The sequence below is a fragment of the Larkinella rosea genome (assembly GCF_003858635.1).
Taxonomy (GTDB): domain Bacteria; phylum Bacteroidota; class Bacteroidia; order Cytophagales; family Spirosomataceae; genus Larkinella; species Larkinella rosea.
On record NZ_RQJO01000009.1, the window covers coordinates 1 to 230,686 of the forward strand.

At 49.9% G+C, this 230,686-nt stretch carries 185 protein-coding genes, 1 tRNA gene, 1 pseudogene and 1 riboswitch (1 of these 188 cut by a window edge); of the genes and pseudogenes, 97 read left to right on the top strand and 90 right to left on the bottom strand.

Translation table 11 applies throughout. The features are described from left to right. Positions 1-642: 642 nt before the first annotated feature. Positions 643-3,975: a class I SAM-dependent DNA methyltransferase gene (locus tag EHT25_RS15970; RefSeq protein WP_124876154.1), complete on the top strand. Its 3,333-nt coding sequence runs from the start codon at positions 643-645 to the stop codon at positions 3,973-3,975. Here the strand turns inward: EHT25_RS15970 and EHT25_RS15975 are convergent. Then, on the bottom strand, positions 3,968-4,267 hold the full coding sequence (locus tag EHT25_RS15975; RefSeq protein ID WP_124876155.1) for a hypothetical protein: 300 nt from the start codon (positions 4,265-4,267) through the stop codon (positions 3,968-3,970). The two genes, EHT25_RS15970 and EHT25_RS15975, sit on opposite strands and share 8 nt — an antisense overlap. Positions 4,268-4,676: 409 nt before the next feature. Next, positions 4,677-4,749 (bottom strand) — tRNA-Thr (locus EHT25_RS15980). A 95-nt stretch (positions 4,750-4,844) separates the two neighbouring features. On the opposite strand from EHT25_RS15980, the gene abc-f reads away from it, so the two are divergent. Further along, positions 4,845-6,845, top strand: a complete 2,001-nt coding sequence (abc-f, locus tag EHT25_RS15985) for a ribosomal protection-like ABC-F family protein (protein WP_185731388.1) — start codon at positions 4,845-4,847, stop codon at positions 6,843-6,845. 10 nt (positions 6,846-6,855) lie between these two features. Here the strand turns inward: abc-f and EHT25_RS15990 are convergent, their stop codons facing one another. From EHT25_RS15990 to EHT25_RS16000, 3 genes are all read right to left on the bottom strand, one after another. Then, complete coding sequence (locus tag EHT25_RS15990) at positions 6,856-7,068, bottom strand: hypothetical protein (protein ID WP_124876157.1); 213 nt, start codon at positions 7,066-7,068, stop codon at positions 6,856-6,858. Between the two features lie 159 nt (positions 7,069-7,227). Next, positions 7,228-7,422, bottom strand: a complete 195-nt coding sequence (locus tag EHT25_RS15995) for a hypothetical protein (RefSeq protein ID WP_124876158.1) — start codon at positions 7,420-7,422, stop codon at positions 7,228-7,230. 57 nt (positions 7,423-7,479) lie between these two features. Continuing rightward, positions 7,480-8,403 (bottom strand): bestrophin family protein, encoded by a 924-nt coding sequence (locus EHT25_RS16000; RefSeq protein ID WP_124876159.1) that lies wholly within the window; start codon positions 8,401-8,403, stop codon positions 7,480-7,482. 110 nt (positions 8,404-8,513) lie between these two features. On the opposite strand from EHT25_RS16000, the gene EHT25_RS16005 reads away from it, so the two are divergent. After that, on the top strand, positions 8,514-9,830 hold the full coding sequence (locus EHT25_RS16005; protein ID WP_124876160.1) for a type IX secretion system plug protein: 1,317 nt from the start codon (positions 8,514-8,516) through the stop codon (positions 9,828-9,830). A gap of 1 nt (position 9,831) precedes the next feature. Here EHT25_RS16005 and EHT25_RS16010 read toward each other — a convergent pair whose 3' ends face one another. The 5 genes from EHT25_RS16010 to EHT25_RS16030 form a co-directional block, all read right to left on the bottom strand. After that, positions 9,832-10,992, bottom strand: coding sequence for a serine hydrolase domain-containing protein (locus tag EHT25_RS16010; RefSeq protein ID WP_124876161.1), 1,161 nt, complete (start codon positions 10,990-10,992; stop codon positions 9,832-9,834). An 18-nt stretch (positions 10,993-11,010) separates the two neighbouring features. Beyond that, complete coding sequence (locus tag EHT25_RS16015; protein WP_124876162.1) at positions 11,011-11,619, bottom strand: hypothetical protein; 609 nt, start codon at positions 11,617-11,619, stop codon at positions 11,011-11,013. 113 nt (positions 11,620-11,732) lie between these two features. After that, positions 11,733-12,557, bottom strand: a complete 825-nt coding sequence (locus EHT25_RS16020; RefSeq protein ID WP_124876163.1) for a LytR/AlgR family response regulator transcription factor — start codon at positions 12,555-12,557, stop codon at positions 11,733-11,735. Positions 12,558-12,695: 138 nt separating this feature from the next. Then, complete coding sequence (ychF, locus tag EHT25_RS16025) at positions 12,696-13,799, bottom strand: redox-regulated ATPase YchF (RefSeq protein ID WP_124876164.1); 1,104 nt, start codon at positions 13,797-13,799, stop codon at positions 12,696-12,698. A gap of 187 nt (positions 13,800-13,986) precedes the next feature. Further along, positions 13,987-14,310: a DUF3276 family protein gene (locus EHT25_RS16030; RefSeq protein WP_124877064.1), complete on the bottom strand. Its 324-nt coding sequence runs from the start codon at positions 14,308-14,310 to the stop codon at positions 13,987-13,989. A gap of 265 nt (positions 14,311-14,575) precedes the next feature. Here EHT25_RS16030 and EHT25_RS16035 point away from each other — a divergent pair, with 265 nt between their 5' ends. Both EHT25_RS16035 and EHT25_RS16040 read left to right on the top strand, forming a co-directional pair. Then, on the top strand, positions 14,576-15,022 hold the full coding sequence (locus tag EHT25_RS16035) for a septal ring lytic transglycosylase RlpA family protein (RefSeq protein WP_124876165.1): 447 nt from the start codon (positions 14,576-14,578) through the stop codon (positions 15,020-15,022). Positions 15,023-15,179: 157 nt separating this feature from the next. After that, positions 15,180-16,091, top strand: a complete 912-nt coding sequence (locus EHT25_RS16040) for a DUF58 domain-containing protein (protein ID WP_124876166.1) — start codon at positions 15,180-15,182, stop codon at positions 16,089-16,091. A 76-nt stretch (positions 16,092-16,167) separates the two neighbouring features. Here the strand turns inward: EHT25_RS16040 and EHT25_RS16045 are convergent, their stop codons facing one another. Beyond that, a complete protein-coding gene (locus tag EHT25_RS16045) occupies positions 16,168-17,604 on the bottom strand; it encodes a TlpA family protein disulfide reductase (protein WP_124876167.1) in 1,437 nt (478 codons plus the stop codon). Between the two features lie 81 nt (positions 17,605-17,685). Here EHT25_RS16045 and EHT25_RS16050 point away from each other — a divergent pair, with 81 nt between their 5' ends. Next, complete coding sequence (locus EHT25_RS16050) at positions 17,686-18,456, top strand: YdcF family protein (RefSeq protein WP_124876168.1); 771 nt, start codon at positions 17,686-17,688, stop codon at positions 18,454-18,456. A gap of 2 nt (positions 18,457-18,458) precedes the next feature. On the opposite strand, the gene pfkA is transcribed toward EHT25_RS16050, so the two are convergent. The 3 genes from pfkA to EHT25_RS16065 form a co-directional block, all read right to left on the bottom strand. After that, a complete protein-coding gene (gene pfkA, locus EHT25_RS16055) occupies positions 18,459-19,433 on the bottom strand; it encodes a 6-phosphofructokinase (RefSeq protein WP_124876169.1) in 975 nt (324 codons plus the stop codon). 207 nt (positions 19,434-19,640) lie between these two features. Next, positions 19,641-20,306, bottom strand: coding sequence for a phosphatase PAP2 family protein (locus tag EHT25_RS16060; protein ID WP_124876170.1), 666 nt, complete (start codon positions 20,304-20,306; stop codon positions 19,641-19,643). Positions 20,307-20,436: 130 nt separating this feature from the next. Then, entirely contained in the window at positions 20,437-21,186 is a 750-nt protein-coding gene (locus EHT25_RS16065) for a glycosyltransferase family 2 protein (protein WP_124876171.1), read from the bottom strand. Between the two features lie 59 nt (positions 21,187-21,245). Between EHT25_RS16065 and EHT25_RS16070 the strand changes: the two genes are divergently transcribed. Further along, entirely contained in the window at positions 21,246-21,983 is a 738-nt protein-coding gene (locus EHT25_RS16070) for a class I SAM-dependent methyltransferase (protein WP_124876172.1), read from the top strand. A gap of 78 nt (positions 21,984-22,061) precedes the next feature. Here the strand turns inward: EHT25_RS16070 and EHT25_RS16075 are convergent, their stop codons facing one another. Together EHT25_RS16075 and EHT25_RS16080 are read right to left on the bottom strand one after the other, a co-directional pair. After that, a complete protein-coding gene (locus tag EHT25_RS16075; RefSeq protein WP_124876173.1) occupies positions 22,062-23,330 on the bottom strand; it encodes a glycosyltransferase family 4 protein in 1,269 nt (422 codons plus the stop codon). Continuing rightward, on the bottom strand, positions 23,327-24,124 hold the full coding sequence (locus EHT25_RS16080; RefSeq protein ID WP_221622290.1) for a class I SAM-dependent methyltransferase: 798 nt from the start codon (positions 24,122-24,124) through the stop codon (positions 23,327-23,329). Before EHT25_RS16080 ends, EHT25_RS16075 begins: the two co-directional genes overlap by 4 nt. A 137-nt stretch (positions 24,125-24,261) precedes the next feature. Here EHT25_RS16080 and EHT25_RS16085 point away from each other — a divergent pair, with 137 nt between their 5' ends. The 6 genes from EHT25_RS16085 to EHT25_RS16110 all read left to right on the top strand — a co-directional run bounded on the left by EHT25_RS16085 (position 24,262) and on the right by EHT25_RS16110 (position 30,953). Then, the gene (locus EHT25_RS16085; protein WP_124876174.1) at positions 24,262-25,503 is read left to right on the top strand and encodes a glycosyltransferase family 4 protein; all 1,242 of its coding nucleotides are present in this window, start codon (positions 24,262-24,264) and stop codon (positions 25,501-25,503) included. Positions 25,504-25,511: 8 nt separating this feature from the next. Further along, positions 25,512-26,612 (top strand): non-hydrolyzing UDP-N-acetylglucosamine 2-epimerase, encoded by a 1,101-nt coding sequence (wecB, locus tag EHT25_RS16090; protein WP_124876175.1) that lies wholly within the window; start codon positions 25,512-25,514, stop codon positions 26,610-26,612. Positions 26,613-26,676: 64 nt separating this feature from the next. Further along, the gene (locus tag EHT25_RS16095) at positions 26,677-27,408 is read left to right on the top strand and encodes a class I SAM-dependent methyltransferase (protein ID WP_124876176.1); all 732 of its coding nucleotides are present in this window, start codon (positions 26,677-26,679) and stop codon (positions 27,406-27,408) included. Next, entirely contained in the window at positions 27,405-28,505 is a 1,101-nt protein-coding gene (locus EHT25_RS16100; RefSeq protein ID WP_124876177.1) for a glycosyltransferase, read from the top strand. The genes EHT25_RS16095 and EHT25_RS16100 overlap by 4 nt, the downstream gene beginning before the upstream one ends. A 44-nt stretch (positions 28,506-28,549) precedes the next feature. Beyond that, positions 28,550-29,443 carry a class I SAM-dependent methyltransferase gene (locus EHT25_RS16105; protein WP_124876178.1) on the top strand — a complete coding sequence of 298 codons (894 nt, stop codon included), beginning with the start codon at positions 28,550-28,552 and terminating at the stop codon, positions 29,441-29,443. A gap of 1 nt (position 29,444) precedes the next feature. Next, positions 29,445-30,953: a lipopolysaccharide biosynthesis protein gene (locus EHT25_RS16110; RefSeq protein WP_229311565.1), complete on the top strand. Its 1,509-nt coding sequence runs from the start codon at positions 29,445-29,447 to the stop codon at positions 30,951-30,953. Positions 30,954-30,998: 45 nt separating this feature from the next. On the opposite strand, the gene EHT25_RS16115 is transcribed toward EHT25_RS16110, so the two are convergent. Together EHT25_RS16115 and EHT25_RS16120 are read right to left on the bottom strand one after the other, a co-directional pair. After that, the gene (locus EHT25_RS16115; protein ID WP_185731390.1) at positions 30,999-31,940 is read right to left on the bottom strand and encodes a GNAT family N-acetyltransferase; all 942 of its coding nucleotides are present in this window, start codon (positions 31,938-31,940) and stop codon (positions 30,999-31,001) included. A 36-nt stretch (positions 31,941-31,976) separates the two neighbouring features. Further along, positions 31,977-32,867: a Ppx/GppA phosphatase family protein gene (locus EHT25_RS16120; protein ID WP_124876180.1), complete on the bottom strand. Its 891-nt coding sequence runs from the start codon at positions 32,865-32,867 to the stop codon at positions 31,977-31,979. A 246-nt stretch (positions 32,868-33,113) separates the two neighbouring features. Between EHT25_RS16120 and EHT25_RS16125 the strand changes: the two genes are divergently transcribed. The 5 genes from EHT25_RS16125 to EHT25_RS16145 all read left to right on the top strand — a co-directional run bounded on the left by EHT25_RS16125 (position 33,114) and on the right by EHT25_RS16145 (position 40,540). Then, complete coding sequence (locus tag EHT25_RS16125; RefSeq protein WP_124876181.1) at positions 33,114-34,976, top strand: carbamoyltransferase family protein; 1,863 nt, start codon at positions 33,114-33,116, stop codon at positions 34,974-34,976. Between the two features lie 41 nt (positions 34,977-35,017). Next, the gene (locus EHT25_RS16130) at positions 35,018-35,380 is read left to right on the top strand and encodes an SxtJ family membrane protein (protein ID WP_124876182.1); all 363 of its coding nucleotides are present in this window, start codon (positions 35,018-35,020) and stop codon (positions 35,378-35,380) included. A gap of 83 nt (positions 35,381-35,463) precedes the next feature. Continuing rightward, positions 35,464-35,570, top strand: a riboswitch (SAM riboswitch). Between the two features lie 111 nt (positions 35,571-35,681). Further along, positions 35,682-39,464 carry a methionine synthase gene (gene metH, locus EHT25_RS16135; RefSeq protein ID WP_124876183.1) on the top strand — a complete coding sequence of 1,261 codons (3,783 nt, stop codon included), beginning with the start codon at positions 35,682-35,684 and terminating at the stop codon, positions 39,462-39,464. Between the two features lie 161 nt (positions 39,465-39,625). Further along, a complete protein-coding gene (locus EHT25_RS16140; RefSeq protein WP_124876184.1) occupies positions 39,626-39,979 on the top strand; it encodes a PadR family transcriptional regulator in 354 nt (117 codons plus the stop codon). Positions 39,980-40,015: 36 nt separating this feature from the next. After that, positions 40,016-40,540 (top strand): hypothetical protein, encoded by a 525-nt coding sequence (locus EHT25_RS16145; RefSeq protein ID WP_124876185.1) that lies wholly within the window; start codon positions 40,016-40,018, stop codon positions 40,538-40,540. Positions 40,541-40,608: 68 nt separating this feature from the next. On the opposite strand, the gene EHT25_RS16150 is transcribed toward EHT25_RS16145, so the two are convergent. From EHT25_RS16150 to EHT25_RS16170, 5 genes are all read right to left on the bottom strand, one after another. Next, positions 40,609-41,745, bottom strand: coding sequence for an endo-1,4-beta-xylanase (locus EHT25_RS16150; RefSeq protein WP_124876186.1), 1,137 nt, complete (start codon positions 41,743-41,745; stop codon positions 40,609-40,611). Positions 41,746-42,650: 905 nt separating this feature from the next. Then, positions 42,651-43,280, bottom strand: coding sequence for a response regulator (locus EHT25_RS16155; RefSeq protein ID WP_124876187.1), 630 nt, complete (start codon positions 43,278-43,280; stop codon positions 42,651-42,653). Positions 43,281-43,337: 57 nt separating this feature from the next. Beyond that, entirely contained in the window at positions 43,338-45,260 is a 1,923-nt protein-coding gene (locus EHT25_RS16160; protein WP_124876188.1) for a polysaccharide biosynthesis protein, read from the bottom strand. Positions 45,261-45,387: 127 nt separating this feature from the next. Then, complete coding sequence (locus tag EHT25_RS16165; protein ID WP_124876189.1) at positions 45,388-46,461, bottom strand: hypothetical protein; 1,074 nt, start codon at positions 46,459-46,461, stop codon at positions 45,388-45,390. Positions 46,462-46,527: 66 nt separating this feature from the next. Continuing rightward, positions 46,528-50,409: a beta strand repeat-containing protein gene (locus EHT25_RS16170; protein ID WP_124876190.1), complete on the bottom strand. Its 3,882-nt coding sequence runs from the start codon at positions 50,407-50,409 to the stop codon at positions 46,528-46,530. Positions 50,410-52,271: 1,862 nt separating this feature from the next. Here EHT25_RS16170 and EHT25_RS16175 point away from each other — a divergent pair. Continuing rightward, positions 52,272-55,040, top strand: a complete 2,769-nt coding sequence (locus EHT25_RS16175) for a putative Ig domain-containing protein (RefSeq protein WP_124876191.1) — start codon at positions 52,272-52,274, stop codon at positions 55,038-55,040. A 110-nt stretch (positions 55,041-55,150) separates the two neighbouring features. Here EHT25_RS16175 and EHT25_RS16180 read toward each other — a convergent pair whose 3' ends face one another. Beyond that, positions 55,151-55,996 carry a prohibitin family protein gene (locus EHT25_RS16180; protein WP_124876192.1) on the bottom strand — a complete coding sequence of 282 codons (846 nt, stop codon included), beginning with the start codon at positions 55,994-55,996 and terminating at the stop codon, positions 55,151-55,153. Next, a complete protein-coding gene (locus tag EHT25_RS16185) occupies positions 55,977-56,195 on the bottom strand; it encodes a hypothetical protein (RefSeq protein WP_124876193.1) in 219 nt (72 codons plus the stop codon). Before EHT25_RS16185 ends, EHT25_RS16180 begins: the two co-directional genes overlap by 20 nt. Positions 56,196-56,527: 332 nt before the next feature. Here EHT25_RS16185 and EHT25_RS16190 point away from each other — a divergent pair, with 332 nt between their 5' ends. The 5 genes from EHT25_RS16190 to EHT25_RS16210 all read left to right on the top strand — a co-directional run bounded on the left by EHT25_RS16190 (position 56,528) and on the right by EHT25_RS16210 (position 64,368). Continuing rightward, positions 56,528-56,947 carry a hypothetical protein gene (locus tag EHT25_RS16190; protein ID WP_124876194.1) on the top strand — a complete coding sequence of 140 codons (420 nt, stop codon included), beginning with the start codon at positions 56,528-56,530 and terminating at the stop codon, positions 56,945-56,947. A gap of 516 nt (positions 56,948-57,463) precedes the next feature. Further along, the gene (locus EHT25_RS16195) at positions 57,464-58,147 is read left to right on the top strand and encodes an HAD-IA family hydrolase (protein WP_229311566.1); all 684 of its coding nucleotides are present in this window, start codon (positions 57,464-57,466) and stop codon (positions 58,145-58,147) included. A gap of 288 nt (positions 58,148-58,435) precedes the next feature. Beyond that, entirely contained in the window at positions 58,436-62,428 is a 3,993-nt protein-coding gene (locus EHT25_RS16200; RefSeq protein ID WP_124876195.1) for an ATP-binding protein, read from the top strand. Positions 62,429-63,266: 838 nt separating this feature from the next. Beyond that, positions 63,267-63,518 carry a hypothetical protein gene (locus EHT25_RS16205; protein WP_124876196.1) on the top strand — a complete coding sequence of 84 codons (252 nt, stop codon included), beginning with the start codon at positions 63,267-63,269 and terminating at the stop codon, positions 63,516-63,518. Between the two features lie 472 nt (positions 63,519-63,990). Continuing rightward, positions 63,991-64,368, top strand: a complete 378-nt coding sequence (locus EHT25_RS16210) for a VOC family protein (protein ID WP_124876197.1) — start codon at positions 63,991-63,993, stop codon at positions 64,366-64,368. Positions 64,369-64,455: 87 nt separating this feature from the next. On the opposite strand, the gene EHT25_RS16215 is transcribed toward EHT25_RS16210, so the two are convergent. Further along, positions 64,456-65,406: an NmrA/HSCARG family protein gene (locus EHT25_RS16215; protein WP_124876198.1), complete on the bottom strand. Its 951-nt coding sequence runs from the start codon at positions 65,404-65,406 to the stop codon at positions 64,456-64,458. Between the two features lie 387 nt (positions 65,407-65,793). Between EHT25_RS16215 and EHT25_RS16220 the strand changes: the two genes are divergently transcribed. After that, positions 65,794-68,298, top strand: a complete 2,505-nt coding sequence (locus EHT25_RS16220) for a bifunctional YncE family protein/alkaline phosphatase family protein (protein ID WP_124876199.1) — start codon at positions 65,794-65,796, stop codon at positions 68,296-68,298. A gap of 668 nt (positions 68,299-68,966) precedes the next feature. Here EHT25_RS16220 and EHT25_RS16230 read toward each other — a convergent pair. After that, entirely contained in the window at positions 68,967-69,398 is a 432-nt protein-coding gene (locus tag EHT25_RS16230; protein WP_229311567.1) for a hypothetical protein, read from the bottom strand. A gap of 1,369 nt (positions 69,399-70,767) precedes the next feature. On the opposite strand from EHT25_RS16230, the gene EHT25_RS16235 reads away from it, so the two are divergent. The 4 genes from EHT25_RS16235 to EHT25_RS16250 all read left to right on the top strand — a co-directional run bounded on the left by EHT25_RS16235 (position 70,768) and on the right by EHT25_RS16250 (position 73,027). Further along, positions 70,768-71,220, top strand: a complete 453-nt coding sequence (locus EHT25_RS16235; protein ID WP_124876201.1) for a DUF5990 family protein — start codon at positions 70,768-70,770, stop codon at positions 71,218-71,220. A 235-nt stretch (positions 71,221-71,455) separates the two neighbouring features. Then, complete coding sequence (locus EHT25_RS16240; RefSeq protein ID WP_124876202.1) at positions 71,456-71,686, top strand: YcgL domain-containing protein; 231 nt, start codon at positions 71,456-71,458, stop codon at positions 71,684-71,686. A gap of 40 nt (positions 71,687-71,726) precedes the next feature. Further along, on the top strand, positions 71,727-71,987 hold the full coding sequence (locus EHT25_RS16245) for a hypothetical protein (RefSeq protein WP_124876203.1): 261 nt from the start codon (positions 71,727-71,729) through the stop codon (positions 71,985-71,987). A gap of 377 nt (positions 71,988-72,364) precedes the next feature. Continuing rightward, positions 72,365-73,027 carry a hypothetical protein gene (locus tag EHT25_RS16250; RefSeq protein ID WP_148095890.1) on the top strand — a complete coding sequence of 221 codons (663 nt, stop codon included), beginning with the start codon at positions 72,365-72,367 and terminating at the stop codon, positions 73,025-73,027. A 176-nt stretch (positions 73,028-73,203) separates the two neighbouring features. Here EHT25_RS16250 and EHT25_RS16255 read toward each other — a convergent pair whose 3' ends face one another. Then, positions 73,204-73,821, bottom strand: a complete 618-nt coding sequence (locus EHT25_RS16255) for a hypothetical protein (protein ID WP_229311568.1) — start codon at positions 73,819-73,821, stop codon at positions 73,204-73,206. A 36-nt stretch (positions 73,822-73,857) separates the two neighbouring features. Then, a pseudogene (locus EHT25_RS33365) lies at positions 73,858-73,929 on the bottom strand (hypothetical protein); the annotation flags it as partial. Between the two features lie 448 nt (positions 73,930-74,377). Here EHT25_RS33365 and EHT25_RS16260 point away from each other — a divergent pair. Continuing rightward, positions 74,378-76,051, top strand: a complete 1,674-nt coding sequence (locus EHT25_RS16260) for a serine hydrolase (RefSeq protein ID WP_124876205.1) — start codon at positions 74,378-74,380, stop codon at positions 76,049-76,051. Positions 76,052-76,226: 175 nt separating this feature from the next. Here the strand turns inward: EHT25_RS16260 and EHT25_RS16265 are convergent, their stop codons facing one another. The 3 genes from EHT25_RS16265 to EHT25_RS16275 all read right to left on the bottom strand — a co-directional run bounded on the left by EHT25_RS16265 (position 76,227) and on the right by EHT25_RS16275 (position 78,932). Next, positions 76,227-77,033 carry a helix-turn-helix domain-containing protein gene (locus EHT25_RS16265; protein WP_124876206.1) on the bottom strand — a complete coding sequence of 269 codons (807 nt, stop codon included), beginning with the start codon at positions 77,031-77,033 and terminating at the stop codon, positions 76,227-76,229. 158 nt (positions 77,034-77,191) lie between these two features. After that, positions 77,192-77,920 carry an SDR family NAD(P)-dependent oxidoreductase gene (locus tag EHT25_RS16270; protein ID WP_124876207.1) on the bottom strand — a complete coding sequence of 243 codons (729 nt, stop codon included), beginning with the start codon at positions 77,918-77,920 and terminating at the stop codon, positions 77,192-77,194. Positions 77,921-77,936: 16 nt separating this feature from the next. Beyond that, complete coding sequence (locus EHT25_RS16275; protein WP_124876208.1) at positions 77,937-78,932, bottom strand: SDR family NAD(P)-dependent oxidoreductase; 996 nt, start codon at positions 78,930-78,932, stop codon at positions 77,937-77,939. A 466-nt stretch (positions 78,933-79,398) separates the two neighbouring features. Between EHT25_RS16275 and EHT25_RS16280 the strand changes: the two genes are divergently transcribed. Then, positions 79,399-80,556, top strand: a complete 1,158-nt coding sequence (locus EHT25_RS16280) for an adenylate/guanylate cyclase domain-containing protein (protein WP_221622291.1) — start codon at positions 79,399-79,401, stop codon at positions 80,554-80,556. Positions 80,557-81,583: 1,027 nt separating this feature from the next. Here the strand turns inward: EHT25_RS16280 and EHT25_RS16290 are convergent. Continuing rightward, the gene (locus EHT25_RS16290; protein ID WP_124876210.1) at positions 81,584-83,098 is read right to left on the bottom strand and encodes a glycosyltransferase family protein; all 1,515 of its coding nucleotides are present in this window, start codon (positions 83,096-83,098) and stop codon (positions 81,584-81,586) included. A 126-nt stretch (positions 83,099-83,224) separates the two neighbouring features. On the opposite strand from EHT25_RS16290, the gene EHT25_RS16295 reads away from it, so the two are divergent. After that, positions 83,225-83,911 (top strand): class I SAM-dependent methyltransferase, encoded by a 687-nt coding sequence (locus EHT25_RS16295; RefSeq protein ID WP_124876211.1) that lies wholly within the window; start codon positions 83,225-83,227, stop codon positions 83,909-83,911. Positions 83,912-83,916: 5 nt separating this feature from the next. Here EHT25_RS16295 and EHT25_RS16300 read toward each other — a convergent pair whose 3' ends face one another. The 4 genes from EHT25_RS16300 to EHT25_RS16320 all read right to left on the bottom strand — a co-directional run bounded on the left by EHT25_RS16300 (position 83,917) and on the right by EHT25_RS16320 (position 89,132). After that, positions 83,917-84,264: a hypothetical protein gene (locus EHT25_RS16300; RefSeq protein WP_221622292.1), complete on the bottom strand. Its 348-nt coding sequence runs from the start codon at positions 84,262-84,264 to the stop codon at positions 83,917-83,919. An 869-nt stretch (positions 84,265-85,133) separates the two neighbouring features. Beyond that, positions 85,134-87,605: a hypothetical protein gene (locus tag EHT25_RS16310; protein WP_124876213.1), complete on the bottom strand. Its 2,472-nt coding sequence runs from the start codon at positions 87,603-87,605 to the stop codon at positions 85,134-85,136. A gap of 17 nt (positions 87,606-87,622) precedes the next feature. After that, positions 87,623-88,468, bottom strand: coding sequence for a PP2C family serine/threonine-protein phosphatase (locus EHT25_RS16315; protein ID WP_124876214.1), 846 nt, complete (start codon positions 88,466-88,468; stop codon positions 87,623-87,625). A 1-nt stretch (position 88,469) separates the two neighbouring features. Further along, positions 88,470-89,132 (bottom strand): vWA domain-containing protein, encoded by a 663-nt coding sequence (locus tag EHT25_RS16320; protein ID WP_124876215.1) that lies wholly within the window; start codon positions 89,130-89,132, stop codon positions 88,470-88,472. A 944-nt stretch (positions 89,133-90,076) separates the two neighbouring features. Between EHT25_RS16320 and EHT25_RS16325 the strand changes: the two genes are divergently transcribed. Then, positions 90,077-90,550: a DUF6932 family protein gene (locus EHT25_RS16325; RefSeq protein WP_124876216.1), complete on the top strand. Its 474-nt coding sequence runs from the start codon at positions 90,077-90,079 to the stop codon at positions 90,548-90,550. Next, complete coding sequence (locus EHT25_RS16330; protein ID WP_124876217.1) at positions 90,543-91,526, top strand: hypothetical protein; 984 nt, start codon at positions 90,543-90,545, stop codon at positions 91,524-91,526. The genes EHT25_RS16325 and EHT25_RS16330 overlap by 8 nt, the downstream gene beginning before the upstream one ends. A 250-nt stretch (positions 91,527-91,776) precedes the next feature. On the opposite strand, the gene EHT25_RS16335 is transcribed toward EHT25_RS16330, so the two are convergent. Then, entirely contained in the window at positions 91,777-92,013 is a 237-nt protein-coding gene (locus tag EHT25_RS16335) for a hypothetical protein (protein ID WP_124876218.1), read from the bottom strand. 187 nt (positions 92,014-92,200) lie between these two features. Here EHT25_RS16335 and EHT25_RS16340 point away from each other — a divergent pair, with 187 nt between their 5' ends. Together EHT25_RS16340 and EHT25_RS16345 are read left to right on the top strand one after the other, a co-directional pair. Continuing rightward, the gene (locus EHT25_RS16340) at positions 92,201-93,805 is read left to right on the top strand and encodes a hypothetical protein (protein ID WP_124876219.1); all 1,605 of its coding nucleotides are present in this window, start codon (positions 92,201-92,203) and stop codon (positions 93,803-93,805) included. A 949-nt stretch (positions 93,806-94,754) separates the two neighbouring features. Further along, positions 94,755-95,162 (top strand): hypothetical protein, encoded by a 408-nt coding sequence (locus EHT25_RS16345; protein WP_124876220.1) that lies wholly within the window; start codon positions 94,755-94,757, stop codon positions 95,160-95,162. Between the two features lie 374 nt (positions 95,163-95,536). Here EHT25_RS16345 and EHT25_RS16350 read toward each other — a convergent pair whose 3' ends face one another. The 11 genes from EHT25_RS16350 to EHT25_RS16400 all read right to left on the bottom strand — a co-directional run bounded on the left by EHT25_RS16350 (position 95,537) and on the right by EHT25_RS16400 (position 106,286). Then, positions 95,537-96,232 carry a hypothetical protein gene (locus EHT25_RS16350; RefSeq protein WP_124876221.1) on the bottom strand — a complete coding sequence of 232 codons (696 nt, stop codon included), beginning with the start codon at positions 96,230-96,232 and terminating at the stop codon, positions 95,537-95,539. A gap of 124 nt (positions 96,233-96,356) precedes the next feature. After that, positions 96,357-97,586, bottom strand: coding sequence for a DUF6371 domain-containing protein (locus EHT25_RS32985; RefSeq protein ID WP_310588754.1), 1,230 nt, complete (start codon positions 97,584-97,586; stop codon positions 96,357-96,359). 48 nt (positions 97,587-97,634) lie between these two features. After that, the gene (locus EHT25_RS16360) at positions 97,635-98,885 is read right to left on the bottom strand and encodes a hypothetical protein (protein ID WP_124876223.1); all 1,251 of its coding nucleotides are present in this window, start codon (positions 98,883-98,885) and stop codon (positions 97,635-97,637) included. Positions 98,886-98,888: 3 nt separating this feature from the next. After that, entirely contained in the window at positions 98,889-99,266 is a 378-nt protein-coding gene (locus EHT25_RS33475) for a helix-turn-helix domain-containing protein (protein WP_374756164.1), read from the bottom strand. 63 nt (positions 99,267-99,329) lie between these two features. Next, on the bottom strand, positions 99,330-100,019 hold the full coding sequence (locus EHT25_RS16370; protein WP_124876225.1) for a hypothetical protein: 690 nt from the start codon (positions 100,017-100,019) through the stop codon (positions 99,330-99,332). Between the two features lie 13 nt (positions 100,020-100,032). Next, complete coding sequence (locus EHT25_RS16375; RefSeq protein WP_124876226.1) at positions 100,033-101,148, bottom strand: site-specific integrase; 1,116 nt, start codon at positions 101,146-101,148, stop codon at positions 100,033-100,035. Beyond that, entirely contained in the window at positions 101,145-101,708 is a 564-nt protein-coding gene (locus tag EHT25_RS16380) for a helix-turn-helix domain-containing protein (RefSeq protein ID WP_124876227.1), read from the bottom strand. Before EHT25_RS16380 ends, EHT25_RS16375 begins: the two co-directional genes overlap by 4 nt. A gap of 240 nt (positions 101,709-101,948) precedes the next feature. Then, positions 101,949-103,325 (bottom strand): tRNA uridine-5-carboxymethylaminomethyl(34) synthesis GTPase MnmE, encoded by a 1,377-nt coding sequence (gene mnmE / locus EHT25_RS16385; RefSeq protein ID WP_124876228.1) that lies wholly within the window; start codon positions 103,323-103,325, stop codon positions 101,949-101,951. A gap of 90 nt (positions 103,326-103,415) precedes the next feature. Beyond that, positions 103,416-104,417, bottom strand: coding sequence for an oxygenase MpaB family protein (locus EHT25_RS16390; RefSeq protein ID WP_124876229.1), 1,002 nt, complete (start codon positions 104,415-104,417; stop codon positions 103,416-103,418). Positions 104,418-104,492: 75 nt separating this feature from the next. Then, entirely contained in the window at positions 104,493-104,975 is a 483-nt protein-coding gene (locus EHT25_RS16395) for a DUF8785 domain-containing protein (protein ID WP_124876230.1), read from the bottom strand. A gap of 69 nt (positions 104,976-105,044) precedes the next feature. Then, complete coding sequence (locus EHT25_RS16400; protein WP_124876231.1) at positions 105,045-106,286, bottom strand: ABC transporter permease; 1,242 nt, start codon at positions 106,284-106,286, stop codon at positions 105,045-105,047. A gap of 140 nt (positions 106,287-106,426) precedes the next feature. Between EHT25_RS16400 and ggt the strand changes: the two genes are divergently transcribed. The 4 genes from ggt (at position 106,427) to EHT25_RS16420 (ending at position 110,604) form a co-directional block, all read left to right on the top strand. Continuing rightward, a complete protein-coding gene (gene ggt / locus EHT25_RS16405) occupies positions 106,427-108,226 on the top strand; it encodes a gamma-glutamyltransferase (protein WP_124876232.1) in 1,800 nt (599 codons plus the stop codon). Positions 108,227-108,294: 68 nt separating this feature from the next. Further along, positions 108,295-108,906 carry a DUF6624 domain-containing protein gene (locus EHT25_RS16410; RefSeq protein WP_124876233.1) on the top strand — a complete coding sequence of 204 codons (612 nt, stop codon included), beginning with the start codon at positions 108,295-108,297 and terminating at the stop codon, positions 108,904-108,906. 188 nt (positions 108,907-109,094) lie between these two features. Further along, complete coding sequence (locus EHT25_RS16415; RefSeq protein ID WP_124876234.1) at positions 109,095-109,808, top strand: ferritin-like domain-containing protein; 714 nt, start codon at positions 109,095-109,097, stop codon at positions 109,806-109,808. Between the two features lie 13 nt (positions 109,809-109,821). Then, positions 109,822-110,604 carry a ferritin-like domain-containing protein gene (locus EHT25_RS16420; protein ID WP_124876235.1) on the top strand — a complete coding sequence of 261 codons (783 nt, stop codon included), beginning with the start codon at positions 109,822-109,824 and terminating at the stop codon, positions 110,602-110,604. Between the two features lie 71 nt (positions 110,605-110,675). Here EHT25_RS16420 and EHT25_RS16425 read toward each other — a convergent pair whose 3' ends face one another. From EHT25_RS16425 to EHT25_RS16450, 6 genes are all read right to left on the bottom strand, one after another. Further along, positions 110,676-111,038: a DUF1801 domain-containing protein gene (locus EHT25_RS16425; RefSeq protein WP_124876236.1), complete on the bottom strand. Its 363-nt coding sequence runs from the start codon at positions 111,036-111,038 to the stop codon at positions 110,676-110,678. Positions 111,039-111,252: 214 nt separating this feature from the next. Continuing rightward, on the bottom strand, positions 111,253-112,434 hold the full coding sequence (fahA, locus tag EHT25_RS16430; RefSeq protein WP_124876237.1) for a fumarylacetoacetase: 1,182 nt from the start codon (positions 112,432-112,434) through the stop codon (positions 111,253-111,255). Next, on the bottom strand, positions 112,431-112,868 hold the full coding sequence (locus EHT25_RS16435) for a MarR family winged helix-turn-helix transcriptional regulator (protein WP_124876238.1): 438 nt from the start codon (positions 112,866-112,868) through the stop codon (positions 112,431-112,433). Before EHT25_RS16435 ends, fahA begins: the two co-directional genes overlap by 4 nt. A 78-nt stretch (positions 112,869-112,946) precedes the next feature. Beyond that, on the bottom strand, positions 112,947-113,777 hold the full coding sequence (gene phhA / locus EHT25_RS16440) for a phenylalanine 4-monooxygenase (protein ID WP_124876239.1): 831 nt from the start codon (positions 113,775-113,777) through the stop codon (positions 112,947-112,949). Then, complete coding sequence (hppD, locus tag EHT25_RS16445; protein ID WP_124876240.1) at positions 113,774-114,910, bottom strand: 4-hydroxyphenylpyruvate dioxygenase; 1,137 nt, start codon at positions 114,908-114,910, stop codon at positions 113,774-113,776. The genes phhA and hppD overlap by 4 nt, the downstream gene beginning before the upstream one ends. A 13-nt stretch (positions 114,911-114,923) precedes the next feature. Continuing rightward, complete coding sequence (locus tag EHT25_RS16450; protein ID WP_124876241.1) at positions 114,924-116,102, bottom strand: homogentisate 1,2-dioxygenase; 1,179 nt, start codon at positions 116,100-116,102, stop codon at positions 114,924-114,926. Positions 116,103-116,344: 242 nt separating this feature from the next. Here EHT25_RS16450 and EHT25_RS16455 point away from each other — a divergent pair, with 242 nt between their 5' ends. Together EHT25_RS16455 and EHT25_RS16460 are read left to right on the top strand one after the other, a co-directional pair. Further along, positions 116,345-117,256, top strand: coding sequence for a nucleotidyltransferase family protein (locus EHT25_RS16455; protein ID WP_124876242.1), 912 nt, complete (start codon positions 116,345-116,347; stop codon positions 117,254-117,256). Positions 117,257-117,697: 441 nt separating this feature from the next. Continuing rightward, complete coding sequence (locus EHT25_RS16460; protein ID WP_124876243.1) at positions 117,698-118,105, top strand: T9SS type A sorting domain-containing protein; 408 nt, start codon at positions 117,698-117,700, stop codon at positions 118,103-118,105. Between the two features lie 159 nt (positions 118,106-118,264). Here EHT25_RS16460 and EHT25_RS16465 read toward each other — a convergent pair whose 3' ends face one another. After that, the gene (locus EHT25_RS16465; RefSeq protein WP_124876244.1) at positions 118,265-119,956 is read right to left on the bottom strand and encodes an AMP-binding protein; all 1,692 of its coding nucleotides are present in this window, start codon (positions 119,954-119,956) and stop codon (positions 118,265-118,267) included. Between the two features lie 232 nt (positions 119,957-120,188). Here EHT25_RS16465 and EHT25_RS16470 point away from each other — a divergent pair, with 232 nt between their 5' ends. The 10 genes from EHT25_RS16470 to EHT25_RS16515 all read left to right on the top strand — a co-directional run bounded on the left by EHT25_RS16470 (position 120,189) and on the right by EHT25_RS16515 (position 133,950). Then, the gene (locus tag EHT25_RS16470) at positions 120,189-121,625 is read left to right on the top strand and encodes a T9SS type A sorting domain-containing protein (RefSeq protein ID WP_124876245.1); all 1,437 of its coding nucleotides are present in this window, start codon (positions 120,189-120,191) and stop codon (positions 121,623-121,625) included. A gap of 125 nt (positions 121,626-121,750) precedes the next feature. After that, the gene (locus tag EHT25_RS16475) at positions 121,751-122,608 is read left to right on the top strand and encodes a CAP domain-containing protein (protein WP_124876246.1); all 858 of its coding nucleotides are present in this window, start codon (positions 121,751-121,753) and stop codon (positions 122,606-122,608) included. 236 nt (positions 122,609-122,844) lie between these two features. Beyond that, entirely contained in the window at positions 122,845-123,681 is an 837-nt protein-coding gene (locus EHT25_RS16480; protein ID WP_124876247.1) for a FecR family protein, read from the top strand. A 66-nt stretch (positions 123,682-123,747) separates the two neighbouring features. After that, positions 123,748-126,933 (top strand): SusC/RagA family TonB-linked outer membrane protein, encoded by a 3,186-nt coding sequence (locus EHT25_RS16485; RefSeq protein ID WP_229311569.1) that lies wholly within the window; start codon positions 123,748-123,750, stop codon positions 126,931-126,933. Positions 126,934-126,977: 44 nt separating this feature from the next. Continuing rightward, positions 126,978-128,681 carry a RagB/SusD family nutrient uptake outer membrane protein gene (locus EHT25_RS16490; RefSeq protein WP_185731391.1) on the top strand — a complete coding sequence of 568 codons (1,704 nt, stop codon included), beginning with the start codon at positions 126,978-126,980 and terminating at the stop codon, positions 128,679-128,681. A gap of 152 nt (positions 128,682-128,833) precedes the next feature. Next, positions 128,834-129,757: a sugar phosphate isomerase/epimerase family protein gene (locus EHT25_RS16495; protein WP_124877071.1), complete on the top strand. Its 924-nt coding sequence runs from the start codon at positions 128,834-128,836 to the stop codon at positions 129,755-129,757. A gap of 100 nt (positions 129,758-129,857) precedes the next feature. Next, on the top strand, positions 129,858-130,601 hold the full coding sequence (locus EHT25_RS16500) for a 3-keto-disaccharide hydrolase (protein WP_124876248.1): 744 nt from the start codon (positions 129,858-129,860) through the stop codon (positions 130,599-130,601). A 187-nt stretch (positions 130,602-130,788) separates the two neighbouring features. Continuing rightward, the gene (locus EHT25_RS16505; protein ID WP_124876249.1) at positions 130,789-132,138 is read left to right on the top strand and encodes a Gfo/Idh/MocA family protein; all 1,350 of its coding nucleotides are present in this window, start codon (positions 130,789-130,791) and stop codon (positions 132,136-132,138) included. Between the two features lie 118 nt (positions 132,139-132,256). Then, entirely contained in the window at positions 132,257-133,285 is a 1,029-nt protein-coding gene (locus EHT25_RS16510; RefSeq protein ID WP_124876250.1) for a DUF6807 domain-containing protein, read from the top strand. Between the two features lie 233 nt (positions 133,286-133,518). Next, a complete protein-coding gene (locus tag EHT25_RS16515; RefSeq protein WP_124876251.1) occupies positions 133,519-133,950 on the top strand; it encodes a hypothetical protein in 432 nt (143 codons plus the stop codon). A gap of 12 nt (positions 133,951-133,962) precedes the next feature. On the opposite strand, the gene EHT25_RS16520 is transcribed toward EHT25_RS16515, so the two are convergent. Continuing rightward, positions 133,963-134,364, bottom strand: a complete 402-nt coding sequence (locus tag EHT25_RS16520) for a hypothetical protein (protein WP_124876252.1) — start codon at positions 134,362-134,364, stop codon at positions 133,963-133,965. A 186-nt stretch (positions 134,365-134,550) separates the two neighbouring features. On the opposite strand from EHT25_RS16520, the gene EHT25_RS16525 reads away from it, so the two are divergent. Then, positions 134,551-135,243, top strand: a complete 693-nt coding sequence (locus EHT25_RS16525; RefSeq protein ID WP_185731392.1) for a type 1 glutamine amidotransferase domain-containing protein — start codon at positions 134,551-134,553, stop codon at positions 135,241-135,243. A 1-nt stretch (position 135,244) separates the two neighbouring features. On the opposite strand, the gene EHT25_RS16530 is transcribed toward EHT25_RS16525, so the two are convergent. Together EHT25_RS16530 and rfbC are read right to left on the bottom strand one after the other, a co-directional pair. Then, positions 135,245-136,015, bottom strand: a complete 771-nt coding sequence (locus EHT25_RS16530; RefSeq protein WP_124876253.1) for a tyrosine-protein phosphatase — start codon at positions 136,013-136,015, stop codon at positions 135,245-135,247. 198 nt (positions 136,016-136,213) lie between these two features. Next, positions 136,214-136,750 carry a dTDP-4-dehydrorhamnose 3,5-epimerase gene (rfbC, locus tag EHT25_RS16535; protein ID WP_124877073.1) on the bottom strand — a complete coding sequence of 179 codons (537 nt, stop codon included), beginning with the start codon at positions 136,748-136,750 and terminating at the stop codon, positions 136,214-136,216. 138 nt (positions 136,751-136,888) lie between these two features. On the opposite strand from rfbC, the gene pyrF reads away from it, so the two are divergent. Beyond that, complete coding sequence (gene pyrF / locus EHT25_RS16540) at positions 136,889-137,701, top strand: orotidine-5'-phosphate decarboxylase (RefSeq protein ID WP_124876254.1); 813 nt, start codon at positions 136,889-136,891, stop codon at positions 137,699-137,701. A 107-nt stretch (positions 137,702-137,808) separates the two neighbouring features. Next, positions 137,809-139,086 carry a DUF2851 family protein gene (locus tag EHT25_RS16545; RefSeq protein WP_124876255.1) on the top strand — a complete coding sequence of 426 codons (1,278 nt, stop codon included), beginning with the start codon at positions 137,809-137,811 and terminating at the stop codon, positions 139,084-139,086. 56 nt (positions 139,087-139,142) lie between these two features. Here the strand turns inward: EHT25_RS16545 and EHT25_RS16550 are convergent, their stop codons facing one another. From EHT25_RS16550 to EHT25_RS16565, 4 genes are all read right to left on the bottom strand, one after another. Further along, entirely contained in the window at positions 139,143-139,748 is a 606-nt protein-coding gene (locus EHT25_RS16550) for a YciE/YciF ferroxidase family protein (protein ID WP_124876256.1), read from the bottom strand. 169 nt (positions 139,749-139,917) lie between these two features. After that, complete coding sequence (locus EHT25_RS16555) at positions 139,918-140,121, bottom strand: hypothetical protein (RefSeq protein WP_124876257.1); 204 nt, start codon at positions 140,119-140,121, stop codon at positions 139,918-139,920. 36 nt (positions 140,122-140,157) lie between these two features. Beyond that, on the bottom strand, positions 140,158-141,669 hold the full coding sequence (locus EHT25_RS16560) for a CCA tRNA nucleotidyltransferase (protein ID WP_124876258.1): 1,512 nt from the start codon (positions 141,667-141,669) through the stop codon (positions 140,158-140,160). A 56-nt stretch (positions 141,670-141,725) separates the two neighbouring features. Continuing rightward, positions 141,726-142,244 (bottom strand): L-threonylcarbamoyladenylate synthase, encoded by a 519-nt coding sequence (locus EHT25_RS16565; RefSeq protein ID WP_185731393.1) that lies wholly within the window; start codon positions 142,242-142,244, stop codon positions 141,726-141,728. Positions 142,245-142,354: 110 nt separating this feature from the next. Between EHT25_RS16565 and EHT25_RS16570 the strand changes: the two genes are divergently transcribed. The 3 genes from EHT25_RS16570 to EHT25_RS16580 are packed head-to-tail and all read left to right on the top strand — an operon-like array spanning position 142,355 to position 144,357. Then, the gene (locus EHT25_RS16570; protein ID WP_124876259.1) at positions 142,355-142,591 is read left to right on the top strand and encodes a DUF433 domain-containing protein; all 237 of its coding nucleotides are present in this window, start codon (positions 142,355-142,357) and stop codon (positions 142,589-142,591) included. After that, positions 142,591-142,938 carry a DUF5615 family PIN-like protein gene (locus EHT25_RS16575; protein ID WP_124876260.1) on the top strand — a complete coding sequence of 116 codons (348 nt, stop codon included), beginning with the start codon at positions 142,591-142,593 and terminating at the stop codon, positions 142,936-142,938. Before EHT25_RS16570 ends, EHT25_RS16575 begins: the two co-directional genes overlap by 1 nt. Before the next feature lie 6 nt (positions 142,939-142,944). Further along, entirely contained in the window at positions 142,945-144,357 is a 1,413-nt protein-coding gene (locus tag EHT25_RS16580) for a glycoside hydrolase family 140 protein (RefSeq protein WP_221622295.1), read from the top strand. A gap of 68 nt (positions 144,358-144,425) precedes the next feature. Here the strand turns inward: EHT25_RS16580 and EHT25_RS16585 are convergent, their stop codons facing one another. Both EHT25_RS16585 and EHT25_RS32700 read right to left on the bottom strand, forming a co-directional pair. After that, entirely contained in the window at positions 144,426-145,172 is a 747-nt protein-coding gene (locus EHT25_RS16585; RefSeq protein WP_124876261.1) for a TolB family protein, read from the bottom strand. A gap of 45 nt (positions 145,173-145,217) precedes the next feature. Beyond that, entirely contained in the window at positions 145,218-145,391 is a 174-nt protein-coding gene (locus tag EHT25_RS32700; RefSeq protein WP_185731394.1) for a hypothetical protein, read from the bottom strand. A 126-nt stretch (positions 145,392-145,517) separates the two neighbouring features. Here EHT25_RS32700 and EHT25_RS16590 point away from each other — a divergent pair, with 126 nt between their 5' ends. Further along, positions 145,518-145,745 carry a DUF2905 domain-containing protein gene (locus EHT25_RS16590; RefSeq protein ID WP_124876262.1) on the top strand — a complete coding sequence of 76 codons (228 nt, stop codon included), beginning with the start codon at positions 145,518-145,520 and terminating at the stop codon, positions 145,743-145,745. On the opposite strand, the gene EHT25_RS16595 is transcribed toward EHT25_RS16590, so the two are convergent. Beyond that, a complete protein-coding gene (locus EHT25_RS16595; protein ID WP_124876263.1) occupies positions 145,714-147,333 on the bottom strand; it encodes a hypothetical protein in 1,620 nt (539 codons plus the stop codon). The two genes, EHT25_RS16590 and EHT25_RS16595, sit on opposite strands and share 32 nt — an antisense overlap. 311 nt (positions 147,334-147,644) lie before the next feature. On the opposite strand from EHT25_RS16595, the gene argS reads away from it, so the two are divergent. From argS to EHT25_RS16620, 5 genes are all read left to right on the top strand, one after another. After that, entirely contained in the window at positions 147,645-149,423 is a 1,779-nt protein-coding gene (gene argS, locus EHT25_RS16600) for an arginine--tRNA ligase (protein ID WP_124876264.1), read from the top strand. Between the two features lie 19 nt (positions 149,424-149,442). Continuing rightward, positions 149,443-150,045 (top strand): thioredoxin domain-containing protein, encoded by a 603-nt coding sequence (locus EHT25_RS16605; RefSeq protein WP_124876265.1) that lies wholly within the window; start codon positions 149,443-149,445, stop codon positions 150,043-150,045. A gap of 89 nt (positions 150,046-150,134) precedes the next feature. Then, positions 150,135-151,028: a 1,4-dihydroxy-2-naphthoate polyprenyltransferase gene (locus EHT25_RS16610; protein WP_124876266.1), complete on the top strand. Its 894-nt coding sequence runs from the start codon at positions 150,135-150,137 to the stop codon at positions 151,026-151,028. Positions 151,029-151,060: 32 nt separating this feature from the next. After that, on the top strand, positions 151,061-151,771 hold the full coding sequence (locus tag EHT25_RS16615) for an aspartate/glutamate racemase family protein (protein WP_124876267.1): 711 nt from the start codon (positions 151,061-151,063) through the stop codon (positions 151,769-151,771). A 228-nt stretch (positions 151,772-151,999) separates the two neighbouring features. Continuing rightward, the gene (locus EHT25_RS16620) at positions 152,000-155,128 is read left to right on the top strand and encodes a glycoside hydrolase family 9 protein (RefSeq protein ID WP_124876268.1); all 3,129 of its coding nucleotides are present in this window, start codon (positions 152,000-152,002) and stop codon (positions 155,126-155,128) included. A gap of 90 nt (positions 155,129-155,218) precedes the next feature. On the opposite strand, the gene ileS is transcribed toward EHT25_RS16620, so the two are convergent. Further along, a complete protein-coding gene (gene ileS / locus EHT25_RS16625) occupies positions 155,219-158,686 on the bottom strand; it encodes an isoleucine--tRNA ligase (protein ID WP_124876269.1) in 3,468 nt (1,155 codons plus the stop codon). A 445-nt stretch (positions 158,687-159,131) separates the two neighbouring features. On the opposite strand from ileS, the gene EHT25_RS16630 reads away from it, so the two are divergent. Next, complete coding sequence (locus EHT25_RS16630) at positions 159,132-159,584, top strand: hypothetical protein (protein ID WP_124876270.1); 453 nt, start codon at positions 159,132-159,134, stop codon at positions 159,582-159,584. Between the two features lie 12 nt (positions 159,585-159,596). Next, positions 159,597-160,079, top strand: a complete 483-nt coding sequence (locus EHT25_RS16635) for a hypothetical protein (RefSeq protein WP_124876271.1) — start codon at positions 159,597-159,599, stop codon at positions 160,077-160,079. 31 nt (positions 160,080-160,110) lie between these two features. Here the strand turns inward: EHT25_RS16635 and EHT25_RS16640 are convergent, their stop codons facing one another. The 7 genes from EHT25_RS16640 to EHT25_RS16670 all read right to left on the bottom strand — a co-directional run bounded on the left by EHT25_RS16640 (position 160,111) and on the right by EHT25_RS16670 (position 171,643). Further along, positions 160,111-161,112 carry a sialidase family protein gene (locus EHT25_RS16640; RefSeq protein ID WP_445482310.1) on the bottom strand — a complete coding sequence of 334 codons (1,002 nt, stop codon included), beginning with the start codon at positions 161,110-161,112 and terminating at the stop codon, positions 160,111-160,113. 131 nt (positions 161,113-161,243) lie between these two features. After that, positions 161,244-162,329, bottom strand: coding sequence for a lipase family protein (locus EHT25_RS16645; protein WP_124876273.1), 1,086 nt, complete (start codon positions 162,327-162,329; stop codon positions 161,244-161,246). 312 nt (positions 162,330-162,641) lie between these two features. Next, positions 162,642-164,546: a CocE/NonD family hydrolase gene (locus tag EHT25_RS16650; protein ID WP_124876274.1), complete on the bottom strand. Its 1,905-nt coding sequence runs from the start codon at positions 164,544-164,546 to the stop codon at positions 162,642-162,644. Positions 164,547-164,558: 12 nt separating this feature from the next. Beyond that, a complete protein-coding gene (locus EHT25_RS16655; RefSeq protein ID WP_185731395.1) occupies positions 164,559-166,190 on the bottom strand; it encodes an alpha/beta hydrolase-fold protein in 1,632 nt (543 codons plus the stop codon). A gap of 31 nt (positions 166,191-166,221) precedes the next feature. Beyond that, positions 166,222-167,601, bottom strand: a complete 1,380-nt coding sequence (locus EHT25_RS16660; RefSeq protein WP_124876276.1) for a RagB/SusD family nutrient uptake outer membrane protein — start codon at positions 167,599-167,601, stop codon at positions 166,222-166,224. A gap of 27 nt (positions 167,602-167,628) precedes the next feature. Continuing rightward, the gene (locus EHT25_RS16665) at positions 167,629-170,661 is read right to left on the bottom strand and encodes a SusC/RagA family TonB-linked outer membrane protein (RefSeq protein ID WP_124876277.1); all 3,033 of its coding nucleotides are present in this window, start codon (positions 170,659-170,661) and stop codon (positions 167,629-167,631) included. Positions 170,662-171,040: 379 nt separating this feature from the next. Continuing rightward, a complete protein-coding gene (locus EHT25_RS16670) occupies positions 171,041-171,643 on the bottom strand; it encodes a DUF6134 family protein (RefSeq protein WP_229311570.1) in 603 nt (200 codons plus the stop codon). A gap of 54 nt (positions 171,644-171,697) precedes the next feature. On the opposite strand from EHT25_RS16670, the gene EHT25_RS16675 reads away from it, so the two are divergent. Next, positions 171,698-174,052: a beta-N-acetylhexosaminidase gene (locus EHT25_RS16675; RefSeq protein WP_124876278.1), complete on the top strand. Its 2,355-nt coding sequence runs from the start codon at positions 171,698-171,700 to the stop codon at positions 174,050-174,052. A gap of 8 nt (positions 174,053-174,060) precedes the next feature. Here the strand turns inward: EHT25_RS16675 and EHT25_RS16680 are convergent, their stop codons facing one another. After that, on the bottom strand, positions 174,061-175,035 hold the full coding sequence (locus tag EHT25_RS16680) for a c-type cytochrome (RefSeq protein WP_124876279.1): 975 nt from the start codon (positions 175,033-175,035) through the stop codon (positions 174,061-174,063). Positions 175,036-175,301: 266 nt separating this feature from the next. Between EHT25_RS16680 and EHT25_RS16685 the strand changes: the two genes are divergently transcribed. From EHT25_RS16685 to EHT25_RS16695, 3 genes are all read left to right on the top strand, one after another. Next, positions 175,302-176,765, top strand: coding sequence for an APC family permease (locus tag EHT25_RS16685; RefSeq protein WP_124876280.1), 1,464 nt, complete (start codon positions 175,302-175,304; stop codon positions 176,763-176,765). 138 nt (positions 176,766-176,903) lie between these two features. Then, a complete protein-coding gene (locus EHT25_RS16690; protein ID WP_124876281.1) occupies positions 176,904-177,686 on the top strand; it encodes a LytR/AlgR family response regulator transcription factor in 783 nt (260 codons plus the stop codon). Positions 177,687-177,757: 71 nt separating this feature from the next. Then, entirely contained in the window at positions 177,758-179,095 is a 1,338-nt protein-coding gene (locus EHT25_RS16695; protein ID WP_124876282.1) for a M23 family metallopeptidase, read from the top strand. 64 nt (positions 179,096-179,159) lie between these two features. On the opposite strand, the gene EHT25_RS16700 is transcribed toward EHT25_RS16695, so the two are convergent. From EHT25_RS16700 to atpA, 5 genes are all read right to left on the bottom strand, one after another. Then, positions 179,160-179,738 (bottom strand): DUF4136 domain-containing protein, encoded by a 579-nt coding sequence (locus EHT25_RS16700; RefSeq protein ID WP_124876283.1) that lies wholly within the window; start codon positions 179,736-179,738, stop codon positions 179,160-179,162. Between the two features lie 284 nt (positions 179,739-180,022). Then, the gene (locus EHT25_RS16705; RefSeq protein ID WP_124876284.1) at positions 180,023-180,571 is read right to left on the bottom strand and encodes a YceI family protein; all 549 of its coding nucleotides are present in this window, start codon (positions 180,569-180,571) and stop codon (positions 180,023-180,025) included. A 162-nt stretch (positions 180,572-180,733) separates the two neighbouring features. After that, on the bottom strand, positions 180,734-180,970 hold the full coding sequence (locus EHT25_RS16710; protein WP_124876285.1) for a zinc ribbon domain-containing protein: 237 nt from the start codon (positions 180,968-180,970) through the stop codon (positions 180,734-180,736). A gap of 178 nt (positions 180,971-181,148) precedes the next feature. Then, positions 181,149-182,036 carry an ATP synthase F1 subunit gamma gene (atpG, locus tag EHT25_RS16715; protein WP_124876286.1) on the bottom strand — a complete coding sequence of 296 codons (888 nt, stop codon included), beginning with the start codon at positions 182,034-182,036 and terminating at the stop codon, positions 181,149-181,151. 77 nt (positions 182,037-182,113) lie between these two features. Continuing rightward, positions 182,114-183,691: a F0F1 ATP synthase subunit alpha gene (gene atpA, locus EHT25_RS16720; protein ID WP_124876287.1), complete on the bottom strand. Its 1,578-nt coding sequence runs from the start codon at positions 183,689-183,691 to the stop codon at positions 182,114-182,116. Between the two features lie 454 nt (positions 183,692-184,145). Between atpA and bamJ the strand changes: the two genes are divergently transcribed. From bamJ to EHT25_RS16740, 4 genes are all read left to right on the top strand, one after another. Next, entirely contained in the window at positions 184,146-184,898 is a 753-nt protein-coding gene (bamJ, locus tag EHT25_RS16725; protein WP_124876288.1) for a BamJ family beta-barrel-assembly machinery protein, read from the top strand. Positions 184,899-185,079: 181 nt separating this feature from the next. Further along, positions 185,080-187,158, top strand: a complete 2,079-nt coding sequence (locus EHT25_RS16730) for a carboxy terminal-processing peptidase (RefSeq protein WP_124876289.1) — start codon at positions 185,080-185,082, stop codon at positions 187,156-187,158. 200 nt (positions 187,159-187,358) lie between these two features. Continuing rightward, a complete protein-coding gene (locus tag EHT25_RS16735) occupies positions 187,359-187,826 on the top strand; it encodes a (2Fe-2S)-binding protein (protein WP_124876290.1) in 468 nt (155 codons plus the stop codon). 5 nt (positions 187,827-187,831) lie between these two features. After that, entirely contained in the window at positions 187,832-190,003 is a 2,172-nt protein-coding gene (locus tag EHT25_RS16740; RefSeq protein ID WP_124876291.1) for a xanthine dehydrogenase family protein molybdopterin-binding subunit, read from the top strand. A 16-nt stretch (positions 190,004-190,019) separates the two neighbouring features. Here EHT25_RS16740 and EHT25_RS16745 read toward each other — a convergent pair whose 3' ends face one another. Beyond that, positions 190,020-190,385, bottom strand: a complete 366-nt coding sequence (locus EHT25_RS16745) for a winged helix-turn-helix transcriptional regulator (protein WP_124876292.1) — start codon at positions 190,383-190,385, stop codon at positions 190,020-190,022. Between the two features lie 147 nt (positions 190,386-190,532). Here EHT25_RS16745 and EHT25_RS16750 point away from each other — a divergent pair, with 147 nt between their 5' ends. Further along, complete coding sequence (locus EHT25_RS16750; RefSeq protein ID WP_124876293.1) at positions 190,533-191,435, top strand: pirin family protein; 903 nt, start codon at positions 190,533-190,535, stop codon at positions 191,433-191,435. 121 nt (positions 191,436-191,556) lie between these two features. Here the strand turns inward: EHT25_RS16750 and EHT25_RS16755 are convergent, their stop codons facing one another. Next, positions 191,557-191,904: a hypothetical protein gene (locus tag EHT25_RS16755; protein ID WP_124876294.1), complete on the bottom strand. Its 348-nt coding sequence runs from the start codon at positions 191,902-191,904 to the stop codon at positions 191,557-191,559. A gap of 305 nt (positions 191,905-192,209) precedes the next feature. Between EHT25_RS16755 and EHT25_RS16760 the strand changes: the two genes are divergently transcribed. From EHT25_RS16760 to EHT25_RS16825, 14 genes are all read left to right on the top strand, one after another. Further along, positions 192,210-193,523: an aminotransferase class V-fold PLP-dependent enzyme gene (locus EHT25_RS16760; protein ID WP_124876295.1), complete on the top strand. Its 1,314-nt coding sequence runs from the start codon at positions 192,210-192,212 to the stop codon at positions 193,521-193,523. A 54-nt stretch (positions 193,524-193,577) separates the two neighbouring features. Next, on the top strand, positions 193,578-193,949 hold the full coding sequence (locus EHT25_RS16765; RefSeq protein WP_124876296.1) for an ETC complex I subunit: 372 nt from the start codon (positions 193,578-193,580) through the stop codon (positions 193,947-193,949). A 109-nt stretch (positions 193,950-194,058) separates the two neighbouring features. Next, positions 194,059-195,591 (top strand): sensor histidine kinase, encoded by a 1,533-nt coding sequence (locus EHT25_RS16770; RefSeq protein ID WP_124876297.1) that lies wholly within the window; start codon positions 194,059-194,061, stop codon positions 195,589-195,591. A gap of 12 nt (positions 195,592-195,603) precedes the next feature. Next, positions 195,604-196,296, top strand: coding sequence for a LytR/AlgR family response regulator transcription factor (locus tag EHT25_RS16775; RefSeq protein WP_124876298.1), 693 nt, complete (start codon positions 195,604-195,606; stop codon positions 196,294-196,296). A 245-nt stretch (positions 196,297-196,541) separates the two neighbouring features. Next, complete coding sequence (locus tag EHT25_RS16780) at positions 196,542-197,285, top strand: hypothetical protein (protein ID WP_229311578.1); 744 nt, start codon at positions 196,542-196,544, stop codon at positions 197,283-197,285. 161 nt (positions 197,286-197,446) lie between these two features. Continuing rightward, positions 197,447-198,325 (top strand): lipoyl synthase, encoded by an 879-nt coding sequence (gene lipA / locus EHT25_RS16785; RefSeq protein ID WP_124876300.1) that lies wholly within the window; start codon positions 197,447-197,449, stop codon positions 198,323-198,325. Between the two features lie 112 nt (positions 198,326-198,437). Then, the gene (locus EHT25_RS16790) at positions 198,438-199,622 is read left to right on the top strand and encodes a lycopene cyclase family protein (RefSeq protein ID WP_124876301.1); all 1,185 of its coding nucleotides are present in this window, start codon (positions 198,438-198,440) and stop codon (positions 199,620-199,622) included. Between the two features lie 125 nt (positions 199,623-199,747). Continuing rightward, positions 199,748-202,297 carry a DUF7133 domain-containing protein gene (locus EHT25_RS16795; protein WP_124876302.1) on the top strand — a complete coding sequence of 850 codons (2,550 nt, stop codon included), beginning with the start codon at positions 199,748-199,750 and terminating at the stop codon, positions 202,295-202,297. 45 nt (positions 202,298-202,342) lie between these two features. Beyond that, complete coding sequence (locus EHT25_RS16800; RefSeq protein WP_124876303.1) at positions 202,343-203,401, top strand: sugar phosphate isomerase/epimerase family protein; 1,059 nt, start codon at positions 202,343-202,345, stop codon at positions 203,399-203,401. Positions 203,402-203,516: 115 nt separating this feature from the next. Beyond that, positions 203,517-204,302 (top strand): SDR family NAD(P)-dependent oxidoreductase, encoded by a 786-nt coding sequence (locus tag EHT25_RS16805; RefSeq protein WP_124876304.1) that lies wholly within the window; start codon positions 203,517-203,519, stop codon positions 204,300-204,302. Between the two features lie 147 nt (positions 204,303-204,449). Further along, positions 204,450-205,757 (top strand): MFS transporter, encoded by a 1,308-nt coding sequence (locus EHT25_RS16810; RefSeq protein ID WP_229311580.1) that lies wholly within the window; start codon positions 204,450-204,452, stop codon positions 205,755-205,757. A 132-nt stretch (positions 205,758-205,889) separates the two neighbouring features. Then, a complete protein-coding gene (locus EHT25_RS16815) occupies positions 205,890-206,663 on the top strand; it encodes an SDR family NAD(P)-dependent oxidoreductase (RefSeq protein WP_124876305.1) in 774 nt (257 codons plus the stop codon). A 278-nt stretch (positions 206,664-206,941) separates the two neighbouring features. Beyond that, the gene (locus EHT25_RS16820) at positions 206,942-207,226 is read left to right on the top strand and encodes a hypothetical protein (protein WP_124876306.1); all 285 of its coding nucleotides are present in this window, start codon (positions 206,942-206,944) and stop codon (positions 207,224-207,226) included. Then, the gene (locus tag EHT25_RS16825) at positions 207,226-207,642 is read left to right on the top strand and encodes a hypothetical protein (RefSeq protein WP_124876307.1); all 417 of its coding nucleotides are present in this window, start codon (positions 207,226-207,228) and stop codon (positions 207,640-207,642) included. The genes EHT25_RS16820 and EHT25_RS16825 overlap by 1 nt, the downstream gene beginning before the upstream one ends. 74 nt (positions 207,643-207,716) lie before the next feature. Here the strand turns inward: EHT25_RS16825 and EHT25_RS16830 are convergent, their stop codons facing one another. Beyond that, a complete protein-coding gene (locus EHT25_RS16830; RefSeq protein WP_124876308.1) occupies positions 207,717-208,706 on the bottom strand; it encodes a patatin-like phospholipase family protein in 990 nt (329 codons plus the stop codon). A gap of 210 nt (positions 208,707-208,916) precedes the next feature. Between EHT25_RS16830 and EHT25_RS16835 the strand changes: the two genes are divergently transcribed. Together EHT25_RS16835 and EHT25_RS16840 are read left to right on the top strand one after the other, a co-directional pair. Next, positions 208,917-209,666: a hypothetical protein gene (locus tag EHT25_RS16835; RefSeq protein WP_124876309.1), complete on the top strand. Its 750-nt coding sequence runs from the start codon at positions 208,917-208,919 to the stop codon at positions 209,664-209,666. Positions 209,667-209,672: 6 nt separating this feature from the next. Continuing rightward, positions 209,673-210,176, top strand: a complete 504-nt coding sequence (locus tag EHT25_RS16840; protein WP_124876310.1) for a hypothetical protein — start codon at positions 209,673-209,675, stop codon at positions 210,174-210,176. A gap of 29 nt (positions 210,177-210,205) precedes the next feature. On the opposite strand, the gene EHT25_RS16845 is transcribed toward EHT25_RS16840, so the two are convergent. The 6 genes from EHT25_RS16845 to EHT25_RS16870 form a co-directional block, all read right to left on the bottom strand. After that, positions 210,206-210,640 carry an energy transducer TonB gene (locus tag EHT25_RS16845; RefSeq protein WP_124876311.1) on the bottom strand — a complete coding sequence of 145 codons (435 nt, stop codon included), beginning with the start codon at positions 210,638-210,640 and terminating at the stop codon, positions 210,206-210,208. 164 nt (positions 210,641-210,804) lie between these two features. Further along, a complete protein-coding gene (locus EHT25_RS16850) occupies positions 210,805-213,771 on the bottom strand; it encodes a PVC-type heme-binding CxxCH protein (RefSeq protein ID WP_185731397.1) in 2,967 nt (988 codons plus the stop codon). 64 nt (positions 213,772-213,835) lie between these two features. Further along, positions 213,836-215,326 carry a 3-keto-alpha-glucoside-1,2-lyase-like domain-containing protein gene (locus tag EHT25_RS16855; RefSeq protein WP_221622296.1) on the bottom strand — a complete coding sequence of 497 codons (1,491 nt, stop codon included), beginning with the start codon at positions 215,324-215,326 and terminating at the stop codon, positions 213,836-213,838. Positions 215,327-215,607: 281 nt separating this feature from the next. Continuing rightward, a complete protein-coding gene (locus tag EHT25_RS16860) occupies positions 215,608-217,116 on the bottom strand; it encodes a RagB/SusD family nutrient uptake outer membrane protein (protein WP_124876314.1) in 1,509 nt (502 codons plus the stop codon). 21 nt (positions 217,117-217,137) lie between these two features. Then, complete coding sequence (locus tag EHT25_RS16865; RefSeq protein ID WP_185731398.1) at positions 217,138-220,548, bottom strand: TonB-dependent receptor; 3,411 nt, start codon at positions 220,546-220,548, stop codon at positions 217,138-217,140. 196 nt (positions 220,549-220,744) lie between these two features. Next, positions 220,745-221,761, bottom strand: coding sequence for a FecR family protein (locus tag EHT25_RS16870; RefSeq protein ID WP_185731399.1), 1,017 nt, complete (start codon positions 221,759-221,761; stop codon positions 220,745-220,747). Between the two features lie 148 nt (positions 221,762-221,909). Between EHT25_RS16870 and EHT25_RS16875 the strand changes: the two genes are divergently transcribed. Then, a complete protein-coding gene (locus EHT25_RS16875) occupies positions 221,910-222,506 on the top strand; it encodes a sigma-70 family RNA polymerase sigma factor (protein WP_124876316.1) in 597 nt (198 codons plus the stop codon). A gap of 85 nt (positions 222,507-222,591) precedes the next feature. Here the strand turns inward: EHT25_RS16875 and EHT25_RS16880 are convergent, their stop codons facing one another. Continuing rightward, entirely contained in the window at positions 222,592-224,478 is a 1,887-nt protein-coding gene (locus tag EHT25_RS16880) for a sialidase family protein (RefSeq protein WP_124876317.1), read from the bottom strand. A gap of 309 nt (positions 224,479-224,787) precedes the next feature. Here EHT25_RS16880 and EHT25_RS16885 point away from each other — a divergent pair, with 309 nt between their 5' ends. The 5 genes from EHT25_RS16885 to EHT25_RS16905 all read left to right on the top strand — a co-directional run. Beyond that, a complete protein-coding gene (locus EHT25_RS16885; RefSeq protein WP_229311582.1) occupies positions 224,788-225,945 on the top strand; it encodes an alpha/beta hydrolase family protein in 1,158 nt (385 codons plus the stop codon). A gap of 75 nt (positions 225,946-226,020) precedes the next feature. After that, on the top strand, positions 226,021-228,129 hold the full coding sequence (locus tag EHT25_RS16890) for a right-handed parallel beta-helix repeat-containing protein (RefSeq protein ID WP_124876319.1): 2,109 nt from the start codon (positions 226,021-226,023) through the stop codon (positions 228,127-228,129). A 64-nt stretch (positions 228,130-228,193) separates the two neighbouring features. Next, positions 228,194-228,625, top strand: coding sequence for a DUF1801 domain-containing protein (locus tag EHT25_RS16895; RefSeq protein WP_124876320.1), 432 nt, complete (start codon positions 228,194-228,196; stop codon positions 228,623-228,625). Between the two features lie 26 nt (positions 228,626-228,651). Continuing rightward, positions 228,652-229,914: an SGNH/GDSL hydrolase family protein gene (locus EHT25_RS16900; RefSeq protein ID WP_124876321.1), complete on the top strand. Its 1,263-nt coding sequence runs from the start codon at positions 228,652-228,654 to the stop codon at positions 229,912-229,914. Between the two features lie 256 nt (positions 229,915-230,170). Further along, positions 230,171-230,686, top strand: partial view of a TldD/PmbA family protein gene (locus EHT25_RS16905; RefSeq protein WP_124876322.1) — the beginning only. Its footprint extends 1,128 nt past the window's final position; the window shows 516 of its 1,644 coding nt (coding positions 1-516); its start codon is at positions 230,171-230,173; its stop codon lies beyond the right edge, outside the window.

A 230,686-nucleotide genomic window follows, 5' to 3' on the forward strand; every position in this document is an offset into this window, starting at 1 on the left:
GATATCTAGCTGCCCTGATATGATTGCCCCATGTCTGTTTGAACACCATTTCCAAAGTGTTATATAAGTGTGAATTATGTTGCTCAATTTACCTAAATACCAACTGTAAGCAAGTCCATTAAACGAGGGGAAAATATCTGTGGTAGAATGTGACTTTTCCCAACTTCCTGTATCTCAATACAAGTCATCAACCCGGTCAAGAAATTAACGTCAAGAAAACGTAGGTTAATTGACCGGGATTTATTGACTACTCCATTAGTAACCTATTTCATTGGATTGACAGTTGGATATACCTACAAGGGCCAAATGAATTTTGTCGGTTTTTTCAGTTTGCCGCTCTAGAAATTCTTATTTCCCTCAATAGGAGCTCGTTTATGAATCCGTTGAGCCTGAAAAATTATGTTGTTGTCTACATATGAAAAACAGGCTTATCCCCCTCTGAATTTTGCACACGCATACGAAAGACTAGGCTAGCGGTCGCAGTTCACGGTTTAGCTAGAGAATTGCTGTACCCCTCCCTGAATACCTACCAATGAGCCATCAATTGATTTTACGAATTATGGGTAAAGGCGTTAGAACTGTTCCATTTTTTGAGTAAATAGCCCATCACATTTTTAAGTACTCATATCGTCGTATTCACCTGTGACCTATACTGAATTTGAAGCTCGTTGGAAACCGGCGGGCGGTGCGGAACGTGCCAACTACGGTTTGTTCCTGCAAGACCTGTGCGATTTAATCGGCGTTACCCGGCCTGACCCTACGACCGATAACCCCGCCCAGGATGCCTACGTACTCGAACGGGCGGTTGAGTTTAATGACCATGGTAAACGCAGCATTGGCCGTGTTGACCTCTACAAACGCAGCTGTTTCGTGCTGGAAACCAAACAGGGTACCCAAACGCCGGACCAGCAAAAGGCCGCTGAACGCGCTGAATTGGGGCTATCTCCCGAAAAACGCCGGAAAGGGCACGCCGTCCGGGGAACAACCAAATGGGGGCAAATGATGCAGACCGCCCGCCAACAGGCGTTAGGCTACGTGCGGGCCTTACCGGCCGACGAACCCCGGCCCCTGTTTGTGCTGGTGGCCGATGTAGGTTACTGCATTGACGTATACAGCAACTTTGCGGGCGTTGGCGATCAGTTTGTGCCCTTTCCCGATCAGACCCGCTACCGGCTCCCCTTGTCGAAACTGGCCGATGAGGAAACGCGGGACATGCTGCGGCTCATCTGGACTGACCCGCGCGAACTGGACCCTGGCCGCCGGTCGGCCCGCGTGACGCGCGAACTGGCCGAATACCTTGCCAAACTTTCAACGCAATTAGAAAGAGCCGGACAGTCTCCGGATTTGGTCGCTCAGTTCCTGATGCGGTGTCTGTTTACGATGTTTTCGGAGGACGTGGGCCTGATTCCCAAAGACTCCTTTACGGGGATGCTGCGCCAATACGCCCAGCCGGACCTACGGGAATTTTTACCGGATGCCTTACAGGCCCTTTGGCGAACGATGGACACGGGCGGTTTTTCGCCCGACCTGAAGGCCAGGGTACGCAAATTCAATGGTAAACTGTTTCACGATGCCCGAGCGTTACCGCTAACCGCCGATCAAATGACTTTGCTCCTAAAGGCGGCTGAAGCCGACTGGACCGCCGTCGAACCGGCCATTTTTGGCACGTTGCTGGAACGGGCCTTAGACCCGCGCGAACGGCACAGTTTGGGGGCACACTACACCCCGCGCCGGTACGTCGAGCGGTTGGTTCTTCCTACGGTGCTGGAACCCCTGCGCCGGGAATGGGCGGCTGCTCAGGCTGCGGCTGCGCGGCTGTTGGAAGAAGGCAAAGACAAAGCCGCCCGCGCCGAACTGGAACGGTTTTTACGGCGGCTGACGAGCATCAAAATTCTGGACCCAGCCTGTGGTTCGGGCAATTTCCTGTATGTGACGCTCGAACACCTGAAACGATTGGAAGGGGAGGTATTGGCGGCTATCAACTCCTACGGCCAAACCGCCCTGCTCAACCTCAGCGGGGGGACGACCATTTCACCCCGGCAACTGTTGGGCCTTGAACTGAACCCCCGCGCGGCTACGATTGCCGACGTGGTGTTAAAGATCGGTTACCTGCAATGGCACCTACGGACCCACGGCATGAGTGAACTACCCGAACCGCTGTTAGATGAATATGAGAATATCCAGCAACAGGACGCCGTGCTAACGTACGAAAACGGCCTGTCTAACGCCCGGCCTACACAGTGGCCGGAGGCAAATTTCATTGTGGGGAATCCTCCCTTCGTTGGTGATAAAGCGATGCGGGGAGCGCTGGGAGACGCATATGTTGATGCACTGCGTAAAACCTATAAAGGTGTCGTACCGGAATCAGCCGATTTGGTCATGTACTGGTGGGAGAAGGCTGCTGAAACTGTACTTCAAAACCGAACAGAAGCCTTTGGATTCATTACGACCAATTCAATAACGCAGACGTTTAACCGGCGGGTAATACAGAAGTATCTTGATGCCGAAACACCAGTTTCTTTGACGTTTGCTATTTCGGATCATCCGTGGGTCGATAGCGCACAGGGAGCCGCTGTTCGGATTGCTATGAGCGTAGTACGGGCGGGTTCGCAGCCAGGTAAGTTGCTAATCCTAACCAGAGAAACCGCAACTGACACTGACGACGCACACGAAGTAGAACTTACGGAAACTGTTGGGTTCATTAACGCAGATTTTACAATAGGAGCTGATTTAGACAGTGCGGCTACACTAAAGGCCAATAAGGATTTAGCGAACGTAGGAATGGGACTTTACGGGGCGGGTTTTTTGGTAACGCCCGATGAAGCTCAGCAACTAGGTTTAGGTATAAGACCCGGTTTAGAAAAACATATTAAACCTTACGTCAACGGGCGTGACCTGTCGCAAAAGTCGCGCGGTTTTATGGTGATTGACCTATTCGGGTTGCAGCCTATGGAAATTATTGAACACTACCCTGAAGTTTATCAGCGAATTTTTAACTTAGTAAAGCCTGAGCGAGACAAGAATAATAGAGAGTCATATCGTAATAGGTGGTGGGTTTTTGGAGAGCCACGAGCAAATTTCAGACCCGCTCTTAAGGGCTTAAAACAATTTATTGTCACTACATATACGTCCAAGCATCGTATTTTCTCAATCATAGATGGGAGTATAGTTCCAGATAATACTATCGTCGTATTTGCTTTAGATGACTTATATTATCTTGGAGTAATGTCAAGCAAAATTCATCAAGTATGGGCCTTTGCGTCAGGAGGTTGGCTAGGTGTGGGTAATGATTCACGTTACAGTAGTTCTCGAAGTTTTGGGCCATTCCCTTTTCCCGATACCACACCCCAACAAAAAAACCGTATTCGTGAACTGGCAGAGCAGTTAGACGCACACCGCAAACGCCAACAGGCCGCACACCCGACCCTAACGCTAACCGACCTCTACAACGTAGTTGAAAAGTTAAGGGCGGGCGAATCATTGAACGCGAAAGAGCAAACGATCAATCAGCAGGGTTTGGCGTCGGTGGTCCTCAGTTTGCACCAACAGATCGACGCGGCCGTGGCCGATGCCTATGGCTGGCCGCCCGACCTGCCAGAAAGTGAAATCCTAACCCGACTTGTAAGGTTGAATCACGAACGAGCCGCTGAGGAAGCCGCCGGGCATATTCGTTATTTGCGTCCATCGTATCAGGCTCCCGGGCAACAGCAATTAGGTATGGACCTGCAAACTACGGCAACCGCAACAACAAACGCCCCCGTTGCCGATGTTATTAAACAGGAATGGCCGAAAGAGTTGGCCCAACAAATGCAGGCCGTTCGGGATGCCGTTCAACAGGCGGGCGTTCCACTTAGTACCCAACAGGTAGCCGCCTTGTTCCAGCGAACCAACGCCGGGAAAGTGCAACCGTTGTTAGATACACTGGCTGCACTGGCCTTGTTACGGCAAACGCCTGAAGGAGCCTATGCTATGTAAACTGCACTTCGTAGCGCGTCCCTTTCCGGTAGTCAATTCCTGCCTGTATTCGCTCGGTAAGTTGCGAGGTACTAACCGGGAATGGTAGTTGCATTTGACCCACTTTGCCACGTTGATATTTTTTAATGCGACGTAATGGATTGTTGAATTGATTGGTATAGGCATTTCGGATATTATGCGCCATATAGTAGCATTGCTGGTCAAGGTTTGCTCCGGCCTGTTTCGCGGTCAGAAATTGCGCGGCTACTTTGTCGAATGTTCGTCGGTCGGCATGATATAAAGTTTGCAACATCGACGCCGATGCGAAACGTTGACGCGGGCGCGGACATTCAATCTTAATCCCTGTAACCGGACAGATAACCGCACCCGGTTCGGGATCATTGGTTACTAGTATAGCGTCGGGTTGTAACGCTGAATCGCGTATACTGATAACGAAAAACGAGGTAGATTAAAGTGGGGGTAGTGGAGCGCGGGTCTTTTAACAGGCACTTTGCAGCCTGATCGGTAATGGTTCGCATGTGTACTGACTGGTTTGGTCAATGGTAAGATATCAAACAATATCAATACAGGGGACGAATTAGGGGACGAATAAACCTTATAAAACCGTATTGCGATTAATAAAGCTATATAAAGCAAAAAGGCTAATTCGTTGATTTAGAGTACTTACACTCTGAAACGAATTAGCCTTTATACGAACTGTGAGCCTCCTACGGGACTCGAACCTGCGACCTACGCATTACGAATGCGTCGCTCTACCAACTGAGCTAAGGAGGCAAAATGAAGCAAATCTTCAAATTGTGGGTGCAAATATAACGGGTTCTTTGCAAACCATGCAAGCAAACGCGCCAAAATTGCGTAAATTTGCGGCCATGATTTCTCTTACAAACCTGTCTTATTACCTCGGTAGCCGGGCGCTCTACGAAAATGCGTCGATGCACATCAAGCCCGGTCAGAAAATTGGTCTCATTGGCCTCAACGGAACCGGAAAATCGACCCTGCTGCGGTTGATCATGGGCGAATACCAACTCGATGGCGGAACCATCTCCAAAGCGGGCGACGTTACCATCGGTTTTTTGAACCAGGATTTGCTTTCGTACCAGACCGACGACTCCATTCTGTCGGTGGCCATGCAGGCTTTTGAACGTCAGAACCACCTGCAAAAACGCATCGACGGCCTTTTGCACGAAATGGAAGTCAACTACCGCGACGAGCTGGTCGACAAGCTGGCGCGGGCGCAGGACGAATTTGCGGCTTTGGACGGGTACACGATTCAGTCAAAGGCGGAGGAAATTCTGGAAGGTCTGGGCTTTTCGACCGACGACCTGCACCGACCACTCCGGCTCTTTTCCGGGGGCTGGCGGATGCGGGTGATGCTGGCAAAACTGCTGCTGCAAAAACCGTCGTTGCTCATGCTCGATGAGCCGACCAACCACCTGGACTTACCCTCCATTGTGTGGGTTGAAAAATACATTCTGAACTACGAAGGAGCGGTGATTGTGGTGTCTCACGACCGCGAATTTCTTGATAATGTGGTCGATAGCATTGTGGAGGTGTCGGGTGCCAAGTTGAATTATTACGCGGGCAATTATTCTTTCTACCTCGAAGAGAAGGCGTTGCGGAACGAAATTCAGCAGGGTGCTTACGAAAACCAGCAGGCTAAAATCCGGCAGACCGAGCGGTTTATCGAACGGTTTAAAGCCAAGGCGACCAAAGCCAAGCAGGCTCAAAGCCGGGTGAAAATGCTCGAAAAAATGGATCGGGTCGATGCGGTTATTGACGAAAATGCCCGCGTTAACTTCCGTTTTAACTTCTCGACGCAACCCGGTCGGCATATTCTCCATCTCGATGAGGTAACGAAAAATTACGGTGAGAAAAAGATTCTGACACATACCACCGCCCGACTCGAACGGGGCGATCACGTGGCGCTGATCGGGGCCAATGGTCGCGGGAAATCAACGCTGCTGCGGATTATTGCCGGAACCGAACCGACCACCAAAGGCGAACGGCGGCTGGGGCATAACGTCTCGTTCAGCTTCTACGCCCAGCACCAGCTGGAGTCGCTGAACGTGGAGGATAACATGCTGGAAGAGCTGAAATCGGCGAATCCGACCAAATCAGAGTCGGAATTGCGGACGGTTTTGGGCTGTTTCCTATTTTCGGGCGACGATGTATTCAAGAAAATCAAAGTGCTTTCCGGGGGCGAAAAATCGCGGGTGGCACTGGCCAAGGTGCTGCTTTCACAGGCCAACTTTCTGCTGTTGGATGAACCGACCAACCACCTGGACATGCAATCGGTCAACATCCTGATTCAGGCGCTGGATCAATACGAAGGCACGTTTGTGGTGGTTTCCCACGACCGGTATTTCGTGTCGCAGATTGCCAACAAAATCTGGTATATTGAAGACGAGCAGATCAAGGAATACCCCGGTACGTACGACGAATACGAATGGTGGCTGGAAGAGCGCAAGTCGAATCCGGTAGATACGAAACCCGCTACGCCCCAGCCTTCGAACGGGAAATTGGCGGAAAATGGAAAACCGGCGGATAAAACCGGGCAGAACACTTCCAATGGCTCGTTGAACGGCAAAAAACCGGTTACGGCCAATGACGAAGAGCGGAAAGAATGGCAGCGGGCGTTGAAAAAAGCAACGCAGCAATCCGAGGAATTTGAGCAGAAAATTGCAGGTTTGGAAAAACAGATCAAGCAGTTGGAATCCGAAATGGCCAGTCCCATAGTTGTCGCTGACGGCAAGAAACTGCAGGCCAAAACCGCCGATTATCAGCGATTGAAAACCCAGCTTGACTCGGTTCAGGAGCAGTGGGAAGATGCCATGCTGGAAGCCGAGGAGTTGGAGAAGAAACTGGGGTAAAACCTCCCTTTTAGTCGCCATATCGGATATATAGAAAGCCAATTCCAAACGAAAATACCCACCAGGCCGTCAGAGACAGCAGGGAAGACAGGGCGGTTTTCAGCAATCCGAAGGAACGGTGTCCGGGTAAAAACCGGTAGTAGGCAATGGTCAGGCGGATCACATGCTGCAATTGGATCATCCAAAAACCGGAAATTAGTTTCAGCAGTGGGGTGAGCAGCACAAAACAACCAATGCATAAAAACCGGTAAAGAATACATGTGCTACCAGGTGTTCGGCATAGTGAACGCCCGAACGCAGAAAAAAAAGCCAGAAAACGAAGGCCATCAACGGAAGGAGAGGAAGATAATGAGATTCTTCTTCTTCTCAACAAACGACTGCATTATCTGCCGCCGTTCCACATAACCGATCGTTCCTTGCCGCTTTTCCTCGCTGCGGTATTGGTTGACTTCGGCCCGTGTAACCAGATTTTGCGTTTTCCGTACGGATGAAACACCGAGTTGGCGAATAACGTCAGGCCCACCTTGATGGCCAGAAACGTAAACGGAGTAACATTCTGGGCGGTAGTCATACTCATGGAGTTAGGATGAGATGAAGCTACCTGCAAAATAGTGGTTTCTGGCGGAACAACAACTCAGGAACGATCCGAAGTCGCGCTTGCATTGAACGATTCGGAAACCGGCAGGAGTTGCCCCGTCGAATTACGGATATTTTTGCAAATGGTTTCGGCGGGCAAATCATTGGCGTCGGTACCGAACGGGTCTTCGATTTCTTCGGCAATCACTTCCAGACTGGCCAATACGTAGAAAATAAAGACGACAAACGGAACCACAAAGTAGTGCAGGCTGAAAACGTAACCGACCGGGAGCGTCAGGCAATAGATGAATATGAATTTTTTCATGAACGAACTGTACGAGAAGGGAATGGGCGTTTTGTTGATCCGTTCGCAGGAACCGCAAATATCCATGAAGCTCAGGAGTTCGTTGTTCAGAAAAAGCAGGTGTTCGGGAATCAGGACGCCCCGGCGATGCAATTCGTACACTTTGCGGGTAAGGGCGGCCGAAATCTGCGCCGGAACGTGTTCGTGCCGCTTCAAGTCAGTAAGTCGAAACGACGCACATTCCGTAAACTCCTTCTCGTTGAAATGGGCCCGAAGGTGGTTTTTCATCGCATAAGCAAAATTGGGAATCATCACCCGAAAGAATTCCCGATCTTCGGCAGAGGCTTCGTCCAGCAGCGGTTCCAGTTTCAGAGCCAGATTTCGGCTATTGTTCGTGAGCGATCCCCACATCCGGCGGCCTTCCCACCAGCGATCATACGCCGTATTGGTTCGAAACACCAGCAACAACGAAATGACAAAACCGAGCAGGGAATGCATCACGGAAATGTGTCGCAAATCCGAGTTGTCGGTCAAATGAAAAATAGACAGGGTGATAAAGGCCACCAAAAACGAGTAAATGGCCATTAGGCCCAAAAACGGCAACAGCTTGCGAACGGTATCCGCTTTGGGGAAATTGACTAAAAACTGGAGCCACGCTTTTGTGTTGTAATTGACCATAATAGGTTGTTTTTCATGATGCAGAGTCCAAAAATACACACTGAAATGTTTTTTATACCGCCATTTCCTAAAATTTCGTTCCTATAAATACCAAATGTAACGAATCATAAATGATGCCGTCTCGTCGACTTTTTCTGCTGTTTCCAATTTTCGTATTCTTCCGGGGCTCGGCCCAAAACCTGCCGACGGAAGACCGGATCTTTGAACAGGCCATTAAAACCGTGCTGTTGTATCCGGTGTTGGGCAACGACCCGACCAATCCGGCGCAGACGCTCAATCCGCCGGTGGTCGATCAGGCGGCCGAGACGCAGCTCATGCTCGAATTCGACGATCTGACGGCCAATTTCCGCCCCTTTCGGGCCAAATTCGTGCATTGCAATGCCAACTGGCAACAGTCCATTCTGAACGACATCGAGTTTACGTACGAGTACAACGACTATCCGATTCAGGATTACCAGATTTCGCAGAACACCAAAATTCCGTATTATCATTACCGGTTTCCGGTTCCGAAGGTAAAATTGCCGGGCAATTATGTGCTGGTGGTTTATAACGAGCGGAATCCGCGTCAGATTTATTTCAGTCGGCGGTTTTGTGCCTACCTCAATCGCGTGGGCGTTTCGGCTGCCGTGGAGTTTGCCAATGACCCGCAATTGCGGTTTACCGACCAGCAGATTAACTTCGAAATCAGCTACCGGGGCTATCCGCTGATCTCTCCGCAGGACGACCTGAAAATTGTGGTCCGGCAGGATTACCGCGACGACCGCGTCGTTACGGGGCTGCGGCCGACCAACGTCCGGGCGTTTGATAACCTGCTGGAATACCGCCTTTTCGATTTGAAAAACACCTTTCCCGGCGGCAACGAATACCGGTATTTTGACACCCGAACGGTTTTATCGCGCGGCAATTACATCGACCGGATCGACCGGAAGGAGGACCGCAACACGGCTTTTGTGAACACCGACGGTCCGCGGAGTGTGGGCGTTTATGTGCAAACCGATGATTTTAACGGGCAATACGTCATCGATCACCTGGAAACGCACCTCGGTGCCACGCAGTCGGATTACATCAATACGGTTTTTACGCTGCGCATGGATGAGATCGCCAATGCCGAGATTTTCGTGAACAGCGCATTCAATTTCTGGCAGTTAAATGATTTGAACCGGATGAGCTATGTGCCGGAGTTGCGGGCGTATCGGGCGGAAATTCAACTGAAGCAGGGCGTTTATAACTATAATTATTCCGTAAAAGGAATTCCCCCGCCCGTGACGCGCTCCGGAATGAACCTTTCCGGAAACGAAATCCTGATCGAGGGAAATTACTCGGCGACGGAGAACGACTACGAAATTTTGGTGTACCACCGCCCCCCGGCCTCGCGGGCCGATCAGCTGGTCGGTTACCGGCGGATGGGTTACAACAAGCGGAAATGAGTTAGTTCAGCAGTAAATCCAGCAACTGATCTTTCATTTCGCCCGCTTTTCGGACATACGGGCCATCGGTCAGCGTACCCATGTTCGTGCCGACAAAGACATACAATTGTTTTTCGGGGAAATAATACAATCCGCAGCCCGCGCCCAAACCGGCTCCGCCATGACCGTATGCGAGCTGGCCCGAAAAATAGGAATGGTACAACCCCATGCCGTAACTCGGTTCTCCTTTTTTGTCGTTTACCCAGGTGGTCATCATTTTCATGCTTTTGTCGGACAACAACTTTCCCGCAAACAATCCTTGCAGAAACTTGACGTAGTCGAATGGAGATGCCACCAGCCCGTCGTCGCCGGTCAGTGAATTGACGTTCACCTGCTGCATTTGCGAGACGTTTTCCAGCTTCCCGTCGCCAAAGCGGTCGAAATAACTGTTGACCAGATTCGGTTGATTCTGAAAGTTGTGATAAAAAGTTTGTTGCAGGTTCAGCGGAGCAATGACGCTTTCCTGAATCAATTTAGCATGATCGCCGTGAACCTGGTTGGCGATGAGAGCCAGCAGCAGGTAATTGGTATCGGAGTAATCGAAATAACTGCCCGGTTTGAAGAGCAAAGAAGCCTTCCGAATGAACGACAGATACTCCTTGCCGGTGTATGACCGCAGCGGATTTTGCAGGAAAACCGTAATGTAATCGGTATCAAGCGAATAGCTGGGAATACCAGACGTATGGTTGAGCAGATTCCGAACCGTAATCGTTTCGGCATCGGAAATGTTGTCGCTGAGAGTAGCGGGCAAATAGGCGGTAATTGGTTTGTCAAGCTCAATTTTTCCGGCTTCCACCAGCTTTAAAATGCCGACGGCCATGTAGGTTTTGGCAACGCTCTGGCTGTATTGCAGGTGGCAGATTTGCATCGCGGTTTTGTCTTCCAGCCGCGCAAAACCGGATGCTCCGGCCCAATAACCTTCTTTAGGTGTATATACCGCCACGGCAACGCCGGGTAGTCCTTCGGCCGTAAAACCGTCCAGCAGTTTCTGGACTTGTTGGGCTTTGGAGTACTTGGCGTTCAGCGGAGTCGTTTCGGTGCAGGAAACCGTGGGCGTCGCGAAATCATTGGGCTCGCAGGCCAGCAAACCCGCCAACAGCGCTCCAATAATAAGGTATTTCATGATGGAATGGTGTGTGAATTAATGAAGAAGATGAATTCGGGAGCCAACCTGAATCAACTGGTTTGGCAAAATGGGCACATCGGGATTGTAACCTTGCAACACAAAAAACTGGTAACTGACGAAGGGCTCAAAAACCGGTCTAGTTTTCTTGGACTGATAGCAAATGGAAACACCGACCGGTACCATCAGCAGCCCTTTCCCTTTCTGACTAGCCGACTGCCATTCGCCGTTTGTAAACACACGTGTGGTGTTCGGGTGAAAAGCAAAATTGTAACCCAAACCTGCTTTGACCTCGGCATAAACCGGCCCGACGTGCGGACGATAGGCGGTTTGGGTGAAAACCGATAAACCGTTACCAGCGTATTTATTCCGGTAAACACCGACCTGAATCTGCTGGAGAAAGTTGCTCCGGCGGTTGTAGGCCAGCTCCGTGCCGAGGCTGATGCCGACGTTCGAGAAGGTGCTTTTCAGGTCCTTAAACGGCATCGAAATCGAATGGAATTGCAGACATACGATGAGCGGCCAGTCGCGGTTGGGCCGTTCAGGCGACGGAATTTGTTGTGCGAAAACCGGCACTAAGCCCGGCAGGATGAGCAAAAGAAGATGGAGTAAAATTGATTTTGCCATGGCGTGGTCATTTTTGCTGCTGCAAATTACCGCCAGGAAAATGGGCTAATTCTTGTTTTTAGGACTGTTTTTCGGTGAAGTGTAGTGAAAATCGTCGTGAAGTGTAGTAGGATTTAATCAATAACAAACCATTTTTTGAAAACCGGTGCCTTGATGCGACTCATCGGAATGCTTTCCGGAAAACCGGGTGTGGGTTTGAGCCGAATGTTGAGCTTGCCGTTTTCCAGCCGGTCGAAAGCGGCCAGCGTCTGGCGGTGCAGAATGTACTGGCGGTTGAGCCGGAAAAACCACTCGGCGGGGAGTTCCTGTTCCAGTTTGTCCAGCGACTGATCGATCACGTACCGCTTTTGCTGATCGGTCAACACCATCGTGTATTCGCCGTCCACGTAAAAACCGCTAATCTCGTGGAACGGAATCGCAATGTTCTGTTTGCCGGACCGAACCACAAAACCGTCCTGTCGGATGCGCAGCGCTTCGTTCTTTGTCAGATCGGCCTGCTGAAACTGAGCGTGGAAATGGGCGCCGATGTAGATCCCGTTGATAGCCAGAATCCAGATGAAGAAAATAAAAATGTCGTGGGTGTAAAACCGGCGCGGAACCGGCTGATCGCTGGCCAGAAAATTGACGAATTCCGTCGTTAACGCAATGACTAAAATACCCGCAACGGATGTCGCAATACACTGAACGATAATGCGTTGGATGATACTTCTCTCGTATGGAAAACGCTGATCCAGTTGCTGAATCAGAAACCGGATTAACCACCAGGCGGCATAACCTTCCAGAGTATCGATCAGAAAAGTCGCAATCAGCCGCCAGCCCGACGGTATGTGTGTATACGTCAGGTAATAATTGAGGGCGTTGATAAACGGAATCAGAAACAGAAACAGCCGGACGTCGCGGAACGGATGCAACTCGACCGGTTTGGTGGATGACTCCATCGTTTTCCCGTTGTATGGTAGACCGTCAGACAAGAGAGAAAAGAAGTGAGATGAACTTAAAAACGATTAGTCGTTTATCTTTCCTCTCTTTTCTTTTGTCTCACTAAATAAAAAAAGCGGGTGGTTAGCCCGCTGTCGTTATGCGCTGTGCAGAAACTCCATGACATCGCCGTCGGCCACGACGTATTCCTTGCCTTCGACGGAGAGCTTTCCGGCTTCCCGAACGGCAGCCTGTGATTTATACTGGACGAAATCGGGTATCTTGATAACCTGCGCCCGAATGAAGTGCTTTTCGAAGTCGGAGTGAATCACGCCCGCAGCCTGTGGCGCTTTCCAGCCGCGCTGGATCGTCCAGGCGCGAACCTCCTTAACACCCGCCGTAAAATAAGTAATCAGATTGAGTAACCGGTATGATGCTTTGATGAGCAGATCCAGACCGGATTCCTGCAAACCGTATTCTTCCAGAAAGAGCTGGCGTTCGTCCGGATCTTCCATTTCGGCAATCTGGGCTTCGATGGCGGCACACACGATCACGACTTCCGCGCCTTCCTTTTTCGCCATTTCTTTCAACTCCTCGGAATATTTATTACCGCCGGGCAGCGATTTTTCGTCGACGTTGGCCACGTAGATGACCGGTTTGACGGTCAGCAACTGAAGTTCGCCCACAGCCGCAAAGCGTTCTTCGGGTGTCACGTCCACTGCTCGGGCGTTCAAGCCGGATTCCAGCGCTTTTTTGTAGCGGATCAACACTTCCAGTTCGGCTTTTGCTTTGGCATCGCTACCGGCGCGAACGGCCTTTTCGGTCCGCTGGAGTTTGCGATCCACCGACTCCAGATCTTTCAGTTGTAGCTCAATATCAATGATTTCCTTGTCGAAAATCGGACTCACGCGCCCTTCGACGTGCACGATGTTGTCGTCTTCAAAACACCGGATGACGTGGACAATGGCGTCGACTTCCCGGATATTTGCCAGAAACTTGTTGCCCAGCCCCTGGCCCTGACTGGCACCTTTGACCAAACCGGCGATGTCGACAAACTCAATAATCGTGGGCACCACTTTCTGGGGTTTGACCAGACTTTCGAGGGTATCCAGCCGCTCATCCGGAACCGTTACGACGCCGACGTTGGGATCTATGGTACAGAACGGATAATTGGCCGCTTCGGCTTTCCCGCTCGAAATCGCATTAAACAACGTGGACTTCCCCACATTGGGCAGCCCGACAATACCGCATTGAAGACTCATGAATTTTTAATGTTGAATGAGCGAATGATAGGATGAGTGAATAAATCCATGAGCTTGCCTTGCCCATTCTATTATTCACTCATTCTATCATTCAAAATTATTTTGTAAAGTTCGGACATTCGGGGGCGAAAAACAAAAAAGCCTCCGGTGGATCAGAGGCTAAGTTGTGGAAGAAGGGTAGAGTTGGTTATTCCCACTTTAATTCGGTGCCGCCAACATCTTCGAGTTCGTCTTTGACTGCGTACTGCGAAAAGTCGAATTCCGGCATCAAATCCGATTTAATGTATTGAATGGTGTCATGTAAAGCCTCCGAGAATTTGTCAAAATCTTCTTTATACAGAAACATCTTGTGTTTCTCATAGATAAAACCGTCGCCCTGCGGATGCCGGCGACTTTCAGTAATGGTCAGATAGTAATCGTTGGCGCGGGTGGATTTAACGTCAAAGAAGTAGGTACGTTTTCCAGCCCTGACGCGCTTGGAAAAGATTTTTTCTTTCTCTTTTTCTTCCACAATCTCTGGTGGTTTGGGGTGATTCAAACGCTAAAATAAGCGGATTAGTATAACTAGCAAAAATATTGCCTTAAATTAATTTTTATAGCGTACGGTCCAAACTGGACAGTTTTAAGAGAACACTAGAATAAATTAAGAAAACAGTTTGCTCCTTAAGCAGTTGCTGTTATCTTTGTAAGGAGGGAATTGTTAAATTTCTGCTAAAGGTGGGGCATAAGTGTCTGATGCTCAACCTTTTTTTGTTTTCCACCAAACCTCAAACTGTATGAGTATAATCGTCACGATCATGCTGCTTTTCGGCGGTATGAAATCAACGGAGGCCTATTCAGGTCTCATACAGAAAGGAAAGGCTTCTTTCTATTCAAAACGCTTTCATGGGAAAAAAACCAGTAGCGGAGAACGCTATCAGAATGAAAAACTGACGGCAGCACACATTTCTCTACCCATGAATACCCTGGTCGAAGTGACCAATTTATCCAACAACCAATCCGTCGTCGTACGGATCAATGACCGGGGGCCGCACGGCAAAGGCCGCATCATCGATCTGGCGTATTCAGCCGCCAAAGCCCTCGGAATCGTCAAAACGGGCATCGCCAACGTGGCGATCCGGGTTGTTGGGAACAACCGGAAAATAATGGATCCGGCCACCGCCGACTTGTTTCCTCTTAATCCCGGTTTGGAACCGCTGTTGGCACCTGTCGACAACATTTAAGCGCGCCCAACGTTTTCGTATCGCGGTTAGATCACCGAAACAGAAAGTAGCTGGCACCGGGTGCATTTCAGACACGGAATGTAATTAAGGCTTCCGGAGCGCGAACTACCTTTTGATTCCCTTGGATGATCTGGCCGCGATATGTATTTTTACGACTATGGCATCGCAAGTAGATTTACTCAAAGTCCGGGAATACGGCAATGTGGAGTTCCTCGCCCGTCAGATGGTGGAGGGATTTATCACCGGTTTACACAAGTCGCCCTTCCACGGTTTTTCGGTGGAATTTGCCGAACATCGGCTCTACAACACCGGCGAAAGTACCCGCTACATCGACTGGAAAGTGTTTGCCAAAAGCGAACGGCTGTTTGTCAAGCGGTTTGAAGAAGAAACCAACCTGCGCTGCCACCTGCTGCTCGATACGTCGTCGACGATGTATTATCCCGAACCGGGTTACGGCAAAATCACATTCAGCATTCTGGCGTCGGCCTGCATTGCCTACCTGCTGCAACGCCAGAAAGATGCCGTCAGCCTGACCACGTTTGCCGAAGGAATCGATATTCAAACGCAGACGAAATCGACGCCCTCGCACGTTCACAAGATCTTCCAGCAACTCAATACGTTGCTGCAACAACCTCCACCGCTGCGAAAAACGTCGGCGGCCGAGGTGATTCACCAACTGGCCGAAAAGATCAATAAACGCTCGCTGGTGGTGATTTTTAGTGATATGTTCGAAAACGTGTCGGATGTTGATCACCTGTTTTCGGCCCTGCAACACCTGCGGCATAACCTCCACGAAGTGCTGATCTTTCACGTGACCGACAAAAAAACCGAGGAGGATTTCGCCTTCGACGAGCGTCCGTACGAATTCATCGATCTGGAAACCGGTGATAAAGTGAAGGTACAGCCGAATCAGGTGCGAGACAGTTACCAGACCGCCATCAAAAATTTTTACCACGAACTCAAACTCCGCTGCGGCCAGTACCGGATCGACTTCATCGAAGCCGACATTGCCAAAGGCTTCGATCAGATTCTAACCAGTTACCTGGTGAAGCGGACGAAGATGAAGTAAAAAGGAGGAGGGAGGAAAGGAAAAGGGAAGTAAACCCTCATACTTTCATCCTCTCCTCCCTTCATCCTTTTCTTCTTTACTTCCCCTTCACACTTGCTTTCGCGTCCTTCATCGGGGCCGGTTTTCTGGTTGCTTTCTGCTGCTGTAGAAAATTGAAATACCCTTCCAGATCTTCGACCGGTAATCGGCGGGCCAGGATCTTCTTGTCTTTGTCGAGCACGTAAACCGTCGGCGTCGAATAAACATCGTACTTATTTTTGTAATCGACCGGCGCACTGGGGCCGTAGACGTTGATCAGGCTTTGAAGTTTGAATTCCCGGATAAATTTTTTCCAGAGGGCCTCGGATTTGCTAATCGCTACAGCGTACACCTGGACGCCTTTCGCTTTATTTTTATCGTAAAACTTTTTCAGCGCCGGAGCCGACTCGCGGCAGTGCCCGCATTCCGGATCGTAAAAGAAGGTAATCGTGTATTCAGCCTTTACGTTGTGTAGGGCCTGAAGATGTCCCAGGGTGTCTTTCAGCGTGACGTTCGGGAGGGTTTTTCCGGCCAGCAGCGGTTTTAGAATCTTCACCCGGTCGCGCATGCTGGTGAGCGTCGAGGTGTCACTCACAGGCATAATACCGCTCAGCCAGTATTTTTCGGCCATGTGAATGAACAAACCGTCGGTGTTCAACACCTTTTTCTGCTCTTCGTATTGGTTGGTAATGTACCAGATGGTGTACCGAAGAATATCCTTGTTGGCTTTCGCTTTATTGACAACGTAATCAGCCGCCGGAATGAGCGAATCAACCGTCTGAACGGTCAGTTCTTTCATGTAGCGGTCAATTTTACTTTGCAGAAACGGGGTGTATTCCAGTCGTCCGTCCGAAAAATCAAAGCCGTCGAAGAAGTGGTTTCGGTAATAATTAAAAACAAAATTGGAATCCGGGCGTCCATTGGCCAGCTTCGGCGCTTCCGGAATTTCGGGTTCCTCGGCGGCCCTGAACAGCTTCACCGTTAAGGTGTTGGCATTTTTGGCAATAAAGTCTTTGCGATACTCCTCCACTTCCTTTTGTCCGGCGGCTATCTGGGCGGCTGTAGCTCCCTTTTTTTGCAAAGCACCGATTTCTGCGTACTTTTTGCTCAGGAATTTCTGGTAGCCATAAAAAAGCTCATTTTCATTTGAACCGGTAATTTTCATGGATTCGATGACATTTACCGTATCAGCTTCAATCGAAAACCGCTGTTCGCCAATGACCAGTTGCAAGACCGGCTTGGAATCCACCACGATCATATACAGACCACCGGGCAGTTCCTTGGCACCGTCGAACACCAGCTTTCCCTCCGCATCGGCGGTGGCGGTGTCGCGGGGGGTGAAGGAGGTTTGCCCGTAGAAACTGGCGAGGTAAGCGGTTTTACCCGCCAGACCTTTGATGCGGGCCGTAACGAGGTGACCACCGGGCGATTGCGCGAGCAGGATGGAGGCAGAAAGAAACAGCAGTAAAGCCGTAAAACCGGATCGGCGATTCATGGATAGAGCGGTTGATTGACCAGAGTCTGGTACACAAAGATACTAGTTATAACGATTGGGGCATTGGCCTTCGCATACACGATGTTCTACTTTCTTTCCAAAGTGCTTTCCTTTCTGATAATGCCGCTGGGGCTGCTCACCATCGCGCTATTAGTTGCATTACTAACCAAAAATCATGCCCGTCGACGTCAGGCGCTGCTTTCCGCCGTCGTTCTGCTGTTGATTTCGGGTAATGGGTTTATTACAAACGAGTTAGCATTGTTCTGGGAAGTTTCACCAGCCCGTCTTACTGCCCGTAAAAATCCGCGCATCGGGGTGGTTCTGACGGGAGGAATGATGCAGGTCGACGGCGAGCCGCGCAATCACCTCTATCTGGGCGATCAGGCGGATCGGATGGGGCAGGCCCTGCTGCTGTACAAATCCGGGCAGATTCAGAAAATATTGATCAGCGGGGGGACCGGCGGAATCATCCAACGCGACGTGGCCGAAGAAGGGCGATTGACGCGGCAATTTTTGCTCATCGCCGGGGTTCCGGCGCAGGATGTTTTACTGGAAAACCGGTCGCGCAACACGCACGAGAATGCGCTGTTTTCGGCACCGATCCTTCAAAAACAATTTAAAGGATACGAATACGTGCTGATTACCTCCGCCTGGCACATGCGCCGGGCCGTCGGGTGTTTTCGGAAGCAGAACATTTCTGTCACTCCATACCCGGCGGCTTTTGTCGGAGGGCCACGCGAGTTTGCTCCCACTCATCTTTTACTTCCCTCAGAAAAAGCCCTGTTTGACTTCTACTGGCTTCTTCACGAGTTTGTGGGCTACTCGGCTTACTGGGCCGTGGGCTACCTGTAGAGCTATACGCTGAGAATCCGCACCATCCGCAGCAAATCCTCATTGATCGGTTTGGGCAGTTTGATGGTGTCGATAAACGGCGTGTACAGCAGCTCGTTGTTGACAACGCCCGCCATCACGTTTTTCTCCCCGTTCAATAAGCCTTCCAGCGCGCCCAAACCCAGGCGGCTGGCCAGAATCCGGTCGTAGGCGGTTGGAATTCCTCCGCGCTGAATGTGCCCCAGCGTGGTTACGCGCATGTCGACATCAACGCCCACCTGCGTGCGGATTTTCTCGGCAACTTCGGCGGCATTGCCTTCTTCGTCACCTTCCGCAACGACGATAATCGACGACGATTTAGAACGGCTCCAGCCTTGTTTCAGGGTCTCGACGACTTCCGAAATCGGCGTCAGCACTTCCGGAACCATCACCATTTCGGCCCCGCCCGCAATCCCCGACTGAATGGCGATATACCCGGAGTCACGGCCCATTACTTCAATAAAAAAAATACGGTCGTGCGAATCCGCCGTATCGCGGATTTTATCGATGGCTTCGAGAGCCGTATTCACAGCCGTGTCAAAACCGATGGTGTAATCCGTGCCGTAAAGGTCGTTGTCGATCGTGCCCGGTGCGCCAACGGTAGGAATCTGGTATTCTTCAAAAAATTTCAGTGCGCCCGTAAAAGTCCCGTTTCCACCAATGGCAACCAGGCCTTCAATGCCGTGTTTGAGCAGTTGATCGTGCGCTTTCTTCCGTCCTTCGGGGGTCATGAATTCTTTGCTGCGAGCCGATTTCAGGATAGTTCCCCCCCGTTGAACAATATTACTGACCGAATGGGACGTCATTGGAAAAATATCGCCGTTAATCATTCCGTTGTACCCCCGACGGATGCCGAAAACTTCGACGCCGTGGTAAACAGCCCCTCTGACAACCGCCCGAATACAGGCATTCATGCCAGGTGCATCACCGCCGGAAGTAAAAACAGCTAAGCGCTTCATATAAAAAGTCTATTTTAAATTCCTTGTGTGCAAAAAAATATTCGTCTGCCTTTCGCTCGCGAACCGCAAATTTATTTTCATTTTTGGACAAACCGACAAATGTGTTCAATGAAAAACGAATTTAATACAGGCGTAAAGCAGAAAACCGCCGGTTAATCAATCGTTAATCATTATTTAGTTTATCATAAATAATTGACCATTAAATAATTAAGTGTTATTTAATGGTTGTCTATGACGGCATTGCAACTTACGTTTAATAACCGGGTAAACCGCATACGTTATCTTTACCGAAGCGATTCCGATACCCGCTCCGGCCAAAACATCGGCCCAATGGTGCTGATTGTTGGCTACTCGCAACACCGCCGTCGCAGTGGCCATCGCATAACCGGCAACGCTGATCCAGGGACTTTTATGCTTATACGCCTGATGCAGTAATTCGGCACCCGTAAAAGCCACCGCTGCATGGCCGGACGGAAACGACCGGCGATCGGAACCATCGGGGCGCGTCGAGTGAATGGTGCGTTTGAGACTTTCCGTTGCTCCGGCCATCACGACGTTCGACAAAACCGTCACGGCAATTTCGTCGCCGAGTCGAATCGCCGGTTTGATGCCCGCAATTTGCAAGGCCACCCGAAGTCCGTAGGGGCCGAACCGCAAGTACTCATCCGCCGAACTGATGGGACCGGTTTGGTCGAAAGGCGCACGGGTGGGATGCCCGAGCAGGGCCGCACCTCCGCCGATGAACGTGGCCGGAACGATGAACGATTTGAGCGGAAACCGGCGCGCCGTCGGAATGGAGTCACCGGCGGTTTGCGCAAAAAGCGGAAAGGAGGTGAGCCAGAGTAAAAGAATGATCCGTATGTGGTGTGCCATAATTTAAAAATAAAACGGTTAAAACCGTTGGAATCAGGCGGTTTTGAAACCCTGTACCCAGGGCTTTAGCCGTGGGTTAAAATCGAAATCCCACTTCCCTCGAGTCGTTTTAACGACTTTAACTCATTCATCAACCGAAAAACCGAAACCGCACCGCGCGCGCGACAATTTTTACATGATTCCAAACCGCCGTCGCTGTTCCGAAATGATCGGCCAGCACTTTGAATCGGTCCGTGAGCGATTTCCGGTGTTGCTGAACCGATAACCCGCCAACCAGGTACTTGCACAGCACAAAATCGAGCCAGACGATCTTGCTGGCGGTTTTCAGACACCGGATTTCCCAGTCTACATCTGCGCTGAGGTTATCGACAAGAAAGGGCGGAGATAACGTCCGACGGGCAATAAAAGCCTGGTGGCAAACCTTCATGCCCATTGCCATATCGCGCCAGTTCAGGTTGTGCGGTAAGGTATGCGGGGTAATTTTGCTGCGTAACCCCAACGGTTTTCCGGTATCGTCGACAAACAGGGCGTCACTATAATAGACGTCGGCGGGGTTGTTTCGTAACTGATTGAGCAAATTAAATAAAGTCGAAGCGTCGTGCATTTCGTCCCCGGCGTTCAGAAACCAGACAAAATCGCCGGTAGCCAGCTGCTGGCCTTTGTTCATGGCGTCGTACAGCCCGCGATCCGGTTCGGAAATCCAGTGGCTGACGTGCGTTTCATAGTTCCGCACAATGTCGAGCGTCCGGTCTTTGGAATTGCCGTCAATGATCAGGTACTCCACCTCGTCGCCCGGCTGGTTGGCCAGCAGGCTTTGGATGGTGCGCTCCAGAAAGCGTTCGGCGTTGTAGGTGACGGTGATAATTGACAGTAATGGCATAGTGAGGAAACGGGCAATTCGCAAAAAAACGGTATTTTTACGTGCTAACCAACGGCTGAATGGAAACGAATTCAACAACCTCATCGGCACTTCAGGATGCTTACCGCTCGCAATACGCTGATGCTGACCGGAGTTGGCGGGATATGGGCGCCCGGATGAAGGCCGAAACCATTCACCGCCTGTGTCACTCGTATCGGTTTCCGAAGATGCTGGATGTGGGTTCCGGCGACGGAGCGGTTTTGCAGCAACTCGACCAGTTGCGGTTTTCCCCGGCGATGTATTCCCTCGAAATATCGGAAAGCGGTGCCAGCCGAATCCGGGAGCGGAAGTTGGCTTCGTTGCAAAACGTGCAGTTGTTCGATGGGTATAAAATACCGTACGGCGCGAAGGAATTTCCGCTGGCGACCTGCTCGCACGTGATCGAACACGTGGAACATCCCCGGCTGTTGCTGCGCGAAATTGCCCGGGTTTCGGAGTATCAGTTTTTCGAAATTCCCATCGACTTCAGCTTTTTCGTCGACAAAAAAGTCGATCATTTTCTGGCCTACGGACACATCAATATCTTTACGCCCTCGCTGTTCAAGTTCCTGCTCAAATCCGAAGGCTTCGAAATCCTGGCCGAACACAGCGTTTTTTACGACACGGCTGCTATTCGGCGATCGGCGCCAGGCACGCTGGCATTCTGGGCGATCTGGCTCAAAACGCAGATTCTGAAAGCAGTTCCGGCCTTGCGGAAAATCAAACCGAGCGCCTACGCGGTGTTGTGCCGGAAAAAAAGCGACATCACTATTTTTTAGTGGTGCTGTTACACAGGGTTAATCAGGGAACATCAGAGGTGATCAGAGTTTTCCCTGATTAACCCTGATGTTCCCTGATTAACCCTGTGTAATAACACCGTACAAATCGATGTAACGCCGGGCAATCACGATTTCGTCGTAATTTGCCACGACATAATTGCGGGCGTTAGCGGCCAGTTGACTGAAAACCGCTTCCGGTTGTTCCAGAACCCACTGCATCCCGCGGGCCAGATCATCCACCGAGCGGTATTGAACCAGGTAGCCATTCTGCTGATGCTGAATCATTTCCGGAATACCGCCCACCTCAAAACCAACCACCGGCGTTCCGCAGGCCATCGACTCCATGATCGTATTCGGCAGGTTTTCTTCCAGCGACGGAATGACGAACAGATCGGCGGCACTGTAAGCGGCCATGATCTGCCGGGGATTTTTCAGCGATCCTAAGAAGTGATACGTGAACGGCAATTCCTGCAACAAGCTTTCATCACCACCGCCAAAAATCAGCAATTCCACTGCTTCGGGTTGCGCCAGCTGTTGCCGTAATTGGTGTAATGCTTTCTGAAAATACGAGAACCCTTTGCCCAGTGCCGAAACTTTGGCAGCCGCAAAAAGAATAAACCGCTTGCGGTCGGGTAGTTTCAATTCCCAGCGGGCAACGGCTTTAGGCAACGGAATAAACTGCTTTGTATCCAGCGGATTCGGAATCGATTGGACGGATAAACCGCCAAATAAACTGCTTTGCCGTGCCCGCTTGGCCAACCATTGACTACAGCCCACCGGCGTCAGGCGCGCATTTTGATACGCGGTTTGCTTCCGAAGCCAACCGCTGTTTGATAAATCGTCGGGGGCCGGTAAGCGCAGGAACGGGCAGTTGCCGCACTGGTGTTGATAACCTTCGCACGATCCGCTGTGGTGACAGCCGCCGGTGAACGACCACATGTCGTGCATCGTCCAGACAACCGGTTTTTGCAGCGCAAATAGGGTACTTAATGAACGGGTCGATAAAAAACCGAAGGTTGTCCAGTGAAGGTGCAGAATGTCAGCCTGTTGAACGAGCAGGTGCTGGCTGATGTCCGTGCCGATCAAGGCGGGTGAAAACGCAAACCGGACGTCGCGGCTGCGTTCGAAGGGCAGAAATGTCAGGCGGTCGAGCGCAAACCGGGCGGTGGCCCAGCGTTTCTGCCAGGTAGTTTGGGCGAGGGAAGTGACGGTTGGTTCGTCCATACGGGTTTCAGAAACCAGCATTTCCGACGACAACCCCGCCCGGTTCAGTGCCTGATTGAGCCGACTGGCCGCGATGGCTGCCCCGCCGGATTGATGATACGTGCTCAGGTGGAGAACCTTCATTTGGTGGCCGTCAGAACGATGTAGGGCGAAAATGCTTTGGTTTCCAGCGGAACCAGTTTGAAAAACACTTTGATCGGGAGCCAGAGGATTTTTTTGAGCAGTCGCCCCAGCAGCGGTTTTTCGGATTCGCGTTCGAACCAGAGCATAAACCGCCCGTCGTAATATGTCTGAATGTTCTGTAAACCAAGTTGTCCGGCGGTTTTTCGGAGCAACTCCAGGTCCATCGAACGAATGTTGTGTTTGGCGTAATTCTCCGGGTCGAAGGTTTTCTGAAACCAGCCGTTCAGTCCCCGGAAATTGGGCAGGGTAACCAGCAGCAAACCGCCGGGATTCAGCGATTCGACGTGTTTCTCGAGAATAGCCTTCGTGTCGTCGAAGTGTTCGATCAATCCGTTCGACATCACCAGATCAAAACCGCGTTGGGGTGTATACTGAAACAGATCCGTTTCGATGACCCCAACCGAACCTTCGGGCAAGTCGTTCGCTTTTTCCAGCTCGTGCAGAATCTTAGGGTGAACGACGTAGTCGAGCAAGGTGGCAGTGATGTTCAGCCGTTTTTTCATCCAGACCGAATAATGGCCCGGAAAACCGCCCAGTTCCAGCGAGGTTTGAACGGGATGAGCCGCCACCAGCTGCCGGATCAGGGGTAAAAACGGATATTTGTCCGGTACCTGAAAAATGAGTCCTTCTTTCGATTCCCAGTAATTGAGCCAGAATTGGCGGTCGGTCAGCGTCAAGTTGGTAGGGGCTAATTTAAAAAAGCGGCCGGTTTTTCCGTTGGCAAAAATAGCCACTTGTGAAGCAGATTCACAAGGGAGGCAAACGGGAATTCGGGAGTCGGCGGGATGGCATGCAATAATTTGGCCGCAAAGTTGTACTTTTGCCACCTGAATAGCCTGATTCGTCGTTTCCTCTTTATACCGATTTTCGGATGCACGTTTGCTTCATGATGGCGGGTTTGCCGCATTATTTTACCTTGGTTTTGAACAAGTTAGCAACCGATTATTCGATTGAAGTCAGTATCATCAAACCGAATAAACGCAGCAAAAGCATCGGGTCGGGCGTGCACGAGGAAACGGGAAATAACCGCTTTCAGATTCTCGATCTGGAAGAATACACGACCTGGTACGGAAAACCCTTTTTTAGGGACATCAAAGCGGTTTTGCTGGAAAAAAAGCCCGACCTGCTGGTCGTCAGCTGGCCGTATATTCTGCATTTTGCGATGAGCCGCTCATTCTGGCAATGGACCCGGCGGCAGGGAATCCGGCTCATCTACCGCGATATTCCGTTCAATGTGCCCGAATGGGGCAAGATCCGGGAGTTCTATTACGGCGTAGGCAACCAGAACGAAGATTTCAGCCTGACGCAGAAAAAGACCCTGAGCGGTTATTTGAACACGCTGGCACTGACGCTGATGCGCCGGATTTACATGCACCGGGCCGACGCGCACGTTTACTACGTGGACGATGCGTACCGAATTGCGGGCAGTTACGGCATTCCGCGCGAAAAAATATTCATCACGGCCAATTCGCCCGATACCGACGAACTGCTGGCGGCTTTTGAGCAGGTGCGGCACGAAGAACCGGTTTTGCCGCCGAATCCGTACCGGCTGATTCACGTTGGGCGGCTGGTGAAGTGGAAGCGCGTCGATCTGATTATCGAAGCCATCAAGCGACTGCAAAACCGGTATCCGTCGATTGAACTGGTGGTGGTGGGCTACGGACCGGAGGAGGAAAACTGGAAAAAACGGGCGGTTGACGAGGGCGTGGAAAACCGGGTGATGTTTGTCGGGGGCGTTTACGACTCGGTTTCGCTGGGGCGGTTTTTGCACGCGTCGGCGATTTACGTGCTGGGCGGTATGGGCGGTTTGTCGATCAACGACGCCATGTGCTTTGCCAAACCGGTGATTTGCTCCGTGGCCGACGGAACCGAAAAACGGCTGGTGCGGGAAGGCTACAACGGCGGTTATTTTGAAAATGGCAACGCCAACAGCCTGACCGAAAAGATTGACTTCCTGCTGGCCGATCCGGAGCGTGTGAAAACCTTTGGCGACCATTCCCTGCAAATTATTCGTGACGAAGTGAACATTCACACCGTCTTAAAAGAATATGTTCGGGCGTTCGAGTATGTCGTCGGAACAAAAAAAGATTCAGTTGAAAAACCTGCTGTTTAAGACAACCAATGACAAAAATCCTGAATATCGTTGGTGCCCGGCCTAATTTCATGAAAGTGGCTCCGCTGCACCGTGCTTTCCGGCAGTATCCTTCGTTTCAGTCGAAAATCGTTCATACCGGGCAGCATTACGACGCCAAAATGAGCGATGTGTTTTTTAACCAGCTTGAATTGCCCAACCCGGATTATTTTCTGGGCATCGGTGGTGGCTCGCACGCCCAGCAAACCGCCCGCATCATGCTGGAATTCGAGAAAGTGATGGAAGCTGAAAAACCGGATGTAGTGCTGGTGGTGGGGGATGTAACCTCGACCATTGCCTGCGCGCTGGTGGCGGTTAAAATGCACATTCCGGTCGTGCACGTCGAAGCCGGTTTGCGGAGCGGAGACCGCCGGATGCCCGAAGAAATCAACCGGATTCTGACCGATAGCATTTCCGACCAACTGTTTATTACCGAACAGGCCGGAATCGATAACCTGAAACGCGAGGGTGTAGCCGACGAAAAAGTCCATTTTGTGGGCAACGTCATGATCGATTCGCTGGTGCATTACCGCCGGAAAGCGGCCGAAACCCAAACCGTTGATAAACTGGGTCTTGAATCGGGCAGCTACGTGCTGATGACGATGCACCGCCCGGCCAATGTGGATGCCGAAACCGGTTTGCGCAGTATTTTGCAGGTCGTGGAAGACACCGCCCGCTACAAAAAAGTGTTGTTCCCGATTCACCCGCGAACGCTGCATAACCTCAGCAATTTCGGCCTGACCGAGCGACTGAACGCCATTCCCAACCTCCAGTTGATGGAACCGCAGGGCTACCTGGAGTTCCTGAATCTGATGGAACATGCGGCCATTATCGTTACCGATTCGGGCGGCATTCAGGAAGAAACGACGTACCTTCAGGTGCCGTGCCTCACCTTCCGCGACAGCACTGAGCGGCCCGTTACCGTCGAACTGGGAACGAACCAGTTGCTGGCCGATCTGGATCCCGAAACCGTGCATCAGAAAGTCGTTGAAATTTTGGACGGAAAAGTGAAAAAAGGCGTGATTCCGCCCCTGTGGGATGGGCAGGCCGCCGGGCGAATTGCCGAAATTATTCATACGATTTATGGATGAAAAAGGGACGCACCGTGCTGATGATTTTTCAGAAACGCTGTGTAAACCAATTCATTGACCAAAAATGACCGATTCAAACGTACGTGCCGAAGCGATGCCCGACAATCCGTCGGAACATTACCGGCTAAAACCGCCCCTGACCAATCCCCGCCGGTATTACCTGATCAAACTGCGGGAACTGGTGCAGTATGCCAAAACCACGTTTATCGACCCGCTGACGAAAAGCGCCCCGATCAAACTGGCCGATTATGGCTGTGGCACCAAACCGTACGTATCGCTTTTCCCGGCCAATCAGGTGCAGTACATCGGCATCGACCTCGACTGGAATCCGCATGCCGACGTTTATATTGGCTCCGACAGCCGCATCGATATGCCTGATGATCAGGTGGATGTGGTATTGTCGACGCAGGTGCTGGAACACGTCGAAGATCCGGAAGGCTATCTAAAAGAAGCGTGCCGCATTTTGAAACCGGGCGGTTTGCTACTGCTGACCACCCACGGCTACTGGATGTACCACCCGGACCCGACCGATTACTGGCGCTGGACATCGGCCGGCTTGCAGAAAATTGTAGCCCGCAACGGCTTCGAAATTGTCTCGTTTCGCGGGATTATTGGACGGTCAGCGATGGGGTTGCAACTATTTCAGGACGGTTTTCTGTTCAAAATTCCGCGGTGGTTGTGGCCGCCATTTGCGCTCGTGATGCAGGCAGCGATCAGCCTTTTTGACAAAACAACTTCCCAGCAAACGAAGGATAAAGACGCCTGTACGTTTTTGGTGGTCGGGCGAAAACTATGAAACTCTGCATTGCCTATCCGAACAAAAACCGGTATTCGGAAACGTTTATTCACAACCACCTTACCTACCTGAAGCCCGCGTTAGCGCTCTCGGGCGGCTGGCGACCGTACCGCACGGAAGACGGCCATTCGATCATTCGAATGCCGCTGGCCGAGCCGATTCGGGTGGGAATAAAGCGGGGTTTGCCGAGTCTGTATCCGGCGTTTTACACCCATTTCCTGACCCGGTTTTTGCAGGAAAACCGCCCGGATGTGCTGCTGGCGGAATATGGCCCGACGGGCTGCGCCGTGATGGCGGCCTGCCGGAAAGCCAATGTGCCGCTGGTGGTTCATTTTCACGGGTTTGATGCGGTCGAGAAAGCGACGATTCAGCAATATGGCGCGCAATACCGGCAGCTTTTTGCCCAGGCCAAAGCGATTGTGGCGGTTTCCAATGATATGGCCGAACAACTCGTCCGGCTGGGTGCCGATCCGGCGAAAGTACACCGGAATCCGTACGGCGTCGAAACCGGTCTGTTTTCCGGGGCTGAGCCCGAAAAAGCGGAAAAAGTCATCGTGGCGGTTGGTCGGTTTACGGCAAAAAAAGCGCCCCAGCTCACTATCCGGGCGTTTGATAAAGTGCTGGATCGTCATCCCGATGCGCGGCTGGTGATGATTGGCAACGGCGAACTGTTTGAGACCTGCAAAGCGTTGGTGAATGAGTTGCAACTGAAATACGCCGTTCAGTTACTGGGCGTAAAACCGGCCGTCGAAATTGCCGAATGGCACCGGAAAGCCCGGCTTTTTGCGCAGCATTCGATGGTCAATCCGACGAATGGCGATTCGGAAGGAACGCCCAATACCGTACTGGAAGCGTCGGCGGCCGGTTTGCCAATTGTCAGTACGCGCCACGCCGGGATCAAAGAAGCCGTCGATCACGGAAAAACCGGTTTTCTGGTCGAGGAAGGCGATGTTCAGGGTATGGCCGCGTACATGGTACAATTGCTGGATGAGCCGGAACGGGCCGGTGAAATGGGCCGGAATGCCCGCCAGAAAATGATCGATGAATACGAAATGAGTGCCCGTATTCAGGCGTTAAACCGCATTTTAGAAACGTAGCAACGGACTTTAGTCCGTTAGTTGGCTAAACTTACTTATAAATTATGGCCGTATTATCACCCCTGACCAATTCGCCGGATGTATCGCCCGTTCGGAGCCTGAACGCCCGCACAATCGAACAACGGTATCGAGATCAGTTTGGGATGGACGTCAGCCGGTATTTTGCCGGTCTGGACGAGGTGATGATTTACCGCTGCAACCAGTCGAAACTGAAATTCTATTACCCGTTTTCGCTGGCGGGCGATGCCGATTTTTACGCCGATTTGGCCAAACACTACACCGGTTATTACAGTCCCTGGAAGTGGGAGCACGAGCAGGTGTTTCAACGCATCAAACCGGGGGATCGGGTGCTCGAAATTGGCAGCGGTAATGGTTATTTCCTGAAAAAACTCCCCGAAAAAGGAGCTACCGGCCTGGGCCTCGAACTGAACGACGATGCCATTGCATTCGGCAAAAAGATGGGCGTTGAGATTATCAATCAGGATTTGAAGATTCACGCGGAGCAGCACGCCGGTCAGTACGATGTCGTCTGTGCGTTTCAGGTGTTTGAGCACGTCAATCAGGTGGGTGATTTCTTCCGGCAGGCGGCTCAGTGCGTCAAACCGGGCGGTTTGCTGGCGGTTGGCGTTCCCAACAATGCGTCGTATTATTTTCGCGAAGATCCGTATCACACCTTAAATTTGCCCCCGCATCACACGCTGCTCTGGGAGCCGGTTTCGCTGCAATACGCCGGGTCGTTCGTGGGTTTGCAAAAGCCCGACATTCGGGTGGAAACCGCTTCGGTGTTGCACCGCAGCGCGGCTTACCGGTTGTGGCTGGAACAAAAACTGGGTCAAAATTCGGTCACATCACTTTTATACAAAACCACCCGGTTTATTGCCAAGCGTCTGCCGCTACCCATCGACGGGGCCACGGTTGTCGCCATTTACCGGAAATAACATGGGAATTGTCATTCGCCAAAGCCTGAAAGCCAGCGTCGGTTCCTACATCGGGGTCGGCATCGGGATTATCAACCAGTTGTACGTTTCGCTGAAATTTCTGTCGACCGATCAATTGGCGATTTCGCGTCTTTTGCTGGAGAACAGCCTGCTTTTTGCGGCTTTTGCCCACCTCGGTGCACCGTTTATCACCGACCGGTTTTTTGGCTATTTCCGGGATGATAAAACGAAGAATAGCGGTTTTCTGGGATTTCTGCTGGCGTTTCCGCTGATCGGGATCAGCCTTTTTTCAGCCGCTTATTTTATTTTCGAGCAACCCATTCAGGATTATTTTGCCGAAAAATCCGCCGGTCTGATTCCCTACCACGTGCTGGTGGTGCCGCTGACGATTTTCTGGATTTACATTTCCGTGCTCGAATCCTATTGCCGCAACAACGCCCGCATTGCCATTCCGACGTTTATTCGCGAAGTCTACCTGAAACTGGCGAATGTGCTGGTCATCCTGTTGTTCGGACTGGGCTGGTACAATTTCGACTGGATGCTGTACCTGATGGTGGCGGCATACGGGTTAGCCGTCGTCATTTTGCTGGTCTACATTTACCAGCTCGGTAAGTTTTCGCTGCGGTTTGATGTGGGTCGTTTAAAAGAGGGAATGTTCCGCCAGATGGTCTATTTCGGTCTGTTTGTCGTGATGGGCGGTGTCGGTACGCAGGTGGTGTATTTCATCGACCGAACGATGCTTTCCGGGGGTGAAGGGCTGACCAATGCGGCCATTTTTATCATTGCCACCTACATTGCCGGGATCATTGAAATTCCCCGAAAAACCATTACGCAGATTTCTACCCCTTTGGTTTCCAATTCGTTGCGTGAAGGCGATATGGCGCATGTTCAGGAGTTGTACCACAAATCATCGTTGAATCAACTGCTGGCGGGCGGGGTGGTTTTTTTGCTGATCTGGACTAACATCGACGGTATTTTCAGCATCCTGCCGAAAGCCGACATCTACCGCCAGGGTAAAATGGTCGTGTTTTTACTGGCCTCGGCGAAGCTATTTGAGATGGCCACCGGCGTCAATGGCGAAATCATCAACTACTCCAAACATTTCCGCTACGCCACTTACCTGATGATTCTGATGGCGTGTCTCGCGATTGGTGCCAACTGGTATTTCATTCCGCGCTACGGAATCGATGGGGCGGCTTTTGCGACTACGCTGACCACGCTGGTTTTTGCCCTGAGCAAAGTGGGACTGGTGTGGGTGTTTTTCCGAATCCTGCCGTTTACGGTTGCAGGGATCAAAGCCGTGGCGGTTTTGGGGCTGGTGTATGCCGTATCGCTCATTTTGCCGGAATGGAACGGTTCGTTGTGGCTGGTGCTGCTTAGTATCGCGCTGCGATCACTGATTCTGGTGAGCGTTTTTGCCGGACTGGTGCTGTGGCTGCGGGTGTCGGAGGACGTGAATGGGCTGGCGGGGTCGCTGTGGAGACGAACGCGGGCGTTCCGGCAGCGGTGATCGGAATGTTGGATGATGAATTATGAACGATGTTGGTTTATCAAATCAAAACCGCATCTCAAATACAAACTTCGCTGACTCGACCGCGCCCAACCGCTTTTTAAACTGAATCAATCCCTCATTCCGGACGCTGCGGCTCGTTGAAATGCCTAGATCGAGCAACGAAATCTGCTCCTGCTGGCAATGGGAGTAAAGCGATTCCACCAGCATCACCGACGGACTGAATTGCTGGTAATCTTCGTGGTCGGCGGGCAGAAAGTAGTAGAGAATATCGGAAGTAACCCGAATGCCCAGACACGCAGCAATCAGCCGATCGCCATCCCAAACCGTAAAAACCGGAGAATCACTTCTGAAATTGTTTATTAAACTGGCAAGCTCTTTGCTGTTCATTGACAGGGGCAGGTTCTTGCGCAACCGGGCTTTCTGAATGAAGACAAACAATTGGTCAACGTCCGGGTCGGTCCAGATTCGGGTTGTAAAACCGGCCTGCCGACATTTTCGAAGCCGACGCCGTTCAGCATCGTGCAACGGTTCGGTAAAGGAACCGTTGCTGACCGGCACGTGTTGATTCAGTTCTTCATACTTAACCGAAAAACCGGTGTTCTGCAATACGTACCGAAGTCGTTCAGCCTCAGCCGGTACATAACAATCCGGGTAATTTACTATTCGAATTCCCTGAACTGGTAATTTCTTACTATACGTCACAGCGGCTTCAACTAACCGACGCAACTCGTCGTCCGATAAATCGGCTTTAAATTCAAACGAACCAAAGGAGGCCGCACAGGGACTCACGGCCCAGTCGTCGCGGATAAAAACCGCAAAGCGGGCATCGGCCCGGCCGGTTTCGGAATGAACAAGCGCAAAATAATGGAGTGGTCGGCCGGCTTGGTTGAGCAAATGCCGGGCTTGCAAAAACAGAAAACCGTCGCGGCAGAACGGTGGAATCTGTTCCGGAAGCGGATTTTCTACATGAAGAATTTCGTACACAGGCCGTTCGGAAAGGGCGTCACAACTCGCCAATAGCTATTTCTTCTTTCGCTCCTGCTTTTTCGACCAGCGTTCGTGGACCAACTGAATGATACCGTCTTTCAGGCCGAGGTCGGGAACAATGATGGTGTCGGCACCCGCCCATTTCATGACCGAAATGTAAATATCAGCCGCCGGAACAATGACGTCGGCGCGGTCGGCGTTCAGACGAAGTTTGTTGATCCGGTCTTCCAGGCTGTAGCCCGAAATGTAATTCCGCATCCGCTCAATTTCCGCCAGCGTTGTCGTATCAGAAACTTTGGCGACCAGGTTGAAGATTTTGTTGATGTTCCCACCCGTTCCAACGGCCACCAATTCCTGCGAAGTCAGCACGTTTTCTTCCACCCATTCGCGCATCTTGTTCCAGGCACCTTTGGTTTCTTTGCCTTCCAGCAAGCGCACGGAACCGATTTTAAAGGACTTGGAGTTGACCTTTTTTCGGTTCACGTAGAGGTTCAATTCGGTGCTGCCTCCCCCGACGTCGATGTGCAGGAACTGCCGTTCGTCGAGCGCCTGAACCACCACATTATTAATCAGTTGGGCTTCTTTCTGTCCGTCGATGATGTGGATTTCGATGCCGGTTAGCTCCTTGATGCGGGTCGCTACTTTGTGTCCGTTGACGGCTTCCCGCATGGCCGAAGTGGCACAGGCCATGTAGTCTTCCACTTCGTGGAGTTCCATCAACAGCTTGTAAACCTGCATCAGTTTGTTGGTACGGACCTCGCTTTCCGGCGTAATCTCCCCATAATTGAACACATCGTGACCCAATCGGAGCGGAAAACGGACGTATTCAACCTTTTTAAAGCTTATCACATCGTCGACGTGCAGAACCGTTGAGATCTGGAGCCGGGCCGCGTTAGAGCCAATATCAATGGCAGCAATTTTCAAAGCGAAGTTGGGAAAAGTGGTACTGAAACGCCCAAATATACTGAATTTACATCCCCAGACGAAATTGGGCGGCTTTTCTATGTTGCGGTATTCCGATTCGGATTTCCCTTTAAAATCACCACGGTAGTGTGCAAACTCGGTTAATTTTTCCGCATATTGGCAATTTATGTTTCATCTTTTCGGAAACCGTTACCTGTAAAGAGAAATCCGTGCGTTTTTTGACGTTGCGGTTCGTTTGCTAATTCCATGCTTATTTTAGGAATCTCTGCTTTTTACCATGATTCGGCTGCGGCTTTGATCGACGACGGGCGAATTGTGGCGGCTGCCCAGGAAGAGCGGTTTACGCGCCAAAAGCACGACGCCGGTTTTCCGGCGAATGCGATTCGTTTTTGCCTGGAATACGGCGGAACGACCCTGAATGAACTGGATGCGATTGTTTTTTACGACAAACCGCTGCTCAAATTCGAGCGGTTACTGGAGACTTACTACACCTTTGCTCCGCGCGGCTTGCGATCTTTTCTGATGGCGATGCCGGTTTGGATGAAGGATAAACTGTTCCTGAAACGACTCCTCCGCAACGAACTCAAAAAGCTGGGATACGATTCCAAAAAACCGGTCAAACTCCTGTTCCCCGAACACCATTTATCCCATGCCGCCAGTGCGTTTTATCCTTCCCCGTTTGAAAATGCCGCCATTCTGACCATTGACGGGGTGGGCGAATGGGCGACGGCATCCATTGGTCTGGGCAACGGAAAAACCATCACCATCCTGAAAGAACTGCATTTTCCGCATTCGCTGGGGTTGTTGTATTCGGCTTTTACGTATTTTCTGGGCTTTCGGGTCAATTCCGGGGAATACAAATTGATGGGACTCGCGCCGTATGGCAATCCCCGTTCGCCGGAGGTGGATCGGTATGTCGAGCTGATCAAAACCCAGCTCGTTGAATTAAAGGAAGATGGTTCGATCTGGCTCGATCAGACGTATTTCGATTATGCGACCGGTTTGCGGATGGTGCCCGAAAAAAAGTGGGCATCCCTGTTCGGAATGCCCAAACGAAACCCCGAAGAGGAACTGAAACCGGAACACGCCAACCTGGGGCTGGCCATTCAGCGTGTGACCGAAGAGGTGGTGATTAACATGGCCCGCGAAGCCCGGCGACTGACTGGTTCCGACAATCTGGTGCTGGCGGGTGGGGTAGCGCTCAACTGTGTGGCGAACGGAAAAATACAAAAGTCGGGCATTTTCAAAAATGTCTTTATTCAGCCCGCAGCCGGTGATGCGGGTGGTTCGCTGGGAGCGGCTCTGGCGGCTTATCATATTTATTTCGACAAAAACCGCGTCATCGACTACACAGACGACGCCCTGCACGGTTCGTATCTGGGCCCGACTTTCTCAGATTTGGATGTGGAGTTGATGGCGAAAAAATACAAAGCGGTTTTTCGCCATTACGATGATTTTAGTACTTTAAGTGATGAGGTGGCTCGGTTGCTGGCCGACGAAAACGTGGTGGGCTGGGTGCAGGGGCGGATGGAATTCGGGCCGCGGGCGCTGGGCAATCGCAGCATTCTGGGTGATCCGCGTTCGGCGGACATGCAGAAAAAGCTGAACCTAAAAATCAAATACCGGGAATCGTTCCGGCCTTTTGCACCTTCGGTGCTGGCCGAAGATTGCCGCAACTACTTTGATTACGATGGGGTTTCGCCCTACATGCTGCTGGTGCATCCGGTTCTGGAAAATCGCCGAAAACCGCTGCCTGCCGATTATGACACTTTGCCATTGCGTGATAAACTTTATGTTCAACGTTCTGATTTACCGTCGGTTACGCACGTCGATTTCTCCGCCCGGATTCAAACCGTACATCATGAAACGAATCCGCGCTACTGGCAATTGATCGATGCGTTCAAGCGACTGACTGGTTTTGGAGTACTGGTCAACACCAGTTTCAACGTCCGGGGTGAACCGATCGTCAATACGCCGGAAGACGCGTACCGGTGTTTCATGCGAACGGAAATGGATTACCTGGTCATTGGAAATGCGGTTTTTGATAAAAAGCAGCAACCCGATTGGCCGGAAAAAGACAACTGGCAAACGGAATATGTGCTGGACTGAAGAATAGGAGCGGTTTTTTGAAGAATGTATCTGATTGATTTATGAACGCATTGGATCGGGCTAAAGCGCAATTGGTTATCGTAACCGGCCTCGTCATTCTGTATTTTATTTTTAAATCGGACTACTGGCTGTATGCCGCTGCGGGTGTTGGACTGCTGAGTGTCTTCATCCCGGCAGTGGGCAACAGGATCGTCTGGCTGTGGTTCAAACTGGCCGAAATGCTGGGGAAAATCAATAGCACCCTCATTCTGACCGTTCTGTTCGGACTGATTTTAACGCCGATTGCGGCTTTGTACCGGATCACGACGAAAAATCCATTATCGGTGAAAAAAAGCAAATCGGCGACGCTTTTTCACGAACGCAATCACACGTATACGAAAGACGATCTCGAACATCCGTGGTAACGGAATTTTTTGCCGAAAGCGCCTGTTCCTGAACTGAGCGAACCGGTTTGGTGAAGACCGTCGCTTTTTCTATTTTTGTAAAACGCTTATCGAGAAAGACGGAGGGATTGGACCCGATGATGTCTTGGCAACCCGTCAGCTCCCTGAAAAAGGTGCCAAATTCCGCCCCGGCAACGGGGGTAGATAAGTTGAAAGCCTGCACCCCGCTACCTTTCTTCGATAAGCAGCTTATTTGTGTTTACATCTTTCTGGAACAGAAGGCTGATTTGCGGTGAACCATTGTCCTAATCAATACAATAACTTGGAAAAAATAACGGAACTTCTTCAGCAACGTATCCTGATTCTCGATGGAGCCATGGGTACGATGATTCAACGGTATAAACTGGGAGAAGACGATTACCGGGGCGCGCGGTTTGCCGACTGGGAGCATGATTTACAGGGGAATAATGACCTGTTGTCGATTACGCAACCGGAAATTATCAAGGAAATCCATCGGCAGTATCTCGAAGCCGGTTCCGATATCATCGAAACCAATACGTTTAGCAGTACGACCATCGCCATGGCTGATTACCACATGGAAGAACTGGCGTATGAACTCAACTTCGAATCGGCAAAAATTGCGAAAGAAACCACGGTTGAATATACCCGGAAAAATCCCAAAAAGCCCCGGTTTGTGGCCGGAGCCATGGGACCCACCAACCGGACAGCGTCGCTATCGCCCGACGTCAACAATCCCGGCTACCGGGCCATTACGTTCGATCAACTCGTGGAGGCTTATTACGAGCAGGCGCGGGGACTGGTGGAAGGCGGTGCCGATATCCTGTTGATTGAAACCATTTTTGATACGCTAAACGCGAAAGCCGCCCTGTTTGCGGTCGATAAATACTTTGCCGACAGCGGGCGCGAACCGCTGCCGATCATGATTTCGGGCACCATCACCGATGCGTCAGGTCGGACGTTGTCGGGGCAAACGACGGAAGCTTTTTTGTATTCGGTTTCGCACCTGCCGCTGCTGAGTGTTGGTTTAAACTGCGCCCTGGGGGCTGAACTGATGCGCCCGTACGTGCAGACGCTGGCCAAGGAATCTCCGTTTTTTACCTCAGCCTATCCGAATGCCGGTTTGCCCAACGAAATGGGTGAATACGATCAGTCGCCGGAGGAAATGGCGGCTCAGATTGAAGGATTCGTGCAGGACGGTTTTGTGAACATTGTCGGCGGTTGCTGCGGATCAACGCCTGATCACATTCAGGCGATTGCCAAAGCCATTGCGAAATACCCGCCCCGTCAGAAACCGCAAGCTGAACCTTACCAGAAACTGAGTGGTCTGGAGCCGTTGAAAATCACGGAGTTGACCAATTTTGTCAACGTAGGTGAGCGTACTAACGTGACGGGTTCCAAAGCCTTTGCGCGGCTGATCAAAACCGGCGATTACGAAGCGGCTCTGTCGGTGGCCCGTCAGCAGGTCGAGAATGGCGCGCAGGTGATCGACGTCAACATGGACGAGGGCATGCTCGATTCGGTGGAGGTGATGACGACTTTCCTGAACCTGATTGCGGCCGAACCAGACATTGCCCGCGTGCCGGTCATGATCGACTCGTCGAAGTGGGAAGTGATCGAAGCCGGTTTGAAGTGCGTGCAGGGAAAAGCCATCGTGAACTCGATTTCGCTGAAAGAAGGCGAGGAAGCGTTTATCGAACGGGCCCGGCTGATCAAACGCTACGGAGCGGCTGCGGTGGTGATGGCGTTCGACGAAACCGGCCAGGCCGATAACTACCAGCGACGCATCGAAATTTGTGAACGCGCCTACCGGATTCTGGTCGATAAAGTCGGTTTTTCGGCGCAGGACATCATTTTTGACCCCAACATCCTGACCGTTGCGACCGGGATTGAAGAGCACAACAACTACGCTGTCGACTTCATTAATGCCACGCGCTGGATCAAAGAAAACCTGCCGCTGGCCAAAGTAAGCGGTGGGGTTTCCAATATTTCGTTTTCATTCCGGGGCAACGAAGTGGTTCGGGAAGCGATGCACTCGGTTTTTCTATACCACGCGATCAAAGCCGGGATGGACATGGGAATTGTCAACGCCGGGCAGTTGGGTGTGTACGACGATATTCCGAAAGACCTGCTCGAACGGTGTGAAGACGTGTTGCTCAACCGCCGTCCCGACGCGACTGAGCGGCTGGTCGATTTTGCCGAAACCGTAAAAGCCAAAGGCAAGGTGGTGGTTCAGGACGAAAGCTGGCGGCTGGAACCGGTGGCGCAGCGGCTGAAACACGCGCTGGTTCGCGGGATTACGGATTACATCGATCAGGATACGGAAGAAGCCCGGCAGCAATTCGAGCGACCGATCGAGGTGATCGAAGGGCCGTTGATGGATGGTATGAACGTGGTTGGCGACCTGTTTGGGGAAGGGAAAATGTTCCTGCCGCAGGTGGTGAAGTCGGCGCGGGTGATGAAAAAAGCCGTGGCGTATCTGCTGCCGTTTATCGAAGCCAGCAAGGAAGAAGGTGCCCGGGCCGCCGGGAAAATTCTGATGGCGACCGTCAAAGGCGACGTTCACGACATCGGCAAGAACATCGTTGGCGTGGTTTTGGGTTGTAACAACTACGAAATCATTGATTTGGGCGTGATGGTGCCGACCCAGAAGATTCTGGAAGAAGCCAGAAAACACGATGTCGATATCATTGGATTGAGCGGTTTGATTACACCTTCGCTCGACGAGATGGTGGGCGTTGCCAAGGAAATGGAGCGGCAGGGTTTCAAACTGCCGCTGCTGATCGGTGGCGCCACGACTTCGCGGATTCACACGGCGGTCAAGATCGATCCGCATTATTCCGGCCCGGTGGTTCACGTGCTGGATGCCAGCCGGAGCGTGCCCGTTGCCGGGCGATTGATCAGTGAGCAGGAAGAAACCCGCGACCAGGCTTTTCACGAATTTAAGAATGAGTACGTCAAACTCCGGGCGGATCATGCCAAACGGAAGCAGGACAAAAAAACGCTCACGATCGACGACGCCCGCAAAAATAAAACCGTCATCGACTGGTCGGTTTTTGAACCGGTCAAGCCGCAGTTTCTGGGGAACCGTTATTTCCACGATTATTCGCTCAGCGAAATTGCCGAATTCATCGACTGGACGCCCTTTTTCCAGACCTGGGAATTGCACGGAAAATACCCCGCCATTTTGCAAGACGAGATCGTGGGGGTGGAAGCCACGAAACTGTTCGCCGATGCCAAACAGCTTTTGCAAAAAGTGATTGACGGGAAGTTGCTGACAGCCAAAGCCGTGGTCGGCTTTTATCCAGCTAATTCAGCCGAAGACGACATTCTGCTGCACGAGTTTGAAGAAGTAACCCGCGAAATTCCCTGCGAACGGCACGGTTCACATACCCACATCGAATACAAACTTAGTCAGCTGGCTCAGGCGGTTGGGCAGGAGAAATCGGTGGGCGAACTGGTATACGATACCAAAACCGTGTTCCATTTTCTGCGCCAGCAAAACCAGAAAGCCCCCGGTTTGCCCAATTTCTGCCTGTCGGATTTTGTAGCTCCGATGGAAACCGGTCACACCGATTACATGGGCGGTTTTGCCGTTACGGCGGGAATCGGCATCGAATCGCTGGTTGAAGCCTACGAAAAAGATCACGACGATTACAACAGCATTATGATCAAGGCCATCGCCGACCGCCTGGCCGAAGCCTTCGCTGAATTGATGCACAAGCGGGTCCGGACGGAATTCTGGCCGTATGCGACGGATGAACACCTGACGAACGAAGATTTGATCAAGGAGGAATACCAGGGCATTCGTCCGGCGCCGGGCTACCCAGCCTGCCCCGATCATACCGAAAAAGCCACCTTGTTTGAGTTATTGGACGCCGGACAGATCGGCATCGAGCTGACCGAGAGTTTTGCCATGTATCCCGCTTCGTCGGTAAGCGGTTTTTACTTTTCGCACCCGTCGTCGCGGTATTTTGCAGTGGGTAAAATCAACAAGGATCAGGTGCTCAATTATGCCCATCGGAAAAACCAAAGCGTCGATGAAATTGAACGCTGGCTATCCCCGGTTTTGTCGTACGACGCGTAGAGATGCATTACGATTAAACCCTTTCAGGGTTGGATGTGAAAAACGATGGATTTGAGTCTCAAAAAACTTTCTCACGAGAAAGTTTTTTGTTTTTGTGTATATATTGGAAACTTTTATATATTTACTCCAGACAATACTAAACGAATTTTATTCTGCTCAGAATGGAACCATCAGGTAATGAATTTTTGCGGGGAACCCTGAAAACAATCGTGTTGAAACTGCTCACGGAACGGGGACGAATGTACGGGTACGAAATCACGCAATCCGTCAAAGAGCGCACGCAGGGGGAGGTAGTTCTGACATTTGGGGCTTTGTACCCGGTTTTACACAAATTGCAACAGGAAGGCTTATTGATTACAGAGTCGGTGGAAGTGGACGGGCGGTTGCGGAAATACTACACGCTGACCCCGCGCGGCAACGAGACGGCTCTGCAGAAAGTGTCTGATTTCGAGCGTTTTGTCGAAGTAATGAAACATCTTCTCCAACCCGCGCCGGTTTTGTCGATGGGTCAGTAGCACCCCGAAGAACCAGCCGCTAAACCCGATACGACTATGGAAAAGCTCAACCCGCAACAAGTTGCAATACTGTACCGTCACCTGGACCAAAATGGCACGGACGACGCCCTGATTGAAGAATTGCTCGATCATCTGGCCTGTGAAGTCGAGCATTTTATGTGGATTGGTCTTTCGTTCGAAATGGCTCTGGAGAAAGTGCGGCTCGAAGCCAATGCCAAAGCGGTCAGTCATTTGCGTGATGTGTACAAGATTGAGCTGACCATGACCGACGAGCAACTGCGGCAGGCCAGTCTGGACGATATCGTGTTTGAGTTTCGCAACAAAGCCTACGGCGCGTACGATCTTCGGCAGGAGTACCGGAAATCATTGCGCACGGCTTTGGTACTGAGCCTCGGTCTGTCCATGATGCTGGTGGCGCTGCTGTCGGTTTTTAGCAATCGCAACTGGTCGTACATGAGCGTCTGGGGAGCGATGTGGATGCTGGGTCTGGTGGCCGTTGCCTATGCCGCCGGCACCTGGTTTCACCAGCGCATCCAGCATAAATACCGGATGGCGGAATAATTTCGATCTGTTACTAACACAAAAAGGGGCGGTTTTATGAAAACCGCCCCTTTTTGTGTTCATTCTAATTAATTCTTTAAGCCTTCCAGCAGACCGAAGAAAGCGGGTTTCTTTTTGTACTGGCTATCAAACAAGGTTGGTACATCGTGTTCGTTCCGCATTTTAACAATCCAGCTATCGCTATCGCCCATATCCCACATGGTAATACCGTATTGCTGGCTGACAGGAACCAGTTGCTTATAGGCCGTAGCTACAAACTGATACTTGGCCCGTTGCTTGTTCAACACTTCAGTTGTAAAGACCATGTTATTGTCACCTTTGGTGTTCACTTTAATATCCATTTCGGAGATATGTACCTGTAGGCCCGTTGCGGCCAGCGCCTTCAATGAGCTCTGGATACCGGCTTCCGGAGTATTGATGTCGATGTGCATCTGAGTACCCACGCCGTGGAGAGGAATTCCGTTACGTTTGCAATCGGCAGCAAACTTCAGGAAGCCATTCAAACGGGCCGGGGTGTTGTCAAAGGCATTGTCGTTGTAAAACAAAAGTGCATTTGGATCGGCTTCATGCGCCCAAACAAAACACCGTTGTACAAAAGCCATATAGGCATCATCGCTTGCGTACAGCGCCCGGAAGATGGTGTTCTTGATATTGCTGTTAGGATTAGAAGGGTTCGCTTCGAAAATTTCATTGATCACATCCCAGCTTTTGATTTTGCCTTTGTAGCGGCTAACGACTGTCTGAATGTGGTTTTTTACCACGGCTTCGAATTCACCCGTTGCTTTGATTTTGGTCAACCAATCGGGAGTCGCAATGTGGTAAACCAGGCAATGACCATGCAGACGCATCGGGTTCGATTGGGCCTGTTGAACCCAGTAATCGGCTTCTTTAAAATTAAACTTTCCTTTTGACTCTTCAATGTTCATGTAGGCGTGGACCGTTTTTGCATCGAACTGTTCGAAGAACATTTTATACGCGTTCGTGTTTTTCACCACCGCTACTGAGGGACCTGCTCCAATCGGGAAAGAAGCAACCATTTTCAGGGTGCTGACACTGTCATTTACCGAGGCCCGGGCGGAGTTTAACGTGATTTCCGATTCCGGATTGATGTCAGAATCCTTCGGGCTACAAGCCGTCATCAGGATGGTCAGAACCACAAAGAACAGGGCGAAAAATGAATTGGTAGAGGCAAAAGTGGTTTTCATAAAATTGAGATTTGTACGTCGATTACTTAGTGACAGTACAAATATCAAATACCTAAGTATATTTACCAAATCATTAACTTGTAGTTAATGAGTAATTGTACGTATGAAAACCGCAGATTTGCCTGATAAATAATTGTTACTCAAATCAAAAATGTGCTTTATTTGCTTATAATGGCCATTTTTGATTCTTTTTGACTACTTAGATACTACCTAATTTTAGTCCGATAATATAATGTGAAATACTCAAAATTTATTGAAATTTAATTTCATACTACTCAAATTTCCTCCTAAAATGGATTAAAAAAGCTAAGTATATAAACTGAGTAATTATCAGACAAATTGAGTAATTGTCGGACAAAGACTAAGTAGTTCGAAAGGGAATGAGTAGAAAGGAGACACTCGGAGGGGAGTCAAGCTCTGGATTGACGCATGATCCGCTTAATTTGCGGTTGTCGTGCAGTTGGAAAGGCCGTGAAAAAGGAGCGATGACTCCGGCTTTCCCGATTACCGTTGCTTGAAAACGGGCTGATGCTTTTTATGAAAAACCGTACCTGCATCGGGTAGCAGATTGAATGACGGAACGGATGAACGCTACATAAACCGACTAAGCAGGATGCGATTTATGTCTGGTAAAAATCACTGAAAGTACTGCCTTCGTTCGCTCATCGAAAACGATCACAGAATCATCTAACTTGGTAAAGAATTCGAAAAACCGGTCGCGTTAGAAAGGAATGAAGCCGCCTGAAGAAAAATCAGGGTGATGGAGTGAAAGATTAATTCGGAGCAGAAAACCGCCGGATCGGCTGGGCTTGGGAGGAACTATAAAAGGAAATTGGAAGTGTCCGGGAAAATCAGCTTTTCGCACGGTTCCACTTCCAATGTGAATTCGGAAACAACGTTATGATTTAAATCAGTCGGTAATAAGTGGCCAGATCTTTCATTACCAGTACGTTATCTACTTTGAGTTTGCCAAATATCCGGGCTTTGTGCGTGCCGACGGTCGACGTATGAATGTTGAGCGTATCGGCAATATGGCTTACGGATTTTCCCTTAACAAGGTGATAGGCGATTTCCAGCTCCCGGTTCGAGAGGGCGCCAAATGGGTCCAGCTCCTTATCAAAGTGGTGGTCTTCCTGTATTTTTTCCAGTAGTTCCGGGCAAACGCAACGTTTACCGCCTAGGATCGTGTGGACGGCTTTCAGGATTTCGGCATCCTCGGCCTGCTTGCTGATGTAGCCCTTTACACCCAGTTGCAGATACCGTTTGGCGAACGCATATTCGGTCATGATCGTAAAAATCATGATCGGTAAATCCGGCACAATTGTCTGGATATTCTGCAATAAACTGAAGGTGTCGGTATTGGGCATGTTGATGTCCATCACCACCAAGTGGTAGGTATTGTCCATAATCTTGCCAAAAGCCGCACTGCCGTTTCGGGCTTCATCAATCTGAATGGCACCATAGTGTTCTTTCAACAATAACCGGATGCCCGAACGGACAATGGAATGATCGTCCACTAATAAGATCTTGTACATGGTTTTCCTGGTTTAAAACTCCCAATTGTATTTCATCACCGGCTGCGCAGGCCGGTATTAATAGTCCAGTGCCGTGAACACGGAGTTGTTGCTGATGTATTCCGGAATCAAGCGTTTAATAGTGCCAACCAGCTGATTATCATTTCCGTGGAGCATCAGGTGACGCAGCTGGTCGATCGTGGCTTTCATCTCATCCGGGTCCGGTATAACCACCTGAGCGATCATGATTTTCGGATGGTGAGTCGCCATGGTGCGTTCGTTGTCCTTGAGGAGCTCTTCATACAGTTTTTCGCCCGGCCGCAGGCCCGTGTAAACAATTTTGAGGTCTTTATCGACCGAATAACCGGACAGGTGAATCATCTTGCGGGCCAGTTCAACGATCTTTACCGGCTCACCCATATCGAACACGAACACCTCACCGCCCTTGCCCATACCCCCGGCTTCCAGCACCAGTTGGCAGGCTTCCGGTATGGTCATGAAATACCGGATGATGTCGGGATGCGTCACCGTAACGGGACCGCCGGACTGAATCTGTTGTTGGAAAACCGTCACCACCGAACCGTTCGAGCCCAGTACGTTGCCAAACCGGGTGGCGATGAAGCGCGTTTGCCGCAGGGCTTCGTCGGGGTGATTCAGGCTCTGGACGTACATTTCGGCCAGCCGTTTGGTGGCACCCATCACGTTGGTCGGGTTCACCGCCTTGTCGGTCGAAATCATGACGAACGTCCGGACGCCGAATTTCAGGGAGAGATCCGCGACAATCTGGGTGCCCAGGATGTTGACCCGAACGGCTTCGTACGGATGCTCTTCCATGAGCGGTACGTGTTTGTAGGCGGCCGCGTGAAAGACAATCGTGGGTCGGGTTTCGCGGAAAATATGCCGCATCCGAAATTCGTCGGAGATGTCCGCAATTTTCACAATGACATTCACCTGGCGCGCAATCGCCTGGTATTCCCGGCGGAGTTTAAATTCCAGATCGAACAGCGACGACTCGGCCTGATCGACCAGCACGACGGTATGGGGACGGTGGCGTAATACCTGGCGGATCAGTTCGGCCCCGATCGAACCGGCGGCTCCGGTTACCATCACCACCTGATCGCTGAGCTGTTCGCGGATGGCCTTGTTCTCGAGTTGAATCGGCGACCGACCGAGCAGGTCTTCAATCCGGATATCGCGGATTTGGAACGAGTTCAGCCGGCCGTCGATCCATTGTTCAACGGTAGGGATCGTTTTGACAGAGACATGGTATTGCAGGAAGAAATCAGTGATTTCAGTTTTCTTTTTGGGGCTGATGGCGCCCATGGCCAGCAAAATTTGCGGGGGAATGGTTTGTTTGCGGATATAGCGAGCGTAGGCTTCCTGGCGCGAAACGACGGGCAACCCCTGAATTACTTTGTGAATTTTGTAGGGATTATCGTCGATGAAGGCTAAAACCGTATAGCGTTGCGTCGGATCCTGCGCCAGGGCATTGCGGGTGAGCAGACCGGTTTTTCCGGCACCGTAGATCAGGATCGGTTGCGGGGGCGTTCCGCGCGTAATCGACCGCAGGTGCCAATAAAACGCTTTGACCAGAAACCGGACCAGCGACAGGGCAACCAGGCTGCAGAAATAGTCGATCATCAGAATCGAAACCGGCACGTAGTACAGGATGTAACCGGCCTTCCAGGCGAAATAAGTGCCAAATGCCGTCAGCGTACTGCTGGCCGTGACCGCGTAGAGCAGCAACAGAATGTCTTCTAAACTGGTATGGCGAATGATTCCCTGGTGTGAGCGAAACAGGACAAAAAATAACGACCGGATTCCGATGGTGACGCACAGACAGTACAGAAAATAGCTGACGTGAATGGCGGCTGCCTCGAAATTGAACCGCAACAAAAAGGCTATCGAAAACGAACCGATGGAGATAAATATATCGGCCAGCAAAACGAAATAGCTGGATACGATGCGGTTGGAATGGATTTTTAAATAGTGCTCTATCATCACTTTCTAAGCTTAGATGAGTTTGGCAATGAAGATTTTTCGGCAAAAGGGAGCCAGATACCGCCGTTTTTCAACTTCGGTAGCAAACACGCCTTGATGATCAATAAATCTGAGTCTGTTCAGCCGATTACTGAACAGCAACTTTGACCAGCCTGGGTTGCGTTAGCGACGCGTTTTGTAAGGTGATGACGTAGATGCCGGTATGCAGGGATACGCCCGGGAACTGCACGGTATTACGTCCTTTTTCCAGCAGAACATCCTGCCTGCTGACGACCCGGCCCGCGTTGTCGATCAGGTTCAAACTGGCCTGGTTGGCAAGGTTTACATCCCCGTAATCGACGTAGGCCTTGACAACGCCGTTGGTCACCGGGTTGGTCGATAGTTTGAGTTCGATACCGACGTAACCGTCGAATGTCAGTGAGCGAATGGTCGAGAACTCGTATTTCCCATCGGTGTCTACCTGCCGTAACCGGTAATAATGAACCGTGGACTGGTCGGGATACTCCTGCAAAAACCGGTACTGGTGCGTTTCGAACGTTGTTCCGTGACCGGCCACTTTCCCGAGCACGTCAAAATCGCGGGCGTTGGTCGAGTGCTGTACTTCGAAGAACGCATTGTTCTTCTCCGACGAAGTGGCCCACTCCAAAACCGCATGTTTGTTGGCGGCCTTGACGGTGAATGAGGAGATCGTAACCGGCAAAGGGGAAGCACCGACGGAGGTTTCCCGGTTACTGGTGTTATTTAACGCATTGTTCTCAGATAGATCCGTGGGTTCGACCAGCGAAGCGGTCGAAGTGATCGTCGTATTGGCCACCTGCTGGACAGCGACCACATTGATAGACAGGACGATGGGTGACGCATTTTCGTCGATGGGAATGGTATTGATCAGGTAGACGCTCGTCGCGCTGGTATTGCCGGGTACGACAGCAAAACCGGGGATGGACGCAGGAGAGACATAATTAACATACTGATTGAGTGTAATAACCACGGACATCTGTCCGGCGGGAATCGGAGGGGTATTGTTATTACCGACCGTCACATTCACTACACCGGTATGACCTGTGCCTAGAAAAACGGAGTTGTTCTGATCTGAAACGATATCGGTCGGAGTGGCGTAAACGTCAATCACCTGTGCCTGACTATAATAGGAAAGTGAGAGCGTAGCCAGGAAAATAAGTACGATACGTAGTTGCTTTTTCATGGATTTTTGTTGGTTTCGAAGGAGAGATAAGAGTCTGAGGAACAGAGCCCTCAGACTCTTTGGCTTTTAAAGGGTAATGTTGACGGACGTAATGGTGGTGTTATTTTCATTGTTTATTTCGCCACCCGAACCCGTCTGAATGCGGGTATTGATCACGCTCGCTCCAGAATTGGCACCGGTACTGAGCGTCAGCGTCAACCCAATGGTTTTTGCGTTAGCCGCCCCCCCGTCAATGGTGACACCTGCTTTAGAAACCAGTTTGAAGAAACTTCCCGAATCGGTTAACGTCCAGTCATCGCCCGCCGAGCCCGAAAAGGCAACCGTCATATATTGCGTTGGCTTGGTGACCGTCAGGGTAATCGTGCCGCTGCTTTTGGATCCAGCCGGGATGTTCTTCACCGTTATGGTCAGGTTTCGAGATTGACCAATAGCCGTAAATCCAGCGTTTGGCATTAAATGAGTTGGGGTCAAATCCACCGCCGGGTCGACAAAGTCCGGCGTGTTATCGGTATCGTTATCCGGCAGCGTTGGATTCCCGGAATCGCCATACGTAGCCGGAGCGCCATCCACCGTTTGCGGAATCCCGTCGTTATCGGCTCCATCGGCGGCATCCACTACGCCATCGCCGTTGGTATCCAGCGAGCCGGGGTTCGAAATACCGCTTTCGTAGAGGTCTTTAATGCCGTCGTTGTCGCTGTCCAGATCCCGGTAGTTGGGCGTTCCATCGTTATCAGCGTCGTTTGGCGTGGTTATACCATTGGTAGCTGAAACGGAACCTGGAATACCGTTGCTATTCGGTGCGCCATCGGCAATGCCATCGCCATTCGTATCATTATTGGTGTTTCCAGTGGCTTCGATCACGTCATTGATCCCGTCGTTGTCCGAATCCAGATCGAGATAATCCGGCAGGTTATCGCCATCGGTATTGGTTGGATTGGTGCCATCCGATCCTTTTTCGACCGAATCCGGAATGCTGTCATTGTCGCTGTCGAGATCGCGGTAATTCGGAACCGTATCCCCCGTGCTGCTGTCGTTATTCGGCAGGGCCGGACTATTGGCGTCGCCGTAGGTACCGGTTGCCCCATCCGTCGCCGTTGGAATCCCGTCATTGTCCGTTTCGGACGCATCGTCGATGATACCGTCTTTGTTGGTATCGAGTGAAGCCGGGTTCGATACGCCACTTTCGTAGAGGTCGAAAATGCCGTCGCCATCGCTGTCGACATCCTGGAAGTCTTTTTTGCTATCGTTATCCGTATCCGGCGGGGTCAAACCGCTTCCGGCGGTTGCCGGAATTCCCGTTGAGCCCGGGGTGCCGTCGGCAATGCCATCGCCGTTCGCATCGGTGCCGTTGCCTTCCACCACGTCGTTGATGCCGTCGTTATCCGAATCCAGATCGATGTAATCCGGTTTTCCGTCGGTGCCGCCATCGCTGTTCGTCGGGTTGGTTCCGTCGGAGCCTCGTTCCACCGAATCCAGAATACCGTCGTTATCACTGTCGAGGTCGCGGAAGTTGGGGTTGGAATCGCTGTCGGTATTGGCCAGGGTTGGGCTGTTGGCATCGCCAAAGGTTCCGGTTGCACCATCCACATTTTGTGGGATACCGTCTTTATCAGCTCCGTCGGCATCTTCGATCTTACCATCTTTGGTGGCACCATCCAATGTGCCCGGATTGGATAAACCGCTCTCGTAAAGATCCGGAATGCCATCGTTATCACTGTCCAGATCCCGGTAATCCGGGTTATCGGTTCCATCGGTGTTGGGTGGAGTCAGACCACCGGTTCCGGCGGTTGCCGGAATCCCCGTTGTTGCAGATACGGTACCGTCGGCCATCCCATTGCCATCGCTGTCCGTTCCGCTGGCTTCCAGTACATCATTGATACCGTCGTTATCACTGTCCAGATCCTGGAAGTCCTTTCGGGTATCGCCATCGGTATCCGGTGGGGTCAGGCCCGTGCCTGCCGATGACGGAATACCAGTGGTTATGTCGACTCCCCCGTCGGCTTTCCCATCCAGGTCCGCATCGGTTCCACCGCCTTCGATGACATCGGGAATGCCGTCATTATCCGAATCCAGATCACGAATGTCGGGAATGCCGTCACCATCCGTATCCAGCGACGCATCCGCCGTACCGTATTCAACTACATCCGTAATGCCGTCGTTGTCGTCATCCTGATCACAACTGTCAAGAATGCCGTCACCATCCGTATCCGTCGTTCCCGAACAAGTATCCTGGCAGTCGGGGACGCCATCACCGTCGCCATCTTCGATGACGAAAACGTCATAGACATAATAATGTCCGAGTAAATTTAAGACGGCACTAATATCAATTTGTACCTGGTCAAATGCTGCGTTCGGAACAAAACCGACAACGGATCGACTGGTACCACCCAGGAGCGATGCACCGAGTAAATTGGCGGTAGTGGAAGTTGCAACTGGCGTTGAATTGCCATCTTTGTATACCCGAATGGTAATTCCATCCAACAATCCAACATCGATCAATCCGGTTTCAGAAGCAATGTGAAAACCAACGAATGTTTGACCGGCGAAATCGGTACCGTTATTTTTTACGGTTAACCGTACTCCTCCCGCTACCGATGTTCCGGTATAATAGTCGACAAAATCAGACGTAGAGGCTGTTGTAAGACTGCCCACACCTGACAGGCTGGGAAATACGGCTAATCCGTATAGACCCGTGTTTGAGGCACCACTGACAATCGATACGCTGTACGGGGTGTTGGTCGCGTTGCCGTCATTAAGCGCTTTTTCACAATTCGTACAGGATGTGGGTTCCACAAAAGCACCATAGAGCCGGATAGCCCCGATACTGGCATTCAATACGGGATTTATTCGGATTCGAACTTCATTGAAATCTTTGCCGGTCGTGGTTGCAAAACCTAATTTTAGTTTCGCGACATCGGTCGTTCCAGACAGGAGCGCTAAATTAAGTGCATTGGTTCCGCTGGTAACATTTTTGGATTCCTGCAGTGTTCCAAACAGATACGTCTCAATCGTAATCGTATTGAAAACATTGGCCGCCAGCAGGGCATTGGCGGTGGTTCTGGAAATAACAAAACCAACGCGACGGCCATTCGAGGAATACACCCGTTTGGTGTCAATCACACCCACTGCCACCGCAGAACCCACTGTTGCAGTTGGAGTTAAAATCGCATAATCACTTTTATCGGCGTCGATTAAGTTAGCTCTGTCCGTGAGCGAACAACCTACGCATACAGATGATTGCGTGTAGGTTACATCAGTACCGGATCCATCGATAAAATCGTCACAAACCGTAGAAGATTGCGGAGTCGAACAATCAGCCGCAAAAGCCACGGCAGCATAAATTCTCAGGGTTGAAAGAGCGGCTGCATTTACCCCGGTCGTAACCAACCGTATTTCATCAAATGCATTGGCCGCCGTAAATGTCGCGTAGAGCTTTTCGCTGGTTCCTAAAACCGTGCCTGTAGCGAGCGAGGAACCCACGCTGATTGTTTGAGATTGTGGAACTCCGGCATTGTAGAGCACCATTTTTACACCTGAAAGCAGACTCAAATCGACCACGCCGTTCCCGCCCAGAACAAAACCGGTTATCGTTCCTGAAGGATACGTGCCGCTCGATTTCTTTACCGTGAGACCGTCATTAAAAATACTGACGTTGACCAACGAACTTAAGTTGGCATACGTTTCCAGGCTGCTATCCGTAATTTTCTGTAGCTCGTTATAGTTCGCCGATTGTAAGCAACTCTGACCTAAGCAAACCGTAGCCGTCGGTCCATTACCAGATACTCCGCCCACCGCCGTACCGGAAATGGGCGTGTAACACGCCTGGGAATAGGCGGGTAAAACCTGAGCTAAAACGAAGAAAATGGCCAGAAGACCAACGAATTGGTGCCTTAGCCTTTGAATAAGGATGTGGTTAATTCGCTCCTTTAAACAGTAAAATGAAGCCATAGCGAATTGGTGTTAAATGAGTTGAGTAATGACTTTTGTGATTCTGAACGATATGGACATGCCTGTCAACTACGGTTGTTTTTAACCGCATTTTAATGTTAGATAATCGTTACCCAGCCCATCGTAAATGCGCAGATTAAAGCCCATTTATACAGGAAATGATAACAGATTAAAACGCATGTTTCTGGAGCTATTCCCGAAGAAATTCACGGCGTGCTGAATAAATGTGTCTGATAATTATTTGCAGAGCATAGGGAGCCCAGCCCGTGAAAACACGGAATTCAGATGTCAGACGCAGTTCTTCTTCAGGGTAATAGGGTATTAAATGTAAGTAACCGAATGAAGACTGAGGAGGTGGTTTGGGTCTTCAATTCGGCCGTTTCGTACTCATACATTTAATAGGTAATCGACTTTCTGTTAAAATTACAATGACACTGTGGAGGTAAGTGTCTGAAATAAAGATTGTTATTAAACAATCCACAGAAAAGCAGAGTGATCAACCGGCTGTCGACTGCTGGCGGTTAGCGCGCATCTACCAATTCGGTCAATAAAGGAGTAAGTGCATTTTTTTTCATACGTTGTTCAGCGAAATTTGAAAAGACAGAGAGTTTGTATGGGCAACTTTAAACGGTTTTTAACGGAAAATCAAATATTTGAAAGTGTTTTTTGTGTCTATTTATTATATGGTACATTTCGACCTTAAAATTATTAATATCCAATATAATCCAATTAATTATCAATAATCATGTAACTGTTTAAGCAAATAGTTTGCCAATTAAATTTTATTTATCTCGAATTTTAGTCTGATAATTATTTGAATAGCGCTGATTTTAACTCTTTCGTTTCATATGACAAAATCGGTTAGAACAGTGAAGTAATTTTAGCCCTTCTTTTCAATTATTATCCGGGTTACCTATTATAAAGTGTTAAAAATGTAATTTTTTAATATGCTTAGCGAAAACCGGTGACCGATTTTGTCATCCAAAGTCCCATGATCCCGTATTTTAAGAAAATTGCCTTTGCTGATAAAGCCACTATGTATCTATTTAAATAAATAAATATATAAATTTTTTAAGACGTATAGTGTTACGTTCGTTGCCGTAAAGACGCTGAAAAACGGGTAAGAATATACGTAGGCTACTTTCTTGTACCGGAGTACCGGTCTGATGGAGAGTGGAAATTTGTAACGTGAAATTTTATCTCATTTTTTACCTTATTTTTTTTCGCAGCATTCTGACTCCGATTTCATCAGGTTTGGCATTCAATATGATGGTAAAATGAGGTAACGTTTAGGTAAGTACGTCGTCATCGCTCCGCTTCCCAGCCAGACGCTCTACAGCTGGGGTAACGCCCCGTCGTCCACTCGGTCAGTCATCCCGCTTATTCCTGAAATAAACAATCGACTGCTTATTCGGGCCAGGTACACTCCTTAGAGAAAAACCGGCCGGATTGGTGACTTTTAGCCGGGGCACAACTGGTTTTCAATCTGTCGTGAATAAATGTTCGGCTCCTCAAAGACCGTTGAATAGCAAAGTGGCTGACAGTCAGTCGATCTGTTGCTTTTCAGAGAAAAAAAAGGAATTTTTGAGTGTATTCTCTTCATCCACCAGGACAATCTCAGGGCCTTTCCGAACGATAGCGGGGATGCGGTTTTTTTCCGAAGTCCATCGGCTGGAACGTTGTAAGTCTTTGCCGGTACCGTAGTGCGGCTCCAGGATTTGGCTCCCTCAAAACCGCTCTTTTGCGTCAGGTATTTACCCCCGGCTGCCAGTTATCGGTTTTAACTGGCCGACCGCGCTGGCGGTAACTATATTTAATGCGTCAACATACACACCTATCCAATCACACCCAATCCACTTCTTATGAAAACTAGTCTACTTATTTTTCGGTCAACGGATCGTGCCATACTGTTAGTAGGTTTCCTGGTGCTGACGAGCCTGTCGGGTTTTGGCCAGCATATCTATTATGTTACCGTTGGTGGAGGAGCTGTTACCAAAGACGGTTCTTCCTGGACGAACGCCTATGCCGCCACCCAGTTACAAACCGCCATCGATGCCGCCAGCGCGTTTGCCGACGGAGAAGTTTGGGTGGCCGGCGGGCTGTATAAACCCACCAGCGGAAGCGACCGGACGATCAGTTTTTTAATGCGCGACCATGTGGCCATTTACGGCGGTTTTGAAGGCGATGAAACGCTGTTGAGTGAGCGCCCGCCGATTAGCCTGACCACCCCCTCCAGCACAACCCTCAGCGGGGAAATTGGTGGAGCCGGTTTATCGGACAATTCCTACCACGTCATCAACAACACGTCCTCAGCACTGAGTAACAGTGCCGTTCTGGACGGTTTTGTCGTTACGGCCGGAAATGCCAACGGAGCGGGTGAATTGGAGTTTGTGGGCGGAGGAATCGCTAACCAGAACAGCAGCCCGACCCTGCGGAACTGCTGGTTTGTCGGAAATTCGGCCAGTAAAGGCGGAGCCATTTATAACCTTGCTTTCACCGGTACCTGTAGCCCGGTGATCACCAATTGTGTCATTACGCAAAATACCGCTTCGTTTGGGGGAGGAATGCACAACGGCGTCACCGGGGGCGGTTCGGCCAGCCCGAAAGTAACCAGTTGCCGTTTTGCGAGCAATTCAGCGACAAACAGCGGAGCGATTGATAACGAAGGAGGAAGCCCGGTTGTCACCAATTGTTCTTTTACGGGTAATTCAGCGACAACAAATGGCGGAGTTTCATTTAATTATACCCTGCAGAAATTTACAAACTGTACTTTTTTGGGCAACACGGCCAGCAGTGGCGGGGTGATTCACCACACATCGGGCAACACCACGTTCAATAACTGTGTTTTCTGGAATAACGGTGGGAGTTCTACGTTCAACAACACCATTGTCGTTACGGCCAATTATTGTCTGTTCGAACTGGCGGTAACGAATTACAGCGGGAGCAATAACCAGACTACGGCGGTTTTACCGTTCATAAGTACAACCGATCTGCAGCTTACGGCTTGTTCTCCAGCCATCAACGCGGGCGATCCTGCCAGCACCACGACGACCAGCGGCACCACCGATCTGGCGGGCAACCCCCGGTTTTTTAGCGGTGGCCTCATCGACATCGGTGCGTACGAGTTTCAGGGCTCGGCACCTACTCCGCCGGTTATTGCTTCTTCGGGAGGAAGTAGCCTGACGGTTACACAAGGCTCTCCGGCGGTGTCATTAACGATTACCGGTTGCGACGGTGGGATGATCAACTGGAAAGGCACCGGTGTCGATGCCAGTACCGGAACCGATTGGGCAATCTCCGCGTCTACTTCCGCTATCGGCACGACGGTTTATTCGGTTACCTGCACCCTGGGCGGTTGTGCTTCTGCGCCCGGTTCGGCCACGGTAACGGTGACTTCCGCAGTGGCATCCGGCAGTTACGACGGATACATTTACGGAGCGGATTGCAGTTCGTTCCGGGGGTGGGCCTGGGATCGCAATAAAATCAATACACCGATTTCGGTTGATATTCTGGATGGCGATGTGGTGATTGCAACGCTTTTGGCCGGCGATTTTCGGCAGGATTTGCTCCAAGCAGGCAAAGGGAATGGCAAACATGCCTTCAGTTTTGCAATCCCCGATGACCTGAAAAACAACCTTCCGCACGTCCTCAAAGCGAGAGTGAACGGAAGCAGTTTCATTCTCAAAGATTCGCCGAAAGCACTGATCTGTCAGAATAGCACGTCTCCGGCCGGTAATAAACCGCCCGTTGCACCCAGCCCGACGGTGTTGATCGCTCCGCTGACTGCGCAGGAAAACGTGCCGTTCTCGGGAACGCTCGTGACCTTCACCGACCCGGACAACGATCCCCTAACGTATGCCCTGATCGGATTGCCGTCGGGGCTGAGCCTGGATGGAACCAGTCGCGTCATCAACGGTACGCCCACGGAATCCGGCACGTTTTTACTCACCTACACCGCCACGGATGTGCCAGGCGCTACCAACAGCGTGAGTTTCAACCTGACGGTTTTGCCCGAACCCAGTGCATCGGTTACCGGCGATTTTGAAGGCTTTCTGGATAAACTGGATTGTGGAGGCATTCGGGGCTGGGTCTGGGATCGCAAGAAGGTCAACACCCCACTGACGGTTGAGTTTTATCTGGAAACCAGTTCGCCCGCGAGCACCACGGTTTTGGGAAGCTCGCTGGCGAATATCTACCGGGTGGATCTGAAAAATGCCGGGAAGGGCAACGGAGCGCATGCGTACAACTTTACGCCCCCGGCGGGTTTGACCAACGGCACGCTGGTCTACGCCCGCGTTTTGGGGAGCAATTACGTCCTGAAAGGTTCACCGAAAGCCTATCAGTGTGCGCCCGCCCGTTTGTCGGCGGAAGAAAGCAACCCGCTTCAGGCGAGGCTGCTGGGCAATCCGGTGACGGATCAGGTTCAGGTCGAAATCCGGGGTGCGGAAAACCAGCCGCTGCGGTTGACGCTGACGGATGCCACCGGACGGCTGATTGGGGAGCGTCTGCTTGAAAAAGCCAGCGCCGAAGAACGGCAAACTCTACCGGTTTCTGATCGATCGTCCGGGCTGTTACTGTTGCGGGTGACGAGCGGGCTGCGAAGTGTAACCTTGAAGGCGCTCAAACCCTAACGAATGAGGAGTGAATAATGAACCATGCAGAATGAACAAAGTGAAATCCGTCAGACGGACATTGTTCATTCTACATTATTCATTTACTAAGTGATTGGCCCCGAGCGGTTTTACGGCTTAATGCCCAGCATCAAACTGGCGTTGCCGGTCGAGGTGGTTGGGAGTTTGCCGTCCCATTTTTCAATCCATTGCTGTTGAATCAACATCGGCGTCAAGGTGCGCTGTTTCAGCGAGTTGGCCTCCGATTCGGCCTGGGCGCTGATCAACTTTGCCCGGGCGGCTCCCGTGGCGCGGGTAATGGCAATTTCGGCCTGTGCCTTTTCTGATTCGATTTTATTCCGCAGCGCCATTGCGGTTTGAACCGCCGTATTTTTGGCATCGATGGCGGCTTGCAGCGAGGGCGGGGGGGTGACGGCTGACGTCAGGCGTTCATAAATAAAACCGTCTTCCCGAAGCGACTTCCGGAGTTCGGCTTCCACTTTCGCTTCAAACCGGGCGCGCTGGCCCACCAGACTATCCGACTTAAACTCGTTGGTCGTGAGTCGGTACGCATCAAAAACCATGTTCCGAATGATGGTCTGTTCCAGCATGGGCAAGGGCCTGCGATACTGCCGGTAAATCTGGGGAACCTTCGTCGGGTCGGGGTGATAAGTCAGCGTGGGGTCGACCGTAAACGACGCTCCGTCGTTGGTGTTCACAGTAAAAGGTTGGTAGTCAACGGTCTGGGTAAAGGTAGGAAATTCTTCGATTTTGGTGAGCCAGGGCGTATACCAGACAAAACCAGTCACTTCGGTGATGTCGCTGACGCCCCGGTCGGAGCCCGACATATTAATTTTCAATCCGACGTGCCCGGCATCAATCCGGGTGTAGAATCGGCCAATGAACGAGAAAAGGATAAAGAGAAAGAAAACCGCTATGCCAATTGAAATCAGGCGTTTACGATGGGGTGCTTCCATTGTCGGGGTTGTGTTTTTTGAGTGGATTGGATTTGAAAAATTTGGTTTCGAGGAGTACTAACCCCCACGAAGCAATCAGCAGAAAGCCTGCCAGATTTAACAGCGAATTGGACCGGTTCAGCAACGCGAATGTCCAGTTGATCACATAGAAAGTAGCCACCAGCACAAGCAGGTAGCGGGCGATTGATTTCGTATCCATTGCGCAAAAAAGGGTAACGGTTGATTGACGGACAAAAACCGATGATTTAATCAAACGGGCAGCTAATTTACTACTATTCAAGGGGGTTGGAAACATTGTTTTATCGATGTACCCCCGGAATTATGGACGGCATTTATTCGGGTTGATTGATTGACAGAGGGGAAGATTTCGTTCCCGGCGCGTAAACCGATTCTCGTTATTCACTAAAATCACCGAAATCCGTGACGGAAAATCACGGATTTCGGTGATTTTTTTATGGGCAGCAACCAGGACCTTTGCCGCTTTCAATTCCACACTACTTATAAAAGATCCGTTTGGCGGATTCAAAAACAATGAAAAAGCACACCCTGCAATTTGCAAAACCACTGTTCCTGACGCTGCTTCTGTCAGCTCCATTTTGCCACGCCCGGAGCACTGATCCAGACTATGCGAACTCGAACGAGCCTTCATTCGACATCTGTATGTTCATGGGCGCTCATCAGAAAGTAAAACTGAACCTGGCCGTTCGTCAGGCAAAACCGGTTTCGGTCATTTTGCGGGATGCCAGAAACACCATTATGTACCGGGATTTTCTGAAAAAATCGCCAACGGCTTACCGCTTAAGCTTCGATTTTGCAGCATCCGAATCCGGCATATACCAGCTTGAAATCAGCGACGGGCAGCGCACGATTGTCCGCCGTGTCGAGGTACTGGAGTTTCCGCCTATTGAATCCAGTCGGCACATTGTTTACAACCCGCAAACCAGTAGATAAGCCGCTGTAAATCCTCCATTTGCCGATTATTTGTCGCAAAGCCGAACATCCCGGTGAACGGCCCATTCGTTTGATGAATACCAAAACAGCCCGGTCGTAGAAAACCGGGCTGTTCTATTTTTGCAATTCTGTCTGAACGGTTTTCACCGTCAACGCGCGATCACACGTAATGAGGGGGCCACCAGAGCGCCCAATGCCGGCAAAAATCAACCGGGGATTCGTTACCGGGTGTGGCAATCGGTCTCCTTTTTTTCTTAAGCGCCCTAAACCGGATTACCCGTTCCCGGAATGGCGTGGATACAATAATCTTCATGAGTATTTGTTGTTGATAAAGGAACGGGAAAGACCGTTCCTCCGGCAAAATTCACCGGTTCCACGCTCCGTGTCAAAATAAGATGGGCCGAAACGGGAAAAGGAAGGCTTGAAGCGAGCGAAAGCCGGTTTTGGGTCATTGGCCCTGAATGGGATTTGAACCGGTTTTGTTCGTATTTTGGACAATGCACCGGTAGGCATCGAATGTCTCGATGCCTCACTACCCGGTATGAACGACCGATTCAGATGAACTACAAACTGGTTATTTTCGATTTTGACGGCACGCTGGCCGATACATTTCCCTATTTCCTGCGGACGATCAATACCCTGGCTGCGACCTATCATTTCAGCCCCATTAATCCCGATGATGTCGATCAGCTGCGTGGGATGGATGCGCGTCAGCTGATGAAAAATGCCCGGGTGCCGCTCTGGAAAATACCACTCATTGCCAATGCCTTTATTCGTCAGATGGGCCAGGACATTGGGCAAATCCGGTTGTTTGAAGGCATGGCGGATTTGCTGGAACAGTTGTCGAAGCAGGGCGTTCGGCTGGCCATTGTCAGTTCCAATTCGGAAGCCAACATCCGCCGGGTTCTTGGCCCGGAAACCGCAGCCCTCATTACGCACTACGGGTGCGGATCATCTCTTTTCGGGAAACAGCACAAGTTCAGGAAAACGATGGAGCATTGTGGGGTTAAGCCCGGCGAAACGCTTTGCATCGGCGATGAAATCCGGGATATCGAAGCGGCAAGAGGGGCTGCCGTGGCATTCGGGGCAGTTTCCTGGGGGTATACCCGCGTTGATGTGTTGCAGGGGCATCCCGGCATTCATGTGTTTTATACCCCGGAGGGTATTGCCCGGACGGTGCTGGGCGAAACCGGTCGATGAGCGGTTTTTCGAAAAATAGTTCGAAGGAAAGCGGGCCATTCATAACTAACCTGCTGGTTGGGTTGTTATCGGTAAATCGGGATTGCGCCAAAGGGTAACGACGGAAGGACGTAAAATAAGTAGGCAACAACACCGCCGATTCGTGAAGAGAGTCAGGTCCAAAGGAAGTAATGAAATAGTCTGTAGTGGAGTGAAATCAGTAAAACAATAGATGTTGTTACTTTAATAAAAGTAAGCCAGAGCTTGTCACCCGTTTTGCATAGGCCGATTATTTCTACCTTTCGATTTTTGTTTTTTCTGTTAACCACCCTGCCTGCATCCGGTCGGCTGTGGGCTCAGGATTTTCGCTTACCCAAACCCGGACAGATTACGGACCGGGAGGGGTTACCGCAAGCCTTCGTACCCTCGATTCTTCAGGATAAACAAGGTTTCATTTGGGCCGCCACCCGCGATGGACTCTGCCGTTACGATGGACACCGGTTCAAAGTGTTTCAACCGGATCCCGACGGAAAACCGTCTATTTCCTTTGCCGGATTGAACCAAATCGAGCTGGACCACCAGGGGCGAATCTGGATTGTATCCGACGAGGGCGATATCGATCAGTTCGACCCCCGCACCGAAACGTTTGTCAATCTATCCAGACAACCCGCTTTCCGCCAATTTACGAAAATAAAAGTGCCGTATCGTCTCACCGCCGACCGAAAGGGTCGACTGTGGCTGATACCACTTGGCAGAGGCATTATTTGCTGGGATCTTAAAAAAAAGAAGGGACAATGGTTTTGGCACCAACCCACTCAGTCCGGATCGCTCAGTAGTAATCATGTGACGGATGTGACAGAAGGAGAGGATGGCAGTATCTGGCTGGCAACCGCCAACGGCCTGAATCGTTTCGATGAAGCCACCCGCAGTTTCACCCACGTACGCCACCAGGTGGGGAATCCCCGGTCATTGCCGGAAGATTCTTTAGAACGGGTCTACCGCCGACCAACGGGCGAGGTCATGGTTTTTTCCCGGCGCTACCTGACGCTGCTTCAGCCCCGAACCGGCCAGCTCCGCTCGTATCGGCTGCCCGACCAGGGAGACGAGTGGATGTTTCCTCGAGTGGCGATGAATCGGGAGGGCACCACTTATTTTTCTCAGAACAACATCCTGTTTCGGTTTACCGATCGGGAGGGGATTCGAGTCATGTCCCGCTGGAAGGAGCTCAACGACGGTTGTAGCAGTTTGCTTCTCGATCGTACGAATGTTTTATGGATCGGTACTGATGGGGCCGGAATCCGCACGTACGATCTTCAATTAAGTCCATTCCGGACTCGTCGGTACAGCCGCAATTTCTACCAGGATCTGCTTACAAATGACTCGCTGGGGCTGCCGCCCGTTTCGCGGGCGGCCCAGGCAACGCTGAGCGGTCTGAGCAGTTATAATTTTCGCTCAACCTTCGATGCCCAGGGCCGCCTGTGGTTTAACGTTGGTGCTTCCGATCTCTACCGGCTGGATCGGAAAACCCGCCAAACCGAGCGGTTTCCACTACCCGTTACCTTTCGCTGGAATGCCCCCGGCTACATTCCCTGTCCGATGACGACCGATCCGCAGGGCCGAGTTTGGGCGGTTTACGACACCACTGCCTATTTTTTCGATGAGCGAACGAGCCACTGGAATCGTTTTCCTTATCCGATACCGAGTCAAATTACCAACCCGATTACGGAACTGGTGATCGATGCGCAGTTTCTCTGGCTGGCGAGTCGATCGGGTGGGCTCTGGCGGATTGACCGCCGGAGTGGCCAACGGCACCAATTTGTCAATCGTCCGGGTGACCGGGCTACGCTGAGCAGCAATTCACTCTACAGTATTTCGGCTGATCCTGCCGATCCCAACCGCCTGTGGATCGGGACCTTTGGCAGTGGGCTTTGCCTGTTTGATAAACAAACCGGGCGGGTTCGGCGGTTTAGCAAATCCGACGGTTTGCCCAACAATGTGGTGTATTCGGTGAAACCGGATCGGTACGGTTATCTGTGGATGGGAACCAATAAAGGGCTCTGCCGGATGAATCGCCGGACCTTCACGACCCAGACCTTTACCCGGGATGATGGAATTATGGCCGACGAGTTTAACAGCTACCACTACGTCCAGTTTCCCGATGGCAAAATTTTGATGGGCGGGCTGGAGGGCTTCACGTCTTTTTATCCGCAGCAGATCGGGCAGGATACCTTTGCTCCACCCATCGAACTGACCGAACTGGAAGTCAACAACCAGATCATTCAGCCGGATTTTCCGGGCACCAGCCTCATCGATACGGTCGCTGCCCAAAACCGCTCTCTCCTGGGCGAGTTACCGATTCAGGCCACGAATCAACTGACGCTGGCGTACAATCAGAATTACCTGACCATTCGATTCGCGGCCCTGCAATTCAATCAACCCACCAAAAACCGGTATCGCTACCGCCTGGCGGGGCTGGAAACCAACTGGAAGCAGGTTGATCGACCCGAAGCGATTTATACCAATTTACCACCGGGGAATTACACTCTGCTGCTGAATGCCTCCAACACCTCGGGGAACTGGAGCCGCCACGTGCGCAAACTGGCGATTATGATTCAGCCCCCCTTTTGGGCCACCTGGTGGGCCTTTGGGTTGTATTTCCTGATGGGTTTGAGCCTGGCCTGGGGTCTTCTTCAGATTTACCTGAATCGGCTGCGGTTACAGCAGGACATTCAGTTGCGGCAAAAGGAGGCCGATCAGCTACGGGCCGTCGATGCGGTCAAAACGAACTTCTTTACCAACATCACCCACGAGTTCCGGACGCCCCTGACGCTGATTTTGGGACCGACCGAACAAATGCTGGAAAGCAAACTCGATACCGCTAACCAGCGCCGGGCTTCGGTGGTGGAACAACAGGCGCGTCACCTCCTGGGGCTCATCAATCAGTTGATGGATTTGTCCAGGCTGGAAGCCAGTGTCATGCCCATTCATGAATCCAGGGGAAATCTGACCGAATCCGTCGGGCGGTGGGTGCAGCCTTTTAGCGATCAGGCAACCGCTCAGGGGCTTAACCTGAGGTTTCATTCGGAAGTCGAAGGTGATTATTGGTTTGATGCCGACAAGCTGGAACGGATTGTTTATAACCTGACTTCCAACGCATTAAAGTTTACGAAAACCGGCACCATTACGGTTTCGCTGGAAAACGCTTCGGGCCAAATCCGGCTGAGGGTGGCCGATACCGGAATCGGTATGGAAGCCGATCAGCTGCCCCATATTTTCGACCGGTTTTATCAGGTGAATGAGTCGGCTGCCACACCGGGTACGGGAATTGGCCTGGCGCTGGTTCAGGAACTGGTTCAGTTGCAGGGTGGACGCGTTTCTGTGGAGAGCCAGCCCAATCAGGGAACGACGTTCGTGGTTCTGTTGCCGTATCGCCGGGTTGACGTGCAGGATCATCAGCCGGACAAGACCGAACTAAGTCACCGGAATAGCGAGGCCGATGCCTGGACGACAGAGGAAGAAACCGTCGATCCCCGCGTGCTGATCGTGGAAGATAACCATGAGCTGGCCCAGTTCATGGCCGACAGTCTGCCGGAACACTACCGCATTCGGCGGGCATTTAGCGGACGCGATGGACTGGATCAGGCTTTGGCGTATTTGCCCGATCTCATTATTTCGGACGTAATGATGCCCGTACCGAACGGGCCGGAAATGGACGGTTTTGCGCTTTGCAGCCAGTTGAAAACCGACCTGCGCACCAGCCATATCCCGGTGATTCTGCTAACGGCCAAATCCTCGGTCGAAAACCGGGTGGCTGGTCTTTCGATGGGGGCGGACGATTACCTGACCAAACCCTTTCGGGTGTCGGAACTCCAGCTTCGGGTCCGCAATCAGCTGGTCAGTAAACAACGGCAGCGGGCGTGGGTGCGGGCCAATCTCCTCCATCCGAATCCACCTTCGGCGCAGCCGGAAGCGGTTGCTGAGCCTGCCGATCCGTTCCTGACCCGACTCTATGAACTGCTGGACGCGAACCTGAGCGACTCGCAGTTTGGTACCGAGCAAATGATGGCAGAACTGGGCATGAGCCGGACCAATCTATTCCGGAAAGTAAAAGCGTTGACCGATCTGTCGGCGAATGATCTGCTGCGTAATTACCGGCTCAAACGGGCCGCTCAACTCCTGCGGGCGGGCCAGAGTGTCAATCAGGCCGCCTACCAGGTGGGTTTTACCAGCCCGGCTTATTTCAGCAAATGTTTCCGGGAGCTTTACCAGCTCACGCCCCGCGAATTTGCTGCTCAATCCTGATCAGGCCCTGTTTTTTGCCTGAATTCCCTTTTTGCCACCTTTTATCGACAACTGATCGGTTCTGGAACCTGGTGTTTACCATTGTGAACGCATTTGCGTCGCTGAATGGGCTGTTCAGCACCGCCAAAACCGTTGGACTGCAAAGCGGTATCGATTCAGGTCCAGCCAGCGGACCTGCTGTTGTTGCGGATCAAAAAACGTACGGATGAAGGTCTTGAAACCGTAAGGTTTTCTGGTTTAATGATCACCCCAGGCTGGATCTCCGGGCTAGGGTATTTTTTACATGGGCGGTTTTTTCTCTGTATCTGGCATCAAAAAGAAAACAAACCCGGCCTTACGAAGACCGGGTTGTCGAAACATCCTCTGTTTTACTCTCGTTACTACGTACGCGTTTGACTTCGTTTGTGATGAGCTGGTGATCAGTTCAGCTCGCTGTCACAAACCTAGCGAGTGCAACGGCGATAAACGATAACACTTGTTCCAAATACCATAACGGCTGTTCCAAATGCCCCGATCAATCTCTGAAATGACTAGAAAACAAGTGAAAGGGGCGGTTTTTGAATCTCCCAATTGGGAAAAGGCCATCGGGCTTCCATGAGATGTCGAAACCCGGAACTGCCTATCCGCAAAAGAAACGGTTTGGGAAAACCGCAAATAGTGTGTTGGGAACCTGTTGGCATGATCCCTGCGAACCGGTTACGAGCAATCAATCAACCGTTTTGCCGACTTTTTATCCGGCCTGGAACAGGCGTTATGGTTTTTGGAACAGCCGTTATCGTCGGTTGCTGATGTACTCACTAGGTTTGTATTCGATCGTTTTCCCAAACCCCTTAACGCCATGTTCCTCTATTTTTCCCTTACGACTTCCGATCGTTCAGTCAACAACCCCTGTGTTTGTTGTGCGGAATTTGATATCCAACTGGAAGTGTTAAACAGCTTTGTCGCCCTTGGTAACGTTCTCTCATCCGCTTACCTGATCGACGATGATGGCACGCGAATTGACCTGCCCGTAGGTGCTTTTGATGGCTTACCCGTCGGCGACCTCATGCGAAATTTGACGAAGGAGTATCAACAACTATTGCGTGCCTAAAATGGGTTATATCAACTCGTTTCAACAATTAAGGGGCAATAGTTTGCCGTTCTGTTTTGCCAATAGAGCGGTGACGCTTTTTCCGGGAAATGCCTTCTCCAATCCTAGCCACATGCAATAGATTATTGGTCATGACAGGGCCGGGAATTCGGTTGGTTGTTGGTAAACCGGTTTCGTCGGATCAACGGCATCCGATTAATCGCCGAACCGAAACCGCTGCCGCCCGTTCCGGTTTTGGAGTCTGCCCTAAATGTCGTATTTTTCAATTCAAACTACTTTTTATGGGTCTATTTCTACTAATCAGCGTCGTTTTTGGAATTAGCGGACTGACTATTTGTATCCAAAACAGTTCTGCGCGCCCAGGTGCCTGCCCTTAACGGGGCGTGGACGCCTGGTTGCATCTTCTGACACCGTTCGGTACGATTCGTAACCCGTTTATCCATGCATTTTTTAAATCGTAGGGAAAAAATAAATGAAAAAAGTAACCGGAATTGGCGGCATCTTCTTCAAATGCGATGACCCGCAAAAAATGAAAGACTGGTACGCTCAGCATCTGGGATTACCCGTAAATGAGTATGGAACGCTGTTCAAATGGCGTGATAGCGATGATCCATCTAAAGAAGGGACAACCGTTTGGGGCGCCTTTGACAAAAGCACCAGCTACTTTGAGCCTTCCAAAAAGGACTTCATGATCAATTACCGGGTTGAGAATTTGGAAGGACTGGTGGAAGAGCTAAAAAGCAATGGCGTAACGATACTGGATGAAATAGCCGTTTATGACTACGGTAAGTTTGTTCATGTGCTTGATCCTGAAGGGAATCGTGTCGAACTCTGGGAAGATATTGGCTAATCAGCCAAAGGTGAGTCATCCCGAATTTCAAGCCGGTGTCTTCAAAATTCGGGATGACTTAGGGTACTTTTCTCCTCTCACTGGCCTTTAGTCCAGCGGAATAAGGCCGGCGTTTTGCTCCAGCCAGGTATCAAACGACTGCAATTCGGGATTCAACTCCCGGGAGTAGGCTACATCTCGGACCGTGTTACACACCTCATCGAAATCCCGGTAAAACTGGAACATATTGCCCATGTCATCGGCGCCCGGAAAGCCGAAACCCCGGTATACCTCCGGCGTAACGTAGTTGTAGATGACCTCCTGTCCGATCGCGCTGGAAAGTTTCGAAGCCATTTCCTCGCCCGTCAGCTGATCACCCGCCACGCCGATGATTTTCCCAACGAATTCCGAACCTCCCTTGAAGATGGCGTAAGCGGTTTTGCCGATATCTTCCGAACCCACGCCGGCCATCTTCTTGTCGGCCATCGGTAAGGTCAGGTACAGCTTGCCATCGGATCCTTTTTTCGGTCCGGCCCCGAAATAGATGAAATTTTCCCAATAGAAAGAAGCTCTCAGGAAGGTCGTAGGTACGCCTAAATCGGTAAAGATTTTGTCGGCTTCGCCTTTCGCATCAAAATGCGGCACTTTGTAGTTGCCCTGAAGGGTTGGCATCCGGTCATCGTCCAGCGGAACCCAGTGGCGGGTATCTTCCAGCGTTGACCAGATCACATGCTGCAGCCCGGCCTGTTTAGCCGCGTGGGCCATACTGCTTGCTTCGTTGTACTCCCGCTGGGGCGAAAAGTGCGCCCAGAAAAATGTCACAAAGAAGGCTCCATAAGCGCCCTCCAAGGCATTGAGCAGACTTTTTTCGTCATCAATATCAGCCACAACTACTTCGGCTCCCAATTGGGCGAGCTCCTTCGCCTTGTCTGAATCGGCATCCCGCGTGATAGCCCGGACGGCAAATTCACTGTTTTTATCGTTGAGGATGGCTCTGGCGACTCCACCACCTTGCGCACCGGTGGCACCGAAAACGGCAATAATCTTTTTTTCTGACATGGGACTTTAGGTTCTTTTGGTTTAGAAAGAGAAAACCCCGGCCACGGCGGGACCGAGCCCGTAAGTTATTACAATAGTGGATAGCTTGTTAACTACGTCACCTATTTTACGCTATTAGCCGTCAAATTTTGCAGGCTGGTGGGTTTGAAATAAACCGAATGGGCTGCCTTCATACCAGAAAAGCGCAGATCATCGCTCCATACCATTCCCTTTTTAGTTATTTTGTTTTTAAGATTATTAACTAGAACTCACTTTCGATACTTTCAAGTGACTTTAACAAAAAGGTCACAGTAACCGTAAGGCCATACCACCAAAATAGTTTTATTTTCGTTCCAAAACACCGACCCGTTGGTTGCGGGTTATTAATACCCCAAATCCGGATTGTATATGAAAAACCTGTCCATTGTTTTGCGCGGATTGAGCTTGATTCTGGTCCTTTTGCTACCGTTGTTCGGATGCCAGCGCAAAGGAAATGCGGCCCAGCAGGCGGAGGAAATTGCCCTGTATAAAGAGCTGAGTGCCAAACGGGTTAATCTGCCAAATGGCTGGGCACTGACTCCGGCCGGCACAAGTCTCGATCTGGATGATCTGCCGCTGAACCTGGTGGTTTCGCCGACCCAAAAGTACCTGGCCGTGACCAACAACGGACAAAGCACGCAGAGCATCACGCTCATTGATGCCCGCGCCGAAAAAGTGCTGGATACCGTTCGGGTTGGAAAAGCGTACCTGGGGTTGGCATTTAGCCAGGATGAGAAACGCCTGTATGCTTCCGGGGGCAACGACAACAAAATTCTGGTGTACAAAATCGAGGATAATCAACTCGTGGCGGATGCGCCGATTGCGTTGGGAAAACCGTGGCCAGTAAAAATCTCGCCCACTGGTTTGTGCCTCGACGATGCGAAAAACCGGCTTTATGTCGTAACCAAAGAAGACAGTTCCTTATACACCTGCGATACACAAACCCGGCAGAGTCTCCACCGGGTGAATCTGGGAGCCGCTGCCTACACCTGCCTTCTTTCTCCCGACAAAAACACCCTCTTCGTCTCGTTGTGGGGCGGGGCCAGTGTTGCGGTTGTTGACCTGGCCACGCAGCAGGTGACCGCCAAAATCCCGACGAACAAGAATCCGAACGATCTGCTGTTGACGCGCGACGGCAAGTTTCTGTTTGTCGCCAACGGCAATGACAATACCGTTGCGCTCATCGATCTGACCAAACGGGCGGTGATCGAAACCCTGACGGCGTCGCTTTTTCCCAATGCGCCCGTTGGAACCACGCCGAACGGTCTGGCACTGAGCGACGACGAGAAGACCCTCTACATTGCCAACGCCGATAACAACTGCCTGGCGGTTTTCGATGTAACGGAAAAAGGACATGGGCGCTCCAGCGGTTTTATTCCGACGGGCTGGTACCCCACGGCGGTGAAGGTGATCGGTTCCAAAATTTTCGTAACGAACGGAAAAGGGTTTTCGTCCAAAGCCAATCCCAAAGGACCGAATCCGGCTTTGTCCCGGGTTCCGCAGCAGATCGGCCCGAATCCGCAGGCCAACACGGGTCGCCAGCAATACATTGGCGGTTTGTTCAAGGGCACGCTTTCGATAATCAAGGTCCCGGAAAGCCAGGAACTGGCGGCCTATTCCCGGCTGGTTTACGCCAACACCCCGTACACCAAAACCAAAGAAACGCTGGCGGAAGGCGAAGCCGGAAACCCCATTCCGCGCCGGGTTGGCGATCCGTCGCCGATCAAATACGTTTTTTACATCATCAAAGAAAACCGCACTTACGATCAGGTGCTGGGCGACATGAAGGAGGGCAACGGTGATTCGTCGCTTTGTCTGTTTCCGCAGAAAGTGACGCCCAATCAACACGCGCTGGCCCGCGAATTTGTGCTGCTCGACAATTTTTACGTGGATGCCGAAGTCAGCGCCGACGGCCACAACTGGTCGGCGGCCGCGTACGCCAACGATTACGTGGAAAAAAACTGGGTGACGAGTTACGGTGGCCGGGGCGGTACGTACGATTACGAAGGCCAGAAGGAAATTGCGCACCCGCGCGACGGTTTTATCTGGGACCATTGTTTGCGGACGGGAATCAGTTTCCGGACCTACGGCTGGTTTGCCGATGACGCCAGACCGAACATCAAAACGCTGGAAGGGAAGTTCTGTCCCGAATTCAAAGGATACGATTTGGGCTACATGGACATCGACCGGGAAAAAGCCTGGGAAAGGGATTTCGACCGACTGGTTACGGCCAATACCGTTCCGCGTTTGAGCACGGTACGGTTTGGAAACGATCACACCTCGGGCGCTGCCGTGGGAAAACCGACGCCCTATGCGGCTTTGGCCGATAATGATCTGGCCGTCGGGCGGTTTGTCGAGCACTTGTCCCAGAGCCCCATCTGGAAAGAATCCGTGGTATTTATTCTGGAAGATGATGCCCAAAACGGCCCCGATCACGTGGACGCTCATCGATCGATTGCCTTTGTGGCTGGCGGTTTTGTCAAACGCGGTTTTGTGGATCACACCATGTATTCGACCTCCGGGATGCTCCGGACGATGGAATTAATTCTGGGTTTGAAACCGATGAGCCAGTACGATGCGGCTGCTACGCCCATGTGGCGGTGTTTCAGCAAGGCTCCCAACCTGACGCCGTTCAAATCCCGGGAAGCGGGCGTGGATATTCACCAGCGAAACATGGCGGCCAATAAAAACTCCCGGCGCAGCCTGCAATTTGATCTGTCGAAACCCGATGCAATCGATGATCTGATTTTTAGCGAGATCGTCTGGCAAACCGTGCGGGGTGAAAAAAGTGTGATGCCCGCCCCGCGCCGGGGCGCTTTTGTTCGGCTGGGCAAGGACATGGACGATGAGGAGGAAGAAGGCGACGATGACTGATTGATGATACAGAGGAATAATTAAGAAAGGTAGTTATGACGTGCGACCTGGGAGGTGGTACGCCCACTTTTATCACCCAGATCGGCTACGTTCAATGATGGCATGTTGACCGCATCAGGGGCTGGCCCAAGGTGTTACCCGCCAAAATAGTCCGGTCAGTTACCAGTAAGCTTGCAGAGCCCGCCTTGACCACTTGGTTAACGGACCATTAAAACTAAATAGTTGGCGTTGAGGGATTCGAGCGGCAGCGGGCGACCGTCCACTCACCCAAAGGGACAGATTTACAGTCTGCTTTAACTCTCCCGCGTTGCCGAACGCCAGTTTAAACTACCCAAAATGGGGAGTTAATTTTGCAGGGTAGGCCGGATGGTCCGCCGATGCCGTTCGAACCGCTACGGCGGACCGCCGACGACCCCTTGGTCTCCAACCAAGTACGCTACCAGCTGCGCTACTACCCTGAGTGAAAAGAAAAAGCCCCTGTCGATCGATTTCAGCAGGGGCTTTCCATGGAAAAAGTCTTTGAACCTTAATCAATAGTCATACCCCTCCAGGCCAATATTGGCTTTGTGGTTGACAGGGGTGATATGGATTGCCCTTGTTCATAAGGCAAATGAACGGACTTTTTCAACTACTCTAAAACTGCGGCTGATTTACTAAAAGATGGCTTTTTATCGGCGCTTCAAGAGCGCATAGGCACCTGCTGCTGCCAATCCGCCGATTACGTACCAACTTATGGTCATCGCAGCCGTAGAAGCAGTTCGCTGAGTAGGGGCGGTTCCGAGCCCTAACGGACCAGTCAAGCCAACGGCACCAATTCCCGCTGCGAGTCCCAGGGCGGTACCGGCCAGAAGTTCGTACCGGGGCTTTGCCAGTCCTACCAGGCTGTAATAAAGTGCATTGGAAACCAGATCGCCCCCTAATGCCCAGTCGTGTAATTCTTCATCCGAAGGTGTGGCTACATCTATTTTAGTCAGTGTATTTCTGATAGCCCGCATGCCCAATACGTCGGCTCTGGGGGCGTCATCAATATAATGACGGGCCGTTTCATGGAGAGCGGTCAGCACACCTGCTCCAATCACCCCACTGGCCAACGCTTGCATAATTGTTGTGTTTCGATCATTCATGAGAGTTTAACTAATCGGATCAACCATGTGTTACTTTTATTTCGCTTGTTGCAAGAAACTAACCGGAATAAGCATAATCAGGAATCAGGCGGGGCATTAGCAATCAGCTCGATTGAGATTCCAAAGCGGCAACGGGAAAACTGTTTCGGGCTACTCAGGCGGTGCGGTTGCCTCAACGAACGATTGGCAGTAAACAGGCTATGTAAAAAAATAAAAGTTGTTTTCTGGGCTACAGCTCGTACAGTTTCTACAAACACATATTTTGGCTATTCATAGATTGACGCGGATGCCGGTAACTCGCTGGAAACGCACATTTCAGGGCAAAATCCGAAAAAAGGACTTTGGCAAAAGGTAATCTTGGTTAACGTTTTAATTCCCCGATTTCGATGGTTTAAAAACATCCGATACCCCCATGGGAGTTTATCAATTCATTATGGATGTACCTGACTGGATTCGAGAATATGCCAAATCGTCGCATTTTGAAGCCGATGATATTGAGGCACTATGGAAGCTGGTCAATGAGGACAAAGCCTTTTTTGATCGAATAATGAAACACGCTCTGGCAACTGAAACGAGACGGAGCTTTCCCTCATACATTCAGAGGCTAAGTCAAATGTTCTCCAGCTAATAAAATAGCTATTAACAGATTATTTGGTAAAGGTCCTTACATGCACATCTGGAAAACCGCTGTATTTTTCTTAGCCCAGTGTGTACTTTTATGGTGTATGGAAATCTCACATCAAAATGAAAAAATTCCACCTTTAAAAGACGTATGTTTGAATTAACGCCACAACTCCCGTGTATCAGGGTGGCTGTCGTTGCGGTTCTGGTATTAAATCAAAGACAGAATCGACATATGGATGGGGTACAAAAATCGATCTGGACGCCTTGCTAGAAGAAATGCAACGGAGACAAGCGCAGACACTTGCGTTCCTGCGCGAACTGGGCCTGGCATGGTGTTCCGGAATGGATTGTCGAGGTGGCCGACTACCGGACGTTACCGGCTGACCAGGCTGCCAAATTCGGTTATATAAGTAGTTCGAGGTAAGGTTATTGGATTGTTTTCCGGGATGCCAGAAAGTTATCGCTTATGTACTTGATTATCAGCGTAAATCTCAAAAGTCAGGTGAGTTAACAAGACCAGGTCGGCTTTCGGTTCAATCACTTAAGGGGTTTTCGATCGATTGGCGTGATGTATTTGATTCGTAAGTCGAAGCATCTAAGCAACTGTGTAAAAATAGGGGAGACAAAAATTGTACCTGAGAGGAAGTGAAATTAGGAAGCCGATCAGTAAATGCGATCCGATAATACCTTCTAATCGTACTAACCAGAGACGTCAAATCGTATGAAGCAAGATGTGATCGTTCGGATTGTCCTGCAAAAACCGCCGGATGGGGTAGATTTCGCACTCCAGAAGGGCAGCGGACATGTCTATGAAACGGTACAGGTTCAGCAGGCCCATGCGCATGACATTCGATTTGAGTGCTCCGTCACCGTCAAAGCCGACCGTCAGAAGGATGAGAAGCCGGGTTTTTCCGGGCCTTTTGTCCAGGGTGCTCCGCCGGAAAAATTTATTTATATCGCTATTGGTACCTACGCTGGGCAGGCGGAGTCTATTTGGGGACGGCGGCTGAAAGTGCCGCTTCGCGGAATTACCTGGGATACCCTCGAACAAGTCATCACCTCTTCGGAATTAGTGCTGGAAACCCAGGTGCCGGGATCTGGAAAAGACGGAAGTCCGGCTTGTGCCACCGTAAAACCATTCGACGGGTGGAAAATTACTAATTTAAACGGATGAATTTAGCTCTGCCACGACGATTAAGGATCAATACGAACATTCGGTTACAGGACAGCGAACAAAACCGCCAATTCACAGGCGACCCATGGGGTAGGGAGGATGTAGAGAAACTATCCATGCGACGAAGATACATTCGGGACAGAGTTTGAGCGGTGATTTATAGGACCACTACATCGATTTAATCTACTATTTGCCTCCATAGCGAGTTAAGAGCCTGTATTAAAATCCTCAAGCCATGATCACGCATATCTATCAATCCGCCAACCATCCAACCTGGTATCTGGTTTTACCAGAAGACCTGAAAGACGACTTTTCCGGAGTTCCTGACAATGTAATCACCCAGTTAGGTGCATTACAAAAAATAGAATCGTCCAATGAGGGGCCCGGTTCGCTGGGTATCGATTTACTCCAGGTAAGAGATGACTTTGACACCCAAAACTACCATATAGCTAAACCAGTGGAATAAACTGAAACAGGAACAGGGTCATTATGCCTTATTCGTCAGTATGAATCGATTCATACTTTATTTTTTTCTTGCCCTTATTCCGGCCACCTGCCACAAAGCCGATCAACCAACCCCGGATTCCAGCATACCCACCCGCGACGCCAACTTTGCACTCGGTAATCCCAGCAACACCAACGCATCACAGGAAAACAACTACCTCATCGAGCGGCCAGCGTACAGGCTGAGCTACAACCGCAGCACCAGCATTGCTTGCCAACGGGTGCTCCTGGCATTTGTCGAATGGCAAAGGCAGAACCGGTGACAACGGGACTGCCAGCACCAGCGCATGCAGATAGGGTGACTGTGCAGGTGGTGAAGATGGGGCAGGATTGGTGAAAGACAACCGTGCATGCATCACGGTGTAACAATAAGCATAGTCAAACTATGTCTATGATCATTTGGGTATCAATCTGTCTCGTTTCATTTCGACAATTCAGCCCCATTTTTCATCAATTCGTACGATGCCAATTGAAAATACTAAGGCTTCAGACTAGTTTTAGATTGTTCTTTTCTTAACATCTGTTATTAGTTATGAAGTCCATTTTATACGCAATAGCTGCGTGCGCTAGTCTGTTTATAGTACTCGATGGCTGCTCCCAGCAAGATCATCAGCCGTCAATTCAGAAACCCGCCTGCCAGGTGCTGACACTTTCAATTGAAAACAAATCTTCCGGCACAGATGCGTACAGTCGCAATGAACAGGTGATGCTGGATGGCCAGTCCATACTGATTGGGAAAGTGTCATCTAATGTCTACAAATTTGATGAGCAAAACCGGCTCATCGAAAGTAACTGGTCCACCTATGACCGGGGGGGGAATGGTGGTCAGGACCTATTTGAATATACTGCCGATCAACTAATCATCACCTCTACCCACCTGGGAATGGATAACGGAGTACACCCCGTACCCCTGAATAAACAAGGGTTGTCAAGTGGGGATGGAATAAAATACGATGCAGAAGGGTTTCTGATCGAAAAGGTAGAAGGTGAATATACGACCACCTATACGATTGAAAACGGTAATATTGTTCGCGAAGAGCGAAAATCGACACTCCCCAATTCGAAGGTCTACGTGACACTTTACGAATATGATCTCACGAAACCGAATCTACCAAACTCGCACCCGTACAGTGGCAAAGTCAGTAAAAACCTGCCAGTTAAGGTAACAAACAGCGACGGTGTAACCACCAACTCTTATTCTTATTCGTATCTCTTCGATGAATCCAAAGGACTAACCCGGCGCTATCAGAAATATTCAAATGGGCAATACAGCGTGATCGATTATTCCATTACCTGCCGATAATGGTATCTTAGGTTTAAGGAGATGGTATTTTTCTTGGGGCTGTATGAACCGGATCTTCCTGAATCACTAAAAGCCAAGTGGGTGACTTTGCCAGTGTGCGAACCTCTAATGAGGGATGAAAACACTACTACTCTATTCTGTGAAAAGCAGGACTTGGGTAGACCTTATCAAATGTCTCACAAATGGCTCGTGGCTGTTGCACAACTCCGCTTGCTGCACCGATTTTCACTGACTGGCTGAGCAAAACAGAAATAGCTCAGTTGAAAATAAGCATTGTAAAGCCGAGAAAAGGGTCTTGACAACCCAATGACCATTCCACCTTCAGGGCTAGGGCTTGGCCGATGGTAGTTAAGTTTGCGCGCTTTGCCCGGCTTGATTGAGATGCGGGCCTCGGGGTCAGTAGGGCTGTAATGGGTTTTGTTACTGAGTAACTTTGCCTTTTCGTTGCCAGCTCCCAAAATAGTCGGTGCGCGCTTCAAGTTTTGCTGGTACTTTTTCAAGCGTCTTAACCGATGATCGGCCGCAGCGATAACCGAGGCCGCTTGCCGGTTGCTGGGTTCAGATCTTGAGTCCACAACCTTATTCTGATCCTCAACCGACTGGACCAGCCTGGGACCGGGTAGATTGGGTTGTTTTTCTAACAGCCTTTCCGGGGAGGCATTCACTTTAACGGGGGCTGGGTCAATGGCTACTCGACGGTCCGCCACCATTTTGTTGGCTACACACAGGCTGAATACTTTATCGAACACAGCTTCAAAGAGCGCTTCCGGATAAAGTTGGCGAGTACGGCTCAAGGTAGAGTGCCAGGGCAATGGCTTATCAATGTTGTAGCCCAGGAAATACAGTATATCCGTCCGCAGAGAGCAATGCTCGACCAGCTTTCGGTCGGAGGGAGGTAATATTCTCCAGACAACCGATCAGCATGAACTTAAACCGGGCCGCGGAATACTACTAGGTCAATAGAAGGATTGCCTGTATGGCCATGGAGCTGCTTAGTGGCCTCAAAGATAAAGGGCAGGTCGAGCATTTCCGTAGAACTGGGCCGCCAGTGCGGTTATGCTGTGGGATGCGGATGGACAGCTGAAAACAAGTGATCTGCTTTTCGTTGTGGTCTTTTCGGCCTTGCATACCTTAAGATAGAGAAAAGGCCACTTACATCCCTGATAAGGGTTGTGCAACAGCCACAAAGGCTTTGGAGGTGTCAGCTAGTTGTTTCCGTCCTGTTTGTAATTGGGGAGCTTCTGACGAAGCGGCTGCTTAAGACAATCCGGACAATTTCCCCTGTAACCTTTTGGCACAGGCCGAGTTTCCCGCTCAATTCGTTAAGATAGCCCAAGCAAAACAGCTTCCATGCGTTCGATTACCTGCCGACTTTTTCTTTTTGTCTTTTTCTCCACCTCATCCGCTTTCGCTCAGCCCTTAGCAGATTCGACGGAACGGCTGGTAGATAACCTTTTTCAAAAATGGGTGGGCAACCAGACCCCAGGTTGCGCCGTCGGCATTGTGCGGGGTGATCAACTCGTCTATGCAAAAGGCTTTGGCCTGGCCAATTTAGAAAATAAGGTGCCCATTACTCCCAACAGCCTCTTTTACATGTGTTCCGTCTCCAAGCAGTTTACTGGATATGCCATCGCCCTGCTAGTCCAAGCGGGTAAAATCAACTTAACCGATGATTGTCGACGCTATCTGCCTTGGTTGGCCGACTTCGGTCACCCCATAACGGTTCAGCATTTACTGCATCATACCAGTGGCTTGCGAGACGATATTTCGCTGGCCGAGTTTTACGGCCTCAATCTGGATGGGGTTTTGACACAAGAACTGGCCCTACAAATCCTAAAACGACAGCGTACCCTTAACTTCGTGCCGGGTGAGAAATTTGCCTATTCCAACTCGAACTACGTTTTACTGGCCGAGATCGTCAAAAAGGCCAGCGGCATGCCTTTCGAGGCTTTTGCCGATTCTGCCATCTTTCAGCCCTTGCGGATGAGTGATAGCCGTTTCGTTACCCATTCGAACGAACTGATTGCGGGTCGGGTCTCTTCGTATGAACCAGTCAATAAGGGGTTTAAGAATGCTACCCAAACCGTGTATACGCTCGGTGACGGCGGCCTGTTTACCAACGTGATAGACATGGCCAGGTGGATCAGTAATTTCTTTCGCCCCCAAGTAGGAGACCAGCAGACGATTGGCTTACTGACCAGGCCGGGTCGGCTAGCAACGGGCCAGCCGCTACGGTATGCGATGGGGATCAATGTTGACGACTATGCTGGCCAGAAGCGATTTCTACACAATGGTGGCTTAGCGGGTTACCGAACCATCGTGGCCATCTATCCCCAGCAGCAACTGGGATTGATGGTGTTTGGCAATGGAGCTAATGGGGAGGTCTACAGTACGATTGATCAATTATCAGCGCTCTTGATGGGCAAAAAAACGGCTGTTCCACCGATTACACAAGTCGCTGCCCCCTCTCCGCAGCCGGTCGAAATTGACTCGGTTACGCTGCGTCGATGGACGGGCGATTACATTGCCGCTGATGGCTACCGATTGAGCATCACCTTGAAAGATGAGCGGTTGTACCTGAACGGTTCGCAGGCGTTAACACCTCAATCGGCCCAGCGCTTTTACTTAACCAACCGCCCCAACGTCAACTACCAATTTGAGGTTGATCCCCAAGGGACACCCGTAGGATTGCAGCTGAATAGTCCTGTGTTGGCCAAGCCGATGGAGCTGGCTAAAATACGGCAATCTGCTTTGACCACCCCCATACTGGATACCTATACTGGCGATTATTACTCCGATGAGCTAGACTTGAGGGTTCGGATTGTTAGGCAAGAAAATGAACTCTGGCTATTGAGCAGCCGCCACCCAGCGGCCCGCGTTAGCTGGATCGGTGGCGATCACCTGTATACAGACTATGGCTTCATGCACCATTTGCTGGTTAAGCGAGACGCCAAGGATCAGATTGTTGGCTTCGAGGTGAATAGTGGCGAGTTGATGCACTTACCTTTTCATAAACAGAAGTAGAATTTCCAGCCATTAGATGCCAACAACTCCGTGTACTTGTTGGCCTTTTGAAGCGCCCGAATAAAGAACATGACTATTCCTTCGTCTCAGGTGGGGGCATTTGATTGAACCCTTAGTCTTTACTGTATCGTCCTCCGGAAAAATGTTGACTCTTGGCTGAGCCTCGGTACGTTCGCTATTGAGAGAGTAAATGAGTGGGAGCAATCCCATACTTCTTTTTAAAGGCAAAAGAAAAATGAGAAAGATCTTCAAAGCCTACTTCGAGATATACCTCCGTGGGTCTTTTCTTCTTTTCGGCTAATTGGTAATAAGCTAGTTCGAGCCTTTTATCGGTCAGCCATTTCTGGGGCGTTACATTGAAAATTTTCCTGAAATCCCGGTTAAAGGTCGACAAACTGCGACCCGTTAAATAGCCTAATTTTTCCATCGGCAAATTGAACATAAAATTGCGCTGCATAAAATCAATCAGGTCAATTTTTCCCGGTTCATCAAAATGAGCCAGTATATGATCAATGCTTTTATCGATTGCCCTCAGAATACTTATGGCTTCTGTAATTTTTAACGAGGCAATATTCGAAGGCAGTTCGTTCATCTCAAAGTACGGAATCAAGGAAGACAGGCAGCTTGCCAATAAAGGATGGTTGTTAAAGTGGTATATTTTTTGTGATTCCGGGGCACTTGGCTTTACTTCCAGATGGGCATAAAAATCCCGCAACCGTGCTGTGGAGAGGTGCATGACGACTGTTTTATGCGGTTTTCCGTCCTTGGGGTAATTGATGATAGTAGCCAACTGGTTTCTTGGAATCAGGAAAATATCACCCTCCTTAAAAATAGAAGTGGCATCAGCCTGAACGATTTTTGTCTCGCCCGAAATGAACCAAATCAGCATGTGGTGCTCAAACAGGATGTCCGATTTGAAAAACTTGTCCTCATAGCAGGATAGTTTGATGTCATCCGTTATATATTTTGCTTCGTATTGCATGGCTGGTTCTTAGTTCTTTCCCGTAAGAAAAATAATACTGTAAAAACAAAAAATATCATTTGGTTAGCTTTGTTTTAACGTCCGGTTTACCAGTTAAAGAACGGCAGTATCCCTATTGTCCACTACCGTCCTTTTGATGTTGTTCGTCCATTCAACAATCATACGGATTGTCCGCCGTCGATTAGATAATTAGCCCCGGTGATAAAGGCGGCATGATCGTCAGACAGGAAGGCAATCAACTCGGCTACCTCGCTAGCTTTTCCAAACCTTGCCAGGGGAATGCTACTGATCATTTGCTGTTCAAGGGTATCATTTAATCCCATTTTATTCATAATCTCGGTAGCAACAGGGCCCGGACTTACCGCATTCACTCGGATTTTTCGTGAAGCTAACTCAAGGGCCGCTATTTTCATCACCGCATTGATGGCTGCTTTACTGGCTGCATAGACCGAAGCCGTTGGCGGTGAAATAGTTGCTGAAGTTGACGACAGAAAGATCACCGAAGCACCATCGTTTAGGATCGGGATGAATTTGCTCAGGGTAAAATAAGCTCCTTTGAAATTCACATCCATGATTTCATCAAATACCTGCTCGGACGTCATTTCTATTGGGGCAGATTTTGTTATGCCGGCGTTAATGAGTAAAATATCGACCTTACCAAATTGTCCTGAAATAGCCGAGACCAGCCTGTCGATATCCGCTAACCTGGATTGGTCAGCCATCATTCCGGTGATATTCAGTTCCGATGCCGCCTTTTCTACCGCTTCCTTTCTTCTGCCGGTTATAATGACGTTGGCACCTTTTTGATTTAATTCGTTTGCAGTGGCATAGCCAATACCGCTGTTGCCGCCCGTAATGACGGCAACTTTATTTTTGAACGTTTTCATTTGGTTGGGGTTGGAATTAACTAATTGAAAAGAATATGCCACTGGCTTCTTCGCTCCATTTCCACAGGCGTTTGGCATCAGCCTCGTCCAGCGAATAACGTTTTACCCCCGGCGATATCTGGCTATCGGATGCTAATGGGGCTACATCCGCATCTTCACAATACACCCCACCGAGGTTATCGAGCAAGGGTGTGGTGGCACACCAAACGGTTGTGGCAGCCCCCTGTTGTATGTTTTTAAGTGAAGCCAGTACTTCGGGAAGCATATTGCCCTGTTCATCCACAAAACCCATTTTCTGGAAAAGTTCCAGTGGGGCTTCCCTTCCTAATTCCGTTCCTCCGATAGAGCCCGGGTGAACAGAATAGACTCTTACGCCAAATTGTTTAGTACGATTATCCAATTCGAGTGAAAATAGATTGACAGCCGTTTTGGATTGACCATACCCTTGCAAGGTTTCGTATGGCCGGTTTATAAAATTGGGGTCCTCAAAATGAAATGTTCCAAACTGGTGGCCATGAGAAGATACATTGATTACCCTCGCTCCGTTTGCTTTTTTGAGTGCTGGCCATACTCTGGCCGTCAACTGAAATTGTGCCAGGTAATTTGTGGCCAGTTGCGATTCAATACCACGGCTATCCCTGCGTAAAGGCACCCACATGATGCCTGCATTGTTGATTAGCAGATGAAGCGGTCGGCTTGTTGCGATAAATGCTTCGGCAAATGCATCGATCGAAGCGGGGTCCATAAAATCAATGCTCTCCAATTCCACATTTGGAATACCGGCTAAATTTTTCCGGGCCTTTTCCAGGTCCCTCGCCGGAACAATTACCGTAGCCCCGGCTGCGGCCAACACCCTGGTGGTTTCTAATCCAATGCCCGTATTGCCGCCGGTCACGATCGCAATTTTTCCGGTGAGGTCAATCCCGTTAATTACCTCCTGTGCAGTCGATGTTGCGTTGAAGCCTGAACCGATGGCCTGCTGTAAAGCTCCTTGATAATTAGTGTGTCCCATGTTATTTTTAATGAATTGTGATGGAACAAAATTACCTGGTTGTTAGCTGGCACACTTTGTTTAGAATGTCAATTTGCTTTGTTTAAACTGTCAGGTTACCCCTCCTGCACAGATCATTTTGTAGGTTCATTCAGGATGCGGATTGGGTACTTTTCGGCTTAGCCTATTCAACATAGGTAAGGGGGAATTATTTATTCCCTAGGCCAGCGGAAAGATTTGGTTATCTTACGGGTAGAAGTCTGACCACCTTTAAAGGTAATGTAACAAATGCGTTTTACTAAGCTGGGCAACGGCGGCTTATTCAGAAATGACTGAAACTAGCCCATTTCCAACTTTCCGAAAAAAGTAACACTTGGCTTGAAACCGATTTAGAAACTTCATGCTTTATACGTACGCTCTCAAGAAGCCTGGTGGTTCTCCATTCCTAAAACCGGTCACTCGCCGTTAACTTGGCAAGATGAATTCTATGGACAAAAAATTTGAATATACCACCCTGGCCCAGCGATATACCGCCCGTTTCCCGGTACTAACCTATGTGGGTATTCAGGTGAATTTTTGGATCATTGCCAACTGTTTGCTACTAACCATTTTGACTTTACACGCTCGACTAATTAACCACGTAGTTCAGATACCGGTAGCAGCATTCGGCCCTTCGCTGTTAATAGCTATCCTGTTTGGGGGAGTATGGGGGGTAAGTCTGGGATTAACGGGTTATTATCTGGATCGGAAAATAGCCAGAAAACGATCGCTCGGGAATGTAATTCTAGTTAAGACCGGGGGAATGCTGATCCTGCTTTGTCTCATTTTCTGGGCCTTACAATTTATCCTATTTGATTTGTCAACTACCTCTCATGTCAATATAGCTGGTGTTATCCTAAAAAAAGAGACTTGGGGTCTTGTATCCGTCCTGCTACTCGTCTATTATTTTTTTATGACCCTGATCATTAGTTTCATCAATCAAATTAACAAGAAATATGGACCGGGCGTTTTATTACCCTTGTTGTTGGGGAGATACCGAAATCCAAAGGAAGAAGAACGGATTTTCATGTTTATGGATTTAAAATCGTCGACTTCCACCGCCGAACAATTAGGTCACATCCGCTATAGCTCCTTTATCAGAGACTGTTTTGCCGATATTAATGAGGTGCTTTTTCCCTTTGGTGCTCAAGTATACCAGTACGTTGGCGACGAAATTGTGATCATGTGGCCCGAGCGTGAAGGCCTGAAAAACTACATCTGTATCCGATTTTACTTTGCCTGTACGGAACAGTTCCGGCATCGAACGGGATACTATAAGTCAACCTATGGTTTTCTGCCTACCTTCAAGGCCGGTATGCATACCGGTAAGGTAACCGCCGTAGAGATCGGCGAAATCAAAAAAGATATCGCTTACCACGGAGATACGCTGAATACCGCAGCCCGTATTCAGAGCGTTTGCAATCACTATCAAAAAGATTTTCTAGTCTCCGGACACTTAATAACTAAAATGGACCTCGATCAACGACTGAAAATTGAATCGCTGGGCAAGATTCTGCTTAGAGGTAAAACAGAAAAGGTTGAGATTATAAGTGTTGACTGGCGTGATCCTGAAGATCTGACGAATAGACGTGTTGAGTTTAAATGATAAAGAATGATTACCAAACGGGCCCCGATGGCAATCAAGAACTAACCATTGCTTGACCTAAATGGAGCGATCGCAGGGACATCTCATCTCACGTTCATTCAATATGTAACTCATCATGGTGGCCTGAGAGCCCGGATTGAAGCAGTGTGCGTGGAATGCTTCTCGCTTGCCGGGAAATGGTCCAGTATGCTAGTGACCGAGCGAAGCAAAAATGCTGTTGCATGGTCCAACTCACGACCGACAAACAACTCCCCGAAGCCATTAAGTTTTACAAATCCTTACTGATTTGAATTGAGTCTAAGGTCTGGGGATAAGGAGGTGTATCCATAAACCCGATCTGGATTGCCAGCCATCGCCCATTTAGTAAAGTCAGTACAATCCCAGTGCGCTGTAACCAAGGTCTGTTATTGGCATGAAATTAAAACCAGCGTGGTGCTATAAACCAGATAGGTTATCACCCCAGACCTGGAATCACCTTCGTGTATTTACCTAGTCGTAGATATAGTGTTGCTAGAATAAGATAGACAGGGGTTGCGAATGAAGTCACTGTCACTAGCAGTCCCACCCAGAAAGTCGCCTTATACTGTTTGTGGTGATAATAGATCAGCAGTAGAACGCCTAGATGAGTGCCATGAGATGGCCTCCCAGAAACCAGCTATGAAACGAAACTAGCCTGTAAAGATCGATGCCCAATTCAAAATGGATCCAGTGTGCCGCTAAATCGGACCACCTCAGCTTTCACCCGGTTTGTCATTTAAAATAAGGCTACTATACAAATTTTCGTTCATCATTATCTAAAAGGGTACCCTAATATGTCAAAATAGGTGTAATAGTAGGCCCGTTGTTGAACAAAAGTAATTACTTCAAACTCCACTCATTATTATTTGTAAAGAAATCGTCCGACTTATATAGAAGAGAAAGTATTACTGAAAGGGGGCGGGGTTGGATCGGGGCCAAGGTAGGGGATTTTGGGAAGTGGCGGGCGGAAAAGTTAGGGTGTGGTGGGTCCGGCTGTCCACCGGGCTTTTTATTGCCACTCACATTCCAGAATCCGGTACCCCGCTACGGCGCCACCTTTCACACTTCGAACCCGCAATACCCCTGAATCAATGTATTGTTCGAATAGGTGATGACTGGTTTTATCCACGACGTAAAATCTCGGGAACCGATCCTTCGTAAAGCTTAATTCGGAAACCACCTCGCCTTTGTCGTATTCCCTCTGAATGGCACCAATGATTTTGAATCCGAGTGTATCGTGATTTTTAAGCGACACCTTCCAATTGAGCAGGTAATGCGCATCGGACAGACCGTAATAGTCCGCAGTCAGGAAGTCTGAACCCGTTTCAAAAAACACCGGAAATCTGGCGGGGATAGCTTTCGATAGCGTTTCCAGATAATCAGGGAACAGCGTTACTTTTCGGTTCTGACGAAACAAGTACGCCCCGGCACTGATCGCAAAGATCCCAATCAGGTACGGATAGAAACGCGGCATGGCAACCACCGGGCTATTTCGGCACAGGTAGACGATTTGCACGATCACCAGCAAATGACTCGGCCAGAAGTAGCGGCTATAAAAGATCGGCGTAAAACCAAAGCTGATCAGCAGGGTAAGCGCAAATACCATCCAAAAAAGAAGCGCAGAAGCCAGAAACGTTATCCGTACCGGGTCCCGGAATGTCTCCCTGAATCCGGCTTTAAGCGACCTCCACAGACCAGCCAGAAAGAACCCCGCAAACGCAAGCACCTTTGGAATAATGATATACAGACTGGTTTCGCTTAATACCGGGATTCGCGGCAACAGGCTGTCGACCGTGACCAGAAAGCTGGTGAATGTCGGCAATTTGATCCAGCCAAACGGCTTACCGGTATCGGCCTGAATCAGAAAATGCGGGTACCAGATCACCACCCATAGGCAGAAAATCAGTAGTCCCACGGCGACCCCGCTCAAATACCGGGCGTCTTTGGCCCATAGAGTCAGCAGCGCAAGGACGCCCATCGAAGCCGCGATGTAAATGAGTCCGAAGTTGTGGGCAAAGGCCAGAAGCATTCCCCAAACCGACAGCCGGACCAACAATGCCCGGCCTTTCGGGTTGACCACAAATCGAAACAGGTCCGTGAAATACAGGGCTGAAAGAAACAGAAACAGCGAATAGTTGCGGATTTGCGATGACAGGTTGTAATTCATCGACGTGAGGGCGACGATAATCAGGGTCAGAACAAAAACGAGCATTGGCTTTTTAGTAAGCCCGCTGAGGTATCCCGAGATCACCGACACTCCGCCGGCAAAAAAGAGGATTGAGATGATTTTAAGCGTTAATTCACCGCGGCCAAACAACGAATACAGCAGGATGAACAACGGCGGGTTGGCATCGATGCCGGTTGTTATTGCCTGAATCCGGTGGGTAAATGAGTCCTCAGACAGCAGGATCATGCTCAGAATCTCATCCAGCCACAGCCGGTGATCTTTTAATGCCGTGGAAGTGGCCAGTGCCACGGCCATGATGAGAAACAAAAAGAAGGAGAATTGGGTGGATCGATTCAAAAGTGTTCTGGTTATTGCCCTGACAACCTACGCAAAGCCAGCCCATTTTGCAAATTATAGGCGGCACACCGGGCCGGGCTTGTCTTCACCAAAATTAAATAGTTGTTTTACAAAAATCCTGCAACCATGCTTGGCGCCGTCATCGGAAAAATCGTTGAAATGCTGCCCTATTCGTACCGGGCAACCTTTTACAATTTCAAGATTCTAAGCAAAGATTACGGCCATTTTAAAAGTGCCGCAAACTGGCAATCCATCGACAAGGACGCCAATCCGATCCCCTGGTATAGCTACCCCGCCATTGAGTTCATCAAACAGCTTGATCTCTCCAATAAAACCGTTTTTGAATACGGCTCCGGCAATTCAACCTTGTTCTGGGCGTCCCGGTGTATGCGGGTGGTAGCCGTTGAGGACGATCCGAAATGGTTCGATACCATCAAATCCAAACTACCACCGAATGTAGAATATCTGATGGCGGCCGACAAAGAAACCTACCTGAATGCCATTGGAAATTATGCTGACCCCTTCGATATTATCATCATCGATGGCAGTCACCGGCTGGAATGCACCCAGGCTGCGCTGAACCGATTGTCGCCGACCGGCTTTTTCATTCTGGACAATTCCGACTGGCATCCGATTTCTTCGAAACATCTGCGGGAATTGGATCGGATCGAAATTGACTTCTCCGGCTTTAACCCGATCAACGGATATACGACAACCACCTCATTGTACCTATCCCGGCAGGTTGATTTTAAGCCTGCTCACGACCGGCAGCCCATTGCGGGGATCGGCGGAGCGAATAATAATTTTGGGTGATGTTCTTACCTGGCGTTAACCTCACTCACTTTGGCACTATCAACCTGAGTATTCACAAAGCCGGTATTGATTTCATCAATCCGGATTGAATCGCCATGTGAATCAACTTTGTAAACAACCTCCGACTCATGCCCAAAAACAGCGAAGAGTTGCAAAATAAAATTGACGATCGAAGTACTGATTTCAAGCGAGGCATTTCGATTATCCATTTTAAAGGTCTCTATACTAAAATTGGTTGGAGAGATTTGTTGTAAAGCCTCAAACTCAGAATGGATAATACCATAGCCTAATTCGGCAGAAAGGAGCACGTTACGATTAATAAAGTAAGCAACACCCACATTCGGTTTTAGCACCGTTGAATAGCTCTTCAGCTTTATGTCGGTCGGATAAAAAGCCACAAGCGCCCAATTGGACGTCTAGCTGGGGATTCGCCCGGATATTCTCGGCTAATCCAATTATCTCCTTGTTCTGATTTTTATCAACAATTGTTTGGGACTTAATGAATAGGTATAGCCCCAGAAATCCCGGTCGGTTTACCAGTATCCGGATCAGGAATAGCCGGGTAAAAATCTAGGTAGAGACTGGAACGCCTATCTTATACGGAGTTTGACCTTGATCATGATGGGGTAACGGTTGGGGAGAAAAGTTGATCGATCCGGAATTTGGGCATATAAGCATAAATCCCGTTTTATTGCTTCGGTATGTCGTTTCTGTGGATCAAATCATGCAGTGCTTTCTCTGATATCCAATATTTTTGAATCACTTCTTTCATGGTGTAACAATCACTATGTACAGGGTTTTACTGAGGAGTAGAGAAGTTATACTACGTAAAGTTACTTTCCGATACAGAAAGTAATAATATAGCATAACAATATGTAAATCAATGATTTAATTTAACATAATTGATGATAAGGTACAAATAGTGTACAAATTCTCTTTCAATATCAAGTTTTTAGATAAGTCGCAACACTTTGATGGTGGAAGAGATAAAGTCACTATCTAAATTATCCTTCATTCTATTAAAGCTACCATTTTCAGAGTTGCAAATAGATCGCAGATTACTTATAGTATTATAATATATGACTTTTGTCATTGGAGGGTTGACACATAGTCAAATGTCAAAAATATTCGTTTAAACATTCTAGATCACTATTTTTTTGAGGGCATACATGGAATATTTAATAAAGATATTTTGCTGAAATTACAAGGTAACTAAAATTAACTATTGCTTATATAGTATCTTTAATTTGTCTAATTCTACAACTGCATCATTTATATTTTTGCATTGATTTATAATTTTTAATTGTAATAAGCTATATTGATTGTTATATGATTTTATATTTTCAAAGAGTTTTTTTTGGGTTTCTTGCCAGATGTTTTCAGCTAAATTAGAAGCGTGCTTTATATTATCAATAATTTGTGATAGCATTTTAAAATGCAAATCATCATGCCTGCTTTTAAGTGAATCTTTTTGGTGGTCGTAATCAAGTTCAATTTTTTTATGGTTACTAATGGCATCCAATTTTATTTTATTGTATGTTTCTAAAAACGGGAAAATTTCTTTATTAAAGTCCTCTTGTATTTGTTCCAAATCAAACAATAGTTTATTTTTAATTGGGGAATATCTTTGATATACTATTGAACGTTCTTTTTGTGACTCTGCTTTTAAATTTTGACTTTTTAGTTCTGCTAACGCTAATTCAGATGTCATTAAGGTACTAATTTGTGACTTAAGTCTCATTGCCTCACGCTCAATAGTTAGTATTTTATCATTGGTTTCTTTATTTACCTTAGACAGCCATTTTTTTAAAGATTCGGCTCGGTCGTCGCCAATCTGTGGAATTTTCACCCATTTACCATTTGATTTTTTTACATTTCCACCATTTCCAGTAGATACGGCAGTATCAGTATAATCTGCGGCAGTATTGATACCAAATAATTTAAGATTATTTAGAGCTATTTTAGGGACCATTCCGAAAATAATGGATGCATTGTCTTTAATAATATATTTAGAGAGCATTAATTTAATTAGATAATTTTTGTTGTCTAATCCTAATTCCTTGTCTATTCTTAATTTATAATTATTCTCTAAAACTGAGATTTCATTCTTTATTTGAAATAGCTTACTATGTAATTTATTATTAATAAAGGATATGTCTTTTTCCTCTTGAATTTTTACCTGATTTAATTGATTTTTAAACTGCTGTTTTATTGCATCATACTTATTTTTTATAGGTTGAACCGTTTCATTATAATGTCTATTATTTGTCTCAGTTACACTTTTTAATTTAATATCTGTAGCCCCTCTTATTGATTTAAGCTCTTTAATTTCCTCTTGGCACAAGGACTCTGTTAGAATATCTAAATTATCTATTTTTTTAGTTAGATCGATTTTGATATTTTCAATAATTTTTTTTTCTTCTTTTAAAATAACATCTTGAGTAGATTTAAACCCTAAAATAATTGAATGTACTTCTTTTAAAAACTGATCTTTTTCTAAAATGAGTGTTTTTATTTTCTTTTGTTGTTTAATTATACTTACTTTTATATTCTCAATATCAGGACGACCAAATAAATTATAATAAGCTGATTTGAATATATTAGTATCTGGAAAATATAAGAAAGAAGCTGTTAGTAATGCCGGTGTCGGTGCTTGAGAAAAAGACAGTTCATTTGATAATTTGAAAATTGGTATGTCAATTATAGATGACGGCAGGGGCCGATCTATTTTGATAACTGGTTGAGGTGACAATACGTTACACCAATCATCTGTCGTTGGACGTTGTTGTGGGGAAGAATGACCATTATCAAAGCATCGAATAAATAATTTACGAATTGATTCATCTAGCTTTGTGAATTGTTGATGTGGCGGAGGTATTACCCTGAAATGATGTCTTTTCGATTGGCTATAAGGAAATAATCCATTTTCAACCATTTCTGACAAACTACTACATGCGTTATAAGGTGGGTTACAACTCCCTGTAAACGGATGAATTCCACAAAGAAGTCTGTAAAAGATAACAGCTATACTAAATTGATCCCAAGTGATATGTGCTCCATCATTCGATAAATTCATACCCTTATAATACTCTGGTGGAGTGTATTCGGGTGTGGCAACTGGAGCAGAAAATACAAGTTTTCCATTTTCAACCACTTGAACACTATCAATATCAATAAAAGAAATCAACCCATTAGGCTGTATTTTGATATTAACTGGCTTCATATCAACTAATACATACCTTCCTAAGCTATGAATCTGATGTAATGCAACTGCAATATTAAAGCAGATTTTTAATCTTAATTCGATAGCATTTGAGTCTTGGAGGTTAAATCTATTCCAAATTGAACCTAAATTCTTGAAACTCTTAGGATGTAAAAGGAGCTCTAAGTCTTCCCCTTGAGCTCTATGCATTGTTAATCCCAAGAACTTGTTATTTTGATAAACGACAGCAGTTGGCCAAATCACAGAGTGGTGGCTATTTTGAACCTGTAATAAGGGAGGGTTATCGACTAAATACTTTGTTTTAAATTCTCGTTCTTTTGTCCTTTTTTCGGATTTGTAAATTTTTACTACTTGGTTATTAAATGTTTTTGGGCTGATAATAATATATATATCACCTTCACCTCCACTAGCAAAGGCCTTATCTTCTATTGTTAAAGTAACACCATTGTGAAGTTGTACCTGTTTGGGCATACTTAAGAATTGGTGTATTAAATTGCTTGTATAATTTTCACTCCCAAAACCATAGTTTTGTCATCTGTCTCAAGTCGGAGTTTCTCGGTTCCAGCAGTTAAGAATTCAGCCCAAAGGTTATTAATATCATCTTGGCTTTTAAGCTGTTCGTGTAACTTAGTTAAACCTGTTCGATTCGGATTAAAGAATGCGGGAAAGGGCCGATTTGGATCATAGTAGATACTTTTATCGGAATTATATAAGTTAACTTCAAATGCTGCTTTCTCACAACCGTCTGATAGTAAGCAAAATGCACTTACTTGCCCGGAAATTACATTGCTCTCAATATATAGATCTACAAGATCATCATTCCAGATATCAGAAGTAATGAAAACTGTTTCATTAGCAACTTCACCGTGAAATGGCGTTATCATAGGTAACCACTGACCTTCTTGTGTGCAATAACCCGCCCTGCCATCTCCTATGTGAGTAATCAATAGACCATCCGGCAAGCTAATAGCCATTATAACAGTACATGCCAATGATTTAAAATCAATATCATGCTCTATACTATAATTTTCTAAATCTTTTCTTACTGTTATAAGGATTTGCTTAGCAGTATCATGCCAAACTTCTTGATTCGGAAATTCAGTTACCCAGCCTTGTCTGGTAATTAACTTCTCGGCATGATAAATGCAAAAATCAGAAACTTGGTTTGATCCTAGATGTGAGTTTTTACATGATCCCGCACCATCAGTAACTACCGATACGGTAAACTTGTCAAAAACCCCAACACGGCAAGCATCTTGGCAAGGTATATTCTCAGATATGTGCGAGTTTCCTATAACTGAAGCGAAAGCGAAAATCCAATCTGTTTGTTGCATTCTACATTTCCATTTGAGTCCATCCACTAACAGGTGGAAGTAACAATCTTTCTCCTTCTGCTGATTTTGTAATTATACCTATACTATTACTCAACCATTTGAAGAATTCCGAAAATTTATAACCTGCTAAAGAAAGAGGAGGGGTGTTTGGCGGACAAATTTGTGAGAGTTTTTGATGGTTATAACCTTGCACTCCTAGGGCCCAAAAGGTAAACTTTTTACTATCGTTAGCTTGTCTAATTTGTGTAGAAAGCCCTTTTACATCTTGATCTCCATCAGGCTCACCATCAGTTATTAACACAATCATGGGACGAAAGTAATTTTGCCCTGTGTTTCTGTACCATTCTTTACGGTTCTCAACCATATCGGCAGCTAATCGAACACCATCAACTAATTTAGTGCTGCCACTTATCGAAAGAGTTGGCATTTCAAAATTACCAACTAATGCTGGGTCTTGAATGCATTTTACACTGCTTCCAAAGGTAACAATACTTACCTCAAGCCGTTGAGATGCAAGAAAGTCTTTTGTCACCTCTTGGTGAAATTCTTGTAACCCTTGGTTAAGTTGTCTAATTGGTTCTCCACCCATAGAACCAGAGACATCTAAAACCAACACACAAAGGCACTTTTGTTCGTAATTATCTGGAGATTCGCCGGTAAACATGTGAAATTGTAATTTTTTTTGATAGTTTATTGTTTTTATGAAAAGCAACCAAGTGGCAATATAAATAAAGATAAGTATATTATAATAATTGGCTCAGACTCATACTTTAGGAATACTTATAATTTTCACGAAAAAGACGACCAGGCTATATTCTTGACATATTCGTCGCTGCCATATTACTCTTACTATTTTATATCCCAGAAGGTATCAGAATTGTGACAGGTTGAACGCATAAAAAAGTACAACGGTTTTTCTTTGTAAAATACAACAATTCGGTCTTTGAAAACCCTTTGAGATCTCTCTACAGCTAAAGCCGCTTTATTTTCCGACAAACTTTAGCCAAAGACCATAGCCATTGGGTTGTAAAAGCTCCTAAAGTCGTCACCAGAAACCGAATTGCATTTTTACCTGTGCCCAATTTGAAGTATTGTACCTTTAGATGCGTTTAACCTGGAATTGTGAGACTGTATTCACATTAAATCCCGATCTTTTTAGAGTAGGGATTTAGAGCAAGTAATTTTGAAATGCCTTCTTTGATACTAGAGCGCCTTACTCCTTCCAGTGTTCTTCTTCGTTCGGTTCAAGCTGTACATAGACTTGGCTGAGGAAAGAGTGTATAAACTCGTATTGGTTTAATGTCTATGGGTTTGGGAAGTCCTATCTGATTTATAGCGTATCTGGTATTCGCTCAACAATTTTCATTGTTTCTACAATTAATGTGCAAACCCTTTGTAATAAGGTCATAACTTGTTCCTTGTAGTCCGAAAAGCGATATATATCGAAATTGGTCGCTCTAGTTGGGTCAGATGGTTCTGTTATATACTCTAACCTTTAGTATTGGATTTGTTTTATTTCATATGTGCCGCTGTTGAGGAATTGAGCTTGCGAAAGATTCAAGAATTGTGTAGGTTGTAAATCTGTTTTTAAAATACCTTCAAAAGGAAATGGTGAAACTTGATCATCCTCCGCTTTTAGGGGAAGGGTTTAGGACGATTGGTGTATGGCAGCTTGATGAATATTTCTTGCGTCCGTTTCAGGATACAGTTGTTGATCCCGCAAGGCGTCGGTATTTAATCAACAACTTCAAACTATATTTGCGCGAACTGGTCAAATTGCAAATCCAAATTGAAATTTGGATTGATGGGTCTTTTACAACAAAAAGCCCTGAGCCTGATGATATTGATATAGTAGTATGGATTGATCAGCCTGATTTAGACACTCTGTCAGGACCGATGTTAGTATTATTTGATAGAATGATTACAGAAAGAGAGCTTGTAAAAGTCAGATATAATATTGATGTTTATCTTGGGGAAAGGGGGAATGAAAATGACGAAGCAAAATTCCTAAAATTGTTTACCGGAGGACATTTGGCTCACTACACGAAGGGGTTCTTTAAACTGATTTTAACGGATGTATAACATTTCCAGGCTTGAAGATATTCTTGAAGACGCTAGGGGTATGCTGTCCGATCACCAGGGACGTCTGAGAAGAAACCCAACTAGCCATTTTTACAAATCGCTGGTAGCCTCGTCTAAAGCAAGGGTTGAGGAATATACTACATTATTAATACAAGAGAAAGAGCGCAGGGGTAAGGAAATTGTTGAACTACGGCTCATTGGTCCAAAGGCAAACTTCGGAAGCTTGCCAGCCAATTTATTCAGCTTAGTAACGGAATATTTTGAAGAGATGCTTGTACAGGCCGGACGGTTTATTCGATATGGTCACCATAATAAAGGAGCAACAGGTCAGACTCGAAAGCAGATGAATATCCAGTTAAGCCAGATTTCTTCCGGTTCAACTCGACTATTCTTCACAATAGACTCACATCCTGATATGTATGGCAATAGCCTTACTGAGGATTGTTTATACAAAACCTTTGACGTACTTCAGATACAAAAGACCGATGATATATCTGATCGTATTTCTCAATATGGAAAAGGTGGTGTCAAAAACATGAACAAACTTCTTAGGGGCCTTATCAATGCTGACTTGGAAGCTGAAATAAACTGGTTTGCGCCAAACGACAAACAAGTCTATTGGGAAGGAAATAAAGAAAAGCTCTTCCAATTACAAACCACCCTAGAAAGTATGGCTCAAGCCGAGCCTGAAGAAAAACCATTTTATGGCACCATTATCACCGAAAGCATAAAAGGTCCTGGAAAATTTGAGGTAAAACTATGGCCAGCCGGTACAATTAGTGGTACAGTGCCAAAGGCGGTAATGGGGCAACTACTTTCTCTACATGTGGGAGAGACGTGCAAAGGGGTTGTTTATGAATTTATTAATGAGAATAGACTGACTGGAGATGTTCGACGATCCTACCAACTCAAATCAATTGAGGCAGCCGAAATTCCACCCGGTACCGCGTTTAATCAACTATCACTATTTAACTAGTTGCCTGAATATCTCTAGTTTTTGCAGGAACAGACTTCGGGTAAATTATTAAAGACCGCTTCTGACTAATCTTATCATACATAACCTGCCTGTTTCCCATTTCCGTCGCTTTACCACGAGAAAGAGATCCCGAACCAGAACCATCAACTGCCGATCGAACTCGGCCAGCTTTAACGGGTCTGATTCGCAAAGTTAGCAAAGCTCGGATCACTTGATGATCCAGCCATTTGACTTAGTAAGATGTTCGGGCTTAGTCGGCAGGCTTGGCGATCACCACCAAAGTTAACGTACCAACCACACCGATAAAAACCCAGATAAGGCGGCTGATTTGCTTCTCCATTGGCTTCCATGCCTTATGCTGGGCCTGTAAGTGTTTCTCATTACTAGCCTGCATCGGATCGTAATAGTGCACAGAGTCTGGAGTGGAATGATATCGGGCCTTGACAGGGTAAGTGCGGAGTAAAGGAGGAGCGTCTTCATCCATCATTAGACAGAATTGACGGGAAAGTCACATTCCTAATTTATACGAACGCTTAGAAGCTGACATTTAGAAATTACTTAGCAACGTCTAAAGGTATATTTAATAAGAATAACGGGTATTTCCCCTTTGTTTATTATTCATTCATTCTCTAACTTCATCTACTTGAAAACTTATTTTAAAATTTAGCGTACTTATGTGTAAATTTTTGTTGGCTTTTTTTATTCTGATACTAGGAATATCGACCAGCAAGGCGGATGATATTATGAAATTTTCGGTACTGTTAGATTCACTGTCAATTAGAACTGAAAAGGTTTTTATTCTTATTGATAAAGTGATTATTAACGACATTTCGGATTCTGACTCATGGTTAATCGAAAATTACAGAAAAGTTATTGAGGAGAATTATGATACAACTTATTATAGGTGGAGATTTCCCCAAAATAAATTTTATATTTGCAATCGACCTGTTCAAATAACAAATTGTAATTTCCAAAATGCAATTACATCTTTTTTTCCAAAAATTATATTTCAAAATTCGATAGAAATAAATAATTCCTTTAATAATAATAGTGCGCTAATTTTTTCAAATTCACTTTTTTATGGAGATGTTAAATTTAGTAACATTAAAAATATGCTTTTATATAAATGTAATTTTTTCAATGATGTTTTTATTGAACTTCCTGAGAAAAGTGGAATTAATATTGTAAATTCTCTTTTCAAACCCAAATTTAGTAAACAAGATGACTGGGAAAGTTTATTTTTGAGTTTTCTTAGTTTAAGAGGTCAAGATGTTGATTTTGTGCAAATAGTTAAATCAAAATTTATTAAAGGTAACCATCAAGGATTAATTGATTTTGAAAACTTTAGTGTGAAAGATTTTTATTTTAATGATAATTATGTTGAGGCAAAAATCCTTATACAAAGAACCTTTTTTTGGAACACGCTAAGTATAAGTAAATGTCAATTCAAGTCGAATGTAATTATGAATTCGTTTAAATTGCCGTCAGATAATCTTTTCTTCCCATTTGATCAAATAGAAGATTTGCTGAGTATATCAAGGGAATCTGGTGAAGCAATAGTTTTGAAAGATACTATTGCAAAAATAACAAATATTGAGCTATACAATGGATATTTCATTGATAAAATGTTAGAAAGTTTAAAAAAACTAAATCTTTCTTTTAAAAATTCTGGTGATAAAATTAGTGCAGATAATACATTTCTTTTATCAAAAAAAATAGAATTACAACAATCAAAGCTTCATTTAAAAGAAAAAATTTCTTTAGAAAATTCTATAAATTTTTCTCTTAATTATTTTATTAGTTGGTATTCTGATTTTGGAACAAATCTAACGAAAGCGTTTATTAATAGCATACTAATAATAATTTCATTTTCACTTATATATACTTTAGACTTTTTTATAGAATCTCAAAAAAAACCATTTAAAGTAAACAGAAAATATATATCATTGAGAAATAGCTTAAATTTATTGATCAAAAAATTAAACAAAAATGCTGTTACCATTTTGGGCAAATTTGGTATTTCCTTCAAAAAAAGATATTATTATAGAAAGAAAAAAATGTTATTTTTACTGTATTTTAGTTATACAATTGAGGTGTTTTTTATTATTATGCATTCAATTTTATTAAGTGTTAATGCCTTCTTTACTTTAGGATATGGAGAACTAAGTGTCATGGGGAGTTTTAAATATGTAAAATACATTTATGTAATCGAAGGTCTTATTGGCTGGTTTTTACTAAGTTTTTTTGTAGTAAGCTTATTAGCTCAAACAATTGGATAGTTAAATTATTATTCTGCTGACAAAAGCGAGAATCATATTTAATTGCATATAATTTGGGCGAAAGGGGGAGATGGTACACAGGATGGCGCATCAAGTAATGGTACAGGCAATGTATTTGTATGAGGAATGATGAAAGATTATTGCGCTTTCACATTATTTAATAAATAAAAAACCGGCGAGTTAGCCGGTTTTGTCAGTAGGTAAGTAAAATCAAAATTTCTTCATTTTAACCTCATTTGAAGTAGATATTTAATTCTCTAAGTTCTCCTCCTCGCTTGATTCAAGCTGTACATGAAGATCTCCAATGAGTGAGCTTAGTTGTACGTAACGCCGTGTATTAGCCTCTATAACTGCGAGGTCGTGGGTGGTATGTGGATCACGTAATGAGGCCGAAAACCATTCCGCTAGACAGGTTCGTAATTGGTGAGAAGACTCAGGATGGCTGAGTGTTGCGAGGATGCTGTCTGGAATGCGTACCGAGGCTGATCCTAGACCCGCTTGGTTAATCGTTGAGTTTGACATTTTTGTTTTCGCTGTTGTCCTTATGTAGCATCGGACGTGAAAGATTAAAAGGGCCGCTATATGTCCCGTTGCGAAAGTCCAATGTCAGGGGCTTGCATACGCCATTACAACGTAGGCACGGGGTTATAGCGACCCTTCAAATATAGCAGAGCTATCAAAGGGTAGCAAAACCAAAAACCGTCTGTGGGTTAACGTACCCATAACACTATAACTTTCGCGAAGGCTAAATTATGAAAAATAAAACATTTTCAAATTGTTTTTAATGCCAGAGATAAAATAAAATATCGAGCATTTTAAATTGCAATATTGGTTTGTTAATTTGCAATATATCAGAGTATACTTGTTCATAAGTGGTTATATTTTAGTGTATTAAATTTATTTTATCCTATTTAAGTTTTTTGTAATTCAATAATGTTAGTGTAGCTTTATGAAATGTATTATCAGCAAAATATTTGTATTTATGCTTTTTTCAAAGCTTATATTCTATATTACTGGCGAGGCTTTCCCAATTAGTTTTAGCGGTAGCAATGAGAGAAATGTAAAAATCTTACCTTCACTAGTTATTGGAGTAGTTGATCTGGGAAATAATAATGCATATAATCAATACGGATGGAGCAGTGTGAAACCTGTAGTGGTAAATGAAAATCAGTTATATGTGGTAGACTTTCCCGAATGTATCTGGTGGGCTAGGGTGGATGAGAACTCATGGCCTGAATCGGACGGCGAATTGAATCAGACGGAAGATGAGTCTTGGCTGTGGGAGCCGGAAAAATATGGTCTGCTTATTTTTGGAGAAGAGTTCAGGAATAGGATTAATCAAATTTACTTGTTTTAATTCCTGAAGCGATTTTCGCAACTCATAAAAAAATACGAGAATAATAAGTGTAATATGTACGTTTATAAAAGATTTCTTGCTTCGTGTACATGCAATTTCGCAAGTCAGAATTTAGTCAAAATAGCGATAATGAGGGGTCGAGGACGCCCGCATGATAAATAGGTCGGAAAGGACCCATGCATGTTATTTATGTCATACATAAGGCGTGATCTCGGTGTTAGTGGAACTAATCACTTTCTTATAGATCGCGTCTCTACGGGCCTAAAATCAATTCTCATTCTGCGCTCTAGGAGCATGATTGCCGATAATATAAAAGCTGCCGGGCCAATGAGTAGATTTCTCACTAACCCGGCATACTGTCATAGTATTACCGTTTACCGTCTGCCTAAAACTTCCGCTAGGACTTGGGGTAGGTTTTCGTATTCTGTCTCGCCCGGTGGGGTACCGATTTTGAATAACCAGCTATCAGACCAGGTAACGTAGGGGATAGACATTCTGACCCTTCTATTAAACTTAATATTGGCTTTTAGGCATACTTCTTCCATCCCATACCTAAAACCGCGCCGGTAAAATATTTCTTCTTTACGCGTTGTCGGCGGTAAAACTTTCCGTCCACTTGCATATACCTCTAATGATTCTTGGTTAGCTTGGAGTATATGATCAATGTTTTTCTTTAACGGTCTAAGTTTTTCCGCAAAGGTCACAAATCCATCGTAATAGCCCGCATTCCAAAACGCTGCTTCGCGAGTTGAAGTGTTGCGATCAAGGTATCCATCAATTTCGTTCTTTTCATTTTTCCACATGAGATAATAATCACCTAGTCCTAAATACTTCATAAACGGGTAAAAAACATCATTATAATTTCGAAAGAAAAGATAGAATTCCCAATTAACAGATTTAGCCGTTTGTTCTTTAAGATTTGCAACAATGGCACTAAACTCGTCAATGTATTCTTCCTTTACTCCACTGGCGAACATAAGTTGTTCATAATACCGGACCCGGTTTAAATATTTCTCTATATTGGTAAACAGCTTTTTAAGTTCTCTGTTATTGGGGATTTTAGCCTGCATTTGAGTTGAAAATTAAAGATTATTACTATAAACATGATCTGGCTCGATTTCGGGATTAATGTAAGTTTTCCTCCCATTAATTTAAAACCTTACGGCCCCCGTATACGTGTCTGCTGTCGGATCTTCATGGCTGGAAAGAATAAATAGCTAACTGATCCTCTGCGACTCCCAGCATCTTCGCCCATTCCGCCCGACGCGGACTTAATACTAATCGAAGAGACTCTTTCTCTCTGGGTTTGGCGTCCCATAATGCCGGGTAACCAAGATCAAAATCCGGCGACTTTTCTAGTCTTAATATGGTAGAATGTTTGTTGGGTCCGGCAGGGGCTTTTAGTTGGATCTCTCGGAAGTCCTTCGGGTCAAACTTTAGCAGGTAGTCTGCTAGGTCAAATCCTTGTTTTCGCTCCTCTGGTGTGGCTATTTTTTCGAGAAGGTCCGAAACTACTACCTTCGCAATCTGAGCGATTCCGGTAGCCTTTTCCTTCCATTTCTCGTAACCGTTCAGGTCGGGGAACAAGTAAATCTGACGGCCTCTCAACGCACTGCAACGCTCTCGACTCAGTAAGCTTAAACCACCCGACGCTATCCAGATAAATTGCGGAAAATAGATACCTGCAACCAGTGCGGTTTTTTCGCTTTCGACAACAGCAACCGGCGCTTTAGGACGTGTTTTCAATAAATGTTCACCAAAAAAGCATTGGCGGAGATGATAAGGTTTTTCTCCTACCTTATTGTGCCACCAGTCGATTTGACCACTTCCGTCCGCTCTTTTTCTACGCCGACCGGTCCTAGCATCATATGCCATAATTTTGGCTGTGCGGACTCGACCCTGAGCGTCAATCTGGGGAAAGATGGTGGCTCCCGGCCAGCGGTTTGAGGTACCAATGAAATAAGCGCCGATCAGATTACTGACTATCCGTTGATCATATCGACTCTGAAAAAACTGGATTAAATGGTTGGTTTCGTATCCTCGCAGACTCTCTTTCAGTTTATCCAGGGGAATTGTCGATATTAGACCCGGCGCAGAGACCGTTGGCTGTAGTCTAGGTCGCCGTAGCCAAACCTGATCTGACGCTGGGTTTTCCCCGAAAAAGAGTCGAGGTGTAACATGATAACCACAATTCACCTCCCGGTCACAGCGTCCAATGTGTTCCGCTAAAGTCTCGCCAGTACCCGAATCTATGTAACGGCTAAACTTCCGAGGTGTCTGGCAAGCAGGGCATGTGTAGCGACTCGCCGGACCTTTATAGGGTTCTAGGATATATTGCACGGACATGATTTTTAGATTTGTTGGAGTGAAAAAGGATACTGGTAATGGTAATGGGTATATATAGGGTTTACCAGTTACCAGCATCCGTTTTACCTGTATTATACTCGCTCGGCTAGTTGATAAAAATGATTCTTACCATCCTTCACACTGCCATCCAACCGCATAGGGCATAGGGCGACCATGTTGATCCTGGAGAACTGGCCCCTGTTGCTCGATGTCTTTCAGCCTGTCACGGATCGTTTTGTCAGAGGCTGAAAATTCTTTCATCAGATCTTTGACCAGGTCACCTTTCGCTATGGGCCCTTCTGCCAATAGACTCTCGATTTTTTCAATCAGGTCTTCCTGGCTAGCCTTTTGTTTGCGATTGTTGATGTGTTCGGCAATGGCCCCACTGCTGGCCAGGGTGAGTCCTTTTGCTTCGGGACTATATTGTAGGTATATCGGTTCGGGTCGTTTCCCTCGACGCAGTTTCAGAAAGCGTAATCGAATCAATTCACCCTCATTTCCTGCCGAATCCCCTTCGAAACCAATTTGCATCACTGTGCTGGCTTTGTTGATGGCTTCTGTTCCGGTATGACCTCGGGCCTTCTCGGAGCCGGGGTTCTCGTGAATTATTAGCACGAAGGTGGAGTTGTAGCGGTCGCAGAGATTACCAATAAAATCAAATAACTGCATGGCCTGCTGGTCATCATTAAAGCTGCTCACGCAGTCGGTGACCACGTCCAGAAATACCATCAGATGGTTGGTGGTTTGCTGGCGAACGTGTCCGACAAAAGCCTCGGAGGCTGGTAATCGATCGGGACGCAACACGTCTTTGATGCTGGTATATCGAAAATTGGGTATCGACTCGGAGAGATTGTACCCGGCTTTTATTTTGATGGTCTGAATGGCATTGGGAAGCTCCTCTGTTAAGTTACGTTCGGTATCGATATAGCAGACGGTAACCGGCTGGCACTCGTTGCGCTCAAAGCCCAGAGGGTGGGCAGTCCAGCCCTCCTTTTTAAGAAACAGGACGGCCAGACTCTCGCCCAATCGGGACTTGTGGGAACCGTGTCGCCCCTGGATGACATTGATGGTGCCGGGCCCGATCAGGTGCACACCCTGCCAACTCACCAAGGGAGGACTGAATACCACTTCCTGCCGGGACAACTCATCGAGTTTTCGTTCCCGCTCCAGCATGGCGGGTAACAAGTCGGCGGTGGTTTTGCTGGATCGATTCTGGCGAGTGCCGATAGGAATCGAGGGTTGAATATCATTGATAAAATCCTGCGGGGTTAACGGGCTAGTCCGTTCAAGGGAGGCAAAATCAAAGCTGGGAGTTAGGCCGGGGTCGGTTTCATTTTCCAGCGTTTCGGGACGGAGGTCTGTGCTGTTAATCTCCATCACTTACGCCCGTTTCTTCGTTGACAGATACGTGTTTACCTCCGCGTCGATTTCCGCGTTTGTTTTCCGGCGTCCGGATCTTGCCCAGTCGAGCAATTCAGGTTTAGAGAAATAAAGCCGTTTGCGCTTTTTTTGGTGTGGGACCTCACGACGATGGACTAGTCCATAAATGGTAGTCACCGACAAATCTAGGATTTCAGCGGCCTGATGGATAGTAATTAGTTTGTCCTCTTCTGGGACACATGACGGCTTGGTTTCCATTAGTAGAGACTCAAGACGGTCAACTTTGGAGAGTAGCTGAGCGATTGCCGAAGGTAGCTGCTCGAAGGTGATAGTGCACATATAACAATTGTTTAATTGAAAATATGTGCAATCTATCATTTGTTGTTATACACGTCCTATGGCTGTGTATAAGACGTGTATAAGTTTTTTTTTGTGATGATATTACTTTGCTCGATTCCGTGAATGTGGTAAAGGGGGGAGCCACTCAAATACGCAAAGTCTGTCCTCTTTCTTGGGGTGGTTTCGAGTGAAGCCCTGCCTGACGCTGTCCGCATTTACGGGCTTTAATGTACCAGAGGAGTCGAGACAACAGAAGGCATGACTTACCCAATTACTAATTTCAGTTTTCTCTCCACTGATCTTTCGCGAAAACTCCAATCGTGCAAAGAGGTCGGACAATCGGTTTTGACGGCCTTTAAAGTGTAATGGATTATTAACAACTAATCCTTTAAAAAGCTGTTCTAAGGTGGAGTGCTGATCGGGCGGGAAAAATTTGGATAGACATTCGCAAAGCTGAGCCACCTCACCATCGTCAAGCTGAAAAACAACGGGTGGTATTGTTGGCTCTATTTGGTCAATAGGTTTTGATTGAACAAAGGGGAGACCAGGATCATTATATTCAGGAATCTTACCACCCTCCTCGATTTCAACCTGTTCTTTCTCGGCTTTGTATTTTTTTAGCAACCACTTTTGTAAATGGCTCCCCTCACCAAAACCCCCTACCCTAGAACTGTTCAACCAAAAATGTAGATACTGAACGTGGGTTCTCGCTGGCTCTTTAACAAGAGAGGCCAGTTCGGGCAAGATTTCATTTTGGATTATGTCGATTTGAGCTTTTAGTATTGGGTCCATCGCAAAAGAACTATTATAGTTTTAATTTAATCCGCTCCGAAGCATCTTGTTTTTTCTGATCCACGATTTTGGCGTAGATCTGGGTGGTTTTCAACTCCCGATGTCCCAGCAGCTTGGATACCGTATAAATGTCGGTTCCTTCTGTCAGTTGCAGTGTGGCATACGTATGGCGGAAACAATGGAATGTGATGTTTTTCGTAATTCCTGCATTCTTGATCCACTGCTTTAATAGCCGATTGTTGTAAGCGGAATAGGACAGGTCTGGGAACACTCGGCTATTAGGTTCACCACGTTGACCCAGTAGTTCGTGTGCCTGCTCAGGAATCGGTAGTACCTCAACTCCCTGGGTCTTTTGCTGGCGGAACTGAACACTGTATTTGCCATTCGCCGATTGTCTTACTTCACTCCAAGTTAGATTTTCAATGTCCGAAAACCGTAGTCCCGTCAGTGCCGAAAATATGGCGGCTACTTTCAGCACGGGCATAGCACACTCCGTACTGGCTACAGCCTGCAATTCCTCTAATGTTAGAAATTCCCGGCTTGTTTCTTCCGGCTTAATCGACGCCGCTCTCGCATTTATATCTGTACCTAATAAACCATCGCTAAAAGCATCCTTTAGCGCGGATTTGAACTTATTGAAATAGGAGAGGGCTGAATTGATAGCTAATAGATCGCCGTTACGCCGATTAGGAGCAGACAATAAAAATTCACGAAATTCCGAGCATTTCTTTACCGTGAGGTCCGACATTTTGATGGTGCCGCCTGTGAACGCTTCCAGGTAAGCCAGGGCACTCGTCCAGTTGTCCTGATTACTGCCACTTCGTTTAGCAACCTGCTGTTTGAAATAAGCGACAAAACACGTTTTACGCTGCCGGTCGGACAAAAAACCGTATGCACCCTGCTGGACGTCGATCTGGCGTTTGGCCCGTATACCCTCGGCTAACGAAATCGTTTCTTTGTTTTGATCCTTATCAACGATAGTTTTGGGCTTATTGAACACATAGAGACCCAGAAACTCCCGGCGTGTCGGTTTACCGGTATCGGGATGCGGTATGGCAGGGTAAAAATCAAGGTAGAGGCTTGAACGCCCATCGCTAATCGGTTTCCTGCGTAGTTTGACCTTTATCATAACTCTGGAGTGTAATTAATTAGAAGTTCATCGATTCGGAACTTAGGTACATAGGCATAGATACCCTTATACTGTTTGGGGATTTCATTACGGCGAATCAGGTTATACAAGGCGCTGTCTGAAATGGCGTATTTCTCGATGACTTCTTTCATGGTGTAACACTCTGATAAGGGAAAAGGGGTCGGTGCAGGCTTAGGATTGGGCTTCGGATGCTCGAATAAACGATCAATATCTGAACGACGAATAACGCTACGGCGACTTAATTTAACGAATAATAGTTCGCCCCGTTCATTCATCCGGTACAGAGTCCGGCGGCTAATGCGTACCAGGCGGGCCGTTTCATCAATTGTCAAATACTCCTGCTTACGCAGGTCTTCAACTGGCTTAGCTTTAATCCGTTTTACCTGTTCATTATTGGCTTCGATCTTGGAGGATCGTTGTCGGGCCTTGTACGCCCGCTTAGCACAAGCATCGCTGCACGTTTTGGTTACCGTCGTGCGGGCTTCGAACTCTTTTCCACATTGTTCACAAATGCGGTTAATACGAAGGTTTGAACTCATATGTCAGTAGTTGTCAATACGTGTCTATAAAAGACATTACGTGTCAGTATGTGCCATATTTTCGCTCAAAAAACGAGCTATTGCGGTTAGCTCGTTTTTGGGGTACAACTAAGGTACAAATTATTGCTGAACATCCAACTAATACTGCTGAACATCTAATAGTATTTAGCTTCTATTTACTATTTAAATAGCCTTTAAATGATGATTTAATGATACATGTTCATGTATTCATTATTGAAGTTACTTTCCGATACAGAACTTACTAAAAATCGTTGCCAGCAAATCATCCGTGGTGATTTCGCCCGTCAATTCGCCGAGGTGATGGAGGGCGTCGCGGAGTTCGAGGGCGATCCAGTCCTGCGTCGTGCCTTCATCAAGGCCATCGAGGACGCGGAGGAGGGCCGCGTCGGTTTGGGTAAGGTGTTCGAAATGGCGCAGATTCGTGACCACCGTACTGCCCGGAATGGCATTGGTCTTCACAAAACCGATCAGCCGTTGGGCCATTTTGTCCAGGTTTTTACCGGTGTTGGCCTGAATCAAGACGAGTTCTTTCCCAAAACGAAGCCGCCATTCGGTCATTTCGGCCTCGGTTAGTTTATCCATTTTATTGCCAACCAGTAGATACGGAATCGTCCGGTTTTTCAGGTCGGCTTCCATTTCGGCGATTTCGGTCAGAGCGGTTTCGGCGGCATCGAAGAGGTAAACGATGATGGCGGCTTTGTCCATCTGCTGTCTGGTCCGTTCCACCCCGATGGCTTCGATGGTGTCGGTGGCTTCGCGGAGTCCGGCCGTGTCGATGAGCCGAAACCGGATGCCGTCGAGGAACAAGTCGTCTTCGATCACATCGCGGGTCGTACCGGGAATGTCCGAAACGATGGCTTTTTCTTCGTTCAGCAGGGCATTCAGCAAGGTCGATTTTCCGGCATTGGGTTTTCCGGCAATCACCGTCGCCACGCCATTTTTAATGGCATTCCCGACCGAAAACGAGTCGATCAGGGGCCGCAATACGCGCTGAATGGACACTACGAGTTTGCGCAGATCATCACGTTTGGCAAATTCCACATCTTCCTCCCCGAAATCCAGTTCCAGTTCGATCAATGCCGCAAATTCGACCAGCTGCTGCCGCAGGGCCTTCAACTGCCGGGAAAAACCGCCCCGGAGTTGCGTCAGCGCAGCCCGGTGCGTGGCTTCAGAATCGGCGGCAATGAGGTCGGCAACGGCTTCAGCCTGCACCAGATCAAACTGCCCGTTCAGAAACGCCCGCTGCGTAAACTCGCCCGGTTGCGCCATCCGTACGCCTTCTTTCAGCAATAATCGCAAAATCTGCCGGATCACATAATCGGAACCGTGGCAGGAAATTTCGACCACGTCTTCTTTCGTAAACGACGACGGACTGCGGAAAATCGAGATCAATACCTCATCGATGATCGTGTTTTCCGAATCCCGGATGGTGCCGAAATGAACCGTGTGCGACGGTTGCAGCGTGAGATCCTTGCCGCGAAAAATCCGGCTGGTTAGCCCGATGGCGTCGATGCCCGAAACGCGAATAACCGCAATGGCTCCAATGCCGGGCGCGGTCGCCAAAGCCGCAATCGGTTCCTGTTGTAGAATAGTCATTTATAACTCTGATAAACCCTGATGTTCTCTGATAAGCTCTGATTAACAATGAGTTATTTCTCAGGGTGGATCAGAGGGAATCAGGGTTTATCAGGGATTGTAGGGCAATAGTTTGGGGAAAATGGGCAATGAATTGGCCAGTCCGACCAGCCTTTTTTCCAGCGGAACAGCGGGAATATCGAGCAGATCGGCCAGTTCATCGCCGAGAAAGAAACGCATTTGGGCCGCCGGGAGGTTCCGCAAGGCGGGCGGAGACAGATTTTCGAGTGCCTGAAGCAGTGAATGCGTCAGCCCTTTTCCGGCTTCTGAGGGCCGAAATTGCCGCCGGGTGATCGTGCGTTCGAGGTGAAACGCTTCCCGCCGGTTTTGGGGTAAAAGCTCTTCCGAAACGCCCAGAAAATAACCGGCTACGTTGATCTGGTGCAGGTAAGCGTCCTCTTCTTCTTCGGTCATGGGAATACCGGTTTTTCGCAAACCGCGCACCACAATGTACGAGAACGCGAGGTTGGTAGCGGCCATGTCTTCCTGATTGATCGGATAACCCCAGTCATTGTTCCACTGACCACTTTGCAGGGTAAACCAGCGGATGGCTGCGTGCAACAGGCGGATTTTCAACGTCCGGCGAATGGCTTTAGCGGTTTCCCACTCCCGCTTTTTCATGATTCCAAACACCCATTCACCGGTTTCTTCCAGCCGCTTGTGCGTATCGTTGTGAATCCGTTGCGACATCCAGAGCACCCGGGCGCCATCCGCTCCCGCGTAGCAATACGGCAACGAATAACATCCCAGCGTTAAGCCAACGGCTACTTTATTTTTTTGAAAAAACCGCATGGCGAGTTCCATTTGTCGCGGGTTGGCCCAGTCGGGGAGGTGCGTTTGGGTACGCATGAAGTCCTGAACTGCCGGGTGTTGACGGCTCTCGTCCCAATCAGCGGTATTGCCCAGCCAGCGCATCAGCAAACCGATTCCTTCGCGGCCGCCCTGAGCCGCAACCAACGCAATAACGGCGTCGGCGGCAGCATCGCCCTGTTGCCGGTAGCGGTTTAACCTTTCATCCGAAAATGTGCGGGTGGAATTGACGGTTTTTAGCATACGTGCACGGACTAACGTCCGTGATTATACAAATCAATGGCGATTACAAAATACGGACGTTAGTCCATCGGTACATTAAATCGTATCCCGGTGTACCGTATCAACCGGCGCGGGCTGCGATTGTTGCGGAGACGGGGTTTGTGGAACTGCCTGATTCGGGTAAACCGGTTGCCCCGGCACGCCATAGTGGTATTGGGGGTCCACAATTTCGACGCCCGTTACAAAATACTTGGTTTCGCCGTTCCAGGGAAGTTTGACCAGTTTTTCTTCGTAATGCAAGGTCACGCGCTGACCGGTTTTGACGGCCTGATTGATTTGCTGGGCCACTGAATCGTCTTTTACCGAAAAATCGAAATACTGCGGAGTGAGTGAACCGGTTTCGCCCGAAAAACCGCCGACATTCAGAACGCCTTCCCAGGTTTTAAAAACAAAGCCCCGGCGGCTGTATTTGGATATGGTACCGGCACGTTCGCCGTCGCTATAGCTCCAGGCCGTCAGGTAATACACAATACCGAAAATAACAAGCAGAAAAATAAAAGGTATCAGAAAACGTCTCATGGAATAAGGACCTGTTTGATTTGATTGACATACAAATGAACACGTTGTGGGTTGCAATTGCAATCCGGCTTACTTGGAACGGATGGCAATGACCGGGTCCATGCGCGCAGCAACCAGCGCCGGAAGTATCCCGGAAACGGTACCGATAATGCTCGATACACCCAAACCCAGCATGATGTTGGCGGGTGACAAAATAATCACCAGACTTCCCAGCTTCATAAATGACAACAAATAAACGAGCAAGATGCCGACGCCACCGCCAATTAAACTTAAAAAAACCGCTTCAAACAGAAACTGGAACAGAATAACGTAATTCTTGGCGCCCAATGACTTCTGAATTCCGATCAGATTCGTGCGTTCTTTTACCGACACGAACATAATGTTGGCAATACCGAAACCACCGACCAGAATCGAGAAACTACCGATTACCCAACCGGCTACCGTCAAAACGGCAAACAGGCCGGAAATGGCCTTGGCGGCCGCATCGGGACGATTGATCGCAAAATTGTCCTCTTCGACCGGTTTCAGGCCGCGCCGGGCGCGCATCAATCCCCGGATTTCGCTTTCCAGTTCGAGCAGTCCTTCGTCCTGATCAAAACCTTTCACCGCGATATCGATGCTCGGATAAACGGAGTGGTACATTTTGGCAAAAGCGCCGATCGGAATGAGGCATTTGTCGTCGGGATTGCCGCCAAAGTTGAGCAGACTTTCGCCCTTGCGCTCCTGTACGCCAATGACAATGTATTTCAACCCATTCAGTTTGAACTCTTTCCCAACCGGGTCCTGGCCCGGAAACAGCGTTTCGGCAATGTCGGCGCCGATGATGGAAACATTGCGGGCGGCATCGATTTCCTGCTGGGAAAAATACCGTCCCTGAACCACCGGCACATCCGAAATCTTGTTGTAATCCATTGACGTGCCCTGAATCAGTGCCTGAAGGCTGTTATTGCCGTTTTTGACCGTCACCTGACCGCGAAAATCCATCGCAACAACCGCCTGGGCGGTTTCCAGATTTTCGGCCAGAAACTTGTATTCTTTCAGGCTGGGTTCGGGGCGCTGGAAGTATTTCCACCATTGAAACTCGCCCCCAAAGATCCAAGGCCATTTCTGAACGTATACCACCTTGTCGCCGATGCCCGACAAACTCTCTTTGATATTCCGTTCCAGCGAATCGACAATCGTGAAAACCGCAATGATGGCGAAGATACCGATGGTGACGCCCAGCAGCGAGAGCGTGGTTCGGAGAAGGTTCGAGCGCAGAGCCTGCCACGCAAACCGGAAGCTTTCGTACGTCTGACGGATGAATTTCACGGGATTGACGGTTTATTTCGATTAAAGGTATCAGACCATTCGGAATCTACCAAACGATTTGAAAGCGAAGGTAGTTTCAGCGGATGTTTGGTTAGTTTTTGTAGATTAGTGGTTTACGACTCGCCGAGACTGACGCTTTTATGAAAAAGGTAACTCATTCTTTCCATAGTACAATTCTCCTCTTTCTGGTGCTTTTGGGCGCCTGCCGAACGGGCCAAAAGTCGCCGGGCGTGGGCCGGAGCTCCGGGGTTTATCAGTATGAAAATGAGAAGAAAACCGCTGCTCCGCGCCGAACGGGTCCGTATTATTCGGATCGTCAGGCCGTAACCGGGAAAAACGGAATGGTTGCTTCGGCGCATCCCGAGGCTTCGAAAGTAGGCGTTGCGATTTTGAAAGCTGGGGGCAACGCCGTCGATGCTGCGGTGGCCGTTCAGTTTGCGCTGGCAGTTGTTTATCCGGGGGCGGGCAACATCGGCGGGGGCGGTTTTATGGTCTATCGGGAGAAAACCGGCCAGGCTTACACGCTCGATTACCGCGAAAAAGGACCCGAAAAAGCGCACAAAGATATGTACCTGGATTCGGCAAAAAATGTCATTCCGCAGTTGAGCCTGACGGGGCATCTGGCGAGCGGGGTTCCGGGATCGGTGGACGGTATGGTGGAAGCGCACCGGCGGTTTGGCAAGCTAAGTTGGGCGCAGGTCTTGCAACCCGCCATCGACCTGGCCGAAAAAGGCGTGGCCCTGACTGAACGCGAAGCTCTGGGACTGAACCGCACCAAAAAGTCATTTTTGCGGGTCAATCCCGATAAACGGTATTTCATGAAAGCCGATACGACGGACTGGAAAACCGGTGAATGGCTGATTCAGAAGGATTTGGGGCAAACGCTCCGCCGGATTCAGGAACAGGGTCGGGCTGGTTTTTACGAGGGCGAAACCGCTCGTTTGCTGGCCGCCGAAATGCAGCGCGGGGGGGGTATCATTACCGAAAATGATCTGAAGAACTACCATGCCGTCTGGCGCGATCCGTTGGTTGGCTCGTTCCGCGACTACAAAATCATTACGATGCCGCCAACGTCGAGCGGGGGGGTAGCTTTGTTGCAATTGTTACGGTTGGTGGAACCGTATCCGCTGCGGAAATGGGGCTGGAACAGCGATTCGACGGTGCAGGTAATGATCGAAGCCGAACGTCGGGTGTATGCCGACCGCGCTAAGTTTCTGGGCGATCCGGATTTTGTGAAAGTACCGGTTGAGCAGCTGATCGACAAAGCGTATTTGCAAACCCGGTGGTCTGATTTTACTTTTGCCAGAGCAACGGATTCCCGGAATGTAAAAGGCGGGATGTTACCGGGGTACGAAAGTCTGGAAACCACGCATTTTTCGGTGGTCGATCAGGAAGGCAACGCGGTTTCAATCACCACCACGCTGAACGGCGGTTACGGCAGCCGGGTGGTGGTGAACGGGGCCGGTTTTCTGATGAACAACGAAATGGACGATTTCAGCATCAAACCGGGCGTGCCGAATATGTTCGGACTGATTGGAAATCAGGCGAATGCCGTTGCACCGGGCAAGCGGATGCTGTCGTCGATGACCCCGACGATTGTGGAACAGGACGGAAAACTGTACATGGTGGTAGGAACTCCCGGCGGTTCAACGATCATCACCTCGGTGTACCAAACGATCCTGAACGTGCTGGAATTTGGCATGAGCATGCAGCAATCGGTCAACGCGCTAAAGTTTCATCACCAGTGGCTGCCCGACAAAACCACGTTTGAAGAAGGGGCTTTTTCGGAAGAAACCGTTCGGAAGCTACAATCGCGGGGCTATATGCTGGAGCAGCTAACCAATTCGCTGGGGCGGATGGATTGCATTCTGCGCCGGCCCGATGGCAGCCTTGAAGGCGCTTCCGACCCGCGGGCCGATGATACATCGGTGGGGTATTGAAAAATTTAAACCTTGCAGGCCGAAAACCGGTTTTTATCAAAACCACGTTAAGCTATTGATTTACAATCATGAAAACGAAATTCCTCTCTCTGCTCATTCTGTGTTTCATCGGTGCCAATGTCTGGGCACAGGCCACTAAAAATACCGCTGCGATCGCGGATGCCCGCAAGCGGCTGACGCAGATTTACGAAAAAGACCAGAAAGAACGCTCGGCATATGACGCCATCGAACGCCAATACGGCTGGGGCGCGAAAGAAGCACAGGACGCCCGGCAGAAAATCAAGGATATGGACAAAGAACACCTGGTCGAAGTGGAGAAAATCATTTCCCAGGTAGGCGGTTATCCGGGCAAAAGTGTGGTCGGGCAGCCGCTGGATCAGGTGGCTTTTTTGATCATTCAGCACAGTACGGATCGGGCGATTCACGAAAAATACCTGCCGATGGTGACGGAGGCCGCTCAAAAAGGCGAATTGGACAAAGCCGGGGTGGCTTTTCTGACCGATCAGGTAAAAGTTCAGAAGAAAGAAAAACAGGTGTATGGTACCCAGATTCACATCAACAATAAAGGTCAGAAAGATGTGTATCCGATTGAAGATGAGGCCAATGTCGATCAGCGTCGCAAGCAGATGGAACTGGAGCCGATGTCGGCGTATCTGGCCCGGATGGGGGTGAAGAAGTAACGGTTTTCGGCGAGGAAACCACTTGAGAAATTTGCCTGAGTGAAGGGTTTTTGCCGCTTGAAACCGGTGCCGGTTCGTCAGAAAAAAAGGTTTTTGACGAACCGCTCCAATCCAAAGCAGAACTCTTCGCGTAGGTATCAACAACTTCACAATATGTGTGGAGGAGTTATAATTAATTTCTCAACATCATGGAAAACTCCCCTTTGCAACGTAAAACGGGATTAACCGGGCTGATTTTTGAGCCGGTTAAGCGACGGTTTTTTCTGCGAATTGCCGGTGTCTCGGTAATCACCTCCACCGCTTTGCTTTCAGCCTGTAATAAAGACGACGACATGTCTCCCGTGGCCGACGGCGCGGTCGATTTGGGAAAGGACGATACCGGCATCCTGAATTATGCCTACGCCCTGGAGCAACTGGAAGCGGCTTTTTATACGCAGGTCGTTAAAACCCCTTATGCCAGCATGCCGGCGGCTGAACTGCAACTGCTGACCGACATCCGGGATCATGAAATTGCGCACCGCGAATTTCTGAAAGCGGCCCTGGGAGCAGCGGCTATTCCGGCGCTGGAAGTCAATTTTTCGGCCATCACCTTCACCGATCGCGCCAGTGTCCTGGGCGCTGCCAAAACGTTTGAAGATCTCGGCGTGTCGGCCTACAATGGCGCGGGTAAGTTCATTATGAACAAGGATTATTTACTGCTGGCCGGAAAAATCGTTTCGGTCGAGGCCCGTCACGCTGCCGCTATCCGCGATTTGCTCAATCCAAAAACCGCTGATTTTGCGCCCGATGCCCTCATCGATGGCAATGGTCTGGAGAAAGTCAACGACTTCAATACGGTATTGACTGCGGCTCAGCCCTTCATCAAGACGATCATCAGTGGAATGAATCTCCCAACCAAATAAGCCCTGAGAACCCATGAATTTGTTTGATATTTTTGGAAAACTGGAAAAAGTTGACCCGGAGCTTGGCGAACGCGTCAGTTTCAATCGCCGGAAAATGTTCGGCCAGCTAACCTCACTGGCGGTTTCGGCGGTGCCGGTAGCTGCGGCTACGTTGCTCACCAAATCGTATGCCGGTCCAAAAGATGCCATTACCGATGTGCTGAATTACGCCCTGACACTGGAATACCTGGAGAATAAGTTTTATGCGACGGCACTGGCTTCCACCGTGATTCCGGCGGCTGATAAGGCGGTTTTTACGCAGATTGGCAAACACGAACAACAACACGTTGCTTTTTTGAAGGGCGCTCTGGCCGCCAATGCCGCAGCAGAACCCACCTTTGATTTTACGGCCAAAGGCACATTCAAGGATGTTTTTACGAACTACCAAACGTTTCTGGCCTTGTCACAAGCTTTTGAAGACACGGGTGTTCGGGCCTACAAAGGGCAGGCTACGGCGTTGATGGCCGATGATGCTTTGCTGACCTATGCCTTGCAGATTCACGCCGTTGAAGCCCGTCATGCTTCGGTTGTGCGCCGGTTGCGCGGCCAGAAAGGCTGGATTACCAATAACGACGGCGGAGGAACACCAGCCGCAATTTATTCGGGTGAAGACAATGTCATGCAGGGAACTGTCGATATTACGATGCTTGAATTAATGGCGGGAACGAAAATTAGCAAAAACGCGGCTACGGAAGCGTTTGACGAACCCCTGTCGATGGAGCAGGTGTTGCCGGTTGCCAAATTGTTCATTGTGTAAATTGACTGTATGAAAATGAAAAAGGAAACTGAACCGCTCAGTTTCCTTTTTTGCATTACGGGAAAGCGGTTTTAAAACTTTCCGTGGTTTTTGGCGATTTCCAGCAGCTCCGGAATGCCGGGCGTGGAAACGTCTTCCGGTGATTCAAATTTAAAATGCCTCAGCAGTTTGCCGGTTCCTTTTAGCAAACCATTGGGGTCGGGCAACTGGGTGCCGTAGTTGAAGCCCAGATTGACGCTTGAGGAGAGCGGAGCGATGTAACAGATTTCATCCGACATACGGGGTCCGGTTCCGTACGTAATGGTTTTGTAGCCGGTGTGCACCGATTCGTGTGCTTCCGGCAGGATGCTTCGTACCAACTCCCGAACCTTGAGAGCAAGGTCACGAACTTCGGGTTTGTAGTCGGCCAGGAAGGTTTCAACGGGTTTTGTCATACGCGGGTTTAGTTTGGTAAAACTACAGTTTATCCAAAAAAAGTGCAATAATCGCGCCGATATTAATTGTTTAATACAACAAAATCTCGTTTAGAGGCTTCAGGAGACCGTTTATAGCGCTATTCGCTGGATAACGATTCGATTCGCGGAATAAAAGTGATTTTCTGGTTTTCGGATAAAAACCGGTCGGGCAGGTAAGGAGCGGCAGCGTGACTTATGCGTTGATTTTACCGATCACTTCGCCGAAGCTGACTTCGTCATCGCCCGCCCATCCACGAAAAATAACCGTGTCACCGTTGTGCAGGAATGTTCGGGTTTCGCCGTTCGGAAGTGTCAGCGGCCGGTTTCCATTCCAGGACAATTCAAGTAATGAACCGTAACTATCTGGTGATGAACCTGAAATGGTTCCGGTGGCCAGCAGGTCGCCGACGTTCAGGTTGCAACCGTTGACCGTGTGGTGGGCAATCATCTGGGCCGCATTCCAGTAGAGGTGACAGGTATTGGTCCGGCTGATTACGATTTCCTGCGGATTTCCGGGCGTTTTTAAGACTACTTCCAGTTCGATGTCAAAGTGCTTTTTTCCGGTTGATTGCAGATAAGGCAGCGGAGTTGGTTCCTGTTTGGGGCCGTCGATGCGAAACCGGTCAAGTGCTTCCAGGGGAACGACCCAGGGTGAAATGGAAGACACAAAATTCTTGCCCAGAAAAGGGCCCAACGGCTGGTATTCCCAGCGTTGAATATCGCGCGCCGACCAGTCGTTGAACAAAACCAGACCAAAAATGTGCGACTCTGCTTCGTCAACCAAAACCGGTTCGCCCAGTTTCGACGGTTTTCCGATCACGATTCCCAACTCCAGTTCAAAATCCAGCGCCCTCGACGGCCCGAAAACCGGTTGCTGATCCGGGCCTAAAAACTGCCCGTTGGGGCGCTTGATCGGTGTTCCGGAAACCACGATGGACGAAGCCCGGCCGTGATAGGCCACCGGCAGATGCTTCCAGTTGGGCAATAACGGTTCGGCCTGCGGCCGAAACATGCGGCCGACATTGCTGGCGTGTTCTTCGCTGGCGTAAAAATCGGTGTAATCGCCAATGCGAATCGGCAGGTGAAGCGTCGCCGATGCTGCGTCGATGAAGACAAAATCGCCGAAACCGTCGAGCGGTTTTTCGGGATCATTCAGCAACTCGATCAGCCGTTTCCGAACGGCCTGGCAGGCGGTTTTTCCCAGTTCCATAAAGTCGTTCAGAACCGGTTTGGTAAAAACCGCAAGGTCAATTTCCAGGTCATCGAAAAAAGCGAGCCGACCGACCATGTCCAGATCAAGAATCTGATTACCAAGTTGTACGCCAACGCGCGGGCTGGAACCTGCGGTGCTGAATATGCCGTAGGGAAGCGTCATTCACTGATGTTATTGTAAATCGAATCCATAATCCGGACAAAATGCCGGTAATCTTCCTCGCTGAGGTCGCCCCAGCCTTTCCGCCGGATATCGACCACCGTGGGCAGTACTTCGTCGTATTTGGCCTGACCTTCGGGCGTCAGAAAAATCAGGAATTTCCGGCGGTCGTCTTCGGCCATGCGCCGTTCGGTTAGGCCTTTTTTGCAGAGTAAATCGATCATCCGGGTGACGGTCGGGGCATCTTTCGTGGTCAGGTCGGCCAGCACGTTCTGACTGATGCCGGGATTGCGGTAGAGGTGATCGATGAGTACCCATTGATCGACCGTCAGATCAAAACCGGTTTCGTTGAACTGCTTCTGAAGCGCATTCCGAATCTTTTTAATGGTCGTGTCAATCTTAAAAAAGTAAGCCCGGTGATCGGAAGGATGCGTCATTCGTCAGTTAGCCGTTAACAGGTTCTTTGGTCACAAGGCAATGCCCCGTGACAAATCCAACTGCAAAAGTAGTCCAAACTAACTGACTAACAATTCTTCGAGCTTCCCTTCAATTTCCGGGATGGAATGGTAGAGCTGCTCAAACGAGTCGATCACGAAATACCGATCCTGAAACCGGTCGATCACATACGGCGTTCGCAGCAGCGTTCCAACGTCGTACGGAACGCGTTCGGGTTGCGGACTCGACAGGCTGTACGACGTTTCGCCGGTGGAAGACAAAATGCCTCCGCCGTAAATCCGCAGCCGATCGCGACCCGAGCCCGCAGGCTCCTGAATCAGCCCGAATTCGACCGTGTACCAATACAGCCGCGAAATCATTTCGATGGCTTCCGGATGATCGACGTGCGCCAGTGCAATTCGGCTTAGAGCGGCCAGAAAATCACAAAACGCCTGATTCGACAGCATCGGAACGTGCCCGAAGGTGTCGTGAAACATGTCCGGTTCCTGCAAATACTCCAGTTGTTCGCGCCGACGTAACCAGGTGGTAGCCGGAAAGTTGCGGTTTTGCATCAGTTCAAAAAAATCCCGGTTGGAGATCAACCCCGGCACCGCCGAAACCCGCCAGTTGGTTAGTCGCAGCAGGCGCGGGTTCAGTTCCTTCTCAAAGTTCGGAATGTGATCCGCCACAAAACCAACCTGCCCGATTCCATCCAGATACTCCTGGCTGGCTTTGCCCGGCAACAACTTCATCTGCCGCTCAAACAGCAACCGCCAAACGGCCTGGTCGTCGGCGGTGTAGGTGTGATATGCTTGGCTCATGATTTTATAGTTTACGGTTTCCAGTTTACGGGTTTTGCCGGGCCACCGAAACGCCGGCCCGGCGAAACCCGTAAACTGAAAACCGGTCACAATGTACCTCGAAGTTCCTGTTCGTGTTCGATGGCTTCGAAGAGGGCTTTGAAATTGCCTTTTCCGAATGATTTGGCCCCTTTTCGCTGGATGATCTCGAAAAACAGCGTCGGGCGGGGCCCGACCGGTTTGGTGAAAATCTGGAGCAGATAGCCTTCGTCGTCGCGGTCGACCAGAATGCCGAGCGAGCGTAGTGCGTTCATTTCCTCGTCGATGTGGCCTACGCGGCCGAGCAGGTCGTCATAGTAGGTGTCCGGTACTTTCAGGAATTCGACGCTCCGGTCGCGCAAATCCGTTACGGTTTTTACGATGTCGTCCGTCGCCACGGCGATGTGCTGGATGCCCGGCCCGCCGTAAAAATCCAGGTATTCTTCCACTTGCGACTTCTTTTTACCCTCGGCCGGTTCGTTGATCGGGAATTTGATGCGCCCGTTGCCGTTACTCATGACTTTACTCATTAAGGCCGTATAATCGGTCGAAATGTCTTTGTCATCGAACGAAACCAACTGATTGAATCCCATGACGTTGGCATAAAAACTGACCCAGGTGTTCATTTCGTTCCAGCCCACATTACCGACCATGTGATCGACGTATTTCAGACCCACATCCTCCGGTTGATACTCGGGTTGCCAGGCTTGATAACCGGGCAGGAAAACGCCCTTGTACTGGCTCCGCTCCACAAAAATATGCACGGTGTCGCCGTAGGTGTGAATTCCCGACCGAACCACAAAACCGTTGGTATCCTCCTCGCGCGCGGGAACCATGAAAGGAGCGGCTCCCCGGCTAACGGTTTCTTCGAACGCACTCGTTGCGTCGTCGACCCACAACGCCACTACCCGAACACCGTCGCCGTGTTTGTCGATGTGCTGGCCGATTTCGGTGCCGCCGTGCAGGGGCGAGGTCAGCACCAGCCGGATTTTTCCCTGCACCACGACGTAGGATTCGCAATCCCGCCAACCGGTTTCCAGTCCGGCATGGGCCAGTGGCTGAAACCCGAACGCCGTCTGAAAATAATGCGCCGACTGCCGGGCGTTGGCGACGTACAACTCAATGTAATCGGTACCGTTGAGCGGTAAAAAGTCGATTTTTGAATCTGAAACCGGTTTTGTTTCCGGTAATTCCAACGTTTCCATAGGTGTTGATGAGTTATTCTATCCAGGATTTGTAATACTTTCCATCGTCAATTTGCAGGCCCGCTTCCGTCAGCATCAGCGGGCGGAACGTATCGACCATCACGGCATATTCCTGCGTTTCTTTCTTGCCAATACTCCGTTCCATCGCACCGGGGTGCGGCCCGTGCGGAATCCCGCCCGGATGCAGTGTGATGTGGCCCGGCGCAATGTCGTTGCGACTCATAAAATCGCCGTCGACGTAATAAATCACTTCGTCGGAGTCGATGTTGGAATGGTTGTAGGGGGCCGGAATGGCTTTCGGGTGATAATCGTACAGCCGCGGACAGAACGAGCAGACCACAAACGCGTCGGTCTGAAACGTCTGGTGCACCGGCGGTGGCTGGTGGACGCGTCCCGTAATGGGCTCAAAATTAAAAATGGAAAAACCGTACGGGAAATTGTAGCCGTCCCAACCCACGACATCGAACGGGTGCGTGGCATACACCAGCGAATGAAGTGCCCCCTGTTTCTTGATCTTGATCAGAAAATCGCCGGCTTCGTCGTGGGTTTCGAGGTTTTGCGGGCGTTTGATATCACGCTCGCAAAAGGGTGAATGCTCGAGCAACTGGCCAAACTGGTTTCGATACCGTTTGGGCGTATAAATCGGGGAGTGCGACTCCACATACAACAAACGCGGCTGGGTACCTGCGTCAAACTCGATCTGGTAGATCATGCCGCGCGGAATGACCAGATAATCACCGTATTCGAACGGAATGGTGCCCAGTAAAGTGCGGAGTTTTCCCGAACCCCGGTGGATGAACAGCAGTTCGTCGGCGTCGGCGTTCTTGTAAAAATAGTCGGTCGTGGAACGGGTTGGGGCAGCTAATCCGATTAGTACATCTTTATTTAGTAATAAAGGCACACGGCTTTCCAGAAAATCGGCCTGCACGGGTTCCAGATTGAAACCGATCAGTTTGCGCGAAAGAATGTTCTTTTCGACGGCCAAAACCGGCGTTGTGTCCACACTTCCCAGCACGGCTTTCACCATTGTGGGCCGGTGAACGTGGTAGAGCAGCGACGACATGCCTTCGAAACCAATGGTGCCGAACAATTGCTCGTAATACAGATTCACGGCCCCGGCCGGCCCCGGCGGTTTTTCAAACTGCGTGTGCCGTTTGGGCGGAATTTGACCTAAGGTATGGTAAAATGGCATGGCGCTGGCGGAATTTAGGCGTATAATACTTGCTTTACTAATTATTGTTTTACTTACAATTATAACGTCAATTATTGAATATATTGAACAATTTCAGGAATAAATTTTCTTATAAACTGATTTTATGGATTTTTCGGACCTAAAAAGCATTTAATGAAAACCGCTATAGAGACCAAGCTGCATTTCCTTATTTTTGCCCGCGCTTAGCACCTTTATTGATTTATCATCTGAAAACGAACCTGATGCAACCCACACTTCTGATTTTGGCCGCCGGTATTGGCAGCCGCTACGGTGGAATCAAACAACTGGATCAATTTGGTCCGAACGGTGAAACGATCATCGACTATTCCTTGTATGATGCCATTCGGGCCGGTTTTGGCAAAGTCGTATTCATCATCCGCGAAGAATTGCGAAAAGATTTTGAAGCTATTTTTCTGCCGAAACTGGCGGGTAAAATTGAAGTGGATTTTGCCATTCAGGCGCTGAATTCCTACGTGCCGGACGAGTTGGGGGCTATTCAGCGGACCAAACCGTGGGGAACGGGCCACGCGATGCTGTGTGCCTGGGAGCAAACCGATACGCCGTTTGCGGTGATCAACGCCGATGATTTTTACGGGCAGGAAGCGTTTCAGATTCTGGCCGATTTCCTGGTAAACAACACCGAGGAAGATTTGCATTCACTAGTGGGCTACGAAGTTCAGAATACGCTGTCGGACTACGGTTCGGTTTCGCGGGGCGTCTGCGACCTGAATGCGGATGAAACGCTGTCGTCGGTTATCGAGCGCACCAAGATTTACCGGCAGTCTGAAGGAGACAATGTTGGTGAGATCGTATTTGAAGAGTCGGATGGTTTAACGGTATTGGCCCCCGAAACGCCGGTTTCGATGAATTTCTGGGGATTCAAACCGGCGGTTTTTCCGCAGGCTCAGGAGCAGTTTGCGGAGTATGCACGGGCTAATTTTAATTCGCCGAAAGCCGAATTTTATATTCCGACCATTATGACGAATCTGATCCACCGCAACCAGGGCCGGTGTAAAGTATTCCGCAGTCGCTCGGAATGGTTTGGGGTGACGTACCCTGAAGACAAGCCGCTGGTTCAGGCTTCATTCAAACGACTGCACGACGAAGGAAAGTACCCTTCAAACTTATGGTAGTTTTTGAAAATCAGTACCATTTCCGAGCGAGCTAACTTTATTTTAACCCTGAAAATCGGAAAATTGGCTTTGATTACGACAAAATAAGATAATTTCTGTGGTTAAATTCAAAAAACCGCAAAAGCCCGAAACCGCCCGTTTCGGGCTTTTTTCATTCCCGGACGAATGAATTGTACTTTTTTATAAAACCTGGTATTTCTCCGGGAAAAATGGCATTTCACTATTTAAAGTATTAGTAGTAAACAACCGTAAAGTATTGTATTTTGGTAAGTTTTACCTTCAAATTATAAACAACTTTTCGGTTCTTAACAATTTGGTAATTGACTTGTATTCAATGTTGTATAAATTTGTATCAACAAAGGAGTTGACAAGGATTGAGTAAGGTAAGCATTTAGTTTATTGTACTATATCAAGTGTCTGAATACAACCTGTAGAAAAACCATGAAAACGAATTTTGTAAATAATAATGTCAAGTTGGGCCTGGCGATGCTGGCCGCAACGACGCTGTTGGCAGTTGCTCCTTCATCAGCAAACGCCCGTGTACTGGATGGCCCGAAAGCTGAAGTAAAAGCATCTGGCGTTTCGATCCGGGAAGTTGGTAACCTGAAATTCAAAGTATCGGTCAATCAACCGATTGATGATAAAATTGTGGTTTCAATTGTTGACGATTCGAACAACAAACTGTACCACGGAACGCTGGCCAAGGCTGATCAATCGGGTCGCGTGTATGACTTCTCGCAATTGGCGGACGGCAAATATGTCATTGAAGTATCGTTTGGCAAAGAGAAAGTTTCTCAGTCATTCGCCATCAAAACGCAAGTGAGCCGTGTGGTTCTGGCGCGGAACTAAGCCCCTGGGCCTTTCCGCTCTTCCCCACTAATTCTCGTCCACCTTTGTAAAAATCGGAACCGATCAGGCTTTTAAACCTGATCGGTTCCGATTTTTTTGACGATTGCCCGTTGACGAAAGACTATGGTCAATCGTCGATCGTCGATGGTCATTAACACCTCACCCTTCCCAGATCACCATCTCTTCCCGCTCAAACCAGGGTTGCAGGTGGGGTTCGTAGCGCGATTCGATGATTCTGCGTTTTATTTTGAGTGAGGGTGTCATCATGTCGTTGTCGACCGTCCACGGTTCTTTCACGATGACGGCTTTTTTGACCCGCTGGTAAGTGTGCAGATTCGGATTCAGGGCTTTAATGGTTTCTTCCAGGCTTTGCGAAACCACGTTCTTGTCGGCTTTCAAACCGGTTTCCGACAATACAATGAGGGCGATCGGCTGCGGCAACTGCTGCACGGCCACGCAGATTTGGTCGACAAAGGTATTATCCGCAAAACCGGTTTCAATCTGCGCCGGAGCAACAAACTCGCCTTTCGTGGTTTTGTAGATTTCCTTGACCCGACCGGTTATTGTTAAAAAACCGTCGTCATCCAACTTGCCAACGTCGCCGGTATGGAGCCAACCGTCGGAGTCCAGAGCCGCGGCAGTCATTTCCGGTTCGCGGAAATAGCCCCGCATCGTCCAATCGGAACGGGTCAACAATTCACCCGTAACCGGATCGAACTTGACCTGAATCCCACTGTAAAGCATCCCGACGGTGCCGTCTTTGATGACATTAGCGTGCATCAGCGACACCACGCCGAGATTCTCGGTCATACCGTAAGCTTCCTGAATCGTAATGCCCAGTTGCCGAAACCACCGGATCAGGGCCACCGGCGTCGGAGCGGCTCCCGTCAGAATGATTCGGGCGTCGTTCAGGCCGAGCGCCGTGCGCAATTTTCGTTTAATGAAACCGGAAATCAGCGGGATTTTTAACAATTGGTCGAGTCGCCCCTGCGGTATTTTGGCTAGAATGTTTTGCTGAAATTTGAGCCAGATGCGCGGAACGCCCAGAAAATGCGTTGGTCGGGCGACCGCGAGGTTTCGGGCAAACGTGGCCATTGATTCGACAAAATACACCGTGCCGCCCGTAATGAGGCTGAGGGCTTCCACTATGTTCCGTTCGGCAACGTGACAAAGCGGCAGATACGAAAAAAAACGGGGGTCAGGCACATCGATGCCCATCAGCGGCTTGGTCGAGTCGATGGCGCTGATCATGGCTTTGTACGGCATCATCACGCCTTTTGGACTTCCCGTCGTACCGGACGTATACACAATGGTAAATAAATCGTCGGAATGGGGTTGCGGATTATCCGTCATGGGTTCAAACCGGGCCAGAATATCATCCCACTGCGCGTGATCCGGGTCGGGCGGGGCGGCCGAAACGAGGGGCGGAAAGGCAATGCAATGCATGGTTTTCGGCACACCGACTTTCATCTCAGCCCATTTATCCAATTTCCCCACGAATAATACCTCACAACCGCTATGACTGACAACTTGATGCAACTGGCTGGCAGTCAGGGTCGGATAAAACGGAACCGAAACGTGACCGCTCAGCAAAATGGCCAGATCGGCAATGATCCAGTGGGCACAGTTTTTCGAGATAAGACCAATGTTACTTTTTGGGGGAAGATTGAGCGAATTCAGGTAGGATGCCAACGTGCGGGCCTGTTTTCCAACTTCGCGCCAGGTATAGTCGCGATATCGGTCGTCTTCGGGCTGCCGCAGGTAGACTTTTTTGGGTTGTTGTTGCTCCCAATAATAGAAATAGTCAAGCAGCGTCTGTCCTTTTCGGAAATCAGAGCGTAGCGTATTCATAACAAAAAAGTTGGGCTGGATTTTAAAGATGTAAAATAGTATTTGTTTTTGAAATAATTGTAGATAATGTGGAAATACTTAGTTAACAGCCCTGAAAGGGCAGGTAGTCGGTTTCATACAGGACAGGTTCGCAATTTTCTGACAATACTTAGGTTACCTAATCCGGGAAAAACAGTCTCAACAGATAAGCCGTGCTAAGTAGCCTGGCGTTGACTAAAAACCGTACTTATCCATGGCTAAAAATGTACTTCTTTTGCGCGGTGTTTGCGCATTCGTTTTCTTCCTGAGCTTGCTTCGGAATGGATATGCTCAATCGCCAACAAATTTAACCTCCAACGTTGCGTTGGTAGCTCCTTCGCAAACCGACTTCGCTCCCAGCGCTTTTTTCTCCAGTACAGCCCAAATTGTTGCGGCTTTCAATGCGGCACGGCGGGCGGAAGAGACGCAATTGGGTTTACCAACGAATAGCCTGGGGAATTTGTCATTACCTGCGAACTACGCTACGTTTTCAGCCAACGACAGGGCGTTGTTTCTGATCAACCAGGAACGAATTGCCCGATCCGGTCTGGTGTATCCCGGAACAACGGCGGTTTTGGGTTTGCCGATGGAAGCTGTTGAAAGTGCGTTGGTCAACACCGCTCAAACCCACGCAAGCTATCTGGTGGCCAATAACGTTTTCTCCCACACCGGCTCAGGCGGTTCGACACCATCTACCCGGGTCGGGAATACGTATCCGGCAAACTGCCAAACCGGTATGGGCTACTCGGAAAATATCTACGTCGCCTGTAGCAGCAGCGCAACAACGCCGACGTTTCTGGTCGAACAGGCCATTTTCAACTGGCTTTACCGGGATTCGGCCAACAGTTGGGGGCACCGAAAAGCCATGCTGATTCAAAATGACGACATTTACCTGGCTCCGCCACCGAACACACTCCGGGGCTACGTCAATGACCACGGCAGTGCTTCGAGCGAAGGCTTTCTGGGAATTGGCATTGCTTCAACAACGGTGGGCGCCTACAGCGCATCCTGTAGCGGCAGTTTTGCCGGACACGTCGTAGTGATGAATATTGCCGATCCAACGGCGGATGCCAGTTGTACCTTTTCTACCTCAGATGCGTTGCCGGTTCATTTGCTTCATTTTTCCGGTGTTTCCCGTGAAGACAAGGCCGTCCTGGGCTGGTCGACAAATTGGGAAGATAACAACCTGGGATTCGATGTTCTGAAAAGCCGGGATGCCAAAGCATTTGAGAAGATCGGTTTTGTGCAGGGAAACGGGACGCGTTCCGAAACGAACACCTATAGCTGGACGGATGCGGAAGTAATCGCGGGCGAAACGTATTATTACCGCCTGCGGCAAATCGATGCCAACGGCCGGACGGAACTTTCGAAAATAATTGCCGTTCCGATCGAATCCGCCAATCGGGACCGTTACCTGTTCCCAAATCCAAGCGCGGACGGGCGATTTACGCTGGTTGCTGCGGACAGTGAACAACTTACCGTCAAGCTCGTTAATACGGCCGGAATGGAATTGCCCGTTCGAACCTTGGCCAATGCCGCTTCCATGAACGTTATACCGGGTCAGTTACTGCCACCGGGCCTGTATTGGGTAAAAGTTCAGGATGCCAATGGCCGGGTACAGAAAGTACTACGCTTGCTGGTTGGGCATTAAATGGCGGCAATCAAAAACCGCAAAGCATAACGGAAACGATTTCGGCACTAGCTGGAATGGTTGCGCTTTGCGGTTTTATTAGTATCTATGCAAAAGACCCGGTTTTTGCCAATACTACTGCCGAGATGCGATCATTCATTTGTCTGCTTCTGTTCATTCCTTGCTTCGCATTCGGTCAGGCACCGAAAAACCTGAAGGCAGATATTAAACTCCCCAAAGACCCGGCCTATACCGCTGCCCCCAATGGCTTTCCGGTTTTTGATACAGAGAGCCAGGTACTGAATGCCTTCAATTTTGCCCGCCGTCAGGAAGAGAAACAGCTGAAATTGCCGGTCAATAGCCTCGGAACGCTGTCATTCCCGGAAAACTATCAACAGCTCCCGGCAGCTCAGCGGGCGTTATTGCTCACCAATCAAGAGCGAACGGCCCGCGCCAAAGTCGATTACGGTGCGGGCAAAGGGCCCGGTTTGCCGCTGGAAGCGCTGGAAACACATTTGAACGAAGTCGCGCAGGCGCATGCAACCGATATGGCAACGCATGATTTTTTCGGACACACCAGCCATAACGGTCGCACGACGCTGCAACGCATCAATGCACAGGCGGTTTTTAGCGGGAAGTGCTACGAATTTATGTCGCGGGCCGAAAATATTTACATGTTCTGTTACTATTCAAGTGAAAAACCGGCGCTGCAAATGCCGGTTTTTATCACGGAACAGGCCATTTTTTCCTGGTTGTATCAGGATGCGACGGTAGCCTGGGGCCACCGGGAGACGTTGTTGATTCAGGACAAAGATGCGTCTGGCGGCACCGGTTTTCACAATGATCGCGGGTCAGCCGGCAGTGAAGGATTTTTGGGGGTCGGCTTGTCTACCAAAGTCGATTACAGCCCCTGCGCCAAATTTCCCGGCTACCAGCGGGTGGGGCATGTTGTAGTCATGAATTTCGTTGATCCGGCGGCTAATTGCTCCTATACGCTTCCCTAGCTACTTTCCAAAACCGCTTCCGGATTGATTAATTTTTTGATGATGTTTCCAGAAAAATACTTGAGTATTTTTCTGGAAACAGGCTACTGGATTAAATCTTGCCGAAATTCTATTGAAATTTCTCCGAAATCAGAGATGAAAAAAAGTATCATCATCAAATTTCAAAGTACGGCAAGTAGAACATTTCACGGGTCTACTTTTACGCTATAGTAAACTTTATCTACTAAAAATACTAAATGAAACACTTCTCCGCCTATACTGCCGAGGAGTTAGCCGCTGACGAATTGTTTATTCGGTGGGTTCAACATCCTGACGACGCTGAGGTTTCGGCGTATTGGGAAGGTTGGTTAGCGCACCATCCTTACAAATCGGAAACGGCCGATTTCGCCCGCGAACTGGTCCGCCTGGCTTCCAGCCCGGCATCGCGGCCGATGGAAGGGGAGGAAGTGGTATCGTTGTGGGGACGGATCCGGTCATCGATTCAGGAAATGCCGGAATTACAGCCTTTGCAGCCTGAAATTCAAAGTTGGGTAACCAACTGGTACATCTTTCGCTGGGTAAGTGCCGCGGCCGGTATCGTGCTTTTCGTAGGCTGGGTACTCTGGATGCAATGGTCGCAGGCGATGGAAACCGTCCGGACGCCGGTTGGCGTGGCTAAAACCGTGAAACTGCCCGACGGAACCCTGGTGAAAATGGTGGGCGACAGTCAGATTCGTTTTGCGCGGGTCTGGTCCGAAGAAGTGCCACGGGCGGTTTGGCTCGAAGGGGAGGCTTTTTTTACCGTGGCCGAACGCAGTGGCTCCGGAGATGGAAGCAAGTTTCGGGTTCATACCACCACGCTCACTGTGGAAGCGCAGGGAACCCGGTTCAATGTATCCCAACGGAAAAAAGGGACGCGGATCGAATTATCGGCCGGAAAAATAAAACTGATGCTCAACGACCAGCCCCAGATTATTGAAATGAAACCGGGCGAATCCGTGGAAATACCGGCACAGATTACGGTTCAGAATAAAACATCCTATATCCAAAACTATATTGATTGGCAACCCTTTCCGGTTGTGTTTTTTACCTAGTCAAATTCCAGCAGCAATCCAATCTCTATTAATATTTTAAATTTTAACCAACCAATCTCTATTAGTATGAAATACACGATTACCAGTCTCCACTTGGCCTCCAACCGGGCCAAAATGGTAGCCCGTTTGGGTGCCTGCGGGCTGGCCGGTCTGCTGGCCGGCAATCTGCAGCTTCAGGCAGCCATCGGGCCGAACCGGCAACCCGCGGATTTACGCGCTGCCAACACAAAAAATGTCCCGTTAAAAACCGTTGCCACAACGGATCCGGCTCTTCAGGAACGGACCATCACGGGGCGTGTCCTGAGTTCTGACGACAATTCGCCCCTGCCGGGTGTGAACGTTACCGTGAAAGGGTCGACGCGCGGAACCACCAGCGATGCCGACGGCAATTACCGCCTGGCCATTCCGAACAACAACGCCGTGCTGGTTTTTTCATCCGTTGGGTTTATTTCCCAGGAAATTGCCGTTGGAGCCCGTTCAGTGGTCGATCTTCAACTCAAAGTCGACGACCGGACACTGAATGAAGTCGTTGTGGTCGGGTACGGTACCCAGAAAAAGAGTCAGTTAACGGGGGCTATTACCCAGGTTACGGCAAAAGAAATCCAGGAAATGCCCATCACGAACCTCGGGCAGGCTTTGCAAGGTCGTGCAGCCGGGGTGGATGTCACGCAAACCGGGTCGAAACCGGGTACGGTGCCGACCATCCGGATTCGGGGACGTCGTTCGTTCAGTGCCAGCAACGATCCGCTCTATGTTGTCGACGGCATTCCGCTGTCGGCGGGGTATGAAGACATGAACCCGAGCGATGTCGCGTCGATGGAAGTACTGAAAGATGCCACCGCTACGGCTATTTACGGGGCACGGGGAGCCAACGGGGTCGTCCTGATTACGACCAAGCGGGGTGGTCAGAAAGGCAAAACCACGGTATCGTATGATGGGTACGTTGGGGTATCGAAGCCGCTGGATAAACTTGAACTGTTCAATGGTCCGGAGTTTGCCGAGTTTGTTCGGGAGTCATACCGGGCTACGGGGGGCTACAATGATGCCAGTGGCAAGCCGGTTCCAACGGGCGTTGCCGATACCTACGCCGATTCGAAAGTGGCTGTATTGGGTGGCGATCCGTCCGTCGCCAAGGGCCTTGCCAACGGAACCGATACCGACTGGCAGAGTTTGATGTTGAAAAACGGGGTGATGCAAAACCATTCCATCGGTATTCAGGGTGGGAATGAACGGACTCAGTTTTACGTGGCAGCGTCCTACTTTAAAGACAAAGGAGTCTCTGACGGTCTGGATTTTACCCGGTATTCATTGCGGGCGAATATCGACCACCAGATCAATAGCGTCCTGAAAATTGGTCTTTCGTCGTATCTGATGTACAGCCTGAGGAATGGTGAAAACCTCAACCCCTATCAGTTTACGATTCAGCAAAACCCGTTGGCATCACCCTACAACGACGATGGAACGTTGAAATTCTCGCCAACAAACGATGCCCTGCTTACCAACCCGTTGTTTGAAACGATTAAGGGGGCTCAGGTCGACCAGACCAAAAAGTACCGCATCTTCAACAGTATCTACGCGGAAGCGAAAATTATCGACGGCCTGAAATACCGGGTTAACTTCGGTCCCGATTTCACGATAGGTCGCTGGGGGCGGTTTATTGGCGCACAAACGAACGCCCGCAAGTTTGGGGATGCGCAGGCCATGAATGAAAACCGCTTTGGTTTCAACTGGACCCTGGAAAACTTCCTCACGTACTCGAAGACATTCAAGGAAAAACACAACCTGAATGTAACCTTGCTGCACTCAATCCAGCGGGATAATTACGAAACGTACCGGACTGATGTGCAGGGCGTTCCCGCTGAAACGCAGGAGTTTTATAACCTGGGGGCCGCAAGTTCGATTCTGGCAACGGCCAGTGGATTGACGGAGTGGACCATCAACTCGTATATGGCCCGCGTTAATTATGATTTCAACGATAAATACCTGATTACGGCCACGATTCGTCGGGATGGTTCGAGTCGGTTCGGTGAAAACACGAAGTATGGTAATTTTCCGGGTGTTGCCCTCGGCTGGAATGTGAGCAATGAGCCCTTCCTGAAAACCGTAAGCTGGATCGACCTGTTGAAACTGCGGGCTGGTTACGGTTCGGTGGGTAATACGGCGGTTACGCCTTACCAAACCCAGGGTCTGTTGGCCAGAACCGCCTATGCCTGGAATACAACGGCCGCTTTTGGCTATCGTCCTAATACCATTGGAAATCCGGACCTGCGCTGGGAAAGTTCGGCAACTGTCAACTTAGGGGTCGATTTCAGCTTCTGGAGAGGTCGCCTGCAAGGTTCACTCGAACTGTACCAGACCAACACCACGGCCCTGTTGCTGGCCGACCAGCTTCCGGGTTCTGTTGGGTTCGGTTCCGTAACGCGTAACGTTGGTGAAACCCGCAACCGGGGTATTGAACTGGGTTTTACAACCTACAACATCAACGCGCCTTCCGGCTTTAAATGGTCGACCGATTTCACGTTCATGAAGAATACCGAAGCCATTGTATCGCTCTACAACGGGAAGATCGACGACCTGGGTAATGGCTGGTTCATTGGCCGGCCGTTAAGTACGGTATTTGATTACAAGAAAGTGGGCATCTGGCAGACATCAGAAGCCGATCAGGCCAAACAATTCGCCAGCGAAGCCGGTCAGATCAAGATTCAGGATACCAACGGCGATGGTCGGATTAATGCCGATGATCGGGTCATCATCGGTTCGGATGTGCCTAAATTCAGTGCGGGTATCACTAACCGCTTAAGTTACAAAGGGTTTGACTTGTCGTTCTTCTTCTATGGCCGCTTCGGTAACCTGATTCGGAGCGATTTCCACCGCAACCGGAACGCCCTGGCTGGTCGGTATGAGCAAATTAAAGTGGACTACTGGACGCCCAACAACCCGACCAACGAATTCCCCCGGCCGAAAAGCAACCAGGAATTCCCGGTTTACAACAGCACCATCTCCTATTTCGATGGAACGTTCGTGAAGCTTCGGAACATCAACGTTGGTTATAGCTTTAATCAGGCTTTCGCTAAAAAGCTGAGAATGGAGTCGTTACGGGTGTATGCCAGCATTCAGCAACCGTTCATCTGGTCGAAATACCGGAGCAAGTACAACGGTGTCGATCCCGAAACAACGGGTCTGGCGCTGAGCGAAACCGGTATTGTGCCCGCCACTTCGGTAAGCACGTTCGGGCTGAATGTCCGGTTCTAATCCGAAGACGAAGTTGAATTCTAATTTTTAGCCAGTAGGAACTGATGAAAATCAAACATATAACAAACTCAATAAAAATTGCTGGTGTAGCGGCTATGTTGCTACTCAGCCAATCGTGTAAAGATGTGCTGGACGAAAAGGTCATTTCGGGCATCGGCAACGATTACATGAATACGACAAAGGGTTTTGATGATGCCGTCAAGGCCGCTTATTCGTCGCTCCGGTATTATTACGCCAGCCAGCAAGGGTTGACCATGTCTGAATACGGAACGGATATTTACGCGACGGGTGCCGACGGAGGTTACAAAGGCTTTCACTTTTACGATGGCCAGTTAAATCCCACGGTTGACTATCTAATCAATACCTGGGATGAACTGTATAAAGGCATTAACACCTGCAACGCCATCATTGAACGCGCTCCCAAAGTGACGGGAATTGCCGATGCAACCAAGAAACTGCGGGTGGCTGAAGCCAAGTTTTTAAGGGCCCACTATTATTACCTGCTGTTTATGCAGTGGGGTGGTGTCGATCTGCGGATGACCGAAACCGTGGTTCCTACCAAGGATACGAAGCGGGCCACGGATGCAGAAATGTATACGGCCATTATTAAAGACCTGACCGAGGCCATTACGGATCTGGAAGCCAAGGCCCAATCGGCGGATTATGGACGGGCAACCAAACCGCATGCCGAAACCCTGCTGGCCAAAGTGTATCTGACCAAAGCCTATTCGAGCTCGAAAGCGGCTGACGATTTTTCGAAAGCGGCCGCACTGTGCAAAAACGTAACGACGGCCTACGGATATAAGCTGCTGGATGATTTTGCCAGCGTCTTTGATGAGAACAATCAACTTAATTCGGAAGTGGTGTTTTCGGTCCAGTATACATCCGATCCGCTGACGAACCTGACCAACAACACGGGAGCGACCAATGGAGGTAACAACCTGCACTTGTTCTTTGGAATGCAGTACGATGTTCAGCCGGGGATGAAGCGCGACGTGTTTTACGGACGTCCGTTCAAGCGCTTACGGCCCACCTCCTACTTCCTGAATACGGTTTTTGCCGATCGGACCAACGATTCACGCTACAAGAAAACGTTCCGCGATACCTGGTACAGCAACAACCCGGGGACCAACCTGAACGCGGCTTCGTTTGATGATTCAAAAACCAAAGTATCGTTTGCCGCTGGTGACACGGCTATCTTTATTCCGGGGGTTGAGTGGACGAAAGCCGAGCGTGCTGCCAAGAAATACCAGGTGCTCGTGCCCAGTGCGTACAGCGAGGCCCTGTTTCCAACGCTGATGAAGTTCTTCGATACCAAACGCCCGGACTTAACGTATGAGGCTGGTAGCCGTGATTATTTTGTGTTCCGGCTGGCCGACGTCTATTTGATGCAGGCCGAAGCATTGCTGCAATCCGGTAATGTTGCCGATGCCGTTACGGCCATCAATGCGGTGCGGTACCGCGCGGGCTGGCCGGGTAAAAAAGAGGCTATGCTGTTAACGGCGAACAACCTGACGATGGAAACGATCATGGAGGAACGCGCCCGTGAACTGGCTGGGGAACAAATGCGGTGGCTGGATTTGAAGCGCTGGAATCTGTTGATCGACCGGGTTAAAAAATACAACCCACAGGCCGCCGTCAATATCAAGGATTATCACGTATTGCGCCCGATTCCCCAGACCCAGATCGACCGGAGTGCCAAAGGGACGGACGGTAAATCGGTTTTTGCCCAGAATCCCGGCTATTAAAAATACCGTATTAATTCAAACAGGCCCCGAACCGCCCCGCGTGTTCGGGGCCTGTTTGTTTGTAGCCCTGCTGAGTAGATTCAGGCGGGGAGGGTCTTCTTACTGCGGAATCTTTCAACCCTAAAACGTTCGGTTAATTGGACAAATTAATGATACAGAATACCGTGAACAGACGCCAGTTTCTGGCCACCGCCGGGTTATCGGCGCTGGTTCTGGCTACCAAAACCAATTTGCTGGCCGAAACCGCTAAAAAGTCGGGACTGATGATCGGCTACTCCGGGATTACCTGGGGGGGCAAAGACGAGCAGGCCATCAAAGACCTGTCGTCATTGGGGTATAAAGGTATACAGCTCCGGGCCAACACCTTTGCGCCTTACAAATCCAAACCGTCGGAATTAAAAGCCCTGCTCGATCAGCATCACATCAAACTGGCGATGTTTTCGAGCGGTAACGTAGAAATTGATCCGGCAAAATTCCAGAGCACCATTGATACGCATGTCGCTCACGCCAGTTTTGTGAAGGCATTGGGCGGCTCGGCCTTTCAGATGACCAACAGTTTGCGGAAAGACGGCCAGGCCCCCACCACCGACGAGTTGAAACAACTGGCCAAAGTGATGAACGAAGTGGGCAAGCAAACCGCCGACATGGGCGTTCAGGCGACTTACCACAACCACATGAAGCAGTGGGGCGAAACCCCCGAAGAAGTAGATATTCTGGTGCAGGAAATGAATCCGAAATACGTCAAACTGCTGCTCGACATTGCACATTACAAGCAGGGCGGGGGCGACCCGGCCAAGGCGGTTTTGCAATACAAAGACGTGCTGCACGCGTTGCACCTGAAAGACACGAAAAGCCCGTTGCCCGAAAAACCGGATAATCCGAAAGCGTATAAGTTTGTGGAACTGGGGCAGGGAAATGTCGACGTCCCGGCGGTTTTTGCAGCCTTGAAAAAAATCAAATTCAAAGGCTGGGGCGTGGTTGAACTCGATCAGGTTCCGGAAACGAACAAAACACCGCTGCAGTGCGCGCAAATCAACAAAGATTACATTACCAAAACACTCAATTTCCCACTTTAACCCTGATAAACTCTGCTTTTCCCTGATAAACCCTGTGTAATACTTATTGGCTGTTACACAGGGTTTATCAGGGAAAATCAGCGTTTATCAGAGAAAAATTATGAAAGCATTACTGATAACAGCGGTTTTATGGGTAGGCCTGATGGCGGCTGAGGCCCCGCAGGCTCCTAATACGTTGACTGCGAAGGAGAAAAAAGAAGGCTGGAAACTGCTTTTCGACGGAAAAACCTCTAAAGGCTGGCGGGGCGCTTACAAGGATAATTTCCCCGAAAAAGGCTGGCTGATCGAAGACGGTTCGCTGGTCATTTCAAAGACGGATGGTTCCGAATCGACGCACTACGGTGACATTGTAACCGACGGCGAATACAGCGATTTTGACCTGACATTTGACTTCAAACTGACCGAAGGTGCCAACAGCGGTTTGAAGTATTTTGTGGTGGAGGAATCTCCCAAGCCCAAAGGATCGGCTTATGGTCTGGAGTTTCAGGTACTGGACGATGACAAACATCCGGATGCAAAACTGGGCCGCAACGGAAACCGCACCGTGGGTTCGCTCTACGACCTGATTCCGGCAAAAGACAAAAAAGCTAACCCGATCGGTCAGTGGAACACCGGGCGCGTGGTATCGAAAGGCACGCACGTCGAGCACTGGCTGAACGGTAAGAAAGTCGTTGAATACGAGCGGGGTAGCGAAGCATTCCGGAATGAAGTTGCTCAAAGCAAATACAAAGCTCCGTCGTATAATGCCCACGGCCGGTTCGGCGAAGCCCCCAAAGGCCACATTCTGTTACAGGATCACGGTGACCGGGTTTCATTCCGGAATATGAAGATTAAAACGCTGTAGGTTTACGGTTTTCAGTTTGTGGTTTACGGTGGCTGACGCGAGCTAACTAGAATGCGTCAGCCACCGTAAACCATAAACTGAAAACCGTAAACTATTTTACAGTATACTTCTGACAAATAAATCTTTCAATACTAGTCTTTTGTCAGCATTCAGACGTATTCTATTTATCATTTAAACGACCAGCCGCATGGAAAATCGTCGCGACTTTATAAAGAAATCTGCTCTGGCGGGACTCGGAATGAGTTTCTCAGCCGCCAGTTATGCCCGCATTCTCGGCTCTGCCGACCGCGTTCGGGTCGGTATTGTTGGTTTCTCAGACCGCTTTCGGGGTGCTTTGGCCCCCAGTTTTGCTGGCCACGCCAAAGAACTCAACTTCGAATTCGTGGCGGTTTCCGACATCTGGAGCCGTCGGCGCGACGAAGCGCAGGCGTACCTCAAGGGAAAAGGATTTATCAGCGGTGACAATTTTGTCAAATGCCGCAACAACGACGAGCTTTACGACCGCAAGGATGTCGACGCCGTGATCATCAGTACGGCGGATTTTCAGCACGCCCTGCACTGTGCGGAGGCTGTTGACGCCGGACGCGATGTGTACGTCGAAAAACCGTTTGCCGAATCGCTGGAAGATGCCCGCAAGGCGCTGAAAGCCGTTGAAAAAAGCAAGAAAATTGTGCAGGTGGGTTCACAGCGCCGGAGCACGCCAAACTACTGGGCTGCCAATGAATACATCAAATCCGGCAAATTTGGTGACATCACCATGGTGGAAATGACCTGGAATGTCAACCAGCCGGGGCGCTGGCGCCGGGCCAAACTCGTTTCCGAAATCCGGAAAGAAGACACCGACTGGAAACGGTATTTGATGAACCGCCCGATGGTGGAATGGGATCCGCGTAAGTATTTGGAATTCCGTCTGTTCTATCCCTATTCATCCGGTATTCCGGGCCAGTGGATGTCACACCAGATCGATACCGTACACTGGTTCAGTGGCTTTGATCATCCACGCAGTGTGGTGGCCAATGGTGGTATTTATGTCTGGAAAGACGGTCGTGTAAACCCCGATACGTTCACGGCGGTTTTCGATTATGGCCCGGATGACGACAAAAGCAAGGGTTTTCAGGTGCTGTATAGCTCACGGATGAACAACGAAGCGGGCGGAACCAAAGAATTGTACTACTCGAACGGTGGTATGATCAACCTGGATACCAACAAAATTAGCCCGGAAGGTGGTCTGGAAGCCAAAGCTGCGGCTGAAATGGGCATGAAACCCAATTTGCTGGTGGCACAGTCGCTGGCAACAACCGGTGAAAAACAGGTGACTTCGGCCAATACCGGCGCTGACCCGATGACTTCGGCGCACATGCGGAACTGGATGGAGTGCGTTCGCAGCCGGAAAGAACCGAATGCACCGGCCAAAGTCGGCTATAATCACTCCGTTGCCAGCATCATGTCGACTATTGCGTACCAAACCGGTGAGCGGGTGACGTTTGATAACTCCAAACAGGAAATCCTGGCGAGCGGGAAAACCGTAAAAGTCTAATTTTGATTGAATTTTGATAGGAACGCGGATTAGACGGATTGAACAGATTTGAACGGATTTATCAGTTTTAATCTGTTCAATCCGACTAATCCGCGTTCCCATAAATAGCCACCTGAAAATGAAAAAACTAACTTTTGCCTTCTGCCTGCTGGCGTTTGGTGCGATGGCTCAGAAGCAGTCCGTTCAGTTGATCAACAATACCGCGCAGAAACGCGTGGATGTGACAATCGACGGAAAACCGTTTACTTCCTACATTTATCCGGGGCCGGATGTGCTGAAAAAACCGGTGCTGTACCCCATCCGGACGGCGGGTGGAAATTTCATTACCCGTGGCTGGCCGATGGATCCCCGGCCGGGTGAACGCGTCGATCACCCGCACCACGTCGGCATGTGGCTGAATTACGGCGACGTAAACGGCCACGATTTCTGGAATAATTCCAACGATGTCAAAGGCCACGGCGGCCCGTTTGGTACGATCGTTCACACCGCCATCAAGTCTCTGAAAAGTGGGAAAGACGTGGGCGAACTGGTCGTTACGGCTGATTGGCTGGATAAAGACGGCAAACCGATGTTGCAGGAAACAACCACGTTTGTTTTTCGGGGGACGGCTAAAGACCGCACCATCGACCGGACTACAACGTTGAAAGCGCTGGACAAAGACGTGACGTTCAAGGACAACAAAGAAGGCATGGTCGCCATTCGGCTGGCTCGCCAGCTGGAACATCCGTCCAACAAACCGGAGGTATTCACGGATGCCAGCGGAGTGGCTACCAAAGTGTCGCAAATGGACAATACGGGCGTTACCGGTAAATACAAAAGCAGCGAAGGCATTGAAGGCGAAAAAGTGTGGGGCACCCGCGCCAAATGGATGAACCTGACGGGCGTCATCAACGGCGAGACCGTTTCGGTGGCGCTTATCGATAACCCGAAAAACATTGGTTACCCAACCTACTGGCACTCGCGGGGGTATGGGTTGTATGCCGCCAATCCATTGGCACCCAGCATCATGAGCGAAGGCAAAGACAAACCGATGAACTACGTGCTGCCTGCCGGGAAATCCGTCACGTTCAAATACGAGGTATTGATTACATCAGGTGCCGTTTCCGATGAGGTACTAAGCCAGAAAGTCAATCAGCTAGCCAATTAAACCACTAAAACGGTAACGAGGCATAGTAATTGCCTGCGCCCTTTTTGTGTAACCAATTTGGCTCGCTATAAATACACTTGATTGGTGTTAGTTTGGCACTGGTTACTCCTTAAACCGTATACTAATCGAGTTGTTGCTAAAAGTCACTTCTTGCCATCTGCTCCGTCAGATGGCTTTTTTTTTGACTATTGTCTGTGTGAGAATAACCCAAATCACATTATAAGACAATCAGAATGGAATCATTACAACAACTGCTTGACTCGTACATGAATACGTACCGAGCCATTATGTGGCGAATGAAAGACGGAAACGTAGACAGCCGGGGTTTGAGCGAAACCGTCCGTTTAACCGAAAACACCATTCGTCTGCGCCGTCAGAAGCCGGAGCTTTGGCGGGTCAGCGAAGTTCGGTTACTGGCGGAGTACTTTGGTTTGCCCGAAAATACCTGCGTCCGGCTGGAAAAACAGCTCGTACCTTTTATGAAAAAGGCCCTGCAAATGCCTCCCGCCAAACGTCGACGCCTGGAGCAGGCGACTCAGTTGCGGTTGCGTCGAATGTCGGCCAACAAGAGCATGGACTGGCCGGTTGAGGATATCGAAAAGTTGAGAAAAGGGTTACAACTCTTTGAGTCCGACGAGCGCACCGGAATGGTTCCTGGTTTTTAACGCAGGTTGCCGCTAGTTCAGGTACAAACCGGAGGGTGCTTTATAGGAAATCCGGTTTCGTTTCACGTTGATCCACAGGCGAAAATCCGGGCTATTGAGTCCCATTTTACCCAATTCATCGTCGATTTGCCGAAGCAGAAAATTCAGCTGATGAATCATCAGCCACTGTCGCCTGACCTGTTGTTTCAATTGGGAAGGGGATTTGATGGCTGATGTTTCGTCCATCAGCCGCCGAACCGTAGCGCGCAAATGGTATTGGATAACGACCAGACGCCCAGCCAGGGCATGATCAGACGGATGTTTTTCCAGAAATGAAATGCCATCGGTCAGAAGCTGGTTACGGCCCTGTAGGTGATGAGTCACGGTGATCCAGGCCTGATCAGCTTTGATCGACTCGTAGGACACGGTTTTCATAATAGTAGGTTATTTTCAAGTTTTCGGTACGGTTATCCCAAAAATAGTAAAATAATCCAAATAAGCTACAGGTATTTATTGCTAAGTAAAGAATTTTAGTTGGTGGTAATTTGAGGGTGGAACAACTGCTTTCTTTTCGCTGAATTTGTGGATATTTGTCAATTCCTACACTTTCTTCGAATCTTTATGAATTCTGCCATTCGGGCGCTTATCGTCTGCACCAACCATACGGAATACAAAACCAAATCGGAAAAAACCGGACTGTGGTTAAGCGAGGCTACGCACTTTTATGATGAATTATCAGACAATGAATTGCCGTATGACATCGTCAGTCCGAAAGGAGGGAAGGTACCGATCGACGAGCGTAGCTTGAAACGGAAAGACAACACGAACGATAAATGGTACCACAATCCGGAGTTTAGGGCGAAACTGGAGAACTCGCTCAAACCGGAGGAAATAACCCCGTCCGATTACCAGTTAATCTACTTCACCGGCGGGCACGGAACGATGTGGGATTTCCCGGATAATGAACGACTGCAGGCAATAACCCGACAGATATACGAAAGCGGTGGAATGGTTGCTGCGGTTTGTCACGGCGTAGGCGGTTTGTTGAAAACCAGGCTTTCAGACGGTAGCCTGCTGATTGAAAACCGGCAGATAACGGGCTTCGCCAACATCGAAGAAAAGCTCCTCGGATTAACGGACGAAGTGCCTTTTTTGCTGGAAGATGAACTTCGGAAACAAAAAGCGGTGTATCGGAAAAGTATCATTCCATTTCTCCCGTTTATTGAGGTGGACGAACGGCTGGTGACGGGGCAAAATCCGTTATCGGCCCGGAAGGTCGGCAAAAAAGTGATGGAAGAAATGTTTGAGAAATAGACTAAATCAGTGTATTATTTAACAAACCTCCGTCAATAACCTTCTGATAATAGGGAAGTTTTCGGGCCTGCTTGATGGCGGGCAACTGCGTTTCGTGGTAAATATCCGTTCCGACAAACGAAACCAGCCGCTGATCGATCATCCATTCGGCCAGATTGCGGGCTTCCCGAGACGGTTGACCGGATAAGGAAAGCAAGTTCAGCTGGAACTTAACCCCTTGGTAATGAAGATCACGAAGGGCTTCCGGATTTTTTTGCAGGTAAATATATTGCTCCGGGTGGGCCATAACCGGCACCAGATTGCGCTCCTGCAGTGCCGTAATCACTTTATCCAGTTCAAATGGTCGCTTTACCAGACTTGTGTCAAACAGCAGATACTTCTCCGTAGTACCCTGCCCGAAGGTTAGTAATTCGGTTTTGGAATATAAAATTCGCAGCAGATTGATGTCAACAAAATATTCGGCGGCTACGTCGATGTCGATATTGATCTTCAATTTCTGCAATTCGTACTTCAACAACGTAGCGGCTGCAAATATGCTATCATGGGTGTTTTGATAGAAACCATCCATGATGTGGAGGGTGGCAATTACCTTTCGAAATCCCAGCGCCGAAAGCTCACGAAGAAGACTAATGCTGTGTTCGACCGAATCGGCTCCGTCCTGACTGCCGGGTAGCAATTGGGCATGAACGTCGACACGCAACTCGGAAGCCGCAGCCGGTGAATCGGACTTAGCGGTTTTGGTGCGGGAACGTGTCAGAAAACCGAAATGCATTGTTCTGTTTAACGAAAGATGTTACGGAGGTTGAGCCGGGCTAAAAAGTTTGGCACGGCATCGTGGATATCTCTGTTTAATGGACATGAATCGTGCCAAAACTACTCTTGTGGGATGTAACTTCTCCGGAACAAGGCACAAAAAAACCGCTTTCGAAAGCGGTTTTTGAAAAAATTTATCAGACGGCTGAATCCAGACTTATTGCGGATACAGTTCGCGAAACCGGGATAACTGCTGATCTTTATCAGACACGGTTGGATTGTCGACACCCCAGTTGATATTCAGATCCGGATCATTCCAGATAATGCCTGACTCGCACGACTTATTGTAGACGTTGGTGCATTTGTAACTAAAAATACTGTCTTCCAGGGCTACAAAACCGTGGGCAAATCCTTCCGGAATGTACGCCATGTTACTCAGCTCGGAGTCGAGAATAAAGGATTCATATTTTCCGAATGTCGGCGAGCCGACGCGCAGGTCTACGGCAATGTCCAGCACTTTTCCGGTAATGACCCGAACCAGCTTTCCCTGGGCAAAGGGGGCGTTCTGGAAATGCAGTCCGCGCAAAACGCCTTTTGTTGAAAACGACTGATTATCCTGCACAAAATGAGCGGGCAATCCCAATCCCTGAAAAACCGGTTGATTGTATGTCTCCAGAAAACTTCCCCGGGAGTCTTTAAATGTCTGAGGGCGTAGTTCGATCAGCCCTTCGATCGACGTTTTGATAACCTGCATGAAATACGTAGTGGCCTGATAAACCGGTTTGTCCGGCATCAGCGGACAAATTTAGGAAACTCTATCTACTTCCAGTAATTTTGGGGCGCACCTTTTTAAGGAATCCCAAGTAATTTAACATTCGAAGACGAGGAAGCAATGACGGCTAAGGAGTTGTACCATACTATTTTAAGTAAAAAATCCTATTTGTGTGTGGGCCTGGATACCGATATTCGTCGAATACCGGCGCATCTCCGGGCTGAGCCGGATCCGGTGGCGGCTTTTAACCGCCAAATCATCGAAGCCACTGCGGAATATGCTGTAGCCTATAAACCCAACATTGCCTTTTACGAAGCGCAGGGGCCGCGCGGCTGGGAAAGTCTGCAACGAACGCTGGAGTACATTCCTAAAAATTGCTTTACCATTGCCGATGCCAAGCGGGGCGATATTGGCAACACCTCCGGCTTATACGCCCGTACGTTTTTTGATCCGGCTTCGTCCGGTCTGGAGTTCGATTCGGTAACCGTAGCGCCTTACATGGGCCGGGACTCCGTCGAGCCTTTTCTCGAATTTGCGGATAAGTGGGTGATTTTGCTGGCCCTGACTTCCAACGCCGGAAGCTCCGACTTCCAGCAGTTGCCGGTTTCGGACGAAAAGCTCTACGAAAAAGTGATCCGTACATCGCAGACCTGGGCGGGGGCCGACCGGATGATGTACGTGGTGGGCGCCACCCGCGCCGACGAACTGGCCCACATCCGGACGATTATTCCCGATCATTTTCTGCTGGTCCCGGGCGTGGGCGCGCAGGGCGGCAGCCTGGCCGAAGTTTCGCGCTACGGGTTGAATAGCCAATGCGGTTTGCTGGTCAACGCATCGCGCAGCATCCTGTATGCCTCCGGCAACACCGATTTTGCCCTGCGAGCCGCCGACGAAGCCCGAACCTTGCAACAGGAAATGGCGAGCTTTCTTTGAATGATGCGTGATGAATTAAGAGTTAAGGATGAAGAAGTAGATGGGAAGTGTGACTTTTTCCTGCTTTTCACTTCTAATTCATAACTCATCATTCATCACTCCCCGAGGTGTCCGAAGATTTTATTTATTTCCTCTGGCAGTTTCAATATTTCCGGACGACCGATTTGCGGACGGTGGAAGGAGAAGCCGTTCGGGTGATTCATCCGGGATTTCGAAATCCTGATGCCGGGCCGGATTTTACGCAGGCCCGGCTGTTTATTGGGGAGGTCGAATGGGCGGGAACGGTTGAAGCGCACGTTCGGGCTGCCGACTGGCTGGTTCATCGCCACCAGTATGACCGGGCTTATGACAATGTCATTCTGCATATTGTCTGGGATAAGGACCCGGTTTTCCTGCAACGATCCGACGGTACGGTTATTCCCACGTTGTGTCTGAGTGAATGGGCCGATGTGACGTTATTGCAACGGTATCAGACTCTTCTGGCCGAGTCGGGCGTGATACCTTGTGCGGGCCGGATCACAACCGTAGAACCAGTGCGCCTGACGGCCATGTTCGATACGGTTTTGCTGAAACGCCTGGAACGAAAAGCCGCCGGGGTGAAGGTGCTGTACCATCGTGTTGATCAGGATTGGGAAGAAACCACTTATCAACTGCTGGCGGCTGCGTTTGGGTTTCAGGTCAATACCGAACCGTTCGCCCAGCTGAGCCGTCAGGTGCCGTTGAAGATATTGCTGAAACACCGGGACAATCCCATGCAACTGGAAGCGATGTTGTTCGGAACGGCGGGGCTGCTGAACAGCGAAAAACCGGATGAGTACGAAGCGGTTTTGCAGCGAGAATATCAGTTTCTGGCGGCAAAATACCAACTTTTGACCCGAAAGCTGCCCGCTTATTCCTGGAAATGGTCGAAGCTTCGTCCGGCAAATTTCCCGACACTCCGGTTGGCTCAGCTTGTCAAACTCCTTGCATCGACGGGTAGCCTGTTTTCGTATCTGATCGAAACCAGCAACAGTGCGGTTTTACTAAAACAGTTGCAGGTAACGCCTTCGGCCTATTGGCAATCGCATTACCGGTTTGGGAAGACTTCGGAAAAAGTATTGGCAACATTGGGTCAGACAGCGGCTGAAAACCTAATTGTCAACGCCATTGTTCCGTTACTGATGGCTTATTCGCACCACAAAGATTGGCCGGACTATCGGGAGCGGGCCGTCGGTTTACTGGAACAGTTACCGGCCGAAAATAATCGGATAACCCGAATCTGGCAGGGGTTGAACATTCCGGTTCGTACGGCTTTCGACTCGCAGGCTTCCATTGAACTATACAAGATGTATTGTCAATCGAAAAAGTGCCTGTCGTGTCAGATTGGGGTGAGCTTGTTAAAATAGAGGAGTGACCGGCGCCGGTCACTCCTCGTGTTAGATAGTCGTTTGTTAGATAGTCGTTAAAAAACGGGGTCGCGTACCTGATCCCGCAGGCTTTCGCGGTCGGTATCGTCGTCGCTGTCCGATTCCATTTTGGCGCGTTCGTTAATGAACGATTCCGCAATCTCGGTTAGCTTTTTGTCCGTATTTTTCTCTTCCTCCAGGCTTTCTTCAATTAGGCGGGCAGCTTCATGAAAGCCCAGGAGTCGGGCCAGTGAATGGAGTGAGCCGTAAGCTGCGATTTCGTGGTGTTCAACCTTTTGTCCGGCAATGATCAAACCGGCATCCCGGGTTAACGAACCGGCGTCCGTGTCGGAAATAACCACTTCACCATCATCGATCAGGCCATCGACGGCATTGCAGGTTTTCTCGTCGGCTTCAACGCCCAAATGTTGAAAAATCTGCTCGACCCGCCGAATTTGATTCCCGGTTTCGGAAAGATGTTGCCGGAACGCATCGCGTACCACGTCGGTGGTTGCAGCCTCGGCCATGTCGGGCAGTGCTTCGGCAATTTGTTTTTCGGCATAGTAAATGCCTTTCAATTCGCTGATAAACAGCGCACGGAGGGAGGTGTCCGTTTCATTGGCGCCAAACAATTTGGCTAACTGATCGGTGAACGAAGCCATACCGGTATCTGATTATTGGGTTAACTGAATGGTTTTGTAACCATCAGTGCCCAAATGTTATACCAGTTATTAAATGACTGATTGGTAATAGATTACAGTTAAATCGATGTGGATAAACAACCCCGATTCGGGAAGGTAGTTCCTCGGCACCTGAACGGTAAAAGGGGGACTACGAGTTATTGATTAGGCTCACACCGGACCCCAAAAAGACCAGACCGACAATAAAAGGGGCCAGCGATTCCCATTTGTTGATGCTCATGCCCAAAACCGGTTTGGCATCCGACAAAAAAGCCACGCAGGCAAACAACACGACGATGATGCCTAGAATGGTGAGTGTTGCGCCAAAAAAACGCCGAAAGTTATTCTTATCCATTGTGCAGTAAATGAAATGATAGGTGGTTTCGTGAATCTAATTCGTATTTTCCGATGACGTTGAGTTCAGAATTGTCAGATCCTTCACGGGTTCCAGTCCCATTTTACGCCCTTCTTCAATCATAAACGGGATAGCCGCTTCGAGCGTGTTGACGACGGTTCCTTCCAGAATGGCTTCCCGAATGGCAATCTTGATCAGCCCGACTTCCTTCGACGGTTTCAGACCAAAGGCTTCCATGATGAGTTCGCCCGTGATAACCGGCTGAAAGTTACGGAGTTTATCCCGTTCGTCAAGCTCGCGGAGTTTGCGCTCCACTTTGTCGAAATTGGCGATGTGTTTCTTGACCTTTTCGTAATTTTTCGAGGTAATATCGGCCCGGCACAGATTCATCAGCGCTTCCAGATCATCGCCCGCTTCGATCAACAACCGCCGGAGTGCCGAGTCCGTAATTTGTTCCTTCACCAGCGCAATGGGCCTTAAATGCAAGCGAACAAGCTTTTTGACAAACCGCATCTTCTCGTTCAGCGGCAGTTTCATCTGGCGGAAAATCCCGGGGACCTGTTTGGCACCCAGATCCTCATGGCCGTGAAACGTCCAGCCGACTCGCGGATCGAAGCGCTTGGTGGCGGGTTTGGCAATGTCATGCAGCAAAGCGGCCCAGCGCAGCCAGAGGTCGTCCGAGCGTTCGGCCACGTTGTCCAGCACTTGCAGCGTGTGGTAAAAATTATCCTTATGTCCCTTACCCTCAATGGTTTCGACGCCTTTCAGGAGCAACAGTTCCGGGAAAATAAAATCGAGCAAACCGGCGTGGTACAGCAGTTTAAAACCGTAGGACGGTTTGGCCGAAAGAATGATCTTGTTCAGCTCGTCGGTAATCCGTTCGCGCGAAACGATGGACAGCCGGTCTTTCATTTCCACAATCGCGTCGAACGTATCCGGCTCAATGTCGAAACCGAGCTGCGACGCAAACCGGATGGCCCGCATCATGCGCAACGGATCGTCGGAAAACGTAATGGCCGGACTTAAAGGCGTTCGGATCGTTTTCCGGCGCAAATCCTCCAGCCCGTCAAACGGATCGAGTAATTGACCGAAGTCGTTCTCGTTCAGGCTAATGCCCATCGCGTTGATTGTGAAATCCCGGCGGTTCTGGTCGTCTTCTAGGGTGCCGTCCTCCACGATCGGTTTTCGGGATTCCGAACGGTAGGACTCTTTCCGGGCGCCCACAAATTCCACTTCCCACCCCAGCGTTTGACCCGTCGGAACGGTTTCGGAATCTTCGGTTGCTACGTCCGGTTCCTTGCCGGACGGCAACATGGCTGTTCCGAAATTTTTAAAAACGATCACCGGTACTTTCAACTCCCGGCCAACGGCTTCGGCCAGGTCGATGCCGCTGCCAATGCACACAATATCAATGTCTTTCGACGGACGTTTCAGAATCAAATCCCGCACAAAACCGCCAATGACGTACGCACGCACGTCCAGCGCAGCCGCCTGCCGGGCGATTACTTCAAAAATGGGATTGGTATGTAAGGTTTCAGCAAAATTCATAGAACGAATCAACAATGAATCGGGCCACGGACGGTCGGCGACTGCGGTTTGGCTCATTATTTTCTTAAAAAGGCTACTTCTCCTTTCGGGCCCAACTCCATGATGCGCGGCAATTGGATTTTAACCGGCAATTCACCCCAGGAAACGGGCGGTTTTGCCAGACCAACCGGCCACTCGGCATCTTCAAACGGCAGCGTCAGCAGTCCCCGGCCAAACGCACCGATCAGTTTGCGCACCGGTTCGCTGAGCGTTTTCCGCACCGGAACCTGCGCCCGGAACGCTTCGGGCAGGTTGACGCCGTTGGATAACAAAACCGTCAATGGATTTTCCGCAAAATCGATCAAATCCCAGGCCACATCGGGCACCGGGCGAACATACAAGTTCAACTGACCACTATCAGTAATTAAAATTGTGGGCAATGGGGCCGGAACCAAATCTTTCCGGACGTCCAGCAAATGCTCAACGGCTTCAGCATGACCCGGATCGCAGGCCAGCGAAACCCCGGTTTCGTCGGCCAGCCGGATGAGTCGTCCCTGCCGGAGTTCGGCAACAATATCGCGCGGAGTTGGTGTCATAATTAGTATAGTCCGCAAAAGTACAGCAAGTTTTTGGAATGCTTATTGAGGTTATAGAGTTTTCATATTTGCTAACCTAGGTGCGGATGCTTAACTTAACCCCAAAAAAGATGATTTACATTGCAGAACGAATAACGGTTGACGAAAACCTTTGTAACGGTAAACCAACGATCAGGGGTTTGGGAATTACGGTTAAAACGATCCTTGAGTTTTTGTTTGCTGGGGAAAGCCGTGAAGAAATTTTGCATCAGTACCCGGATCTGGAAATGGAAGATCTTGATGCCTGCTTAAATTTTGCTTTACAAATGGCAGACCACAAGCATACTATTTTGCCAATTGCTGCCTAATGTCTTCACTTCGCTATTTGATTGATACAAATCTTCCGTATTATTTCTCTATTTGGCGCTCAGACCAATATATTCACCAACGTGATATTAATAGCAAGGCTGCCGATACGGATATCTGGGCTTATGCAAAAGCCAATAATTTAACCATAATTACAAAAGACCGTGATTATTCAGACCGTATGTTGTTGAGTTCAACTCCTCCAAGAATAATCCATATTAAAACGGGCAACATGAAAATGCGCGAGTTCTATACTTTTATAGATGCTAATTGGCAGCTTATACTTGAATTAAGCGAAACCCATAAGCTCGTGTATGTTTTTCGGGATCACATTGAGGGAGTTGAATAGTCAACCATGAAGAAAATAGTTTTAGTCGGATTTTTTTGCTGGCTGTTGCCACTTTTGATACAGGCGCAGAAACCCGTTGCAGCCTCCAAAGAAGCTATTGCGCTTTCCAAACTCTACATCATTCCCGACAAACGCTATATTATGCGGGGCGACGGAAAACCGTTTTTCTGGCTGGGCGACACCGCCTGGGAATTGTTTCATCGGCTAAACAAAGAAGAGGCTGATTTGTACCTGAAAAACCGGGCGGCCAAAGGCTTTACCGTGATTCAGGCGGTTATTCTGGCCGATATCGACGGACTCAAACAGCCGAATCAATACGGCCAGATTCCCTTGATCGACAGCGACCCGGCCAGGCCGAACGAAGCCTATTTCCAGCACGTGGACTGGGTCGTCAACCGGGCGGCAGAGTTGGGGTTGGTGATGGGCTTACTGCCCACCTGGGGCGACAAATTCAATAAGAAAACCGGGTTTGGTCCCGAAATTTTCAATACCGCTAACGCCAGGACCTACGGCGAATTTATCGGGAAACGGTATCGGGGAAAACCGGTCGTCTGGATTCTGGGCGGAGACCGGAATCCGGAAGGTGAGCAGCGGCTGGCCATCATCCGGGCCATGGCCGAAGGCATCAAAAAAGGTGACGGTGGCTCCAAACTAATGACCTACCATCCGCAGGGCGATAGTAATTCGGCCGGTTTTTTTCATAGTGACAAGTGGCTGAACATTAACATGTTCCAGTCGGGGCACAATGCGAAAAACAAAAAGAATTACGTGATGCAGCGGCAGAACTACGCGATGTTTCCACCCAAACCAACGCTGGACGGCGAACCGCGCTACGAAGATCACCCGGTGAACTGGAAACCGGAATTGGGATATTTCGACGACTTCGATGTGCGGCAGGCGGCCTGGTGGGCGGTTTTGTCGGGCGGTTGCGGCCATACGTACGGTGACCACAACATCTGGCAGTTTTTCGATGCCGATCGGAATCCTCCGGCCGGTTTGGCACGCACGCACTGGAAGCGCGCACTCGATCATTCCGGGGCGTTTCAGATGGGGATTCTGCGCCGGTTGTACGAATCACATCCGTGGACGCGGCTGATGCCCGACGAGCGGTTGCTCCAGAACACCAATCCCGACGACGGGAATCATCAGGTGGCCGCTATTTCGGAGGATGACAACTTTTTGTTTGCCTACACGCCCAACGGTAGTCCGCTGAAAATTGACCTCGCCCGGCTGACGGCGGCCCCGAAAATTCTGGCCTACTGGTACAATCCCCGCGATGGAAAAAGCCAGAAGATCGGCGAGTTTCCCAACACCGGTCCGCAGGAATTCAAACCCACCATTGCCGGGCCGACGACCGATTGGGTGCTGGTGCTGGACGACGCCAAAGCGCCGTTTGCGGGGTTTGGGTTGAAGAAATGATTGAGAAGAAAGCGACAAAGACCAGCGATGTGAGAGAAAATGGGGTTTGTTTTACTTCGAAATCCGTTTCATTTCAACGTCCACAAAACTGCCGAGCTGACCCAGTAAATATCTTCAAAACCGTTCTGTACGCCGTTCAGCCGCTGCCGGAGCGTTTCCGCGGTAAATCGTTGCGTCGGTTTCGGCTGCGTGCGTTTACTGGAAAAAAAGAACCATTTTCCGTCGGGCGAAACGTACGGGCAATAGTCGATCTGGCGGGAATTGAGCGGTTCCGGAAGCATTTTGGCGGGCTGCCAGTTACCGGCTGCATCGCGGAAACTGATGAAAAGGTCCCCGCGACCTAAACCTGCGGGTCGGCCATATGCCGTGTAAATGAGAAACCGTTCCTGCGGATCGACAAATGCGTTGAATTCGTAGTTTTTCGAATTGACAGCTTCCGGCAGCAGCACCGGTTTTTGGTATTGTCCGTCTTGGATTCGACTGACGTAAATGTCTTCTTCGCCGGTGCCGCCGGAATAATTGGCCGTAAAGTATAAGTTACCGTTTTGGGCAATGCTAGGGTAATATTCGTCTTTTTCGGTATTAACCGGACCCTCCAGCCGGACCGGTTCCTGCCAGACGCCATTTTTACGGTCCGAAAACCAGATGTCGTAGTCTTTTGAAGAACCGCCCGGTTGTTTGGGGCGATTGGACGAAAAATAAAGGCGGTTGTCGTTGTGTGCCAGAAAAGGCTCAATGTCGTTGTATTGACCGGAAAAAGAAACCACTTCGGGCTTGCTCCACCTTCCGGCGGTTTTTCGGGAAAACAGAATCACGCTGATTTCACCCGACTGCCCCTGAATCGTGAAGAAGACTTCATCCTATTTCGCCGAAATGGCCATGTCGCGCTCCAGATACGGCCCGCAAATAAAACCGGGGGCAAACAGTTGGGGCGTTTCGCCGGGTTGATCGGTGGTGAAAAGAGCGTTTTTCTGGGCCAGAACCGGATTGAGAAAACCGCAAAAAAGGATAATTTGGGGGAGAAGTCGAGGCATAGGCGATCAGGATGAGCGATTTTGAAACAAATTAATCAACTCGCTGGTGAATCGCTATCCCGCATTTTGGGTTATAAGCGCAAAAGGCTCACGGAATAAAGTCCGTGGGTACGTTTTAGGTAGGTTATGAACGCAGGAATTGGTAAATACCTGATTGGCATCGGGATTGCGGTGATTCTGATCGGGTTGGTCGTCTATTTCTTTGGCGACAAGCTTGGCTGGCTCGGGCGGCTGCCGGGCGATATTCGGGTGGAAGGAAAAAACGGCGGTTTTTATTTCCCGATCGTCACCTGCATCATCGTCAGCATTTTGCTGAATCTGATTATTGTTTTGATTCGGAAGTTTTTCGGGTAGCATTTCCGCCTTCCGGATTAGACGACCAGTTGGCTGGATTGGCGTTCAGATCCTTGAAGTTACAGGTCACTTTATTGATGTAAAATACCTCGCGTGGGGGGGCCATGGAGCGCTCCGTGGAGATTTTCTGAATACCGCAGGCCAGAAAATGGCCGTCGTACCAGGCTTCCAATTGATCATTTTCGGAATACACCACTTTTTCGTGTTCGCCCAATTTTTTCAGCGAATATTTCTCCTGAACTTTCACCACTTTACCGCCCTGAATGACTTCCGCAGTGATTTCGCCCTCGTGCGGATAGGCCAGCACCGTTGAATTGCCGTGCCGGACTACCTGAACCATCTGGTGCAGATCGTAGCTGCTCAGGTCGGGAATAGACAGTGAATTATCCCACAGCAACTTTCCTTTTTTGTCAAAACCACACAGAAACGCGTGGGTATACCGGTAGCCTTCCTGATACCGGTCATACGCACGGCCACTGCCCAGATACGGATATGCACCCCCGCGGTATTGGGGATAATAGACCTCGGCCAGCAGCATCAAGCCCTCATCAGTCGGCACCAGATCGTGCACCAGCAGCCGGTAACGGAACTTGGTGTCTTTGCCCTGATCTTTCCGACGAGCCAGCCGCTCCAGCAGCTTCTGCTGGCGCTTGGGTTTCATGTAGTTAAAGAAATTCTGAAGCTCCGAAAAGTCGATGAAGCGGGTATCTTCCGTGGGCGTAATCGCCATATTTTCACCCGTTTCGGACGCGCCGACCGTAGCCGCCGAATTGCGAATCCGGGTCATGTAAACGCCTTGTGAATAGGGCGTACAATCGTTCGAATAATTACCGACCAGCAGGGATTCTTCGTCGTTGATGGGGAGCAATTTGCCCGAAATCAGGCTGTGTGCCCGCCCGTCCAGATTGACCGTTCGAACCAGTTTTCCTTCGTAGGAATACGTCCGAACCGTAAATTCACAATTGCGCTGGTGCGTAGCGTCGGTCATGACGTGCACCAGTCGCCGTTCTTCATCGACTTCGATGTTGTTGAGCTGGATGTGATTCGTGTATAAACCGGGTAAAACTTTGGAAGTCAGATCGAAAAAGGAAAACGAAACCACCACCGGGCGGGAGCGGTAATAACCGCCGAGGTAGGCCACGTTGTCGAGCACTTTGAAGTGGAAAATATCCATGGGCGTCACCAGATCACCCTTAAAGGTTTCAATGACACCGTCTGCCAGATGAACCCGCATTACCGCAACCTTTTCATTCTGCGTTTCTTTGAGTAGCCAGTAAACATACTGTTCCGTTCGGCAGGAGCGCACCGGTTCGTAAAACGGATCGATTTTATACTCGTTGGCCCACAATTGCTTGAAGTTGGTATCCAGCCGCCGGAACAAAAATTTGGTGGGTGCGGATGAATAATAGTCGCTTTGCCGGATGTTGAGCAGTAAGCCCTGATCGCCAAGGGTAGTTACGTCGAAAAACTCTTCCGTGTTCGGGCTAATGGGTAATTCCAGCCGGGCGGAAGGTTCAAACTGGGCCAGTGCCGGAAGACACGCCACCAGCAGCAAGCTCCACAACCCGATCGCGAGACGTTTGATCATCAGCATTTTGATTAAATACTGATTAAAGGTACACAATCCCCTTAGATTGTGCAAAACCGAACGGATGAACTTATCACTGAAATTCTCCTGACAATTGATCCGGTCGGAAAGAAAATAAAGTGATAGGAACTGATTCGGATGGCTGAAAAGTAGAGAGAAAATCAGTGCAGTATACGGTTTTTCGGATGTTTAAAGGAAATCCATGAAAGAAGACGCAAAAACAGGTTCATCAGAAGAAGAGTTAGCGTATTTTTGCAACCGGATTGGCCAAAACCGTACTTGTCGGTCCGAATTGTATACTCGTTAATTGAATGGACATTCAGGCACAACTCAAACAGGCCGTTGCGGAAGCGATCACGTCGCTGTACAACTTACCCGTTGAAAACGTTTTAATTCAACCGACTAAAAAGGAATTTGAAGGATTATACACCTTTGTTACCTTCCCGCTAACCAAATCAACCCGAAAACCGCCGGTCGAAATCGGGCAGGCCATCGGGACATATCTGAAAGAAAACACGCACCTGGTCAGCAAATTCAACGTGGTTCAGGGCTTTCTCAATCTGAGCATTTCGGATGCGGTCTGGGTCGACGAAGTGAGCGGTATGCTGGCCGACCCCCATTGGGGCCAGTTGCCGTCGCGGAACGAATCGGTGATGGTGGAGTTTTCGTCGCCGAATACCAATAAACCGCTTCACCTCGGCCACTTGCGCAACAATTTTCTGGGCGATTCGGTCAGCCGGATTCTGAAAGCCAGCGGTTACGATGTCGTAAAAGCCTGTCTGGTCAATGATCGGGGCATTCACATCTGCAAGTCGATGCTGGCGTATCAGGAGTTTGGCAACGGCGAAACGCCCGAATCGACGGGCATGAAGGGCGATCACCTGATTGGGAAATACTACGTCTGGTTTGACAAAGCCCACAAGCAGCAGATCGAGGAGTTGATTGAGGAAGGCATGTCGAAAGAGGAGGCCGAGAAAAAAACGCCGTTGCTGCTCAAAGTCCAGGAAATGCTGCGGAAGTGGGAGCAGGGAGATCCCGAAACCGTCGAACTCTGGAAACTGATGAACAGTTGGGTGTATGCCGGTTTTGCCGAAACCTACCACGAAATCGGCGTCCGTTTCGATAAAACCTACTACGAGTCCGAGACCTATCTGCTGGGCAAAGATGTTATCGAAGACGGTTTGCAAAAAAATGTGTTTTACCGGAAACCCGACGGTTCGGTCTGGATCGATCTCGCCGACGAAGGACTTGACCAGAAGCTGGTGCTGCGGTCGGATGGCACGTCGGTGTACATGACGCAGGATTTGGGTACCACCGACCTGAAATTCCAGGATTTTCCGATTCAGCGCGGCATCTGGGTGGTGGGCAACGAGCAGGATTACCATTTTGCGGTTTTGTTTGCCATTCTGCGCCGGTTGGGCCGTCCGTACGCCGACGGTTTATTCCACCTGTCGTACGGCATGGTCGATCTGCCAAGCGGCAAGATGAAATCCCGCGAAGGAACGGTCGTCGATGCCGATGATCTGATCGAAGAAATGGTGGAAACCGCCCGAAACCGCACGCGGGATCTGGGGAAAATTGACGATTTTGAGAGCGAAGAAGCCACGCTGTTGTACCACATGCTGGCGATGGGGGCGCTGAAATACTATTTATTGAAAGTCGATCCGAAAAAACGGATGACCTTCAATCCGGAAGAATCGATTGATTTTCAAGGCCATACGGGTCCGTTTATCCAATATACGCACGCCCGAATCTGCTCGGTTTTGCGGAAAGCCGAGCAATTGGGCGTAAATCCTGTCGGTACATTAAATTCGGTTGAACTGGCTGAGAGTGAGCAACAATTGGTATATTTGCTGACGCAGTTTGTTCAGCGGATTACCGAAGCTGGCACCGACTATGCACCGTCGTATCTGGCCCAGTATGCCTTCGAATTAGCCAAGGCGTACAACCAGTTTTACGGTGAGTTGTCGATCCTGTCGGAACCGAATGCCGACAAACTGAAATTTCGGGTAGCCTTATCAAAAGCCGTTGTCGAAACTATCCGGAAAAGTATGGAGTTATTAGGCATTGAAGTACCTTCAAAAATGTAAACCTTTTTACCCAGCAAAAATGAAAAAACTGCTTTTTATCCTGACCGTAGGCGTTGTAGCTGTAACATTATCCAGCTTTATGTCCGTCAAAACCATTGTCAACATGTTGGCGCGCGATAATAGCGCAGCGGCAGTTGCCCCAACCAAAAAATTGTACGATTTTACGATGACCTCCATTGAGGGAAAAACCGTGCCTCTGAAACAGTACAGAGGTAAAAAAGTGGTCATTCTGAACACCGCTTCGAAGTGTGGTTATACCAAGCAGTTTGCTGATTGGGAAACATTTTACAAGGAACACGGCGATAAAGTTGTCGTTTTGGGTTTCCCTTCCAACAACTTCAAGAGCCAGGATCCGGGTACGAACGCCGAAATTGCTGAGTTTTGCAAAAAGAATTATGGTGTATCGTTCCCGATGTTCGAGAAAATCGAAGTGATTGGCGAAAATCAGGCTCCGCTATACAAGTGGCTGTCAGACAAACAGTTGAATGGTGGCGTAAACGACCAGGTTCCGAGCTGGAATTTCTGTAAATACGTGATCAACGAAAAAGGCGAACTGGTCGCTTTCTTCCCATCCAAAGTGTTACCAACCGACGCTGAATTCAAAGCAGCCGTTGGAATTTAATTACTAATGAACAATGAATAATGAATAATGAAAACCGGTGCGATTCCTTTTCATTGTTCATTATTCATTGTTCATTTTTCATTCGAAAAATGAAAAGTTGGCTTGCGGCTGCCCGGCCGCGTACTTTACCGCTGTCTTTGGCCAGCATCATTCTGGGTAGTTTTTTGGCTTCATCGACAGGCCAGTTTAGCTGGACGATCTTCGTTCTGGCTTCTCTCACCACGATTTTTCTGCAAATCCTCTCCAATTTTGCCAATGATTACGGCGATGCGGTTTCGGGGAAAGATACTGCCGAGCGCGTTGGCCCTCGCCGGGCCGTTGCCACCGGCTTGATCACCAAAGAATCCATGTTTCGCGCCATCATCTTGATGTCGGTGCTGGCGTTGATTTCCGGTATCTGGCTACTGGTTGAGGCATTGAAAGAGGCCCCCTCAGCCTATTTCTGGATTTTTATGGGGCTGGGCGTTTTGTGCATTGGAGCCGCCATCGCCTATACCAATGGGAAACATCCGTATGGCTATAGCGGTTTTGGTGACCTTGCCGTACTGCTCTTTTTTGGTTGGACGGGCGTTCTGGGAACCTACTTCCTGCATACGCTATCGTTCGAACCGCTACTCCTTTTACCGGCTACCAGTGTGGGTTTTCTGGCAACGGGTGTACTGAATATCAACAACATCCGCGATATTGAAACCGATGCCAAAACCGGGAAAGTCTCCATTCCGGTACGACTGGGCCGCGAGCGCGCTATTCGCTACCACTGGCTTTTGTTACTGGGCGGAATGATTTGCGCCGTTGGCTACACCCTGATTATTGGTCACAACTGGTTTAGCTGGCTCTACCTGCTCGCTTTTCCCCTGTTCGTATTGAACGGTCGGGCGGTTGCCAACCACCAGAAACCAGGGGAGTTGAACCCGCGACTGGGCCAACTGGCCTTGTCGACGCTGCTCTTTGTCGTGCTGTGGGGCGTGGCGATGGTCATCTGAAAACCGTATTCTTTCAGTAACTTTCTCAGAAAATGAAAACCATCGGTATCATTGGCGGCATGACCTGGGAAAGCTCAGCAGTCTACTATCGAGTTATCAATCAGGAAATCGGGCGACGATTAGGTGGTCATCATTCGGCGAAACTGGTGATGGCAAGTGCTGATTTTGAGGATTATACGATCTGGCAAAAAGCCGATGACTGGGCATCTATCGAAAAAGCCGTCGATGCGCTGGCGCAAAGCCTTGTTCGGGCCGGAGCCGATTGCGTGGTCATTGCCTGCAACACCCAACATGAAGTGGCCGAGGGCGTTACCGAACGGTTGTCTGTGCCGCTTCTGCACATTACCGATGTAACCGCCGAAGCCATTCAGATAGCCGGTTTTCGGAAAGTGGGGTTACTCGGAACCCGCTTCACGATGGAGCGCTCGTTTTTTCGCGGGCGGTTGAAAAACCGTTATGGGATTGATGTCATTCTGCCCGATGAGGAGGAACAGGCATACGTTCACCAGAAAATCTACGAAGAATTCAGCAGGGGAATTTTCAGTGAAAGTACCCGAAACCGCTTTGTTGCCATTATTGAAAAACTGGCGGAGCAGGGGGCCGAAGGCGTTATTCTGGGCTGTACTGAAATCCCGCTGCTGGTTCAGGCCGAACATACCACCGTTCCGTTGTTTGATACCACGACTCTGCACGCGATGGCTGCCGTCGAATTCAGTCTGGAAACCAGCCCGGCTGTGGACTAAATTTGGCGTTCGATAAATACTTTACAAAATAGGCTCATCTGAGCATTAGTTTTAAACAATCCCACCCTGCCGGTGTTTATTTTGGTAAGATGGTGGGTGAGTGTGACGTATGGAATGTGCAGGATGTGCCCACCATCTTCTCTTTCAGATTCTTGATACTAGTAATTGTCAGACACTAATGGTATTATTGTAGTAAGGTATGTTTCTATCTTTTACTGCAATAATGCTATGAAAAACCGGTTTACCCGTCTGGCCAATTCGGCAGCGACATTTTATCGCTTCTTCTGTTGTTGCTTCATATTCAGCTTGCTGTACCTTTCTCTTCCGGTTAAAGCCCAAACCCTCAGCAAACAAATCATCGTCGATCAGTTTGGCTGGCGCGCTAATGCGAAAAAGATCATTGTTTTCTCCGATCCAATTAACGGACAGAACGGGAGCATTGGTTATACGCCAGGAACGCAATTTCAGGTTCGGAAAAAGTCAGACAACAGCGTCGTTTTTACCGGAAATGTGGTGGGCTGGAACAACGGAAACACCCACGGTGATTCGGGTGATAAAATCTGGCATGGCGATTTTTCCGGCTTGACAACGCCCGGAACCTACTACATCGTTGATCCGACCCGAAACGTCAAATCGTATGATTTTGAAATCAAAAACGACATTTACGCACCGGTTTTAAAAACGTCGGTCAAGACCTTCTTCTACCAGCGCAGTGGCACCGCCATTTCGGCCACCCACGGCGGCAACTGGAATCACCCGATGGCCCACGGTCAGGATACGAACGCACTACTTTACACCACTTCGGCCCAAACCGGTACGGCCCGGAATGTAACCGGCGGCTGGTACGACGCGGGTGATTACAACAAATACATTCCGTTTTTGAGCGGTACGCTCTGGGATTTACTGGTGGCTTACGAATTGCGTCCGGCGGTTTTTACGGACAATACCGCTATTCCGGAATCGGGCAATGGTATTCCGGATGTGCTCGACGAGCTGAAATGGGAGCTGGATTGGATGCTGAAAATGCAGCAAAGCAACGGCGGAGTTAATAACCGCGTGGCGGTAACGAGCTACGAAAATGGCACCGACAATCCGGCGACCGACACCCAGCCCCGGTATTATACCAATGTTACCACCTGGGCAACAGCCACTTTTGCGGCTTTGACCGCTCATGCGGCCCGGACTTATCAGACCGCTAATCCCGCATATGCCACCACGCTTAGGACGGCTTCTGAAAAAGCCTGGATGTATTTGGAAGCCAACGCGTCGATGAGTCCGGCGTCGGGAACGGACGGAGCGGCCCTAGCCGCTGCTGATGCCGGAGCCAATACCAACGCCGACAAACGCCTGCGCGTTTACGCGGCTGCCGAGTTGTGGCGCACCACCGGAACGGCTAAATACAAAACATATTTTGAGAGTAATTACAAAAATATCAATGCGACCAGTGAGAACGGTTTTCATCCTTTCTCAAACGGCAATCTGGATGCCTCGCTGTGCCTGGATTTGAACCGGGCATATTTTGTGTATTGTCAAACGCCGAATGCGACATCCTCTATTGTTACCGAGTTAAAAAGCCGTTTCCAGAACGCGATGGACTGGAACATCGAGTCAAATTACGTTAGTAAAAACGACCCGTATCTGGGCTTCATGTGGAGCGGTCACTACACCTGGGGTTCCAATCAGTTAAAAATGAAATGGGCTCAAATTGCTATCCTATCGGCCGAATTGGGCATCAATCCGGCTAAAACCGCTCTCTATAAGGAAATTGCCGAAGAGTACCTGCATTACATGCACGGCCGAAACCCGCTGGCGTGGCTGTATTTGAGCAACATGGGCACGAAAGGGGCCAATCTGGGTGGCGACAACAGCGTGATGGAAATTTACCACAGCTGGTATCGCGACGGTTCGGCGAAGTATGACGGCGCTGGTTCGCAATTTGGCCCGGCACCCGGTTTTGTGGCGGGTGGTGCCAATCAATATTATTCCGGCACAGCGACGCCCCCGAAAGGCGAGCCGCCGATGAAAGCCTACCGCGATTGGAATACGGTTTGGCCGGATGCGTCGTGGGAAGTCACGGAACCTGCCATTTATTACCAGGCGGCCTACACGTTTGTGGTGGCTTATTTTTCCGAAAACGGTGGAACAACTCCACCGACAGTTGCCGCATCGAGCAACAGCCCGGTTTGTGCCGGACAAACGCTGAACCTGCTGGCATCGAACATCGGAACCGGCGCGACCTATTCCTGGCGTGGGCCGAACGGGTTTACATCCACCCAGCAAAATCCGACAATTCCCAACGCCAATACCACTGCAACCGGTTCGTACACACTGACAGCGACGCCATCGGGCGGGACGTCGCAAACCGCGACGACCTCCGTAACCGTCAATGCGATTCCGACGGCGGTGGCGGCTAGCAATAGTCCGGTAGCAGCCGGTCAAACGCTGAACCTGTCGGCGACAAATGCCGGAACGGGCGCAACGTACAACTGGCGCGGGCCGAATAATTTTACGGCCAACACGCAGAATCCGTCCATTGTCAACGTGACAACGGCGGCTACCGGATCGTACTCGCTGACGGTGGGGCTCAACTCCTGCACCAAAACCGCCACTACTTCGGTGACAGTAACCGGTTCATCAGCAATAACTTATTTGATCTACGAAGATGCGCTCAATAGCAATTGGGCCGATTGGTCGTGGAGTACCACCCGGAATTTCAGCAACACAACGCCGGTTCAAAGCGGTACGAAATCATTGTCGGTGAAATACGATGCGGGCTGGGCCGGGTTGTATCTGCACGCCAATTCTCCGGTGAGTCTGTCGGGATTGACGCACCTGAAATTCTGGATTCACGGCGGTACCAATACCGGGCAGCAAATTCGCATTATCCTGAATGGGGGAGGACCGTATTATACTGTCACGACAACAGCCAATCAGTGGAAGCAAATCACCATTCCGCTTTCGACATTCAATAGCCCAACTTCGGTGTCTGATATTTACTTCCAGGAAGCGACGGGAAGTGCCCGACCGGTTTGTTATGTGGATAAAATTTACCTGGCCAGTTCGGCTTCGGCGCGGGAAGGAATTGTGATTGAAAATGGAGAAAAAACCGATGTACTGGTTTTCCCAAATCCAGTCACCACTCAGTCGGATGTAACTCTGCGATTTTTGGGTTTTGGCGCTCACGAAACCGTTCAGACGACGCTGACCGATGTTCAGGGACGGCTCATTCAGGAACAGGCTTTCCAGTTGAATGGAAACGAAAAGCGGTTTTTGCTTCCGAAATTATCCAGCGGCCCGTATTTTATTCAGATTACAGGAGAAAACCGGCAGTTCGTGAAGAAACTGCTGGTGAAATAACGTACCCACGGACTTTAGTTCGTGAGATCCTAATAATTCCAAAATTCAAGCTGTAATTGGGATCTTACGGACTAAAGTCCGTGGGTACGTTTACGCGACTTTGACGGATAACCGCAGCAGGAATTCATCCATTTCGATTTCCGTCGCGTTGCCGTTCAGATCGCTGACCAACTCCAGCGACAACGCCTGTACTTCCTGACAAATGTAGTCCCGGTGTGTTTCAATCGCGCTGGCCAGAACATCGTTCGGGCCTTCAGCCCGGTTTTGCTCCAACTCGATCCGAATCTTATCCGTGACGTCGAAATTCTGGTCTTTCCGCAGATTCTGGATGCGGTTGATGAAGTCGCGGGCAATGCCTTCCTGACGCAATTCGGGCGTGATGGTCACGTCCAGCGCCACCGTCAACCCATTCTGGCTGGCGACAATCCAGCCCGGCACATCCTCCGTCCGAATCTCCACGTCAGCCATTGTGATCTCCCCGATAGCCAGTTGCATGCTTCCGGCGGCTTCGAGTTTGCGGATATCGTCTTCGGTCATCGTGTTGATCGTGGTCGCTACGTCCTTCATCATCGGACCAAATTTCGGTCCCAGCGTTTTGAAGTTGGGCTTGATTTTCTTCTTCAGAATACCGGACGCATCGTCGATAAACTCCACAGATTTTACGTTTACTTCCGACTGAATGATGGGTGAAACGTGCTCGATCTGCCGCCGGGTGGTTTCGTTCAAAACCGGGATCAGGACCTTCGTCAGTGGCTGGCGAACCTTAATTTTGTGCCCTTTCCGCAGCGAGTGAACCAGCGAACAAATGTCCTGACCCAGTTGCATGGATGTCTCCAGGTCGCTGTCGATCAGGGCGGTTTCTGCTTTCGGAAATTCCGTGAGGTGAACCGACAATTCGGCTTCTTTGGTCAGGTTGCGGTACAGCCAGTCGGCGTAGAACGGAGCAATGGGCGACATCAGTTTTGAAACCGTTATCAGACACTCATGCAGGGTTTCGTAAGCCGCGCGGGTGTCTTCGGTTAATTCGCCCGTTGCGGTTTTCGGGGCATTCCAGAAACGCCGGCGTGAAAGCCGGACGTACCAGTTCGACAACTGGTCGTTAACAAAATCCTGAACTGCCCGCCCGGCTTTGGTCGGGTTATAGTTCTCAAACTGCTGTTCCACTTCCAGCACCAGCGATTGCAGTTTCGATAGAATCCAGCGATCCAGTTCCGGCCGCTGATCAACGGGAATCGTGCGCACACCGTCGAAATCGAACTGGTCGAGGTTGGCGTACAGCGCGAAGAACGAATACGTATTCGAGAGCGTTCCGAAAAACCGGCGCTGTACCTCAGCAATGCCGTCGATGTTGAATTTCAGGTTGTCCCAGGGCTCGGCGTTGGTAATCATGTACCAGCGCGTGGCGTCGGCGCCGTAGGTTTCCAGCGTCGCAAACGGATCGACAGCGTTCCCCAGCCGCTTCGACATTTTGTTGCCGTTTTTGTCCAGCACCAAACCGGTCGAAACCACATTTCTGAACGCGACCGACGAATCATTTTCGCCATCCATGCGGCCGAGCATGGTCGAAATGGCGTGGAGCGTAAAGAACCAGCCACGCGTCTGATCGACCCCTTCGGAAATGAAATCGGCGGGGTACGCCTTATCAAAGACGTCCTTGTTCGCGAACGGATAATGCCATTGGGCGTAGGGCATGGCCCCCGAATCGAACCAGACGTCGATCAGATCGGTTTCGCGTTGCAGCACTTTACCAGACTCCGAGACGAGGTAAATATCGTCGACATAGGGCCGGTGGAGGTCATAATCGCCCGTTGCCAGATGGTCCAGATAGGCTTCATTTTGTGCTTTTTGCACGTCTGATAACAGGCCGGAAGCAATGGCTTTTTCAACACCGGTTTTCAGCTCGGCAACGGAACCGATGCAGATTTCGTCGCCGGTTTCGTTGCGCCAGATCGGCAGGGGCGTTCCCCAAAACCGGCTGCGGCTCAGGTTCCAGTCAACGAGGTTTTCGAGCCAGTTACCAAACCGCCCGGTTCCGGTGCTTTCGGGATTCCAGTTGATGGTTTTGTTCAGCGCCACCAGTTGGTCTTTCACCGCTGTCGTTTTGACAAACCAGCTATCGAGCGGGTAATACAAAACCGGTTTGTCGGTCCGCCAGCAGTGCGGATAGGGGTGTTCGTATTTTTCAACGTGGAACGCCTTGCCTTCAGCCTTCAGTTTGATGGCAATCAGAACGTCCGTCGGTTTGAACTCCGGAGCTTCCTGTTCTTCGTCGGAATAATATTGCTCTTTCACGTAGCGGCCGCCGAATTCACCGATTTCTTTCACGAACTGGCCGTGTTTGTCGACAATAGGCACCTCTTTTCCGTTCTCGTCCTTCACCATGATGGGCGGAATGCCGTTTTGCTGGGCAACCCGGAAGTCATCAGCACCGAAGGTCGGGGCTGTATGCACCACGCCCGTACCGTCTTCAGTTGTCACGAAATCACCGAGGATGACGCGGAAAGCTGGCGTTTCGGGCTGAACGTAGGGGAGGAGTTGCTCGTATTCGATTCCGGCCAGTTCCGACCCATTAAACTCGCCCACGATCGTCCACGGAACCAGCTTTTTGTCCGAAGCCGCATACCCTTCAAAATCGCCGTCCCGTCCTTTTTCGTTGAACCAGCGACCCAGCAAGGCTTTTGCCAAGACCACATTCACCGGTTCATACGTGTACGGATTGAATGTTTTCACCAACACGTAGTCGATATCCTTCCCAACGGTCAGCGCCGAGTTGGCGGGCAGGGTCCAGGGGGTGGTCGTCCAGGCGAGGATGTAGGTAGAAGGGGGAAAGGAGGAAAGGAGGAGGGGAGGAGAGGAGACCGTATCCGTTCCTCCTTTATTCCCTTCCTCCACTTTCCCTTTGATCTTAAACATCGCCACAATTGTGGTGTCCTTCACGTCTTTGTACGTGCCGGGCATGTTCAGTTCGTGCGACGACAGACCGGTTCCGGCTTTGGGCGAATACGGCTGAATGGTATACCCTTTGTATAATAATCCCTTGTCGTAGAGCTTCTTGAGTAAATTCCAGACGGATTCGATATACTCGCTCTGGTAGGTAACATACGGATTTTCCAGATCGACCCAGTAGCCCATTTTTTCGGTCAGGTCGTTCCAGAGGTCCGTGTATTTCATGACGGCTTCCCGGCACTTTTTGTTGTATTCCTCAATGCTGATGCCGCCTTCAGATTCGGGTTTGCCGATGTGATCTTTCGTGATTCCGAGTTCTTTTTCAACCTGCAACTCAATGGGCAAACCGTGGGTATCCCAACCGCCTTTGCGTTTTACCTGAAAACCCTGCAGCGTTTTGTACCGGCAAAAAATATCCTTGATCGCCCGCGCCATGACGTGGTGAATACCCGGTTTTCCGTTGGCCGACGGAGGGCCTTCATAAAACGTGAATGTCGGTCGGCCCTCGCGGGTTTCGACGGACTGTTCAAAGACGCGATTGGCTTTCCAGAAGGCTAAAACGGCATCGCCAACCTGCGCGTAATTCAGGTTCTTATGTTCTTTGTAACTCACGATCGTACGGGGATTTGAAATCAAGCGCAAAGATACGGATTTTTAAAGTGCGTAGCAGCGAATCGCTCAAAGTAGAATCTTTTGATGGGAAGGATTCACACCGCTGACGTATAGTAATAGGAACAGAAACGTTCGGGCAATGGAATCTGCTTTACGAGGTTTTCGCCTGGTTTGAAAATGGATTTGGATTGCCAAAGAGCGAATCCCGGATCGGCTGGTGACAAAATGGTAAGAAATGGGCTGTATGCGGCTCGTTGGCTTGTCGGGCAATATCCGGTGGAATTGAAACTATTTTCTACAAAATTATCCCTATTTTGGCATTAACTTTGTGCGGATTTCCTTGGAAACGAGGAACAAAAACTAAATTGCATCAGAAGCCGGTTAATGCTCAACCAGAAGGTCTGCATCTGATTAATGCGAATTTGTTTCATTAATATGGGATGGCATGAATGAATTTGATCGATCAAATGGGAATGGGGCCTTACGGCAACAACAAACTCCTGTTGATCAGCGAGCCTTATACGATCGCTTTGGCGCAATGGCTTACGGGGTTATCCTGCAAATACTCCCGCAAACTCATTTAGCTCAGGAAGCTTTATTGCAGGTCTTTACATCCACACAACTAGCTTCATTTTCGAATACAACGGTCAATCCTGCTATCTCGATTATCCGGGTAGCGCGTTCCAAAGCACTGGAATTGAAAGGGAGGTTGATGGAACGGGATACGGCCTGTCAGGAACCATTTTCGTCCACCGGAAGTTACTCACCGGAGTCTGTTTTTGATTTATCATTTCGTCAGGGATACTCATTTGAAGTAATTTCCGAACAATCGGGCCTGTCAAAACCAGAGTTGCTAAAAGCCGTTCGTGATTTTATTCATGTGTTTCGCAGATCGTAATTAGGTAGAAAATTGGATATTCAGCAATATATAGCGAGTGGCGTTTTAGAAGCCTATTTGTTGGGAATAGCCTCCGAAGAGGAACAGCACGAAGTCCAGCAGATGAAGGTGCTTTATCCGGAAATATCCTCCGCAATAGACGATCTTGAAGTGGTCATTGAATCATATTGCCTTGAAAATTCAGTTCCACCACCTACGGGCACCTGGGAGCTGATCGAGGCCCGAACCGTTCGCCGGGATATTAAAAAGCGGGAAAAAAGCAATGACGATGGCAAAACCGCCGAACCTCAACCCGAAAAACCGGATTACTTAGAAGTTGCCTTTAGCGATACCTACATTCGCGTCCATAAATACTGGCGCATCGCTTTCGTTGCCGTCTTTATTCTATCCAAGATCTTTCTGATTGCCGGTTTGTATTATTACTTCAAAGCCGACAGCCAGAATCAGGAAATCGAACGCCTGAAAACCGTCATTCAACAGCAATCCACGCGCTGATTTCCCGGTTCTGTTCAGCCTGCCACCTCTTTTACGGATTCGGCCATTGCCCATTCTGAATCTCCGTCAGTTTTAAGTTGGCCGGGTCCAACACCACGTATTTTATTTTTTTCCGGTGATGCGTGTAGGTAATGTGCACCAGCCCGTCGCGGGTTTGGATCACCGCCGGATACGAAAATTCACCACCGGGCTCGTTTTCCAGCACCACAGCCGCCTGCCAGCGTTTGCCATCGGGCGATACGGCCACATTGAGCGGTGAGCGTCCTTTTGGGGTGTGGTTATACACCAGCAATTGCCGGCCGTCTTTCAAGGTCACGGCATCCGTTCCGGAGTTGGGATTGGGCAATTCCGTGGGTTTCAACGCCGTCCAGTTCGTGCCGCCATCGTCCGACCAGGATTCCAGCACTTTCTTGTTTTTACTGCGGCACAGCAACTGCAACCGCCCGTTGGGATGGAACAGAATACTGGGCTGAATGGCACTGAATTCCTTGCCATCGTTGAGGGCAGCGGTTTTTTGCCAGGTTTTGCCACCGTCGGTGCTGCTTTCCATGTGTAACCGCCAGCCGTTGTCTTCGCTGCTCGACGGGCAAAGCAATTTGCCGGAAGCCAGCAACACCGGTTTGTTCTTGATCGGACCTACAATGCCGTCGGGCAGCCGCGTGGGTTTCGTCCAGGTTTTACCACCGTCGTCCGAACGCATCAGCATGCCCCACCAGGTCGAAGGACTGGGGCCGACTTTATAAAACAGGAGCAGCGGGCCTTTGGGCATCTGAAATAAAACGGGGTTCCAGGTCGGTTGCCGGGGGCCGGTGGCCTGAATCCCGTTGGCCAGTTCGACGGGTGCCGTCCAGCCCGAACCGGTTTTGCGACTGAACCAGATGCCCACATCGGGATCGCGTTCATCCGTGCCGCCAAACCAGGCCGCTACGACGCCCTCGGGTGTTTCGGCCAGCGTCGACGCGTGACAGGATGGGAACGGTGCGGTTTCATAAATAAACTCGGATTTAACAACGCCAATGGCGGTTTGGGCCATGACAAAACCGGGGAACAGGCTGATCAGGAAACTAAGAACTCGAATTTTCATTGAAACGAAATGCGGTTTTTGAAAGGGTTAGGAAGTTGAATTGATTGTAAAATTGGCTAAGCGGTTTTACCGGAAAACCGTTATTTCAGGCGGTTTCCGAGAAACAGGTAGGGTTTCAGCAGGTGGTTTTTGAACAACTGCTTTTCCTCGACCGGAAACTGCTGGTAATACGTTTCGTCGGCATCCAGCACGATGGTTTGTCCCGCCCGAACGAAATGACTGCTCGGGAAATAGGCGGCTGGCTGATAATCCGGCAGCGTTTTTCGAACGATCTTGCCGACATAGCCACCCAGGGTCTTTTGATACCGCCGTTGGGCTTTGCGGCTCGGTTTGTCCAGCTTGTTAAAGACGTAGTTGAGGGCCAGCCGGTTGATGAATTTCTGTTTTTTGATGGCCTTTTTGAGGGTCGTAAACGGATTGGTCAGGTTGAAGTCGTCGGTCGTTTGCACCGTCATCGGAAATTCGGGCACCCAATCCGCCGAGTTCACTACGTTGAAAGCCCAGCCGCCCTGGGTCATCACCTCGTAATCGTAGGCATACGAAAGGTTGCCCGGTTTGGGGGCGGCAATGCAATAGGTCTTAAACTGCAGATCGGCGGGCAGGCGGTTTCCCAGCAGACTATGCAGATACGAATTCATTAAAAAGGAAATGGCCCCGCCCTGGCTGTCGCCGGTGATGATAAACTCCTTCGTTCCTTTCTGAATGCAGGAATCCAGTTTGGGAAGTATGTCTTTGGCGAGATAAACCGTACCAATGAGCCAACCGGCATGTACCCCCGCCCGTGGATTTTTGGCCAGTTTGTAGGAAACGGTTTCCGTCGAACTCAGTTTAATCTGGCCCGCAGCGGGTACCATCGCGGCATGGAAGTTTTCTACCCAACCCAACGGATCGAGCGTCGTTCCCCGAATGCTGATGATACCGACGCCGTCGTCACGCTGCCAGAGTTCCCATTTGTTGTCCAGGCCGACGGTGGGCGAGCGGTATAGTTTCTTGCATCGCTGGGGCAAATCAATCGTTACGGAGTCGACATGACCAGCCGCTACCCGGAGCATTTCGATGAATTCAGCTTTTTCAAAACCGGGTTTCAGCCGGTTTTGCTGGGCCGATGCGGAACCGGCTACCAGTCCAAGAAGCAAAACCGGGAAGAGTAGAAATCGTGTTTTCATCGGGAAAACTGGTTAGTAGAAACAGTTTATAGTCGAACGTTTATGGTTCATTGGCAGGTGATTAGAGTCCCAAACTATACACTTTATCCGATAAACAAATGAAACGGCTTATGGATCGGCAACGGAAGGGTTGGTTGCAAGATACAGGACATTCCGAAAGGTGCCGGTTTTCCAGACAACTTTTTCTTTCCGTCGTGCTGAAAACCGGGTATTTTGCTGACGGTTTTTTCTCAAAACCACATAAACAAAAACCGCCGGGCTGTAAAGCGATTTCTCCCTTACAGCCCGGCGGTTTGTTTATTCACAAAACGCTTACATACTCTTGTTCAACACCCGCACTTTGACGTGCGACGGATTTTTGTTCGAAAAGTAAACCCGTTGGGTCGTTTTCTGGAAATCGGCTTCCGTGGCGTCATAAATGTTCATGAATTTGCCCGGATTTCGGTCCACCAGCGGAAACCACGAACTTTGCACCTGCACCATCAGTTTGTGCCCTTTTTTGAACGTATGGGCCGCATCCTGCATGTCGAACTTCACTTCCGAAACCTCGCCCGGTTTCATCGGCTCCGGTTTCGAGAAGCTGTTGCGGAACTTCGCCCGCATGACTTCACCCCGCACCAGCAGCTGAAAACCGGCCATTTTGGTCGTCGGAATCGGGCTGGTCAGCGTCGTGGAATCGGGATAAACGTCGATCAGTTTCACCACAAAATCGGCGTCGGTGCCGCTCGTCGTCACAAACAGATTCGCCATCACGTTTCCGGTAATCGTCAGGTCTTCGGTCAACGCTTCCGACTCGTACACCATCACATCCGGGCGGGCAGCTGCAAACCGCTGGTCTTCGTACATGAAGTCACTGCCCCGAATGATCTGGACGTTGTTGGTATACGGAACCGGTTTTTTGGGATCGTTCGTGTATTCGTCAAAAACCGGCTCATTTTCCTTCGGCGGTTCAAACGACAGTTTGCCGCCGGTGTGCAGGTAAATGTTCCGTTCCTGCGACTCTTTCGGCGGCCACTGGCTGTATTGTTTCCACTCGTTGGCCCCCGTCAGGAAGATCGACGCATCCGGAAGTTGCGGGTCCGGACCGTCTTTCAGGTAATGATTGAAGAACGGAAACTCGATTTTCTCCCGGTAATACGGGGCGGTTTTGGCACCAAACCGGATGTTTCCCAGCGTTTCGCCCGTGCTGCGCGCCCAGCCGCCGTGAATCCACGGACCCATCACCAGTTTGTTGGTCGTCTTCGGGTTTTTACTTTCGATCCCCGCGTAGACTTTCAGCGGACCGTATAAATCCTCCTGATCGAACCAGCCGCCAACGGTCAAAATCGCCGGTTTGATGTTCTTCAAATGCGGAACGACTGCCCGGCTTTGCCAGTATTCGTCGTAATTGTCGTGCACCATCATCTCCTGCCAGAGCGCGTTTTCGCCTTTAAAATACTTCTCGTTGACCTTCGACAGTGGCCCGACATTCATGTAAAACTTGTAGGAATCCGGCGTGTCGTAGCCGGTAAAACGTGGCCCTCCCTTCGATGTCGGAACGGGGCGAGGCTGGCCGTACGACGACAGGAAGGCAAAGGTTCCCATCAGGAAAAACGCGCCGTTGTGGTGCCGGTCGTCGCCCATGTACCAATCTGTAACCGGTGCCTGGGGCGAAACCACTTTCAGCGCCGGATGCGCGTCGATGGCCGTCATGGTGGTGTAAAAACCGGGTGCCGAAATGCCCCAGGTGCCCACACGTCCGTTGTTGTTCGGGATATTTTTGATCAGCCAGTCAATGGAATCATACGTATCCGAACTCTCGTCCACATCGGTTTTGGATTTTTTGTTGGCGATGTGCGGCCGAACCGCTACGAAATTTCCTTCTGACATCCAGCGGCCCCGAACGTCCTGATAGACAAAGATATACCCGTCGCGCGCGAACACCATCGAAGGCCCCAGCGAGGTTTTATACTTGTCTTCGCCGTAGGGTGCCACGCTGTAGGGCGTCCGGTCGAACATGATCGGGTATTTCTGCGAGGTGTTTTTCGGAACGTAGATCGACGTAAACAGTTTCACGCCGTCACGCATCGGCACCATCCGCTCCAGCTTGGTGTAATTTTCCAGGATGTACAGCGAATCCGCTTTATTGGCGGGCAATTGCGCCAGCAGTGGCTGTTCCAATCCCCGCCAGACGATCAGCAGCAGGATCAGCGACAGTATTTTGACAGTAGTTTTCATAGGATCGATTCACTAGTTGGCTTTTGTGGTCGCACTTTTTGCCGGAGCCATTTTTTTAATGTGGGCATCCATGATCTTGAGCAATTCGCCGTTGGAATAGGGTCGCCAGCTATGACCTCCCCGGTCGCCGTACGTTACCGAACCGCCATAAGCCGGATTGGTCGTTTTGCTCAAAAACTCGTCGACTTTATACACCCCAAAGTTAAGGAAGAAATCATCCATCCGCCCCACAATAATGTTCAGTTTACCCACCAGTTTCGGACCCACCGTCGCCCAGTTTTTCTCCAGGTAGTAGTGCAGGTCGTAATGCTCTTTCCAGTAAGTGGCTACGCTGGGATCGATCACCCCGGTTTTTTTGTCGAACAGCGGTTTGAAATACCCGTCGGCACCCACCGGCCCGAACACCGAGCTCCAGATGTCGAGCTGACCCCCCGAGCGGCCTTTCGTGCCGTTCACCAGTTCCATTGTGTTCCGCTGCTCGGAGGTCAGACGGGCTTCACCCGTGGCCGGAATCCGCGTGTTCGTCGTCGGAACCTTGTACCATTCATACTCTTTATAGAACGCATTTTTGTCCTTGTAAATATCGATGCCTTCGACATTCCAGAAATCGAGCGGATCGGGCGCAAACGACCAGGTTCCGCCGTAAAAATCCGGGTACCAAACCTGTAGCGCGAACGATTCCCAGCCGCCGGTCGAACCGCCGGTCAATAACCGGGCGTAACCTTCGCGGATGCAGCGGAATTTCTTCTCGATTTCCGGAATCAGCTCTTCGTGAATGGCGTCGCCAAACGGGCCGTTGTTGGCCGAGTTGACCGCGTACGAATCATCGAAATACGGCGACGGATGTTGCAGCGTAATGGCGATAAACTTGGGCGCATTGTCCGCCGTCCAGTCTTTGTAAAACTCGTTGTTCGGATTTTCGGCAAACCGGAACGGGGGGGCGGTGGAGAAGTGTCCCTGCTGATAAACCGTCGGATACATCCGGCCCGGTTCTTCGTCGTAGCCTTTTGGTAACAAAATAGTCGCGCCGATGAAAATCGGGTGACCCCAGAATTTCGTCAGTTTTTCGCTCTGAATTTTGATGTGCTTCACCCACTTGGTGTCGGCTGGCACCGAAATCGGCGGAATTACTTTCGAGACTTCCAGCTTGATGGTTTCGCTTTTCGTCGGATCGATCGTAATTTTCTGAACGGGGCTATAGACATTGCCCGGCGAGCGGGTCCACTGCTGGCCTTCCCACTGATCCATGTGCATCCAGACCGTATGCCCGTCCGACCGCTTGAATTCCGTGTATTTGTTCAAAACCGCCTGTACAAAATACTCGCCTTTGGGAACGTCTTTCAGGGCGTTGATCGGGTAGCCCAGCGTTGTGCCGTCGATGGTCACGGCCTTGCCCGAAGCCAGTTTCTCGAAATCGACACCCCAGAACTGCGTCCCGTAACGGCCCACCTGAAGTCGCGGTTCGGTGCTGTCTTTGCGTGAAATGATCAGAAACATCCGGCCCGTGAGCGGAGTCGAACTGATGGCCGTTGGATACGAAATATCAAACTTGAGCTTCGTCTGGGCAAAACCGGTCAGTGTGGTGAGCAGGGTCAGCATGACCAATGCCCACCGGACCGGCGGAGTTGAATGGATTCGTGTCATAGTCATATAGGAAAGGATTGGGTTTGGATTCTTACTGCGGATTTTTTGCGTCCCACTGCACTTCGGCAAACGGCCGGATCAACTGATCGTACACCTTGTGGTTGGGTTGATCGTTGGGCAATTGAGTTAACCGACCATACCGGCGCATATCGAACCAGCGGTGACCTTCGTAAAACAGCGAATACCGGCGTTGATTCAGCAATTCGTCGATCAGGCCGTTTTTGTCGTTGACAATCGCCGGTTTGGCCGTCGCCAGGTCTTTCAACCCGGCAGCCACCCGCACCTTGTTCAGGGCCGTAACGGCCTCGGCCAGTTTTCCGGTTTGAATCATGGCTTCGGCATACATCAGAATCAGTTCTTCGTTCCGGATGATCGAAATTGGCGCGGTGCTGGTCGTATAGAGGGACGCATCGTATTCCCCGATAATTCCACTTAAAGCGCGCGATGACGTCCGTTTCGTTACTTTTTTCAAACGCGTATCGCCCGCTTCGGCCTGCGAAATGAACAGCGCCTGGGCCACCACGGGCGAAGCCGTAGTATTCATTTGCTGGAACTGCGGATTCACAATGTCGCCCGAAGTGGTGGAATACGTGAAGTTCGGACCGGTCGTCATCGCACCGTTCAGATCGAAAAATGAGTCGTTCAGGAGCGTCAGTAAACCGGTCCAGTCCGATTGGTACATGGCCGTGCGGGCCGCCAATGCCCGGTTGAATTTCCGGAAGTTGGCAGGCGTGTTAAAACCGGCGTAGCCGCTCGTCACCGTAAAGCCAAACGCCGTACCGCCAGCCGCCAGTTGCGTGGCTCCTTCGTCGAGCAGTCGCCGAATTTCCTTCAGACCGTCTTCGTACGAAACAAACGGACCCGGTTTCAGCATGTCGCCCGGGCTGTACAAATCCGTATACTTGATCCGAATGCCATTTTTATACTGCATGTTCAGCATAATCAGCATCGTGTAGGCATCCACCGTATTGACGAAACCCTTGATCCCTTCCTTCTCGGCATCGGTCAGGGCGCCCGGTGCGGAGTTTTCGGCGGCAATCCGGAAGTACTCAGCCCGTCGACGGGTCTGGGCGAAGTCGGCATAATACCCGTTGAACAGGGTCGTGGCGCTAAAACCGCCGTTGGTACTGCCGAGCAATTCGGTGGTCCAGGTCAACTCGGTCGACGCCAGGTTGTAGATTTCCCGGCCAATCGACCCGGCCACCAGAACGTAGTTGGACCGCCCGTTGCGGATGGCCGACTGAATCCCGATGCCCAGCTGGTTGATCTGAATGCGGGACGCATTGGTCAAAACCGATTCGAGCGGAGGGTTGTTGGGATCGATGCTGTTTTCGACCTCGAAAAAGCTGCAGGAAAGCAGGGTAAATGCCAGTCCGGCCAGTAGAACGATATGTTTCAGAGAGAATTTCATGTAGAATAATGTTGGGTTAACCGTGACTTAAAAATCGACCGCCAGGTGGAAGAACAACCGCTTGCTGTTCGGGAAAGCCGCGTTATCGACGCTGGCACCCACCGACTGGTTTCCGAAGTTGGAAACTTCCGGATCGTAGCCCTTGTAGTTGGTCCAGGTGAGCGGATTCTGCGCCGACGCGCCGACCTTTACGTTGGAAACCACGTTACCAAACGCCTTGGTTAACAGTGCTTTCGGAATGGTGTAGTACAACGAAACTTCCCGCAGCCGCACGTAGCTGGCATCCTGAATGAATTCGCGGGCCGTGACGTTCGGGTTGGTTGGGAGCCGCGCCCGGCCGTTTGGCAGACCCACATTGCCGTACAGGTTCTCAACTTTGCTCCAGTCGGTGGTGGTGCCGCCCGTATCTTTCTGCTTGATCGTCAGGTTGGAGTTGTAATTACCCTGGCTGGTGTGCAGCAGGAACGACAGATCGAAGTGCTGGAACAGTTTGAACTGGTTCGAAAACGAAATCTGGTAGCGAGGCTGGGCGTCTTCGTAACGGGTTGCCTGCGCAACGCCCTGGGCATCCGCTACGTTCGGGGAGCCAAACCAGCGCGTCGGCGACTCGCCGAGCCGCAACTGGTTCCGGCCGTAAATACTGAAACCAGAGCCAACCGTCGTGTTCGGAATTTCGAGCCGCGTGATTTTGCTGCGGTTGAACCAGTACTGCACCTGCGAGGTCCAGGTGAAGTTCGACAGTTCGACCGGTACGACGTTCAAACCCAGCTCAACCCCTTTGTTTTGCAAATCACCAACCGGATACGCGTTGAACTGCGTTACGCCCGTTCCTGATGCTAACGTATACGGATTCAGGAGGTTAAAGACTTTTTTGTCGTAGTAGGTCGCTTCCAGATTGATGCGATTTTTGAACAAGCCGAGGTCAACGCCCCATTCCACTTCCTGCGCGGTTTCGGGCTCGATGGTCGGATTCCCCACGCTCGTTGGCGTTACCGAACCAAGCTGACCGTCGATGATCGTCGTACCCAACGAGGTAAAGATGTTACCATATGCCGGCACACCCCCGGTTCGACCGAACGCTCCGCGCAGTTTCAACTGGCTGATCGGTTCGTAATCCCAGAAACCGAACTTCGCGACGTTGACGGCCAGCGATGCCCGTGGAAAACCGTACCACTTCTCGTTGTCGCCGTTCAGACTCGATTTGTCAAACCGAATCCCAACCGTACCGATAATCTTGTCCTGGTAGTTAGCTTCCTGTTGGGCCACCATACCCACATCCTGCCAGGCCTGCCAGGTTTCGCTGAACGTCCGGACGCTACCGGTATTCGGGTTTTTCTGTTTCGGTAACAAACCGTCGCCCTGAATCCAGCTAAAGTCATTGTCGGTCGTTAACCGAACCGTTCCCACCTGCGAGGTCAAATCAAGTTTGCCACCCATCAACTGCCAGTTGTAGATCAGGAAAGCCTGCAAATTGGTGTTGAAGCTCCGGTTTTTCGAATACCGCGACGCCCCCGGAGTCGCCCGCGTCAACTGCGACTGCAAATCTTCCGGGAAATAAACCTCGGCTTCCGTGTTCACATAATCCAAACCGCCCTGCAAGGCCAGTTTCAGCGTGCTGTTGGGTTTTTGCAGGAAGTAAATGTTGCTGGTGAACGACTGAATAAACCGGTTGGTATTTTCATCGTTGATCGTGCGCTCGGCAATGGCAATCGGACTGTCGCCGGTGTAGCGTGAGAGCGGATACACGCCGTTGACCGGGAACAGTTGGGCGTAATTGGGTGTGTACGCCAGCGTGTAACCGATCGAAACCCCGCGGTTGTCGTTTCCGCTGAAGCTCCGTTGCGCACCGGTTCGCATGTAGTTGGAGCCAATCGAGAAGTCGACCCACTTCGCCAGTTTGTGATCCACATTCAACCGGATCGATTTTCGCTGAAAACCGGTGCCTTTCTGAATGCCGGTTTCGTCGTTCAGCGCCGTAGCGAAGTAAAACTTCGTTTTGTCGTTCCCGCCCGAAACGCTCAGGCGGGTGTTGGTGATTTTTCCGGTATTGCCGTAAATGTATTTTTCGTAATCGTAGATTTTCCCTTCGGCGGTGGCTTTCTGCCAGAGTTCGATCTCGGTTTTACTCCCGCTGCCGACCGTTCCGTTCCCGAATACATAATCAAATTTAGTCTGTCCTTCCGGGCCGATCGGGTCCAGGCTCCAGCCTTCCGAACCCAATAATTTGATCGCCGACGAGAAACCCACGTCCTGCCCAAAGCTTACTTTGGTTTTCCCGGCTTTCCCTTTTTTGGTCGTAATGATGATGACCCCGGCATTGGCGCGCGTTCCGTAGATGGCGGCTGCACTGGGGCCTTTCAGGATTTCCATCGACTCGATGTCGGCAGGGTTGATGTCCGAAATCCGGTTGGGTGCCTGGTCCTGATTTGTACCAGCCCCGCTGAACGATCCGGAACCCGCACCGGTAGCAAACTGCGAGTTGTTAACAAACACACCATCAACGACATACAGCGGTTCAGAGCTTCCGTTGATGGACGAAATACCGCGCAGTTTCACGGAAATACCACCACCGGGCGCTCCGCTGTTCTGGACAATGTTGGCCCCGACAATTTTTCCGCTCATGGCCGCATCGAGCGTTACCGGGCGGGTTTTACCCACCAGCTCATCCGACGAAATCCGGGTAACGGCGTTGGCCGCGTTGCTTCGTTTGACGCTCGTCGCCAAACCCGAAATAATGACTTCATCGAGACTCTGGGCGGCTTCCGTCATCGAAATGTTGTAGACGTTGGTCGAGGCCGAAACGGGCGATTCCTGCGTCAGAAAACCGATGTACGAGAAAACCAGTGTTTTCGTACCGGCCGGTGCGAGCAGCGTATAATTTCCGTTAACGTCCGAAACGCTCCCCTTCGAGGAACCTTTGGCAACGACGTTGACGCCGGGTAACGGAGAGCCATCGGCTGAACTGGAGATTTTTCCGGATAACGTTCGGTCCTGAGCCCAGGCTTTTCCGACTCCGCCGACAACGATCCAGACGAGCAGCAGTGCATAGATTTGCTTCATTACTTATTAGTTTGGGTTGTATAAAAAAGTTAAGAAATTCACGCTGAATGGGTGGAGGTAAAGGCAAAGCAAAACCGTAGCTCCCGATTGGCCGGAAGACCTCAAAAAGAGTCAATGCGGGGAGGAATAATTGGCAAACCGGAAGTTTGCAAGAGATTGTATTCGCCTGGAGGTTTTGTTGTAAGGAGTCAGGTTGCTGACGATACAATTATAGGTATTTATTCTTAAGCTACAAATTATATTTTGACAATATTGGAATTGTCAAAATAATAAGTAAATTATTACTGGTCTTTTAGAATTAAAATTGGTATATTTTTATCTTTATTGTAATATTTTGCAGAAATAGGGTTGTAGGATACAAACTATTGCCTTTAAGTAGTTATTCGGCTAATCGTATCACAAAATTCTTAATAGAGTTCTTTTTTATAATTTTTATCAATTTTCCTTTTTCATAAAAATACTCGTCTTCCCGGTCGGCGACTCTAACGCGGTAACTTCCTTTTTTAGTTGGCTCGATGGTGGCGTAATCACCAAAATATTCCGCAAAAACGCGGGTGCGGCCAATGGGTTCTTCGTAGTATAACCGCATGGCCGTGAAGTCGATAGGCTGCGATTCAGTCGCTTTCCGTTCGTATTTATATTGCCGGACATTGATATCGTAATGATCTTTTTGCCAGATAATGTCTGACTGATAATTCCCGTGGTTCGATAGGGCGTCGATGTCGGAATGGAGGAGTTGGCGAGTAGCCGGGTCGAAGCGGGATACGGTTTTGTAAAGCACTTTCACCTTCCCGAAAAACCAGCATTCGACGTCGCTGACCTGATCGTATACCACCGAATTCGGGCTGGTAATTTGCGCGACTGCCATCGTTCCAATCCGAAAACCGGCCACTTCGATGTTGTATTTTTGCGTAACCGTCTGGCAGAAACACCGCGCTCCGGTCAGTACCAGTAAAGCAATAATGAGAAATCCGTGTAGCACGCTGGGACTTGTTTTCGTTATTATTGAATGATCAATACTTTATCTGACTTGATTATGCCCGGAATTGTTTGGTTGTCGTTGGGTTTGTTGTTGTCGTTGACCGGTTTTTGCCAGTCGGTTCATTCCTATTCGATCATTCCAAAACCCGCTAAACTGGAAGCCCGCGACGGGCGGTTTTCGTTGACCGGTTCGACAACCGTGCGAGTGCCTTCGGGTCATTCGGAACTGCAAACGATTGCCGAAAACTTTATTCATCAATTCAATACCGCCAGCGGTTTTACGATCCCGATCCAGACTGCTTCCGAAACCCGATCGACCGGTAGTTTGCTTTCGTTTGTGTCTGTCAATGAAGCTTCTTTGGGTACGGAAGGCTACCGGATTGATTGCAAACCCAACACGATAACGATTGAAGCCGCCAAACCCGCCGGTTTTTTTTACGCGGTTCAGTCGATTTACCAATTGCTGCCACCCGAAATTTTCCGTTCGAGTCCGGCAACTGCGCCGGTGAACTGGTCGATTCCGGCCTGCCGGATCGAAGACAAGCCACGTTTTAACTACCGCGGCTTGCACCTCGACGTAGCCCGGCACTTCTTTCCGGTTTCGTACATCAAAAAATACATTGACCTGCTGGCGCTGCACAAATTCAACACGTTTCACTGGCACCTGACCGACGATCAGGGCTGGCGAATTGAAATCAAAAAATACCCCAAACTGACGCAGGTTGGCGGTTGGCGTAAGGAAACCCTGATTGGTCATTATTACGAGTCGGATCCGCAACAGTTTGACGGCCAACCCTATGGCGGTTTCTATACGCAGGATGAAGTGCGTGATGTGGTGCAGTATGCGAAATCCAAATATGTAACTATTATTCCTGAAATAGAAACACCGGGCCACGCGCTGGCGATTTTAGCGGCTTATCCGGAGTTTGGTTGTTCGGTTGGTCCGTACGAAACCGCTACGAAGTGGGGCATTTTCAGTGATATTTTATGTCCGTCCGAAAAGACGTTTACGTTTCTGCAGGACGTGCTCACCGAAGTCATGGATTTATTTCCCGGTCCTTACATTCACATTGGTGGGGACGAATGCCCGAAAACTGCCTGGAAAAACAGTGCATTTTGTCAGCAGTTGATGAAGCAGTTGAAGTTAAAAAATGAGAACCAGCTGCAGCGCTATTTTACGGCCCGCATTGATCGCTGGGTGAACTCGAAAGGGCGAAAAATCATTGGCTGGGACGAAATTATGGATGGCGAAAGCCCGGCGGCCCGCGTATCGGCCCGGGCGGTGGTGATGAGCTGGCGCGGGACCGAAGGCGGTTTGAAAGCCGCCCGGCAGAACCACGATGTGATTATGACACCCGAAAACTACGTGTATCTGGATCATTATCAGGCTGATCGCTCGCAGGAACCACTGGCATTCGGGCGGTTTACTCCCCTGGAAGAAACCTATTCGTACGATCCTACTCCGGCGGATTTACCGGCTGGTGTTCAGCAACATATCCTCGGTGTACAGGCCAGTGTCTGGACGGAATACCTGAAAACCGCCGGAGAGGTTGAATACATGGTCTGGCCGCGGGCGGCCGCGGGCGCTGAAGTTGCCTGGACTCCTTCCGAACAGAAAGACTGGCCGGATTTTACGCAGCGTCTTCCACAACTTTTTCAGCGGCTCGAAAACGTAGGAGTGACCTATTCCCGATCGTATTACGACGTACTGGCCGAACAAACGTCCCTGATGGATGGACGTTTGCAGATACGCCTTGAATCGAAAGAAAAGACGGCCGAGATTCGGTTTTCGACGGATGGCTCAGACCCCACGGCGCAATCGAATCGCTACGAAAAACCGGTCGATCTGACAAAACCGACAACAATAAAAGCCGTTACGGTCAAAAGCGGTCGGATCATCGGCGAAGTGCAATCGTGGAATTTTGCGGTTTCAAAAGTGACTGGTAAAACCATTCAATTGGCGACGGCAACTACCAAACCGAGGAATGCGGATGCGCCGATCCTGATCGATGGCCGATACGGCAGCACCATTGGCTACCTGGAAGAGATGCAGAATGTCGCCGGGGTGAAAACCGCTGACCTGAATGCGACCATTGATCTGACTGAAATTCAGTCGATTCAATCGGTGACGATCGGGCTGGTGAAAGCAACTGCCGGAAATATCCTGCTTCCCAAAGCGGTTGAGGTAGCGGTTTCGGACGATGGAAAGGCGTTTCGGTCGGTCAAAAACGTACCGATGGACCCAACGGAACGCGGGAAAAAGGCAATTATCCGCCAGACCCTCACCTTTGAACCGGTTTTGTGTCGTTATATACGGATAATTGCCCGAAATGTAGGCAAAGTGCCGGTTGGAATGCCCAAAGCCGGACAGGATGCCTGGGTAATGGCCGACGAAATTACGGTCGAATAAACCCGGTTTTATTTGGCTGCCAGGGCTTCTTTTTCCTTGTGGGCGATGTCATTCTTAATTTTCGGTACGGTTTTGAGGTACTCAAAAATGGCTCCCGCTTCATAATCCGTCAGTTGGTGCGGGAACATCGGGCCGCGAATCAGGCCGCCATCCGGCCGAACGCAGGCTTTCACGGCCTGAATAAACTGCTGTTTGGTATATTTTTTGGCGATACCGGTTTCCTCATCGAAGGTCAGGTTTGCCGTAAAAATGGGTTTTCCATCGGCGGTTTTCATCTCGTTGCCACCTCCGTAATAGCCTTCCGACAATTCCGGATGCAGCGGATTCTGTTTGGTGAAGTCAGCCGAGTGGCATACATAGCAGGTTCCCAGACCGTCGGCCACGTAGCGGCCAAAGGCCAGTTCATTCGTGCTATCCGGAATCAGAATCGCTTTTTCGGGAAAGGGGAGCGGTTTGATAACGGTATTGGCCAGCAATTTGGAAAACAACGAAAAATCAGATTTGGGCGCTTCTTTCGCCACCGCCTGAACCGGTGCCTCGCCGGAGCGTAGCCAGACAATCACCGATTGCAGATCTTCGTCGGCCATCGTCGCAAATTTTGGCATGATCGGGGCAAATGAGCCGTCTTTCCGCAAACCGGTTCGCAAAAAATAATACAGTTCACCATCGGTCCAATTACCGATTCCGACGGTTTTATCCTGGGTAATATTCATCGAATAAATGGTTCCGAACAGGCTGGGAAGGTCGCTCAGCTGGCGACCGGTCAACTGTTTGTTTTCATCGGCATGGCAGGCAATGCAGTGCATCTGGGCAATTTTCGCCCCCCGTGCCAGTCGCGCCGGTGAAGCGTTAACGGAAATGTCCTGAATGACAGGCGCATCGTAACTGGGAACGCCCCGGATGGCCGCGAAACTGATAAAGCCGAGCAGAGCTACCACCACAAAGCCGACGACGAACAGGAGTATACGCAGTGCTTTTTTCATACAGAGAAAGTGAGTGAGTACTTGTGTGTTTATAATCCGCAAAATAAAGGCGTTATGCCAGCCATGCTACTGTCGGAACACGTCAAAAAAGAGTCATTTCCCGACAGAAACGGGCCATACGCTCAATGCGGTTTCTTTACAAGGTAGTTTTTGTCGAAGAAGTTGTTTTCGGTGACCTAAAACTTGTTTTTCAGACCGGTTTTACCGAATCAGTGGATTTTTTCTTTATCTTCCGCTTCCATCCGTTCCAAGCCTAAAACCCACCTATGTCTGATTCTACAAACCTCCTAACTGAAGAAAAAACCGAACTAAAACGCTCGCTGGGTTTTATCGACGCGACCCTGCTGGTATCCGGTTCCATGATTGGTTCCGGTATTTTTATTGTGAGTGCCGATATGTCGCGCAACGTCGGATCGGCGGGCTGGCTGATCTTTCTTTGGGTATTGACGGGCGTTATTACGGTTACGGCGGCCCTCAGTTACGGCGAACTGGCGGGGATGATGCCCAAAGCGGGCGGCCAGTTTGTGTACATTCAGCGCGCTTACGGTTCGCTGCTGGGTTTCGTATATGGTTGGACGGTATTTGCGGTGATTCAGACCGGCACGATTGCCGCCGTCGCCGTGGCTTTTACCAAGTTTACGGCGGTTTTTGTCCCCGCCTTAAATCCCGAAAATATTCTTTTTTCCATTGGGTCGTTCCCGATGAAAGCGTCGGCGCTGTTTGCCATTGGTAGTATTGTTTTGCTGACCTGGATCAACAGCCGGGGAATCCAGAGCGGAAAGCTGATTCAAAATGTGTTCACCTCAGCCAAATTGCTGGCCTTGCTGGGTCTGATCATTGTCGGAATCGGGTTCGGCTCAAAAACCGGCACACTTTCGGCGAATTTCCAGAACGCCTGGGACGCAACCCAAACCACAGCCGACGGTTCTGTACTGCCGATCAGCGGCATGGCGTTGCTGCTGGCCCTGGGCGTGGCCATGATCGGCTCTCTTTTCTCCGCGGATTCGTGGAATAACGTAACGTTCATTGCCGGCGAAATCCGGAATCCACGCAAAAATATTCCGCTGAGTTTGTTCGTCGGAACGCTACTGGTAACTACAATTTATACCCTGGCGAATATCGCCTACCTCTCGTTGCTTCCCCTGCAAGGTTCGGCCAGTGCCATGGATGTGGTGGGCCGGGGCATTCAGTTTGCGTCGTACGACCGGGTAGCTACGGCTTCGGTTTCGCTCATTTTTGGCGATGTGGCCGTCGCCATCATGGCGGTTTTAATCATGGTTTCCACGTTTGGCTGCAACAATGGACTGATTCTTTCGGGTGCCCGGCTGTATTACGCGATGGCCAAAGAAGGGTTGTTTCTAAAAACCGCTGCAAATTTAAACCGCAACGCCGTTCCCGGAATTGCGCTCTGGTTGCAATGTGTCTGGGCATCCGTCCTCTGTTTGTCTGGCACTTACGGCGACTTGCTGGATTATTGTACGTTTACGTCGCTCGTCTTTTACACCGTCACCATTGGCGGACTGTTTTTGCTTCGACGGAAAGAACCCAATGCCGAACGGCCCTACAAAGCGTTTGGTTATCCGCTGATCCCTGCCATTTACATGGTGGTAGCGATCGTCATCTGCCTCATCTTACTCAAGGAAAAAACGTTCAACACCGGCATGGGTTTACTGATCGCCGGGTTGGGAATTCCGATTTATTTCATGACGTCGCGGGGACGGAAAAACTGAGCATTTCGTGCGGGTAAATTGCAATTCCCACGGCGGTTTATACAGTACAAACTTCAGAAAAAACAATTCGGTCGGTATTCTTTTCAGAAATTGAAAGAAATACGATTACTTGCTATCGTTTCCTGAAAAGATGTTCTGATGAATGTATTAATTGTTGAAGATGAAGACCTGGCCGTGCGGAAGTTGCGAAAACTGGTGCAGGAAGTGGATCCCTCGCTTGAAATTGCGGGTGTAACGGCCAGCATTGAAGATACCGTCGACTGGCTGAAAACGAATGCGTCGCCCGATTTGATTTTTATGGATATTGAACTGGCCGACGGGCAGAGTTTTGAAATATTCGAACAGGTCGAGGTGAAAAGCACGGTTATTTTTACGACTTCCTACGACGAATACGCGCTGCAGGCGTTCAAGGTGAACAGCATCGACTATTTACTGAAACCGATCCAAAAGGATGATTTACAGCGCAGTCTGAAAAAATTCCGGGATCTGAATGTTCGCCGGACCGAGGTAAATGAGTCTTCCAATCAGGCGATCAATCTGGATAAACTGCTGCGCGAACTCCAGCTACAGCAACCAAAAGAATACCGTCGGCGGTTTCTGGTGCGGCTGGGACAACGATTGCTGTCGGTCGAAGTGCAGGATATTGCTTTTTTCTTCACCGACGAACGGTTTAGCTTTTTCAAAACCTGGAACAACCAGAAATACCTCATTGACTATACGCTCGACGAACTGGAAGAAGCACTCGACCCCGGTATGTTTTTCCGCATCAACCGGGGCGTTATCGTTACCCACGGCACGGTCGAGCAAATTCAGCCTTATTTCGGCAACCGCCTGTCACTGACCCTGAAACCGGTTTTTGAAAAAGAAGCCATCGTCAGCCGCGAAAAGGTCAGCGATTTCAAGATCTGGATGGGCAAATAAACTGCCGGGTGGTTTTTTCTGAAAACCTTGCCCCCTGAGTAGTCGTTTAAATCGTAAACGACTACTTCTTCATGTGCCGATTCTTCATCAACCGACTTCTAATTATACTCTTGCCGGGTTTGCTGGGTGCCTGTACAAGTGTGGGGCCGGGGCAATTGTTTCGCTCGACCTCACCACACGATCAATACGCTCAATCGCTTCGCAGCGCCCACCTGGAACAAACCGCTTTGGGTACCGACTGGTTGACCACCGCCGATCGGGCGTTGAAAGATTCGGTACTGGTCAATGCGCCCTACCGCGAAAGCGGTTATTTTTCGGCCACCCGGCCTTTTGCCCTCGGTTACCGCCTGAATGGCCAGCGGGGCGACAAATTCATCATCAAGGTGGACGTGCAGGGGCAGGAATCGGTTCAGGTTTTTATCGACGTTTTTGAACTCGACGAACGCAATCAGGACCCGAACCGGATGGCATCCGCTAAAGCCGATACCAATCAGCTGGAACTGGAAATCCGCCGAACCCGAACTCACCTCATCCGGATTCAGCCCGAATTGCTGCGCAGCGGCCGTTATACGCTCTCCATCAGCCGCGAACCGGTGTTGAGCTTCCCGGTCAGCGGCCGCGACAGCCGCCAGATCAGCAGTTACTTTGGCGTTCCGCGCGACGCCGGTCGTCGGCGACACGAAGGCATCGATATTTTTGCACCCCGGGGCACACCCGCTCTGGCCGCGTCCGACGGGACGGTTTCGGGCGTTGGCACCAATAATCTGGGCGGCAACGTCGTCTACGTATCGGATTCCCGGCGGAACCAGACATTGTACTACGCCCACCTGGATTCCCAGGCGGTCCGGCCGGGACAAAAGGTTTCGGTGGGTGATACGGTCGGGTTTGTGGGAAATACCGGTAACGCCCGGACGACCAGCCCGCACCTTCATTTTGGTATTTACAGCTCGAACACCGGTGCGGTCGATCCGTTGCCCTTCGTTCGTCGCGGAACGGGGCCGGCCCGGCAGTCGCTGATTGCCGCCGAAACATTGGGCGATTCTGCCCGGGTTTCCGCCGTTCGGACGGTCATTCGGCAGTCGCCCAACGGTGATGCACCCATTCTGCGCACGCTGCCACGTTCGTCGGCCTTTATCATTACGGGTGGAACCGCCACCTGGCCGCGGGTGGAATTACCGGATGGCATAATGGGTTATATTGCCAGCAACGCCATCGAACCCGCCCGAAAATCGTTGCGTCGGGCTTCTTTGCCCGTTGGGACGGATTTACTGGAAGCCGCCACTCTAAAAGCAGCGGTTATGGAAACGTTGCCAGCCGGAACCGCCGTGGACGTGCTGGGCGTTTTTGGCTCCTACCAACTGGTTCGTCGGGCGAGCGGAGGAACGGGCTGGTTGTCGCAAACGCCCTAAAATCAAAAACCGCTCACTTCGTTGGAAGCAAGCGGTTTTTGATAAAACCGTTTAGACCGGTTTCTTACCGTTCTCTTGCCGAACCGTAGTCCGATCCGGCGCTTTCCGGCAATTGTTTCATGATGCTGTCGACGGTAGTCCGATACGCCACATCGCGGCTACGGTCTTTTTTGCTCTGGTTCAGCTGACCCGAAGCCCAGCCCTGCCAGATGATGTCGTTTGTGCGGGAATCATACACATTGACAACCACCCGGTTTTCTTCGTACTGGCGCGTATAAACGTTGTTGTAACCGGGGTTATACCACATGGCATACGGTGACCACATATTGTTCGACTGCACTTGCTGACGGTCTTTTGAATCGGAGAAGAACCGGATTACGAGATCGGCCTCTCCACCCACGACGGGCTTGTACCCTTTTGCCAGCATTGCTTTTTCGATCTGATCGGCAATCCGGCGTTGGTTCAGGTTGCTGCCCGCAATCGGGTCAGCATTACTACGGCGTTGGTCGGCTTCAACACGGAAGGTGCTGAACTGGCGAACATTTACTTTTGGGTCGTAGTCATATTTGACGTTAATGGATGGCGAACAGCTTGCCAACAGACCCAACATGAACAGACTGGCAATTATGCTCCGGGTATTCATAGGTGATTTGCGTTATGAGAGTTAATGTAATCGGGTTTACTATTCAAGTGAACTACTTGTTAACGCTTACTGATTTCTCGTTAGTATTTTGTCAGTTAAATAACTAATTTTTAACAAAGTTAGTTCGATCATTCAATTGTAGAAATTGCTACCGGTTTTTTCTGAATGTTGGCTTTAAATGACTGAAAATCACATTTATGAGATCAGGTGTTGCCGACGCTAAGCCCATAAAAAAACCATTCATCCGGGGAGATGAATGGTTAAAAATAGTTAAAATAAAATGCTTATTGATGAGCGATCTGAACGTCCAGCAAAAGTTTGACATCGTCGCTGACCACGACGCCACCGGCTTCGGTAACGGCGTCCCACGACAGGCCAAATTCTTTCCGTTTGATGGTTCCGCTCAACTCAAACCCGGCTTTGGTATTGCCGTAGAAATCGCCCATCTGTCCGCCGTGTTCGGCTTTCAGCGTGATTGATTTCGTCGTTCCCCGGATCGTCAGATCACCCGTGATGTCGTAGGTATCGTCGCCGGTTTTTGTAACCGAGGTTGATTGGAAGGTTAGTTTCGGGTGATTTGCGGCATCAAAGAAATCGGCGGACTTCAGGTGACCGTCGCGTTGCTCATTGCCCGTTGTAATGCTATCGATATCGGCCGAGAAAGAAACCGAAGCGTTTTCGAAATCGTCACCAACGGTTTCAACTTTGCCGTCGAATGAGGTGAATTTACCGGTTACGTTAGACACCATCAGGTGACGTACTTTAAACTGAATGACGGTATGGGAATGATCGATCGTCCAGGTAATGGTTTCGGGAGCAGCAGTTGTTGCCATGATTGTGTTTTATCTTTCGTTAATAATGTAGTGACATTTAATGTTAATACATTTAAAGCTCAAAAAATGTTTCATCAACTTTAACTTTTTTTGTAAAAAGTTCGATCTCCAGGCTGAAACAGCTACAAGAATGAATCAAAATAGTGTATATTTTTTTGATTATCAGCCAAATAACAGATCGAGCGCTGCGCCCAGATTATCCTTTCCTTCTAAAATTTCCGGATTATAAAATTCGGTATAACTGCAACGAGCGCAGGAACAGGCGATAAATACATTGTGTTCGATGTCAAAAATACGTGAGAAGCCCGTGCCCGTTGTAGCAATTCGCTTGATATACACTTCATGATTCCGGCATTTGGGGCAGGAGTACCGGTTGGCAATTTCTTGTTCGATGAACATTGGACGCGCGGTTTTGTTTAAATCAGAAACCGGGTCAAAGCTAAAATTTCCATCAAAACCACACGGAATTACTGGTAGAGAGTTATTGACGCCTATAAAGGGTTCAAAAAAGTTACTGACATAAAAAAACCGTTACCTACCGGAGTAGCGTAACGGTTTTTCGGTTCAGATCAGTCTATTATTGTTGCGCGAGCGCTTCGGCACCGCCGACAATTTCGAGGATTTCCTTGGTAATGGCCGCCTGACGAGTCCGGTTGTAAACCAGTTTGAGTTCTTTCAACAACTCCCCGGCATTTTCAGTGGCCTTGTCCATCGCCGTCATCCGAGCGCCGTGTTCCGATGCGTTGGATTCCAAAACGGCTTTATACAACTGAATTTTCAGCGTTTTCGGAATCAGTTCGGTAATGATTTCCTCTTCCGAAGGTTCAAAGATGTAGTTGACATTGTTCGCTTTGGTAGCCGAATGCGTCGGTGCTGCCACGATCGGCAGGAATTGCTCGGTACGAATGATCTGCGTCGCGACGTTCTTAAACTCATTGAAGACAATTTCCACTACATCGTATTGACCCGCCGTGAAAGCCGCCATTACCTCTTCGGCAGCTGCCCGAACTTTGGCAAAGCTCAACGACTGAAACGTATCAATAAAATGGGTATTGACCGTAAAACCCCGGCGTTGAAACGCTTCTGCGCCTTTTTTGCCGATGGCCATAATTTCGACATTGCCCCGACGCGCCTGTTCCGCGTAGCGGTTATTGATCACGGAAAGCGCTTCCTTGAGCACGTTGGTGTTGAACGCCCCGGCCAAACCACGATCCGAGGTTACCACAATGAGCAGCACCTTTTCGATCGGGCGAATCTGGTTGTACGGACTTTCGGCCGCCAGTTCGGCACCGGCCGCCACCGTGCTCAGCATGTCGCTGAGTTTACGGGCGTAGGGGCGCATCTGAATGATATTGTCCTGTGCCCGGCGCAACTTAGCCGCAGCCACCATTTTCATGGCTTTGGTAATCTGCTGCGTCGAGATGATAGAAGTAATCCGGCTTCGTACTTCTTTTAATGAGGCCATTGTTGTCAGTTGTGGCTTTTGGGGTTCGAGACGTTAATTCCCGAACCCCAAAAGCCTATATTTCAAAACTTGAAATGTTAAGCGTAACGAACTGCCAGTTCCGTCGCCACTTTCTTGATAACGGCAATGATGCTGTCGTCAAGTTTGCCGGCACGAAGCTGATCGAGGGTACTTTGGTATTGCGTCGTCAGCAGAATAGAGAATTCAGTTTCGAATTCTTTCACCTTATTGACGGGCACTTTGTCGAGAAAACCGTTGGTCGAGGCCAGAATGATCGCAACCTGGTGTTCCACCAATACCGGCGAATACTGCGGTTGTTTCAGAATTTCCTGGTTCCGGCGACCGCGCTCGATGGTCAGTTTCGTCGAGGCATCAAGGTCCGAACCAAATTTGGCAAACGCTTCCAGCTCGCGGAACTGCGCCTGATCCAGTTTCAGTGTACCGGCCACTTTCTTCATCGACTTGATCTGGGCGTTACCACCCACCCGCGATACCGAGATACCCACGTTGATGGCGGGCCGGATACCGGAGTTGAAGAGGTTGGTTTCCAGGAAGATCTGTCCGTCCGTAATTGAAATTACGTTTGTTGGAATATACGCCGAAACGTCACCCGCCTGGGTTTCGATGATCGGAAGCGCCGTCAGCGAACCACCTCCTTTGACTTTGCCCTTCAGCGAAGGTGGCAGGTCATTCATGGTAGCCGCAATGGCGTCGTTGTTGATGATCTTAGCCGCCCGCTCCAGCAGACGGCTGTGCAGGTAGAAAACGTCTCCCGGATAGGCTTCGCGGCCCGGTGGGCGACGCAGCAGCAGCGATACTTCGCGGTACGATACGGCCTGTTTCGACAAGTCATCGTATACCACCAGGGCCGGACGACCCGTATCCCGGAAGTACTCACCAATGGCAGCACCCGTAAACGGCGCAAAGAATTGCATCGGCGACGGGTCAGCGGCAGGAGCGGCCACAATTACCGTATAAGCCATCGCTCCGGCCCGGCGCAGGGTTGCTTCCACCTGCTTAACGGTCGATGCTTTCTGGCCACAGGCTACGTAGATACAGAAAACCGGCTGGCCTTTGTCGTAAAATTCCTTTTGATTAATGATGGTGTCGATTGCCACGGCGGTTTTGCCCGTCTGGCGGTCACCAATGATCAATTCGCGCTGACCCCGACCGATGGGAATCATGGCGTCGATGGATTTGATACCGGTTTGCAGCGGTTCGGTTACCGGCTGACGGAAAATTACCCCCGGTGCTTTCCGCTCCAGCGGCATGGCAAACGTTTCGCCAACGATCGGTCCTAAACCGTCGATGGGAATACCGAGTGTATTGACAACGCGCCCCAGAATGCCTTCGCCAACATTGACGTAAGCAATCTGATTCGTCCGCTTTACCGTGTCACCTTCTTTAACTTCGCTGTAGTCACCCAGCAATACGGTTCCGACGTTGTCTTCTTCGAGGTTCAGGGCTAATGCCTGTAATCCGTTTTCAAACACCAGCAATTCACCGGCCTGGACTTTGGAAAGTCCGTAAATGCGGGCTACCCCGTCACCGATCTGCAATACCGTACCGATTTCCTCGAGTTCGGCGGTGGTTCTGGAGTTCGATAGCTGTTCCCGGAGAATGGCCGAAACCTCGTCGGGTCTAACTGATACCATATGAGTGGAAGAATCGTTTTATGATGGTTCTAAGAATTCGGGTGCAAAGTTACGCACTAAATTTCACTAAAACAGACGTTATCAAGAAAATTCATCGCTAAAGTTTATACTTTTCTAAGAATTGGGGATCTGGGTTTGGGGAATATGGACCCGGATGGTTTTAATCGCATTTTAACGGCTTGGGAGTCGTCGCTCAAAAAAATTAACAATAATTAACTTTGGCTAGTTGAGATACTAACATTTGTTTTTTACTTTAGTGAGTTGTGAGCATTTCAGAGTCAGACAGCGGTTTTGTTGGTTGATCGATTTGTCCGTCGGAGACGCCCGCTAACCCTTGCCCGTCGCCATTCATCAATAATTTGTTTTATTAAATCCCGCTATTGCCAAACTTTTGACTCACATCTTTACGTTTTCAGCTTAAGCACTTTTTGAATACAACTTTTGTATCGAACACATGACGATTAAACAATGGACTTTGGCCGGCCTGCTGTCGGCTGTAATGGTAACGGGTCAGGTCGTGGCTCAAACGAAAAAGCCGGCTGTGAAGCCTAAACCGAAAGCTCCGGCAGGTGCTGCCGTTCCGGGAACTTCTTCCCCTCTCAAACTAAATAATGCCATTGATTCCGTTAGTTATAGCATTGGAGTGAATGTTGGGTTAGGTTTGAAACAGCAAAATCTGGGCAATGCGAACCTTCAGGCCCTGACAAAAGCGTTGCAGGATGCCCTTCAGACGCAGAATACGCAGATTGCTCCGGAGCAGGCCAACCGGATCATTCAGGAGTTTTTTATGAAGGAACGCTCGGCAAAAGCGGACGCCAACAAGAAGATCGGGGAGCAGTTTCTGGCTGAAAATAAAAAGAAGCCCGGCGTTAAAATTACCGCCAGCGGTTTGCAATACGAAATTGTAAAAGAAGGTACCGGTCCGAAGCCGATGACCACCGATACCGTTAAAGCACATTACACCGGACGACTCATTGACGGAACGGTTTTTGACAGTTCCGTTGAACGGGGGCAACCGCTCGAAATTCCAGTCAATCAGGTGATTCAGGGCTGGAGTGAAGCGTTGCAGTTGATGCCGGTCGGTTCAAAATGGAAACTCTTTATTCCGTCGGCACTGGCGTATGGCCCGCAGGGAACCGGTCCGCAGATCGGGCCGAATTCAACGCTCGTTTTTGATATTGAATTATTGGAAATAGTGAAGAAGTAATAATGGAATGATTGGATGGTCAGCTGGTTAAATAATGGTTAAAAATGGCTGAAAGGTTGAAAATGGTTGGATTGTTTTACCCATTTTACAGTTATTCAGTCACCTAATCATCCTTAGCCAGTAAGCCATTCACCCCTGATTAGTTAAGAGTGATGCTACATTAATCATACGAAAGAGGAGCATGAGAAAGTACCTCATTACACTAGTCCCGGTGCTGATGCTAAGCCTTCAGCCGGGTCCACAGGCAGGGATGTCAGCGGTGCCGCTGCCTCCTCCAAGCGCTGACGATCTGAAACCGTCGGTGTCGCAGGAACATGTCGAACAACTGGTCGCGCGCTTGCTGACGACTCATCACTACCGCAAAGTGAAACTGAACGACTCCCTGTCGTCGGTCGTTTTCGACAATTATCTCAAAGAATTAGACGGTAATAAAGCCTATTTTCTGGCTTCAGACGTGAACACGTTTGAGAAATACCGCAATAACATCGACGATCAATTGATCAATGGTGAGTTGACCGCTGCTTACGATATTTACAATGTTTTCCGGAAACGCTATCAGGAGCGGAATAAATTTGTTCAGGAGAACATGGTAAAACCGTTTGATTTCACCGTCGATGAGACGTTCAATACCGACCGCGAGAAAGCCAATTGGCCGAAAAGCATCGACGAACAGAACGATCTGTGGCGTAAACTGCTAAAAAACCAGTCGCTCGAACTGAAACTGACCGGCAAAGCCGACACCTCGGTGGTCAACAGCATGAAGTCGCGGTACAAAAACCTCGATCGGTACATGAACCGGATCAAAGCCGAGGATGTGTTCCAGATCTACATGAACTCGTTTGCCGAATCACTCGATCCGCACACGAACTATATGTCGCCCCGTTCGGCCGATCGCTTTAATCAGGAGATGAGCGCATCGTTGGAAGGAATCGGAGCCTTGTTGCAGGAAGATGGTGACTACATCAAAATTTCCGAGGTAATTCCCGGCGGCCCGGCTTTCAAAAGCAAACTCCTGACGAAAGGCGATAAGATTCTGGCGGTTGCGCAGGGCGACGGTCAATTTGTAAACATTGTCGGCTACCAGGTCGATGACGCGGTCAAACTGATCAAAGGCCCCAAAGGAACGACCGTCCGGATGCATATTCAGTCGCTGGACGCCATTGCCGGTGCTCCGCCGAAGGAAATCAGACTGGTCCGCGAAAAAATCAAGCTGGAAGAACAACGCGCCAAAAAAGAAGTGATCGAAGTTACCCAGAACCAGAAAAAATACAAATTGGGTGTCATCACGATCCCGGTTTTCTACCGTGATTTTGAAGGTGCCCGCAAACGCGAAGAAGGATACGCCAGCACAACCGGCGACGTTCAGCGGTATTTGAATGAACTCAAAACCGAGAAAGTAGACGGCGTGGTGATCGATTTGCGTGACAACGGGGGTGGATCGCTCACCGAAGCCATTACGCTGACCGGTTTGTTCATCTCGCGCGGCCCGGTGGTTCAGGTGAAAGAAGCGCAGGGTGATATCGAGGTGCAAACTGACCCGGATCCGTCGATTGTTTATGACGGTCCGCTGGCCGTGATGGTCAATCGGTTTAGTGCGTCGGCATCCGAAATTTTTGCCGCTGCCATTCAGGATTACAAACGCGGTTTGATTATCGGAAGCCAGACCTACGGCAAAGGAACCGTTCAGACGATGGTTGACCTGAACACCTGGTTGAAGGAAGCGGATAAAGTAGGGCAGGTCAAGATGACAATTGCCAAATTCTACCGCATCAATGGCAGCAGCACGCAGCACAAAGGTGTTACACCGGATATTGAATTTCCATCGGCCTTCAGCGCGGAAGAATTTGGCGAAAGCTCGCAACCCAGCGCCTTGCCCTGGGACCAGATTGCTTCGGCACGCTTTGAAGTTACCCGCAGTCTGGACGATAAAATTATCAATAAATTACGTGACCGGTATGAACAACGGCTGAAATCAGATTCCGACATGAAGCAGTTGATCGCCGATTTTGCGGAACTGAAGAGGGCCAAAGAAAAAACCGTTGTATCACTCCAGGAATCGAAACGGAAGAAAGAACGCGACGACGCTGAAAAACGCCGGAAGTCGATCAGCGCTTCCGCCGGTGAGCCGGTAGCGACGAACGATTCGTCGACACCCGCCAAAGATCCGAAGGATGCTAAAGCCCCGAAAAAGGATTTATTCCTGGATGAGTGCGGTAAAGTACTGGCCGATTACATCGCCTTTACGAAGAATCCGCAGTAAGGCCTTTTTAGATAAAAACAAAAAACCGTGTCGAGCAGCTCGACACGGTTTTTTGTTTTTGTGCAACTGGCGAATTCCACTGGTCAATGAAAGCGTGCCGTTGAGCTATCGTTTCTTGCATATCGTCAATCTAATTTTCCTGCCAAAATTGATATCATTAATTTGAAGACTCGTTTGGCTCACGCTATTCTCTTTCTTCCATGCCGAAATACACCTTATCGATCAACGGAAAAAAACACACGGTGGAAGCCGACGCCCAAATGCCCCTGCTTTGGGTCATTCGGGACCTGGTGGGCCTGACGGGAACCAAATACGGTTGCGGCATTGCCCAATGTGGTGCCTGTACCGTCCACTTCAACGGGGCACCGATCCGGTCCTGTTCGTTTCCGGTATCAGCCGCCACGGGTCAGCCGATCACCACCATTGAAGGGATCTCGAAGGACAACTCGCATCCCGTGCAAAAAGCCTGGATTGCCGAGCAGGTGCCCCAATGCGGGTATTGCCAAAGCGGGCAGATTATGTCGGCTGTCGCCCTGCTAAAGACCAATCCGCATCCCACCGATGCGGAAATTGATGCGGCCATGCAGGGAAATATCTGCCGTTGCGGCACCTACCAACGTATCCGAAAAGCGATCAAATCGGCTGCTGGTGCAACCAGCCTAAAATAATTCTGATGAAAAACCGTAACCAGAAACGATCCCGACGGGATTTTATCCGTTCGGCCGGACTTTCCGGTATGACCCTGATGCTTGGGATTTCTGCACCGGTTCTGGGTAAGCCGACAACGGAAATCATCAATCTATTGTCGGCGGATGACCGGGGCACGGAGCTTATTGCCTGGATTTCCATTCATCAGTCCGGGCAGGTTACCCTTCTGAACCACCGCTCGGAAATGGGGCAGGGAACCTTTCAGGTCATTCCCCAGATGATTGCGGAGGAACTGGAAGTCAATCTGGACCAGGTTACGGTTCTATTTGCCCCCGCGCACCCGAAAAAATATGGGCCTCAGCCGCAGGAAGGAAGCTTTTCGGTTCGGGGCTGGTATCAGCAGTTGTTGCAAATTGGCGCGACGGCCCGCCAAATGCTCATCGAAGCGGCCGGGAAACAATGGAATGTCCCGGTTTCAGAATGTTTCGCCGAAAATGGGCAGGTCATTCACCGACCGACGGACCGAAAGCTCGGATATGGCGCACTCGTCGAAGATGCTGCTAAACTGACTCCACCGCCCAACGTCCCGTTAAAAAAACGCAAGGAGTATAAGATCATCGGAAAATCGCTGCCCCGGAAGGATATTCCGATGAAAACCAACGGAGCTGCGGTATTTGGGTTGGATAAAAAAGTACCGGGCATGCTGTATGCCGTGGTGGAACGCAATCCCCGGTTTCGTGGAAAAGTAAAACGTTTTGACGATGCCAAAACCAGGGCAGTACCCGGCGTTAAACAGGTTCTTACTGTCAAGCGTGCGGTTTTTGGTAATTTGTACGAGGGAGTTGCTGTCGTGGCTACTTCGCTCTGGGCCGCGATGCAGGGGCGTAGGGTATTAAAGGTTGAATGGAATGATAATGGTTTTGAACACCTCGATTCGGAACAGCTTTCGGATCGGATGCGGGAAAACCTGAAAAAACCAGCGTCCTCCGTACCGCTTGAAACGGCGCTGCAGACTGCCCCAAAACAGCTCGAAGCGGTTTATGAGACGCCTTACCAGTCGCACAGCTGCATGGAACCGCTCAACTGCATCGCACACGTGCAGGAAAACCGCATTGACATTTGGGGACCGATTCAGGAAGCAAACTGGATACAAGCCGATTTGAGTGAACGCTTTAGTGTTCCGAAAGAAAATGTTACTGTCAACATGACCTTTCTGGGGGGCGGTTTTGGACGAAAAGGATTCACCGATTATCCCTACGAAGCGGCCCTGATTTCCCAGGCCATAAAGGCACCCGTTCAGGTGGTCTGGACCCGGGAAGATGACATGAGTCTGGGCCCTTTTCGGACCGGTGCCTTTTATGGCTGCAAAGGCGGTATTGACGAAAAAGGAAACATGGTGGCTTTCCAGACCGTTACGGCGGCTCAGTGGTTCTGGCAGGAGTGGACTGCTGAGCCGTATCCCGATCCTGAACCGCTTAAGGCTAACGACGGTAACCTGGACGGACTATTGAGTCCTTATCTGAAAGCGATTCCCCACTACAGTTTCGGCGGTGTCGGCACGCGGGCACCCATCCCGGTGATGTGGTGGCGATCGGTTTATGCCTCCACGGGCGGTTTTGCCTGCGAAAGTTTTATCGACGAACTGGCGCAAGCCGCTGGAAAAGATCCGCTGGAATTCCGGAGAAACCACCTGCCGGATGCCCGTTATCAGGCCTTTATCGATCGACTCGAAACCGTTAGCCGGTGGAAATCGCGGAGTAAGAATGCAGGCTGGGGGGTGGCGATTACGGAAAGTTTTGGCAGTATTTGTGGTCACGTGGTCAACGTTTCGCGGAAAACCGACGGGAAACTGAAGATCGATAAAGTAATCGCGCTGATGGATTGCGGCTGGTACGTAAACCCGGACATCATCCGGGCGCAGGTGGAAGGCAGCATCATTATGGGTCTGGGCGCGGCCATTACCCACGCAATTACTTTTAAAGACGGGAAAGCCGTGGAGCAGAATTTCAATACCTACCCCATGCCCCGAATCACCGATTCGCCGGAAATTGAAGTCCACATCATGGACAATGACGAAAAAGCCGGTGGGGTTGGCGAACCCGGTTTGCCACCCTTCGCGCCCGCTTTGTGCAATGCCATTTTCGATCTGACCGGAAAACGGATGCGGACGCTGCCGTTTAAACTGGACGATGTGTAGCGATCCAATCCAATAACTAGTTTTCCAACGATCCTTTCAGGATCATTTCGCGGTGTAAAACGCCCCATTTCCGGAGTGATTCAATGACCTCGTCCAGCGATTTGCTGTGGGGCGTCAGGGCATACGTTACTTTTACCGGAAAACTATCAGTAACCGTTCGCTTCACCAGTCCGTTCATCGTCAAATCCTGCAATTCTTTGGAAAGCACCCGATCCGTAATGCCGTGAACTTCTTTAGCGATTTCGGTAAAACGCTTTTCCCCGAAGGTAAGCGCAACAATAATCGGGAGTTTCCACTTGCCGTTTAACACATCCAGCGCATCACGAATGGGCCGCAAAATTCCCATGCATTCCGAGTGTTGTAATTCCGTCCGGTTTTCCATTCTGTTTATGTTTACTATCCTGAAGTATAGAGCTATTATAAAGTATAGTGCTTACAAATTGATAGTAAATATACGTAAATTTGTTGTATAAAAAATAACGGGAGCGGTTTAATCAAAACCGGTTGAATCGCTTCCCTCACCAAAATCATGGAAACTCAATTCACTGCGCAGCCCGAACTGGCGATCAAACGAAAACTGGCCAGCGTATATACACCGCCCGCACAACCGGGCTTTCTGGGCCCCGATCACACCGCCCGGCCCGTTATTCTCAACAACTTTTCGCAGAGTGATCCCTTCATTCTGTTGATGGACGACTTTCTCGATAAAAAAGACAACGAGCCGGTGGGCGGGCCGCATCCCCATGCCGGATTTGAAACGGTTTCTTTGTTAATCGAGGGCGAAATGGGTGATGATGAACACCTGATGAAAGGCGGTGATTTTCAGATGATGACCGCCGGGAGCGGCATTGTTCACACGGAATCCATCGACCGGAAAACCCGGATGCGGCTTCTGCAATTATGGTTGAATCTGCCCAAAAAAGACCGTTGGACAACGCCCCGTGTGCAGGACATCACGCTGGAGAAGGTGCCGAAAGTAACGCAACCGGGGTTGGAAATCCGGCTTTACAGCGGTTCGCTGGCCGGGATAACGTCGCCTGTACAAAACTACGTGCCGGTGATCATTGCCGACATTCATTTACAACCCGGCGTTCAGACGACCCAGTCGTTACCCGCTTCGTTTAACACCTTTCTGTACGTAATTGAAGGAAGCGTTGAGATTGGAGAGGAGCGTAAACCGTTGAAAACAAATCAGGTCGGCTGGCTCGACCGGTTTTCGGAAGATACGCAAAGCGAATTGCAATTAACCGCCGGAGCGTCCGGTGCCCGGGTGGTTTTGTACGCGGGCCAGCCCCAAAACGATCCGATTGTTTCGTACGGTCCGTTCATCGCCGACACCGAAAATGATATCAGAGGGTTATATCAGGCGTTTCGGCACGGTAAAATGGGGCACGTTACCGAGCTGCCCGAAGCGCAGCGGCTGACGTATTGAGCTGACCTGAGAAGCTCTTTTTCATCCTTTTATTACCTGGTCACAAACCGGTAAAATGCCAGCGGCCCCGGAAAATTTCGGGGCCGCTGGCGTTCTGGTGTGGAGGACAGGTGGTTTTGGGTCAGATCAAACGGAACCGGACTTTGGCCAGATATTCCTGGTTTTCGTTCGAATTCGGTTCGGTCAGAAATACTTTTTTGCCCATCAGTTGTTTGATAAGCGTCGCATTCAGGGTTTTGTTGTCACCGCTCGAAATCCGCAGGTCGGCCAGCCGTTGTTCACCGTCAACCCGGAATTTGATAACCACAAAATCTTCGTTGTCGATTTGTTGTAATACGTCCGGATACAGGACATAGGAAGCAATTTGCTGTTCCAGTGTTTGTTTTAGCGTAATTTTTTTATGACCCGATGCCCGAAGTGTAATGGCAAGGGCGAGGCAAAGTGTACTGAAAATCAAGACCGTTTTCATTAGTTTGTTGCAATTAGAATAGTATCAATGGTGTGGATATGTCAGATTCGACCCTACAAAAGTACAGGATGGTCGACGGCGGTTTTAGCGCACAAGTACGCTTTTTGAAAAATGCGTAGTTTCCACGTATGGGTTGCCGGAAGTACGCGACATCCGAATTGGGTCGTTTAGACCGGAAAAGTCCGGTTGAAACGGAAGAAAAATTAGAAGTTTTAACTATTTGCTTCGCTATTATTTGGCGTATATAGCGTTGTGAAAATTTTATGATTACCTTGGGTACCAAACGCCATATTTCCTCCTGATCAATGTCTACCCGCAGAACGTTCTTCCGCCAAATGGGCGCAGCGGCCGCTACGCCACTTGTTTTGCCCGATTTCCTGAACGAATCAACCCGTACGGTTTTGCAGCGGCTCCAAAAAAACGGCAGTCCGCAGCAAATCGCGCAGGACGAAGATTTCTGGTCATTGATAAAAAGGGAATATACGGTTTCACCCAACCTCCTGAATCTCAACAACGGCGGAGTGAGTCCGCAACCCAAGTCGGTGCAGGACGCGCACATCCGGTTTTACCAGTACTGCAACGAAGCCCCGAGTTACTACATGTGGCGGATTCTGGATCAGGGCCGGGAATCGCTGCGGGCCAAACTAGCGGATTTGGGTGGTTGTTTGCCCGACGAACTGGCCATTAACCGGAATGCAACGGAAGGATTGAACACGATTATTTTCGGCCTGACCTTAAAACCGGGCGACGAGGTGGTGCTGGCAAAACAGGATTACCCCAACATGATGAATGCCTGGAAACAGCGGGAAAAACGCGACGGCATCAAACTCGTCTGGCTCGATCTGAAACTGCCTTCCGAAAACGAAGATGAACTGGTCCGGCAATACGTCGGGGCAATGACCAGCAAAACTAAAATCGTTCACGTCACCCACCTTGTGAACTGGACGGGGCAGATCATGCCGGTACGGAAAATTGCCGATGCGGCTCATAAACAGGGCATTGAAGTGATTTGTGATGGCGCGCACAGCTTTGCCCACCTGGATTATAAAATTCCCGAACTGGGTTGCGATTACTACGCGACCAGCCTGCACAAATGGCTCAGTGCGCCGTTTGGCAGCGGGATGATGTACATTAAAAAAGAGAAAATCAAGAATGTCTGGGCGCTGCTGTCGAGTCCGGAGCCCGACGGCGCCGACATCCGGAAATTTGAATCGCTCGGAACGCGTTCGTTTGCGGCTGAGATGGCGATTGGCACGGCGGTCGATTTTCAACTGAGCATTGGGGCTGCCCGGAAATTTGCCCGACTGCATTACCTCAAAAACTACTGGGCCGAAAAAGTAAAAGACGTTCCCGGCGTGAAACTCTTCACTTCGCTAAAACCGGAGTTTGCCGGGGCGCTGGCCGTGGTCGGAATTAGCGGTATGAGCAGTGCCGACCTGGAAAAGCAGCTTCTGGAAACCTACAAAATTCATACGGTACCCATTACTCTCGGGCCCATCGATGGCGTCCGGGTGACGCCCCACGTATATACGACCCCGAAAGAACTGGATCGACTGGTGGTTGCGATGACGGAACTGGCCGGAAAACAGAATCTGGCCACGAAACAAAAGAAGAGTTGATCATTTATCTTGGTTTGCGGTTTTATAGCGTTATTGGTGGTAAAACCGCTACCTATGAAACCAGTAATTATCCTTGTCTCTCTGTTTTGCCTACCAGTTGTCGCAAAAGCCCAACTAATCGTGAATCAGGTTGATATCAATGAGTTAGATATACAATACTGCCAGTTAATTTGTGAATATGCTGCGCCGTTGAATGAGGCTCATGTATATGTCGATTACGGACAATCGGGTTTTCGGGAAAATAAGAATAACGAATTACATCGAATCGGCCCGGAAGGAAAACCGACTTTACGTTTCAGGACGGCGATGCAGGCTGTAAATTTCGCTGAGAAAAACGGCTGGGAAGTGGTCTCATTCCAGGTAACGCACACGGGTGGGGGTACGTCCAGCCAGTTCATTTATTTGATGCGCAAAAAGCAAAAGTAGAGCGTTTTTTGTCCTTGTCGCTAATTCAGCCCATTTTTCCACAGGTTTGCCCCATTTCACCCATGGATGTGCTGCCCCCACGTAGCTTTGTTCAAAAAACAAATTACCGATGCGGGAATTAGCGGGTATCCGACGTGTTGAACTCTGGTTTGCGGTCAGTATTGCAACGATTTATGTCATTCGGCGGCTTTTGAATGAAGTCAGGGAGATTGACCGAATGGTTCAGTCACTCGGAGATGACATCCCTTCGGCCACCATCTGGCACGATCTGGCGGGCTACAACCACACGATCAACAACAATTTTCCGCTGATTGTCGGTGTGACGCATTTTCTGGCAGCCTGGTACGTTTTTCACTACCTCACCTTTCCGAACTGGATTAACAACAAAAATGATGAAAAAAACCGGTTATTAGCCGGACTGAGTGCCTTATTGGTCGTGAGCAGCGTCTCCTTTTATTACTTTTCCAAACAGCATGTTCATTACCGGCAGGACGATCTTGAGAATTATATTGGCCTGAAAGTCTATTCGTTATACAGTAAACGAAACATACTGGCGGATTCCATCGGATTCGGAATCCTGATTTTTGCGTACGAATTACTCAGCCAACTGGCGTACTACCTCCATCGAAAAGTCCGGCAGGATTTCCGGTACATCAGTTTGTTGATCTGGATTCCGCTGGCGATTTTTTTGATTGTCTTTGCGTTCAGTGCCAACCTGCCCGAAACACTCTGGCGCAGCCCGGTTCGCGAAGTATTGGCTTTTCTGGCCATTCCGCTCCAGATTTACTTGCTTCAGGGCTTTATCTATACGTCAATCCTACCGAATACATCGAATTTTCGTACTGCCGAATTCCAACTGCGGATCATGGCAGGAGGGCTGTTCTGGGGATTGATGACGGTTATTTTCTGGGGCGCCCGGACCCATTTTGTGTATTATGACGCGGGAATCAATTACGCCCTGGCTTTTCTGGTTCTTTTTGCCGCTGTGATTACGGCATTGATGCGCCGGGTGTTGAACAAAGAAAAAGTGCAGCTGCAAACCCAGGTTTCGCACACCTCTGCCGAACTGGCGGGGCTGCAATCCCAGATCAATCCGCACTTTCTGTTCAATGCCCTCAATAGTCTTTACGCGACGGCATTGAAAGAAAACAGCGAAAAAACCGCCGACGGGATTCAGAAACTGGGGGATATGATGCGGTTTATGTTGCATGAAAACAACCGGGACCGCATTCCGTTGCCGAAAGAAATCGATTATTTGCAGAATTACATCGAACTCCAGCGGATGCGGCTGGACGAAACCCACGGCATCGAAATTCGGGTTACCATTCAGGAATCGAACCGCGACCTGTATATTGCGCCCATGATGTTGATTCCCTTCGTGGAAAATGCGTTCAAACACGGCATCAGTTTGCGAAATCCGTCCTGGATCTACATCACCCTGACGCTGGATTCCTCAACGATTTATTTTAAAGTCCATAATTCGCGGCACCCGGCGCCGGGCCATGATCCGGAGAAAGAGCATTCCGGTATTGGCCTGGAAAACGTGAAGAAACGGCTGGAACTGATCTATCCCGGACGGTATACCTTAGCGATTCAGGAGTCGGAACAAGACTATTTTGTGGCACTCACCATTCGATATTAATCAAAACCGCCTATGTTGACCGCCATTGCCATCGACGACGAACCGCAGGCTTTAGAAGTCGTGCGATTGCATGCTGCTAAAGTTCCGTTTCTCGACTTGAAAGCGGCTTTTACCGACGCGTTTGAAGCCATACCCTACTTGCAAAAAAACAAAATCGACCTGATTTTCCTGGATATAAAAATGCCGGATATTTCGGGAATCGAGTTTGTCAACTGCCTGCAAACCGTGCCGATGGTGGTGTTTACGACGGCCTATTCCGACTACGCCGTTCAGGGATTCGAACTGGACGCCATCGACTATTTACTGAAACCGTTTCCGCTGGCCCGGTTTTTAAAATCGTGTAACAAAGCATTGGATTTCAAAAATTTACGGGAGAATAGTGACGAAGAGTTCATCTTTGTAAAAACCGGTTATGAAGAAGAAAAAGTCTGGCTGGACGATATTTTATACCTGGAAGCCGACGGCAATTATGTTACGTTCGTGCTGAAAAACCGCAAGCTGTTGAGCCGCCAGACCATGTCCGACAGTTTGCGAAATCTGCCCGAAAACCAGTTTATCCGGGTTCACCGTTCCTACAGCATTTCCTTCCGGAAAATTGAGAAAATTGCCCGGAGTGAGATTACCGTCGCCAGCGTTAAAATTCCGGTGGGCGCTTCCTACGAAGATCGGTTAACGGAAATCAAAGCCCGGCTTTCCAAAAGTTGACCTTTTGTCCGTACGTCGCCTAAAGGCGTAGTTTGAATGACGAAAGTGGGGCCAGAAACTAAAAACCCGTTTGTGTAGGACTTTAAATAGAAAAATATAAATTGCTTGACGCAACCATCCAATGGGCCAGACCGTTACTCCTATGTGCGGGGAGTTCCAGATGATGGTTCGCAGACACGGGCGAGGATTTCGTAGTGTCAAAGTAATCTGTTATTTTTATCCTTATAAAGTTTTTCAACACGACCGTGTCACGAGTTTTACAGATAGTATCCATCCTGGGTTTGCTGCTGACAGTGCGCAGTGCGCATGCCCAAACCACCGACACCGACGAAGATAAGTACACCACCGTAACGACGTACGGTGTTACGACGAATACCAATTCCGGCATTTTGGGCGGTTTTGTTTTCCGGCATTCCAAGGCCTTACCGAATTTGTTCCAGGGCAAACGGCAGTTTCGCTACCTGGCGCTTGAAATCGTCAATGTAAAACATCCGAAAGAAGTACAATCGCAGACGCCTTATTCCGGAGCCCGGTATGTATATAACAAGCAGAATTATCTGTTCGTCGTTCGTCCGCAATACGGTCGTGAAGTTTCGCTCTTCTCGCGTACGGCCGATGAAGGCATTGCCATCAATGGCATTCTGGCCGTAGGCCCGTCCATTGGGGTGATCAAACCGTATTATGTGCAGTATACGGCGCGGCCCGGTCAGGTCGATACCCGCCCGTTCGATCCGAGTTTGCAGCCCGAACTCATCGTTGGAGCCGGAAGCTTTTTTCAGGGCTTCGACAAATCGAAACTCACGCTGGGCCTGAACTTCAAAGCCGCCGTAGCGTTTGAACTGAGCGCTTTCCGCAACAACATGACCGGTTTGGAAATCGGTTTTCTGGCCGAAGCCTTCCCCAAAGAAGTAGTTATCATGAATGCGACCAATAACCGCAGCGTGTATACATCCGGTTTTGTAACGCTGTTTTTCGGGAATAAGAAATAGATTTAGGAGGAGAAAGGGAGGAAGGGAAGAGTGGAGGAAAGGGTATCGGGTGGTTCCGAATGCATCCTCCCTTCTTCCCTTCCTCCTTTTTCCTTTCCTGCTTTTTCCCGAACTTTACTGCCCGAAAATCCATTGTGTAAAAAACTGGATTGAGGTTTGCTATGATTGAACTTCCCGTAATACCCTCCGAACAGCAGCGTAAGAAACGCCCCGATTGGCTGCGGGTGAAACTACCCATTGGCCCGGAATACGCCAAAGTCCGTAAATTAGTCGATACCTATAAGTTACATACCATTTGTGAAAGCGGCAATTGCCCGAACATGGGTGAGTGCTGGGGCGCCGGAACGGCCACGTTCATGATCCTGGGCAACGTCTGCACGCGCAGCTGTACCTTCTGCGCCGTCGCCACGGGCCGCCCGAACGAATATGATACCGACGAACCCCGCCGGGTGGCCGAAGCGATTCTGCTGATGAAAGTCAAACACGCCGTCATTACGTCCGTGAACCGCGACGAACTGAAAGACCGGGGTGCCGAAATCTGGTACCAGACCGTTCGGGCCGTGAAAGATGTGTCGCCGACGACCACCATCGAAACGCTGATTCCCGATACCAAAGGCAATTGGGATGCGCTGACCCGGATGATCGAAGCCGGTCAGGAAGTGGTTTCACACAACATGGAAACCGTTGAACGGCTGTACCGACGCGTGCGTCCGCAGGCCCGGTATGAACGCAGTCTGGAACAGATCCGGCGGACGAAAGACTTCGGTCAGCGCACCAAATCGGGCATCATGCTGGGGTTGGGCGAAACCGTTGATGAAGTGCTGAAAGCGATGGATGACCTGGTCGAGCACGGTCTAGACATTCTGACGTTGGGCCAATACCTGCAACCAACCAAGATGCACCACGAAGTGATCGAGTGGATTCACCCGGAAACGTTCGCGATGTACAAGGAAGAAGGCTTGAAACGCGGGTTGAAATACGTCGAATCCGGCCCGCTGGTGCGCTCGTCGTACCATGCCGAACGCCATGTGAATGTCTGAGAAGAAGAAACGGAGGAAGGAGAAACGGAGAAAGGAGAAACGGAGGATAGGTTTTAAAGCCTTTTTCCATTTCTCCTTTCTCCTTTCCTCCTTTTTTCTTTTCTTGTTATGAATGAAAAAATACGACTTCATCATCGCCGGGGGCGGAATGGCCGGATTAAGTCTGGCCTATTACCTGAGCCTTTCGCCCCTGCGCGACCGTTCCATCCTGATTCTTGATAAAGAAACCAAAAGCCGCAATGACCGGACCTGGTGTTTCTGGGAGGATAAAGACGGCCCTTTTGAGTCGATATTGTTTCGGAAATGGAATACCGTCGAATTCTTTGGAACGACCTTCAACGGCTTGCTCGACATCGGCGATTACCAGTATAAAATGCTGCGGGGCATTGATTTCTACGCGTTTATGAAGAATCACCTCGCCCAGTTCCCCTCCATCGAATTCCGGCAGGTTACCGTCAATCGCGTTAAAGATACACCACAAGGCGGTTTTGTGATTGCTGACGACGAACCCTACATTGCTGATTTTGTGTTCGACAGCACGCACGCGCTGAAACTCAACCGGCCCGAAAACCACAACCTCTGGCAACATTTCAAGGGCTGGACGATTTCCACCGAGAAACCGTGTTTTGATGTCGAAAAACCGTGTATGATGGACTTCCGGGTCGACCAGCAGGGGGATTGCCGGTTTTTGTACATTCTTCCTTTCGACGAACGGACGGCGCTGGTAGAATACACCATTTTCAACAACCAGCTCCTGTCGGATGAACAGTACGAAACCGCTTTGCTAACCTATATTGACCGGTTTGTGGACACCGGTGGTTATTCGGTTCAGGAAACGGAATTTGGCATTATCCCGATGTCGGACGAACCCACCAACGAACGTCCGGGCAAGCATGTGGTTCGGATTGGTACGGCGGGTGGGTACACAAAACCGTCAACCGGTTACACCTTCCAGCGAACGCAGCGGTACCTGCAGGAAATTGTTCAGAATCTGGTCGCCGAGGGCAAACCGAAACGCCATAAACCGTGGATTCGGCGGGTGTTCAAGCGGTTTCTGGACAGTGTACTGCTGAATGTATTGGAATACCGCCGTCATCCCGCCGATGATATCTTCACGCGTTTGTACGAGCGAAATCCGCCGGTTCAGATTTTCCGGTTTCTGGACGAGGATACGACGTTCGCCGAGGATCTGAAAATCATGACGACGGTTCCGCTGGGTGCTTTTACCATCGCAGCACTGGACGTGTTTCGCAAACGCATTTTCCCCGGTTTGGTCCGAAAACCGCCGGTCAGCTAGTGGGCTTAACTCTATTTTCTCCTAATTCATTCAGGAAATTTGCAAAATCCGTCAATACCGGCGAATTTCATGAGTAGTATTTTACCAAAAAAACTTTATTATGTAATAATGACAAATTGAGCCTCATGTTCAAGCGCGCTTATTCCATTTACCTGATTGGTGCCGGACTTTTAGGGCTGTTAAGCTTTAAAACCAGCTTCGTGACAACCGGGGACGAAGGTCCTTCTCCGGCCAAAACACCCGCCGAAGAACTGGCTACTTTTCAGATTGAACCGGGTTTGAAAGTGCAACTGGTGGCAGCTGAGCCGATGGTTCAGGACCCGGTTGTTATCACGTTCGATGAAGACGGGCGACTCTGGGTGGTCGAAATGCGGGGATTCATGCCCAACATCGACGGAACCGGTGAGGATAAACCGGTAGGGCGCATTTCGGTACTGGAAGATACAAACGGCGACGGACAGATGGATGTCAGCAAGATATACCTGGATAGTCTGGTTATGCCGCGCGCGCTGGCCCTGGTTCCGGGTGGTGCGTTGGTGGTTGAAAACGGTGGACTGTGGCTGACCAAAGACACCAACGGCGATCTGAAAGCGGATTCAAAAACGATGATCGACCCGTCGTACGCCGGGAGCGGCCTGCCCGAACACTCCGGAAATGGCCTCTGGCGCAGCATGGACAACTGGTACTACAACGCCAAATCCCGCCTTCGCTATCGGCTGAACAACGGCAAATGGGAGCGTGACAGTACCGAATTTCGGGGGCAGTGGGGCATTAGCCACGACGATAAAGGGCGGTTATACTACAACTACAACTGGTCGCAGCTCCACGCCGATCTGGTGCCACCCAATTACCTTTCCCGGAATAAAAACCATACCTCGACAACCGGCATCGACCATGGTTTGACCATCGACCGGCGGGTGTATCCGATCCGGCCCAATCCGGCGGTCAACCGGGGCTATATTCCCGGGACGTTGGACAAAGAAGGGCGTTTGCTGGAATTTACGGCGGCCTGTTCACCGCTTTTTTACCGGGGAACCGCTTTGCCGAAGGAGTATTACGGCAATGTGTTCGTTTGCGAACCTTCCGGGAATTTGATTAAACGCAATGTAGTCGAGGAAAGTGGGATCCTGATCAGTGCGAAAGATCCGCATCCGGGGCGCGAATTTTGGGCTTCGACCGATGAGCGGTTTCGACCGGTTCACCAGACAACGGGCCCCGACGGCGCCCTGTACGTGGCCGATATGTACCGGGGATTGATTCAGCACAAAGCCTATGTGACGCCGTATTTACGCGAACAGTCGATCAATCGGCATCTCGTCACACCAGTGAATCGGGGGCGAATCTGGCGGGTTGTTCCGGCCGACTGGAAACCCGGAAAACCGCTTAAACTTTCAACGGCTTCTTCCAAAGACCTGATTCAGGAATTGTCGAGTCCCGACGGCTGGCATCGCGACGTGGCGCAGCGGTTACTGGTGGAACGAAACGACAAAACCGTTCGTCAGGCGCTGACCGATCTGGCGCTTAAAGGCGAAAATCAGTTCGGGCGGTTTCATGCGCTGTGGACGCTGGATGGGTTAAAACTGAGCAGTTCGAATGTTCTTTTAAGTTTGATCGCCGACCCCGATGCCCTCCTTAAAACCACTGCCCTGCGCTTACTGGAACCGATTGCCAAAACGGATAAAACCGTTCGGGCGAAACTGGAGCAACAACTGCTGAAACAATGGGAAACCGCCCCGATTGAGCAGATTCTCCAGATGACGTTTACCGCCGGGCTTCTTGATCCGACCGTTTCGCACCAGCTGCTGGCCGGGATTGTGAATAAATACGGTTCCACAGCTTTGATCCGGGATGCTGCCCTCAGCAGCCTCCAAAATCAGGAATTCGCCTTTTTGCAAACGCTGTTGAAAGCACCGCAGTGGCAAACGCATGAGCCATCGAAAGAGATTTTTCTGGAAATGCTGACGACATCCATCGTTCGGAAGCGAAACCCGGCGGAACTGGCTGCAACGCTCACGTTACTGGAAAAAGAGCCGCTGGGCTGGCAGGAAAAGGCGGTTTTAACCAGCCTGGCCATTCAGGGCAGTACGACGAAGAAACCGATCAAACTGGCTTCGGCACCTAAATTACTGGCCCGGTCGAATTCGGGCATTGAACCGTCGCGGCTGGAGAATCTGGCAGCCTTGTTCGAGTGGCCCGGCCATACCGCCGTCAAGGTGAATACGACCCAAAAGAGTTTGTTAAGCGATGACGAGCAGAAATTGTTCGCTGCGGGGCGACAACTTTACCTGAGTACTTGTTCCGGTTGCCACGGCACCGATGGCGCAGGATTGAACCGGTTTGGACCTCCGCTCATTGGCTCCGACTGGGTATTGGGCGACGAAAAACGACTCGCCCTCGTTCTCCTGCATGGCATGGAAGGGCCGGTTGAAGTGGCGAAGAAGGTGTACGATGTGCCGGATATTCTGCCGGTGATGCCCTCGCATTCGACGATGGATGACAATTCGATTACGTCCATTCTGATGTACATCCGCAATGAGTGGGGCAACAACGCCGGTCCAATTGGAAAACGGACAGTGGCCATGACCCGTGTGACATCGCAGGGACGCGTGGTGCCCTGGACGGCCAAAGAACTGAATAATTACATGCTGGAAGCCAAAACCTCGGTCGGAAAGTAAACCGGCTGAACTACATATCTGACTATTCCTAAACCCGTTGTAACCATGTACAGACGTGAATTTATCCAGAAAGCAGCTGCCGGAGCCTTCGCGCTCTCGTTGCCTAAAATGCCTGCCTTTCTGAAAGACGTGCCGATGGGGGTGGTGGTGCATTCCTACGGATTTCGCTGGAATTCAAAGATTGAAAGCAGTAAGTTTCCCGGTTTTACGAACGCCATCGAACTGGTGGATCACTGCAAGGAAATTGGGGCGGGGGGCGTGCAAACCGTCGTGAAAGACTGGTCGGCGGATTTTGCCAGAAAGCTTCGGAACGAGCGCGAAAAAGTGGGGCTCTATCTGGAAGGTTCCATTGGATTGCCCAAAAGACCGGAACAGGTGGCGGCTTTTGAGCAGGAAGTGATTAACGCCAAAGAAGCCGGAGCGACCATTTTGCGGACGGTTTGCTCGAGCGGGCGACGCTACGAAACCTACCACTCCAACGAGGAATGGCAGAACGTCAAGAAAAACGCGCTGGTGTCGTTGCAATTAGCCGAACCCGTTCTGCGGAAACACAAGGTCAAACTGGCGGTTGAAAACCACAAAGACTGGCGGGCAACGGAACTGGTTGCCGCGCTGAAACAGCTGAATAGCGAGTGGATTGGCGTCACGCTGGATTTTGGTAATAGTATTTCGTTGCTCGAAGATCCGATGACGGTGGTTGAAACGCTGGCACCGTACGTCTTCACAACGCACGTCAAAGACATGGGCGTCGCTGAATACGCCGACGGTTTTCTGCTGTCCGAAGTGCCGCTAGGGAAAGGTATTCTGGATCTGCCGAAGATGATTGCGCTCTGCAAAAAACACAATCCGGCGGTGACCTTCAACCTCGAAATGATCACCCGCGATCCGCTGGAAATTCCGTGTCAGAAAAAAGAATATTGGGAAACCTTCGGCGATATTCCCAAATCGGATCTGGACCGCACGCTGCGCATGGTCAAAGCACAGACCTATAAGGCGGGATTGCCCCGGGTTTCCCAGTTATCGGGTGATGAAAAACTGGCAGTTGAGGAGAAAAACATTGTCGAATGCCTTTCGTACAGTAATAAGAAGTTGGGGATTAAATAGTGGTATCCGGTTTTCAGTTTACGGTATTCGGTGGCTGACGCATGTTTGCTAGCGCACGAAGTATAATGCGTCAGCTACCGAATACCGTAAACTGAAAACCGTAAACAAATGAATAATGAGTAAAGACATACTACCTGGTATTAAGCAATTTGATTTGAGTGGGCGGGCGGCCATCATCACGGGCGGTTCCAAAGGGCTAGGGCTGGCCATGGCTGCCGGACTCGCTTCGGCGGGGGCCAATGTGATGCTGGTGAACCGGAATGCCGAAGAAGGCGCGAAAGCCGCTGAAGAACTGAGTCGGGATTTTGGCGTCAAAGCCATTGCGTTCAGGGCCGATATTACCGACCAGGCACAAACCGAAGCCATGGCGCAAGCCGCTATCGACGCCTTTGGCCGGATCGATGTTCTGATCAACAGCGCGGGCATCAACATTCGCGGACCGATCGACGAGGTAACGCTGGAAGATTTTAATAAAGTAATGAATGCCAATGTCAACGGCACCTGGCTGAGCTGCCGCGCCGTGACGCCCTTCATGAAACAGGCCGGCCGAGGCAGCATCATCAACCTGGCCAGCACGCTCGGCATTGTCGGACTGGCCAATCGGACGCCCTACACGTCCAGTAAAGGAGCCGTGGTGCAGATGACCCGCGGACTCGCGCTCGAACTGGCTCCGTTTAACATCACCGTCAACGCCATTTGTCCCGGCCCTTTCCTGACGGATATGAATGTACCAATTGCCGACACCGAAGAAGGCAAAAAATTCGTCGTGGGTGCCACGGCGCTGGGTCGCTGGGGTTTGCTGCGTGAAATTCAGGGAGCCGCCATTTTCCTCGCCAGCGATGCCGCTACCTACATGGTTGGCTCCATGCTTACCGTCGATGGCGGCTGGACGGCGAGATGATAGACGGTTTACGGTTTTCAGTTTACGGTTTTCGCCAGGCCGACGCTTCGGTTGTCTAACGTGTGAGAAATGAATGCGTCAGCCTCCAAAAACCGTAAACTGAAAACCGTAAACCAAAACCCAAATTTCCCTAAACCGAAAACCCTAATGGAGCAAGTCATTGGCAGGATGCCGAAAACCCGGGTGCGCTACGGAATGCTGGCGCTCGTTTTTGTCAACGTGGTGATCAATTACCTGGATCGCACGAATCTGGCCGTGGCGGCTTCCAACCTGAGTAAAGACCTGGACTTGTCGCCGGTCAGTATGGGGTATATTTTTTCGGCATTCGGCTGGAGTTATGCGGTTTTGCAGATTCCTGGCGGTCTGGTGGCCGACCGGTTTGGCCCCCGGATTCTATACGCTTTTTGCCTGATTACCTGGTCGTTTGTAACCATGCTTCAGGGATTTGCCAGCGGATTTGCCAGCCTATTTGGCCTGCGGCTGGCGACCGGAGCTTTCGAAGCGCCTTCGTACCCGATCAATAACCGCATCGTAACCAGCTGGTTCCCCGACAACGAACGGGCGGCCGCGACGGCCATGTACGTGTCGGGACAATTCATTGGTCTGGCCTTTCTGACGCCGATTTTGGTGACGGTCCAGTATTACACGGGCTGGAAAGGGCTGTTTCTGGTAACCGGTCTGGTCGGAATGATCTGGGGCGTTGTCTGGTATCTATTCTACCGCGATCCGCTGGATCACTCGACCGTCAATCAGGCCGAACTCGATTACATTGAAGAAGGGGGCGGTTTGTTCCGGAGACAAAAGAAAGCCGGAACGCAAGCCAACGTCTGGACCTGGGCAAATCTCAAACTGGTTTTTAGTGGACGAACATTATGGGGCGTTTATTTTGCCCAGTTTGCCGTCAACGCCACACTCTGGTTTTTCCTGACCTGGTTTCCAACCTATCTCGTCAAATACCGAGGACTGGACTTCATCAAGTCCGGTTACCTGGCTTCGATTCCGTTTCTGGCCGCTTGCGCTGGGGTGCTTCTGTCCGGTTTTGTGTCCGATAATCTCGTAAAAAAAGGCTGGTCGGTCAGTGCGGCCCGGAAAACACCGATCATCATCGGCTTGATTTTATCCGTCTCGCTGATCGGAGCCAATTACACCAACGACACCGCCTTAGTCATTTTCTTCATGTCATTCTCGTTTTTCGGAGCCGGAATGGCGCTGATTTCCTGGGTTTTTGTTTCTTTGCTGGCTCCCAAACACCTCATAGGCTTAACGGGGGGCGTTTTTAATTTCATGGGCAATCTGGCGTCGATCATTGTTCCCATTGTGATTGGGTATCTGGCCAAAGACGGCGATTTTAAACCGGCGCTGGTATTTGTCGGAACTCTGGGTTTCCTGGGCGCCTGTTCCTACACCTTCCTGGTCGGTAAAATCGAGCGGAGAGGGGAGACGATTGACCATTGACGATGGACCATTGACCATTGTCAGGAGAGCAGCATACCTGGCGGTTTTTCTGTCAATGGTCCATCGTCAGCGGTCAATGGTCAACAATCCATCGTCAGCGGTCAATCGTCATTTTTCAAATCTTAACCAAAAATGAACCATTCAAATTACTTTCCTGACCGCTACAAGGGTCAGGTAGCTATTGTTACCGGTGGCGCGGACGGGCTGGGAAAAGCCATTGCCAGTCGGCTGGGAGCGGAAGGCGCTTCGGTGGCCTTATTCGACCGGAATGCGGTTTTGCTGGAAAAAACCGCTCAGGAGTTGACGGCCCAAAAGAATTCCGTTCGGACCTATACCGTCGATATTTCGCAGGAAGAGCAGGTGAAAAATGCGGTTGAACAAACCGTAGCGGATTTCGGGAAAATTGACGTAGTCGTTCATTCGGCGGGGATTGTCGGACCGACGAGTACCAACATCACCAACTACGCGACCGCGGATTTTGAAAAATTACTCGCGATCAATCTCTTCGGAAGTTTTCTGATTACGAAGCATGTGGTCGGTCATATGGCAAGCCGGAAATACGGCCGGATTCTGCTGATTGCGTCCATTGCCGGGAAAGAAGGGAATCCGGGGATGGTGGGCTATTCGGTCAGTAAAGCGGGCGTGATCGGCCTGGTGAAAGCCATCGCCAAAGAATACGCCACCGCCGGTATTACGGTGAACGGCCTGGCTCCGGCCGTCATCAGAACCGCCATGAACGCCGATACGGCCCCCGAACAACTGGCTTACATGACCGCCAAAATCCCGATGGGGCGGCTGGGCGAAACCGACGAAGTGGCGGCAATGGCCAGCTTTATCGTTTCGCCCGAAAACAGTTTTTCGACCGGTTTTATCTACGACATTTCCGGTGGGCGGGCCACGTATTGACGCAATCGGGTTGAAAAATATAACCGCTTATTTGTTACCGAAGCGCAACATATGGTTGCTTTTTTACGTAATGGTAAGTAGAGCTCCTGAATCTCCGAATGCTCGATAACGGGTATTTTGGGGTATGATCATCAGCCCGGATGGATCGAAACCGCCATCTATCAAACTGTTAAAAAAGACTAAAAAACAACCTTACCCTAAAAACCGAACATTCTATGACGGAACTGTACGTTACTTTTTAAACGTGAGTCAGTAATAACCTGAATCATCCCCAGACCATGAAACGTACATCCGTCATTCTACCGGCCAATCAGCCGCAAGCCGCATCGTATTCAGCGTTGCACGTGTTATTGTCTCAGTCCGAAGATGAGTTCTATGGCAGTCTCCAGCGTATCTGGAACAACGTGCTGCACCTCGAAGATATGGGAATTATTCAGCAGGAAAACGATAAGTTTATGTATGCTTACCGGTTTGCGGAAGCCGAACTCAAACGTGCTTATTCAACCCAGGCAACGCTGGGTGTAACCGCTCAATCCAATCAACCGGCCTCACTGCGGTCGTGATGAAAACCTATCAGAATGAGCACGTTGGGGTAGAAGTTGATTGCAGTATTCACCTGTTGCAGCAAACCTGGCGGGGCTTGCCGACCAGCGAAAGTTTTCGGGAAGGCTCGCTGGCAATTCTGGCGCTGGCCAAACGATACCAGGTCAAACGCTGGCTGATTGATTTGCGTACCTTGCGGATGTTCAATCCGATCGATTTGCACTGGTACATTCAGCACTGGCTTCCCCAGGCCGACCTGGGACAAAAATTACCCCGGCCGGCGCGGGTGGCCATCGTTCTGAAGGACCTGAACCAGTTCGGTAAACTTGGGTCCGACCTAGTCTTACGCGCTTCCGGCAGTCTGAATGAATCACTGACGAGCCGGTATTTCATTGGCGATGAAGACGCCCGGCAGTGGCTACTGGTAAAACCGTAAATGGCTACCGTGCCACTGCCAGCTCAAAATAAGACCGGTTTTTATCGGTGAAACGGCTCTATGATCGCACCGCATTAAAGCACGTTCTCCACTACTGTAGGCTTGAGCTTTTCGCACAAAGCATTTAATTTATCTTCATCATTATTCAATATTTGGTTCGCTTCATCAAGAAGGGCATCAATATTTTCCTGAGACGCATCATCCATATCGTCGTTACCTAAATCCAGCGGTGTTTGAAACCGGTAGTAATTATCTTTTAATCCAAAAGCCTGCATCATTTGCCGAACCTGATAGTCGACTGTAACGCTGGCGCCCTGGAACATAATGCTAATGATCGGATTAATCCAATCCAGTTTCCCCCAGTTCTTCGCCTGGTTGTATTCAAATCGCCGGACCAGATCGCCGGTTCCCAGCGATACAATCATCACCGGTTCCTGCGGACCAAATAATCGAAGGTGTTCGGCCAGCGCACACATCGTTGGATTGTTGGCAAACAAACCCCCATCCACCAGGGCAAACGCCCCATTGGTCGGCTCGGATTTTAACCGAATGGGTTCGAAATAAGTAGGAGCGGCACTCGTGGCCCGGCTGATGGATTTCAGGGGGAAATCCGGTTCACTACCGTCTTCTGCCAGCCAGCTTTTGAAAATAACCGGCATTCGTGAGTGAATATCATAGCTCGTCACCATGGTATTCGTTACACAACTGCTCAGGTTGGCGTTAAAAAAGTAATCATCTAACACTTTTTCAAGGTGTTGCTTGTCGTAGAGCTCTTCAAAAATGCCGTACGGATTGGTGAATTTTTGGAGTTTACCTTTGGCGAAGATTTCTTTCCCTCGTTCCGTGTATATTTTTAGGACATCTTCCGCTTTGTATTTAGGGGCGGATTTATCCGAACTGGGCATCGTAAGCGCCAATGCTATTAAACCGCCGGTGCTGGTTCCGGCAATCAAGTCAAATAAAGCAGCAATTGGTTTGCCGGTCTTTTGCTCGATTTCACAAAGGATTTTAGCCGGAATGATTCCTCTAATTCCTCCACCATCGATAGATAATATTCTTTTCATATAAATATTTATTAGTATTTTAATTTATTCGATTGGCAAGAATATTTAGAAATACTATAGAATCATAAAAGTTAGGTTTCTATTTATTTAACGGCAATTTAAGTTACTTTTTTGACCGTTAAATAAAACGTAAAGATATTCCGGATTTTCAACAGGTAAATGCCTTACTATTACTGAATTTCCACCTCACTTACCTTTCTTTTTGCAGCCATGAACAGTTTTATCTATTCGTTTCAATGCTTGACAACTGCCTATCCTTTTCACGAAGATTTTGATAAAGAGTATTTAGAAAAAAAAGATGACTTCGATAATGAATTAAAAGAGTATGAACTTTTACCAGAATCAAATCATGAGAAGAAAGAAAAGATTAAAAAGCTTAAAAATTATCTAACAAAAAATGGCGAGCATCTTAGAATCTTAAATAGTTTAAATGCAGCGGAAGATTCCATTGTAAAATCACTTGAAAAAGAGGTAAGATTTCTTTTACCTCCTGGACTTCTGGTGAAAGCAGATGTAACGTTTAGCGAGGGAAGCCTGGTCATGTACGGGACCGTTACATTGATCAGCTGGGCAGGAACGCTGGTATTTGATACCATCAAAGAAGAAGTTACCGACATTCTAAAAGGTTGTGTAAAGCGGTCATTCAAATCCGCTCTTGCCAGAGCTGGATTGGCAATAGGAAGCAATCTCGAATTTCAAGATAATCAGCCTTTGACGCAGCGTCAAGCACCCATTTCCCAGACTCAGAGCGATGAACCCCGTTCCGTTCCCGCAGTTCAGCCAAAACCTTTGCTAGCAGAGGGACGAACTCAATTGTTGCTTTTAACTCTGATTCTATTCTTGCAATTGATCTTTTTAATAGATCGTTTTTTTTTAATAAATATTTCACTGGAATCACGAGAATCTGGTAGAACCGAAAAATCAGGAACTATCCTTCCGAGCGATACCTTGAAAAAATAAGAACTTATGATCTTTGACTTTGAAGGTGGGTTATTTGTTTTTACGAAATTAACTAATAAAAACAGGTCTTACAGTATCTATTCTACGAAATTGATTATTGATAAAGCTAATAGTTTCGGTGTCTTTTATTTGAATTGTATTGTTAAGGAAATAAATCATTATCTATCTCCCTTTTTCGGAACTTCAGGAAGGTTGCTATTTTTAACAGATCCCGATAAAGAAACAATTTCCAAGGAAGAAAGAACATTCGAAAGAATACGGTTTGAAGGCTCGTTTTTTTTAGAGTGCGAATCTAACTCCTTTTTGTTGACACCGTTTCTCGAACAACAGCTTATTGCTGTTTTTGAAACAGCAGTTAAAAGAGGATTTGAATATATTCTAAGGCATTTATTTACCAGCGTAGAAATCCAATTGCTCGAAGAACAAAAACAACCTATGATGAACTCCTTCGGGAATCTGCAATGGGATTTCAGGAAAGTTGGGAGAATTTCCGTGTTTCAGCACAAATAACCTTTTGCCCTTTTATTGATTCCAGAACTTTATCGATTTATCCTGAAATTTACCGGCAGATTATACCGGCAAGCGACCGGCTGGCCAGCCTGTTTGGCCGGTGTCCAGGTGGGCATACTTTTAATGAGTCGCAGGGCTTCGGCATCCAGTTCCGGATCAAGATTTTTCAAAACGTGAGCGTCCTCAATCTTGCCCTGTTCGGTGACAATAAAGGATACGAATACCCGGCCTTCCAGACCGGTTTTTCGGGCAGCTTCCGGATATCGCAAATTTTTAGTGATATAACCATCCAATCGGCGCATACCACCCGGAAATTCGGGTGGTAGTTCGGTAACGGTGAATACCGGTCGATTGGCTCTCGATGTTGAATCCTGTATTTCTACTTTCACCGTCGCCTGCTGAGCGTGAGCGGACCGGCAGCAGGAAATCATCAGCATTACGAACAGGAAGGCATAGTGTTTCATGGCTGTTTCAGCCTACCGATTTATAAAATAGTAGGATCAGTAGTGAACTTAGGATATTTCACTGAAAGCCCCCATTTTACTTTTAGGGAGCGGTCAAGAAATTTGATGAAGCGGCCCTTTTGATGGAAACAAAGTCAGCGTAAAAGCTGCGTGAAGTGGTTCCATCAATTACTCCCCAATTCACTCAGATACCGGATTAAATCCCGTACGTCTTCCTCCGAATACGTGTCCATCAATCCAGTCGGCATCAGCGAACCGTTCTCGGTCTGGCTCGTCAGTTCCTTTTTATCGATGACCCGGTTTTTGGTGGCAGCGGTCGTTTTGATGTGAATGACATCGGCGGTTTCAAAAACCTTGATGCCCTGAATGATCTCGCCCTTTTTCGTTTCCACCCGCACCTGGTTGTACCCTTCCTTGATGTTCTGATTGGGCCAGAGAACTTCCGTAATGATTTCGCGCGACGACAATCCCCGGCCAATGGCCGACAGATTCGGGCCAATCGTGCCCCCTTTTCCGTTCAGCGTGTGGCAGGCCGAACAGCTTGGGTTTGCCTGATAAATCAGCTCGCCCCGTTTGGCGTCGCCCTGCTCTTTGACGGCTTTGGCCAGTTTCTCGACGTAATCCGGGCTGTATTTCCGGGCGCTGATCGTTCGTTCTTCAGCCAGCTGATTCAGTCGGGCGCTGAGTTCGGGCGCGTTGATGCCTTTCGTGGCCAGCGCTTCCAATGCCAGCCGGGCCTGTGATTTGGAAAGTACGGTTTTGGCCAATGCCGCAACCAACGCTTTGATGCCCGACCGCTGATCGATCACGGGTGCAATGGCATCCCGCATGTCGTTCACCGAACCGCCCGAACGCTGCATTTCCTTCACCGTTGCGTTGGCGGCTAGTGTAACGTCCAGTTCACTGATGCCTTTCAGCGACGCCAGCCGAATAATACGGGGTGTTTCGGAAGAAACCGCCAGTTTTTGCAACAACGGCAAAACCGCCCCGCCGTTCAGTTCGACCAACGCTTTCAGTCCCTCCGCCCGGACCCGCTGATCGATCTGGTTGTTCGTCGCCAGTAGGTTAATGGTAGCTGCTACCGGTTTGATTTTCCAGGCTCTCGCCAGTTGAATGGCGGCAATATTCAACTCGGCGGTTTTCGTTGGCGCCAGGCTGGTTTTTAAATTCGCAGCCGCAAGCGCCGAAACCGGTTTGGCATCCAGCTTACTCAGATTTTCCAGCAAAACCGCATCTGTTTGCGCTGAGGACTGCCCCAAAACAAACTCAATATCAGGAGCTTTACCGGTTTTGGCCAGACTCAGCAGCAAACTCCGCCGAACCTCCGGCGATCGACTTTCGGTCTGAATCAGCTTTCGATATTGTTCGGGAGTATACCACGAAGGCGGCAAAACACTGACAAGCCACGCCAGATGAGCCGGTTTTTTGAAAGCAAGCTGATCGGCTTTCAAAGCCGGTTCCCAGGCTTCCTGCAACGCATAGGCGGTTTTTTCCAACGCATACCGAAGAAATTTGTCCATCGGTTGATCCAGCACCTGAGTCGCCAGCACCATCGCTTCGGGGCGGTGAACCGTGCTGACCGCCACCAGTGCTTCTAATCGAACGCGAGAATTTTGGTCATTAACCAGTGGTTCCAGAATCGCGAGCGCATTCGGTAGCCGGTCGGACCAGCGACCGGCCACGTGGGCCGCATACGCCCGCGCACCCAGTTCTTTTCCGGTCGCCAATTGCTTGAGTAAAGCTTCATTGACGACTTCGTGGCTTTCAAAAACGCCGGTTATTTCCATCAAATGATGTTCGTAGTGCGAATCTTTTGGGTCCAGTTTTTCCACCCATTCCGTTAAATCCGGTCGAACCTCTTTCAGCGATTTTTCGGCCAACAGTCGTTTGACCTGATAGCGCACCCAATGTTCATCGGATTTCAACTGATCCAGCAAAACCGGAACGGGCTGATCGGCGAGTTTGGGAGGCTGGACGAGCGGTCGGTTGGTGGCCGTAATCCGCCAGATCCGTCCGTGGGTTTTGTCGCGGTCCGGGTGCCGCATGGAAGCCTGGTAGTGTCCGATAATGGGGTTGTACCAATCCAGCACATAGAGCGCACCGTCGGGGCCCACCTTGACGTCGATGGGCCGGAAACTGCGGCTGCTCGAACTCAGAATCGGGTCGAGCAGTCGGGCCTTGTAGCCGGATGAATCATCGGTTACCCGCATCCGCTCGATCTTGTTGTTGTAATAACCGGCAATCACAAAATCGCCTTTCAGGTCGTCCGGGAGGTGTTTCGTTCGGATAATTTCGATGATCGAGCCTTTGATGACCAGCTTACCAATGGGCGGAAGCAGGGCCCGGTGGGCGGTTTTGACCAGGCCCGGAACCGTGTAAAACAATTCGGGATCATTGGCTTTGTGGAACATTTCCCCCCATTCGCCGAAGTTCATACCCCACGGATTGACGCTGGCCATGGAGCCATCCAGAAAATTATCGAGCTGACGGCGCAGCGGACGATACCGCCAAATGGCCGCCCGATCGGCTTTTTCGATGCCCCAGGCGGTTTCGACCCGGCTGTAGATGCTGTGTCCCTGCGAAAAAAACAGCTCTCCGCCCGGACTCCACAGAAACGAATTGATCGTCTGGTGCGAATCGTGCGTACCAAAACCGGCCATCAGTACTTCGCGTTTGTCGGCTTTTCCGTCGCCATCCGTGTCTTTCAGAAAGACCAGTTCGGTTTGCTCACCCAGGTAAACCCCACCGTGGCCGAGTTCAAAACCCAGTGGCATCATCAGCCCGTCGGCAAAAACGTAGGAGGTGTCGGCTTTGCCGTCGTGGTTGCGGTCTTCCAGAATCGTCAGTTTATCGACCGGTTTTTTGCCCGCTTCCAATTGCGGATACGACGGAATGGTCAGCACCCATAACCGGCCTTTTTCGTCCCACCGCATGGCGCAGGGATCGGCAATGCCGAGTTCTTCGGAAGCAAACAATTCAATTTTATACCCATTGGCCAACTGAAACGATTTGAGTTCGGCCGCTACCGAATTGTCCGCTTCGGCCGGCGAAACCGACATCGGATTGATCTGTCCCAAACAGAGGTTAATCTGGCTGAAAATGAGTGCAATCAGTAACGGTATTTTAAACATAATGGCTTTTTGGATAAGTACCATTTGGAAGGAAATTCAGGTTTTTAGGAAGTGATTTAGGAGTTTACCGAACCGGAACCAGTTTACGTTGTTCGCTCTCAATCCGCTGTTCAGCTTCCCGAATCAGCGGTTCAAAAGCTTTCATTTCTTCGGGAAAAATCCGGCGGGTTTTGTCTTTCCAGTCGTGGCTGAAGGGCTGCGTAATCCGGTCGCCGTTCAGAAACGCCCAGTTGCTTGGCCGCCAGTAATTGAACCACAGGACATTTTTCGTTAGAATTTCCTCACGTAGCGGGGTCAGATTCCCGGAAAAAGCACCGGGAAGATTCAAGCCTTTCAGGATCAATTCCGCCACCAGCCGTTGCCCATCCGGATTCAGGTGCAGGCCGTTGGTGGTCAGCGATCCGAACGAAGCCGACGACCGAACCGGGTGGAACAAATCGACAAAACCGTATCCTTCTGATTCTGCTAGCTTTTTAATGGCGTCCGCATACGCTTCCACGGGTGCGGTTTTCAGCAAATTGTCCGACTTTCCTTCCGGTGTCAGATACGAACGATCAGGTTCAAACGGAATCGGCGAAAGCAGAACAATGCTCCGACCGGTTTTCCGAATACCGTCCAGCAAGGTCTGATAAGCCGCAATAAACCGGGGAATTTCGTTGGTGCCCTCCAAGGATTCCATCTGACCGAACTGCGCAAAAACGACATTCGCACCCAGACTGTCGAGGTTGCGGCCCCATTTTCCGAAACCGACATCCCGGAATTGTTCAAAAGCCGTGTCGCCGTCCCAACCCAGGTTCCAGACGTGGAGCTTGGTGGTCGGGTGAGCCGCCATGATCAGCGTTTCCAGAATGCCGTCTTTCCGCATCGTGGCAATGTTGGTTCCTCCGGTAAAAACCACCACGTCTTCCGGTTTGAACAGTAGCGAAGTGCTGCTCTGGCGTTTGTCTTGCGGCAGTTTCAACTCCTTATCCAGTTGCGATTCGGTCAAACCGGCGAGTTCTACTTTGGGGTTGTGTACCAGCCTGTTGATTTTATACGTAACGGTCTGTGGATCACCGCTGTGAATCTGGAGCGCGATGTACCCCGACGCATCTCCGCCGGGGTCTTTGACCGCGACGGCCAGTTTTCCATTAATTGCCGTCCAGATCCGGTCGCCGACGGCCAGAATTTCGTAGTGATTCCACTGCCCGCGCTTGACGGCTTTTTCGCCCCGATCCGACCAGTCCAGTTTCTGGCGGCCGTGTTCGTGGTACAGCCGTCCCCAAACGTCTTTGCCCATGTCGGCCTGATACCCCAGCGCCTGCCCGCTGGCGTCGGCTTTTTGGGAACGGAACTGAATCCCGGCATTGCGGTCGTCCGGTTCGAGTTTGACGTCGATACTGAGGTAAAAATCAGCCACTTTGACGGACGACCAGAGGAACCGGTTTTTCTCGACCGGCTGAACGGCCCGGCCCACAATGGCTCCGTTTTTTACCGACCAGTATTTCATGTCCGTTGCCGACCAGCCCGCCAAATTCGTCCCGTTAAAGAAGGTCTTATCGGTTTGGGCTTGCACGAAACTGGCTGAGAAGGGTATCCAGATAAGTATAACCACGAAAATCCTTAGTACGATCATACGTTTGTCTCTTGAATGTATAAGCGATTAATCTTTAGCCCCTTTAGGGGATAAATGTTTGTAGAAAATGCAAGTTTTTGAACGTTTCGGGCGTGCCATAGGTACGCAACCTGTATTCCTGTTGCGTACCTACGGCACGTCTGAAAATCTCATTTGAACTTTTTGCTACAAACATTTTGTGCCGATGGCACTAAAACAATTCCAATGATTCAAGTCATCACTCAGTACCCCGGATTTTGTTTCATGTCCGGGTTGATGATGATTTCGCCGATGGGAATCGGGTACAGCAAATCCCGGTCGGTGACGTTAAAAGCAGCCGCTGCGGGCGCACTACCCACCGGGTAATAGTATTTCTGCGGATTGGCTTTGATTCGGGCGCCGTACTCGCTCATCGTCTTGACGGCCAGTCCACTACGGACCAGATCATGCCAGCGTTTGTTCTCGAATGCCAGCTCGATTCGGCGTTCGCGCCAGATGGCCTCGCGCAGCGCGGTTTGGGTGGTGGCAGTCGTATTGGCGAGCCCCGCCCGTGCCCGAACCTGATTCAGAAAACCGCCTGCATCTGCCGAACGGCCCTGTTCGTTGGCTGCTTCGGCCAGCAACAGCAAGACTTCCGCATACCGATAAACCGGCCAGTTGACCCCGGTTTCGCCGTAACGGGCGTGCGGAAACTGGTATTTTTTGATGTAGGGCGTGTTTTTATACGTCACACCCACCAACGGCGAAACACCGGAATAGAAGCCAATGGACGCTTTATACCTTTTATCTCTGAGCGTATCCTCGTAGGCCGCCAGCAAATCCGGCGTCGGCGTATTGTAGCAGCCATCCGTATTCGACGACGACGGTTTGACACCCGTAATAACCGATGGATCAGCTAATACCGGTAAAAATTTATAGGGCATGTAGTTGCTGACGGCCTGCGAAGTGCCTTCGGCGTACTGGACATCAAAAACCGTTTCGGTATTTCCCTTGTTCGTCGGTTTGAAAATATCGGCATATTCCGCCAGCAGCGTATACCCCTGCGTGGTTACCGATTTCAAAGCGGTTTCGGCTTCGGGCCAGCGTTTCAGGTTGATGTAGACGTCGCCCAGCAAGGTATAAGCCGATCCCGAACTCGCCCGGCCGATGGTCTGGGTGGCGCGGTTGGGCAGTAGTTTGGCGGCCTGTTCGGCGTCGGCGATGATTTGCTTATACACCTCCGCAACATCGGTGCGCGACTTGAAGGTATCTTTGTACGAACTGGCGGGTTCCAGAAAAACCGGTACACCGCCGAAGTTTTTCACCAGATCGAAGTACGCAAAAGCCCGCAAAAAATACGTCTGGCCTTTCAGATTATCCTTCACGGCCTGCGTAAAATCGACTTTATCAATTGTGCTCAACACCTGATTGGCGCGCGAAATAATGAGGTAATCGTTGGTCCACTTGCCAGCGGTATTGCGGTTGTTGTTTTCGATGGTAAACGTCGACGGATCTTCTTCCGGTTTGGGGCCGCGCTGGGCGATGTTGAACACAAAATGGGTGTTGTCGGAACGCATTTCGTTCAGCACCCAATCCTGATTATAAAGCGGTTGCAGGGGTGCATAGATACCGCCGGCGGCCTGTTCAAAATCCGCCTGCGACTGGTAAAAACTGGCCGGAGTCAGCACGGTTTCGGGAACGACATCCAGAAAATCCTGGCAGGCGGTAACGGTCAACAGCAGGATTCCCGCGAGTATAAATCGAGTTTTCATGGTAAATCGGGTTTGAAGTTTTTAAAAACCGACATTGACGCCAAAACTGACCGTGCGCGGCACGGGATAGGAGTTTTCGTCGATGCCCGGCGAACTGCCACTGGCCGAATTGCGCGTATTGACCTCCGGATTCGGGCCGGGATACTTCGTGATGATGAACGCATTCTGAACACTGCCATACACCCGCAACCGCCGGATGGGACCGCTCGCTTTCAACGGGATTGCATACCCGATGGTGATGTTTTTGAACGACAGGTAACTTCCGTCCTTGATGTAGCGCGTGTGCCAGCGGTCGCGCTCGAGGTAGGTGGTGCCCTGTTGCGTGCTGCCGTATTTGCCCGCGCCCGGATTTTCCGGCGATTTCCAGCGGTCTTTTACCTCCTGAAGGACGTTGAAAACACCGTCCAGATTGGTCGTCCAGTTTTCATACTGCGTCAGAATCTGGTTGCCGTAGGTGCCGGTGAGGGTCAGCGATCCGTCAAAATTTCCGTAGGTAAACGTGTTGGTCATCCCGAAAATGAAGTCCGGCCAGGGGTTGCCAATGTCGGTGTAATCTTCCGGGAACGTAATTTTTCCGTCGCCGTTTAAATCCCGAAACTTGATCGTTCCGACTTGTGAATCAGCGTATTTGGGCGAGCTGTCGAAATCCTGCTGGTTTTTATAAACGCCCTCCTGAACGGCGCCGTAGAACATGCCGACGGGGTGGCCGACCTGTGAGCGGTGGCTGTAAAAACCGTAGCTCAGAATGCCGTGGAAAAGGGCCGTGGTTTCTTTCGTCGTCAGGCTGACGGTTTTGTTGCGGTCGAACGAGATATTGAAATTGGTGTTCCACGAAAACCGCCGGGTGTTGATATTGTAGGTGTTGATTCCGATTTCGTGGCCCCAGAGTTTCAGTTCGCCGATGTTGGTTTGAATGTTACTGAAACCGGAGGATTGGGGTACTGCAACGTTAAAAAGCAGGTCGCTGGATTTCGTCGAATAATAATTGTACGTCAGCTGGATGCGATCGTTCAGAAAATAGATGTCGGCACCCAGGTTAAATTGCTTTTTGCGTTCCCAGCCTAAGTTGCTATCCCCCAGGTTGTTGGTGGCCCGGCCCTGAAACAGCGTGTTGCCAAACGCGTAGAAAACCGGGCTGACGGTGGAGCGAAAGGTGTAGTTCCCGATGTCGAAATTACCGGTTGTGCCGTAGCTGGCGCGGATTTTCAGGAACGAAACCGGCTTGACTTTCCAGAAATCTTCCTTCGACACAATCCAGCCCACGGAGGCCGAAGGGAAGTTTCCCCAGCGGTTGTCGGGCCCAAACCGCGACGAGCCATCCCGGCGAACTGAAGCCGTGAAGAGGTATTTGCTTTTGTAATTGTAGTTCAATCGCGCCAGGTAGGAGAGGAGCGCCCACTCCTGCACCCCACTGGTGACGACCACCCGACCGGCGGCACTGACGGCCTGAATCTTGTCATCGGCGTAGTTGGTGGCCGTGACGAGTGTGCTTTCGCCCCGGTAGCGCTGCGCCGTAAAATCGACCAGCGCGTCGAGGCTGTGGCCGTTGAAATCGGTCTGGTACGTGAGCGAATTTTCGTTGATCCAGTTGTACGAGCGGGCGGTATTGTCGGAGCCAAACGGAATGCGGGGCGGGGGCGTGAACATCACCCCAATCGTTGACGGGTTGAACTGAAACGTGCTGGAATTGCTCAATTGCACATTCACGGTCGTTTTGGCCGTCAGCCCTTTCCGGATTTTGTATTCGACAAAGGCATTCGACAGCAGTTGGAGGTTTTTGCCCTCATACACCTTCTCTTTGGCCACCCGCAGCCAGTTCGGATTGCCAAACGTGGCGGGGTCCGAAGCCGTTAGCGTCAGGCTGCCGTCGGGGTTGTACGGACTGGCGAGGGGCGTGGTGGCCAGGGCCGCCGAAACAATGTTTTCGGAACCGTACGGGCCGCCGTCGGTCGCAAAGTTGGTGTTGGTCGCGTAGTTCGGAGCGACATTAAAACCGATTCTTACTTTGTCGCTGGGGGTGAAAACCGAATTGACACGCAGCGAAAGCCGCTGATACCCCGTGCCGACAATGACGCCCTGCTGGTTGAAATAACCGCCCGTAACGGAGGTCGTAAAGTTTTTCATGCCTGCGTTGACGGTCAGGTTGTAGCTCTGGATGGGAGCGGTTCGGGTGATGGCGTCGTACCAATCCGTGCCCTTTCCGGCATATTGGGCGGGATTTTGAAAAACCGTATTGACCGGACGGCCATTCTGCTCGGCAATTTCTTTCTGGAATTGCGCGTATTCTTCCGCGTTCATCATCGTCAGCCGACGCGATTTCGGGATTTGCTCAAAACCGTAGTAGGCATTGAAATCGATCAGCGTTTTTCCGGCAACAGCGGTTTTGGTCTGAATCAGCACCACGCCGTTGGCCGCCCGGGAACCGTACAGCGACGACGCGGCCGCGTCTTTCAGAATGGTAATGCTCTCAATTTCAGCGGGATTGATGGTGTTGATATTGCCGGAAATCGGCATGCCATCCACCACGTACAGCGGGTCAGCCCCGGCAGTGATCGAAACCGCTCCCCGGATCTTGATGTTCATGCCCTCGCCGGGACGACCGGAAGTCTGATCAATGCGTACTCCGCTCAGTTTTCCCTGCAGCAATTGTCCCACCTGCGCTACGGGCGCGTCTTTCATCTGCTTGTCCGAAATCGTGGCAATGGCGCCGGTAATGTCTTCTTTCTGCTGCGTTCCGTAGCCCACCACCACCACTTCCGCCAACGCTTTGGTATCCGTTTTCAGGGAAATATCGACCGCTGACCGGTTTCCAACGACGGTTTCCTGCGGCAAATAACCGACAAACGAGAATACCAGCGTGGCATTGGCGTCTGGTACCGCGAGCGTGTATCGACCCTCGGCATTGGTCGTGGTGCCGCGTTGCGATCCTTTCATGACCACACTGACGCCCGGCAACGGTTCATTTTTTTCATCGGTTACCTTTCCCGAAATCGACAGATCGGCCTCGGGTTGGATCTGAATCGGCGTGATTTCCCGCATGAAACCACTGATATTCAGGAACGAAGTCTTTTTCCGGTTTCGCTTGAGCACAATCTGCTCGTTGGTGGACTTGTACTCGATTTGCAGGGGCGACAACAGCCGGTCGAGCACCTCGGCCAGGGGTTCGTTGAGTGCCGTAATGCTCACTTTTTCATCGACCGGAATCATGTTCCGGCTGTACGCAAACCGCACTTTGGCCTTGCTCTCGATTTCGGCAAGCGCTTTTTGTAACGGTATATTTTCAGCCTTCAGGCTAACATTTCGTTTGAGAAGGTCCTGGGCGTCGGTTTCGCGGGCATTGGCAACGGCCGTAATAAAACCGATCAGCAGGAGTTGGAGTACCGATAACCGCATAAGGGCATAGGCTGTCTTGCTTTTTAGAAAAAAATGCATAGGTTTGGGTGGTTAAATTGAACAATAAAAGCCCATCATCACCTTCCGAGTGATGGTAATTAGAGAGCTTGTTCAGAATCAGGAGTGCCGCAATCACTCCTGATTTCCTTTAAAAGCTTAAAACGAGCGTTGGCTTTTGTTTTGGCATAGAAGGGGGTTAAAGGGTTGGGTAGTCGATTCTCTTCTGATTTTTGTTTTACTCCGCATTCCGGCAACCTTCGCCGTCGATCACAATACTATCTCCGCGCATTTCGTACGTTGCTTCCACCATTTGCGTTGTTATTTCCAGAATTTCCGCCAGCCGATTGTGGTCGAACGTCGCTTTCAGGCGGCAATTTGCCAGATTGGGATTCGCCAGTTTGATTTTGATGCCGTATTTCTTTTGTAACCGCACCGCAATTTCCGACAGCTTTTCGTCCTCAAACGTGAGCGAAATGGGTTGCCAGGGATCGACCCGTTCCCGGGAATTCGAGAGTTCCGTCGAGGTCAGCAGCCCCGAAGACACCTCAAAAACCGCCTGCTGACGGGGCAATAACAGCACCGATTTTTCCTGCCCTTGGCCATCGGGTGCCGACACCGACACTTTGCCGGTCACCACCGAGACTTCATACCGCGATTGATCGGAATTGGATTTGACGTTGAAACTCGTTCCCAATACCTTCACCAGCAGTGAGTTACTTTTTACGAAAAAGGGTCGAGCCGGATCTTTCGTCACTTCAAAAAATGCTTCTCCTTCGATACTGACCGTGCGCGAGGTTTCAGAAAACGCGTTGTCGGCATACCGAATCGCTGCGTTGGGGTTCAGCCACACCTTGCTGCCATCCGGCAATTGATGGCGAATGACCTGTTTCTGCGTGTTGACAATTGACGTTGCCTGAGCTGCCAGTTCCTGAGCCGGTTTTGCAGTATGGCGATAGAAATAAAATCCTAAACCGCTCACGATCAAAAGAATGGCAGCCGCAACATAGCGCCAGAAGCCGGGCACGAAGTAACGGACGTTGTCGGGCAACTCCGGTTGCATTTCGGCTCCGGTTTTGAGGTTGACAATTTCCTGCACTTTTTTCAAATGGCGGTTCTGATCGAATTCGCGGGGGTTGGCATCACCGGCGTTCAGGGCCGCGTACCACTGCTCCACCTGTTCAACTTCTTCCGCGTTGCAATTTCCCTCCAGGTATTTTTTCAGCAGTTCGGGTGAAATGGCATTTTTGCTCATAGGTTCGATCGGTCGGCTTCCCATTTGGTGGCCTCTCTGGAGATAAGACGCACGAAAACCCGGCAACCCTGGTGGGATTTGAAGAAAGTTTATAACAAATGCTATCTGAAAGCTTAGTATACTTGCAGTCAGCATGTTTTGAAAGTGGATGCACAACCCGTACCGCGATCGTGACGCCCAGGCATTGTGGCAATTGGTGAAGCTGGAGGCTGATGCAACAGCCTTCGCGGAACTGCATGCCCGTTTTTCGGCGAAACTCTACGCACTGGCGTACCGCAAAACCGGTGACAGTGACGTATCCGAAGACCTGGTGCAGGATTTATTTGTGACGCTCTGGGTCCAGAAAGAGACGCTGACCATCGACAAAACCATCAATGTCTATCTCTTTTCGGCGCTGAAAAACCGCATCCTTTCGCATTTTCGAAAACAACTGCTCCGCAATTTGGTGCCGCTCGACGACGTCTATCCGGAAGTGCTGGTTTCCCATTCGGCCAACGTGGTGCAGGACTGGATTCAACTCCGGGAAGTGCAGGACGTATACCTTCGCGAATTGAACAATTTGCCCGAAAAAAGCCGTGAAGTTTTTGAACTGAGCCGCAGTGGTTTAGCCAATAAGGAAATTGCCGAACAACTCGGGCTCGCCGAAAAAACCATCGAATTTCACATCAGCAAATGCCTGCGCGTATTGCGGGTCAAGTTGTTGTATATGGTCGGGCTGGTGTCGGCGTTGTTGCTGCTTCATTGACAAACGCGGGTTGGAAACCATTTTAACGGTTTTGGGAAATGGCAATGACGGTCGGTAACCCACGGTTAAAACCGTGGCCTGGTTCTTACGGTTTTCTTTTCGAGGCATTATAATTCCCGATCACTTCCGAAACCGTCAACGCCCGGTTGTAGATGGAAACCTGGCTAATCTGTCCATTCCCCGGCGCGCCAATTCGGAGCTTTGAATCCCCACCGGCTGATTTCAGATACGGATTAAACCGCCCCCAGCCGAATTGACGGGTGTCGCCCCCGTCGTTCAGGTTGCCATCAACCACGAAGGAAATAATGTGCGGTCCGCCATCGACGATAATGCTGACGTGGTGATTTTGATTCGGTTTTAACAGGCCTTCGTCGCAGGGCCAGGAGGATTGCGTTCGCCCGTCGTTCATCGAAAATTCGACGGTTTTTGCATCGGTCGTGCGTACAAACCAGCCCTTGCCGGTCGGGTCGCGGGCGTCGAGCAGGAGCTGATTACCGGACAGGCTCGCCAGATTAAAACCGAAATCAATCGTAAAACCGTTCGGCACATTCATGCCCGGCTGTTCGAGTTTTTTCGTGTCCCGTTTGTAAAATTCGGGCAGGATTGGCGCCGATACGGTTTGCGGAAATTTCCCCGATTGATACGACCAATCCGTTACCAGACCGTCCGTCGTTTTCTTTGGATTGTCGAACTGATTCCACAGGTTGGTGAGCAGACTTGTGTTGATTTTGTGGACGCGGGCGATGTCTTTCTGCGTTTCCGTGATGAAATAGGCACCTTTGTCCTCGACCAGATCGGGATAACTCATGCGAATGAGCGGATCTTCGTCGTACAGCAAAATTTCCGGCTGCGTCCATTTGATGATCCTTCCCCTGGGCGAATCGATTTCCACACCACCCGAAACCCAGGCCGGATTCCGGTCTTCATACGCCATGTTACGCCGGTTGGGATGCTCCCGGATAAACCGTCCGCCGTGGTTGTGAAACCAGTAGAGGTACTTGCCGTTTTCACATTTCCAGACAAAATTGGCCGCTCGCGGATGCTTCACCAACTGGCCATTCCCATACCGCATGTACTGGGGCGGTTCCCAGGTATGCCCGGCATCACGGCTGTAGGTATACGCCGGATGACCGTCGATCGTGCGGTAAACGCAGTAAAAAGAACCGTCGCTCAGCACCACGAAGTTTTGCTCCTCGGCAATCGGGCCACCGTCTTTGGACGGCGTTCGCAAGCCAATTTCCCCGTCGGGCAGCGTGTTCCAGCGGGCTTTCGCCGGATCGTTTGCGGTCAATAAATCCGGACTTTGCAGCAAGGCGCCTTCGCTCGACGTGAAAAAACCGTCGCCAAAACCGCCGACTTTGTGAATGGGCACGTACGCGGATTCCTTGTGCGTGAACGCCCGCCCGACGTTCCAGAAATATTGGATTTTGCCCTGATAGGGGTTCTTTTTGTCGATTTCGAAATTCCGGATCGGAATCGTAATCCGGTTGGGCGACCAGGTTATGCCGTTGTCGTCGGAGTATTTAAAGACAAAATAGCCCTGGCTATCCACCCGTTTCACCAGACCATCTTTGTACGGCGGATTGTCGGCCCTGACTGCCCGGATGTTGTCGGTATTGTGGTTGTAAAAAACGAAAATCCGGCCCGAAGGTGCTTTCAGCAGCACGGCATACGACGCTTCCGGCCCGTCGCCGGGCTCGACGTCCCGTTTGTCGATCCAGGTTTTGCCCTGATCGAGACTCCGCTGCGAGATGATGTGCTGACCGGAAGCGCCCTCGTGCCCGGTTCCGGTGGTCAGCACGCACAGCCACGCGCCGTCGTTGGTTTTGACGATATAGGGTTGATCGCTGTACGTTTCGTCGGGGATGACGGTTCCGGTTTTTAAATCGCGGGCATCCTGCGCAAACAACCAATTGTTCAGCACAAAACACAGGCTTACGCAGCTAAGGGTTCTTTTCAGGTTTAGGGGCATCGTATCGAATAGCTTGTCTGAAAAAGCCGTCGTCGCATTCAGACTACTGATGCGCAGCCGGATGGAGCGGAAGTTTTGAGTTGAATCTTGTTAAAGTGACCCGGCGGCTTTGCTTCTGTTTCAGGAATAATATCTTTGGTCAATGGAAAAGAGATTGCGTCCATCACTATGAAATCCAACCAGACTCGTCGTCAATTTATCAGGTCGTCGGCACTGACCGGTACCCTTCCTTTTTTATCTTCCCACTTTGATTTTGGCGGAGAATGGCCCGGCCAATACAATCCAGTACAACCCGAAATGGCAGCAGAAATGAAGAGTATTATTGGCTCCTACGGGCCCTGGGCGGCTTCGCTCCAACGGCAGGGGGCGCTTTCTTTCCGAAACGACCGCTGGAAACCCGAGCAACTGGCTCGCTGGAAAAAAGAGGCCCTGACCAAGACCCGTGAATTAGTAGCGGCTCCACCCCAACCAGCAACACCTAGCGTCCGGGTCGACCGCACCTTCGAGTATGATGGCCTCCAGATTGAAGAACTGACGTGGCAGCTTCCGTATGGCCGCCCCACGAAAGCGGTGGTCTTGAAGCCCAAAGGAGTGACAGGGCGTTTGCCGGCTATTCTGGCGCTCCACGACCACGGCGGGAAAAAATATTTTGGTTACCGAAAAATTGTCAAAACCGGTGATGACCAGCATCCGTTACTTACCGAGCACCAACTGGAAGATTACGAAGGAAGGGCCTGGGCCAACGAGATCGCCAGGAAAGGATACGTGGTTTTGGTGCACGATACCTTTACGTTTGGCAGCAGACGGGTTCTGTATCAGGATGTTGAGGGATTGAATTACGGAGTTTTGAATACGAAGGATAAAACCGATGCCGATCCTGAAAAGACGGAGCACATCGAAGCCTACAACCAATGGGCCGCCGAGCACGAACACGTGCTGTCGAAGTCCCTTTTTTGCGCCGGAACCACCTGGCCGGGCGTTTTTTTGAGCGAAGATCAGGTTGCCCTGTCGATCTTGTGCGCCCGATCCGATGTGGATCCGCAACGGGTGGGTTGTGGCGGATTATCTGGTGGAGGTCTAAGAACCGTGTACCTGGCGGGGCTGGATTCCCGAATCAAATGCTGTGTCTGCGTCGGTTTCATGACCACCTGGGATGACCTGACCCTGCATAAATCCTTCACGCACACCTGGATGACTTATACGCCCTTATTGTCCCGATACCTCGATTTTCCGGAACTGTTAGGCCTGCGGGTGCCCCTTCCCACGATGGTTCAAAACAACAACCAGGACGAGTTGTATACGCTCCCAGAAATGCAGACTGCCGATAAAATACTGGCCGGGGTATTTAAAAAGGCGGGAGCTGCGGATCGCTATTCGGGCCGGTTTTACGACGGAGCCCACAAGTTCGATAAAACCATGCAAACCGATGCCTTTGACTGGTTTGACCGATGGCTGAAAGGAAAATAGAAGTTGGTATTTGACGTTTGTAGGGTAGTATAAGGCGACTTCGGGCGGCTTTTGTGTCTGATATATCCCTGAATTATGCGAAAAACCGTTCCCCATTTTCTGCTTTCCTGCCTGTGTTTGCTGGCAGTTGAATCGTATTCCCAGACGATTTATGTGACTCCTTTGGGCAATGATCAAAATCCCGGAACCCTCCAGAAACCGCTGGCAACACTTACCGGTGCCCGCAACCGCGCCCGACTGCTACGACGGCAGAAAACGCTCACCAAACCGATTGAAATTGTGGTTCGGAAAGGCGAATATATGATGACCGAGCCGTTGGTGTTGTCGGCAGAGGACTCCGGATCAGAAACCGCTCCGCTCGTTTTCAAGGGCGAAGCGGGCAGTACACCGGTTTTTTACGGCGGAATGCGTCTGGGCAAGTTTGAAAAAGTGCAAAATTGGCTCTGGAAAGTCGATATTCCGGAAGTTCGCCGGTACGGGTATCAGTTCGAACAGTTGTACGTCAACGGGCAACGGGCCACCCGCGCTCAGGCACCCAACGACGGGTTTTACCAACCCAAAGCCGTCACCGAAACGGTTTTGAACAAGGGAACCGGCCGGTCACCCGAATTTGCCGCCCAGAAAATCACGGTTCCGGTCGAAAGCATGGCCTGGCTTTCCAAACTTTCCGATGCTGAATTGAATAAAACAGTGGTGACGTTTTATCACAACTGGGACAATACCCGGAAACCGATCCTTTCGGTGAGCCCGGCCGATACGGCCATCTACATTGCCGGTGAGGGCATGAAGCCGTGGAATAAAATTACCAATCAGTCGTTGTTCGTCATTGAAAACCTGCAAGCGGCCATGGATGCGCCGGGCGAGTGGTTCTTAGATAAATCCGGTACGCTGTATTACCGCCCCCGGCCCGGCGAAACCATTGCCAATACCACGTGTTTTGCGCCCGGCAACGAAAAATTTGTAATCATTAAGGGGGACGAAAAAACCGGTAAACGCGTATCGAATGTCCGGTTTGAAAACCTGTCGTTTCAGATCGCGGGTTATCGAATGTCGCCGTTTGGCGTTGAACCCGAGCAGGCAGCCGCGCGGGTCGACGCCACGATTCAACTGGATTTTGCGGATAACGTGAGCATTGTTAACTGTGAAATTGCGCATACCGGCGGCAGCGGCATCTGGTTCCGGCGAGCCTGCGCCAACGGGAAAGTCCAGCAGTGTTATCTGCACGATCTGGGGGCGAGTGGCGTCAAAATTGGCGAAACCATCATCCGTCCCGATTCGTCGGAACTGACGCACCACATTACCGTCGACAACAACATCATGCGGTCGGGCGGCCATGTTTTTCCGTGTGCGGTGGCCTTGATTATTTTTAATGGTCGCGATAATGCACTGACTCATAACGAGATTGCCGACTTTCGGTATTCCGGCATTTCCGTTGGCTGGGTTTGGGGCTATGCGTTCAGCCCGTCGAAGCGAAACCGGGTCGAATTCAATCACATTCACCACTTGGGTTGGGGAGTTCTGAGCGACATGGGCGGAGTGTATACGCTCGGCGTGTCGGAAGGAACCGTGGTCTCGAACAACGTCATTCACCACATTTATGCTTTCGATTACGGCGGATGGGGATTATATACCGACGAAGGTTCGACGGATATTGTGATGGAAAACAACCTCGTGTATGCCTGCAAAAGCTCCGGTTTTCACCAGCATTACGGCAAGGATAATGTCATTCGGAACAACATTTTTGCCGACAACATCAAGGCGCAGCTTCAGGCCACCCGCGTCGAACCGCACCGCTCGTTTTCGTTTACCAACAATATCGTTTACTTCAACAGTGGCACGCTGTTGAGCAGTCGTTGGGATCAGGTCGATCTGGTGTCGGATCAGAATTGCTATTGGGACACCCGTGCCCGGCAAGGGCTGACGTTTGGGAAACAGGCCGCGCCGGACTGGCAACAGAAAGGCAAGGATCAACATTCGATTGTGGCCGATCCGGGATTTGTGAATCCGGAAGCCTTTGATTTCCGGCTTGCGAACACCGAGGTGGCCCAAAAGATTGGTTTCAAACCGTTCGATTACAGCCAGGCCGGTGTTTATGGTACGCTGGCCTGGAAAAACAAGGCCCGGCTTGATTCAGCGGTGGCGCAGGAGTTCGACGAAATGGTGGCTCAGCATGAGAAAAAATAATCTAAATCTTCGGGCTGACGAACCCTGAAGAGGTGAATTGGTAATCCACAATGGCATAGCTCCGATGAGTATACCAGAACAAATCGAAACGTATATCACCAGCCAGCCTGAACCCAAACGCAGCGATATGCAAGCGTTGCACCACATCATTTTGCAACTCATGCCCGCCTGTCAAGTATGGTTTCTGGATGGCAAAAACAGTGAAAATAAAACGGTTTCCAATCCTAATATCGGCTATGGATGTTACACCATGCGATATGCCGATGGAAAAACCAGGGAGTTTTATCAGATTGGTATGAGCGCAAACACAAGCGGAATCTCCGTCTATATCCTTGGTATGGAAGATAAGAAATACTTAGCGAGGACTTATGAAGAACAACTGGGCAGGGCGAGCATAAGCGGCTATTGCATTAAGTTCAAAACACTAAGCGACATAAACATGGATGTACTTGAATCAGCAATCCGGTATGGGGTTGAGGTGACAAGTAGAAATTAAACTTTAAACAGAGGCACGACCTGACTATGCGGTTTTTCATATTCGTACTTTTTTTAATTTCATTCGTTACGTATTCTGCTCAGGCACAGACGGATACTTTATCGGAAAACCGGGAGTTTCTGGTTCGGGATGGGTTGCCCAATTTCTTTCAGAAGCTGCAAAAAGGCGGCCCGGTTTCGATTGCCTATTTTGGTGGCAGCATCACCGAAGCGGGTAACGGCTGGCGGGAACAATCGTTGAAGTGGTTTCAACAGCAGTATCCGAAAACCAATCTGACGCACATCAACGCAGCCATCGGCGGAACCGGTTCTGATCTGGGCGTTTTTCGGCTGCAACAACAGGTGCTGGTTCATAAACCGGATCTGATTTTTGTTGAATTTGCGGTCAACGATGGCAGTCAGCAACCGGCCCGAATTCACAAAGCAATGGAAGGCATTGTTCGGCAAATCTGGCGGCAAAACCGGCGAACGGACATTTGTTTCGTTTATACCCTGAACGCGTCGATGGCGCCGTCCCTGCTTGCCCACCGGATGCCCAACTCGGTTCGGGCGATGGAAGAGATTGCGAACCATTACGGAATTCCGTCGGTTCATATGGGCCTGGAAGTGATCCGGTTAGACCGACAGGGAAAGCTGGTTTGGGGCGGTAAAAAAGAAGAGTTTCCGGATAAAATCGTTTTCTCGCCCGACAAAACGCACCCGTATTCCGACACCGGCCACCGCTTGTATACCGAAGCCTTAAGCCGCGCCATGCAGCAGATTAAAACCGCAGGTCGGCCCGGATCGCACCCGGTTCCGAAACCGTTTGTGTCCGACAACTGGGAGGATGCGCAGATGATTTCCGTCCAATCGTTAACCCGTCAGGGCGACTGGCAGGAACTGACGCCGACCAACGATACCGTCGCCCGGCAGCTCCGAAACCGGTTTTCGTACCTGATCAAATCGAACCAGCCCGGCGCGTCGATTCAGTTCAAATTCAGGGGAACGATGGCGGGAATCTACGACGTGATCGGCCCCGGCTGCGGTCAATATGCCGTTACCATCGATGATAAGACCGGTACGTTATATCCCCGTTTCGACAGTTACGCCACCTATTACCGGTCGCATTATTTCTTCCTGCCGACGCTGGACGAAGGAACGCACACCATTACACTAACGGTTTCGCCGGAACTCCTGGACAAAGCCGCCATTCTGAAAAACCGCAACCAGACCATCACCGATCCGCATCGGTACTCGGAAAATGCCGGTTATGCCAGCCAGCTATTGATCATCGGAAAGCTGGAAAAATGAAAATTTGATGGCATGCGGATGGAACGGATAGGTCCGGATAAAATCAGTTGTAATCCGTTCCATCTTTTCAATCCGTGTTCCTATCCAGAATCCGATTGAAATAGAACCCCGTTTTTGGCCTTTTAGGGATTTTTGATCATTTTCGTGATCATTACTTCTCTATTATGTAAGGCAATTGATCTAAATTGCCGAAATCAGGTTTCAAATCTATTGTCAATTCCGAATTTGACCGTTTTATCTATTCATCAACAAACCCATGAGAAGAAGAGATTTTATCCAGCTCTCCGGTTTGGGAATGAGCGCCCTCATGGGCAGTTCCATCCCCGTTCTGGGCAGTACGGTTCCGTTGTCACAACTGCTCGAACCACGCGCTGACGCAGCCGCGAAAAAAAAACTGGCTGATGTGGCTCTGAATGCAGCCAGAAGCAAAGGTGCAACGTATGCGGACGTTCGGATCGGGCGGTATTTGCAGCAGTTTCTGTTCACGCGGGAAATGAAGGTGCAGAACATCACCAACGCGGAGTCGTACGGGGTGGGCATTCGGGTGATTGCCAACGGAACCTGGGGTTTTTCGGCTACCAGCGACGTTCGGCCGGAAGCCATTGCCAAATGCGCGGAAACCGCCGTTGCCATCGCCAAAGCCAATTCCAAACTGCAGAAAGAACCGGTCGATCTGGCTCCGCAAAAGGGTGTCGGTGACGTAAGCTGGAAAACGCCCCTGAAGAAAAATGCCTTCGAAGTGCCGGTTCAGGAAAAAATCGATTTGCTGATG

Bases quoted from the DNA above. Each gene is read 5' to 3' on its own strand.
- EHT25_RS15975 (WP_124876155.1), bottom strand. From the start codon at position 4,267: ATGTTGCAAACTTTATATCATGCCGACCGACGAACATTCGACAAAGTA.
- abc-f (WP_185731388.1), top strand. From the start codon at position 4,845: ATGATTTCTCTTACAAACCTGTCTTATTACCTCGGTAGCCGGGCGCTC.
- EHT25_RS15995 (WP_124876158.1), bottom strand. From the start codon at position 7,422: ATGAGTATGACTACCGCCCAGAATGTTACTCCGTTTACGTTTCTGGCC.
- EHT25_RS16000 (WP_124876159.1), bottom strand. From the start codon at position 8,403: ATGGTCAATTACAACACAAAAGCGTGGCTCCAGTTTTTAGTCAATTTC.
- EHT25_RS16005 (WP_124876160.1), top strand. From the start codon at position 8,514: ATGATGCCGTCTCGTCGACTTTTTCTGCTGTTTCCAATTTTCGTATTC.
- EHT25_RS16010 (WP_124876161.1), bottom strand. From the start codon at position 10,992: ATGAAATACCTTATTATTGGAGCGCTGTTGGCGGGTTTGCTGGCCTGC.
- EHT25_RS16015 (WP_124876162.1), bottom strand. From the start codon at position 11,619: ATGGCAAAATCAATTTTACTCCATCTTCTTTTGCTCATCCTGCCGGGC.
- EHT25_RS16020 (WP_124876163.1), bottom strand. From the start codon at position 12,557: ATGGAGTCATCCACCAAACCGGTCGAGTTGCATCCGTTCCGCGACGTC.
- ychF (WP_124876164.1), bottom strand. From the start codon at position 13,799: ATGAGTCTTCAATGCGGTATTGTCGGGCTGCCCAATGTGGGGAAGTCC.
- EHT25_RS16035 (WP_124876165.1), top strand. From the start codon at position 14,576: ATGAGTATAATCGTCACGATCATGCTGCTTTTCGGCGGTATGAAATCA.
- EHT25_RS16040 (WP_124876166.1), top strand. From the start codon at position 15,180: ATGGCATCGCAAGTAGATTTACTCAAAGTCCGGGAATACGGCAATGTG.
- EHT25_RS16045 (WP_124876167.1), bottom strand. From the start codon at position 17,604: ATGAATCGCCGATCCGGTTTTACGGCTTTACTGCTGTTTCTTTCTGCC.
- EHT25_RS16050 (WP_124876168.1), top strand. From the start codon at position 17,686: ATGTTCTACTTTCTTTCCAAAGTGCTTTCCTTTCTGATAATGCCGCTG.
- pfkA (WP_124876169.1), bottom strand. From the start codon at position 19,433: ATGAAGCGCTTAGCTGTTTTTACTTCCGGCGGTGATGCACCTGGCATG.
- EHT25_RS16060 (WP_124876170.1), bottom strand. From the start codon at position 20,306: ATGGCACACCACATACGGATCATTCTTTTACTCTGGCTCACCTCCTTT.
- EHT25_RS16065 (WP_124876171.1), bottom strand. From the start codon at position 21,186: ATGCCATTACTGTCAATTATCACCGTCACCTACAACGCCGAACGCTTT.
- EHT25_RS16070 (WP_124876172.1), top strand. From the start codon at position 21,246: ATGGAAACGAATTCAACAACCTCATCGGCACTTCAGGATGCTTACCGC.
- EHT25_RS16075 (WP_124876173.1), bottom strand. From the start codon at position 23,330: ATGAAGGTTCTCCACCTGAGCACGTATCATCAATCCGGCGGGGCAGCC.
- EHT25_RS16085 (WP_124876174.1), top strand. From the start codon at position 24,262: ATGCACGTTTGCTTCATGATGGCGGGTTTGCCGCATTATTTTACCTTG.
- wecB (WP_124876175.1), top strand. From the start codon at position 25,512: ATGACAAAAATCCTGAATATCGTTGGTGCCCGGCCTAATTTCATGAAA.
- EHT25_RS16095 (WP_124876176.1), top strand. From the start codon at position 26,677: ATGACCGATTCAAACGTACGTGCCGAAGCGATGCCCGACAATCCGTCG.
- EHT25_RS16100 (WP_124876177.1), top strand. From the start codon at position 27,405: ATGAAACTCTGCATTGCCTATCCGAACAAAAACCGGTATTCGGAAACG.
- EHT25_RS16105 (WP_124876178.1), top strand. From the start codon at position 28,550: ATGGCCGTATTATCACCCCTGACCAATTCGCCGGATGTATCGCCCGTT.
- EHT25_RS16110 (WP_229311565.1), top strand. From the start codon at position 29,445: ATGGGAATTGTCATTCGCCAAAGCCTGAAAGCCAGCGTCGGTTCCTAC.
- EHT25_RS16125 (WP_124876181.1), top strand. From the start codon at position 33,114: ATGCTTATTTTAGGAATCTCTGCTTTTTACCATGATTCGGCTGCGGCT.
- EHT25_RS16130 (WP_124876182.1), top strand. From the start codon at position 35,018: ATGAACGCATTGGATCGGGCTAAAGCGCAATTGGTTATCGTAACCGGC.
- EHT25_RS16140 (WP_124876184.1), top strand. From the start codon at position 39,626: ATGGAACCATCAGGTAATGAATTTTTGCGGGGAACCCTGAAAACAATC.
- EHT25_RS16145 (WP_124876185.1), top strand. From the start codon at position 40,016: ATGGAAAAGCTCAACCCGCAACAAGTTGCAATACTGTACCGTCACCTG.
- EHT25_RS16150 (WP_124876186.1), bottom strand. From the start codon at position 41,745: ATGAAAACCACTTTTGCCTCTACCAATTCATTTTTCGCCCTGTTCTTT.
- EHT25_RS16155 (WP_124876187.1), bottom strand. From the start codon at position 43,280: ATGTACAAGATCTTATTAGTGGACGATCATTCCATTGTCCGTTCGGGC.
- EHT25_RS16160 (WP_124876188.1), bottom strand. From the start codon at position 45,260: ATGATAGAGCACTATTTAAAAATCCATTCCAACCGCATCGTATCCAGC.
- EHT25_RS16165 (WP_124876189.1), bottom strand. From the start codon at position 46,461: ATGAAAAAGCAACTACGTATCGTACTTATTTTCCTGGCTACGCTCTCA.
- EHT25_RS16170 (WP_124876190.1), bottom strand. From the start codon at position 50,409: ATGGCTTCATTTTACTGTTTAAAGGAGCGAATTAACCACATCCTTATT.
- EHT25_RS16175 (WP_124876191.1), top strand. From the start codon at position 52,272: ATGAAAACTAGTCTACTTATTTTTCGGTCAACGGATCGTGCCATACTG.
- EHT25_RS16180 (WP_124876192.1), bottom strand. From the start codon at position 55,996: ATGGAAGCACCCCATCGTAAACGCCTGATTTCAATTGGCATAGCGGTT.
- EHT25_RS16185 (WP_124876193.1), bottom strand. From the start codon at position 56,195: ATGGATACGAAATCAATCGCCCGCTACCTGCTTGTGCTGGTGGCTACT.
- EHT25_RS16190 (WP_124876194.1), top strand. From the start codon at position 56,528: ATGAAAAAGCACACCCTGCAATTTGCAAAACCACTGTTCCTGACGCTG.
- EHT25_RS16195 (WP_229311566.1), top strand. From the start codon at position 57,464: ATGTCTCGATGCCTCACTACCCGGTATGAACGACCGATTCAGATGAAC.
- EHT25_RS16205 (WP_124876196.1), top strand. From the start codon at position 63,267: ATGTTCCTCTATTTTTCCCTTACGACTTCCGATCGTTCAGTCAACAAC.
- EHT25_RS16210 (WP_124876197.1), top strand. From the start codon at position 63,991: ATGAAAAAAGTAACCGGAATTGGCGGCATCTTCTTCAAATGCGATGAC.
- EHT25_RS16215 (WP_124876198.1), bottom strand. From the start codon at position 65,406: ATGTCAGAAAAAAAGATTATTGCCGTTTTCGGTGCCACCGGTGCGCAA.
- EHT25_RS16220 (WP_124876199.1), top strand. From the start codon at position 65,794: ATGAAAAACCTGTCCATTGTTTTGCGCGGATTGAGCTTGATTCTGGTC.
- EHT25_RS16230 (WP_229311567.1), bottom strand. From the start codon at position 69,398: ATGCAAGCGTTGGCCAGTGGGGTGATTGGAGCAGGTGTGCTGACCGCT.
- EHT25_RS16235 (WP_124876201.1), top strand. From the start codon at position 70,768: ATGAAGCAAGATGTGATCGTTCGGATTGTCCTGCAAAAACCGCCGGAT.
- EHT25_RS16240 (WP_124876202.1), top strand. From the start codon at position 71,456: ATGATCACGCATATCTATCAATCCGCCAACCATCCAACCTGGTATCTG.
- EHT25_RS16245 (WP_124876203.1), top strand. From the start codon at position 71,727: ATGAATCGATTCATACTTTATTTTTTTCTTGCCCTTATTCCGGCCACC.
- EHT25_RS16260 (WP_124876205.1), top strand. From the start codon at position 74,378: ATGCGTTCGATTACCTGCCGACTTTTTCTTTTTGTCTTTTTCTCCACC.
- EHT25_RS16265 (WP_124876206.1), bottom strand. From the start codon at position 77,033: ATGCAATACGAAGCAAAATATATAACGGATGACATCAAACTATCCTGC.
- EHT25_RS16270 (WP_124876207.1), bottom strand. From the start codon at position 77,920: ATGAAAACGTTCAAAAATAAAGTTGCCGTCATTACGGGCGGCAACAGC.
- EHT25_RS16275 (WP_124876208.1), bottom strand. From the start codon at position 78,932: ATGGGACACACTAATTATCAAGGAGCTTTACAGCAGGCCATCGGTTCA.
- EHT25_RS16280 (WP_221622291.1), top strand. From the start codon at position 79,399: ATGGACAAAAAATTTGAATATACCACCCTGGCCCAGCGATATACCGCC.
- EHT25_RS16295 (WP_124876211.1), top strand. From the start codon at position 83,225: ATGCTTGGCGCCGTCATCGGAAAAATCGTTGAAATGCTGCCCTATTCG.
- EHT25_RS16310 (WP_124876213.1), bottom strand. From the start codon at position 87,605: ATGCCCAAACAGGTACAACTTCACAATGGTGTTACTTTAACAATAGAA.
- EHT25_RS16315 (WP_124876214.1), bottom strand. From the start codon at position 88,468: ATGCAACAAACAGATTGGATTTTCGCTTTCGCTTCAGTTATAGGAAAC.
- EHT25_RS16320 (WP_124876215.1), bottom strand. From the start codon at position 89,132: ATGTTTACCGGCGAATCTCCAGATAATTACGAACAAAAGTGCCTTTGT.
- EHT25_RS16325 (WP_124876216.1), top strand. From the start codon at position 90,077: ATGGTGAAACTTGATCATCCTCCGCTTTTAGGGGAAGGGTTTAGGACG.
- EHT25_RS16330 (WP_124876217.1), top strand. From the start codon at position 90,543: ATGTATAACATTTCCAGGCTTGAAGATATTCTTGAAGACGCTAGGGGT.
- EHT25_RS16335 (WP_124876218.1), bottom strand. From the start codon at position 92,013: ATGATGGATGAAGACGCTCCTCCTTTACTCCGCACTTACCCTGTCAAG.
- EHT25_RS16340 (WP_124876219.1), top strand. From the start codon at position 92,201: ATGTGTAAATTTTTGTTGGCTTTTTTTATTCTGATACTAGGAATATCG.
- EHT25_RS16345 (WP_124876220.1), top strand. From the start codon at position 94,755: ATGAAATGTATTATCAGCAAAATATTTGTATTTATGCTTTTTTCAAAG.
- EHT25_RS16350 (WP_124876221.1), bottom strand. From the start codon at position 96,232: ATGCAGGCTAAAATCCCCAATAACAGAGAACTTAAAAAGCTGTTTACC.
- EHT25_RS32985 (WP_310588754.1), bottom strand. From the start codon at position 97,586: ATGCTGGTAACTGGTAAACCCTATATATACCCATTACCATTACCAGTA.
- EHT25_RS16360 (WP_124876223.1), bottom strand. From the start codon at position 98,885: ATGGAGATTAACAGCACAGACCTCCGTCCCGAAACGCTGGAAAATGAA.
- EHT25_RS33475 (WP_374756164.1), bottom strand. From the start codon at position 99,266: ATGATAGATTGCACATATTTTCAATTAAACAATTGTTATATGTGCACT.
- EHT25_RS16370 (WP_124876225.1), bottom strand. From the start codon at position 100,019: ATGGACCCAATACTAAAAGCTCAAATCGACATAATCCAAAATGAAATC.
- EHT25_RS16375 (WP_124876226.1), bottom strand. From the start codon at position 101,148: ATGATAAAGGTCAAACTACGCAGGAAACCGATTAGCGATGGGCGTTCA.
- EHT25_RS16380 (WP_124876227.1), bottom strand. From the start codon at position 101,708: ATGAGTTCAAACCTTCGTATTAACCGCATTTGTGAACAATGTGGAAAA.
- mnmE (WP_124876228.1), bottom strand. From the start codon at position 103,325: ATGACTATTCTACAACAGGAACCGATTGCGGCTTTGGCGACCGCGCCC.
- EHT25_RS16390 (WP_124876229.1), bottom strand. From the start codon at position 104,417: ATGCTAAAAACCGTCAATTCCACCCGCACATTTTCGGATGAAAGGTTA.
- EHT25_RS16395 (WP_124876230.1), bottom strand. From the start codon at position 104,975: ATGAGACGTTTTCTGATACCTTTTATTTTTCTGCTTGTTATTTTCGGT.
- ggt (WP_124876232.1), top strand. From the start codon at position 106,427: ATGAAAAAGGTAACTCATTCTTTCCATAGTACAATTCTCCTCTTTCTG.
- EHT25_RS16410 (WP_124876233.1), top strand. From the start codon at position 108,295: ATGAAAACGAAATTCCTCTCTCTGCTCATTCTGTGTTTCATCGGTGCC.
- EHT25_RS16415 (WP_124876234.1), top strand. From the start codon at position 109,095: ATGGAAAACTCCCCTTTGCAACGTAAAACGGGATTAACCGGGCTGATT.
- EHT25_RS16420 (WP_124876235.1), top strand. From the start codon at position 109,822: ATGAATTTGTTTGATATTTTTGGAAAACTGGAAAAAGTTGACCCGGAG.
- EHT25_RS16425 (WP_124876236.1), bottom strand. From the start codon at position 111,038: ATGACAAAACCCGTTGAAACCTTCCTGGCCGACTACAAACCCGAAGTT.
- fahA (WP_124876237.1), bottom strand. From the start codon at position 112,434: ATGACGCTTCCCTACGGCATATTCAGCACCGCAGGTTCCAGCCCGCGC.
- EHT25_RS16435 (WP_124876238.1), bottom strand. From the start codon at position 112,868: ATGACGCATCCTTCCGATCACCGGGCTTACTTTTTTAAGATTGACACG.
- hppD (WP_124876240.1), bottom strand. From the start codon at position 114,910: ATGGAAACGTTGGAATTACCGGAAACAAAACCGGTTTCAGATTCAAAA.
- EHT25_RS16450 (WP_124876241.1), bottom strand. From the start codon at position 116,102: ATGCCATTTTACCATACCTTAGGTCAAATTCCGCCCAAACGGCACACG.
- EHT25_RS16455 (WP_124876242.1), top strand. From the start codon at position 116,345: ATGCAACCCACACTTCTGATTTTGGCCGCCGGTATTGGCAGCCGCTAC.
- EHT25_RS16460 (WP_124876243.1), top strand. From the start codon at position 117,698: ATGAAAACGAATTTTGTAAATAATAATGTCAAGTTGGGCCTGGCGATG.
- EHT25_RS16465 (WP_124876244.1), bottom strand. From the start codon at position 119,956: ATGAATACGCTACGCTCTGATTTCCGAAAAGGACAGACGCTGCTTGAC.
- EHT25_RS16470 (WP_124876245.1), top strand. From the start codon at position 120,189: ATGGCTAAAAATGTACTTCTTTTGCGCGGTGTTTGCGCATTCGTTTTC.
- EHT25_RS16475 (WP_124876246.1), top strand. From the start codon at position 121,751: ATGCGATCATTCATTTGTCTGCTTCTGTTCATTCCTTGCTTCGCATTC.
- EHT25_RS16480 (WP_124876247.1), top strand. From the start codon at position 122,845: ATGAAACACTTCTCCGCCTATACTGCCGAGGAGTTAGCCGCTGACGAA.
- EHT25_RS16485 (WP_229311569.1), top strand. From the start codon at position 123,748: ATGAAATACACGATTACCAGTCTCCACTTGGCCTCCAACCGGGCCAAA.
- EHT25_RS16490 (WP_185731391.1), top strand. From the start codon at position 126,978: ATGAAAATCAAACATATAACAAACTCAATAAAAATTGCTGGTGTAGCG.
- EHT25_RS16500 (WP_124876248.1), top strand. From the start codon at position 129,858: ATGAAAGCATTACTGATAACAGCGGTTTTATGGGTAGGCCTGATGGCG.
- EHT25_RS16505 (WP_124876249.1), top strand. From the start codon at position 130,789: ATGGAAAATCGTCGCGACTTTATAAAGAAATCTGCTCTGGCGGGACTC.
- EHT25_RS16510 (WP_124876250.1), top strand. From the start codon at position 132,257: ATGAAAAAACTAACTTTTGCCTTCTGCCTGCTGGCGTTTGGTGCGATG.
- EHT25_RS16515 (WP_124876251.1), top strand. From the start codon at position 133,519: ATGGAATCATTACAACAACTGCTTGACTCGTACATGAATACGTACCGA.
- EHT25_RS16520 (WP_124876252.1), bottom strand. From the start codon at position 134,364: ATGAAAACCGTGTCCTACGAGTCGATCAAAGCTGATCAGGCCTGGATC.
- EHT25_RS16525 (WP_185731392.1), top strand. From the start codon at position 134,551: ATGAATTCTGCCATTCGGGCGCTTATCGTCTGCACCAACCATACGGAA.
- EHT25_RS16530 (WP_124876253.1), bottom strand. From the start codon at position 136,015: ATGCATTTCGGTTTTCTGACACGTTCCCGCACCAAAACCGCTAAGTCC.
- rfbC (WP_124877073.1), bottom strand. From the start codon at position 136,750: ATGCAGGTTATCAAAACGTCGATCGAAGGGCTGATCGAACTACGCCCT.
- pyrF (WP_124876254.1), top strand. From the start codon at position 136,889: ATGACGGCTAAGGAGTTGTACCATACTATTTTAAGTAAAAAATCCTAT.
- EHT25_RS16550 (WP_124876256.1), bottom strand. From the start codon at position 139,748: ATGGCTTCGTTCACCGATCAGTTAGCCAAATTGTTTGGCGCCAATGAA.
- EHT25_RS16555 (WP_124876257.1), bottom strand. From the start codon at position 140,121: ATGGATAAGAATAACTTTCGGCGTTTTTTTGGCGCAACACTCACCATT.
- EHT25_RS16560 (WP_124876258.1), bottom strand. From the start codon at position 141,669: ATGAATTTTGCTGAAACCTTACATACCAATCCCATTTTTGAAGTAATC.
- EHT25_RS16565 (WP_185731393.1), bottom strand. From the start codon at position 142,244: ATGACACCAACTCCGCGCGATATTGTTGCCGAACTCCGGCAGGGACGA.
- EHT25_RS16570 (WP_124876259.1), top strand. From the start codon at position 142,355: ATGATTTACATTGCAGAACGAATAACGGTTGACGAAAACCTTTGTAAC.
- EHT25_RS16575 (WP_124876260.1), top strand. From the start codon at position 142,591: ATGTCTTCACTTCGCTATTTGATTGATACAAATCTTCCGTATTATTTC.
- EHT25_RS16580 (WP_221622295.1), top strand. From the start codon at position 142,945: ATGAAGAAAATAGTTTTAGTCGGATTTTTTTGCTGGCTGTTGCCACTT.
- EHT25_RS32700 (WP_185731394.1), bottom strand. From the start codon at position 145,391: ATGCCTCGACTTCTCCCCCAAATTATCCTTTTTTGCGGTTTTCTCAAT.
- EHT25_RS16590 (WP_124876262.1), top strand. From the start codon at position 145,518: ATGAACGCAGGAATTGGTAAATACCTGATTGGCATCGGGATTGCGGTG.
- EHT25_RS16595 (WP_124876263.1), bottom strand. From the start codon at position 147,333: ATGATCAAACGTCTCGCGATCGGGTTGTGGAGCTTGCTGCTGGTGGCG.
- argS (WP_124876264.1), top strand. From the start codon at position 147,645: ATGGACATTCAGGCACAACTCAAACAGGCCGTTGCGGAAGCGATCACG.
- EHT25_RS16605 (WP_124876265.1), top strand. From the start codon at position 149,443: ATGAAAAAACTGCTTTTTATCCTGACCGTAGGCGTTGTAGCTGTAACA.
- EHT25_RS16610 (WP_124876266.1), top strand. From the start codon at position 150,135: ATGAAAAGTTGGCTTGCGGCTGCCCGGCCGCGTACTTTACCGCTGTCT.
- EHT25_RS16615 (WP_124876267.1), top strand. From the start codon at position 151,061: ATGAAAACCATCGGTATCATTGGCGGCATGACCTGGGAAAGCTCAGCA.
- EHT25_RS16620 (WP_124876268.1), top strand. From the start codon at position 152,000: ATGAAAAACCGGTTTACCCGTCTGGCCAATTCGGCAGCGACATTTTAT.
- EHT25_RS16630 (WP_124876270.1), top strand. From the start codon at position 159,132: ATGAATGAATTTGATCGATCAAATGGGAATGGGGCCTTACGGCAACAA.
- EHT25_RS16640 (WP_445482310.1), bottom strand. From the start codon at position 161,112: ATGGCCCAAACCGCCATTGGCGTTGTTAAATCCGAGTTTATTTATGAA.
- EHT25_RS16645 (WP_124876273.1), bottom strand. From the start codon at position 162,329: ATGAAAACACGATTTCTACTCTTCCCGGTTTTGCTTCTTGGACTGGTA.
- EHT25_RS16650 (WP_124876274.1), bottom strand. From the start codon at position 164,546: ATGAAAACTACTGTCAAAATACTGTCGCTGATCCTGCTGCTGATCGTC.
- EHT25_RS16655 (WP_185731395.1), bottom strand. From the start codon at position 166,190: ATGACACGAATCCATTCAACTCCGCCGGTCCGGTGGGCATTGGTCATG.
- EHT25_RS16660 (WP_124876276.1), bottom strand. From the start codon at position 167,601: ATGAAATTCTCTCTGAAACATATCGTTCTACTGGCCGGACTGGCATTT.
- EHT25_RS16665 (WP_124876277.1), bottom strand. From the start codon at position 170,661: ATGAAGCAAATCTATGCACTGCTGCTCGTCTGGATCGTTGTCGGCGGA.
- EHT25_RS16675 (WP_124876278.1), top strand. From the start codon at position 171,698: ATGCCCGGAATTGTTTGGTTGTCGTTGGGTTTGTTGTTGTCGTTGACC.
- EHT25_RS16680 (WP_124876279.1), bottom strand. From the start codon at position 175,035: ATGAAAAAAGCACTGCGTATACTCCTGTTCGTCGTCGGCTTTGTGGTG.
- EHT25_RS16685 (WP_124876280.1), top strand. From the start codon at position 175,302: ATGTCTGATTCTACAAACCTCCTAACTGAAGAAAAAACCGAACTAAAA.
- EHT25_RS16690 (WP_124876281.1), top strand. From the start codon at position 176,904: ATGAATGTATTAATTGTTGAAGATGAAGACCTGGCCGTGCGGAAGTTG.
- EHT25_RS16695 (WP_124876282.1), top strand. From the start codon at position 177,758: ATGTGCCGATTCTTCATCAACCGACTTCTAATTATACTCTTGCCGGGT.
- EHT25_RS16700 (WP_124876283.1), bottom strand. From the start codon at position 179,738: ATGAATACCCGGAGCATAATTGCCAGTCTGTTCATGTTGGGTCTGTTG.
- EHT25_RS16705 (WP_124876284.1), bottom strand. From the start codon at position 180,571: ATGGCAACAACTGCTGCTCCCGAAACCATTACCTGGACGATCGATCAT.
- EHT25_RS16710 (WP_124876285.1), bottom strand. From the start codon at position 180,970: ATGTTCATCGAACAAGAAATTGCCAACCGGTACTCCTGCCCCAAATGC.
- atpG (WP_124876286.1), bottom strand. From the start codon at position 182,036: ATGGCCTCATTAAAAGAAGTACGAAGCCGGATTACTTCTATCATCTCG.
- atpA (WP_124876287.1), bottom strand. From the start codon at position 183,691: ATGGTATCAGTTAGACCCGACGAGGTTTCGGCCATTCTCCGGGAACAG.
- bamJ (WP_124876288.1), top strand. From the start codon at position 184,146: ATGACGATTAAACAATGGACTTTGGCCGGCCTGCTGTCGGCTGTAATG.
- EHT25_RS16730 (WP_124876289.1), top strand. From the start codon at position 185,080: ATGAGAAAGTACCTCATTACACTAGTCCCGGTGCTGATGCTAAGCCTT.
- EHT25_RS16735 (WP_124876290.1), top strand. From the start codon at position 187,359: ATGCCGAAATACACCTTATCGATCAACGGAAAAAAACACACGGTGGAA.
- EHT25_RS16740 (WP_124876291.1), top strand. From the start codon at position 187,832: ATGAAAAACCGTAACCAGAAACGATCCCGACGGGATTTTATCCGTTCG.
- EHT25_RS16745 (WP_124876292.1), bottom strand. From the start codon at position 190,385: ATGGAAAACCGGACGGAATTACAACACTCGGAATGCATGGGAATTTTG.
- EHT25_RS16750 (WP_124876293.1), top strand. From the start codon at position 190,533: ATGGAAACTCAATTCACTGCGCAGCCCGAACTGGCGATCAAACGAAAA.
- EHT25_RS16755 (WP_124876294.1), bottom strand. From the start codon at position 191,904: ATGAAAACGGTCTTGATTTTCAGTACACTTTGCCTCGCCCTTGCCATT.
- EHT25_RS16760 (WP_124876295.1), top strand. From the start codon at position 192,210: ATGTCTACCCGCAGAACGTTCTTCCGCCAAATGGGCGCAGCGGCCGCT.
- EHT25_RS16765 (WP_124876296.1), top strand. From the start codon at position 193,578: ATGAAACCAGTAATTATCCTTGTCTCTCTGTTTTGCCTACCAGTTGTC.
- EHT25_RS16770 (WP_124876297.1), top strand. From the start codon at position 194,059: ATGCGGGAATTAGCGGGTATCCGACGTGTTGAACTCTGGTTTGCGGTC.
- EHT25_RS16775 (WP_124876298.1), top strand. From the start codon at position 195,604: ATGTTGACCGCCATTGCCATCGACGACGAACCGCAGGCTTTAGAAGTC.
- lipA (WP_124876300.1), top strand. From the start codon at position 197,447: ATGATTGAACTTCCCGTAATACCCTCCGAACAGCAGCGTAAGAAACGC.
- EHT25_RS16790 (WP_124876301.1), top strand. From the start codon at position 198,438: ATGAAAAAATACGACTTCATCATCGCCGGGGGCGGAATGGCCGGATTA.
- EHT25_RS16795 (WP_124876302.1), top strand. From the start codon at position 199,748: ATGTTCAAGCGCGCTTATTCCATTTACCTGATTGGTGCCGGACTTTTA.
- EHT25_RS16800 (WP_124876303.1), top strand. From the start codon at position 202,343: ATGTACAGACGTGAATTTATCCAGAAAGCAGCTGCCGGAGCCTTCGCG.
- EHT25_RS16805 (WP_124876304.1), top strand. From the start codon at position 203,517: ATGAGTAAAGACATACTACCTGGTATTAAGCAATTTGATTTGAGTGGG.
- EHT25_RS16810 (WP_229311580.1), top strand. From the start codon at position 204,450: ATGGAGCAAGTCATTGGCAGGATGCCGAAAACCCGGGTGCGCTACGGA.
- EHT25_RS16815 (WP_124876305.1), top strand. From the start codon at position 205,890: ATGAACCATTCAAATTACTTTCCTGACCGCTACAAGGGTCAGGTAGCT.
- EHT25_RS16820 (WP_124876306.1), top strand. From the start codon at position 206,942: ATGAAACGTACATCCGTCATTCTACCGGCCAATCAGCCGCAAGCCGCA.
- EHT25_RS16825 (WP_124876307.1), top strand. From the start codon at position 207,226: ATGAAAACCTATCAGAATGAGCACGTTGGGGTAGAAGTTGATTGCAGT.
- EHT25_RS16830 (WP_124876308.1), bottom strand. From the start codon at position 208,706: ATGAAAAGAATATTATCTATCGATGGTGGAGGAATTAGAGGAATCATT.
- EHT25_RS16835 (WP_124876309.1), top strand. From the start codon at position 208,917: ATGAACAGTTTTATCTATTCGTTTCAATGCTTGACAACTGCCTATCCT.
- EHT25_RS16840 (WP_124876310.1), top strand. From the start codon at position 209,673: ATGATCTTTGACTTTGAAGGTGGGTTATTTGTTTTTACGAAATTAACT.
- EHT25_RS16845 (WP_124876311.1), bottom strand. From the start codon at position 210,640: ATGAAACACTATGCCTTCCTGTTCGTAATGCTGATGATTTCCTGCTGC.
- EHT25_RS16850 (WP_185731397.1), bottom strand. From the start codon at position 213,771: ATGTTTAAAATACCGTTACTGATTGCACTCATTTTCAGCCAGATTAAC.
- EHT25_RS16860 (WP_124876314.1), bottom strand. From the start codon at position 217,116: ATGAAAACTCGATTTATACTCGCGGGAATCCTGCTGTTGACCGTTACC.
- EHT25_RS16865 (WP_185731398.1), bottom strand. From the start codon at position 220,548: ATGCATTTTTTTCTAAAAAGCAAGACAGCCTATGCCCTTATGCGGTTA.
- EHT25_RS16870 (WP_185731399.1), bottom strand. From the start codon at position 221,761: ATGAGCAAAAATGCCATTTCACCCGAACTGCTGAAAAAATACCTGGAG.
- EHT25_RS16875 (WP_124876316.1), top strand. From the start codon at position 221,910: ATGCACAACCCGTACCGCGATCGTGACGCCCAGGCATTGTGGCAATTG.
- EHT25_RS16880 (WP_124876317.1), bottom strand. From the start codon at position 224,478: ATGCCCCTAAACCTGAAAAGAACCCTTAGCTGCGTAAGCCTGTGTTTT.
- EHT25_RS16885 (WP_229311582.1), top strand. From the start codon at position 224,788: ATGAAGAGTATTATTGGCTCCTACGGGCCCTGGGCGGCTTCGCTCCAA.
- EHT25_RS16890 (WP_124876319.1), top strand. From the start codon at position 226,021: ATGCGAAAAACCGTTCCCCATTTTCTGCTTTCCTGCCTGTGTTTGCTG.
- EHT25_RS16895 (WP_124876320.1), top strand. From the start codon at position 228,194: ATGAGTATACCAGAACAAATCGAAACGTATATCACCAGCCAGCCTGAA.
- EHT25_RS16900 (WP_124876321.1), top strand. From the start codon at position 228,652: ATGCGGTTTTTCATATTCGTACTTTTTTTAATTTCATTCGTTACGTAT.